220 protein-coding genes and 2 tRNA genes (1 of these 222 only partly in view) are annotated in these 227764 nt (G+C 65.0%); 118 read left to right on the forward strand and 104 right to left on the reverse strand.

The features are described from left to right. A protein-coding gene (gene galE / locus MRY80_RS19065) for a UDP-glucose 4-epimerase GalE (RefSeq protein ID WP_293292650.1) crosses the window boundary here: on the reverse strand, nt 1-922 show its 5' portion. Its footprint begins 68 nt before the window's first position; 922 of the gene's 990 nt are visible here — the first part of the coding sequence; the start codon lies at nt 920-922; its stop codon lies beyond the left edge, outside the window. A gap of 129 nt (nt 923-1051) precedes the next feature. Between galE and alc the strand changes: the two genes are divergently transcribed. Continuing rightward, a complete protein-coding gene (alc, locus tag MRY80_RS19070; protein ID WP_293292651.1) occupies nt 1052-2068 on the forward strand; it encodes an allantoicase in 1017 nt (338 codons plus the stop codon). A 4-nt stretch (nt 2069-2072) separates the two neighbouring features. Here the strand turns inward: alc and MRY80_RS19075 are convergent, their stop codons facing one another. The 4 genes from MRY80_RS19075 to mscL form a co-directional block, all read right to left on the reverse strand. Next, nucleotides 2073-3413 (reverse strand): HlyD family type I secretion periplasmic adaptor subunit, encoded by a 1341-nt coding sequence (locus MRY80_RS19075; protein ID WP_293292652.1) that lies wholly within the window; start codon nt 3411-3413, stop codon nt 2073-2075. Between the two features lie 3 nt (nt 3414-3416). Further along, the gene (locus MRY80_RS19080) at nt 3417-5258 is read right to left on the reverse strand and encodes a type I secretion system permease/ATPase (RefSeq protein ID WP_293292653.1); all 1842 of its coding nucleotides are present in this window, start codon (nt 5256-5258) and stop codon (nt 3417-3419) included. Nucleotides 5259-5329: 71 nt separating this feature from the next. Then, nucleotides 5330-6520 (reverse strand): pyridoxal phosphate-dependent aminotransferase, encoded by a 1191-nt coding sequence (locus MRY80_RS19085; protein WP_293292654.1) that lies wholly within the window; start codon nt 6518-6520, stop codon nt 5330-5332. A gap of 75 nt (nt 6521-6595) precedes the next feature. Further along, complete coding sequence (gene mscL, locus MRY80_RS19090; protein WP_293293051.1) at nt 6596-7009, reverse strand: large conductance mechanosensitive channel protein MscL; 414 nt, start codon at nt 7007-7009, stop codon at nt 6596-6598. A gap of 174 nt (nt 7010-7183) precedes the next feature. Here mscL and MRY80_RS19095 point away from each other — a divergent pair, with 174 nt between their 5' ends. Next, nucleotides 7184-10693 carry a PAS-domain containing protein gene (locus MRY80_RS19095; RefSeq protein WP_293292655.1) on the forward strand — a complete coding sequence of 1170 codons (3510 nt, stop codon included), beginning with the start codon at nt 7184-7186 and terminating at the stop codon, nt 10691-10693. Nucleotides 10694-10715: 22 nt separating this feature from the next. Here MRY80_RS19095 and MRY80_RS19100 read toward each other — a convergent pair whose 3' ends face one another. Both MRY80_RS19100 and MRY80_RS19105 read right to left on the reverse strand, forming a co-directional pair. Further along, the gene (locus MRY80_RS19100) at nt 10716-11384 is read right to left on the reverse strand and encodes a response regulator transcription factor (protein ID WP_293292656.1); all 669 of its coding nucleotides are present in this window, start codon (nt 11382-11384) and stop codon (nt 10716-10718) included. Between the two features lie 90 nt (nt 11385-11474). Next, complete coding sequence (locus tag MRY80_RS19105; RefSeq protein ID WP_293292657.1) at nt 11475-11792, reverse strand: hypothetical protein; 318 nt, start codon at nt 11790-11792, stop codon at nt 11475-11477. A gap of 119 nt (nt 11793-11911) precedes the next feature. Between MRY80_RS19105 and MRY80_RS19110 the strand changes: the two genes are divergently transcribed. Beyond that, nucleotides 11912-12919 carry an alpha/beta hydrolase gene (locus MRY80_RS19110; RefSeq protein ID WP_293292658.1) on the forward strand — a complete coding sequence of 336 codons (1008 nt, stop codon included), beginning with the start codon at nt 11912-11914 and terminating at the stop codon, nt 12917-12919. Here the strand turns inward: MRY80_RS19110 and MRY80_RS19115 are convergent. Together MRY80_RS19115 and MRY80_RS19120 are read right to left on the reverse strand one after the other, a co-directional pair. Beyond that, a complete protein-coding gene (locus MRY80_RS19115; protein ID WP_293292659.1) occupies nt 12894-13661 on the reverse strand; it encodes an N-acetylmuramoyl-L-alanine amidase in 768 nt (255 codons plus the stop codon). The genes MRY80_RS19110 and MRY80_RS19115 overlap by 26 nt on opposite strands. Next, complete coding sequence (locus tag MRY80_RS19120; RefSeq protein ID WP_293292660.1) at nt 13658-14368, reverse strand: DnaJ family molecular chaperone; 711 nt, start codon at nt 14366-14368, stop codon at nt 13658-13660. The genes MRY80_RS19115 and MRY80_RS19120 overlap by 4 nt, the downstream gene beginning before the upstream one ends. A 111-nt stretch (nt 14369-14479) precedes the next feature. Between MRY80_RS19120 and MRY80_RS19125 the strand changes: the two genes are divergently transcribed. The 4 genes from MRY80_RS19125 (at nt 14480) to MRY80_RS19140 (ending at nt 20825) form a co-directional block, all read left to right on the forward strand. Next, nucleotides 14480-18118 (forward strand): hydantoinase B/oxoprolinase family protein, encoded by a 3639-nt coding sequence (locus MRY80_RS19125; protein ID WP_293292661.1) that lies wholly within the window; start codon nt 14480-14482, stop codon nt 18116-18118. Between the two features lie 440 nt (nt 18119-18558). Continuing rightward, nucleotides 18559-19389 carry a hypothetical protein gene (locus tag MRY80_RS19130; RefSeq protein WP_293292662.1) on the forward strand — a complete coding sequence of 277 codons (831 nt, stop codon included), beginning with the start codon at nt 18559-18561 and terminating at the stop codon, nt 19387-19389. Between the two features lie 396 nt (nt 19390-19785). Further along, nucleotides 19786-20133 (forward strand): DUF2200 domain-containing protein, encoded by a 348-nt coding sequence (locus MRY80_RS19135; protein WP_293292663.1) that lies wholly within the window; start codon nt 19786-19788, stop codon nt 20131-20133. Between the two features lie 125 nt (nt 20134-20258). Next, nucleotides 20259-20825, forward strand: a complete 567-nt coding sequence (locus MRY80_RS19140; RefSeq protein WP_293292664.1) for a lytic transglycosylase domain-containing protein — start codon at nt 20259-20261, stop codon at nt 20823-20825. A gap of 3 nt (nt 20826-20828) precedes the next feature. Here MRY80_RS19140 and MRY80_RS19145 read toward each other — a convergent pair whose 3' ends face one another. Next, nucleotides 20829-22211: a serine hydrolase gene (locus MRY80_RS19145; RefSeq protein ID WP_293292665.1), complete on the reverse strand. Its 1383-nt coding sequence runs from the start codon at nt 22209-22211 to the stop codon at nt 20829-20831. Nucleotides 22212-22413: 202 nt separating this feature from the next. On the opposite strand from MRY80_RS19145, the gene MRY80_RS19150 reads away from it, so the two are divergent. Beyond that, nucleotides 22414-23208 carry a GH25 family lysozyme gene (locus MRY80_RS19150; RefSeq protein WP_293292666.1) on the forward strand — a complete coding sequence of 265 codons (795 nt, stop codon included), beginning with the start codon at nt 22414-22416 and terminating at the stop codon, nt 23206-23208. A 30-nt stretch (nt 23209-23238) separates the two neighbouring features. Beyond that, nucleotides 23239-24429 carry a lytic murein transglycosylase gene (locus MRY80_RS19155; protein ID WP_293292667.1) on the forward strand — a complete coding sequence of 397 codons (1191 nt, stop codon included), beginning with the start codon at nt 23239-23241 and terminating at the stop codon, nt 24427-24429. Nucleotides 24430-24442: 13 nt separating this feature from the next. Here the strand turns inward: MRY80_RS19155 and MRY80_RS19160 are convergent, their stop codons facing one another. From MRY80_RS19160 to MRY80_RS19170, 3 genes are all read right to left on the reverse strand, one after another. Further along, a complete protein-coding gene (locus MRY80_RS19160) occupies nt 24443-24688 on the reverse strand; it encodes a hypothetical protein (protein ID WP_293292668.1) in 246 nt (81 codons plus the stop codon). Between the two features lie 89 nt (nt 24689-24777). Beyond that, complete coding sequence (locus MRY80_RS19165; protein ID WP_293292669.1) at nt 24778-25974, reverse strand: MFS transporter; 1197 nt, start codon at nt 25972-25974, stop codon at nt 24778-24780. Nucleotides 25975-25977: 3 nt separating this feature from the next. Further along, on the reverse strand, nt 25978-27198 hold the full coding sequence (locus MRY80_RS19170) for an alanine racemase (protein ID WP_293292670.1): 1221 nt from the start codon (nt 27196-27198) through the stop codon (nt 25978-25980). An 81-nt stretch (nt 27199-27279) separates the two neighbouring features. Here MRY80_RS19170 and MRY80_RS19175 point away from each other — a divergent pair, with 81 nt between their 5' ends. Further along, nucleotides 27280-28518: an amidase gene (locus MRY80_RS19175; RefSeq protein WP_293292671.1), complete on the forward strand. Its 1239-nt coding sequence runs from the start codon at nt 27280-27282 to the stop codon at nt 28516-28518. Nucleotides 28519-28927: 409 nt separating this feature from the next. Here the strand turns inward: MRY80_RS19175 and metF are convergent, their stop codons facing one another. Further along, nucleotides 28928-29845 (reverse strand): methylenetetrahydrofolate reductase [NAD(P)H], encoded by a 918-nt coding sequence (gene metF, locus MRY80_RS19180; RefSeq protein ID WP_293292672.1) that lies wholly within the window; start codon nt 29843-29845, stop codon nt 28928-28930. Continuing rightward, nucleotides 29842-30861, reverse strand: coding sequence for a metalloregulator ArsR/SmtB family transcription factor (locus MRY80_RS19185; protein WP_293292673.1), 1020 nt, complete (start codon nt 30859-30861; stop codon nt 29842-29844). Before MRY80_RS19185 ends, metF begins: the two co-directional genes overlap by 4 nt. 115 nt (nt 30862-30976) lie before the next feature. Between MRY80_RS19185 and MRY80_RS19190 the strand changes: the two genes are divergently transcribed. Then, on the forward strand, nt 30977-31318 hold the full coding sequence (locus tag MRY80_RS19190) for a DUF2293 domain-containing protein (protein ID WP_293292674.1): 342 nt from the start codon (nt 30977-30979) through the stop codon (nt 31316-31318). Here MRY80_RS19190 and MRY80_RS19195 read toward each other — a convergent pair. Both MRY80_RS19195 and MRY80_RS19200 read right to left on the reverse strand, forming a co-directional pair. Continuing rightward, the gene (locus MRY80_RS19195) at nt 31306-31899 is read right to left on the reverse strand and encodes a molybdenum cofactor sulfurase (RefSeq protein WP_293292675.1); all 594 of its coding nucleotides are present in this window, start codon (nt 31897-31899) and stop codon (nt 31306-31308) included. The genes MRY80_RS19190 and MRY80_RS19195 overlap by 13 nt on opposite strands. A gap of 19 nt (nt 31900-31918) precedes the next feature. Continuing rightward, nucleotides 31919-32599, reverse strand: a complete 681-nt coding sequence (locus MRY80_RS19200) for an SDR family oxidoreductase (RefSeq protein WP_293292676.1) — start codon at nt 32597-32599, stop codon at nt 31919-31921. 243 nt (nt 32600-32842) lie between these two features. Between MRY80_RS19200 and MRY80_RS19205 the strand changes: the two genes are divergently transcribed. Further along, complete coding sequence (locus MRY80_RS19205) at nt 32843-34024, forward strand: hypothetical protein (protein ID WP_293292677.1); 1182 nt, start codon at nt 32843-32845, stop codon at nt 34022-34024. Nucleotides 34025-34067: 43 nt separating this feature from the next. Here the strand turns inward: MRY80_RS19205 and MRY80_RS19210 are convergent, their stop codons facing one another. Beyond that, entirely contained in the window at nt 34068-34697 is a 630-nt protein-coding gene (locus tag MRY80_RS19210) for a hypothetical protein (RefSeq protein WP_293292678.1), read from the reverse strand. A gap of 34 nt (nt 34698-34731) precedes the next feature. Continuing rightward, a complete protein-coding gene (gene aspS / locus MRY80_RS19215) occupies nt 34732-36519 on the reverse strand; it encodes an aspartate--tRNA ligase (protein WP_293292679.1) in 1788 nt (595 codons plus the stop codon). Nucleotides 36520-36688: 169 nt separating this feature from the next. On the opposite strand from aspS, the gene MRY80_RS19220 reads away from it, so the two are divergent. The 3 genes from MRY80_RS19220 (at nt 36689) to rnd (ending at nt 40264) form a co-directional block, all read left to right on the forward strand. Continuing rightward, nucleotides 36689-37480 (forward strand): helix-turn-helix transcriptional regulator, encoded by a 792-nt coding sequence (locus MRY80_RS19220; RefSeq protein WP_293292680.1) that lies wholly within the window; start codon nt 36689-36691, stop codon nt 37478-37480. A gap of 38 nt (nt 37481-37518) precedes the next feature. Continuing rightward, the gene (iaaH, locus tag MRY80_RS19225) at nt 37519-38982 is read left to right on the forward strand and encodes an indoleacetamide hydrolase (protein WP_293292681.1); all 1464 of its coding nucleotides are present in this window, start codon (nt 37519-37521) and stop codon (nt 38980-38982) included. A 127-nt stretch (nt 38983-39109) separates the two neighbouring features. Continuing rightward, the gene (gene rnd, locus MRY80_RS19230; protein ID WP_293292682.1) at nt 39110-40264 is read left to right on the forward strand and encodes a ribonuclease D; all 1155 of its coding nucleotides are present in this window, start codon (nt 39110-39112) and stop codon (nt 40262-40264) included. A gap of 395 nt (nt 40265-40659) precedes the next feature. On the opposite strand, the gene ppx is transcribed toward rnd, so the two are convergent. The 5 genes from ppx to MRY80_RS19255 all read right to left on the reverse strand — a co-directional run bounded on the left by ppx (nt 40660) and on the right by MRY80_RS19255 (nt 46945). Beyond that, nucleotides 40660-42180 (reverse strand): exopolyphosphatase, encoded by a 1521-nt coding sequence (gene ppx / locus MRY80_RS19235; protein ID WP_293292683.1) that lies wholly within the window; start codon nt 42178-42180, stop codon nt 40660-40662. Between the two features lie 29 nt (nt 42181-42209). Next, nucleotides 42210-44417 carry an RNA degradosome polyphosphate kinase gene (locus tag MRY80_RS19240; protein WP_293292684.1) on the reverse strand — a complete coding sequence of 736 codons (2208 nt, stop codon included), beginning with the start codon at nt 44415-44417 and terminating at the stop codon, nt 42210-42212. A 104-nt stretch (nt 44418-44521) separates the two neighbouring features. Beyond that, the gene (hdaA, locus tag MRY80_RS19245) at nt 44522-45220 is read right to left on the reverse strand and encodes a DnaA regulatory inactivator HdaA (RefSeq protein ID WP_293292685.1); all 699 of its coding nucleotides are present in this window, start codon (nt 45218-45220) and stop codon (nt 44522-44524) included. 37 nt (nt 45221-45257) lie between these two features. Then, a complete protein-coding gene (locus MRY80_RS19250) occupies nt 45258-46379 on the reverse strand; it encodes an AI-2E family transporter (RefSeq protein ID WP_293292686.1) in 1122 nt (373 codons plus the stop codon). After that, nucleotides 46376-46945: a CDP-alcohol phosphatidyltransferase family protein gene (locus MRY80_RS19255; protein WP_293292687.1), complete on the reverse strand. Its 570-nt coding sequence runs from the start codon at nt 46943-46945 to the stop codon at nt 46376-46378. The genes MRY80_RS19250 and MRY80_RS19255 overlap by 4 nt, the downstream gene beginning before the upstream one ends. A gap of 156 nt (nt 46946-47101) precedes the next feature. On the opposite strand from MRY80_RS19255, the gene purM reads away from it, so the two are divergent. The 5 genes from purM (at nt 47102) to MRY80_RS19280 (ending at nt 51104) form a co-directional block, all read left to right on the forward strand. Next, nucleotides 47102-48184 carry a phosphoribosylformylglycinamidine cyclo-ligase gene (purM, locus tag MRY80_RS19260; RefSeq protein ID WP_293292688.1) on the forward strand — a complete coding sequence of 361 codons (1083 nt, stop codon included), beginning with the start codon at nt 47102-47104 and terminating at the stop codon, nt 48182-48184. Next, nucleotides 48181-48765 (forward strand): phosphoribosylglycinamide formyltransferase, encoded by a 585-nt coding sequence (gene purN, locus MRY80_RS19265; RefSeq protein WP_293292689.1) that lies wholly within the window; start codon nt 48181-48183, stop codon nt 48763-48765. Before purM ends, purN begins: the two co-directional genes overlap by 4 nt. A gap of 88 nt (nt 48766-48853) precedes the next feature. Next, the gene (locus tag MRY80_RS19270) at nt 48854-50158 is read left to right on the forward strand and encodes a flavin-dependent oxidoreductase (RefSeq protein ID WP_293292690.1); all 1305 of its coding nucleotides are present in this window, start codon (nt 48854-48856) and stop codon (nt 50156-50158) included. Between the two features lie 89 nt (nt 50159-50247). Beyond that, nucleotides 50248-50676, forward strand: a complete 429-nt coding sequence (locus MRY80_RS19275) for a MarR family winged helix-turn-helix transcriptional regulator (RefSeq protein ID WP_293292691.1) — start codon at nt 50248-50250, stop codon at nt 50674-50676. Then, on the forward strand, nt 50673-51104 hold the full coding sequence (locus MRY80_RS19280; protein WP_293292692.1) for a hypothetical protein: 432 nt from the start codon (nt 50673-50675) through the stop codon (nt 51102-51104). The genes MRY80_RS19275 and MRY80_RS19280 overlap by 4 nt, the downstream gene beginning before the upstream one ends. Nucleotides 51105-51108: 4 nt before the next feature. On the opposite strand, the gene MRY80_RS19285 is transcribed toward MRY80_RS19280, so the two are convergent. The 3 genes from MRY80_RS19285 to MRY80_RS19295 are packed head-to-tail and all read right to left on the reverse strand — an operon-like array spanning nt 51109 to nt 53765. Beyond that, nucleotides 51109-51390 (reverse strand): type II toxin-antitoxin system RelE/ParE family toxin, encoded by a 282-nt coding sequence (locus tag MRY80_RS19285; protein ID WP_293292693.1) that lies wholly within the window; start codon nt 51388-51390, stop codon nt 51109-51111. A gap of 3 nt (nt 51391-51393) precedes the next feature. Continuing rightward, the gene (locus MRY80_RS19290) at nt 51394-51624 is read right to left on the reverse strand and encodes a ribbon-helix-helix protein, CopG family (protein WP_293292694.1); all 231 of its coding nucleotides are present in this window, start codon (nt 51622-51624) and stop codon (nt 51394-51396) included. A gap of 38 nt (nt 51625-51662) precedes the next feature. Further along, a complete protein-coding gene (locus MRY80_RS19295; RefSeq protein ID WP_293292695.1) occupies nt 51663-53765 on the reverse strand; it encodes a molybdopterin oxidoreductase family protein in 2103 nt (700 codons plus the stop codon). 47 nt (nt 53766-53812) lie between these two features. Between MRY80_RS19295 and rlmJ the strand changes: the two genes are divergently transcribed. From rlmJ to MRY80_RS19310, 3 genes are all read left to right on the forward strand, one after another. Further along, complete coding sequence (gene rlmJ, locus MRY80_RS19300; RefSeq protein WP_293292696.1) at nt 53813-54670, forward strand: 23S rRNA (adenine(2030)-N(6))-methyltransferase RlmJ; 858 nt, start codon at nt 53813-53815, stop codon at nt 54668-54670. A gap of 105 nt (nt 54671-54775) precedes the next feature. Next, nucleotides 54776-55234 (forward strand): hypothetical protein, encoded by a 459-nt coding sequence (locus MRY80_RS19305; RefSeq protein WP_293292697.1) that lies wholly within the window; start codon nt 54776-54778, stop codon nt 55232-55234. A gap of 18 nt (nt 55235-55252) precedes the next feature. Further along, entirely contained in the window at nt 55253-55951 is a 699-nt protein-coding gene (locus tag MRY80_RS19310) for a ribonuclease (RefSeq protein WP_293292698.1), read from the forward strand. A gap of 21 nt (nt 55952-55972) precedes the next feature. Here MRY80_RS19310 and MRY80_RS19315 read toward each other — a convergent pair whose 3' ends face one another. Next, nucleotides 55973-56143: a hypothetical protein gene (locus tag MRY80_RS19315; protein ID WP_293292699.1), complete on the reverse strand. Its 171-nt coding sequence runs from the start codon at nt 56141-56143 to the stop codon at nt 55973-55975. Nucleotides 56144-56275: 132 nt separating this feature from the next. On the opposite strand from MRY80_RS19315, the gene MRY80_RS19320 reads away from it, so the two are divergent. Continuing rightward, nucleotides 56276-56878, forward strand: coding sequence for a glutathione S-transferase (locus MRY80_RS19320; RefSeq protein WP_293292700.1), 603 nt, complete (start codon nt 56276-56278; stop codon nt 56876-56878). 65 nt (nt 56879-56943) lie between these two features. On the opposite strand, the gene MRY80_RS19325 is transcribed toward MRY80_RS19320, so the two are convergent. Further along, on the reverse strand, nt 56944-57588 hold the full coding sequence (locus MRY80_RS19325; protein ID WP_293292701.1) for an outer membrane protein: 645 nt from the start codon (nt 57586-57588) through the stop codon (nt 56944-56946). Nucleotides 57589-57834: 246 nt separating this feature from the next. Here MRY80_RS19325 and MRY80_RS19330 point away from each other — a divergent pair, with 246 nt between their 5' ends. The 6 genes from MRY80_RS19330 (at nt 57835) to MRY80_RS19355 (ending at nt 63016) form a co-directional block, all read left to right on the forward strand. After that, nucleotides 57835-58779: a calcium/sodium antiporter gene (locus MRY80_RS19330; RefSeq protein WP_293292702.1), complete on the forward strand. Its 945-nt coding sequence runs from the start codon at nt 57835-57837 to the stop codon at nt 58777-58779. Between the two features lie 25 nt (nt 58780-58804). Beyond that, complete coding sequence (locus MRY80_RS19335) at nt 58805-59563, forward strand: SDR family oxidoreductase (protein WP_293292703.1); 759 nt, start codon at nt 58805-58807, stop codon at nt 59561-59563. Nucleotides 59564-59628: 65 nt separating this feature from the next. Then, nucleotides 59629-61647: an excinuclease ABC subunit UvrC gene (gene uvrC / locus MRY80_RS19340; RefSeq protein ID WP_293292704.1), complete on the forward strand. Its 2019-nt coding sequence runs from the start codon at nt 59629-59631 to the stop codon at nt 61645-61647. A 58-nt stretch (nt 61648-61705) separates the two neighbouring features. Next, the gene (gene pgsA, locus MRY80_RS19345; RefSeq protein WP_293292705.1) at nt 61706-62302 is read left to right on the forward strand and encodes a CDP-diacylglycerol--glycerol-3-phosphate 3-phosphatidyltransferase; all 597 of its coding nucleotides are present in this window, start codon (nt 61706-61708) and stop codon (nt 62300-62302) included. Then, the gene (gene moaD, locus MRY80_RS19350) at nt 62299-62553 is read left to right on the forward strand and encodes a molybdopterin converting factor subunit 1 (RefSeq protein ID WP_293292706.1); all 255 of its coding nucleotides are present in this window, start codon (nt 62299-62301) and stop codon (nt 62551-62553) included. The genes pgsA and moaD overlap by 4 nt, the downstream gene beginning before the upstream one ends. Before the next feature lies 1 nt (nt 62554). After that, nucleotides 62555-63016, forward strand: a complete 462-nt coding sequence (locus MRY80_RS19355; RefSeq protein ID WP_293292707.1) for a molybdenum cofactor biosynthesis protein MoaE — start codon at nt 62555-62557, stop codon at nt 63014-63016. Between the two features lie 51 nt (nt 63017-63067). On the opposite strand, the gene MRY80_RS19360 is transcribed toward MRY80_RS19355, so the two are convergent. After that, the gene (locus tag MRY80_RS19360; protein WP_293292708.1) at nt 63068-63784 is read right to left on the reverse strand and encodes an outer membrane beta-barrel protein; all 717 of its coding nucleotides are present in this window, start codon (nt 63782-63784) and stop codon (nt 63068-63070) included. A 168-nt stretch (nt 63785-63952) separates the two neighbouring features. Here MRY80_RS19360 and MRY80_RS19365 point away from each other — a divergent pair, with 168 nt between their 5' ends. Both MRY80_RS19365 and MRY80_RS19370 read left to right on the forward strand, forming a co-directional pair. Next, nucleotides 63953-64630, forward strand: a complete 678-nt coding sequence (locus MRY80_RS19365) for a biliverdin-producing heme oxygenase (RefSeq protein WP_293292709.1) — start codon at nt 63953-63955, stop codon at nt 64628-64630. Beyond that, the gene (locus MRY80_RS19370) at nt 64602-67175 is read left to right on the forward strand and encodes an HWE histidine kinase domain-containing protein (protein WP_293292710.1); all 2574 of its coding nucleotides are present in this window, start codon (nt 64602-64604) and stop codon (nt 67173-67175) included. The genes MRY80_RS19365 and MRY80_RS19370 overlap by 29 nt, the downstream gene beginning before the upstream one ends. Nucleotides 67176-67197: 22 nt before the next feature. Here MRY80_RS19370 and MRY80_RS19375 read toward each other — a convergent pair whose 3' ends face one another. From MRY80_RS19375 to MRY80_RS19385, 3 genes are all read right to left on the reverse strand, one after another. Next, a complete protein-coding gene (locus tag MRY80_RS19375) occupies nt 67198-67557 on the reverse strand; it encodes a hypothetical protein (RefSeq protein WP_293292711.1) in 360 nt (119 codons plus the stop codon). Between the two features lie 124 nt (nt 67558-67681). Next, nucleotides 67682-67757 (reverse strand) — tRNA-Ala (locus MRY80_RS19380). A gap of 66 nt (nt 67758-67823) precedes the next feature. Then, on the reverse strand, nt 67824-68465 hold the full coding sequence (locus MRY80_RS19385) for a hemolysin III family protein (RefSeq protein ID WP_293292712.1): 642 nt from the start codon (nt 68463-68465) through the stop codon (nt 67824-67826). A 135-nt stretch (nt 68466-68600) separates the two neighbouring features. On the opposite strand from MRY80_RS19385, the gene MRY80_RS19390 reads away from it, so the two are divergent. Continuing rightward, the gene (locus MRY80_RS19390) at nt 68601-69044 is read left to right on the forward strand and encodes a thioesterase family protein (RefSeq protein ID WP_293292713.1); all 444 of its coding nucleotides are present in this window, start codon (nt 68601-68603) and stop codon (nt 69042-69044) included. Nucleotides 69045-69096: 52 nt separating this feature from the next. Here MRY80_RS19390 and ndk read toward each other — a convergent pair whose 3' ends face one another. After that, the gene (ndk, locus tag MRY80_RS19395; RefSeq protein ID WP_293292714.1) at nt 69097-69519 is read right to left on the reverse strand and encodes a nucleoside-diphosphate kinase; all 423 of its coding nucleotides are present in this window, start codon (nt 69517-69519) and stop codon (nt 69097-69099) included. 137 nt (nt 69520-69656) lie between these two features. On the opposite strand from ndk, the gene MRY80_RS19400 reads away from it, so the two are divergent. The 5 genes from MRY80_RS19400 to MRY80_RS19420 all read left to right on the forward strand — a co-directional run bounded on the left by MRY80_RS19400 (nt 69657) and on the right by MRY80_RS19420 (nt 76455). Further along, entirely contained in the window at nt 69657-70175 is a 519-nt protein-coding gene (locus MRY80_RS19400; protein WP_293292715.1) for a DinB family protein, read from the forward strand. A 208-nt stretch (nt 70176-70383) separates the two neighbouring features. Then, nucleotides 70384-71298 (forward strand): FecR domain-containing protein, encoded by a 915-nt coding sequence (locus MRY80_RS19405; RefSeq protein ID WP_293292716.1) that lies wholly within the window; start codon nt 70384-70386, stop codon nt 71296-71298. Between the two features lie 89 nt (nt 71299-71387). After that, nucleotides 71388-73562 carry an adenylate/guanylate cyclase domain-containing protein gene (locus MRY80_RS19410; RefSeq protein WP_293292717.1) on the forward strand — a complete coding sequence of 725 codons (2175 nt, stop codon included), beginning with the start codon at nt 71388-71390 and terminating at the stop codon, nt 73560-73562. A 350-nt stretch (nt 73563-73912) separates the two neighbouring features. Then, nucleotides 73913-74470: a hypothetical protein gene (locus MRY80_RS19415; RefSeq protein ID WP_293292718.1), complete on the forward strand. Its 558-nt coding sequence runs from the start codon at nt 73913-73915 to the stop codon at nt 74468-74470. Between the two features lie 95 nt (nt 74471-74565). Then, complete coding sequence (locus MRY80_RS19420) at nt 74566-76455, forward strand: ABC-F family ATP-binding cassette domain-containing protein (protein ID WP_293292719.1); 1890 nt, start codon at nt 74566-74568, stop codon at nt 76453-76455. 13 nt (nt 76456-76468) lie between these two features. On the opposite strand, the gene MRY80_RS19425 is transcribed toward MRY80_RS19420, so the two are convergent. The 5 genes from MRY80_RS19425 to MRY80_RS19445 all read right to left on the reverse strand — a co-directional run bounded on the left by MRY80_RS19425 (nt 76469) and on the right by MRY80_RS19445 (nt 80666). Beyond that, the gene (locus tag MRY80_RS19425) at nt 76469-77278 is read right to left on the reverse strand and encodes a methyltransferase domain-containing protein (protein WP_293292720.1); all 810 of its coding nucleotides are present in this window, start codon (nt 77276-77278) and stop codon (nt 76469-76471) included. Nucleotides 77279-77366: 88 nt separating this feature from the next. Further along, nucleotides 77367-78053, reverse strand: coding sequence for a hypothetical protein (locus MRY80_RS19430; protein WP_293292721.1), 687 nt, complete (start codon nt 78051-78053; stop codon nt 77367-77369). A gap of 9 nt (nt 78054-78062) precedes the next feature. Next, nucleotides 78063-78716, reverse strand: coding sequence for a class I SAM-dependent methyltransferase (locus tag MRY80_RS19435; RefSeq protein WP_293292722.1), 654 nt, complete (start codon nt 78714-78716; stop codon nt 78063-78065). Then, complete coding sequence (locus tag MRY80_RS19440; RefSeq protein ID WP_293292723.1) at nt 78713-79165, reverse strand: DNA polymerase III subunit chi; 453 nt, start codon at nt 79163-79165, stop codon at nt 78713-78715. Before MRY80_RS19440 ends, MRY80_RS19435 begins: the two co-directional genes overlap by 4 nt. Before the next feature lie 10 nt (nt 79166-79175). Beyond that, a complete protein-coding gene (locus tag MRY80_RS19445) occupies nt 79176-80666 on the reverse strand; it encodes a leucyl aminopeptidase (RefSeq protein ID WP_293292724.1) in 1491 nt (496 codons plus the stop codon). Between the two features lie 261 nt (nt 80667-80927). Here MRY80_RS19445 and lptF point away from each other — a divergent pair, with 261 nt between their 5' ends. From lptF to rsmA, 6 genes are all read left to right on the forward strand, one after another. Next, entirely contained in the window at nt 80928-82106 is a 1179-nt protein-coding gene (lptF, locus tag MRY80_RS19450; protein ID WP_293292725.1) for an LPS export ABC transporter permease LptF, read from the forward strand. A gap of 4 nt (nt 82107-82110) precedes the next feature. Next, nucleotides 82111-83199 (forward strand): LptF/LptG family permease, encoded by a 1089-nt coding sequence (locus MRY80_RS19455; protein WP_293292726.1) that lies wholly within the window; start codon nt 82111-82113, stop codon nt 83197-83199. 134 nt (nt 83200-83333) lie between these two features. Continuing rightward, nucleotides 83334-85550 carry an LPS-assembly protein LptD gene (locus tag MRY80_RS19460; RefSeq protein ID WP_293292727.1) on the forward strand — a complete coding sequence of 739 codons (2217 nt, stop codon included), beginning with the start codon at nt 83334-83336 and terminating at the stop codon, nt 85548-85550. Nucleotides 85551-85657: 107 nt separating this feature from the next. Next, entirely contained in the window at nt 85658-86602 is a 945-nt protein-coding gene (locus MRY80_RS19465) for a peptidylprolyl isomerase (protein ID WP_293292728.1), read from the forward strand. A 24-nt stretch (nt 86603-86626) separates the two neighbouring features. After that, on the forward strand, nt 86627-87661 hold the full coding sequence (gene pdxA, locus MRY80_RS19470) for a 4-hydroxythreonine-4-phosphate dehydrogenase PdxA (RefSeq protein WP_293292729.1): 1035 nt from the start codon (nt 86627-86629) through the stop codon (nt 87659-87661). Continuing rightward, nucleotides 87658-88512, forward strand: a complete 855-nt coding sequence (gene rsmA / locus MRY80_RS19475) for a 16S rRNA (adenine(1518)-N(6)/adenine(1519)-N(6))-dimethyltransferase RsmA (RefSeq protein ID WP_293292731.1) — start codon at nt 87658-87660, stop codon at nt 88510-88512. The genes pdxA and rsmA overlap by 4 nt, the downstream gene beginning before the upstream one ends. Nucleotides 88513-88538: 26 nt before the next feature. Here rsmA and gmk read toward each other — a convergent pair whose 3' ends face one another. From gmk to fabD, 7 genes are all read right to left on the reverse strand, one after another. Beyond that, nucleotides 88539-89207, reverse strand: a complete 669-nt coding sequence (gene gmk, locus MRY80_RS19480) for a guanylate kinase (protein ID WP_293292732.1) — start codon at nt 89205-89207, stop codon at nt 88539-88541. 10 nt (nt 89208-89217) lie between these two features. Next, nucleotides 89218-90105 carry a YicC/YloC family endoribonuclease gene (locus MRY80_RS19485; protein ID WP_293292734.1) on the reverse strand — a complete coding sequence of 296 codons (888 nt, stop codon included), beginning with the start codon at nt 90103-90105 and terminating at the stop codon, nt 89218-89220. A 57-nt stretch (nt 90106-90162) separates the two neighbouring features. Beyond that, nucleotides 90163-91329, reverse strand: a complete 1167-nt coding sequence (gene mltG / locus MRY80_RS19490) for an endolytic transglycosylase MltG (RefSeq protein WP_293292735.1) — start codon at nt 91327-91329, stop codon at nt 90163-90165. 185 nt (nt 91330-91514) lie between these two features. After that, nucleotides 91515-92783, reverse strand: coding sequence for a beta-ketoacyl-ACP synthase II (fabF, locus tag MRY80_RS19495; protein ID WP_293292737.1), 1269 nt, complete (start codon nt 92781-92783; stop codon nt 91515-91517). 57 nt (nt 92784-92840) lie between these two features. Continuing rightward, on the reverse strand, nt 92841-93077 hold the full coding sequence (locus MRY80_RS19500) for an acyl carrier protein (RefSeq protein WP_223476911.1): 237 nt from the start codon (nt 93075-93077) through the stop codon (nt 92841-92843). A gap of 120 nt (nt 93078-93197) precedes the next feature. After that, nucleotides 93198-93935, reverse strand: coding sequence for a 3-oxoacyl-[acyl-carrier-protein] reductase (gene fabG / locus MRY80_RS19505; RefSeq protein WP_293292739.1), 738 nt, complete (start codon nt 93933-93935; stop codon nt 93198-93200). A 32-nt stretch (nt 93936-93967) separates the two neighbouring features. Further along, complete coding sequence (fabD, locus tag MRY80_RS19510) at nt 93968-94921, reverse strand: ACP S-malonyltransferase (protein WP_293292740.1); 954 nt, start codon at nt 94919-94921, stop codon at nt 93968-93970. A 142-nt stretch (nt 94922-95063) separates the two neighbouring features. On the opposite strand from fabD, the gene MRY80_RS19515 reads away from it, so the two are divergent. The 14 genes from MRY80_RS19515 to MRY80_RS19580 all read left to right on the forward strand — a co-directional run bounded on the left by MRY80_RS19515 (nt 95064) and on the right by MRY80_RS19580 (nt 109191). Further along, nucleotides 95064-96713: an FAD-binding dehydrogenase gene (locus MRY80_RS19515; protein WP_293292742.1), complete on the forward strand. Its 1650-nt coding sequence runs from the start codon at nt 95064-95066 to the stop codon at nt 96711-96713. A 132-nt stretch (nt 96714-96845) separates the two neighbouring features. Then, on the forward strand, nt 96846-97148 hold the full coding sequence (locus tag MRY80_RS19520) for a hypothetical protein (protein ID WP_293292744.1): 303 nt from the start codon (nt 96846-96848) through the stop codon (nt 97146-97148). An 18-nt stretch (nt 97149-97166) separates the two neighbouring features. Beyond that, nucleotides 97167-98105: a calcium/sodium antiporter gene (locus MRY80_RS19525; RefSeq protein ID WP_293292746.1), complete on the forward strand. Its 939-nt coding sequence runs from the start codon at nt 97167-97169 to the stop codon at nt 98103-98105. Nucleotides 98106-98340: 235 nt separating this feature from the next. Next, nucleotides 98341-98781: a 30S ribosomal protein S6 gene (gene rpsF / locus MRY80_RS19530; protein WP_293292748.1), complete on the forward strand. Its 441-nt coding sequence runs from the start codon at nt 98341-98343 to the stop codon at nt 98779-98781. Beyond that, nucleotides 98781-99029: a 30S ribosomal protein S18 gene (rpsR, locus tag MRY80_RS19535; protein ID WP_019170551.1), complete on the forward strand. Its 249-nt coding sequence runs from the start codon at nt 98781-98783 to the stop codon at nt 99027-99029. Before rpsF ends, rpsR begins: the two co-directional genes overlap by 1 nt. A gap of 133 nt (nt 99030-99162) precedes the next feature. Continuing rightward, nucleotides 99163-100143, forward strand: coding sequence for a DUF2232 domain-containing protein (locus tag MRY80_RS19540; protein WP_293292752.1), 981 nt, complete (start codon nt 99163-99165; stop codon nt 100141-100143). Between the two features lie 13 nt (nt 100144-100156). Beyond that, nucleotides 100157-100756 (forward strand): 50S ribosomal protein L9, encoded by a 600-nt coding sequence (rplI, locus tag MRY80_RS19545; RefSeq protein WP_293292753.1) that lies wholly within the window; start codon nt 100157-100159, stop codon nt 100754-100756. Nucleotides 100757-100883: 127 nt separating this feature from the next. Further along, complete coding sequence (locus MRY80_RS19550; protein ID WP_293292754.1) at nt 100884-102131, forward strand: cyclopropane-fatty-acyl-phospholipid synthase family protein; 1248 nt, start codon at nt 100884-100886, stop codon at nt 102129-102131. Nucleotides 102132-102284: 153 nt separating this feature from the next. Further along, a complete protein-coding gene (locus MRY80_RS19555; protein ID WP_293292755.1) occupies nt 102285-103784 on the forward strand; it encodes a replicative DNA helicase in 1500 nt (499 codons plus the stop codon). A gap of 1 nt (nt 103785) precedes the next feature. Continuing rightward, nucleotides 103786-104943 carry an alanine racemase gene (gene alr, locus MRY80_RS19560; protein WP_293292757.1) on the forward strand — a complete coding sequence of 386 codons (1158 nt, stop codon included), beginning with the start codon at nt 103786-103788 and terminating at the stop codon, nt 104941-104943. A gap of 3 nt (nt 104944-104946) precedes the next feature. Beyond that, nucleotides 104947-106356 (forward strand): DNA repair protein RadA, encoded by a 1410-nt coding sequence (gene radA / locus MRY80_RS19565; protein WP_293292758.1) that lies wholly within the window; start codon nt 104947-104949, stop codon nt 106354-106356. A 77-nt stretch (nt 106357-106433) separates the two neighbouring features. Next, nucleotides 106434-106961 carry a CvpA family protein gene (locus MRY80_RS19570; protein WP_293292760.1) on the forward strand — a complete coding sequence of 176 codons (528 nt, stop codon included), beginning with the start codon at nt 106434-106436 and terminating at the stop codon, nt 106959-106961. After that, nucleotides 106958-108421, forward strand: coding sequence for an amidophosphoribosyltransferase (purF, locus tag MRY80_RS19575; RefSeq protein ID WP_293292762.1), 1464 nt, complete (start codon nt 106958-106960; stop codon nt 108419-108421). Before MRY80_RS19570 ends, purF begins: the two co-directional genes overlap by 4 nt. Nucleotides 108422-108444: 23 nt before the next feature. Further along, nucleotides 108445-109191 carry an SDR family NAD(P)-dependent oxidoreductase gene (locus MRY80_RS19580; RefSeq protein ID WP_293292763.1) on the forward strand — a complete coding sequence of 249 codons (747 nt, stop codon included), beginning with the start codon at nt 108445-108447 and terminating at the stop codon, nt 109189-109191. Nucleotides 109192-109215: 24 nt separating this feature from the next. On the opposite strand, the gene MRY80_RS19585 is transcribed toward MRY80_RS19580, so the two are convergent. Next, nucleotides 109216-109680 carry an Lrp/AsnC family transcriptional regulator gene (locus MRY80_RS19585; protein WP_293292765.1) on the reverse strand — a complete coding sequence of 155 codons (465 nt, stop codon included), beginning with the start codon at nt 109678-109680 and terminating at the stop codon, nt 109216-109218. 109 nt (nt 109681-109789) lie between these two features. Between MRY80_RS19585 and MRY80_RS19590 the strand changes: the two genes are divergently transcribed. From MRY80_RS19590 to MRY80_RS19640, 11 genes are all read left to right on the forward strand, one after another. After that, entirely contained in the window at nt 109790-111253 is a 1464-nt protein-coding gene (locus tag MRY80_RS19590) for an aminotransferase class V-fold PLP-dependent enzyme (protein ID WP_293292767.1), read from the forward strand. Beyond that, complete coding sequence (locus MRY80_RS19595) at nt 111250-112581, forward strand: MFS transporter (RefSeq protein WP_293292768.1); 1332 nt, start codon at nt 111250-111252, stop codon at nt 112579-112581. The genes MRY80_RS19590 and MRY80_RS19595 overlap by 4 nt, the downstream gene beginning before the upstream one ends. A 34-nt stretch (nt 112582-112615) precedes the next feature. Continuing rightward, a complete protein-coding gene (locus tag MRY80_RS19600; protein WP_293292770.1) occupies nt 112616-114082 on the forward strand; it encodes an NAD(P)/FAD-dependent oxidoreductase in 1467 nt (488 codons plus the stop codon). After that, complete coding sequence (locus MRY80_RS19605) at nt 114079-114570, forward strand: hypothetical protein (protein ID WP_293292772.1); 492 nt, start codon at nt 114079-114081, stop codon at nt 114568-114570. The genes MRY80_RS19600 and MRY80_RS19605 overlap by 4 nt, the downstream gene beginning before the upstream one ends. Then, the gene (locus MRY80_RS19610) at nt 114567-115154 is read left to right on the forward strand and encodes a peroxidase-related enzyme (protein ID WP_293292774.1); all 588 of its coding nucleotides are present in this window, start codon (nt 114567-114569) and stop codon (nt 115152-115154) included. The genes MRY80_RS19605 and MRY80_RS19610 overlap by 4 nt, the downstream gene beginning before the upstream one ends. An 8-nt stretch (nt 115155-115162) precedes the next feature. Beyond that, nucleotides 115163-116263 (forward strand): NAD/NADP-dependent octopine/nopaline dehydrogenase family protein, encoded by a 1101-nt coding sequence (locus MRY80_RS19615; protein ID WP_293293053.1) that lies wholly within the window; start codon nt 115163-115165, stop codon nt 116261-116263. A gap of 54 nt (nt 116264-116317) precedes the next feature. Continuing rightward, on the forward strand, nt 116318-117424 hold the full coding sequence (locus MRY80_RS19620) for an extracellular solute-binding protein (protein WP_293292775.1): 1107 nt from the start codon (nt 116318-116320) through the stop codon (nt 117422-117424). 67 nt (nt 117425-117491) lie between these two features. Continuing rightward, nucleotides 117492-118490, forward strand: coding sequence for an ABC transporter permease (locus MRY80_RS19625; RefSeq protein WP_293292776.1), 999 nt, complete (start codon nt 117492-117494; stop codon nt 118488-118490). Continuing rightward, a complete protein-coding gene (locus tag MRY80_RS19630; protein ID WP_293292777.1) occupies nt 118487-119275 on the forward strand; it encodes an ABC transporter permease in 789 nt (262 codons plus the stop codon). The genes MRY80_RS19625 and MRY80_RS19630 overlap by 4 nt, the downstream gene beginning before the upstream one ends. After that, the gene (locus MRY80_RS19635; RefSeq protein ID WP_293292778.1) at nt 119275-120354 is read left to right on the forward strand and encodes an ABC transporter ATP-binding protein; all 1080 of its coding nucleotides are present in this window, start codon (nt 119275-119277) and stop codon (nt 120352-120354) included. The genes MRY80_RS19630 and MRY80_RS19635 overlap by 1 nt, the downstream gene beginning before the upstream one ends. 61 nt (nt 120355-120415) lie before the next feature. Continuing rightward, complete coding sequence (locus MRY80_RS19640; protein WP_293292780.1) at nt 120416-121852, forward strand: hypothetical protein; 1437 nt, start codon at nt 120416-120418, stop codon at nt 121850-121852. 90 nt (nt 121853-121942) lie between these two features. On the opposite strand, the gene MRY80_RS19645 is transcribed toward MRY80_RS19640, so the two are convergent. Continuing rightward, nucleotides 121943-122743 carry a hypothetical protein gene (locus MRY80_RS19645; protein WP_293292781.1) on the reverse strand — a complete coding sequence of 267 codons (801 nt, stop codon included), beginning with the start codon at nt 122741-122743 and terminating at the stop codon, nt 121943-121945. 235 nt (nt 122744-122978) lie between these two features. Here MRY80_RS19645 and MRY80_RS19650 point away from each other — a divergent pair, with 235 nt between their 5' ends. Continuing rightward, entirely contained in the window at nt 122979-123992 is a 1014-nt protein-coding gene (locus MRY80_RS19650; RefSeq protein ID WP_293292782.1) for a hypothetical protein, read from the forward strand. A 662-nt stretch (nt 123993-124654) separates the two neighbouring features. Here the strand turns inward: MRY80_RS19650 and MRY80_RS19655 are convergent. Next, the gene (locus tag MRY80_RS19655) at nt 124655-125542 is read right to left on the reverse strand and encodes a DMT family transporter (RefSeq protein ID WP_293292784.1); all 888 of its coding nucleotides are present in this window, start codon (nt 125540-125542) and stop codon (nt 124655-124657) included. Between the two features lie 103 nt (nt 125543-125645). Then, on the reverse strand, nt 125646-125843 hold the full coding sequence (locus MRY80_RS19660) for a hypothetical protein (RefSeq protein ID WP_293292785.1): 198 nt from the start codon (nt 125841-125843) through the stop codon (nt 125646-125648). Nucleotides 125844-125940: 97 nt separating this feature from the next. Between MRY80_RS19660 and MRY80_RS19665 the strand changes: the two genes are divergently transcribed. Then, on the forward strand, nt 125941-126885 hold the full coding sequence (locus MRY80_RS19665; RefSeq protein ID WP_293292786.1) for a LysR substrate-binding domain-containing protein: 945 nt from the start codon (nt 125941-125943) through the stop codon (nt 126883-126885). Here MRY80_RS19665 and MRY80_RS19670 read toward each other — a convergent pair. Further along, on the reverse strand, nt 126807-127136 hold the full coding sequence (locus MRY80_RS19670; RefSeq protein WP_293292787.1) for a hypothetical protein: 330 nt from the start codon (nt 127134-127136) through the stop codon (nt 126807-126809). The genes MRY80_RS19665 and MRY80_RS19670 overlap by 79 nt on opposite strands. Before the next feature lie 158 nt (nt 127137-127294). Here MRY80_RS19670 and MRY80_RS19675 point away from each other — a divergent pair, with 158 nt between their 5' ends. From MRY80_RS19675 to MRY80_RS19695, 5 genes are all read left to right on the forward strand, one after another. Continuing rightward, a complete protein-coding gene (locus MRY80_RS19675; RefSeq protein ID WP_293292788.1) occupies nt 127295-128053 on the forward strand; it encodes a gamma-glutamylcyclotransferase in 759 nt (252 codons plus the stop codon). Nucleotides 128054-128208: 155 nt separating this feature from the next. Continuing rightward, on the forward strand, nt 128209-128958 hold the full coding sequence (locus tag MRY80_RS19680; protein ID WP_293292790.1) for a metallophosphoesterase family protein: 750 nt from the start codon (nt 128209-128211) through the stop codon (nt 128956-128958). Between the two features lie 108 nt (nt 128959-129066). After that, nucleotides 129067-129231, forward strand: a complete 165-nt coding sequence (locus MRY80_RS19685) for a hypothetical protein (RefSeq protein WP_293292792.1) — start codon at nt 129067-129069, stop codon at nt 129229-129231. A gap of 86 nt (nt 129232-129317) precedes the next feature. Beyond that, entirely contained in the window at nt 129318-129740 is a 423-nt protein-coding gene (locus tag MRY80_RS19690) for a hypothetical protein (RefSeq protein ID WP_293292793.1), read from the forward strand. Between the two features lie 235 nt (nt 129741-129975). Continuing rightward, the gene (locus MRY80_RS19695) at nt 129976-130164 is read left to right on the forward strand and encodes a hypothetical protein (protein WP_293292794.1); all 189 of its coding nucleotides are present in this window, start codon (nt 129976-129978) and stop codon (nt 130162-130164) included. 11 nt (nt 130165-130175) lie between these two features. Here MRY80_RS19695 and MRY80_RS19700 read toward each other — a convergent pair whose 3' ends face one another. Continuing rightward, nucleotides 130176-132755, reverse strand: coding sequence for a PAS domain-containing sensor histidine kinase (locus MRY80_RS19700; RefSeq protein ID WP_293292795.1), 2580 nt, complete (start codon nt 132753-132755; stop codon nt 130176-130178). Between the two features lie 186 nt (nt 132756-132941). Between MRY80_RS19700 and MRY80_RS19705 the strand changes: the two genes are divergently transcribed. Then, the gene (locus MRY80_RS19705; protein ID WP_293292797.1) at nt 132942-134204 is read left to right on the forward strand and encodes a flagellar biosynthetic protein FliO; all 1263 of its coding nucleotides are present in this window, start codon (nt 132942-132944) and stop codon (nt 134202-134204) included. A 112-nt stretch (nt 134205-134316) separates the two neighbouring features. On the opposite strand, the gene dksA is transcribed toward MRY80_RS19705, so the two are convergent. After that, the gene (gene dksA / locus MRY80_RS19710; RefSeq protein ID WP_293293054.1) at nt 134317-134682 is read right to left on the reverse strand and encodes an RNA polymerase-binding protein DksA; all 366 of its coding nucleotides are present in this window, start codon (nt 134680-134682) and stop codon (nt 134317-134319) included. A 296-nt stretch (nt 134683-134978) separates the two neighbouring features. Here dksA and MRY80_RS19715 point away from each other — a divergent pair, with 296 nt between their 5' ends. From MRY80_RS19715 to MRY80_RS19730, 4 genes are all read left to right on the forward strand, one after another. Further along, the gene (locus MRY80_RS19715; RefSeq protein ID WP_293292798.1) at nt 134979-135485 is read left to right on the forward strand and encodes a histidine phosphatase family protein; all 507 of its coding nucleotides are present in this window, start codon (nt 134979-134981) and stop codon (nt 135483-135485) included. Nucleotides 135486-135563: 78 nt separating this feature from the next. After that, nucleotides 135564-137018: a YcjX family protein gene (locus MRY80_RS19720; protein WP_293292799.1), complete on the forward strand. Its 1455-nt coding sequence runs from the start codon at nt 135564-135566 to the stop codon at nt 137016-137018. After that, nucleotides 137015-138109 carry a TIGR01620 family protein gene (locus tag MRY80_RS19725; RefSeq protein ID WP_293292801.1) on the forward strand — a complete coding sequence of 365 codons (1095 nt, stop codon included), beginning with the start codon at nt 137015-137017 and terminating at the stop codon, nt 138107-138109. The genes MRY80_RS19720 and MRY80_RS19725 overlap by 4 nt, the downstream gene beginning before the upstream one ends. Before the next feature lie 108 nt (nt 138110-138217). Continuing rightward, complete coding sequence (locus MRY80_RS19730; RefSeq protein WP_293292802.1) at nt 138218-138742, forward strand: hypothetical protein; 525 nt, start codon at nt 138218-138220, stop codon at nt 138740-138742. 12 nt (nt 138743-138754) lie between these two features. On the opposite strand, the gene folK is transcribed toward MRY80_RS19730, so the two are convergent. From folK to MRY80_RS19755, 5 genes are all read right to left on the reverse strand, one after another. Next, on the reverse strand, nt 138755-139249 hold the full coding sequence (gene folK / locus MRY80_RS19735; protein ID WP_293292804.1) for a 2-amino-4-hydroxy-6-hydroxymethyldihydropteridine diphosphokinase: 495 nt from the start codon (nt 139247-139249) through the stop codon (nt 138755-138757). Next, nucleotides 139242-139613 (reverse strand): dihydroneopterin aldolase, encoded by a 372-nt coding sequence (folB, locus tag MRY80_RS19740; protein ID WP_293293055.1) that lies wholly within the window; start codon nt 139611-139613, stop codon nt 139242-139244. The genes folK and folB overlap by 8 nt, the downstream gene beginning before the upstream one ends. A gap of 31 nt (nt 139614-139644) precedes the next feature. After that, on the reverse strand, nt 139645-140508 hold the full coding sequence (gene folP / locus MRY80_RS19745) for a dihydropteroate synthase (protein WP_293292805.1): 864 nt from the start codon (nt 140506-140508) through the stop codon (nt 139645-139647). Nucleotides 140509-140536: 28 nt separating this feature from the next. Then, the gene (locus MRY80_RS19750; RefSeq protein ID WP_293292806.1) at nt 140537-140857 is read right to left on the reverse strand and encodes a 2Fe-2S iron-sulfur cluster-binding protein; all 321 of its coding nucleotides are present in this window, start codon (nt 140855-140857) and stop codon (nt 140537-140539) included. A gap of 266 nt (nt 140858-141123) precedes the next feature. After that, entirely contained in the window at nt 141124-141489 is a 366-nt protein-coding gene (locus MRY80_RS19755) for an Hpt domain-containing protein (RefSeq protein ID WP_293292807.1), read from the reverse strand. Between the two features lie 308 nt (nt 141490-141797). Here MRY80_RS19755 and MRY80_RS19760 point away from each other — a divergent pair, with 308 nt between their 5' ends. Beyond that, nucleotides 141798-147002, forward strand: coding sequence for a hypothetical protein (locus tag MRY80_RS19760; RefSeq protein WP_293292808.1), 5205 nt, complete (start codon nt 141798-141800; stop codon nt 147000-147002). 83 nt (nt 147003-147085) lie between these two features. Here the strand turns inward: MRY80_RS19760 and MRY80_RS19765 are convergent, their stop codons facing one another. From MRY80_RS19765 to MRY80_RS19780, 4 genes are all read right to left on the reverse strand, one after another. Next, nucleotides 147086-147679, reverse strand: a complete 594-nt coding sequence (locus MRY80_RS19765) for an ABC-type transport auxiliary lipoprotein family protein (RefSeq protein WP_293292809.1) — start codon at nt 147677-147679, stop codon at nt 147086-147088. Between the two features lie 86 nt (nt 147680-147765). After that, nucleotides 147766-149139: an MlaD family protein gene (locus tag MRY80_RS19770; RefSeq protein ID WP_293292810.1), complete on the reverse strand. Its 1374-nt coding sequence runs from the start codon at nt 149137-149139 to the stop codon at nt 147766-147768. 3 nt (nt 149140-149142) lie between these two features. Beyond that, nucleotides 149143-149940: an ABC transporter ATP-binding protein gene (locus MRY80_RS19775; protein ID WP_293292811.1), complete on the reverse strand. Its 798-nt coding sequence runs from the start codon at nt 149938-149940 to the stop codon at nt 149143-149145. Then, entirely contained in the window at nt 149940-151115 is a 1176-nt protein-coding gene (locus MRY80_RS19780; RefSeq protein ID WP_293293057.1) for an ABC transporter permease, read from the reverse strand. The genes MRY80_RS19775 and MRY80_RS19780 overlap by 1 nt, the downstream gene beginning before the upstream one ends. Before the next feature lie 111 nt (nt 151116-151226). Between MRY80_RS19780 and dgcA the strand changes: the two genes are divergently transcribed. From dgcA to MRY80_RS19800, 4 genes are all read left to right on the forward strand, one after another. Further along, nucleotides 151227-152219, forward strand: coding sequence for an N-acetyl-D-Glu racemase DgcA (gene dgcA, locus MRY80_RS19785; RefSeq protein WP_293292812.1), 993 nt, complete (start codon nt 151227-151229; stop codon nt 152217-152219). A gap of 83 nt (nt 152220-152302) precedes the next feature. Then, nucleotides 152303-153079 carry an SDR family oxidoreductase gene (locus tag MRY80_RS19790; RefSeq protein WP_293292813.1) on the forward strand — a complete coding sequence of 259 codons (777 nt, stop codon included), beginning with the start codon at nt 152303-152305 and terminating at the stop codon, nt 153077-153079. A 36-nt stretch (nt 153080-153115) separates the two neighbouring features. Beyond that, nucleotides 153116-155446, forward strand: a complete 2331-nt coding sequence (locus MRY80_RS19795; RefSeq protein WP_293292814.1) for an NADP-dependent malic enzyme — start codon at nt 153116-153118, stop codon at nt 155444-155446. A 133-nt stretch (nt 155447-155579) separates the two neighbouring features. Then, nucleotides 155580-156752, forward strand: coding sequence for a DUF2865 domain-containing protein (locus MRY80_RS19800; protein WP_293292816.1), 1173 nt, complete (start codon nt 155580-155582; stop codon nt 156750-156752). Here the strand turns inward: MRY80_RS19800 and gltX are convergent. Both gltX and MRY80_RS19810 read right to left on the reverse strand, forming a co-directional pair. Next, nucleotides 156670-158049: a glutamate--tRNA ligase gene (gene gltX, locus MRY80_RS19805; RefSeq protein WP_293292817.1), complete on the reverse strand. Its 1380-nt coding sequence runs from the start codon at nt 158047-158049 to the stop codon at nt 156670-156672. The genes MRY80_RS19800 and gltX overlap by 83 nt on opposite strands. Nucleotides 158050-158102: 53 nt before the next feature. After that, on the reverse strand, nt 158103-159338 hold the full coding sequence (locus tag MRY80_RS19810; RefSeq protein WP_293292819.1) for an MFS transporter: 1236 nt from the start codon (nt 159336-159338) through the stop codon (nt 158103-158105). 107 nt (nt 159339-159445) lie between these two features. On the opposite strand from MRY80_RS19810, the gene MRY80_RS19815 reads away from it, so the two are divergent. After that, the gene (locus MRY80_RS19815) at nt 159446-160171 is read left to right on the forward strand and encodes a VIT1/CCC1 transporter family protein (RefSeq protein ID WP_293292820.1); all 726 of its coding nucleotides are present in this window, start codon (nt 159446-159448) and stop codon (nt 160169-160171) included. A gap of 9 nt (nt 160172-160180) precedes the next feature. Here MRY80_RS19815 and MRY80_RS19820 read toward each other — a convergent pair whose 3' ends face one another. The 3 genes from MRY80_RS19820 to MRY80_RS19830 all read right to left on the reverse strand — a co-directional run bounded on the left by MRY80_RS19820 (nt 160181) and on the right by MRY80_RS19830 (nt 163704). Next, the gene (locus tag MRY80_RS19820) at nt 160181-161419 is read right to left on the reverse strand and encodes an MFS transporter (RefSeq protein WP_293292821.1); all 1239 of its coding nucleotides are present in this window, start codon (nt 161417-161419) and stop codon (nt 160181-160183) included. A gap of 83 nt (nt 161420-161502) precedes the next feature. Continuing rightward, nucleotides 161503-162027, reverse strand: a complete 525-nt coding sequence (locus tag MRY80_RS19825; protein WP_293292823.1) for a hypothetical protein — start codon at nt 162025-162027, stop codon at nt 161503-161505. A gap of 3 nt (nt 162028-162030) precedes the next feature. Then, nucleotides 162031-163704, reverse strand: a complete 1674-nt coding sequence (locus MRY80_RS19830; RefSeq protein ID WP_293292824.1) for an NAD+ synthase — start codon at nt 163702-163704, stop codon at nt 162031-162033. Nucleotides 163705-163933: 229 nt separating this feature from the next. On the opposite strand from MRY80_RS19830, the gene MRY80_RS19835 reads away from it, so the two are divergent. Further along, nucleotides 163934-164773, forward strand: coding sequence for a class I SAM-dependent methyltransferase (locus tag MRY80_RS19835; RefSeq protein ID WP_293292826.1), 840 nt, complete (start codon nt 163934-163936; stop codon nt 164771-164773). Between the two features lie 70 nt (nt 164774-164843). Here the strand turns inward: MRY80_RS19835 and rpsU are convergent, their stop codons facing one another. Then, nucleotides 164844-165071 (reverse strand): 30S ribosomal protein S21, encoded by a 228-nt coding sequence (rpsU, locus tag MRY80_RS19840; protein WP_293293059.1) that lies wholly within the window; start codon nt 165069-165071, stop codon nt 164844-164846. 314 nt (nt 165072-165385) lie between these two features. Here rpsU and MRY80_RS19845 point away from each other — a divergent pair, with 314 nt between their 5' ends. Both MRY80_RS19845 and MRY80_RS19850 read left to right on the forward strand, forming a co-directional pair. After that, the gene (locus MRY80_RS19845) at nt 165386-165733 is read left to right on the forward strand and encodes a hypothetical protein (protein ID WP_293292827.1); all 348 of its coding nucleotides are present in this window, start codon (nt 165386-165388) and stop codon (nt 165731-165733) included. After that, nucleotides 165730-166014, forward strand: coding sequence for an acylphosphatase (locus MRY80_RS19850; RefSeq protein ID WP_293292828.1), 285 nt, complete (start codon nt 165730-165732; stop codon nt 166012-166014). Before MRY80_RS19845 ends, MRY80_RS19850 begins: the two co-directional genes overlap by 4 nt. A 6-nt stretch (nt 166015-166020) precedes the next feature. Here MRY80_RS19850 and MRY80_RS19855 read toward each other — a convergent pair whose 3' ends face one another. The 8 genes from MRY80_RS19855 to rpiA all read right to left on the reverse strand — a co-directional run bounded on the left by MRY80_RS19855 (nt 166021) and on the right by rpiA (nt 173081). Then, nucleotides 166021-166611 carry a hemerythrin domain-containing protein gene (locus MRY80_RS19855; protein WP_293292829.1) on the reverse strand — a complete coding sequence of 197 codons (591 nt, stop codon included), beginning with the start codon at nt 166609-166611 and terminating at the stop codon, nt 166021-166023. A 40-nt stretch (nt 166612-166651) separates the two neighbouring features. Next, nucleotides 166652-167449, reverse strand: coding sequence for a class III extradiol ring-cleavage dioxygenase (locus MRY80_RS19860; RefSeq protein ID WP_293292830.1), 798 nt, complete (start codon nt 167447-167449; stop codon nt 166652-166654). Nucleotides 167450-167538: 89 nt separating this feature from the next. Further along, a complete protein-coding gene (locus MRY80_RS19865; RefSeq protein ID WP_293292831.1) occupies nt 167539-167928 on the reverse strand; it encodes a GFA family protein in 390 nt (129 codons plus the stop codon). Between the two features lie 91 nt (nt 167929-168019). Continuing rightward, nucleotides 168020-169402, reverse strand: coding sequence for a 3-deoxy-7-phosphoheptulonate synthase class II (locus tag MRY80_RS19870; protein WP_293292832.1), 1383 nt, complete (start codon nt 169400-169402; stop codon nt 168020-168022). Nucleotides 169403-169537: 135 nt separating this feature from the next. After that, the gene (locus tag MRY80_RS19875; RefSeq protein ID WP_293292833.1) at nt 169538-170179 is read right to left on the reverse strand and encodes a gamma-glutamylcyclotransferase family protein; all 642 of its coding nucleotides are present in this window, start codon (nt 170177-170179) and stop codon (nt 169538-169540) included. A gap of 65 nt (nt 170180-170244) precedes the next feature. After that, nucleotides 170245-171636 carry a glutathione-disulfide reductase gene (gene gor / locus MRY80_RS19880; protein ID WP_293292835.1) on the reverse strand — a complete coding sequence of 464 codons (1392 nt, stop codon included), beginning with the start codon at nt 171634-171636 and terminating at the stop codon, nt 170245-170247. Nucleotides 171637-171751: 115 nt separating this feature from the next. Next, a complete protein-coding gene (locus MRY80_RS19885) occupies nt 171752-172312 on the reverse strand; it encodes a DUF2059 domain-containing protein (RefSeq protein WP_293292836.1) in 561 nt (186 codons plus the stop codon). A gap of 67 nt (nt 172313-172379) precedes the next feature. Continuing rightward, nucleotides 172380-173081: a ribose-5-phosphate isomerase RpiA gene (gene rpiA, locus MRY80_RS19890; protein ID WP_293292838.1), complete on the reverse strand. Its 702-nt coding sequence runs from the start codon at nt 173079-173081 to the stop codon at nt 172380-172382. A gap of 155 nt (nt 173082-173236) precedes the next feature. Here rpiA and MRY80_RS19895 point away from each other — a divergent pair, with 155 nt between their 5' ends. Continuing rightward, a complete protein-coding gene (locus MRY80_RS19895; RefSeq protein WP_293292839.1) occupies nt 173237-173926 on the forward strand; it encodes a phosphoglycolate phosphatase in 690 nt (229 codons plus the stop codon). A gap of 45 nt (nt 173927-173971) precedes the next feature. Then, a tRNA-Val gene (locus tag MRY80_RS19900) sits at nt 173972-174046 on the forward strand. A 402-nt stretch (nt 174047-174448) separates the two neighbouring features. Here the strand turns inward: MRY80_RS19900 and MRY80_RS19905 are convergent. Beyond that, nucleotides 174449-175339: a hypothetical protein gene (locus MRY80_RS19905; RefSeq protein ID WP_293292840.1), complete on the reverse strand. Its 891-nt coding sequence runs from the start codon at nt 175337-175339 to the stop codon at nt 174449-174451. A gap of 623 nt (nt 175340-175962) precedes the next feature. On the opposite strand from MRY80_RS19905, the gene amt reads away from it, so the two are divergent. Further along, nucleotides 175963-179121, forward strand: a complete 3159-nt coding sequence (amt, locus tag MRY80_RS19910; RefSeq protein ID WP_293292842.1) for an ammonium transporter — start codon at nt 175963-175965, stop codon at nt 179119-179121. 89 nt (nt 179122-179210) lie between these two features. Further along, nucleotides 179211-180827 carry a fumarate hydratase gene (locus tag MRY80_RS19915; RefSeq protein WP_293292844.1) on the forward strand — a complete coding sequence of 539 codons (1617 nt, stop codon included), beginning with the start codon at nt 179211-179213 and terminating at the stop codon, nt 180825-180827. Nucleotides 180828-180891: 64 nt separating this feature from the next. On the opposite strand, the gene MRY80_RS19920 is transcribed toward MRY80_RS19915, so the two are convergent. After that, entirely contained in the window at nt 180892-181512 is a 621-nt protein-coding gene (locus MRY80_RS19920; RefSeq protein WP_293292846.1) for a pyridoxamine 5'-phosphate oxidase family protein, read from the reverse strand. Beyond that, a complete protein-coding gene (locus MRY80_RS19925; RefSeq protein ID WP_293292848.1) occupies nt 181509-181868 on the reverse strand; it encodes a DUF971 domain-containing protein in 360 nt (119 codons plus the stop codon). Before MRY80_RS19925 ends, MRY80_RS19920 begins: the two co-directional genes overlap by 4 nt. A 91-nt stretch (nt 181869-181959) precedes the next feature. Between MRY80_RS19925 and moaA the strand changes: the two genes are divergently transcribed. From moaA to MRY80_RS19990, 13 genes are all read left to right on the forward strand, one after another. After that, nucleotides 181960-182985, forward strand: coding sequence for a GTP 3',8-cyclase MoaA (gene moaA, locus MRY80_RS19930; RefSeq protein WP_293292849.1), 1026 nt, complete (start codon nt 181960-181962; stop codon nt 182983-182985). A gap of 259 nt (nt 182986-183244) precedes the next feature. Next, nucleotides 183245-183370, forward strand: coding sequence for a hypothetical protein (locus MRY80_RS19935; protein ID WP_293292850.1), 126 nt, complete (start codon nt 183245-183247; stop codon nt 183368-183370). A 126-nt stretch (nt 183371-183496) separates the two neighbouring features. Further along, nucleotides 183497-184447, forward strand: a complete 951-nt coding sequence (locus tag MRY80_RS19940) for a DMT family transporter (RefSeq protein ID WP_293292851.1) — start codon at nt 183497-183499, stop codon at nt 184445-184447. Then, entirely contained in the window at nt 184444-185673 is a 1230-nt protein-coding gene (locus tag MRY80_RS19945) for a multidrug effflux MFS transporter (protein ID WP_293292852.1), read from the forward strand. Before MRY80_RS19940 ends, MRY80_RS19945 begins: the two co-directional genes overlap by 4 nt. Before the next feature lie 47 nt (nt 185674-185720). Next, entirely contained in the window at nt 185721-186353 is a 633-nt protein-coding gene (gene mobA / locus MRY80_RS19950) for a molybdenum cofactor guanylyltransferase MobA (RefSeq protein WP_293292854.1), read from the forward strand. After that, nucleotides 186350-186883 (forward strand): molybdopterin-guanine dinucleotide biosynthesis protein B, encoded by a 534-nt coding sequence (gene mobB, locus MRY80_RS19955; RefSeq protein WP_293292855.1) that lies wholly within the window; start codon nt 186350-186352, stop codon nt 186881-186883. Before mobA ends, mobB begins: the two co-directional genes overlap by 4 nt. Before the next feature lies 1 nt (nt 186884). Next, on the forward strand, nt 186885-187421 hold the full coding sequence (locus MRY80_RS19960) for a cytochrome b/b6 domain-containing protein (protein WP_293292856.1): 537 nt from the start codon (nt 186885-186887) through the stop codon (nt 187419-187421). A 159-nt stretch (nt 187422-187580) separates the two neighbouring features. Beyond that, the gene (locus MRY80_RS19965; RefSeq protein WP_293292858.1) at nt 187581-188360 is read left to right on the forward strand and encodes an ABC transporter substrate-binding protein; all 780 of its coding nucleotides are present in this window, start codon (nt 187581-187583) and stop codon (nt 188358-188360) included. A gap of 90 nt (nt 188361-188450) precedes the next feature. After that, nucleotides 188451-189164, forward strand: coding sequence for an ABC transporter permease (locus tag MRY80_RS19970; RefSeq protein WP_293292859.1), 714 nt, complete (start codon nt 188451-188453; stop codon nt 189162-189164). Continuing rightward, nucleotides 189161-189997, forward strand: a complete 837-nt coding sequence (locus MRY80_RS19975) for an ABC transporter permease (protein ID WP_293292860.1) — start codon at nt 189161-189163, stop codon at nt 189995-189997. The genes MRY80_RS19970 and MRY80_RS19975 overlap by 4 nt, the downstream gene beginning before the upstream one ends. Nucleotides 189998-190085: 88 nt before the next feature. Further along, nucleotides 190086-190970 (forward strand): NAD(P)-dependent oxidoreductase, encoded by an 885-nt coding sequence (locus MRY80_RS19980; protein WP_293292861.1) that lies wholly within the window; start codon nt 190086-190088, stop codon nt 190968-190970. After that, a complete protein-coding gene (locus tag MRY80_RS19985; RefSeq protein ID WP_293292862.1) occupies nt 190957-191679 on the forward strand; it encodes a DNA alkylation repair protein in 723 nt (240 codons plus the stop codon). Before MRY80_RS19980 ends, MRY80_RS19985 begins: the two co-directional genes overlap by 14 nt. A 25-nt stretch (nt 191680-191704) precedes the next feature. Further along, nucleotides 191705-192175, forward strand: a complete 471-nt coding sequence (locus MRY80_RS19990; RefSeq protein WP_293292863.1) for a DUF3299 domain-containing protein — start codon at nt 191705-191707, stop codon at nt 192173-192175. A gap of 57 nt (nt 192176-192232) precedes the next feature. Here MRY80_RS19990 and MRY80_RS19995 read toward each other — a convergent pair whose 3' ends face one another. From MRY80_RS19995 to MRY80_RS20015, 5 genes are all read right to left on the reverse strand, one after another. Then, nucleotides 192233-192706 carry a DUF302 domain-containing protein gene (locus tag MRY80_RS19995; RefSeq protein WP_293292865.1) on the reverse strand — a complete coding sequence of 158 codons (474 nt, stop codon included), beginning with the start codon at nt 192704-192706 and terminating at the stop codon, nt 192233-192235. A 70-nt stretch (nt 192707-192776) separates the two neighbouring features. Further along, nucleotides 192777-193250: an Lrp/AsnC family transcriptional regulator gene (locus MRY80_RS20000; RefSeq protein ID WP_293292866.1), complete on the reverse strand. Its 474-nt coding sequence runs from the start codon at nt 193248-193250 to the stop codon at nt 192777-192779. 69 nt (nt 193251-193319) lie between these two features. Beyond that, entirely contained in the window at nt 193320-193964 is a 645-nt protein-coding gene (locus tag MRY80_RS20005) for a uracil-DNA glycosylase family protein (RefSeq protein WP_293292867.1), read from the reverse strand. Beyond that, entirely contained in the window at nt 193961-194596 is a 636-nt protein-coding gene (locus MRY80_RS20010; RefSeq protein WP_293292868.1) for a glutathione S-transferase, read from the reverse strand. The genes MRY80_RS20005 and MRY80_RS20010 overlap by 4 nt, the downstream gene beginning before the upstream one ends. Beyond that, a complete protein-coding gene (locus MRY80_RS20015; protein ID WP_293292869.1) occupies nt 194593-195144 on the reverse strand; it encodes a thermonuclease family protein in 552 nt (183 codons plus the stop codon). Before MRY80_RS20015 ends, MRY80_RS20010 begins: the two co-directional genes overlap by 4 nt. A 174-nt stretch (nt 195145-195318) precedes the next feature. Here MRY80_RS20015 and MRY80_RS20020 point away from each other — a divergent pair, with 174 nt between their 5' ends. Next, complete coding sequence (locus MRY80_RS20020; protein ID WP_293292870.1) at nt 195319-196890, forward strand: HAMP domain-containing sensor histidine kinase; 1572 nt, start codon at nt 195319-195321, stop codon at nt 196888-196890. 18 nt (nt 196891-196908) lie between these two features. Here the strand turns inward: MRY80_RS20020 and cobT are convergent, their stop codons facing one another. Further along, nucleotides 196909-197922 carry a nicotinate-nucleotide--dimethylbenzimidazole phosphoribosyltransferase gene (gene cobT, locus MRY80_RS20025; protein WP_293292871.1) on the reverse strand — a complete coding sequence of 338 codons (1014 nt, stop codon included), beginning with the start codon at nt 197920-197922 and terminating at the stop codon, nt 196909-196911. Between the two features lie 105 nt (nt 197923-198027). On the opposite strand from cobT, the gene cobS reads away from it, so the two are divergent. The 3 genes from cobS to MRY80_RS20040 are packed head-to-tail and all read left to right on the forward strand — an operon-like array spanning nt 198028 to nt 199806. Further along, nucleotides 198028-198840: an adenosylcobinamide-GDP ribazoletransferase gene (gene cobS, locus MRY80_RS20030; protein ID WP_293292872.1), complete on the forward strand. Its 813-nt coding sequence runs from the start codon at nt 198028-198030 to the stop codon at nt 198838-198840. A gap of 23 nt (nt 198841-198863) precedes the next feature. After that, nucleotides 198864-199100, forward strand: coding sequence for a DUF1289 domain-containing protein (locus MRY80_RS20035; protein WP_293292873.1), 237 nt, complete (start codon nt 198864-198866; stop codon nt 199098-199100). Between the two features lie 4 nt (nt 199101-199104). Next, nucleotides 199105-199806 carry a TIGR02281 family clan AA aspartic protease gene (locus MRY80_RS20040; protein ID WP_293292874.1) on the forward strand — a complete coding sequence of 234 codons (702 nt, stop codon included), beginning with the start codon at nt 199105-199107 and terminating at the stop codon, nt 199804-199806. Between the two features lie 11 nt (nt 199807-199817). Here MRY80_RS20040 and MRY80_RS20045 read toward each other — a convergent pair whose 3' ends face one another. The 6 genes from MRY80_RS20045 to MRY80_RS20070 all read right to left on the reverse strand — a co-directional run bounded on the left by MRY80_RS20045 (nt 199818) and on the right by MRY80_RS20070 (nt 206595). After that, a complete protein-coding gene (locus tag MRY80_RS20045; RefSeq protein WP_293292876.1) occupies nt 199818-200642 on the reverse strand; it encodes a sulfite exporter TauE/SafE family protein in 825 nt (274 codons plus the stop codon). Between the two features lie 95 nt (nt 200643-200737). Continuing rightward, complete coding sequence (dusA, locus tag MRY80_RS20050) at nt 200738-201754, reverse strand: tRNA dihydrouridine(20/20a) synthase DusA (protein WP_293292878.1); 1017 nt, start codon at nt 201752-201754, stop codon at nt 200738-200740. A 620-nt stretch (nt 201755-202374) separates the two neighbouring features. Continuing rightward, nucleotides 202375-203349, reverse strand: a complete 975-nt coding sequence (gene dctP, locus MRY80_RS20055) for a TRAP transporter substrate-binding protein DctP (protein WP_293292880.1) — start codon at nt 203347-203349, stop codon at nt 202375-202377. 469 nt (nt 203350-203818) lie between these two features. Further along, nucleotides 203819-204463, reverse strand: a complete 645-nt coding sequence (locus tag MRY80_RS20060; RefSeq protein WP_293292881.1) for a GntR family transcriptional regulator — start codon at nt 204461-204463, stop codon at nt 203819-203821. A 303-nt stretch (nt 204464-204766) separates the two neighbouring features. Further along, on the reverse strand, nt 204767-205591 hold the full coding sequence (locus MRY80_RS20065; protein ID WP_293292883.1) for an aldo/keto reductase: 825 nt from the start codon (nt 205589-205591) through the stop codon (nt 204767-204769). 11 nt (nt 205592-205602) lie between these two features. Next, complete coding sequence (locus MRY80_RS20070; protein WP_293292884.1) at nt 205603-206595, reverse strand: FAD-dependent oxidoreductase; 993 nt, start codon at nt 206593-206595, stop codon at nt 205603-205605. 134 nt (nt 206596-206729) lie between these two features. Between MRY80_RS20070 and MRY80_RS20075 the strand changes: the two genes are divergently transcribed. Then, nucleotides 206730-207572, forward strand: coding sequence for a TIM barrel protein (locus MRY80_RS20075; RefSeq protein ID WP_293292885.1), 843 nt, complete (start codon nt 206730-206732; stop codon nt 207570-207572). On the opposite strand, the gene MRY80_RS20080 is transcribed toward MRY80_RS20075, so the two are convergent. The 4 genes from MRY80_RS20080 to MRY80_RS20095 all read right to left on the reverse strand — a co-directional run bounded on the left by MRY80_RS20080 (nt 207569) and on the right by MRY80_RS20095 (nt 211141). Continuing rightward, on the reverse strand, nt 207569-208594 hold the full coding sequence (locus MRY80_RS20080; RefSeq protein ID WP_293292886.1) for an alcohol dehydrogenase catalytic domain-containing protein: 1026 nt from the start codon (nt 208592-208594) through the stop codon (nt 207569-207571). The genes MRY80_RS20075 and MRY80_RS20080 overlap by 4 nt on opposite strands. Before the next feature lie 2 nt (nt 208595-208596). Beyond that, nucleotides 208597-209292: a hypothetical protein gene (locus MRY80_RS20085; RefSeq protein WP_293292887.1), complete on the reverse strand. Its 696-nt coding sequence runs from the start codon at nt 209290-209292 to the stop codon at nt 208597-208599. 411 nt (nt 209293-209703) lie between these two features. Then, nucleotides 209704-210408 carry a GntR family transcriptional regulator gene (locus tag MRY80_RS20090; protein ID WP_293293060.1) on the reverse strand — a complete coding sequence of 235 codons (705 nt, stop codon included), beginning with the start codon at nt 210406-210408 and terminating at the stop codon, nt 209704-209706. A 43-nt stretch (nt 210409-210451) separates the two neighbouring features. Further along, complete coding sequence (locus tag MRY80_RS20095; RefSeq protein ID WP_293292889.1) at nt 210452-211141, reverse strand: FCD domain-containing protein; 690 nt, start codon at nt 211139-211141, stop codon at nt 210452-210454. 181 nt (nt 211142-211322) lie between these two features. Between MRY80_RS20095 and MRY80_RS20100 the strand changes: the two genes are divergently transcribed. Beyond that, nucleotides 211323-212309 (forward strand): sialic acid TRAP transporter substrate-binding protein SiaP, encoded by a 987-nt coding sequence (locus MRY80_RS20100; protein ID WP_293292890.1) that lies wholly within the window; start codon nt 211323-211325, stop codon nt 212307-212309. Between the two features lie 142 nt (nt 212310-212451). Then, nucleotides 212452-212898: a type II 3-dehydroquinate dehydratase gene (gene aroQ, locus MRY80_RS20105; protein WP_293292891.1), complete on the forward strand. Its 447-nt coding sequence runs from the start codon at nt 212452-212454 to the stop codon at nt 212896-212898. Nucleotides 212899-212931: 33 nt separating this feature from the next. On the opposite strand, the gene MRY80_RS20110 is transcribed toward aroQ, so the two are convergent. The 6 genes from MRY80_RS20110 to MRY80_RS20135 are packed head-to-tail and all read right to left on the reverse strand — an operon-like array spanning nt 212932 to nt 218175. Next, nucleotides 212932-213420: a DUF3237 domain-containing protein gene (locus tag MRY80_RS20110; RefSeq protein WP_293292893.1), complete on the reverse strand. Its 489-nt coding sequence runs from the start codon at nt 213418-213420 to the stop codon at nt 212932-212934. Further along, nucleotides 213417-214346 (reverse strand): alpha/beta hydrolase, encoded by a 930-nt coding sequence (locus tag MRY80_RS20115; RefSeq protein ID WP_293292894.1) that lies wholly within the window; start codon nt 214344-214346, stop codon nt 213417-213419. Before MRY80_RS20115 ends, MRY80_RS20110 begins: the two co-directional genes overlap by 4 nt. Nucleotides 214347-214359: 13 nt before the next feature. Further along, nucleotides 214360-215655, reverse strand: a complete 1296-nt coding sequence (locus MRY80_RS20120) for a TRAP transporter large permease (RefSeq protein ID WP_293292896.1) — start codon at nt 215653-215655, stop codon at nt 214360-214362. Beyond that, a complete protein-coding gene (locus MRY80_RS20125) occupies nt 215648-216169 on the reverse strand; it encodes a TRAP transporter small permease subunit (RefSeq protein ID WP_293292897.1) in 522 nt (173 codons plus the stop codon). Before MRY80_RS20125 ends, MRY80_RS20120 begins: the two co-directional genes overlap by 8 nt. A gap of 57 nt (nt 216170-216226) precedes the next feature. Next, nucleotides 216227-217213 (reverse strand): TRAP transporter substrate-binding protein DctP, encoded by a 987-nt coding sequence (dctP, locus tag MRY80_RS20130; RefSeq protein WP_293292898.1) that lies wholly within the window; start codon nt 217211-217213, stop codon nt 216227-216229. Between the two features lie 50 nt (nt 217214-217263). After that, on the reverse strand, nt 217264-218175 hold the full coding sequence (locus MRY80_RS20135; RefSeq protein WP_293292899.1) for a shikimate dehydrogenase: 912 nt from the start codon (nt 218173-218175) through the stop codon (nt 217264-217266). Between the two features lie 132 nt (nt 218176-218307). On the opposite strand from MRY80_RS20135, the gene MRY80_RS20140 reads away from it, so the two are divergent. Then, nucleotides 218308-218985 (forward strand): TetR/AcrR family transcriptional regulator, encoded by a 678-nt coding sequence (locus MRY80_RS20140; RefSeq protein WP_293292901.1) that lies wholly within the window; start codon nt 218308-218310, stop codon nt 218983-218985. 9 nt (nt 218986-218994) lie between these two features. Here MRY80_RS20140 and MRY80_RS20145 read toward each other — a convergent pair whose 3' ends face one another. Next, entirely contained in the window at nt 218995-220887 is a 1893-nt protein-coding gene (locus MRY80_RS20145; RefSeq protein ID WP_293292902.1) for a sugar phosphate isomerase/epimerase and 4-hydroxyphenylpyruvate domain-containing protein, read from the reverse strand. A gap of 260 nt (nt 220888-221147) precedes the next feature. On the opposite strand from MRY80_RS20145, the gene MRY80_RS20150 reads away from it, so the two are divergent. Both MRY80_RS20150 and MRY80_RS20155 read left to right on the forward strand, forming a co-directional pair. Beyond that, entirely contained in the window at nt 221148-222047 is a 900-nt protein-coding gene (locus MRY80_RS20150; RefSeq protein WP_293292903.1) for an SMP-30/gluconolactonase/LRE family protein, read from the forward strand. Between the two features lie 40 nt (nt 222048-222087). Continuing rightward, nucleotides 222088-223071: a sialic acid TRAP transporter substrate-binding protein SiaP gene (locus MRY80_RS20155; RefSeq protein WP_293292905.1), complete on the forward strand. Its 984-nt coding sequence runs from the start codon at nt 222088-222090 to the stop codon at nt 223069-223071. Between the two features lie 434 nt (nt 223072-223505). Here the strand turns inward: MRY80_RS20155 and panC are convergent, their stop codons facing one another. After that, nucleotides 223506-224360, reverse strand: a complete 855-nt coding sequence (gene panC / locus MRY80_RS20160) for a pantoate--beta-alanine ligase (protein WP_293292906.1) — start codon at nt 224358-224360, stop codon at nt 223506-223508. Then, a complete protein-coding gene (panB, locus tag MRY80_RS20165) occupies nt 224357-225202 on the reverse strand; it encodes a 3-methyl-2-oxobutanoate hydroxymethyltransferase (RefSeq protein ID WP_293292908.1) in 846 nt (281 codons plus the stop codon). The genes panC and panB overlap by 4 nt, the downstream gene beginning before the upstream one ends. A gap of 314 nt (nt 225203-225516) precedes the next feature. Between panB and MRY80_RS20170 the strand changes: the two genes are divergently transcribed. Further along, nucleotides 225517-227751, forward strand: coding sequence for an AMP-binding protein (locus MRY80_RS20170; RefSeq protein WP_293292910.1), 2235 nt, complete (start codon nt 225517-225519; stop codon nt 227749-227751). The last annotated feature ends 13 nt before the right edge of the window (nt 227752-227764 follow it).

A 227764-nucleotide genomic window follows, 5' to 3' on the forward strand; every position in this document is an offset into this window, starting at 1 on the left:
CGTCATGGGCGGGCTTCCAGTCGAAAGCCTCGCGCGCCAGATCCGAATTGGCCACGATCGCGACGGCGTCGCCGGCACGGCGCGGGCCGTAGCTGATCGGCAGCGGACGGCCGGTGACGCGCTGAACGCAGTCGAGGACCTCCAGCACCGAATAGCCGCGGCCATAGCCGCAATTGGCGATCAGGCTGTCGCCGCCATCGCGCAGGCGCTTGAGCGCCAGAAGGTGCGCGTTGGCAAGGTCGGTGACGTGGATGTAGTCGCGCAGGCAGGTGCCGTCGGGCGTCTCGTAATCCGTGCCGAAGACCTCGATGCCGGCGCGCTTGCCGAGCGCGGCCTCGCTGGCGACCTTGATGAGATGCGTGGCGCCGGCCGTCGACTGGCCCGTCCGGCCCTTCGGATCGGCGCCCGCGACGTTGAAATAGCGCAGCGCCGTGAACTTGAAATCATGCGCCCTGGCGACGTCGGCAAGGATGATCTCGGTCATCAGCTTGGACATGCCATAGGGCGAATCCGGGTTGCGCGGCTTGTCTTCCGTCACCGGATCGGACCCCACCGAACCGTAGACGGCGGCGGTGGAGGAAAAGATGAAGTGCTTCACGCCAGTCTCGACGGCGGTCTCGATCAGCGTTCGGGACCTGGAAGTGTTGTTGTCGTAGTAGAGCAGCGGATTGACGACGGATTCAGGCACGACGATCGAGCCGGCGAAATGGATGATCGCATCGACCCCGTGCTCCCGGATGACGCCTGCGACAAGGTCCTTGTCGGCGATGTCGCCCACCACGAGCCGGGCTTCTGGCGCCACCGCCCAGTCAAAGCCGGTCGACAGGCGATCGACCACCACCACGTCCTCGCCCGCGTCGAGCAGGGTCCACACCATGTGGCTGCCGATATAGCCAGCACCTCCCGTCACGAGAACCGTCATGCCGGTGCACTCCTTCCAAGCTTCTTTGCGCGCCCGCCATGTCATGGTATTGCCGCGACGCAAGATCCCAGGCGCCGGAACGCGGCGCCCTTCCCTGACGATACTCTACTCTCCAAGGCTTAATACTCGATGGACAAGAACGACTTCACCCGGCCCGAATTCGCAACGCGCTACCCGAACCTGGCCTCTGCCGGGCTCGGCGCGAAGATCGTCTCGGTCACGGACGACTTCTTCGCCGAGGCGCCACGCATGCTCGACGACGCCGATGCGGTCTTCATTCCGGACAAATATGACGACAACGGCAAGTGGATGGACGGCTGGGAGTCGCGCCGCAAGCGCGGTCCCGGCCACGACCATGTCGTCGTCGCGCTCGCCGCGCCGACCGTCATCCGCGGCTTCGACGTGGACACAGCGCATTTCACCGGCAACTATCCGCCGGCCTGTTCCATCGAAGCCTGCGCCCTGCCCGCCGGCGCGTCTCCCGACGACGCCACCGAATGGCAGGAGATCGTGGCGATGACGCCGCTCGGGCCGAGCGCGCATCACTACATCGCGCATGAGGACGCGTCCGCCTGGACACATGTGCGTCTGCACATCTATCCCGATGGCGGCGTGGCGCGGCTGCGCGTCTACGGCCTCGGACAGCCCTCGGCACATGCCGCCGGCGAGGAACTGGACCTCGCCTCGCTCGTCAACGGCGCGCGCATTGTCGCCTTTTCCGACGCGCATTACGGCAATTACCACCGCATGCTGACGCCGACCGCTTCGGTGAGCATGGGCGACGGATGGGAAACGCATCGCCGCCGCGAGCCGGGCAATGAGTGGATCATCGTCGCGCTGGCCGCACCGGGCCATGTCGACCGCACCGTCATCGACACCGCGTTCTACAAGGGCAACTGCCCGGTGAGCTGCTCGATCGACGCGGCCTACATGCCGGACGCGCTCGCCGCCGGGCCCGACGCCGACCAGATGCTGGTGACGGCTTCGATGTACTGGGAGCCGCTGCTCGACAAGCACCCGCTCAATCCCGACCGGGTGCACGAGTTCAACGACATCCTGCCGCACGGGCCGATCACCCATGTGCGGGTGAACATCCACCCGGATGGCGGCGTCGCGCGGTTCAAGCTGTTCGGCCGCAAGGCCTGACGCCTTACTGCTCGCGGAACGCCCGGTTGAAGGAATCCGTGAGCGGCTTGGCCAGATATTCGAAGAAGGTCCGCTCGCCCGTCGAGATCAACGCCTCGACGGGCATGCCCGGATAGATCTGGTCGCGATCGACGTCCGGCGGCAGTTCGTCGGTGATGCGCAGGCGCGCGATGAAGAAGGGCTGCCCCGACTTCGGGTCGATCAGCCGGTCCGGCGAGACATAGGTCACGCTGCCCGGCACCTGCGGCGTGGTGCGCATGTTGAGCGCGACGAAGCGCAGATCCGCGTCCTGACCCGGACGCACGATGTCGACGTCGCCCGGGCTGAGCTGCGCCTCGACGATAAGTTCGGAGCTGGTCGGCAGCAATTGCGCCATCGCCTCGCCCGGACCGACGACGCTGCCCGGCGTGTTCTGGTTGATGCGCACGATCAGCCCGTCGGACGGAGCACGGATGACGATGCGGGTCAGCACGTCGCGCGCGGCGCTCAGCAATTCCTCCGTCTCGCCGATCTGGGCAGTGACGTCGTTCAGTTCCGTCAGCGACTGCTCGACGCGCTGCGTGTCCTGGCGGACGAGCTGTTCCTTCGCCTCGGCGATCTGCGTGCGCGTCTGTTCGAGCTGAGCGGCGATCGCGCCGATCTGGCCGATGAGATCGGCCTGCGAACGCAGGAGCGCGGTGTATTCGGAGCGGTTGGTCAGCCCCTGATCCAGCAGCTTCTCCTTACGCTCGGTCTCCTCGCTGACGACGGCGAGCTGTTCTTCCAGCGCCCTCTTCTGGCTCTCGAAGCCGGCGATGGCGTCCTGCCCGGCGGCGACGCGCTGGTTGAGGATGACGACCTCGGACTTGAAGCGGGCCAGCCGGGCAAGGAATTCGGCGCGCTGTTCCTCGAGCACGTGGCCGAGCCCGTTTTCCTCGGCGAGCGCCTGCAGATCGGGCGCGAATGTCACGTCGGCAGCGTCGTCGCGCTGCGCCTGAAGGCGGGCCTTGCGCGCGCTGAGATTGATCCACTGCTTGGTGCGGGTGTTGAGCGTCGCGCGGGCGCGCGTGTCGTCCATCGTGAAGAGCGGATCGCCGGCCGACACCCGGTCGCCTTCGTGCACATGGATGGACTGGATGATGCCGCCTTCGAGATGCTGCACCACCTGGTTCTGGCCGGCCGCCGCGATGACGCCGGAGACGATCGCCGCGCCGCCGAGCGGAGCCGTCGCCGCCCAGACGCCGAAGACGCCGACGAAGAGCGCGATGGACGCATAGCCGAGCAACGCGACGCCGGCCGTGCCGGTGCGCACCGCGCCCGCCCAGTCGCCGGATGCCGGAGCCGACGGCTTTTGTGCCTTGGCCATCTCCTAGCCCTCCCGCTTCTTGGCGCCGCCGGGGATCGGCCGCATGCCGGGTCCGAAGGAGGCGAAGGGCGATTTGCCCGCCTCACCCTTTGCAGCGTCGTCTTTGGGCGGCTGCGGGTCGGGCGTGTCGGGCGGCGCGTCCTTGTTGAGATTGGCGGCCTGCTTGCGGCGCGCGGCCTCTTCCAGCGCCTTCTTCTTCTGGCGCGCCATGACCTCGTCGCGGGTGCCGTAATCCTCGATCTCGCCGTCGCGCACGAGCATCAGCGCGTCCACCTTCTCGATGATGGAGCGGCGCTGCGTGACGATGACGACCGTCGTCTTGCTGCGGCGGGCCTCTTCCAGCGCCAGTTCCAGCGCGCGGTCGCCGTCGGTGTCGAGATTGGCGTTGGGCTCGTCGAGGACGAGAAGGCTCGGCTCGCCGAAGAAGGCGCGCGCGAGGCCGACGCGCTGGCGCTGCCCGCCGGACAGCACCATGCCCTGCGGGCCGATCACGGTGTCATAGCCCTCGGGCATGGACTGGATGAGGTCATGGACATGGGCGCGCTGCGCCGCCGTGACGATGTCGGCGTCGGTATGGTCGGGCGTAAAGCGGGCGATGTTCTGGCCGATCGTGCCGGGCAGCAATTCGACGTCCTGCGGCAGATAGCCCAGGTGGCGGCCGAGATGGTCCGGATCCCAGTTGCGCAGGTCGGCGCCGTCGATGCGCACATGGCCCGACCGCGGCCGGATCGCGCCGACCAGCAGGCGCGCCAGCGTCGATTTGCCGGCGCCGCTCGGGCCGACCATGCCGACGACCGCGCCGGCGGGCACGCGAAACGATATGCGCTTGATGATCGGCCGGGCTTCCTTGTTGGCGCTGGGCGCCAGGTAGACGAGATCCTCGACATCGACGCGGCCGGCCGGCGCGGGCAGTTCGGTGCGCGGCTTCTCGGACGCGCGTTCCGCCATCGCCCTGGAAAACCGCACCCAGGCGGCGCGCACCTCGACGAACTGGCGCCAGCCGCCGATCACCTGGTCGATCGGCTGCAGGCCGCGGCCGGAGATGATCGAAGCGGCGAAGATCATGCCCGCGGTCATCTCGTCATGCAGCACCAGCCACGCGCCGAAGCCGAGCATGGCGACCTGCAGCCCCAGGCGCAGGAACCGCGACAGGCCGGTGAAGAAGGCGTTGATGCGGGCGACGTCGTCACTGGCGGTCAGAGCCGGCGCGTGCTGGTTGCCCCAGGCGGCGATGGCGTTGCCGGTCATGCCCATGGCGCGCAGCGTCTCGGCGTTGCGGACGAAGGACTGGGCGGTCATCATCGCCGCGATGTTGTGTTCCGACGACCGGCGCACCGCGGCCGAACTGGCCAACTGGTTGGCGACGGCGGCGCAGGCGAGGATGACAGACCCGGCCGCCGCCAGCCAGAACAGGACCGGGTGGATCAGCCAGAGCAGGCCGATGAAGAAGGGCGCGAAGGGCAGGTCGAACAGGGCGAAGGCCGAGCGGGAGTCGATGAAGGAGCGCACGGCCGACAGGTCGCGCAGCGTCTGCACGTCGCCCAGCGGCGCGCGCGGCGACTCCATCGCCGCCATCATCGCGTCGGCGCTCTGCGCCACGTCGAGCCGCGCGGCGATGCGGTTGGCGTAGATGGCGCGCACGGTCTCCAGCACGGCCAGCAGAAGCAGGGCGGCAGCAGCCAGAATGGACAGGAAGAACAGCGTCTCGATCGACGACGACGGCAGGATGCGGTCATAGACCTGCAGCATGTAGATCGGCATGACCAGCATCAGCGCGTTCACGAAGAACGAGAATATGCCGATCTCGACGATCGCCCGCCTGACATGCATCATACCCGACCGCATCGCCTCATCCCCGTCCGCAGCGTCAATGCAATACCATCAAGCAGGGAATTCTTACAAATCCGTGCGTTTGTTCAGTCGGATGCCGCAATGTAGCGTTGCAGTCGATCGCCGGCTTCGGCCAGTTGCCCGAGATCGCGGTTGAAGCAGAGCCGGAAGAAGCCCTCGCCCTCCGGGCCGAAGGCGATGCCCGGCGCGAGGCCGACGCCGGTCTCGTCGACGATGCGCTTGGCGCTCGCCATGCTGTCGGTCACGCCGTCGATGGCGAAGAACAGGTAGAACGCGCCCTGCGGGCGGGCGAAGCGCGCGCGTCCGGTGGCTCTCAGCGCCGTGGTGACGATGTCGAGCCCCTCGGCGGCGCGGGCAACGTGTTCGGCAACGAAATCGTCGCCCCCGTCGAGCGCCGCCTGCGCGCCGCGCTGCAGGAATTGCGGCACGCCGGAGGTGGAATACTGGACCAGGTTTTCGAGCACCGGCATCAGGGCCGGCGGCGCCTTGATCCAGCCGACGCGCCAGCCCGTCATCGCCCAGTTCTTGGAGAAGCTGTTGACGTAGAGGATGCGGTCCTGTGGCGACTGGATGTCGAGGAAGGACGGCGCGCGGCTGCCCTCGCCGTACCAGAACAGCGAATAGATCTCGTCGGCGACGATCCAGAGGTCCCGGCGGCGGGCGATGTCGAGGATGGCCGACAGGGTCTCGCGCGTCGCCGCCCAGCCGGTCGGGTTGGAGGGCGTGTTGATGAAGAGCGCCCGTGTGCGCGGCGTGACGGCGGCTTCCAGCCTTTCAAGGTCGAGCGTCCAGCCGTTTTCGGAGAAATCGAGTTCGACCGGGACCGCCTTGCCGCCGGCGACTTCGAGCGCGGCGGGGAAATTCGGCCAGGCGGGCGCCAGATAGACGCATTCGTCGCCCGCGCCCGCGACGGCCTGCAGCGCGAGCTGGATCGCCTGCATGCCGGAGCCGGTGACGATGTAGTCGTGCGGCCCGGTCTCGATGCCGAAATGGCGGGTGAAATAGCGGGCCAGCGCCTCACGCAGCGGCGGAATGCCCTGCTGCCAGGTGTAGAAGGTCTCGCCGCCGATCAGCGCGTCGGCCGCGGGCCTCGAGATGAACTCCGGCGTCGGCTGATCGCCCTCGCCGACCCAGAGCGGGATCAGCCCGGCGCGGTCACGCGCATATTGGAAGACCTCGACGATCCCGCTCGCCGGCGCGTCGCGGGCCTCCCGGCGCAGCGCGAATCCGTCGAGCCCGGCAGCATTCTCGTTCATGTCGTGTCCTTGGATGAAGGCGCCGACGGGCTGCCCCGGCGCAAGGCCGGGGCGCTCGCGAACGGCGTGGGGCCGCTATTTCTTCAGGAGATCGCGGATCTCGGTCAGCAGCGCGACATCGGCCGGCGGCGCGGGCGGAGCGGCGGGCGCTTCCTCCTGCTTGCGGCGCAGGCTGTTCACGCCCTTGACCATCAGGAAGATGATCCAGGCGAGGATCAGGAAGTTCAGAACCTGGGTGATGAAGGCGCCATAGGCGAGCACGGCGCCCTGTTCGCGGGCACCCTCCAGCGTCGACGCGGTGACGCCGGACGCCAGCGGCAGGAAATACTCCGTGAAATCGAAGCCGCCGAAGATCGCGCCGACGATCGGCATGATGACGTCGTCCGTGAGGGACTTCACGATGCCGCCAAAGGCCCCACCGATGATGACACCCACGGCGAGGTCCATCACGTTGCCCTTGGAAATAAACTCCTTGAATTCGTTGACCATGCTCATGATACGTCTCCGATCCGGTCCGTGTCGCCCCAAACGCCTAAGCCGTAGCGCGCTGCGGCACCCAGCGCCAGACGGCAAATCTGGCAAGCGGCAAAAAAACAGCCTAATCAACCGGATTGGACAGATTCGCACCGTTTTGCTTCAATGCGGCTGCGTTTCGGAGGAGCGATGCAGGGCGGCCTGATCATCATCGTCGCTTTCGGCTACCTGGCGATCCTGTTCGCCGTGGCAGCATATGGCGACCGCAAGTCTCGCGGCGGACCGAGCACCGTACCGCGGCCGAACATCTATGCGTTCAGCCTCGCGGTCTACTGCACCTCCTGGACGTTCTTCGGATCCGTCGGCGTCGCCTCACATAACGGCTTCCAGTTCTTCACCATCTATCTGGGGCCGATCCTCGTCTTCACGCTCGGCTACAAGCTGATCGAGCGCATCATCGCCTTGTCCAAGGCGGAGAAGATCACCTCGATCGCCGACTTCCTGGCGTCGCGCTACGGCAAGAACGCCTGGGTGGCGGCGCTGGCGAGCGTGATCGCCGTGGTCGGCACGGTTCCCTATATCGCGCTGCAATTGAAGGCGATTTCGGATTCCGTCACGCTGATGGCGAGCCATTACGACGTGTTCGAGACTGCGCAATCGACCTTCCACGTCGACATCTCGCTGATCGTCTCGGTGTTCCTGAGCATCTTCGCGATCCTGTTCGGCACGCGCCATGCCGACGCCACCGAGCACCAGGACGGTCTGATCCTGGCCGTGGCGCTGGAATCGTTCGTCAAGATCGCGGTGTTCCTGCTGGTCGGCGGGGCGGTGGTGTTCTTCATGTTCGGCGGCCCGGGCCCGATCTTCGACGCCATGCGCAATGACGACCGGGTGGTGTCGGCGATCGTCCAGGGCAGTTCGCCGGCGACCTGGATCGTGATGACCTTCCTCAGCGCCTCGGCGATCCTCGCCCTGCCGCGCCAGTTCCACGTGACCGTGGTGGAAAACCGCTCGGAGGTGGAGCTGCGCCGCGCGGTCTGGCTGTTCCCGCTCTACCTGATCGTCATCAACCTCCTGGTGCTGCCGCTGGCGGTGTCGGGCATGCTGAACCTCGGGCCGGAGGTCTCGCCTGATTCCTACGTGCTGGCGCTGCCGCTTTCGGCGGGACAGGACTTCCTGGCCTTCCTGACGTTTACCGGCGGTCTTTCGGCTGCGACCGCGATGGTGATCGTCGCCTCGGTCGCGCTGGCGATCATGATCTCCAACGACCTGATCATCCCGCTGATGCTGTGGCGGTTCGGCGGGCGCCTGCGCACCGATTCCGGCGACTGGACACGGGTGATCCTGAACATCCGCCGCGTGTCGATCTTCATCATGCTGATCGCCGCCTTCGCCTATTATCGCGCGGCGGCGAATTCGACGCAGCTCGCCGCGATCGGCCTGTTGTCGTTCGCTGCAGTGGCGCAATTCGCGCCGGCCCTGATCATCGGGCTGTTCTGGCGCGACGCCAATGCGCGCGGCGCGATCCTCGGGATGGGTGCGGGCTTCGTCGTGTGGACCTACACGCTGCTGCTGCCGACCCTGCTCGGCCCCGACCACGCCTTCATCCAGAACGGCCTGTTCGGGATCGACGCGCTGCAGCCGCAGGCGCTGTTCGGGCTGCAGGCCGAACCGCTGAACCACGGCGTGTTCTGGAGCCTCCTGGTCAATGTCGCGCTTCTGTTCATCGGCTCGGCCTCGCGGGCGCAGACGCCGCTGGAACGCCTGCAGGCGCTGACCTTCGTGCCGCATGACGCGCCGCAGGGCGTCAAGATCCGCCGCTTCCGCACGACGATCACGATCAACGACCTGAAGGCGACGCTGAGCCGCTATGTCGGCCGGGCGCGCACCGAACGCGCCTTCGCCGCCTTCGAGGAGCGCGAGGGCCGCAAGCTCGACGGGCGCCAGACGACCGACATCACCGTGGTGCGCTATGCCGAGCAGATCCTCGCAAGCGCCGTCGGCTCGTCCTCGGCGCGGCTCGTCCTGTCGCTGCTGTTCGAGAAGGACGGCGCCTCGTCGCGCGAGACGGTCCAGTTGCTCGACGACGCGTCGGAGGCGCTGCAGCAGAACCGCGACCTCCTGCAGATGGCCCTCAACCAGATGGACCAGGGGATTTCGGTCTTCGACAACAACCTGCGCCTGACCAACTGGAACACGCAGTTCCGCGCGCTGCTCAGCCTGCCGAGCCAGACCGGCCAGTTCGGCTATCCGCTCAAGCTGATCACCGAGCGGCTGGTGCAGGACGGCCAGATCGACGAGGCGATGGCGTTCGAAGCGGTCGACAACATCACCGGCTTCAAGCGCGCCTGGCAATTGCCGCTAAAGCGCGGCGGGCGAATCCTGGAAATCCGCTCCAACCCGATGCCGGACGGCGGCATCGTCGTCACCTATACCGACATCACCGGCCGGGTGGAGGCCGACGAGGCGCTGCAACGGGCCAAGGAAAGCCTCGAACACCGCGTCGCCGCGCGCACCGCCGAACTGACCAATGTGAACCGCGAACTGGCGCAGGCGCGGGCGCTGGCCGAGGAAGCCAACCTGTCGAAGACGCGCTTCCTGGCCGCCGCCGGCCACGACATCACCCAGCCGCTCAACGCCGCCCGGCTCTACACATCGTCGCTGGTGGAGCGGACGGCGGGCAAGCGGTCGTCGGAACGCGACATCGCGCAGAAGATCGATTCCTCGCTGCAGGCCGTGGAGAACATCATCGGCGCCGTGCTCGATATCTCGCGCCTCGACGCCGGCGCGATGACGCCCAGCCCGTCGGTGTTCTCGCTCGGCGAATTGCTCAACCAGATCAAGACCGACTTCCAGCCGTTCGCGAGCGAGAAGAAGCTCGACTTCGTCGTGGTGCCCTCCTCGGTGGTGGTCGAGTCCGACCGCAACCTGTTGCGCCGCCTCGTCCAGAACCTGGTTTCCAACGCGCTCAAATACACCAAGACCGGCCGGGTTCTTGTCGGCGTGCGCCACGACGGCGACGACGCGCTGATCTGCGTCTACGACACCGGCATCGGCATCTCGTCGAAGAAGGCGAAGACCGTGTTCCGAGAATTCGAGCGGCTGCAGGAAGGCGCGCGCATCGCCAGCGGGCTGGGGCTCGGCCTTTCCATCGTCGACCGCATCTCGCGGGTCCTCGACCTCAAGATCGAGATGAAATCGCGCACCAATGTCGGCAGCGTGTTCACCGTGCGCATCGCGCGGTCCTCCGCCGAACTGATCGCCGAGCCGGCGCGCGTCAACCGGACGGCCGCCGTGCGGCGGGTTCTGGCCGGCACGGTCGTCGCCTGCATCGACAATGAGGAGACGATCCTGTCGGGCATGCGCGTGCTGCTGGAAGGCTGGGGCGCGACCGTGATCGCGGCGACGACGCAGAAGGCGCTTCTGCGCGACATCGCCAAATCCGGTGCCGTGCCGCATGTGATCATCGCGGACTACCACCTCGACGAGGGTCAGAACGGGCTGGACGTCATCGCGGCGGTGCGCTCCAGGCTGGCGCCCGGCATGCTGGCGATCCTGGCGACGGCCGACCGCTCGGCCACGCTGCGCACGGCAGCGGCGCAGGCCGAGATCCACATTCTCAACAAGCCACTGAAGCCGGCGGCGCTGCGCGCCCTCCTGGCCAATGCCGCACCGGACCGGATCGCGGCGGCGGAATAAGGTCCGAAACTGCGAGAGCCTGTCAGTCCTGCTCGTCGCGCAGCATGTCCGCGCCGATCTTCGACAGGAGGATCACCGCCTGGGTGCGGCTGTCGACGTTGAGCTTCTGCAGGACAGCGGAGACATGCGCCTTGATGGTCGCCTCCGAGACGCTGAGCTCGTAGGCGATCTGCTTGTTCAGCAGCCCCTCGCCCAGCATGCCGAGGACACGCGCCTGCTGCGGCGTCAGCGTGCGGATGCGGCGGATCAGGTCGCCGATTTCCGGATCGTGCTCGCTGCCCAGATTGATGCCTTCCGGCAAGGCGATGTCGCCGGCCAGCACGTCGGCCACGCCCTTGCGGATCGCGTCGGTGCGGGCGGATTTCGAGATGAAGCCCGACGCGCCGAGTTCGATCGACCGGCGCACGGTCGACGCGTCGTCCGTTCCGGAGATGACGATGACCGGCACCGCCGGAAAGGCTGCGCGCACCGAGACCAGCGCGGACAGGCCGCTGGAACCGGGCATGGAAAGGTCGAGCAGCACAAGATCGGTTTCGGGGTGTTCGTTCAGCGAGGTGATCGCCGAGCCGAAATCCTCCGCCTCGCGGATCATCGGCGGTTCGAAATCGTCGCCGAGCGGGATGCTGATGGCGGACTTGATCGCGTCCCTGAAAAGGGGGTGATCATCCGCAACCAGAATCTGTACCGCCATCGTCCAACTCCCCCGAATCGTCCGGCCCCGTCCGTCCGACCGTCAATGATTATGACGTTCGCAAGGCGTGTGCTGTCAAGGCGAGCGCCCTCAACCGCCGGCACGAGGGGCCTGATTTCGCCGCAGGAGCGCCGGAAATCGAAGGACGAACCAGATCGCGGTCCAGACATTGCCGAGGATCGGGATCGGCGCGATCCAGAGGATGGCGGTCCAGCGGCGTTCCAGGGTAGCGATGACGACGGCGGCCAGCACGAAGCCGAGATAGAGGTCGGCAAGGGTGACGATGCCCCAGGGGTCGGAGGTCAGCCAGCGCCCGGCCTCGCCGAAATCGCCGGCAAGGACGGCCCAGACGATCAGCCCGGCCAATGCCGCGGCCAGTATCGCAAGCCCGAGGCGCAATGCCCGCATTCTCAACGCTCCCTTCGTTTCGCCGACGGCCGCCTTCCGGTTCTGGCGGCCTCACACCTGCCATGCTACGCAGCGGGCGAGGATCAGGATCACCCACCCACCACGCCCGGAGACATTCGATGACGAAGCTTGCCGAACCACGCTGGCCGGACGCCGCCGTTTTCGCCGAGGAAAACATCCCGGACGAAGCCCGCGCGCTCAACCGGCGCATCGTCGAGGCGATTTCCAGCGTGCCGAACCGGTGGTCGATACCGATGCCGGTGGTGCGCACGGCGCGCGCTTCCGGACGCGGCGTGTTTCCGCTGTGCGCGCCCGACCCGCATGCCGAGACCTTCATCGTCACGGGCCCGGACGGCAACGACATTCCGCTGCGCGTGCTGCGCCCGACGACCCGCGAGGCGCGCGGCACCTATCTGCACATCCATGGCGGCGGATGGGTGATGGGGTCACCATCGGAAAACGACGAGAGGATGCGCCGCATCGCTGAAAATGTCGGGCTGGTGACGGTCTCGGTCGACTATCGCCTCGCGCCGGAACACCCCTACCCCGCCGCGCCGGACGATTGCGAGGCGGCGGCGCTGTGGCTTCTCTCCGACACGCAGCACGACCTGCCGCGGCAGTTCCTCGCCATCGGCGGCGAATCGGCGGGCGGGCATCTGACCGCCGTGACGCTGCTGCGGCTGCGCGACCGGCACGGGGTCTGGCCGTTCCACGCCGCCAATCTGGTTGCCGGCTGCTACGATCTCGGCGGCACGCCGAGCGTGCGCAACTGGGGGCCTGAACCGCTCGTCCTCGCCACGGAAGACGTGAAGCGCTGCACCGGGCTTTTCGTGCCCGAAGGCCGGGACCGGCGCGCGGCCGACATTTCGCCGCTTTACGCAACGCTCGAGCACATGCCGCCGGCGCTGTTCACCTGCGGCACGCAGGACCTCCTGATCGACGACACGATGATGATGGCGCATCGCTGGCATGCGGCGGGAAATGGCGTCGAACTCGGTATCTATCCGGGCGGCTGCCACGTGTTCCAGAGCTTCCCCTCCGCCCAGGGTGACGAGAGCCTGGCGCAGATGGACGCCTTCCTGAACCGGATGGCGGACGCCGTCACCTCAGGTCGGGAAGCGCCGTAAGCAGCCGGTGCAGCGTCTCGATCGTCGAGGCGTCGGCGACGCCGTCGACGCGTTCGGGTCGGAAATGGCGCTGGAAGGCGGCGACGTTGGCCGCGGTGCGCTCGTCGAAGACGCCGCCGATGGCGGCGCCATAGCCATAGAGCGCGAGCATGGATTGCAGCGCCTCGACCGGCTGGCCGGCATCGCCTAACGCAAAGAAGCGGCCGCCGCGGATCGCTGACGGTTCCACCCAGTGGCCGATGCCTGACGCGGCCAGAACGTGCCACGGGAAGCGCTCGCCGGGATCGCGCTTGCGCTGCGGGGCGACGTCGGAATGCGCCAGCACCCGTTCCGGCGCGATTGCGTGGCGGGCCAGAATGCCTTTCGACAGCGCGATCACCGCCTCGATCTGGCGGTCGGGAAAGGCCGGCAGGCCGAAATCATGGCCGCCATTGACGATCTCGATGCCGACGGAGCGCGAATTGACGTCGGTCTCGCCCTTCCAGAAGCTCGCGCCGGCATGCCAGGCGCGTTCTGATTCCGGCACCATCTGCACGATGCGGCCGTCCTCGTGGACGAGGTAGTGGCTGGAGACCTCGCTTTGCGCGTCGCACAGGCGGTCTTCCGCCGCCTGGCCGGTCTCCATGCCGGTATAGTGCAGCAACAGGATGTCGACGGGCCTGTCGCCGCGCCGCTCGCCGGCATTGGGCGAGAGGCGGCATTCGGCTTCGGCGTGGTCCGGCGCGAAGGGCGCTTCGCTCATTGGCGGCGCAGCTCCGGCTCGATCGTCTCCCAGGCGTCGTTGATCGCGGCGATGCGGTCATTGGCGATCTTGATGAACTCTTCCGGCAGGCCGCGCGCGACCAGCTGGTCCGGATGGTTCTCGCGCACCAGTTGCAGGTAGCGGCGGCGCGCCTCGGCATGGCCGACGCCTTCGTCCAGTCCCAGAATGCGCCACGGGTCGCGGCGGCCCTTGTCGACATGGCGGGCGACGACACGCTCGAAGGCCGTGCCGGAGATGCCGAAGATGCCCGCGACGTCGGTGAGGAAATCCAGTTCCTTGCGATGGATGACGCCGTCGGCCTTGGCGATGTGGAACAGCCCGTCGAGCACGTCGATCAGCAGCGGGCAATTGGTCATGCCGTCGCCGCACAGGCCGGCCACCTGCTCGGCATAGGCCCGGTAGCCGGCGACGTCCTGCTTGGCGAGATTGTAGAGATTGGCGACGCGGTTGGCGTCTTCGGCGGGGATCTCGAAGATCTCGCGAAAGGCGTCCACCTCCTCGGCCGTGACGATGCCGTCGGCCTTCGCCATCTTCGCCGACAGCGCGATCATGGCGATGGAAAAGGCGACGCGGCGGCGGGTCTCCGGATCGCCGGCAAACATCGTGCGCACGGCCTCGACCACGCCGGTCAGCGCGGTCGTCGCCTTGGCCGACACGAAATCGGAGATTCGGACCCAAATCGACATCGGTTTCTTCTAACGGAAGAGCCGTGCCGATGTAAGAGCGCGTTGCACGCCGCCGAGGGTTGCCCGCACCGGCAAACTCCGCCACAAAACGCGCAGGCAAAGGAGTTCTTCATGACCGACAGATGGGATTTCTGGATCGACCGCGGCGGCACGTTCACCGACGTCCTGGGCGTCGACCCGGCGGGCAACATCCACCCCTACAAGCTGTTGTCGGAGAACCCGGAAGCCTATCGCGACGCCGCCGTGCAGGGCATTCGCGACCTGTTGGGCGTGGCCAAGGGCCAGCCCGTCCCCGCCGTCAGGATCGGCACGGTGCGCATGGGCACGACGGTGGCGACCAACGCGCTCCTGGAGCGCAAGGGCGACCGGACGCTGCTGCTGATCACCCGCGGCTTCCGCGACGCGCTGCGCATCGCCTACCAGGCGCGGCCGGACATCTTCGCCAAGGAGATCATCCTGCCCGAACAGCTCTATGAGCGCGTGATCGAGGTGCCGGAGCGCGTGCTCGCCGACGGCACGGTGGAGACGCCCGTCAACCTGGCCGCCGTCGAGACCGACGTGCGCACGGCCTTTGACGAGGGTATCGAGGCCGTCGCCATCGCCTTCATGCATGCCTGGGCCTATCCCGAGCACGAGCTCGCGGCCGAGGAAATGGTGCGCATGATGGGCTTCTCGCAGATCTCGGTCAGCCACAAGGTCTCGCCGCTGGCGAAGCTCGTCGGACGCGGCGACACGACGGTGGTGGACGCCTATCTGTCGCCGATCCTGCGGCGCTATGTCGACCAGGTGGCCAGCGAACTGGGCGTCTCCGACGAGCCGGGCGGCACGCGGCTGCAATTCATGATGTCGTCGGGCGGGCTGACCGCGGCGGAACTGTTCCAGGGCAAGGACGCGATCCTGTCCGGTCCCGCCGGCGGCGTGGTCGGCATGGTGGAAACCGCGCGGGCCGAAGGCTTCCAGGACGTGATCGGCTTCGACATGGGCGGCACGTCGACGGATGTGGCCCACTATGCCGGCGCCTATGAGCGGGCCTTCGACACCGAGGTCGCCGGCGTGCGCATCCGCGCGCCGATGATGCGCATCCACACCGTGGCGGCCGGCGGCGGCTCGATCCTGCATTACGAGGCGGGACGCTTCCAGGTCGGACCGGATTCGGCCGGCGCCAATCCCGGCCCGGCGGCCTATCGGCGCGGCGGACCGCTGACCGTGACCGACGCCAACGTGATGACGGGCAAGCTCGATCCGCTGCATTTCCCGGCGATCTTCGGCCCCGAGCAGAGCGAGCGGCTCGACGCCGACATCGTGCGCGAGAAGTTCCGGGCGCTTGCGGCGGAGGTCGGCGACGGCCGGACGCCGGAGGAAGTGGCGGAGGGCTTCATCACCATCGCCGTGGAAAACATGGCCAACGCGATCAAGAAGATCTCGGTGCAGCGCGGCTATGACGTGACGGGCTACGCGCTCAACTGCTTCGGCGGCGCCGGCGGCCAGCATGCCTGCCTCGTCGCCGACGCGCTCGGCATGAAGGCGGTGCTGATCCACCCCTATTCCGGCCTGCTCTCGGCCTATGGCATCGGCCTGTCGAAGACCTACGCCTCGCGGCAGCACGCGCTGGTCGAGACGCTGGGCGAAGACAGCCGTTCCGCGATCGAGGGGCTGATCGCGCAGCTTGCCGGCGAAGCGACGGAGGAACTGACCGGCCAGGGCATCGCCGCAGACGCCATCTCGACGCAGCCGGTGCTTCATATCCGCTATTCGGGCACCGACACGACGATCGACGTGCGCTATGACGGCGCCGACCTCGACAAGGCCGCCCGCGATTTCGAGGCCGCGCACATGGCGCAATTCGGCTTCACCGACCCGTCGCGCGAACTGATCGTCGAGGCGGTGGGCGTCGAGGCCTCCGAGGCGACGCCTGAGCATGCGGAAGCCGGCGAAACGGCCAAGCCCGAGATGAAGGACCGGGGCGCCGAGACGGCGCAGCGCATCTTCACCGGCGGCGAATGGCAGGAGGCCGGCCTGTTCCTGCGCACGCACAGCGCGACGGCCCCGCTCGCGCCGGGCGACCGCGTGACGGGTCCGGCGATCATCATCGAGGACAACCAGACCATCGTCGTCGAGCCCGGCTGGCAGGCCGAAGTCACCGGCCACAACCAGATCCTGATGACCCGGCACGTCGAGAAGGCGCGCGTCGCGCCGATCGGCACGCAGGCCGACCCGGTGATGCTGGAGGTGTTCAACAATCTCTTCATGTCGATCGCCGAACAGATGGGCGTGACGCTGCAGAACACCGCCTCCTCGGTGAACATCAAGGAGCGGCTGGATTTCTCCTGCGCGGTCTTCGACCATACCGGCGCGCTGGTGGCCAACGCTCCGCACATGCCGGTGCATCTGGGCTCGATGGACCGGTCGGTGGAATCGATCATCCGCCAGAACCCTAAGATGAAGCCGGGCGACGTCTACGCGCTGAACGCCCCCTATAATGGCGGCACCCACCTGCCCGACATCACCGTGGTGACGCCAGTCTTCGACGATGCGGGCGAGGAGATCCTGTTCTTCGTCGCCTCGCGCGGCCACCACGCCGACATCGGCGGCATGGCGCCCGGGTCGGCGACGCCGCGCGCCACCCATGTGGACGAGGAAGGCGTGCTGATCGACAATTTCAAGCTGGTCGAGAACGGCAGGCTGCGCGAGAAGGCCTTCATCCAACTCCTGACCGACCATCCGTGGCCGGCGCGCAACCCGGCGCAGAACCTCGCCGACATGCGCGCCCAGATCGCCGCCAACGAGAAGGGCGTCGCCGAGTTGCGCCGCATGGTCGGCCATTTCACGCTGCCGGTCGTGCAGGCCTACATGAACCACGTCCAGGACAATGCCGAGGAGAGCGTGCGCCGCGTCATCGACGCGCTGGCGGATTGCTCGGCGGACTATCCGACCGACAACGGCCAGACGATCCGGGTGAAGATCACGGTCGACAAGGCCGAACGCCAGGCGACCGTTGATTTCACCGGCACCTCGCCGATGGAGAAGAACAACTTCAACGCGCCGGAACCCGTTGCGCGCGCGGCGGTGCTGTATGTCTTCCGGCTGATGGTGGAAGGCAACATTCCGATGAATGCCGGCTGCCTGCGGCCGATCAACATCGTCATCCCCGACGGCTGCATGCTGAAGCCGACCTACCCGGCCGCCGTGGTGGCCGGCAATACCGAGACGAGCCAGCACGTGACCAACTGCCTGCTCTACGCGCTCGACGCGCTGGCCAACTCGGAAGGAACGATGAACAACCTGACCTACGGCAATGCACGCTACCAGAATTACGAGACGATCTGCTCCGGGTCGCCGGCCGGCCGGATGAATTCCGGGCGCGGCTTTGCCGGCGCGTCGGGCGTGCATGTCCACATGACCAACACCCGCATGACCGATCCGGAAATCCTGGAGATGCGTTATCCGATCGTGGTCGAGGAATTCTCGATCCGCGAAGGCTCCGGCGGCGGCGGGACGTTCCGCGGCGGCGACGGCACGCGGCGCGTGCTGCGCTTCCAGGAGGACATGGAATGCGCGATCCTCTCGTCGCACCGCATCAATCCGCCCAGGGGCCTCGACGGCGGCGGCGACGGGCAATGCGGCAAGACGGAAATCCGTAGGCTCGACGGCTCGATCGAGCAACTGAAGCACTGCGACCAGACATCCGTGAAGACCGGCGAAGCCGTGATCGTGACCACGCCGACGCCGGGGGGATACCTAAGAGAGTAATAGGGCGATTCGAGCGAAAGGGGCTGCTTACGGCTCGGAGACCTCATGAGAAATTCGCCAGAACGGGCGAATTGGCCATCACATCCCGGATGTCGCCGTTGGCGCGTCGACACGGACGGCTGCTTTGCGCGCCCCAAGACGGACGCTTGGTGATTGACAGTCAATTTGAGCTTTGAGCCCGGATGAGGCCTTCGTTTTTTGCGTTCGGACCAGCATTCGCGGCCGATAGCCGCCATTCGGCCGCCCCAGCCCTTATCATGGTACGGTTCGCCATTAACGGATTGGTACATCGCAGGATGTGTGGCAGCCGCGCGCAATGCCATCAATACATCATAGCACATGTGTCAGCGCTCTTGGCGCGCTAGGACATTCTAGTGTATTTTCGAGAAATCCGTAATAAACATCTGTAAACAACGAATGGATGCATGGAGAATCGTTCAATGAGACCGGTATTCTTGGCTCTGATGGCAATTGCCATGCCAGCGATTGCGCACGCACAGAATCTAAGCCTAGAGCACAGAAGGCAAGTCATCGACAATCTGGGAAGGCTACTGCCCCAGATCGAGTTTACGGAGGTTGGATCCCCCATCTTCGATGGAGACTCCGATCCCTTCGTAGTCAGGATGGCACCCATCACTAACTCAGGCGAGCCGCAATTGTTTTTTCCCGGTGATTATACCATCGCAAGTTCTGCGATAGAACCGGAGGCTCTCGGAAATCATCTGTGCCATTTGGCGAAGCAGTTTATCATCGAAGAACGGAAAGCCAGGGCTAACTTCATGGATGGCGTTGACGTGTCTGCCGGGGTGGGGAAGTCAGAAGTCAAATTTGAGATTGGACTACACGAGAGGGCTTTGGAGGGAATAGTCAGAGGAATCTTGTATTTATACGATTCGTTCGCTGGCAGTGATTGGTCATTCGAGTTGCTCGTGATTGGTGCGGCAGACAGAGCGGGACCGAATTTCTCGCGGTCGTTGGATCCACGCGCCCATTTTGATGAAATTCTAGCTCACCCGCCAATTGCGAATGATCTGACCCAGCATGAGATCTATGATCGAGCAACAGAAAAATTTGCAATACCGGACCCCTATAGCAACGACGACTTGCCCCTTCTACGGGCAGAGTACATGAAGAGTATTTTTGATAACTTTCTGGTACGGTGCAATCTAGAACCAAGGATTCAACGACCTCCTCGGGTCCTTCGCGGTCATCCCATCGCGGAAACGCAGCCCGAGGCGCGAACTGTTAGCGTCTACTTTTATGTGAAGTGAGGAGTATGCTGGCATCCTCACTCTACCAATCGAAGTGGGCTGCTCGGCTGATTTCGGCTTTTCGCGGCATCTATGCCAAAGGCGTACTGTCCTCACGCTGAATAATGATGAGCGCCTTCTGCGTGTCCGTGAACTGCGATGCGGCATTGCTAGCCGCCCCGCGCAGAACGAGAGCTTCGATCTTGGGCTAAGCGACGCAGCATAGCGCCAATCCGAAGCTGTGACTGTACGCCCGACGCTCCCGGCCCCATTCCAGTCAGTCGACAAATGAACGCCACTGTCGGCTTCGTCGCGTCGCGGACTTTGGCGAAGCGGTGATCGTGACCACGCCGACGCCGTGGGGTATCTGGGGGAATAGAGCGCGCGTAAGAGAGACGAGCGAACCGGAGGCGAGACATGCCGAGAATGAACATTCGGGAGATGAAATTCTCCAAGGTCTATCCGATGTATGTCCAGAAGGCCGAACGGAAGGGCAAGACCAGGGCGGAGGTCGACGAGATCATCCGCTGGCTGACCGGCTACGACGATGCGGCGCTCGAAAGGGAGATCGAGGGGGAGAGCGACTTCGAGACGTTCTTTGCCCAGGCCCCACGCATCCATCCGAACAGTTCGCTCATCAAGGGCGTCATCTGCGGCATCCGGGTGGAGGAGATCGAGGACCCGGTGGTGCAGCAGGTCCGCTATCTGGACAAGCTGATCGACGAACTGGCCAAGGGCAAGGCCATGGAGAAAATCCTCAGGTAGTCGGCCAGCAAATCCCCTCGCCGACGCGGGAATCCGCAGGCCCTGCCCTGATTCCGCCTTCTTTGCCCTGAAGGAGCCAGAAAGGCTATAAGGCCTGACGACACGGACATTTCTGGATCCAGCCCATGGCGACTGCCCATCCCCTGCCCGCGATCGCCGCGGTTTTCTGCATGACCGCGCTGGCGGGATGTTCCGCGACCAGCGTGGTCGAGACGCTTTCGGTCACGCCGGCCATCGCCGCGGGCCTGTCGCTCACGGAGGAGCAGGCGCTCGACTCCGAGCCGGTGGTGGAAATGGCCTATGCGGCGCCGTCCAAGCCCGCCGTCTCCAGCTCGCGCGCGGCGATCGACCGGATGATCGCGCGCTACTCGCGCGAATATCGCGTGCCGGAGAAGCTGGTGCATCGCGTCGTCAAGCGCGAGAGCACCTACAATCCGCGCGCCCAGAACGGCGGTCATTACGGCCTGATGCAGATCAAGCCGGAAACCGCGCGCACCATGGGCTATCGCGGTTCGCCGGCGGGCCTCTACGACGCCGAGACCAATCTCAAATATGGCGTGAAGTATCTGCGCGGCGCGTGGATGCTGGCCGACGGGTCGGAAGACCGGGCGGTCTATCTCTATTCGGCCGGCTACTACTACGTCGCCAAGGCGCGCGGCATGCTGGTGGAGACCGGCCTGCGGTCGAAGTGATCCCTATTCAGGCCGGTTGAGCGTTTCGATCAGCGCCTGGACGAGGAAGGCCGGCTTGTAGAGCCGGTCGGTCGGCGTCAGCCCCATCCGCACCACCACCAGCCTTTCCGACGGAATGATCGACACGGATTGCCCGTCATGGCCGGACATGAAGAACGCCTCGGCGGGCAGTTCGGGGTTGTCGCCCGGCAGCCAGGCGTTCGAGGCGCGCCGCCAGACATGGCCGCGACCATATTCACCGTTGGAGGCGGGATGCGGCTCGACCATCCAGTCGACATAGCCGACCGGCAGCATCGAACGGCCGTTCCAGACCCCGCGCTGCAGCAGGAACTGCCCCAGGCGCGCCCAGTCGCGCGCCGTTGCGTAGAGATAGGACGAGCCGACATAGGTGCCGCGCGCGTCGGTCTCGAAGACGGCGGAGCGCATGCCGAGCGGCTCGAACAGCGCCTGGCGCGGGAACGCCAGCGCCTCGGTGCGGTCGTCGAACGCGTCCTGCCAGACCCGCGACAGCATGACCGTGGTACCGGACGAGTAGTTGAACACCGCGCCGACGCCGCCGGGCGTGGTCGCGTCGAGCGGGTTGGAGGCGGCGAAGCCGGCCATGTCCGGCTCCAGATAGAGCATGCGGGTCACGTCGGAGACCGAGCCGTAGCCCTCGTTCCAGGCCAGATCGCTGGCCATGCCGAGCATGTCGGCGACCGTGATCGCGCCGCGACCGTCGGTCCAGCCCTCGAACAGGCCGGCCTCGTCCAGCGTCATGGCGCCTTCGCGCACGAGCCGGCCGATGAGCATCGAGGTGACGGTCTTGGTCATCGACCATCCGAGCAGCGGCGTGTCCTCGTCGAACCCCTCGCCATAGCGCTCGCCGATGACGCGCCCGTCCCGGACCACGACGACGGCGCGCATGCCGGGGCCGGTCAGCGCCTCGTCGTTGAGGACGGCGTAGAGTTCGGTGTCCTCGACCGGATCGACGGTCTCGCCCTCGGGCCAGAGCCCGTCTCCCGGTTCCGACGTCTCGGCGGCCGGCAGTGCCGGCTGCGCGCGGGCGGCCTCGATGTCGCCGTCGGGGACGGCGGCGCAGCCGAGGCCCGGGCGATGGATCGCGAGGCCGCGGCCGAATTGGCCCAGAAGGCCGGCGCGCACGACGCCGGCGGTGCGGTCCACCGACACGCGCATCAGCCGCAGAAGCGGATGGCCCGGCGCCTGAACGTCGACCTCCAGCACCTGCTGCGGATCACGATCCGCGAGAAAGGCATTCGAACACACGATTTTCGCCGAGTAGCCCGATCCGACGCGGATCAGTTCCGGCGGCGCGACGTAAAGCCAGCCGACCAGGGCGATCACGACGACCGCCAGACCCAAAACGACACCCTTGACGATCCTCATGAACGCCCCGCCCCTGTTCACTCTCATCACGGTGAGCTAGTCGCGCAGTGGCGCTCCCGTCAACCGTCTCGACGGTTCCGGACCGTGCCCCGGCCGCCGCGCGGCGCGCAAGGGCCAGAATTTGTTTCACTCGTCCGTCCGCGCCATGACGGCCACAATCATATGCGCTAGAAGGACGCGGGGACGGGAAAGGGTCGAATCAGTGCCTTCGCATTTCGGTCGCATCGCAATCGCTGCAGCCGCGCTTGTCCTGGCGGGATGCTCGTCGGGCTCGATCGATTTCGCCGACGCGGTCGTGCCGCTGGCCGCTCCGCGCTTCGTCGACACCGAGCCGGTGGACGCCTTCGAGGGCGGCGCGCCGCATGGTTACGCGGTGCACGGCGTCGACGTGTCGAAATACCAGGGCGACATCGACTGGGGCGCGGTGAAGAACGCCGGCATCGCCTTCGCCTTCATCAAGGCGACCGAGGGCGGCGACCATGTCGACGAGCGCTTGCAGGACAACCTGCGCCAGACCAAGGCCGCCGGCATTCCCCGCGGCGCCTATCATTTCTTCTATTTCTGCCGGCCGGCCATCGAGCAGGCGCGCTGGTTCATCCGCAACGTGCCGAAGGAGCGCGGCATGCTTCCGCCGGTCCTCGACATGGAGTGGAACGCGCATTCGCCGACCTGCACGACGCGCCCTGCGCCCGAGACGGTGCGCGCCGAGATGCGCGTCTTCATCGACGCGATCCGCAAGCATTACGGCATCCGGCCGGTGATCTACACGACGCCCGAATTCCACGAACAGAACATCGACGGCCATTTCGGGCGCGAGACGCTGTGGCTGCGCTCGGTCAAGGCGCATCCGCGGGTCATCGACCCGGACGCCGACTGGACCTTCTGGCAATATACCGGCACCGGCGTGGTGCCGGGCATCGACGCCAGGACCGACATCAACGTCTTCGCCGGCAGTGCCCAACAGTGGCGCCGGTGGCTTTCCGCCAACAAGGTCTGACCCCAACCCCAAAATTCGCGAGGAGACCCCATGAGCATGAGAAACCAGGCACGCATCCTACTGGCCGCAGCGGCGCTGACCGCGTTCACCGGCCTGGCGCAGGCTCAAGCGCAGGCCCCCTGCGGCGGGAGCTTCAGCGCCTGGCTGGAGGGCATGCTCGCTGAAGCGCGCGCGGCGGGGGTCGGCGATGCCGGCCTCAGGGCGATCGCCTCGGCCAGCGTCGACCCGGCCGTGCTCAAGCGCGACCGCGCCCAGGGCGTCTTCACGCTGGATTTCGCCACCTTCGCGCGCAAGCTGATCTCGCAGAACCGCATGGATGTCGGCCGCTCGAAGCTGAAGCAATACGCCTCGACCTTCCAGCGGGCGCGCTCGGAATACGGCGTCGCGCCGGAGGTGATCACCGCCTTCTGGGGCCTGGAGACCGATTTCGGCGGCTACCAGGGCGATTTCAACACGCTGAACTCCATCGCGACGCTGGCGCATGACTGCCGCCGGCCGGAACTCTTCAGGCCGCAGTTGATCTCGCTGGCGCGGCTGATCGACCTGGGCGTCGTGCCGCGCGGCATCACCGGGGCCTGGGCCGGAGAGATAGGCATGGTGCAGGTGCTGCCCGACGACTACCTGACCAAGGGGCGCGACGGCGACGGCGACGGACAGGTGCAGCTCAAGACCTCGGCGCCGGACGCGATCATGACCGCCGCCAACTTCCTGAGTTCGCTTGGATGGCGCGCCAACGAGCCGTGGCTGATCGAGGTGCGCGTGCCGGCGCAGATGGAATGGTACGACGCCGGCCTGCACAAGGCGCTGCCCGTCTCGGAATGGCAGGCGCGCGGCGTCTCGGCGCGAAACGGCACGCTTCCGCCGAGCAACGAGGCTCACCTGATCCTGCCGATGGGCCACAAGGGACCGGCCTTCATGGCCTATCCGAACTTCCACGTCTTCCTGGAATGGAACCAGTCTCTGACCTATGTGCTGACGGCCGCCTATTTCGCGACCCGCCTCGGCGGCGCGCCGATCTTCGACGAGGGCAATCCGGAACCGGGCCTGAACCAGCCGCAGATGAAGTCTCTGCAGCAGAAGTTGACCGCGGACGGCTTCGACGTCGGCGAAATCGACGGCATCCTGGGCGCCGGCACGCGCGCGGCGGTGCGCGAGGAGCAGAAGCGCGTCGGCTTGCCGGCTGACGCCTGGCCGACGGTGCGGCTGCTGAACGCGCTCTGAAGCGTAAAGCGGCTCAGAGCTTGTCGAAATCGTCCTTGCCGGTCGGGATCAGCATGACGGCGGTCGCCAGATAGGCGAAGCCGAAGGTGATCCCGAAGGTCAGGCCGAGCAGCGCGATGGCGGCTGCCTTGTGATCGGTGTGGGCGATCAGTTCGCCCAGATTGCCGATGTTGAAATGCACCATGCCCGCGGCGATCAGCCAGCCGATCGCGATGCCGATGATGCTGTTGATGAGGACGAAGCGTACTAGTTTCGGCATGAAGCGGCTCCTGCTTCCGGCATGCCGAAGCCTACGCCGCTTGTGAACGCGATCAATGGGACAAGTTGAAGCGTCCCGGCGCCGCGGATTCAGGGGTTACGGGCGGGCACGCCCATTGCGTTGAGGCGCGCCATCGCCACGATGCCGAAGAGCGGTCCGAGCGCCATGATCGCCATGACCGCCGGCCAGCCCCACCATGCGGCCAGAACCGGCGTCGCCTGGACCGTGACGAAGGTGAGCGCGAAGCCGAGCGCGGTCTGCAGCGTCATCAGGCTGCCCGCCTGGTCGGCCGGCGCATTGTCGGCGACGAGCGCGGAAAATTGTGCGGAATCGGGGCTGATCGAGGCACCCCAGAGGACGATGACGGTGAAGGTGAGCCATACCGGCCCGCCAAAGGTCAACGCCGTCAGCACCGCGCAGACGCCGCTCACCACCATCGCGGCAAGCGCGACGCTGGCCTTGCCGATCCTGTCGGCGCGCCTGCCGGCGATCATGCTCGTCACCGCGCCGGCCGCGATCGAGACGAAGGCGGTGATCGCCGCGAGCGTCACGGCTCGCTCCTCGGACATGTGGGCGCCATAGGAGAGCGCGGCGATGACGGCGATCCAGGCCCACATGGCGTAGAGTTCCCACATGTGGCCGAAGTAGCCCGCATAGGCGAGCCGGACGCGACGATTGGTCCAGGCGGTGACGACGGCGCGCGGATCGAAGCGCTTCGACTGGGCGTGATGCGGGCCGAGGCCGACCATCTGGGCGAGCAGGCCGCCGGCGATGGCGACGACCGATGCGATCACGACGGTCGGACGCCAGTCGGTGCCGCCGCTCAGCGCGAAGAGATGCGGGGCGGCCGAACCGAGGATCAGCGCGCCGACGAAGGAGCCGACGATGAAGCCGCGATCCTTCTCCCCCCAGCCGACCGCGATCTTCATGCCGACGGGATAGACGCCGGCCAGCAGTGCGCCGGTGAGCCCGCGCGCCGCGATCGCCGCCGCGCTTCCCGGCGTCGATGCCAGAAGCGTCAGGTTCACCACCCCGGCCAGTACCGCACAGATGCCGAGGAGGCGGCGGGGGTCGTGTCGGTCGGCGATGCCCAATATGGCGGAGATCAGCGCTCCGACGACGAATCCGAGCTGCACGGCGCTGGACAGCGCGGCCTGGCGGAACGGCGAGATCGGGAATTCCGCGTTCATGCCCGGCAGGATGGCTGCGGACACGAACCAGAGCGACATGGCGCCGAACACGGCGAGCAGCAGAAGGACGAGCGACGGCCCCTTGCCCGCGGCCACGGCTCAGTCCGCCATGGTTTCGAGGCTGGCGAAGCTCTCCGGCGCGTCGCCGGCGTCGAAGGGCTCGTCCACCTCGACGAAGGTGTCGGGGTAGAACCCGTTGAACCGCGTGCGCAGCGCCATGGAATAGGCGCCGATATGGCCGATCTCGATCCAGTCGCCCGTGTCGACCGTCTCGGGCAGGTGGAAGGGCCGGGTCAGGATGTCGACCGAATCGCAGGTCGCGCCGCAGACCTTGAAGGGCACGATCTTTTCCGGATCACCGTTGCGGCGGCGCAGGTTCGGATCGGGAATGAAGCGCGCAGGCAGGGTGATCTTGCCGGTCCAGCTGTCCGACAGCGACGCCCAGATGCCGTCATTGATGTAGAGCCGCCTGCCCTTGCGCAGGAGCACGCGCACGATGAGCGAGAAGGCGCGCGCGACGATGACGCGCCCCGGCTCGGCGACGAGCGGCAGGTCGAAGAAGCCCCACTCCTCCACCGCGCCGCGCAGATTGCCCATGATCTCCTCCAGCGGCACCGGCTCTGGCGCATGGCTCTTCGGATCGTGACCATACTCGGCCGGAAAGCCGCCGCCGACGTCGAGCCCGGCCAGCGGCACGCCCGCCCGGTTTCGCACCCAGTCGGCGGACGCCAGCGCCCGCTCATAGGTCACCGGATCCTCGACCTGGCTGCCGACATGGAAACACAGGCCGGTGCGAAAGCCGATGCCGTGCAGCCGCTGCAGCAGTTCCACGGCATGGCCGGGCGCGGCGCCGAACTTCTTCGACAATTCGTAGGCGGCGTGGCCCTTGGTGGCGATGCGCACGAAGACCGTCATCGTCGTGTGGTCGATGTCGAGGGCGCGGGCGATGCGCAGGATCTTCGCCACCTCGTCCTCATGATCGACGACGAGGACGCGGATGCCGTAGCGCTCCAGCGCGAGCCGGATGTCCGACTGCGCCTTGACCGGGTGCATGTAGAGAAGTTCTGCCGTCGGAGCGATGTCGCGGACCGCCTCGAACTCGGCCGGGGACGCGACATCGAAGACGTCGATGCCGGCCTCGACCAGCGCGCGGATGACCATCGGCTCGCCATTCGTCTTGACCGCATAGGCGGTCGTGCCGGGAAACAGCGCCTTGAAGGCGCGCGCGTCCTCGCGCAGCACCTTCGGTCGAAAACAGTAGACGGGCACGTCCGGCCGGAGCTTCAGGGCGGCATCGCGCGCCGTGGCAAAACGTTCCATGCGAGCAGTTCCGTTTCTTCCGTGGAGCCGTGAGATGTGGTTAGAGCAGAGTTCGCGTTCCAGCGCAAAGGGAGGAAAATCGTGCTGTCCGTATCCAAAATCCTGGAAGACATCGCCGCCGGCCGCGACAGCGCCGAGGCCGCCATCACGCGCAGCCGCGCCCTGATCGACGAACGCGACGGCGAAATCCAGGCCTTCGAGGCCGTCAGTCCGGTGTACGGGCCCATCGCCAGCGAGGGGCCGCTCGCCGGCATCGCCGTGGGCGTGAAGGACATCTTCGACAGCTACGACATGCCGACCACCTATGGCTCGCCCTTGTACCACGGCTATCAGCCGCGCGCGGACGCGCCGGTCGTCGCCATGACCCGGGCACGCGGGGCCTATGTCATCGGCAAGACGGTGACGACCGAATTCGCGTTCATGAAAGCGAGCCGCACGGCCAATCCGCACGATCCGGCGCATACGCCCGGCGGCTCGTCTTCGGGATCGGCCGCCGCGGTCGCCGCCGGCATGATCCCGGCGGCCATCGGCACCCAGACGGGTGGCTCGGTCGTCCGGCCGGCGTCATTTTGCGGAGTTTCGGGCTTCAAGCCGAGCTTCCGGCTGTTTCCGAGCGGCGGCATGAAGACCTTCGCCTGGACGCTGGACACCACGGGCTTCTTCGCGGCCAGCGCCAGGGACGTGGCGCTGTTCGCCGCACTTCTCTGCGGCCGCGACCTCACGGCCGACGATCTCGACGACGCGCCGCGCATCGGCCTTTACCGCAGCGCTGTCGACGACCAGGCCTCCCCCGACATGCTCGCCGCGGTTGCCCAGGCCGCCGACATCGCGCGTGCGTCGGGCGCCTCGATCGTCGAGATCGCCGAGCCGGAGGAAATCCGCCGCGGCCGCGAGGTGCACGCCGTCATCCAGGGCTACGAGGCCGCCATCTCAATGGCGCATGAACTCGCGTACCACGCCGACGCGCTCAGCCCGACGCTGCGCGAGACGCTTGAGGAAGGACGCGCGATCCTGCCGCAGGCCTATGACGAGGCGCGCCGCAGGGCCCGTCACGCGCGCAAGGCGGCGACGCGGCTGTTCGACGAGGTCGACGTACTTCTCGCGCCGTCCGCAACGGGGGTCGCGCCACGCGACCGCGACACGACGGGCACCGCCCTGTTCAACAAGGTGTGGACGCTGACGGGCGTGCCCTGCGTCAACGTGCCGGGCCTGACCGATTCGGCCGGAATGCCGCTCGGCGTACAGGTGATCGGCCGTTTCGGGCGCGACAAACAGGCCCTGCAGGCCGCAAACTGGCTGGAAACACGGCTGGCGACGTGACGCGTTTCGGGTCCGGACATCCCGCTTCGCCGCGTCGTTCACAGGGCTGTGGACGATTTTTTCACGGAAATGGTCAATGAAAAAAGCGTAGCGCGAAGGCATGTTTAGCCCGAACGGCTCGCAAAGCGAGTCAACGCTTTTCGCGGCGCAGCATGGTTTTTGACTTGTACCTTCGTATGATCCGCATAGATTCAGAAGCTCAAAGCAAGGAGGCTTGCTATGGGACTGACACGTTCAATCAACGTCATGATGGTCTGCGCAGCGTTCGTATTTCTTTGCGCCCTGGTTTTCGGAGTCCTGCCCTGAGCAGGACGCGTCGCGGCGACGAGGCCGCTCCCTGACACAACACAAAAAGCCCGGGCCGCCTTGCGGCGACCCGGGCCTTGAATGAAGCGAGGCGACGCGCCGGTCAGGCGGCGTGAAGCTGGGCCTGTGCGGTTTCGCGGATGCCGATCAGACGGCAGACGGCGAAGACGAGATCGGGCCGGTTCATCGTGTAGAAGTGGAAGTCGTTGACGCCACGATCGACCAGGTCGAACACCTGCTCGGCGGCGACGGCTGCCGCAACCAGCGCATGGGTGTGCGGGTCGTTCTCCAGACCCTCGAAGCGATCCGCCAGCCAGGCCGGGACGCTCGCGCCGCATTTGGACGCGAAATTGCGCACGGCGCCGAAATTGTGGATCGGGACGATGCCGGGGACGATCGGGATGTAGATCCCTGCCCTGCGCACCCGCTCGACGTAACGCTCATAGGCGTCGTTGTCGAAGAAGAACTGGGTGATCGCGCGGGTCGCGCCGTTGTCGACTTTGCGCTTGAGCATGTCGAGATCGGTCGCCAGATCCGGGCTTTCCGGGTGACGCTCCGGATAGGCCGCCACAGAGATGTCGAAATCGCCGAAGGCCTTGATGCCGGCCACGAGATGGGCGGCGTTCTGGTAGCCCTCGGGATGCGGCTGGTAGCGCGTGCCGACGCCGCCGGACGGGTCGCCGCGCAGCGCCACGAAGCGGCGGATGCCGAGTGCCGCGAAATCGCGAATGACGGTATCGACCTCCTCGCGGGTGGAATCGACGCAGGTGATGTGCGCGGCAGCCGGCGTGTTGCCGGTCGCCAGCACGCTCTGCAGCGTCTTGCGGGTGGTGTCGCGGGTCGAGCCGCCGGCGCCATAGGTCACCGAAACGAAATTCGGCTCCAGCGGGCTGAGGCGGGCGATCGTGTCGCCGAGGGTCGCCTCCATCTGCGCATTCTTCGGCGGAAAGAATTCGAAGGAAACGCGGATATCCGGACCGGCTCCGCAACCATTTGCGATCCGTTTGACGGAATGCCTCATGCCACATACTCCAGAGGGGATTGAGTTGACTGATCTTCTTCTGCGATCTCGACACGCGGGTCGCGCGCGACCCAGATCTTCACCGTCAGCTGGTCGGGGTCGACCTTGCCGGCGGCGAGCGCACGGGACTGGACGGGTTCCAGTTCCGCCTTCTCGAACCATCCCTCGATATCCGCGTCGGCAAAGCCCAGGCGCTGATGCGCATGTTCCTCGCGCAGGAGATCGAGATGATGGGGAGCGAAATCGACGATGACGAGCCGGCCGCCGGGGCGCAGCGCGCGCGCCGCCTGCCGGATGGCCGCCGACGGATCGTCGAGATAGTGGAGGACCTGGTGGATCGTCACCAGATCGAAGCCGTCGCGCGGGATCGGCAGGTTGTAGACGTCGCCGAGGCGCACCTCGGCGTTGCGCACGCCCGCCGCATCCAGATTGGCGCGGGCGACATTGAGCATGTCGCGGTTGGAATCGATGCCGATGCCGTATTGGTAGAGGTCGGCGAAGAGCTCGAGCAGCCGGCCGGTGCCGGTGCCCAGATCGAGCATGTAGCGCACCGGCTTGTCGCCGATCAGCGCCGACAGCGCCTCCTCCACCAGTTCGTCGGCGACGTGGTGGGAGCGGATCTCGTCCCAGCTCGCCGCGTTGCGGGTGAAGTAGCGCGAGGCCTTCTCGCGGCGGAGCGCCTTGACCTCGAGAAGCCGTTCGGAATCCTTGCGGATGGTCTCGTCGGTCTGGTCGATGCGGCCGAGCAGTTCCTGCACGAGCACGTCGCCGGCGGCGTCGCGGCTCAGCCGGAACAGCGCCCAAGAGCCTTCCTGCTGGCGCTTGATCAGCCGCGAATCGAGCATCAGCTTGAGATGCCGGGAGACGCGCGGCTGCGACTGACCGAGGATCGTGGTCAGCTCGGAGACCGTCAGGTCGCCCTCGGCCAGCAATTTCAGGATACGAAGCCGGGTGGGTTCGGCTATGGTCTTCAACAGATCGACCATCGTATCAAGGTGGAAGTCGGGCGTGCTCATACTCTCTCCGAAAGGATATAAAGATATGTTTATATCATTTTCGGACCACTGGCAAGACGCTCCCTGACGGAAACAGAGCCGACATTCACAGCCCGCATCCAGACCCCGACTTCTCATGGCGACGAAACGACAGACGGAAACCACCAAGGCGCTCAGGCGGCTGGTGCCGATGATCCCCTTCAACGAGGCCGAGGAGGTCAAGCAACTCGCCGCGCAGCGCCACCTGCGCGCCCTGCCCGCCTCCGTTGCGGTCTGGCTGTCGCTGGTCGCCCATATCCGGCACGTCCACACCGACTATGACCAGCTGATGGATGACGGCTACGACCGCGACGCGGCGCGGCACTTCGTGATGGACGACATCAACGCCGTGCTGTCACGCTGGCAATCGACCCGGCTGCTCGACGGCACCGAGACGGAAGCCGGCCTGCCCGATCCGGTGGAGGATCAGGCGGAGTAGATCCACTGCTCGGGCAGGCGCGCCTGGACCTTTTCGCCCATCGCGATGGTGCCCGGCTTCTCGACCCAGGCGAGAAGGCCTCGGCGGCGCTTGGCGGCGGGCACGAAGGCGAGCGCCAGCGCGGCGTCGTCCGGACGGCCGACATGGCGGGCGATCGACGCGCCAGAGAACTTGCAGGGCCCGTTCTGGAAATCGACCTTGAGCGTGACGCCGCCCTCGAAGAACAGCAGCGTGGCGGCCGGAAGAAGCGAGAGCATCGGGATGCCGGTGAGCGTCATGTTGCCGCCGATCCATTCCGGCTCGATCGCGTCCACCGCCATCTCTTTCGCCGCTTCGGCCAGTTCGTCGCGCGACAGGATGGTCACCTGGCGTTCGTTGCGCATCTCGGTGCCGCGCGCATACCACGGCTCGCGGCTGCCCGAGTTGCGGGTCAGCCCGGCATGCAGATCGCCGGCGATGCCCTCATAGGTCAGCTGCAGCGCATCGACCGGCGCGGAGACGAAATCCTCGCCCGTCGCCATGAACAGGCCGTCCACCGTGCCGTTGAGTTTCTGCGACGGAATGATCTGCGGGATCGCCATGCCGATGGGCTCCTGTGTGTCACCAGGGGACGGTCGAGCCGTCCCAGTTCACGAAAGTGCCTGTATCGGCCATCGTCGTGCTGTCGGCAATGTGCAGAATGCCTGCGGCACTCTCCTGCGGCGCGATATCGGCATGTGCCCCGCCCATGTCGGTGCGCACCCAGCCGGGATGCAGGAGCCGGACGGCGACGCCTTCGGGCTGAAGGTCGGTGGCGAGGCCCTGCATGACCTTGTTGACCGCGGCCTTGGAGGCCCGATAGGCGATGCGGTCCGACGCCGCGTAGGCCATGCGGCCCATGGCCGACGAGATCGTCAGGACGCGCGGAGTGTCGGCGCGGCGCAGGCGCGGCAGGAACGCCTGGACGACACGCAAGGGCGCGATGGTGTTGACGGCGAGCGTGTGAGCGAAACCGTCGACGTCCATGTCCAGCGTCGACTGGCGCTGCGGCCCGATGATGCCGGCATTGTTGATCAGGATGTCGATGGGGTCGTCACGTGATTCGGCTGCCCTTGCGAGCGCTGCCGGATCGGTCACGTCGAAGACGTCGATGTCGCCGAGGCCCGGCAGTTCGGCCCGCAGGCGCGCCGCCGCGTCGGCGGTCCTGACGGAGCCGGAGACCTGCCAGCCCCTGGCGAGCGCCTGGCGCGCCAGCTCCAATCCGATCCCGCGACCGCATCCGGTCACATACAACGCCGTCATCGCATTTCCCCTCGGTCGTATTCGCAGCCCGGGCTTTGGGAAAATCGCCGCGCGCGGTCAAGTGCAGGAGGTCCTGGGGCTCCGCGACCTCTCGCGGCTCACGCCCATGGCCTTCAGCAACGGGTAACCAAACAGTGAACACGGCATGTGGACGCCGGTCACCGAATGTGGTGTTTGTCACACTACAGCCCCGAAAACCAACGTAGAAGGTTCGCGCCTTTATCGTTTCAAAGAGGAACCTCAATGACACCCCATCGCAGACTGATCACGTCCGCCGCGGCGAGCGCCATCGCGCTCTCGTTCGTCTCCGACGCTTTCGCCGACGTCAGCGCCGAAGCCGTGCTGGAAAGCGTGCAGCGCCAGTTCGCCGTCCAGGGCGTGGAAATCAACGTCGACTCGGCCGAATTGCGTGGCGGTGACGACGTGCTGCTGTCAGGCGTGTCATTTGCCGGACCGGGCGACGACAAGGGCGTCAAGCTCGACCAGGTCCTGCTCGAGGACGTGGCCGAAGGCCCGAACGGCGCCTTCATCATCGGCCGGGTCGCCGCACCCGCCTTCACCACCGAACAGGACGGGTTCACCTTCGCCTTCGAAGGCGGTTCGATCGAGGGCTATTACCTCGCCGGGCCGGACGAGACCGATCCGGTGCTCAAGGGCGGCGTCTACCGGGCCATCCAGGTCGGCGGCTTTGCCGTGTCGAAAGGCTCCAACACCGTCTTCACGCTGGAAGGCGCGCAGGCCTCCATGAGCCCCTACGAGCCGGGCGGCACGATGGACTACGACATGGAGATCAAGGACTTCACCGTCGATTTCACGCAGGTCGACGATCCGAAGACCAGCGCCGCCATGGCCGAACTCGGCTACAGCAAGCTGACCGGCCGCATGACCGGCGACGGAAGCTGGAACGCGGCGTCCGGCGACCTGTCGATGGACAACGCCGTCGTCATCGACGAAGCGGCGACCCTGAATATCGGTCTCGCGATCGGCGGCTACACCATGGAGCTGATGGACGGATTGCAGAAGCTGAACGTCGAGATGCAGAACCAGAGCGACGAGGCGATGGGCCTGGCGATGCTCGGCCTGGCGCAGCAGGTGCAGATCGGCAATGTGACGATCGAGATCGTCGACGATTCGGCCACCGGCCGGATCCTCGATTTCGTCGCCAAGCAGCAGGGCACAAATCGCGAGAGCATCATCGCGCAGGCCAAGGGCGCCCTGCCCTTCGCGCTGGGCCAGCTGCAGAACCCGGAATTCGCGGCCAGCGTCGCGGCGGCCGTCAGCGCGTTCCTGGAAGATCCGGGCTCGCTGAAAGTGGCGGCTGCGCCGGCGAACCCGGTCCCGGTCGCGCAGATCGTCGGCGCGGTGATGACCGCGCCGCAATCGCTGATCGGCGTGCTCGGCGTCACCGTGACGGCCAACGAATAGGGTCGTCAGACCTTCACCTCACCCGGCAACCGTCGGGTGGGGTTCACTCGCCCCGCGCCTCCACGAGGCAGGTTTGAAGAATCAATTCAGCGCCTTGCGCGAAATTCCTGAAGTCCATCACCGCCTGATCCGCCGGCACGCCCGGCAGCGCGACGTGACCGACATGGACGAAGCCGCTCAACCTCGCGCGCACGCCGCGGCACAGCCCGGCCGACGAGTGGTAGAACACGTAATTGCACAGATAGCCGCCGGCATCGTCCGACCACTCCACGGTGTGGCCTTCCGCCTCCAGCGCCGAAAAGATGCGATCGAGCGGCAGGGACGAGGCGACATGATCGCCGCCTTCGCGGATGACCGACGCCTGCGGACGCGTTCCCGCATTGTCGGGAACGCCGGACGCGATCTCGTTGCGCGCCAGCCGCTCCAGCCGAAACCCCGCCGCACGGCCTGACAGACCGAAATGCACGGCGACGTCGGGCTCGAAGCCGGCGACAGCCTCCTCCAGCGCGGGAACGGTGCGCGCATAATCGACCGGAAGGACGGCGAACCGGCTCTCGACCGGCGCAAGCGACGCAGGCGGATTGTCTTGAAAGTGCCGGATCAGGTGGGCCGTCGGGTTGACCGGCGCGCCCGGGAACGGCTCGAAGCCGGTGACGAGAAGGCGGATCGTCACGAGCGTTCCGCCTTCTTCGTTCTCATTGCCGGCCTCAGTCCTTCTTCTGCGGCGTCACCCGCAGTTCGAGCTCGCGCAGCTGCGCGGGCGTCGCGGGCGCCGGGGCGCCCATCAGAAGGTCGGCGGCCTGCTGGTTCATCGGGAACAGCGTGACTTCGCGCAGGTTCTTCGCACCGACCAGCAGCATGACGATGCGGTCGACGCCGGCCGCCATGCCGCCATGCGGCGGCGCGCCGTAATGGAAGGCGCGATAGAGGCCGCCGAAGCGCTCCTCGACCACCTCCGCGTCGAGGCCGACGATGCCGAAGGCCTTGATCATGACTTCCGGCAGGTGGTTACGGATACCGCCGGACGCGATCTCGAAGCCGTTGCAGACCAGGTCGTACTGCCAGGCCTTGATGTTGAGCGGATCCTCGTTTTCCAGCGCACCCAGGCCGCCGCGCGGCATGGTGAAGGGGTTGTGGCCGAAATCGACTTTCTTCTCCTCTTCGTCCCATTCGTAGAACGGGAAGTCGACGATCCAGGCGAGCGCGAAGCGGTCGCGGTCGACGAGGTCGAGTTCCTCGCCGGCGCGGGTGCGGGCATCGCCCGCGAAGCCCGCGAACTTGCGCGGATCGCCGGCAGCGAAGAAGCAGGCGTCGCCGGGCTTCAGGCCGAGCTGCAGGCGGATCGCCTCGGTGCGTTCCGGTCCGATGTTCTTGGCAATCGGGCCTGCGCCCTCGACCTGGCCGTTTTCCTCGCGCCAGAAGATGTAGCCGAGGCCGGGCTGGCCCTGGCCCTGCGCCCAGGAGTTCATGCGGTCGCAGAACGCACGGCTGCCGCCGGTCGGCGCGGGAACGGCCCAGACGGCGCCGCGCGGATCGTTGGCGAGGATGTTGGCGAAGACCTTGAAGCCGGAGCCGCGGAAATGCTCCGACACGTCTTCCATGACGATCGGGTTTCTGAGGTCCGGCTTGTCGGTGCCGTATTTCAGGATCGCCTCGTCATAGGGGATGCGCGGGAATTCCTGCGTCACCGGCTTGCCTTCGGCGAACTCCTCGAAGATGCCGCGCATGACCGGCTCCATCGCTGCGAAGACGTCTTCCTGCTCGACGAAGCTCATTTCCAGGTCGAGCTGGTAGAACTCGCCCGGCAGGCGGTCGGCGCGCGGGTCCTCGTCGCGGAAGCACGGCGCGATCTGGAAGTAGCGGTCGAAGCCGGAGACCATCAGCAACTGCTTGTACTGCTGCGGTGCCTGCGGCAGCGCGTAGAAATTGCCCGGATGGATGCGCGACGGCACCAGGAAGTCGCGCGCGCCTTCCGGCGAGGACGCGGTCAGGATCGGCGTCTGGAACTCGGTGAAGCCCGCATCGCCCATGCGGTTGCGCATCGACGAGATGACCTTCGTGCGCGTGACGATGTTGCGGTGAAGCGTCTCGCGGCGCAGGTCCAGGAAGCGGTATTTGAGGCGGATGTCCTCCGGATAGTCCGGCTCGCCGAAGACCGGCAGCGGCAATTCGGCCGCTTCGGACAGCACTTCCATCTCACGCGCGAAGACTTCGATCTCGCCGGTCGGGAGGTTCGTGTTGACCGTCGCATCGCTGCGCGGCTTGACCTCGCCGTCGACGCGGACGACCCACTCGCCGCGTACCTTCTCGGCGGTGGCGAAGCAGGCGGAATCGGGGTCGGCGACCACCTGGGTGACGCCGTAGTGATCGCGCAGATCGATGAACAGAACGCCGCCATGGTCGCGCACGCGATGGACCCAACCGGAGATCCGGACGGTCGAGCCTGCGTCCGCTTTGCGCAGAGCCCCGCAGGTGTGGCTACGATAACGATGCATTGATGTCTGCCTTTGTCAGCTTCGGCGCTCCCGGGCGCCACAATCTTGGGTGGGGGAAATCGCGCGGAAAAGCGCATGGGTGATGCGATTTGTCAAGGCGACCGGGGCCGCCCCTCCGACGTTTGACAGGCCCATGACAGTGTCGCATCCTTCATGGAGGAGGAATGCGATGGGCCTATCGATTCCGGCGCGCCAGGTTGCCAAGCTGCATGCGGTCGTCCGCACGCTGAACGATCCGGCTCCCCTCGCCGAGATGCGCGAGCGGCTCGGCTACCGTCTGCTCGACCTCTTCGGCGCCGACTATTTCGCGTCCTTCGTCTATAACGACCTCGCCGGAACCGACGACGACGCCATCGCGATCAACATGAGCGCCGACAATATCGGCGCCTACCAGGCCTATTACCAGTTCCACGACCCGATCACCTCGCGCATGCGCCGCGCCGGCAAGGCCGTGCATGTGAACGAGGTCATGGCCCAGCCGGCGCTGGAGCGCACCGAGTTCTTCAACGACTTCCTGGCCGTCGACGGATTGACGCACGGGATGAACTTCCACGCCTGCCTTCCCCGCGCGCAGGGCGGATCGCATCGCGGCGACCTGCGAATCTGGAGGGCGCGCAAATCCGGCAATTTCGACCGGGTGGACGTGCAGATGCTGCAGATCGTCGGCGAATTGTTCGCCGAACGCGCGATGCGCGCGCAGGAGCGGGACAAACCGGCCTGGCTGGTCGATCCGCGTTTCGTCGAGCAGCACCGGCTGACGGCGCGCGAGGCCGACGTGCTCAGCCAGCTCTGCCGGGGCAAGCGCGACCAGGACATCGCCCGCGCGCTCGGCATCTCGCCGGAAACGGTGCGCAGCCATCTCAAGGCGCTCTACCAGAAGACGGGCTGCAAGGGGCGCACGGCCGTCGTCAGCGCCTGCATGGCCCTTCTCCCCGAAAACGGGGATGTCGGGACATCCTGACGGGGCGATGATCTCCTCCCGACCAGACGGAGGACATCATGATCAAACGCAGACCCGGCCTCGGATCGATCTTCGGATCCGTCCTGGCCCTCACCCTGACGACACAGGCCGGTTTTTCCGCCGACGCCACGGACATGGCCATGAAAGCCAAGGCGGGCGAGACCAGCGCCGCGGACGCCGTCGAGGCGGCGCTCGCGCGCGCAGCGGAAAAGGAAGCGCTCAACGCCTTCATCACGATCGACGCGGAAGGCGCGCGCAAGGCGGCGGCCGAGGCCGACGCAGCCCAGACGCACGGCCCGCTCTACGGCGTCGTCATCGCGGTCAAGGACAACATCGCCTCGGCGGGGCTTGCCACCAGCGCGGGCACGCCGGCCCTGAAGGACTGGGCGCCCGGCAAGGACGCGACCGTGCTGGAGCGACTGCGCGCGGCGGGCGCGATCCTCGTCGGCAAGACCAACATGCACGAGCTCGCCTTCGGCATCACCTCGAACAACGCCGGCTTCGGCGCGGTGCACAACGCCTGGGACGAGACGAAATTCGCCGGCGGCTCCTCCGGCGGGACCGCCGCCGCCGTGGCCGCGGGGATCGTTCCGGCCGGGCTCGGCACCGACACCGGCGGCTCGGTCCGCCTGCCCTCGGCGCTGAACGGCATCGCCGGCCTTCGGCCGACGGTCGGACGCTACCCCCAGGACGGCATCGTGCCGATCTCCCACACCCGCGACACCGCCGGGCCGATGGCCCGCTCGGTGCGCGACCTTGCGCTGCTCGACGGCGTGATCACCGGGGCGTCCGACGCGCTGGAGACGGTCGATCTCTCGCAGATGCGCTTCGGCCTGCCGGCGGCCTTCGTCAGCGGGCTCGATCCGGAGACGAAGGCAGTGTTCGACGACGCGGTCGCGACGCTGCAGGACGCCGGCGCGACCTTCGTCGAGATGGAACTGCCGGGGCTGATCGACCTCAACGACAAGGTCGGCTTCCCGCTGGCTCTCTATGAGGTCAAGCGCGATCTGGCCCGGTTCCTGGAGGAGAACGATACGGGGATCACCATCGAGGACGTCGCCGCCGGCGTCGCCAGCCCCGACGTGAAGTTCGTGTTCGACAATCTGGTGCTCGGCGACCAGGCGATACCGGCCGCCGTCTACGACGCGGCGATGCGCGATTTCCGGCCCGCGATGCAGGCGCTCTACGCGGAAGCCTTCGCACGGCTCGACCTAGACGCCCTCGCCTTTCCGACCACGAAGCTGCCCGCGCGCCCGATCGAGGGCTCGGACATGGAGGTCGAACTCAACGGCGCGAAGGTGCCGACCTTCAACACCTTCATCGCCAACACCGATCCCGGCTCCAATGCCGGACTGCCCGGGCTGAGCCTGCCCGCCGGCGTCACGGCTTCCGGCCTGCCGGTCGGGCTGGAACTCGATGGACCGATGTTCACCGACCGCCGGCTGCTGGCCATCGGCCAGGCTGTCGAGGCGGTGCTGGGCTTCGAGGGGCTCGCCGACTGACGGCCCCGGAAAGACACCGAGGGGTGGCGGCTTTCCGGCCGCCACCCCTTTCCTCCGAAGTTCCGTGAACGCTCAAATCACGCGGCCAATCGACAAATGCCGACGACGCGGCTAAAGACCTGTCCGCATGAAGCCTATCGACTCGACGGAAGAGCTGTCCCAAGCCTGCGCGCGCCTCGCGCATCACCCGTTCATCACCATCGACACCGAATTCATACGCGAGACCACGTTCTGGCCGGAACTGTGCCTGGTTCAGGTCGCCAGCGCGGATGAAGCGCTGCTGATCGATCCGCTCGCCAAGGGCATCGACCTGACGCCCCTGTTCGACCTGATGGCCGACACGAACGTGCTGAAGGTGTTCCACGCCGCGCGCCAGGACATCGAGATCTTCTTCAAGCTGACCGGCAAGGTGCCCGAACCGGTGTTCGACACGCAGGTCGCCGCGATGGTTTGCGGGTTCGGCGACGCGATCGCCTACGACCAGCTCGTCCGCCGCATTTCCGGCGAGCATATCGACAAGTCCTCGCGGTTCACCGACTGGCGCCAGCGCCCGCTGAGCGACAGGCAGCTGTCCTACGCGCTGGCCGACGTGACGCATCTGCGCGACGTCTATGCCGACCTGTCAGAGCGGCTGCGCTCGGAAGACCGCGAGCATTGGGTCGCCGAGGAAATGCGCGTCCTGACCGCGCCCGAGACCTACGACCTGAAGCCCGAAGACGCGTGGCAGCGCCTGAAGCTTCGAGTGCGCAAGCCGATCGAACTGCAGATCCTGAAGAACATCGCCGCATGGCGCGAGACGGAAGCGCGCAATCGCAACCAGCCGCGCCGGCGCATCCTGAAGGACGACGCGATCTACGAGATCGCCCAGCAGCAGCCGCAGACGCCGGAAGCGCTCGGCCGGCTGCGGTCGCTGAACAAGGGCATCGAACGCTCCTCCATGGCCGCTCCGCTGATCCAGGCGGTGACCGACGCGCTAGCCATCGACAAGCACGACCTGCCGGCCATCCCGCGTCCGCCGGCCTCGCCTGAAGGCACGAGCGCCGCCGTCGACCTGCTGCGCGTGCTGCTGAAGCTTGCCGCCGAGGAGCATGGCGTCGCCCAGAAGATCATCGCCACGACCGACGATCTCGAAAAGATCGCCATTCACGGCGAGGACGCCGAGGTGCCGGCCCTGAAGGGCTGGCGGCGGGAGGTCTTCGGCGACAAGGCGTTGCGCACGGTCAGGGGCGAACTGGCGATCCGCTTCCAGGAGCGCAAGCTGGCCGTTCTCGAGATCGGTTAGTCCGCCAGGGAAGTGGGGCTAACGGCGCATTAGAGCCGGTTCGTCTTATTTTTGCTTTTCGATTGCTCTTAGCCAATGCGACCACATTGCAGGATCAGCCGGCTGATCCGTGCCCGGGACTGTTGCCGTGAAGCTAACTAGCCGAACGATTCCATCCTCTGCCATCCCATCGCGGATCCAAAAGTCTTGGATAAACTCGACCATTGCTAGAAATGCTTGTTCATAAGACAAAACTGGATCTTCAGTGTCTTTTCGCTGCATGCTGCGCTACCCCTTTGATGAACGGCAACGAAGCAGTTCACGCTCTTCGCAAGTCGAAATGAGGTCGTTCCTAGACTCTGCCCAGTCTCTCGCCATCGGAACCATGCGCGCCAAGACCTGACAATCGTAGTGCACTAGACGTCGATCACCAAGACGATCTCCCGGTTCACCGTCTTCGCCAGCTGGCCGATGCGGCCGAGCGGGCGCGACCCGGCGAGTTCGGCGAGCCGTGCCGGGATTACCAGTTCCATCGTTTTGTCATCCCTTTCACGCCAGGTGACATCGCCGATGACGCCGGGCATGGCGGCGGTGAAGAGATAGGCGACTCGGAAGAAGGCGCCGAGAAAGCGACTGCGTTCCCATATGCGGTCGCTGATGATCTTGCGGATTTCGGGCGCCAGCGTCGGGTTCTTCAGCCCGTCATGGCGGAAATAGTTGGCCAGCGCGATATAGGCGCGGCCCGGATGATCGACCTGCGCGAACGAACCGTAGGCGATGACGTTGAGCGCCTGGTAGCCGCGATAGTCGGGATGGGCGCGCCATGAAATATCAGCCAGTCGGCAGGCCGCCTCGCGGTAGCGTGCCTCGTCCTCGGTCTCGTCGATGCCGAAGGCGGCGAAGGCCTTGCCCGTCCATGCCGCCAGCTCGCGGGCATGGCGCGGCGAGCGCGAGCGCAGGATCGACAATTCCTCAGAGGCCTCGATCAGCGCGTCGGTGCGCCGCGTTTCCTCGTCGAGAAGGCTGAAGAGATAACCCTCGCGCACGCCGGCCGACGAGAAGATCACCTTGGCCGGCTTCATCACGCGGATCACCTCGGCCAGCGCGATCGCGCCATAGGGCAGAAGCGCGCGCCGCGAGCGCGACACGTCCTCGATGCCGCGCAGCTTCTCGACATTGTTGCGGCCGACCTTGGTCAGGAAGCCGAGCGCGTTGGCGGCGTCCATCTCGTAGTGATGCGTCACGTGCAGCGGATAGTCCTGCGAGGCCATGTGCAGCTTGGCGAGGTTTCGCCACGTGCCGCCGACCGCATAGAAATTGCGGCCCTCGCCCTCCTTCAGGAACGGCACGGTCTTGATGTCCGCGCGCGCGATCTCAACCGCCTTGTCGAGGTCTTCGCCGGACCGCTCCGACAGGCGAATGCCGCCGATCGGCAGGGTCTTGCCGTCGCCGATCTCCTCGCCCTTCACCTCGACCAGCTCCAGGCTGCCGCCGCCGAGGTCGCCGGTCACGCCGTCGATGTCGCGAAACGCGGACTGGACGCCATAGGCCGAATAGAGCGCCTCCTCGCGCCCGCTCAGGACCGTGATGTCCTGGCGCAGAATCCGCTCCGCCTCCGCGATGAAGGCCGGGCCGTTGCCGGCTTCTCGCGCGGCGGCGGTGGCGAGCACGACCAGCCTTTCGACGCGGGCCTGGTCGGCGAGCGCGCGGAACCGCCTGAGCGCGGCCAACGCCGCCTCGACTGCGCCGGCATCCATGTCGCCGGTCTCGGCAATGCCGCGCCCCAGGCCGCACTGGACCTTTTCGTTGAACAGCATGGAGGGCGCGCGCACCAACCCCTCATAGATCACCAAGCGAACGGAGTTCGAGCCGATGTCGATGATCGCAACCGGCAGCCTGTTGCGCAGCCGCCCTTGAGCGTCTTCGGTCTCAATCACATTTCAAATCCACAACCGAATCGCGGGTTCTAGGTCCTGCTTTTTTCAGCCCGTTTCTTGTGGGCGATCAATCGCGGCGCGGAGGATTTCAACGACTTTCCGCGGCCGGACAGGCTGGGATTGGTCATGAAGTACCTCTGGGCGTCGAAGACCTGCTCGTCCTTGCCGGATACGATGCGCCGCGAGCGACCGTCGGCGAGAAGCTCGAAGCTCTGCTGGTTGTCGAGCAGATTGGCCAGCATGATCTGGCCGACCACCTGTTCGCGCACCGTCGGGTTTTCCAGCGGAACGAGCGTTTCGACGCGCCGGTCGAGATTGCGCGGCATCAGGTCGGCCGAGCCGATATAGACGATGGAATCGTCGGACGGCAGGCCCTCGCCATTGCCGAAGCAGTAGATGCGGCTGTGCTCCAGATAGCGGCCGACGATCGACTTGACGCGGATGTTCTCCGACAGGCCCGGAACCTGCGGCCGCAGGCAGCAGATGCCGCGTACGATCATGTCGATCTGCACGCCGGCCTGGCTGGCGTCATAGAGCGCGTCGATGATCTTGGCGTCGACCAGCGCGTTCATCTTGAACCAGATCTCGGCCGGCCGGCCGGCCTTCGCATGCTCGATCTCGTCGGCGATGTGCTTGAGGATGCGGTTGCGCATGAAGCGCGGCGAGACAGCCAGCTTCAAGTCGGAGCCGGGATCGGCATAGCCGGTGATCAGGTTGAAGACCTGCGCCACGTCACGGGCGATCATCGGGTCGCAGGTGAAGTAGGACAGGTCCGTGTAGATCTTGGCGGTGATCGGATGGTAGTTGCCGGTGCCCAGATGCACGTAGTTGCGCAGCCTGCCGTCCTCGCGCCGCACGATCAGCGACATCTTCGCGTGCGTCTTCAGTTCGAAGAAGCCGTAGACAACCTGCACGCCCGCGCGTTCGAGGTCGCGCGCCCAGCGGATGTTGGCTTCCTCGTCGAAACGCGCCTTCAGCTCGATCAGCGCGGTCACCGACTTGCCGGCCTCGGCCGCGTCGATCAGGGCGCGGATGATCGGGCTGTCCTTGGACGTGCGGTAGAGCGTCTGCTTGACCGCCAGCACGTTCGGATCCTGCGCCGCCTGGTTGAGGAACTGCACCACCACGTCGAAGGATTCATAGGGGTGGTGGACGATGATGTCCTTCTCGCGGATCGCGGCGAAGCAGTCGCCGTTGTGATCGCGGATGCGCTCGGGGAAGCGCGCCGAATAGGGCTTGAACTTCAGGTCGTCGCGATCCGTCGAAACGATCTCGGAGACCGTGCTCAGCGCCAGGATGCCGGGCAGCACGCAGACGCGCGTCTCGGGCACTTCCAGCTCATGCGCCACGAATTCGCGCAGGCCCTGCGGCATCTCGTGATCGAATTCGATGCGGACGACCTGTCCGCGCCGGCGCCGCTTCAGGGCGCTTTCGAACAGCCGCACCAGATCCTCGGCCTCTTCCTCGACCTCGATGTCGCTGTCGCGGATGATGCGGAACGTGCCCTTCCCCTTCACCTCGTAGCCCGGATAAAGCTTGGCGATATGCAGGCCGATGACGTCTTCAAGGCTGATGAAGCGGTACTGGCCCTTGTCGGTCGGGATGGACACGAAGCGGTCGAGCGCGACGGGGAAACGCAGAAGCGCGTTCATCTGCTCGCGATTGCGGCGGTTCACCAGTTCCAGCGCTATGGAAAAGCCCAGATTCGGGATGAACGGGAACGGATGCGCCGGATCGATGGAGAGCGGCGTCAGCACCGGGAAGATCGTCTGCTGGAAATGGTCCTCCAGCCAGTCGAGGTCCTGCTGGTCGAGATGTTCGCTGCGGACGATCGCGATGCCCTCGGCGCCCAGTTCCTCCTGCAATTCGGCCAGCACGATCTGCTGCTCGGTCTGCAGCTTGCCGGATTCCTCGATGATGGCGTCGAGCTGTTCCTGCGGCGTCAGGCCGTCGGAGGACCGTTCGGCGATGCCTTCACGCACCTGGCCGGCAAGGCCGGCGACGCGCACCATGAAGAACTCGTCCAGATTGTCGGCCGAAATCGACAGGAAGCGCAGACGCTCCAGCAGCGGATGCTGGGTGTTGCGCGCCTCTTCGAGCACGCGCCAGTTGAACTGCAGCCACGAAAACTCACGGTTCACGAAACGCGCAACGTCATTGCGCGTCACAGTCGCCGTGTCCGGACCGGGTTCGGCCGGCTGCACCGTGGCGGGCTGCGTGTGAAGTGTGTCGGTCATTCGTGCGTGCTCGTCCTCTGGTTTTGCCGCGGATACATGGCGTTGCCTACCGGAATGCCATGGTTACATGACATAGTCGAGACTGCCGCGCTTCAACGCAAGAGCTAGAAATCGAACTCGTTCTGGTTGGCGTCCTGTTCGCGCAGGAACGCGGCGGCGAAGGCGCGCGTGATCTTCACCTTGCGCGCCATCGACGCCCGGTCGAGCCGCTCGACGACGCTGCGGGCGCTGGCGAGCGACCGCTCGATGCGGCTGGCCAGATAGGCGATCACCGACGGATCGACGGCGATCTGCCGATCGGCGAAGAGTTTCGCCATCACCCCGACCAGCAATTCGTCGTCGGGCTCGGTGATCTCGACGGTCGTCGCCGCCTGGATGCGGGATCTGAGATCGGGCGTGCGCACCTGCCAGGCGCCGGGCCAGTGCGCCGACGTCATCAAGAGGCCGGATCCGTTGGCGCGCACCGCGTTCATGATGTGAAACAGCGCGTTCTCGTCGAAGCCGGCCGGCTCCACGCCGTCGATCAGGATCGGCTTCCCGGCCTGGGCGGCGTCCAGGGCGTCGTCGGAGAGATCGCGCGGGTCGCAGGCGACAGCGCCGCTGACCTCGCGCCAGACGGTCGCCAGATGGGTCTTACCGGAGCCGGTCGGCCCGGCGATCACCACGAACGGTCCCGGCCAGTCGGGCCAGCGCTCGACCAGCGCCACCGCCGCCCGGTTGGCGCGCGTGACGATCAGGTCGTCGCGCGACATCGACCCCGACAGGCCGATATCGAGAAGGAGCTGTGGATCGCTGTCCGTCATGGCACGCAATTTCGCCCGCGCGGCGGCGCCGGCAGGCTCACTCTTCGGATGGCGAGGCGGGCTCGCCTTTTTCGGACTCGCCGACATAGAGATCGGAATCGAGGTATTTCTCCAGCGCGAACCGCACCAGCACGCCGATCGCCGAGGCGGCCGGCACCGCGATCAGGAGGCCGGTGAAGCCGAACATCGCGCCGAAGGCGAACAGGGCGAACATCAGCCACACCGGGTGCAGGCCAACGCTGTCGCCGACGAGCTTGGGCTGAAGGATGTTGCCCTCGACCGCCTGGCCGATCATGAAGATCCCGGCGACGATGACCACCATGATCCAGTCCGGCCAGAACTGGACGACCGCTACACCCACCGACAGGACCAGCCCGACCAGCGAGCCGACATAGGGGATGAAGCTGATCAGGCCGGCGAACAGACCGATCAGCAATCCGAAATTGAGCCCGGTGATGGTGAGGCCGATCGCGTAGAACAGGCCGAGGACGAGGCAGACGGTGCCCTGCCCCCGCACGAAGCCGGCGATGGTCTTGTTGACGTCGCGGCCGAGCCGCCGGACATCGGCGATGTGGTCACGCGGGACCCAGCCGTCGACCTTGGCGATCATCCGGTCCCAGTCCAGCAGCATGTAGAAGGCGACGACCGGCGTGACGACCAGCAGGCCGACCACGTCGACGATCGCCTTGCCGGAGGACCAGATGCCCTGGAACAGCGTGCTGACCACGCCCGCGCCCTGCTTGAGCAGTTCGTTCAGGCCGCTTTGCAGATCGTTGACGTCGATGCCGACATAGTTCGCCAGCCATCCGGTCTCGAGGCTGAGCCTGGAGAGAAGCCCCTGCAGTTCGGAGATGTATTCCGGGAAATGGGACATCAGGCCCGCCGCCTGGGTCACCAGGATCGGCACGATCACGGCCAGCGCGATCACCAGCGCGATGACGAAGCCGAGAAGGATGACGATGGTCGCGGCCAGCCGCGAGAGGCCGCGCCGCTCCAGGAAGTCGGCGACCGGATCCATGAAATAGGCGAGCGCCAGACCCGCCACGAAAGGCAGCAGGATGGACCGGAACACGTAGACGAACAGGATGAAGACGGCGGTCGCCGCCAGCCAGAACAGGACCTGGCGTTTCAGATAGGCAGTGGAAATGTGTTTGGTCACTTCGAGCCGTCCGATTGTTCTTGGTGCCGCGCCGCGCCCGCGCCGAAACTGCGAAAGATCAGGCGGGTGTAATCCGCCGCCGAAACCGCCGTCAGCACGAGGACAAGGCCGATAAGACCACGATTGACCGACGGAATCGACCATTCGAAGGCATTGGCCGCCAGGAGCCAGGCGGCGAGAAGGATCAGCACCGCCGTATTCACCTTGGAGACCGGCAATACCCGGATGTCGGATGCCTTGCCGCGAAGTGCAAGTGCGCCGGCGCCAACCACGATCGCCACATCGCGCGCCACGATCAGCACCAGCAGCCAGACCGGCGTGAGCCCGATCAGCGTGAAGGCCGAATAGACCGCGACGCTCAACGTCTTGTCGGCCAGCGGGTCGAGATAGGCGCCGAGTTCGGAATCCTGCCCGAAATAGCGGGCGATGAACCCGTCGATCCCGTCCGACAGGCCGGCAAGCGCAAAAAGCACGAGGCCGGTCATCCAGTTTTCGCGCATGATCGCGAGCACGATGAACGGGATCGTCGCCAAGCGCGCAAAGGAGATGATATTCGGTATCGTCAAAAACACGCCGGCCATCGCTGTGCTGTTCGAATCGTCATATAGAGATGCACTCGCGCCGGCGCAAAACCCTTGATCATGCGTCAGGCGCCGCACTGGAAAAGCCGACTGCCCCGTGCGATAGACGCCACGACCAAGCACAGCCGGAATACGCCAGAAATGCCCGACACATCGAACCCCTCAGACGCAAAGAACGGCCTCAGCTATCGTGACGCGGGCGTCGACATCGACGCCGGCAACGCGCTGGTGGAGGCGATCAAGCCGATGGTGAAATCCACCCGGCGCTCCGGTGCGGACGGCACGATCGGCGGGTTCGGCGGATTGTTCGACCTGAAGGCGGCTGGCTTCGACGACCCGGTTCTGGTCGCGGCCAATGACGGCGTCGGCACCAAGTTGAAGGTCGCCATCGAGGCCGATCTCCACGACACGGTGGGCATCGACCTCGTCGCCATGTGCGTCAACGACCTAGTCGTCCAGGGCGCCGAGCCGCTGTTCTTCCTCGACTATTTCGCGACCGGCAAGCTGGACGTGAAACAGGGGGCCGCCATCGTCTCCGGCATCGCGGATGGCTGCCGGCAGGCCGGCTGCGCGCTGCTCGGCGGCGAGACGGCGGAGATGCCGGGCATGTATTCAAGCGGCGACTATGACCTCGCGGGCTTTGCCGTCGGCGCGGCCGAGCGCGGACAGTTGCTGCCGAAACCGGACATCGCGGAAGGCGACGTCATCCTCGGGCTGGCCTCGGCCGGCATCCATTCCAACGGCTATTCGCTGGTGCGCCGCATCGTCGAGATGTCCGGACTTTCCTATGGCGCGTCGGCGCCGTTCGACCGCGAACGCACGCTGGGCGCGGCATTGCTCGACCCGACGCGCATCTATGTGAAATCCGTGCTGGCGGCGATCCGCGAGACCGGCTCGGTCAAGGCGCTGGCGCATATCACCGGCGGCGGTTTTCCCGAGAACATTCCGCGCGTGCTGCCGGACGGCATGGCCGCCGAGATCGACCTTTCGGCGATCCGCGTGCCGCATGTCTTCGCCTGGCTGGCCGCGCAAGGCGGCGTCGCGCGCGACGAGATGCTGCGTACCTTCAATTGCGGCGTCGGCATGATCGCGGTCGTCTCGCCCGAGGAGAGCGAAGCCGTCGCCGAGGTGCTGGAGCGCGAAGGCGAAACGGTCACGCGCATCGGCGTCATGACAGCGCAGGACGGCGCGCGGGTGACCTATCGCGGGGACCTCGATCTTTGAGCGCCCGCAAGCGCGTTGCCGTGCTGATCTCGGGACGCGGCTCCAACATGGAGGCGCTGCTCCGGGCGGCCGGCGCGCCGGACTACCCCGCCGAGATCGTGCTCGTCCTCTCCGACAATCCGCAAGCGAAGGGGCTGGAAACGGCCGCGGCCGCGGGCATCGCCGCGCGCGCACTGCCGCGTTCGGATTTCGCCTCGAAACACGCCCATGAGGATGCCATCCAGGCCGCGCTGGACGAAGCCGGCATCGAGATTGTCTGCCTCGCCGGTTTCATGCGCCTTCTTTCTGGCGACTTCCTCGCCCCCTGGGAAGGTCGGATCATCAACATCCACCCGTCCCTCCTGCCGAAGCACAAGGGGCTCGACACGCACGCCCGGGCGATCGAGGCCGGCGACGCGACCCATGGCTGCTCGGTGCATCACGTGACCGCCGGCATGGATGAAGGCCCGGTGATCTGCCAGGCCGAAGTGCCGATCCTGCCCGACGACACGCCCGACACGCTCGCCTCGCGGGTTCTCGTCCAGGAACACCGCATCTATCCGCTGGCGCTGGCGAAGATCGCCGGATCAGTCGCCGACTGAGCTTCGTCGCTTGCAGCCCGCCCGATGCGGCGTTGCGCTCGCGCGGTTTCTTGCTATTAACGCCGGGCCTTGCGGAGGAGTGACATTCATGGCCCAACCCCTTGTGATGATTGCCGGTGGCGGCATCGGCGGTCTTGCGACCGCGCTTACGCTGAACCAGATCGGCGTGCCCTGCCTGGTGTTCGAAGCCGTGCGCGAATTGCGTCCGCTCGGGGTCGGCATCAACATCCAGCCGAACGCCGTGCGCGAACTCTACGATCTGGGCATCGGCCAGGACGATCTCGACAAGGTGGGCGTGCCGGCGAAGGAATGGGCCCTCGTCGGCTTGAACGGCAACGACATCTATTCGGAGACCCGCGGCATGCTGGCCGGCTACAACTGGCCGCAATATGCCGTGCATCGCGGCCAGTTCCACGTGATGCTCTACGACACGTTCGTCGCACGCGCGGGCAAGGACGCCGTGCGGCTCGGCAGCCGCGTGACCGGTTACGAGAACAATGCCGACGGCACCGTCACCGCGATCGTCGAAGGCGCCGACGGCACGACGTCTCGCGAGACCGGCACATTGCTGATCGGCGCGGACGGCATCCACTCCTCCATCCGCGCGCAGATGCATCCCGACCAGCCGCCGATCCATTGGGGCGGCGCGATCATGTGGCGCGGCACGACCATGGCGAAACCGATCCGGAGCGGATCGTCCTTCGTCGGTCTCGGCACGCACCAGCACCGCATGGTGATCTACCCGATCTCGCATCCCGATCCGGACACCGGGCTCGCGATGATCAACTGGATCGCCGAACTGACGGTGGACAATTCCGAGGGCTGGAAGAATTCGGGCTGGTTCAAGCCGGTCGAGATCGACGACTTCATCAGCCATTTCGAAGGCTGGACCTATGACTGGCTCGACGTTCCCGCGCTGCTGCGCGGCGCCGACGTCGCCTATGAGAACCCGATGATCGACCGCGATCCGGTGCCCACGTGGCGCGACGGCAACGTCGTCTTGATGGGCGACGCCGCGCACGCCATGTACCCGACCGGCTCCAACGGCGCGAGCCAGGCGATCATCGACGCCCGCGTGCTCGGCACATGCCTGCTCGAACACGGCGTCTCGCCCGACGCGCTCGCCGCCTTCGACGAGGCGCTGTGCGGACCGGTCTCCGAACTCATCCTGCGTAATCGCGGCGCCGGCCCCTTCGGCCTTCTCAACATGGTCGACGAGCGCTGCGGCGGCGAGTTCGACAGCATCGACGACGTCATCCCCGCCGAAGAACGCGCCGAATTCATGGCGAAATACAAGGCAGCCGCCGGCTTCGCGATCGAGAAGCTGAACAACGCGCCCCGGACGATCCCCGAAGGCGCCACCGTCGAGACCGAGCCGGCGATCCAGGCATAGACGTTCGGGAGCGTATCTTCCGAGCCACGGCATGACGGATGCGTCATGCCGGACTTGATTAGTTCGCATGCGAACCATATCTTTGCGATATGGACAGTCTCTTCCTTCTACTGAAGCTCAACTGCACGCGGCTGAGCAAGCTCGCCTCCGCCGCGGCGCAAGCAAGAACCGGCCTTCCCGGCGCGCAGGCGCCGGCATTGCTGATGCTGTCAATGCACGGCCCCCGCCGGATCAGCGATCTCGCGCGTGATCTCGACCTTGGGAAGCCGGCGGCGACGACGCTCGTCGATCGCATGGAGAAAGCACAGCTGGTCTTCCGGCAGAGCGACGAGAGCGACGCGCGGATCAGTGTCATCACGCTGACGGAGCGCGGCCGCGCCATGGCTGCTGACGTCGCCGTGATGATCGGCGAATTCGACGCCACGCTCGTCGGAGGGCTCGATGAGCACGAAGAAGCCATCGTGCGCCGGTTTCTAAGACGGCTTTCGCAGTTGGACACGCTTCAGGGGAAGGCATGACGATGACGGCAAGTCGATGGATCAATCTGGCGACACGCGTCGCGGGCATGATGGTGCTCGCCATCGGCCTGGCGCATTTCGCCCTCCCAACGCTGGGCTATGCGACGGCCGACCTCGCCGTCATCCCTGACGCGCAGAGGGAGCACTTCGTCTTCCTGGGCACCTATTCGATCGCCTTCTTCCTGATCAGCTTCGCGGTCATGACCCTGTTCGCGAGACTGGAGACCCCTCGCCGCGAAATGACAGTGTTTCTTGGGCTGATGGTCGTCGTTTGGACAGCGAGACTCGTGCTGGAACTCATCTATCCGGTCGAGCTCCCACTCTTCTTCGTGCCGAAACCGCATCCGATGCTGATCGTGACACTGACGATCATCGCGCTCGGCTACGCTGTCGGCTTCGCCGGCCACCTGCGGTCGGGCCGCGCCTGATTTTTCAGAAGTCCGTCGGCCAGAGTTGCGCACCATGCATGACCGCCAGAATCTCCACCTGATCGGTGACACGATAGGCCACGACATAAGGCAGCGGCGCCAGGACGTACTCTCGGGTGTCATCCACACGACCATGCCGCCCGATATCAGGCCTGTCAGCAAGAAGCGAAATGCGTTCAGAGATTTCCGTTGCCACTCTGGCGGCGGCGACGGGATTGCGATCGGCGATATAGGCGAGAATTCCGTCGAGTTGGCGGAGCGCGGAGCGTGTCCACACGATCCGCATGGCTCAGCGGTATTTCGCGATGACAGCGTCCACTTCCGCAGCGTCGGCAAAGTCCCCGGCATTCGCCGCATCGAGGCCTTCCTCGATCCGCCGACGCCATTCGGCCTGCCAAATCAACGAGTGCCCGTCCTCAAGCGCTTCGCGGACGATCTCCGCCCGATCCACGCCAAAACGCCGCGCCAATTCGTCGATGCGCGCTGACAATTCGGGCGATATATCCGGTTTGACGTTCATGAGGGCATTCTACCCGCGCGCACCGCAGGCCGCAAACGCTACAAGCCCCTCACCCAGACCTTTGCATCATGCACCGCCGCGCCGCCATAGGGTGCGACGGAATCGGCGCCGGTGAGCGTGTTGATGCCCCAGCCGTTGAGATGCGCCTTGTTGGGCCAGAGGCCTTCGGCGATGATCGTTCCGCGTCGTGGCTTGTCGGACACCTTCACATGCAGATGGACCTCGCCGCGCGCATTGCCGAGTGCGACGGGGGCGCCGTCTTCGAGGCCGAGGCTTGCCGCATCTTCCGGATGGATCGTCACTTCCGGCCGCTTCTCGCGCTTCACCGATCCCGGCGTCTCGGCGAAGGTGGAATTGAGGAAGGACCGCGACGGAGACGTCGCGAGCCGGAACGGATGGTCCGCATCCGGCTCCTCCGTCAGGTCGAGATAATCGGGAAAAGCCGGAAGCCGGTCGGCCGGGCCCTGCGGGCCGAGCGCCTGGGGCGGCTTGTTGGGAGACGGGCCCGCCAGCCAGTCCGGGCTGAAGCGGAACCTGCCGTCGGCATAGCCGAATCCGTGGACATAATGCGCCGTCTCGAAATCCGGCTGCACGTCCACCCAGCCCTTCTCGTTCAACGTCTCGTAGGTCTCGCCATGCGGCGCGAGCATGCCGTCGATCAGTTCCCGCTCCGACCTGCCGAAGCCTGACAGGTGGTCGACGCCGAGGCGCTTTGCCAGTTCCTCGAAGACGAAATGGTTCGGCCGCGTCTCGCCCGGCCCGTCGATCAACTTCGGTCCGAGCATGACGTGCTGGTGGCCGCCGCCCTTGTAGACGTCGTCGTGTTCCAGGAACATCGTCGCCGGAAGCACCACATCGGCCAGTTCCGCCGTTTCCGTCATGAACTGCTCGTGGACGACGGCGAACAGATCCTCGCGGGCGAGGCCCCGGCGCACCAGCGCCTGCTCCGGCATCACATTGGCGGGATTGGTGTTCTGGATCAGCATGGCCGTCACCGGCGGACCGCCTTGCAGCGCGTCCGCATCGCCGGTCAGCACGCGGCCGATCTTCGACTGGTCGAGCCAGCGAATGCCGGGATCGGCATGGGCCGTACCGGTGATCTCGTCCTTGTCGAACCGGTAGATGCCGCCATTGTTGTGGAACGCTCCACCGCCTTCATGCTGCCACGAGCCGAGGACAGTGGGCACGCAGGTCGCGGCATGCATAGAGACCGCGCCGTTGCGGTTGCGGGTGAGGCCGTAGCCGAGCCGAAAGAAGGTCCGCTTCGTCGTCCCGACGAGCCTGGCAAGGGCCTCGATGTCCTCGACCGCCAGGCCGGTGACGGCGGCCGCCCATTCCGGTCCGCGCTCCTGAAGATGTGATTCAAGGCCGGCCGGGTCGTCGCTGAATTTGCTCATGAATTCGCGATCGGCATAACCGTCGCGAAACGCCACATGCATGACCGCGCAGGCAAGCGCCGCGTCGCTGCCGGGCTTCAGCACAAGGCCGATGTCGGCCTGGGCGATGGTGTCGTTGGCGTAGATGTCGATCGCGACGATCCTGGCGCCGCGTTCCTTGCGTGCCTTGACCGCGTGGGTCATCACGTTGACCTGGGTGGCGACCGGGTTGGTGCCCCAGAGCACGACGCAGTCGGCCTTGGCCATCTCGCGCGGATCCGGCCCGGCGAGCCTTCCGGTGCCCATCACGTAGCCCGTCCAGGCCATGTTGGTGCAGATGGTGTCGAACTGGTTGGAGTAGCGCTTGGCGTGTTTCAGACGCAGGATGCCGTCGCGCTGGACCTGGCCCATCGTGCCGGCGAAGAAATAGGGCCAGACCGTCTCAGACCCGTGTTCGGCCTCGGCCGCCAGGAAGCGTTCGGCGACCAGATCGAGCGCTTCGTCCCACGACGCCTGCCGCCATTCGCCTGCCCCCTTCCTGCCCGCCCGGATCAACGGGTGCAGGAGGCGGTCGGGATGATGGATGCGCTCGGAATAGCGGGCGACCTTGGCGCAGATCACGCCGTCGGTGTAACTGTTGTCCTTCGATCCGCGCAGGCGACCTATGCTCACGCCGTCCACGACGTCCACATCGAGGGCGCAACAGGACGGGCAGTCATGCGGACAGGTGGAGCGGAAAGTCTCGATGCGGGGCGCTATATTCATGCGAAGGAGACTAGCCCGGAACCTCGCGGCGCGATAGGAGCAGCGGCATGAACTACCGTCACATTTTCCATGCGGGCAACTTCGCCGATGTGTTCAAGCACATCGTGCTCGCCCGCGTCATCGCCTACATGCAGCGCAAGGACGCCGCCTTTCGCCTGCTCGACACCCATGCCGGTCTCGGCCTCTACGACCTGACGTCGACCGAGGCGCAGAAGACCGGCGAATGGAAGACGGGCATCGCCCGCGTGCTCGACGCGGCCGACAGCGCGCCGGCGGATGTCCGCGAACTGATCGCGCCCTATCTCGACGTCGTGCGCGGCTTCAATCCCGAGGGCGGCGTCACGCAGTATCCCGGATCGCCGATGATCGCGCGCAAGCTGTTCCGCAAGCAGGACCGGTTGACCGCGCTGGAGCTGCATCCCGACGATTACGAAGTCCTGCATTCGCATTTCGACGGCGACATCCAGGCCCGCATCACCAAGCTTGACGGCTGGCTGGGCGTGAAGTCGCATTTGCCGCCGAAGGAACGCCGCGGCGTCGTGCTGATCGACCCGCCCTTCGAGGTCTATCACGAGTTCTTCAACATCCTCACGGCGCTGAAGGAAGGCCATGCGCGATTCGCGACCGGCGTCTTCCTGCTGTGGTATCCGGTCAAGCACCGCAAGGGCGTCGCTGAGTTCCGCGAGGAATTGCGGGCGCTGAAGATCCCGCGCATCCTCGACACGTCGCTGGAAGTGCGCTCCTCGCGCGACGAGGTGCGCTTCGACGGCTCCGGCATGATCGTGGTCAACCCGCCCTACGCGCTTGAGTCGGAATTGCGCACCATCCTGCCCTGGCTCTCTTCGGTGCTCGAATTCAAGCGCGGCAGCGGCGCCTATGCGGTGAACTGGCTCGCCGGCGAGTAAGGCGTTTCCTTGTCGGGGTTTGGCATTCGGGCCATATCAAACGGGGTGACGAGGCCGCCGTCATGCGGTAATCACGTTGCAACGTCAGGCGCGAGGGAGCTTACGATGTCCAGCCGGATCTCATCTGTCATTCGGACCAGCATGGCCGCCGCCCTGCTCGCCGCATCCGCGGTCGCAACGCAGGCCGCAGACATCATCGCACCCGGACCCTATGCGCCCGTCGGACCCGAATCGGTTTGCGCGCAGACCAACTATCTCGGCGCCATCCAGCGCCGATTCAGGATCCAGGCCCGCGAAGTCCACCACGATCCCGCGCTGTCGATCCTCGCGATTTCCAACATTCGCCAGAACCGCTTTCTGCCGAAGATCGACGAAGTGCGCGCCCTCGACCGCCTCTACTGCCAGGGCACGGCCTCGATGTCGGACGGACGCAACCGCACGGTCTGGTATCTGGTCGAGTATGGCGCGGGCTTCGCCGGTGCCTTCGGCGACAATGTCGAGTTCTGCGTGAGCGGTCTCGATCGCTGGAACGTCTATGACGGATATTGCCGCGTCCTGCGCTGACCGCGCCCTGCAGGTCCGATGCGCATCCTGATCAGCGCCGCCGCCGCCCTTGCCGCCGCGATGGCGCTTGTCGGATGCGAGGATGCTGCGTCGTCCGACCAGACATCCGTTCAGCCCAAATCCGCCGTTTCCGTCCCGCAGGGCAGCGGCTTTGATTTCTACGTGCTCGCCCTGTCCTGGTCGCCGAGCTATTGCGCCTCCTATGGCGACCGGGCCAACACGCAGCAATGCGAGGCCGACGAACCGTTCGGTTTCGTGGTGCACGGGCTGTGGCCGCAATTTGCACGCGGATATCCGACCGCCTGCCCGACGGACAGATCGCTGAGCGTGCCGCGCACCCTCTCGGATTCGATGCTGGACATCATGCCGTCAACCGGCCTCGTGCGTCACGAATGGCGCGAGCACGGCACCTGTTCCGGCCTGTCGCAGGACGATTATTTCGCCGTGACGCGCCTCGCCTTCGAGACGATCGAGATCCCGCAGGATGGCGAGATGCGCCGCGACGGGCAGACCGTCGATCCGGACAACGTCGAAGAGGCGTTCCTGGCGGCAAATCCCGGCCTGCCGCGCGACGCCATCGCGGTGACCTGCGGCCGACACTATCTGCGCGACGTGCGCATCTGCCTGTCGCGCGATCTTTCCGGTTACGTCGCCTGCCCGAAAGTCGATGCCTCCGCGTGCCGGCGATCGGGCGCGGTCATGCCCGCCATCCGCTGACGGGCACGCCCTTCGCACGCCCTACTCGGCGTCGTTTTCCCGGTTTTCCTCGGAGATCGGGTCGGCGCTGTCGTCGGAGCGCTTCTTGCGGTCGTCGCGATCCGCGTCCGAGTGCGCGCTGCCTTTCTTCTGTTGCCGGCGCAGTTCCTGATTCGCCTCGGCGATGGTCTCCCCGTGATCGTTCTTGATCATTTTCGGTCTCCTTCTGCTTGGTTGTGCCGGCCAGAAAGGTCCGACGTCGCGTTTGCAGAAGAAACGTGTTGAGACAGCCTTCGTTCCACCGCTAATGGTGCTGCGCGTCGTCTGTCGAAGGGAGAATGCCACATGGCCAAACTGCTCTACTCACCCGCCTCGCCCTACAGCGCCAAGGTGCGCATGGCGGCAAGCTGGCTCGGCCTTCCGGTCGAATCGGAAACCGTCAACACCAATGACGAACCGCACCTGCTCGTGGACAACAATCCGCTGGGCAAAATCCCGACCCTGATCCTCGACGACGGATCGGCGCTCTTCGACAGCCGCGCCATCATGCAGGAGTTCGACCGGATGAGCGGGCGCGGCCTTTATCCGCGCAACGGGCAGAAGCGCATGGAGGCGGAGCGCCTCGAAGCGCTCGCCGACGGCATCACCGACGCCCTGATCGCGCAGATCTACGAGCGGCGCTTCCGGCCGGAGGAGAAGGTTCACCAGCCCTGGCTGGACATGCAGGCGCGCAAGATGACGCGCGGCCTGGAGTGGCTGAATGCCAATCCGCCGCGCGTGACGTCGAAGCTCAATGGCGGGCAATTCGCGACCGCAGCCATGCTCGGCTATCTGGACCTGCGCTTCCCCGACCTCAACTGGCGGCGCGGCCGGCCGAAGCTGAAGCGGTTCGAGGACCGCTTCGCGTACGCTTTCCCGGATTATGCGAAGCTGCGCCCGCAAGCCTGAAACGAGCATGAAAAAGCCCGCGCGGAGCGATCCACGCGGGCGTTGATCTGCCGAGTTGCGGCCGATCAGAACTTCAGGCCGATACCGGCCTTGACGCTGTGCTCCGTGAAACCGGAGGACACGGTGCCGCTGTCCAGAACGTAGTCCTTCGCGCCGTAATCGGAGTAGCGATACTCCAGGCGGCCGAAGATATTGTCGGTCAGAAGCGCTTCTGCGCCGGCGCCCACGGTCCAGCCGATATGGGTGGCCGAATCGGAGCTGGTCGCGTCGGCCGCCTCGACATTGGCGAGCGCGAGACCGCCGGTGCCGTAGATCATGAACGGCTCGGCGACGGCGTAGCCGAGACGGGCACGCAGCGAACCGAAGGCCTTCTTGTCGACGCTGTTGGTTCCGTCGTCCCAGGACGCGCCGGAATAGCCGACATCGCCTTCAGCACCGTAGATGATCGCGCCGTTCTGCCAGTTGACGCCGGCGAAGGCGCCGCCTTCCCAGCCGTCGGCGCTTTCGTCGCCTTCGTCATATTCGGCCCAGTTGTAGCCGCCAAAGGCGCCGATATAGACGCCGGACCACGTGGCCGCGCTCTGCTCGATGACGATCGGGGCGGCCGCTGGCGGCTCCGGCGGCGCCTCGATGGCGTCCGCGGCCAGGGCGGCGTTGCCGGCGAGCGCCACAATGGCCACTCCACCAGCGAGTTTTGCAATCAAACGCATTTGAACTCTCCTTGACGGTCGTTGCGCGGGCTGAAACGGCTCACCGTTTCAAGCACCATTGCCCCTCGAACTCCCAAGCAGCGATATCGTTCCCGAATGCGGCGAATGCTTTGCCGGAAATTGGAGATTCAGCGGCCAAAATATGGCGTCGCGCCGCTGTGGCCGAACGGCAACAAGGCCGCGCTCCCTTTTTTCCCGACAGGCGTGCCTATATAGACGGAGCACCTCGACAACCGACAGGTTTCCATGATTCTCGACATCCTCATGCTCGCCGCCGGCCTCGTGCTCCTGGTGTTCGCCGGCGACTTCCTGGTCAAGGGCGCCGCGGGCCTCGCCGAAAATCTGGGCATCCCCTCTCTCGTCATCGGACTGACCATCGTCGCCTTCGGCACTTCGGCGCCGGAACTGATGGTTTCGCTGCAATCAGCGCTGTCCGGCGCCGCCGACATCGCGGTCGGCAACGTGCTCGGCTCCAACATCGCCAACGTGCTGCTGGTCATGGGGCTGCCGGCCGTCATCGCGTCGATCCATGCCGACCAGCGCGGCCTCGCCCGAAACGTCGCCGTCATGCTGGTCTTCACCATCGCGTTCATGTGGATGATCAGCGACGATCAGTTGGACCGGCTCGAAGCCGGCGGGCTGCTCGCCGGCTTGGCCCTGTTCATCCTCGCGCAGGTGGCGCGCGCCCGCGCGCACGTCGAGGAGGACGAGCCGGCGGATTACCACGACGAACTCGGCGAAATGCCGCATGCGACCGGCCGGATCGCCATGTATCTCCTCGGGGGGCTGATCGGCCTGCCGCTGGCGGCGCATCTGACCGTCTCCGGCGCGTCTGGGCTGGCCGAAACCTTCGGCATCTCGCAGGCCGCCATCGGCCTGACGATCGTCGCCGTCGGCACTTCGCTGCCGGAACTCGCCACCACCATGGCGGCCGCCTGGCGCAAAGAGGCCGATGTCGCGCTCGGCAACATCATCGGCTCCAACATCTTCAATATCGGCGCCATCATGGGCATCACCGGGCTGATCGTGCCCGTGCCCGTGTCCCACATCATGATCGAGCGCGACATGTGGATCATGCTGGCCACCGCCGTGCTCCTGACCGCCATCTGCTACATGCGCATCACCACCGGCCGGCTGCTCGGCGCCTCTATGTTTGCCGCCTATCTCGCCTATATCGTGGTCGTGTTCTGACCACCGGAGATGATTTTCATTGGACATGAGGGGCGTAGCGCTCGTGACGGGCGCAGCGAAACGGATCGGCCGGACGATCGTCGAGGACCTGGCCGCACACGGCTTCAGCGTCGTCATCCACGCCAATCGCTCGTTCGACGCGGCCGAGGACCTGGCAGCGCAATTGCGGGGCAAGGGCCATGCGGCTCAGGCCGTGATGGCCGATCTTTGCGACATGACGGCGGTGCGCGGTCTCGTGGAACGGGCCGAAGCCGTGGCAGGCGCGCCGGTGGACCTTCTCGTCAACAACGCCTCGCTGTTCGAAGACGATACGATCGGCGCCTTGGATGACGAGATCTGGGCGCGGCATTTCGCGGTGCATGCGCAGGCGCCGGCGCTGCTCGCCGAAGCGCTGGCCGCCCGTCTGCCCGGCGACAGCGACGCGCTGATCGTCAACATGATCGACCAGCGGGTCTGGCGGCTGACGCCGAATTTCTTCTCCTACACATTGTCGAAATCGACGTTGTGGACCGCGACGCGCACCATGGCGCAGGCGCTTGCGCCGCGCATCCGCGTCAACGCCATCGGCCTCGGCCCGGCGCTGAAGAGCGCCCGCCAGAGCGAGGAGGATTTCGGCCGCCAGACCGACGCGGTGCCCTTGCAGCGCGGACCGGCGCTCGATGAAATCGGCGCGACGATCCGCTATCTGTGGGGCAGTCGGTCGATCACCGGACAGATGATCGCGCTCGACGGCGGCCAGCACCTGGCGTGGAAAACGCCCGACGTTGCCGGCATCGCCGAATAGCACCATCTGTCAGTTGCCTGCCGAGAGGCCTTGAAGTCGCGTCCCGACATCGCCGAAATGCAAAGATGAACGCCAAACCGATTCCCGCAAACGGCATTGCCGAAACCGAGTATGATGGCGGCGCCGACCCCGTGGTCGCCGCGCTCGGCAAGGGGCTCGTCTGGGACACGGCCGACGATCTTGCCGAGAACCTCAAGGGCGCCGAGCTGATCAAGGCCTATGTGAAGCGCCTGCCGAACGCGCCGGGCGTCTATCGCATGTTCAACGCCGACGGCGACGTGCTCTATGTCGGCAAGGCGGCGAGCCTGAAGAAGCGCGTGACCAATTACGCGCAGGGGCGCGGCCATTCCAACCGCATCACCAAGATGATCACGCTGACGGCGGCGATGGAATTCGTCACCACGCGCACCGAGACCGAAGCGCTGCTGCTGGAAGCCAACCTGATCAAGCGGTTGCGCCCGCGCTTCAACGTGCTGCTGCGCGACGACAAGTCGTTTCCCTACATCCTGATCACCGGCGGCCACGAGGCGCCGGGCATCTTCAAGCATAGGGGCGCGCAGACGCGGAAGGGCGACTACTTCGGCCCCTTCGCCTCGGCGACGGCGGTGGCGCGGACGATCAACGCGCTGCAGCGCGCCTTCCTCCTGCGCACCTGCACCGACAGCGTGTATGAAAGCCGCACCCGCCCGTGCCTGCTCTACCAGATCAAGCGCTGCTCGGGTCCCTGCACCGGCGAGATCTCGCCCGACGGCTATGGCGAACTTGTGAGCGAGGCCAAGGCGTTCCTGTCGGGCCGCAGCAAGGCCGTGCAGGCGGCGATGTCGACGACCATGCAGGAAGCCGCCGAAGACCTCGATTTCGAGCGCGCGGCCGTCTATCGCGACCGCATCGCCGCGCTGACCGCGATCCAGAGCCACCAGGGCATCAATCCGCAGACGGTCGACGAGGCCGACGTCTTCGCCATCCAGCAGGAAGGCGGCATGACCTGCATCCAGGTCTTCTTCTTCCGCACCGGCCAGAACTGGGGCAACCGCGCCTATTTCCCGAAGGCCGACGCGACGCTGGAAGCGACGGAGGTGCTCGGCGCCTTCATCTCGCAGTTCTACGACAACAAGCCCGTGCCGCGGCTGATCCTGACGTCGGAGACGCTGGCGGAAGCCGACCTCCTGTCGGAAGCCCTGTCGCTGAAGGCGCCGCGCAAGGTGGCTATCGCCCGGCCGCAACGCGGTGAACGGCGCGATCTCGTAGATCATGCGCTGGCGAACGCCCGCGAGGCGCTCGGCCGCCGTCTGGCCGAAACGTCGTCGCAGGCCAAGCTGATGGCCGGCATGACGGAGGCGCTGCATCTGACGCGCGTGCCGCGCCGCGTGGAGGTCTATGACAACTCCCATATCATGGGGACGAACGCGGTCGGCGCGATGATCGTCGCCGGGCCGGAAGGCTTTGCCAAGAACCAGTACCGCAAGTTCAACATCAAGTCGGAGGACGCCACGCCGGGCGACGACTTCGCCATGATGCGCGAGGTGATGGAACGGCGTTTCTCCCGCCTCGTGAAGGAAGAAGGCATTCCCGATCGCTTGGCGGAGAAGGCCGAGGAAGAGACGGACGCCCTCTCCGACCCGATGCCGGCCTGGCCCGACCTGCTGCTGATCGACGGCGGCGCCGGCCAGGTGAAGGCCGTGATGACGATCCTGAAAGAGCTCGGCGTCGATGAGGCCGTCGATGTCGTCGGCGTCGCCAAGGGTGTCGATCGCGATGCCGGGCGCGAGCGCTTCATCATCCCCGGCAAGCAGGAATTCTCGCTGCCGCCGCGCGACCCGGTGCTCTATTTCATCCAGCGGCTGCGCGACGAGGCGCACCGCTTCGCCATCGGCTCGCACCGGGCGCGGCGCAAGAAGGAAATGGTCAAGAACCCGCTCGACGAGATCGGCGGCATCGGGCCGGCGCGCAAGCGCGCGCTGCTGCATCATTTCGGCACCGCCAAGGGTGTCGCCCGCGCCGCGCTGGAGGATCTGGAGAAGGTCGAGGGCATTTCCGAGGCCATGGCAAGGCAGATTCACGACCATTTCCGGCAGTCGGGCTGATCGTCGCACCGACATCCGGCACTTGACCCGCCCCATTTCCGGTGCTTCTCACTGAATCATGCCCCGTAGCGCCTACAACCTGCCGAACATCCTCACCTATGCCCGCATTCTCGCGGTGCCGCTGATCGTGCTGTGCTTCTTCCTGGAAGGCCGGCTGCAATCGAGCGATTTCGCCCGCTGGCTGTCGCTCGGCATCTTCATCACCGCCAGCATCACCGACTTCTTCGACGGCTATCTTGCGCGCAAGTGGAAGCAGACGTCGAATATCGGCCGCATGCTTGACCCGATCGCCGACAAGCTGGTCGTTTCAGTCGCCCTCTTGCTGCTCGCCGCCGAAGGCTCGCTGAAGAACTGGAGCCTGTGGGCCGCGGTTATCATCCTGTGTCGCGAGATCCTCGTTTCCGGCCTGCGTGAATACCTCGCCTCGCTTGAGGTCTCAGTGCCGGTCACGTGGCTCGCGAAATGGAAGACGGCCATGCAGCTCGTCGCCATCGCCTTCCTGCTTGCCGGGCCGGCCGGCGACAAGATCGTGCCCTATGTGACCGAGACCGGCCACATTCTGCTCTGGCTCTCCGCGCTGGTGACGCTCTACACCGGCTGGGACTATTTCCGCACCGGGCTCAAACACGTGATCGAGGACGACAGCCGACCATGACCAAGCTCGTCTATTTCGCATGGGTGCGCGAACGCATCGGCGTCACCGAGGAAGAGGTCGAGCTGCCCGACGGCGTGAAGACCGGCGCGGACCTGCTGGCATGGATGAAGACGCGCGGCGAGAACTACGAGGCCGCGCTCGCGATGGACAACGCCATTCGCATCGCCGTCGACCAGGAACATGTCGATCACGACGAGGCCCTGGGCGCGCCGCGCGAAATCGCCCTATTCCCGCCGATGACCGGTGGGTGAGATGACAGGCGTCGAACCCGTCATCCGCGTGCAGGCCGAGGATTTCGACATTGCCGCGGAGAGCGCACGCCTCGCGCAAGGCCGGGCGGATGTCGGCGCCGTCGTCACGTTCACCGGCCTGTGCCGCGACGAAGGCGGCACGCTCGCGGCGCTTGAACTGGAACATTATCCCGGCATGGCCGAGGCCGAGATCGGGCGCATCGCCCATCAGGCGCTGGAACGCTGGCCGCTGGCCGGCCTGACCGTGATCCACCGCCACGGGCGCATCGCGCCAGGCGAAAACATCGTGCTCGTCGTCACGGCCTCGGCGCACCGCCAGGCGGCCTTCGAGGCGGCCGACTTCCTGATGGATTTCCTGAAGACCCGCGCGCCCTTCTGGAAGAAGGAACAACTGAAGGACAGCGGCGGAGGCGGCTGGGTCGCGGCGAAAGACGCCGACGACGAAGCGGCCGAGCGCTGGTAAGCAACCGGCCCAAGCCTCGTCACACGGTAGACTGTCGCCGGCAGAGCCCGTTTAGAAGTGGTAGTTCAGCCCCACATTAACGTTGTGCGTCTCGACCGCGGCCTCGAGCGCATAATTCCTCCCGTCGACGTCGTCGGGAAACCAGGTGTGGTCCTGATAGGAGGTGTAGAGATATTCGAGCTTCAGGCTCGTATGCTCCGACACCATATGCTCAGTGCCGGCGCCGACCACCCAGCCCGTGAGGGTCGTGCTCTCGTCGGGCAGAAGCGGAGCGGTCATTGAGATGCTCGCCTTGCCCCATGCCATGCCCCCGGTTCCGAACAACAGCGTGTCGCCCACGGTCACGCCTGCACGCCCGCGGACCGACGCCTGCCAGTCGATCTGGCTGGAGATCGTGTCGTCAGGGCTCGGCGCGGCCGGATCGGCATAGACGTCGGCAATCTCGCCGGCATTGATGCCTGCCTCGATGCCGAGAACGAGATTCGATCCGACCTGGACATTGTAGCCGGCCTGAATGCCCCCGAACACGCCGTCCGGATTGGAATCGTAGTCGGACTCGGAGATCGACAGCGCGCCGATGATCTGGACGATCCGCTCTCCCTTGGCCGTCGACGACGTATTGCCGGCCGAATAGCCGATCTGGACACCGCCATAGAGGCCCTCCCAGTTCTGCGCGGAGGCAGAACCGTCGAGGTCTTCAGCCGAAGCTGAAACCACGGACGCAAGAAGGACCGGAACGGCGAAAATGGATAGGTTCAAATGTGTCATATTAGCTTTCAATGAAAGAATCCCCCCGGAATATGCGAAATGTTACTATAGGATTAACCTTTTTCAGCGCGCAAGGACGCCGGGCCGACTTTTGCCCTCTCGCCACAGGCAAGGCATCCAGCCGGGTCCGTCGGGCGAGCGGCGCGAGGACAAGCACAGCACTCGTGGATGCCCGCGCTCGAAAAATTTGTGCAGCGCGGGAACCAAATCGCATGTTGCTGCGTTTATGGGCTAGAGCTCTTTTTCCTACCCTTACGTCAGGTCTATTTTTTGCATTCCATTCGAGACGGACTGATCGAGGCGACCGCTTCGCTGCACAGGCAAGTCGACTCCCTTTTCAGCATGGACAGAATAACCACTCCGTGCGGCTACGGCGCGATGCTCATGTCGCATGCAGCCGTCGTTCCCGGCACGGAGGCGTTCCTGCTTCGCAGCCGTCACCTCGTCGATCTGCCCCGGTTCGAGGAGCGGATGCGCACGTCGGCGCTCGAAAACGACATCCGGGCGCTCGAACTGGCGCCGGCAAGCGCCGCTCCTATGTCTTTTTTAAATTCGCCCGGTGCGGTTGCAGGTCTATTATACGTGCTCGAGGGCTCTCGTCTCGGGGCGACAGTCATTCGTCGTCGACTTGCGAAATCAGGCGCCAGCTATCCAACCGATTTTCTCAGCCACGGGGAGAATTGCGGTTTTTGGCAGAGCTACCTGAACTGGCTTCAAAGCACGCAGTGGTCGCCGGACGACCTTGTTGACATGCGCGACAGCGCGGTCGCGCTCTTTCGACAATACCTAGTGACAGCGGAGGCGTGTTTCTCGCCCTATGAACCAGAATACCAAACCACAAGTTGACCTGACCAACTGCGACCGCGAGCCGATCCACCTGCTCGGCAAGGTGCAGCGTTTCGGTTTTCTCGTCGCGCTGACCTCCGACTGGATCGTGTCGCATATCTCGGCCAACGCGTCGGAATATCTCGGCGGCGAGCCGGAGAGCCTCATCGGCGAAGCGGCGACCACGTTCCTGTCACGCGAGTCCATCCACTCGATCCGCAACAAGCTGCAGAACATGCGCTCCGGCGCCCTGCCCGAGATCGTGCACAATGTTTCGGTCGGCCTCGGGGACAAGAGCCTCTACGACGCCACCGTCCACATCGCCAGCAACCACATCGTCCTCGAATTCGAGCGCCCGTCGGCGGATGGCAGCGCCGAGCGCTATGTCGGCGACGTGCAGCAGGCGATGAACCGCATCGCCCGGCTGAACGACGTCACCGGCATCCTCAAATTCGCGGTCCGCTTCGCGGCGGCCCTGACCGGCTTCGACAGGGTCATGGCCTATCGCTTCGCACCGGACCAGAGCGGCGAAGTCGTCGCCGAATGGCATGCCTCCGGCCTCAAGCCGTTTCTCGGCCTGCGCTATCCGGCGTCCGACATTCCGGCTCAGGCCCGCACGCTCTACGTCAAGAACCCGATCCGCGTGATCGCCGACACCTATGACGACGGCGTCGAGATCCTACCCGGGCCGGGCCCCGACGGGGTCCTCGACCTCTCCAACTCGATCCTGCGGTCGGTTTCGTCGATCCACCTCGAATATCTGCGCAACATGCCGGTCGGCGCGTCGATGTCGATCTCGCTGATCATCGAGGGCAAACTCTGGGGCCTCATCGCCTGCCACCATCGCAGGTCCAAGATCCTGCCGCAGGCGCAGCGCAACGCGATCCTGCTCTTCGGCCAGATGCTCTCGCTCTTGCTCGAGGGCCGGCTTTCACGCGACGACACGGCCGCCCTCGAAAGCACCAGCGAACTGATCAACGCGGTCTCGCGCTCCGCCGCGGCTTCCTCGTCGGTGAACGAACTCTTTGCCGCCAACTACGAATCCGCGCTCGCGCTGATGCAGGCGGACGGCATGGCGGTTCTTGCCAACGGCGCCGTCACCGGTGTCGGGCTGCGCCCGTCGAACGAGGACGTGCGTGCGATCGCCAAGCGTCTCAACACGCTGCCCGCGGGCCAGGTGTTCGCGACAAACGAGATCCGGACGCTTCTGCCGGAAGCGACGGCCTACAAGGAGGACGCCGCCGGTCTGGTCGCCATTCCGATCTCGAAGGCGCCCCGCGACTACGTGATCTTCTTCCGTCCGGAACTGAAGCGCGTCGTGACCTGGGCCGGCGATCCGGAGAAACCGGCGCAACTCGGTCCGAACGGCATCCGCCTCACTCCGCGCAAGAGCTTCGAGGCCTGGCGCGAGGAGGTCGAGGGGCAGAGCGAGGAATGGTCGCGCACCCAGATCAAGGCCGCCGAACAGCTGCGCATCACGATGCTCGAGGTCGTGCTGCGCATGGCCGACGAGGCAGCCGAGGAGCGCAGGAAGGCGTCCGAGAAGCAGGAACTTCTCATCGCCGAACTTAATCACCGCGTCCGCAACATTCTCGGACTGGTCCGAAGCCTGATCTCGCAGACCTCGGCAACGGATATCTCCACGGCCGAATTCGCCAAGGTTCTGGACAGCCGAATCCACGCCCTGGCGCGCGCCCACGACCAGATCACCAAGGAAAACTGGCTGCCTGCCCCGGTCAAGCAACTGATTCGCACTGAAGCGGCCGGCTATCTTCTGGACAAGTCGGACCGCGTGATCATCGAGGGTGACGAGGTGATGCTGACCCCGACGGCCTATTCGACGGTCGCGCTCGTCGTCCACGAACTGATGACGAACTCCGCCAAATACGGCGCCCTCGCCGATCGCAGCGGCACGGTGCGGGTGAACCTGACGCGCCTGCCGGACGGAGCGCTGGACCTCTTCTGGACCGAAATGGACGGACCGCCGGTCACCAAGCCGACCCGCCGCGGGTTCGGAACGACGATCATCGAGCGGTCCATCCCGTTCGAACTGCAAGGCGAATCGGAAATCGACTATCCCGTCACCGGCGTGAAGGCGCGGATCCGCATCCCCGCGACCCATGTCCGGGAGGGCGACCCCATGCCGGAAAGCGTCTTCGAGGAACCCGCATCGAACGACGTGGATCACGAAATGCCCGCGATCCCGCAGCATGCGCTGCTTGCCGAGGACAATCTCATCATCGCGATGGACGCCGAGGACATCCTGCGGAGCATGGGCTTCGCGCGCGTCACCGCATGCGGCACTGTCAGCACGGGCCTGATGGCGCTCGACGAAGGATCGGTGGATTTCGCGGTGCTGGACATCAATCTCGGCGCGGATCTCAGCATCCCGATCGCGGAGAAACTGCACGAAGCGGGCACGCCCTTCATCTTCGCGTCCGGCTATGGCGAGAACGCCGTCATGCCCGAGCATCTGAGCGATGTCCCGATCCTCGCGAAACCGTATGACTTCGAGGGAATGCGCAAGGCCGTCGCCATCGCGCTGGAGCGCGCGAAGGCGGACTGATCAGACCGAAAAAGGTGTGGCGTCAGGCGGCCATCAGCAGATGGCGCGCAACGTCGGCGTAATTCACCGGCTTGGTGAAGACCTGCGGCGTAGTGCCGAGCTTGCTTGATAGTTCGCCGACCTCGCGACCCGTCACGAACGCAAACGGAAGACCCTGCTCGTGCAGTTCGACCGCGATCGGAAGGCTCGTGTGACCGCCCAGATCGAAATCGAGCAGGGCCGCGTCCGGATTGACTTCGTTCAAGAGATCGAATGCGGAGGCGAGATCGTAGGCAATATGGCACTTGTGGCCATGGTCTTCGATCTCCATCGCCGCGTCCATTGCAATGATCGGGTCATCGTCAAGCAGAAGGATGGTGCTGGGGGTAACAGAAACGCTCATGAAATCCAAAATGCGGAAGCGCCGCTTTGGTTGCACGGTGAAGCGAAAAAATCTGTCGCCCCCGTAATCTGCCCGGGAAACCTCGTTTCAGCAGGCCGACAGACGGCTTGGACAGGCGGATAATTGGTGGAGTCGATCGGGATCGAACCGACGACCTCGTCATTGCGAACGACGCGCTCTCCCAACTGAGCTACGACCCCATTCAATTCTGCAGATCACTGATCGACAGAAACGCATTTGTCCAGAGGGTGTGACGGTTTTTTCGCTCAGGCGGCCGAGAAAGCGCCCGCCGTGACCGCCGTGAAGTGGCAACCGGACGCCGCCAGGACGAAAGCGTGCCAGATCGCATTCTGGTATTTCAGGCTGTTCCATTGATGGAACACGACTCCCACGGAATAGAGCAGGCCACCCGACAGGATGAGCGCGGAGACGACGCCCGGCAGTCGGTCGAAGATCGGCCAGGCGAGCGTCAGGCTGGCCCAGCCGAGCACGAGGAAGATCGCGACGGTGACGCCCTCGAGCTTGCGGCGCATCAGGAGCTTGGCGACAGCGCCGAGCACGGCGGCCGCCCAGACGAACGCAAGCACGCCATAGGCGAAGGCGCTGCCGATCAGGACGACGAGCGGCGTGTAGGTTCCCGCGATCTTCAGGAAGATCGCCGCCTGGTCGAAGCGGCGCAGGACCGGTTTCCAGCCCGCATCGCTGACCATGTGATAGGCAGCGGACACGCTGAACAGCGTCACGACCGTGACACCGTAGATGACGAGCGAAGTGCTGTTGGGAATGTCGAGCGTCGGAATGGCGAGGACGAGGACGACAGCGACCGCGATCACGCTCGCGGCTATTCCGATGACGTGAATGACGCCATCGGCGATGCGTTCGGCGCGCGTATATTCCGGATAAGGCATCTGGCCCCTTCGACACTTTCCGGCGATTCCTGTGCGAGGATTGCAGCATTGCCGTGACAAGGCAACCGGACGGCTGTTTTGTCGCAGCTCCGGATATCGGCTATGGGGCGCCTGCCAGGACGAACGGAGACCGCCATGAACAACGACAAGACCGCGCTGCCCACGATCGACATGTTTCCCGCGCTGACTGTGCATACGCTGCGCTACGCCGATCATGACCAGGAGGGTCATGTGAACAATGCGGTCTATTCGACGATGTACGAGGCCGGGCGCGTCTCCGTCCTCTACGACCCTGCGCAGGCGATGCCGCCGGCGGGTTGCCACTTCTCGCTCGTGCGGATCACCATCGACTTCCTGGCCGAGATGACGTGGCCCGGCGACGTGACCATCGGCACGGCCGTGACGCGGATCGGCAATTCCTCGGTCAGCCTTCGCCATGCGATCTTCAAGGACGGAACCTGCCGCTCGACGGCCGAAGGCACCGTCGTCTGCACGAATTCGACGACCCGCAAGTCGCAGCCCCTGCCCGACCATGCCCGCGCCTTCCTGGAGACCATCCGGCTCGCCGAGGGCGCATGAAAAAACCGGGCGCGAGGCCCGGTTTCTAGAAATTCGAAGTCTGGATGCAGACTTAGCCGACGATGTCGCAGCCGGCGAACCAGAACGCGATTTCCTCGGCAGCCGTTTCCGGAGCGTCGGAGCCGTGGACGGAGTTTTCGCCGATGGAGTTGGCGAAAGCCTTGCGGATCGTGCCCTCGGCGGCGTCGGCCGGGTTGGTCGCGCCCATGACTTCACGGTTCTTGGCAATGGCGTTCTCGCCTTCCAGAACCTGAACGACGGTCGGGCCGGACGACATGAACTCGGTCAGTTCGCCGAAGAAGGGGCGTTCCTTGTGAACGGCGTAGAAAGCTTCCGCCTGGCGCTGGCTCATCCAGACGCGCTTGGAAGCGACGACGCGCAGGCCGGCCTCCTCAAGCATCTGGGTGATCGCGCCGGTCAGGTTGCGCGCGGTGGCGTCCGGCTTGATCATGGAAAAGGTGCGCTCGATGGCCATGGGACTGTCCTCTTGGTCGTGATTGGGGGAGAATTTGAAATTCGCGCGGTCTATAGCCGCCCGCATGGCGCTTGCCAAGGGGCGCGCGACGCCGCGGACTGCCGGGCATCGCATCACCGAAACGGGGAGTTGGAAGCATGGACGGACGCACGCATTACCGGATGTTCGCAGCCTATAATCGCTGGGCCAACGGCCGGCTTTTCGACGCCGCCGAGTTGCTCTCGGAAGAAGAATGGGACCGCGACGTCGGCGCCTATTTCGGCTCGATGTGCGGCACGCTCAACCACATCCTCGTCGCCGACCGCATCTGGATGCATCGCTTCACCGGCACCGGCGAGACGCACAGGGTGCTCGCGGATCTGCCGCATCCGCAGTTCGGCGCGTTGCGGACCGAGCGTGGCCGGATGGACGAGCGGATCGTGGACTGGGTCGAAACACTGAGCGAGGAAACGCTTGCCGGGCTGTTTTCCTATGTGCCGGTTACTTCCCCGAAGGAGGTGACCCAGGCGCTGTCGCCGGCGCTGGCCCACTTCTTCAATCACCAGACGCATCACCGCGGCCATGCGCACATGATCCTGTCGGTGCTCGGCCACGAGCCTCCGTCGCTGGACCTGATCTACTTCCTGCGCACGGAGGAAGGCAGCCCGTTCACCTGAACGCGCAGATCGACGCCGGAACAGTCAGAACGCATTGAAGACCGCTCGGCGGCCCCGTTTCACGCTGGCAAATCGGGCGGCAACGCCAGACACAAGCATGCCAAAAGCCTGATTTTCCCGCGAATTACAGAATAATGCACGTTGTAATAGCCCCAACCGGGCCGCATAGTCCTATCCGGGGCAATCATTTTGATCTGGGACGGGCGCTGTGCGTATTCTTACCATCATGGGGTTTGCCCTTGCGGGCGCATTTTCATTTTACTCGTCAAGCATTGATGCCAGGGAACTGGCTACTGCGATGGATGTGGACCAGACATCCTACGTCAAGGTCTCGGGCTCGGCCCGGATCATCGTCTCGGGCAACAGGTTTTCTCAGGGAGACGTTATCGAGACTCAGCGGTCAGGCCAGGTACAGTTGCTGTTCGATGATCAGACACGCATCGTCGTCGGCCCGAATTCGCGACTGATCGTCGAAGAAATCCTGATGAAATCGGGCCGATCCGCGAACCGCTTCGCGGTGACGGCGGTCAAGGGGAGTTTCCGCTTCATCACCGGCCGAAGCAGCAAGTCCGCCTACGAAATCCGGACACCGACCGCGACCATGGGCGTGCGGGGCACGACTTTCGACTTCTCGGTGAATGGCAAGCGCGAAACCGATCTCGCCGTCCTCTACGGCTCGGTCAGATTCTGTGGCCGCTCGGGAGAATGCAAGCGGGTCAATCGCGGCTGCAACCTCGCCTATGCCGATCGACGTGGCAGAGTGGGCACGCCCGAAACGCGAGAAGAAGGCGCCAAGCGCATCAGCGACGGCTTTCCCTACCTGTTCTCACAGAAGTCCCTGATGAGCGCGTTTCGCACGCGCACCGGTTCATGCAGCCGCTACACGAAGCTGGCCGTCAGCATAGCCTCGAAGTCAGGCGGCAGCGTTCAGGGCGTCAATGGACCCGCCCCCGTCTCGGCGCCCGCGGGAACACAGCCGGCAACGACACCGGCGGGAACGCCCGCGACAACCCCCACCGGCAGTCCCGGCAATTCCGGTGCAGCCGGCGGCAACAGCGCAGGACGAGGCGGCGGCAACAGCGACGGCCAGACCGGGAACAGCGGCGATCACCGTAACAACTGATGTGCAATCCGGCTTCACGAAACGGCGCTTCAGCGCGCCGTTTTTCTACTCTTTGAGCCTCTTGTGGTCGATCGCAGTGTGAGCAACGCATGAACCGCCCACGCAAACGCGTCTTGCTTTTCGGTCTGTCGTTGATCCTGGCGATGACCATGCTGCGCGGGGCCGATCCATGGCCCATCGCCGGCTTGCGGATGTCCTATTTCGACTTCCTGCAGAGGCTGGATCCCAGGCCTCCCGCGGATACTCCCGTTCGCATCGTCGATGTCGACGAGGACAGCCTTGCAGCGATCGGACAATGGCCCTGGCCGCGGTCGGTTCTGGCCGATCTTGTCGATCAATTGAACGCGCAGGGCGCGGCGGTCGTCGCGTTCGACGCCCTGTTCGCCGAGCCCGATCGCTATTCGCCCGCGAACCTGCTGAGCCAGCCCGGAGTGGCCGAACTCCTGCCGAGGGATATCGACCGAGCCGATTTCAGCCGCTTCGACACCGACACGCGCCTCGCCGAGGCGAGCACGACCATGCCGACGGTGTTCGGCATCGCCGCAACGACGAGCAGCAGCCCTGCCCTCCAATACGACAAGGCCGGCTTCGTGCAAATCGGCCAGGCGCCGGCAGACGGCCTGATTGCGCTGTCCTCGACCACCCCGCTTCTGCCGGAATTGCAGGCGGCTGCGAGCGGGATCGGCAACATCAATGTGGACCCGCTCAGCGAAGGCGGGGTCATTCGGCGCGTGCCGTTGCTCTGGCGCACCCCGACGGGCCCGCTCCCCTCGTTGAGCATCGAGGCGCTGCGCGTCGCGCTCGGCGTATCGACCGTGCTCGTCAACGGTTCTCCGGATATCGAGGCAGTGACCGAATCGCTGCAAATCGGGGAATTCGAGGTTCCAACGACGGATGACGGGCAGTTCTGGGTGCGCTTCCGCCATGACGATCCCGCCTTCTACGTGTCGGCGAAGGACGTGCTGGAGAACCCGGAGAAGAGCAGGCCTCTGGTCGAGGGGCAGATCGTCTTCGTCGGCACCTCTGCGGCCGGACTGCTCGATATCAGGACGACAGCGCTCGGCGAGAACGTGCCGGGCGTTTCGATCCATGCACAGATCGTGGAGCAGATCCTGCTCGGCGACTTCTTGCATAGATCGGACTTCGTCGGCGGGCTGGAAATCCTGGCATTCCTGGCACTCGGCCTGATCGTGACGATTGTGATGTCCCGGTTCGGGGCTTTCACCTCCCTTGCGGCGGGCGCAATTTCCGCCATGTCCGTTCTGGCCGGGAGCTTTCTCCTCTTCAGCCGCAACGGAATTCTGTTCGACGCGTCATTTCCTGTGCTGGGCGGCGCGGTGAACTTCGGCGCGCTGACCGCCTACCAGTTCCTCGTTGCCGACAGGGAGAAGCGCGCGATCCGCAAGTCCTTCACCCATTACGTGTCGCCGGACGTGCTCAACGAGATCGAGAAAGAAGGCTACAAGCTGAAACTCGGCGGTGAAACCCGGATGCTGACGATCCTGTTCTGTGACATTCGAAATTTCACGACGCTGAGCGAGACGATGGAGCCGAATGACATCGTCACGATGCTGAACACGCTCTTCGACCGGCTCTCCGATGCGATACTCGAGCAGAAGGGCACAATCGACAAGTTCATCGGCGACTCGGTCATGGCGTTCTGGAACGCGCCCCTGGCGCTGGAGGACCATCCGAGACGCGCGTGTCTGGCCGCCCTGGCGATGCGCAACTCGCTGAAAGCCTTCAACGAGACCCCCTTCATGGCGCAACGGCCCAAGATCGACATCGCTGTCGGCTGTGCCAGTGGCTTGGCCTGTGTCGGCAATGTCGGGTCGGCCCGTCAGTTCAACTATTCGGTTGTGGGCGACACGGTCAACGTCGCCTCCCGCGTGGAATCGAGCTGTCGCGAACTCGGCTACCCGATCGTCATTCCCGGAGAAACGGGAGAAGCGGCCGCGGACCTCGCCATCCTCCCGGCCGGCCGCATTGCCTTGAAGGGGCGCGTCGAAACGCTGGATGTCCACATTCTGGTCGGCGATGCCGAGTTGGCGCGGTCGTCCCGCTTCGGCGACCTGTCGAAAGCCCACCGCGCATTGCTTGACGTGCTCGAGTCCGCCTCTCCCGGCTCTCCACCGAGTTTGCAAGCGGAGAGTGCAATGAAGCTCTGCACGGACCTGTGCGTCGATCTCGATCCGGCGCTGCTGGAGTTCTACAACCGGATCCCCGACCGGATTGCAGATTTCCGGTATGCCAAACCGGCCTGACGACCGGCCTTCACTCCGGCGCTGCGTTCGAAGACCAGAAGCGCAAACCAAGTCAACGACCGGGTTTGGCCAGTTCATCTTACGTTACGGTAGTTTTTTTCTCGACCTATATGATATGTCGAGAAAAGCTGATGGTTAACATCCTGTTACCGACCACCTGCACCTCGATCAGGCTACAGTTGTCGTCCGATTTTGAAACGCCCACTACAAATACTGCTAGCCAGATTCTGCTGCGATTAGGCAATATGTTGTAGTAAATCCATTTTTCACGAAACCAAATCGCCGCCCTCTCATTGCTTCTTCATGCGCATCGACTTTGCGGTGGGCATGCCAGACACAAGGAGAAGAACATGCAGACGATGAACCGCAATCTTGCTGCAATCCTGATCGGCGCCAGCGCCCTTTCCTTTGCAGTGCCTGCACATTCCCAAGTAAGCCTCGGTGCGGACGCAGACGTTTCGGTCGGCGGCGGCAACGGTGTCAGTGCGGATGTCGATGTCGGCGCCTCGCTCGGCGGCGGTAACGGCGTCAACACGGATGTCGGCACGACCGCGTCGATCGGCGGCGGCAATGGCGTCAATGCGGATGCCGACGTCAACGCAACCATCGGTGGCGGCAACGGCGTGAGCGCCAACGCCAATGTCGGGGCCGGCGTCGGCGGCGGCGACGGCGTGGATGCCGACATAGAGATCGGCCTCGGCGGCCTGCTGAACGGCGGCGGTGGTGCCGGCGGCGGCGGAACCGGCGGTGGCGGCGGCACCATCGGCGATGACGACATCAACCGCGTGGTCGCCTCCATGTCCGACAGCGAGGTCGCCCGCTACAAGCGCCCCTGTCACGCTGCCGTCTCCAACAGCGCCTATCCGCGCGAACTGCGCGAGCTGTGCCGCCTGATCCTGCAGCGCTGACATCGCCTTCCATCAGAAACGGGCCGCCTTCGGGTGGCCCGTTTGGCGTTTCGGGGCCCCTTGCGCCCCGCCGGGCTTTCAGCCACAAGCCCGCCATGCTTCAAATCTCCGATCTCACCTTCCGCATGATGGGCCGCCCGCTGTTCGAGGAGGCGAGCGCCGTCGTGCCCGAAGGCATGAAGGTCGGCCTTGTCGGGCGCAACGGCACCGGCAAGACGACGCTGTTCAAGATGATCACCGGCGACCTCGCGCCCGAAAGCGGAAGCATCGAGTTGCCGAAGGGCCTGCGCATCGGCCAGGTCGCGCAGGAAGCGCCGGGCACCGAGCAGACGCTTCTCGAAATCGTTCTTGCCGCCGACACGGAGCGCTCGGCGCTCATGGCCGAAGCCGAGACGGCGACCGATCCCGACCGCATCGCCGCGATCCACATGCGTCTCGCCGACATCGACGCCCATTCCGCCGAAGCCCGCGCGGGCGCCATCCTGCACGGGCTCGGTTTCGACGCGGCGGCGCAGCAGCGCCCCTGCTCGTCCTTTTCCGGCGGCTGGCGCATGCGCGTCGCGCTTGCCGCGGTGCTGTTCTCCGCGCCCGACCTGTTGCTGCTCGACGAACCGACCAACTATCTCGACCTGGAAGGCGCGCTGTGGCTCGAGAATTACGTCCAGCGCTACCCGCACACCGTGATCGTGATCAGCCACGACCGCGACCTGCTCAATTCGACCACCAATGCCATCCTGCATCTCGAAAACCGCAAGCTGACCTTCTACCGCGGCAATTACGACCAGTTCGCCCGCACGCGGTCCGAGAAGCTGATGCTGGCGACCAAGATGGCGGAGAAGCAGGCCGCCAAGCGCAAGCATATGGAAGCCTTCGTCGAACGCTTCCGCTCCAAGGCGTCGAAGGCCCGGCAGGCCCAGAGCCGCCTGAAGGCGCTTGAGCGCATGGCGACCGTGGAGGTGGCGATCGACACCGGCGTGCAGCCGATCCACCTGCCCTCGCCCGAGCGCCAGCCGGCCTCGCCGATCATTGCCATGGAAGGAGCCAGCGTTGGTTATGCGCAGGACGCGCCGATCCTCAAGCGGCTCAACCTGCGCATCGACCATGACGACCGCATCGCCCTGCTGGGCGCCAACGGCAACGGCAAGTCGACCTTCGCCAAGCTGATCGCCGACCGGCTGCAGGTGATGGACGGCAGGCTCTCGCGCGCCGACAAGCTGAAGATCTCGATGTTCGCGCAGCATCAGCTCGACGACCTGGTGCCGGAACAGACGCCGTTCGACCATGTGAAGGCGCTGATGCCGGACCAGCCCGAATCGAAGGTGCGCGCCCGCGTCGCCCAGATGGGCCTCGGTGGCGACCGCATGGACACCAAGGCGAAGGACCTGTCCGGCGGCGAGCGCGCCCGCCTCCTGATCGGCATCGTGACCTTCGAGGCGCCGCATCTCCTGATCCTCGACGAACCGACAAACCATCTCGACATCGACAGCCGCGCTGCGCTGGCGGAGGCGCTCAACGACTATCAGGGCGCGGTGATCCTCATCAGCCACGACCGGCACCTGATCGAGGCCTGTGTCGAACGCCTGTGGCTCGTCCATGACGGCGGCGTGCATCCCTATGACGACGATCTCGACGCTTATCGCCGCCTCATCCTGAAGGGGCCCGAAAAAGCTGCCGACACCGCCCAGGCGGCCGAAACGCAGTCGGGCCAGTCATCCAAGGAGCGGCGCAAGCAGGCGGCCGCGAAACGCGCCGAGTTCGCGCCGCTGAAGAAGAAGATCGACGAGCTCGAAAAGCGGATCGGCAAGGCGCAGGACGAGATCGCCGCCATCGACACCGACATGACGAAGCCCGCCATCCTCGCCGACAGCCAGAAGATCGTCGAATTGTCGAAAAAGCGCTCCGACCTGGAAAGCCGGGTCGGCGACTGGGAAGACGAGTGGATGACGCTTTCGGCCGATTACGAGGATGCGATGGCCGAGGCCTGATCCCCTCGCTGCCTCACGCGTCCAGCGGCTTTTCCGCGATCAGGCTGACAAAGAGGATCGCGCCGTAGAACGTGCCATCGGCCACCCTGCGCGACGCCTCGCTCGCGAGACCCGCCGCCAGTTCCGACCCGAATTCGCCGGCTGCCGCGGCCGCGTCGACACTTCGTCCGATCAGGCTGAGCAGGTAGTCCGGCGTTTCCGTTTGCATGTAGCCATGCGCCCGGGTTCGGCAGGCGCCGAAGCCCGCGGCGCGAACGAGCGCGGGCAAGCGACGCATGACATAGGGATCGTGGATGAGATTGCGCTGCGCCGCCGTCATCGTCGCCTGAAGCGGGTCGCCGTCGAAGAGGGCCACCGTGTTGGTCGCATAGTCCCCGTCGAAGATGGCCAGCGTCCCGCCCGGCCGCAGCACGCGCCAAGCCTCCGCAAGCGCGCCCTGCGGATCGGCCAGATGCGAAAACACGGTATGCGCCACAACCACATCGAACATGCCGTCGCCCTGCCCGGTGGCGAGCGCGTCGCCGACCAGGAACTCCACCACCGGATCGTCACGAAACCTGCGGCGTCCGCGCTCGATCAGCCCCTCGGACGGATCGACGCCCACCAATGCGCGCGGACGCGCGTTTTCAAGCAACAGCCCCGTCGTCGATCCGTTTCCGCAGCCGATCTCGAGCAAGACTTCCGCCGATTGCGGCAGGGCGCGCATGTAGTCGGCGCATATGCGTCTCATCTCGGGTTCGGCCGCGCGCTTGTCCATCGAAGCGGCAACCGCCTCGATCACGTCATCGGATTGGCTGGAAATGCTGAGATAGAGATCCGGCATGCACACCCTCCCGCGCCGCGCGCTCACGAGGGACAGGCTACACCTTACGCTAGGGAAACTCCAAATGCGGAGGCGGTCAGCCTTGCTGTCAGCTCTTGTCGCCGTCGCGGCCCCAGGTGATGTCGGGTTCGCTTTTTTCAGGCTCGGGTTCGGGTTCCGGCTGGCGATAGCCGATGCTGGACGTCCTGGATCGTGGTTTTTCAGGGTCCCGTTCCGCATCGGCACGAGATGGTCTACGGCTCCTGCGGCGCCCGGACAGAGCGACGATCACGCCGCCGACGGCGATCAGTGTGAAGCCGATGGGCGGCAGGTCGAGCGCGGGCATGTCGGCATTGCCGGTCAGGATCAGCTCGACATCACCCTCGGGGCCTTGCCCCGAACCGTCCTCGGAGAGCTGGAAGGTGTATTGACCGGAGGCAAGCGTGTCGAACCGGGCGGCGTCCTCCACCAGCATTCCGCCCTCGTCAAGCAGATAGGCCGTCTTGGGCGACAGGTAGACGGGCTTGGAAATGACCGTGTCGCCGCCTTCGCGCACCGTCAGCGTGAAGACGCGCTCTTCGCCGGAGTTGTAATAGTCCAGCGGCACGTCGAACCACAGCGAGAGCTCGACCGGCACATCATCCGCGCGCATCGTGACGGAGAGCGGGTCGCCGCTGGCCGAAACCTGCAGCGGATACCGGCCGATCTCGAACTTGCCGATCGGCTGGCCGAGCAAGCGCTCGCCGAAGGCACCGGCGAGACCGGCAAGCAGAAGAAGCAGCCCGAGGAAACGCATCGTCCTGCCCTAGCCGCCTGCCGGCTTGCGCCAGACGGCGAAGCTGTGCGGGATCGAGCGCCCCGGACGTTCGAGTTTGAATCGCTCCTCGTCTTCCAGCACGAGGCCGAGATCGGCGAAGACATGCAGGCGCGATTCCTCCAGCGGCCAGGGCGGGCCATTGGCCTCCTGGCCGTCGGCGCGCCAGCGCGCATAGACCAGAAGCGCGCCGCCAGGACGAAGGAGCGACGCCACCGCCCCGGCCGTTTCGGGCAGCATGTCCGGCGACAGCGACTGCAGCGTGTAGCACTCATTGACGAGGTCGAACGCGCCGCGCCACGCCTGCGGCAACGAAAACAGGTCGGCCGTCTCGTAATGAACCAAAGAATCGGGAAAGCGCTTCTTCGCCCAGCGAATGGCGTGCTCCGACAGGTCGAAGGCGGTGGTGAGGTATCCTGCCTTCGCCAGCGCCTCGGCGTTGTCGCCCAGCCCGCAGGCGATATCGATCGCCGTCCGGCCCTCGCCCGGATGACGCATAAGCCATTCGTTCAGCTTGGCTTTCGCCGCCAGCTCGGCCCAGGGGATCTGCCCCGGATCGCCGTCGGCGCGCCGATAGATGTCCTTGAAGAAGTCACGCCGCTCGGGAAGCGAGTGGCCTTCCTCCTCACAGGCGCCTTCCGTCATGCCTTCTTCTCCCATCCGCCGCCGGAATTCTGCTGGTAGTAGGACAGGTCGTGACCGGCCGAGCGCAGTGCCTTCCAGTGGCCGCGCGCGGCCGACAGCGCGCCTTCGTTCAGGCCGTCGAACATCAGCACCACACGGCCGTATTCGGCGAGATCGTCGGGCGGTTTGGCTCCGTCGACGAGGAAGCGGATCTGCGCGCCGTTGGGATTGTCGGGCGAAACCGTCAGGAAGACCGGCTGGTCGGCCGGCCGCTCGTCGCCGTCGCGGCCGTGCGGCAGGAAACTGTCGGCGCGCCAGCTCCACAAATGCGCGTCCAGCGCGTCACGCGTCTCGGCGGCGCGGGACTGGATCGCGGCGCGCCAGCCCCTCGCCACCGACTTCTCGACGAGCACCGGCAGCGCCTCGTCGAGCGTCGATTCGGTCAGATGGTAGAAGAAGACCTCCGCCATCGCCGCGCGGTCAGCCCTCGTAATGGTCGGCGACGAGACGGTCGAGCAGCCGCACGCCGTAGCCCGAACCCCAGGACTGGTTGGTGTCGGTCGCCGGCGACGACATCGCCGTGCCCGCAATGTCGAGATGGCTCCACGGCACGTCGCCGACGAAACGCTTCAGGAACTGCGCGGCGGTGATCGACCCAGCGTGGCGGCCGCCGACATTCTTCATGTCCGCAAACTTGGAATCGATCATCTTGTCGTATTCCGGCCCCATCGGCATGCGCCAGACCTTCTCGCCCGTCGCCTCGCCCGACTCGAAGATCTGGCCGGCCAGTTCGTCGTCGTTGCAGAACAGCCCGGCGCGGTTCTGGCCGAGCGCAATGAGGATCGCGCCGGTGAGCGTCGCCAGGTTGATCATGAATTTCGGCTGATAGGTCTCCTTGCAGTACCAGAGCGCGTCACACAGCACGAGCCGGCCCTCGGCGTCGGTGTTGATGACCTCGATGGTCTGGCCCGACATCGAGGTGACGATGTCGCCCGGACGCTGGGCGTTGCCGTCGGGCATGTTCTCGACGAGGCCGATGATGCCGATCACATTGGCCTTGGCGTTGCGCGCGGCGAGCGCATGCATCAGGCCGGTGACGGCCGCCGCGCCGCCCATGTCGCCCTTCATGTCCTCCATGCCGCCGGCCGGCTTGATGGAGATGCCGCCGGTATCGAAGACGACGCCCTTGCCGATGAAGGCGACCGGCTTGTCCTTCGCCTTGCCGCCGTTCCATTTCATCACCACGAGACGCGGCGGACGGACCGAGCCCTGCGCGACGCCGAGCAGCGCGCCCATGCCGAGCTTCTTCATTTCCTTTTCGGTCAGGATCTCGATCTCGACACCAAGCGCCGACAGCGCCTCGGCACGGGCCGCAAACTCCACCGGTCCGAGAATGTTGGCCGGCTCGTTGACGAGATCGCGCGCCAGCATGATGCCCCGCGCCACGCCTTCCGCCTCGCTCCAGGCCTTCTTGGCGGCCGCGGTGTTGTCGACCATCAGCGTGGCTTTCTGGGCCACCGGCTTGTCGTCGCCGTTGTCCTTCTTCTTCGTCTTGTACTTGTCGAAATCATAGGCACGCAGCAGCATGCCCTGCGCGAAGCCGGCAGCCGCTTCGGGCGAGATCTCCATGCCCTCGCATTCGAGCAGCGCCGACACGGCCTTGTCGGACGCGGTCTTGCCGCGCAGGAGGCCGCCAAGCGCGGTCCAGTCCCCTTCGCCGACCTTCTCGGGTTCGCCGACGCCGAGAATCAGGATGCGATCGACAGGAGACCCGGCCGGAGCGACGATGTCGACCACGCTCTTCGCCTTGCCGTCGAAGCTGGACACCTCCATCGCCCGGGCGATGACGCCCGACGGATCGATCTCGGCCGCCAGCGCCGGCGGCTTGCCGCCCTTGGCGACGAGGAAGACGGCCGTGCCCTTCTTGGGCGCAGCGGATTTGGCAAATGAAATGGTCGGAAGAACGGTCATGAAAATCCTGCGCGTTTGCTATGAATACGGAAACGGCTCACGAAATGCTGACGCAGACGAGCCTCGAATCTTGATTTTGGCGTTCCGGCTGGCGATAGCAAGGGGGCGCGCCACCGACAACGAATGATTAACCATATCCCTTCGCACAAAGTTCAGCATGGCGAATCCTATTGTCAATGATCCGTCCGCCGCCCTCCGGCAGCGTAAGCCGAAGGGGCGGAAGACGGTGCCGGCCGCGGCAAACACCGCTGGAACCAGACCTTGAACACGCTGCAACGATACATCTTCCGACGCACCATCACCACGATGGCAGCCTCCTTCGCCGCCCTCGTGTCGGTCGTCTGGGTGACGCAGATCCTGTCGCGGATCGACTTTGCGGCCGTGACCGGCCAATCGCTGACGAATTTCCTGCTCGCGATCGTGCTCTTGACCCCGCAGCTCATGGCGCTCCTGCTGCCGATCGCGGTGGTCATCGCCGTGGTGCAGGTTTTCACCGCGATGAACGCGGACTCCGAGATGGCGGCCCTGTCGGCCTCCGGCGCGCCGCGCTGGATGATCGCCAAGCCGGTTCTCCTGATCGGGCTCCTGGCCGGGATCTTCGTCCTGTTCTCGAATCACTTCATCGAACCGCGCGCCAGCCGCGCCTTGCGCGACACGCTCGTCGCGCTGCGCACCGACCTGCTCGCCAACTTCCTGCAGGAGGGCGTGTTCACGAAGCTGGAGCGCGACCTGACGATCTATATCGACCAGCGCCTGCCCGGAAACGCGCTGTCGGGCATCATGGTCTCCGACAGCCGCGACACCAAGACCTCGGCGATCTATTACGCGCAGTCCGGGACGGTCGGCGACATCGACGGCAACGACGTGCTCGTCATGTCCAACGGACAGATCCACAACAAGCGGCTCGAGGACGGCAGCATCTCGGTCATCCGCTTCAATTCCTACGCCCTGTCGCTCTCGCAGTTCGGATCGGCCGACACGACGCAATTCTACTATCCCCAGGAGCGCGAGACGATCGACCTCCTGCATCCCGATCCAGACGACCGCATCTTCAAGCGATCGCCGGGCTGGATCCGGGGAGAGATCCACCGCCGCGCGACCGACTGGCTTTATCCGATCCTTTACGCGCTGGTGGGACTGGCCATCGCCGGGCAGACGCAATCGCACCGCCAGCGGCAGGCAAGCGCCTTCGCGCTCGCGATCGGGGCCGCGCTTCTCTACAAGGGCGCCGCCTATTCGATCGACGGCGCCAACCGCAGCAATGGCAGCCTGTGGTGGCTCTATTACGCCCTGCCGATCGGCGCGGGCGCACTGTCTTCGGCGATGTATTTCCGTGGCCTGAAGTTCTCGATGCCCGACCGCGTCATGCATCTGACCGACAGCGTCGCAGGCGCGATCCGCAAGTTCCGGACGCGCCGCGCACGCGCAAGGGCGGTGTGATCCAATGGGAAAGACGCTTCGTTTCTATTTCTTCTTCCAGGCGCTTCGCATGGCGCTGTATTTCACGCTGGGCGTGGCAGCGCTGGCCTTCCTGATCGACTTCATCGAGTTTTCAAACCGCACCAGCGGCCTGCCGCAATACACCGTCGGCTATGCCCTGTTGCTGTCGGTGCTGCGGGTGCCGTTCATCATCCAGATCGCGCTGCCCTTCATCGTCCTGTTCTCCACGGCCACCATGCTGATGGCGCTCAACCGGAACTACGAACTCGTGGTGGCGCGGTCGATCGGCGTGTCGGCGTGGCAGTTCCTGTTTCCGGTCACCGCGGCAGCGTTCGTGGTCGGCGTGGTGACGGTCACCGTCGTCAATCCGGTGGGCACCAGCAGCTACGCCCGAGCGACGGCCGTCGAGGGCGAATGGCGGGCGCGTCCCTCCAAGTCGCCGCTTGCGCAGGACTACCCGTGGCTGCGTCAGGCGCAATCCGACGGCGGCAGCATGCTGATCGGCGCGACGAGCGCCTCGCCGCACAACATGACGCTCTTCCAGGCGGTGTTCCTCGACCTCGATTCCGAAGACGCGATGCGCCGGCGCATCGACGCCGCCAAGGCGGAACTGGGCAACAAGGAATGGATCCTGTCCGAGGTGGAGATTCGCGAATCCGGCAAGAGCCTGATCAAGCAGGACAGCATGGTCATTCCCACCGCACTCGATCCGGCGGTGATCCAGGAAGCGCTGATTCCGCCGAAACTGATTCCAATCTTCCAACTGGGTAAACAAATCGAAACGGCCAAATCCTTCGGCGTTTCGGCCTATCCTTTCCGCATGCAATACCACTCTCTGCTGGCGATGCCGCTATTATTCATGGCGATGGCGCTTGTTGCAGCCACGGTTTCCCTGAAATTCGTGCGCTCAGGGCAGTCCGCAGGGATGATTTTGTCTGGCATGGGCGCCGGGTTCATGCTTTATGTCGTAACCGCCGTCACACGGTCGTTCGGGAGTGCAGGGATGATTCCTCCGATCATGGCGGCATGGCTGCCGGTGGTGGTTGCGACTCTTTTCGGGGTAGCGTATCTCCTTCACCGGGAGGACGGTTAGTGAGCGAAGCAACGGGACGGACTATGTCCAGGCACCTTGGGAAACTGGCGGGCAGCCTTGCCGCGACGGTTGTTCTGACCAGTCTGCCTTCGGCGGTACCGTCGTTCGCGCAGACTTTGCCTTCCGTTGCCGGTTTGACAGACGCCCAGGCTGACTCCCCGCTCCTGCTTCAAGCCGACGAACTGGTCTATGACCGCGACAACAGCACGGTAACCGCATTCGGCAACGTGCAGGTCGATTACGGCGGGTCGCGCATGGTCGCCGACCGGCTCGTCTACGACCAGTCGTCCGGACGCCTGCTGGCGATCGGCAACGTGGAGATCCTGCAGCCCGACGGCACCCGCGTCTTCGCCGACAAGTTCGACGTCACCGACGACTTCAGGGACGGCTTCGTCAACGCGCTGCGCATCGTGACCCCCGACGAGACCCGCTTCGCCGCCGAGAGCGCCGAACGCAAGGACGGCGCGGTCACGACCTTCAACAACGGCGTCTACACGGCCTGCGCGCCCTGCCTGGAACATCCGGAGAAACCACCGGTCTGGCAGATCAAGGCGCAGCGCGTCATCTGGAACGGCGAAGAAAAGACCATTCGCTTCGAGGGCGCCGCGTTCGAGTTTCTCGGCATTCCGCTGGCGACCCTGCCGGTCTTCACGACCGCCGACCCGACCGTGCGCCGCAAGACCGGCTTCCTGACGCCCGGACTGCGCCACTCCGACGAGCTCGGGACCGGCGTTTCGGTCCCGTATTTCATTGCGCTCGCCCCGAACTACGATCTCAAGATGACCGCGACGGGGTTGGCTCGGCAGGGCTTCCTTGGCGAGGCCGAGTTCCGCCATCGCCTCGCCGACGGTATGTACACGCTGAAAGCCGCGGGAATCCATCAGCTGGAGCCCGAAGCCTTCAACGCCGGCACGCAGGACAACACGCACGTCAATCGCGGGATGATCGGCACGACCGGCGAGTTCGACTTCAATTCGCGCTGGTCATATGGCTGGAACTGGCTGGTCCAGACCGACAAGAATTTCTCCAAGACCTACGACATCGACGGTTTCTCGCAGACCGTGCAGCGCAACGAGATCTATCTGAGCGGGCTGCACGATCGCAATTACTTCGACCTGCGCACGATGGAATTCATGGTGCAGGAGAAGGCCGCCGACGGCATGGGCGGCGACGAGATGCAGCCCCTCGTGCTGCCGAGCTTCGACTACAACACCATCATCTCGCAGCCGGTCGCAGGCGGCGAATTGTCGTTCAACGTCAACTCGCGCGGCATCTATCGCGACGAGCTCGACCAGCGCGGCGACGTGCTCGATTCGAACTTCGCCACGCAGGGGTTGGAGGGCGAGAGCGCCCGCTTCACCGTCGAGACGGAATGGAAGCGCACCTACATCGCCACTGGCGGCCTCGCGCTGACCCCGATCCTCGCGGCGCAGGGCGACGTGACCGGCCTGAACACCGATTCGCTGGCGGCCTACTCCGCAAGCGGCGCGGCCTTGGCGGGCGACGGCAGCGTCGGCCGCTGGATGGTGACCGCCGGGCTCGAGGCCCGCTGGCCGATCATGTTCACCAATGGCGATTCGACCCATGTGGTCGAGCCGATCGCGCAGATTTTCGTGCGGCCCGACGAGACCGGCGCCGGCACCCTGCCGAACGAGGACGCCCAGAGCTTCGTGTTCGACACGACGAACCTTTTCGATCGGGACAAGTTCTCCGGTTACGACCGGATCGAGGGTGGAACGCGCGCCAATATCGGGCTGCGCTACACCGGCTCGATCGGCGAGGACATCGCGCTCTACGGCCTGGTCGGGCAGTCCTACCACCTGGCCGGGGCGAATTCCTTCGCCAGCCCGGACATGATGAATGCTGGTGCTGATTCCGGACTGGAAACCGACGTGTCCGACGTCGTGGCCATGGTCGGCGCGTCCTACGAGGAATCCTTTACGGCAGCGCTGCGTGGCCGCTTCGACGAGTCGAACTTCTCCGTCCGGCGCGCCGAGGCCGAGGTCGGATACACCTCCGAGCCCGTTTCGGCCTCCGCCGGTTACGCCTTCATCGACGCCCAGCCGACCTATGGCTACGAGACGGACCGTCGCGAAGTCAGCGGCACCGCGTCGTTCCGCGTCGCCGATTTCTGGCGCGTGTCCGGCAACGCGACATTCGACATCACCAACAAGCGCCTTGCGGAAAGCGGCATCGGCTTCGGTTACGAGGATGAGTGCTTCGCACTCGGCATCCAGTGGAACCAGACGCGCGACGCGGCGGATTCCACGACGACGACCATCGGCTTCCGCCTCTCCTTCCGCACGCTCGGCGATCTCGGCAACGATCTTGACGGTCTCGGCGGTTTCTAGCTTCGCCCGCCGTCATGCTTTCGCCCAAGATTTTGCTCATTGCGAACCATTGCGGCCGCGTTGTCGCTACGGAACAAGAACCCACGGGAAGAAGCGGTAAGTAAATCATGACGGGCTGGACCAATGCATTTCGCGCTCCTCGCAGGCTGGCAGCGGCGGCGGCGCTCTCATTCGCGGTGTGCGCCGGCGGCGTTCCGACGGCGGCACAGGCTTCTGACATCAAGGTCGTCGTCAACAACCAGGCGGTCACGTCCTACGACATCGCCCGCCGCAAGGCGTTCCTGACACTGCAGCGGCGCAAAGGAAACCTGACCGAGCTTGCAACCAACGAACTGATCGAACAGGCGCTGAAGAGCTACGCGATCCAGCGCGCCGGCTATCGCATCCCCGACAGCCGCGTCGACCAGGCCTTCGCCAGCTTCGCCAACTCCAACAAGATGTCCTCCAAGCAGCTCACCCAGGTTCTCGGCCAGTCCGGCGTGACCGCGAAGCACTTCAAGGAGTTCATCCGTGTGCAGATCGGCTGGGGCCAGCTGGTCGGCGCCCAGTCGCGCGGCAAAGGCGGACTGATGAGCGAGCAGGACGTGGTCGCCAAGATGCTTGAGCGCGGCGGCGCAAAGCCGACCTCGACCGAATACACGCTGCAGAAGGTGATCTTCGTCGTCCCCAAATCGCACCGCAAGAGCACCCTGGCGAGCCGCCGTAGCGAAGCCAACGCGATGCGCGGACGTGTCGGCGACTGTTCCAACACGATCGCGCTCGCCGCACAGCTTCGCGACGTGACCGTGCAGGATCTCGGCCGCGTTCTCCAGCTGGAACTGCCGGACCGCTGGAAGGACGAGGTGTCCGGACTGCAGAGCGGCCAGACCACCCGTCCCAAGGATTCCGAGGACGGCGTCGAGTTCCTAATCGTCTGCCGCGCCCGCACCGTTTCGGACGACCGCGTGGCACAGCTGCAATTTTCCACCGAAGCCGTAGAGAGCGGCGATTCGGAAGCCGGAAAGAAGCTCCTGGAGCAGATCCGCGAGAACTCACGCATCCAGCGTCGCTGACCGATCGCGGTCCCGGGGCGCATCATGAGCACATCCCCTCTCCCGCCGCTCGCCGTGTCATGCGGTGATCCGGCGGGCATCGGCCCCGATGTCATCCTGGCAAGCTGGTCGATGCACAAGCAGGCCGATTTGCCGCCCTTCTACGTCATCGGCGATCCGGCGCATCTGCAGGCACGTGCCGACGCGATCGGCATCGACGTCGCGGTGCGCGCCGTGGCGCCTCAGGCTGCTGGCAGCGTCTTTGCGGACGCCCTGCCGGTCGTCCCGCTTGAAAACCCCTTCACATCGGCAACAACCGGCCAGCCCGACCCCGCCAATGCGGCGGGGATCGTCGAATCCATCGACCGGGCAGTGGCCGACACGCTGAACGGTCTGGCGTCGGCTGTCGTGACCGCGCCCATCGCCAAGAAGCCGCTCTACGACGCCGGCTTTGCCCATCCGGGCCACACCGAATATCTGGCGACGCTGTCCGAGAGCCACACGGGCGCAACCGTCCTGCCCGTCATGATGCTGGCAGGGCCGAAACTGCGCGCCGTGCCAGTGACCATTCATATTCCGCTTTCCCGGGTGTTTCAGGATCTGACGAGCGACCTGATCGTGCGGACCTGCCGGATCGTCAGTCACGACCTCGCATCGCGCTTCGGCATCGCGCGGCCGCGGCTTGCCGTCGCCGGGCTCAATCCGCATGCCGGCGAAGGCGGTGCACTCGGCCACGAGGACGACGCAATCGTGCGGCCGGCGGTCGAAGCGCTCGTCGCGTCGGGGATCGACGCTTGGGGCCCGCTGCCCGCCGACACCATGTTCCATGACCGCGCCCGCGCCACCTATGACGCGGCGATCTGCATGTATCATGACCAGGCGCTGATCCCGGCCAAAGCGCTCGGCTTCGATGACAGCGTCAACGTCACGCTCGGCCTGCCCTTCATCCGCACCTCGCCCGACCATGGGACGGCCTTCGACATCGCCGGCACCGGCAAGGCGCGCCCCGACAGTTTCATCGCCGCGCTGCGCATGGCGGCAGAGATGTCTGCACACAGTCGCCAGGCAGCGGCCGCGTGACGGAGCAAGCCGACAGCGAGAAGACCGCGGTGGACGGTCTGCCGCCGTTGCGCGCGGTGATCGAGCGGCATGGCCTTGCCACGAAGAAGGCGCTCGGCCAGAACTTCCTCCTCGACCTCAACCTCACCGGCCGGATCGCGCGCGCGGCCGGCGACCTGTCCGGACGCACCGTGATCGAAGTCGGGCCCGGTCCCGGCGGGCTGACGCGCGCATTGCTGATGCATGGCGCCGCGAAGGTCGTCGTCATCGAACGCGACGCACGCTGCCTGCCCGCGCTCGACGAGATCGCCGCCCATTATCCGGGCCGCCTCGAAATCGTCGAAGGCGACGCGCTGAAGGCGGATTTCGCAGCCCTCGCGGGCGGCGAGCGGGTGCGAATCGTCGCCAATCTGCCCTACAATGTCGGCACGCAACTGCTGGTCGGCTGGCTGGAAACGGCCGCCTGGCCGCCCTTCTACGAATCCCTCACCTTGATGTTCCAGCGCGAGGTCGCGGAGAGGATCGTCGCGGCGCCGGGCGACAGCGCCTATGGCCGGCTCGGCGTGCTCGCCGGATGGCGCACGACGGCCAGGATCCAGTTCGACGTGCCGGCGCAGGCCTTCTGGCCGCCTCCGAAGGTGACGTCGTCGGTCGTGCACCTGACGCCGCGCGAAGAGCCGCTTCAGGTCGATGCGCGGCGGCTCTCGCTGATCACACAGCATGCATTCGGTCAGCGCCGCAAGATGCTGCGACAGAGCCTGAAGCCGCTTGGCGGCCAGGCGCTGCTCGATGCCGCCGGGATAGACGGTGCAAGGCGCGCCGAGACGCTATCGATCGAGGAATTCTGCCGGCTGGCCAACGCCTCGGTCTGACCGGGCTGGCGTCCGCGCGCTGCCGCTCAGAGCTCTTCTTCGAGCAACCCCGACACGAAATCGAACATGCCCGGGAGACGGTCCCGGCGCAGCCGTTCCGCCTTGACGATCGCTTTCACGGCGTCGAAGGCGCGATCGAGATCGTCATTGACGATGATGTAGTCATAGGTGCGCCACTGCTCTATCTCGGTGGCGGCGTTCTTCAGCCGCTTGGCGATCGTCGCCTCGTCGTCCTCGGCGCGGCGGTGCAGCCGGGCTTTCAGTTCCGCCATGGAAGGCGGCAGGATGAAGATCGACACGACGTCGGCGCGCATCTTCTCGGCCAGTTGGTGGGCGCCCTGCCAGTCGATGTCGAACAGGATGTCGCGGCCCTGCGCCATCGCCTCTTCGACCGGCCCGCGCGGGGATCCGTAGAAATTGCCGTGCACCTCGGCCGATTCGAGCAATTCGTCATCGTCGCGCAGGCGTTCGAATTCACGCTTTGAGATGAAGCGGTAATGCACGCCGTCGATCTCGCTGGCGCGGCGCGCGCGCGTGGTCACGCTGACCGAGAGTTCCAGCCCGGAATCCGTTTCCAGCAGATTGCGCGCGATCGTCGACTTGCCTGCGCCGGAGGGCGAGGAAAGGACCAGCATGAGGCCGCGGCGCTGTATGGTTTCCGACACCGGGCGGGCTTTCTTGACATCCGCGTTCATGGGCGCGTCCTCACTGGAGATTCTGGACCTGCTCGCGGAACTGGTCGATCACGGCCTTCAGGTCGAGGCCGATCGCCGTCAATGTGGCCGATGCCGATTTGGAGCAGATGGTGTTGGTTTCGCGGTTGAATTCCTGGGCGAGGAAATCGAGCTTGCGGCCGATGGCGCCGCCCTTGCGCAGCATTTCGCGCGCCGACGCGACATGGGCATGCAGACGGTCGATCTCCTCGCGGATGTCGGCCTTCGTCGCCAGCACGGCCGCTTCGGCATGCAGGCGTGCCGCGTCGAACGGCGCCGACGCGTCGAGCAAGGCGCTGACCTGTTCCTTCAGGCGCTGGCTGATGGCGGCCGGCTGACTGGCCGGATCCGCTTCGGCTGCATCGGTCAGGCGTCCGATCGTTTCGACATGGCCGGTGAGGATCGCGCGCAGGGCCTCGCCTTCGGCGACCCGTGCGGCCACCAGGGCCTCCAGCGCCTCGCCCACCACCTCGAGGCAGGCGCGTGCCGTCGTATCCGGGTCGAGCTCCATCTCGGCGTCGTCGGCGAGGATCACGCCGCGCAGGCCGAGCAGGCCGTCGGCCGTCGGCGGCGCGACGCCGCATTCCTCGGCGAGGCGCATCGCGGTCGCTGCGAGCGCGCGAAACCGCCCCTCATCGACCGCGGCCGGCGCGCTGCTCTCCTCCGGCCGGACACTCATGGAAATGGCGATGCTGCCACGCGCAAGCGCTTCGGAGACGCGCTTCTTGATCGGCTGTTCGAGGCGTTCGAGCCCGGTCGGCAGGCGCAGCCGAACATCGAGCCCCTTGTTGTTGACCGAGCGGATGTCGCAGGCGATTTCCAGGCCGTCGCCGCGTCGGACCGCATTGGCGAAACCGGTCATGCTGTGGACTGCCGTCATCCTTGCCCCCTTGCCAGCCTTCGGCCTGCACGCCGGCCGCCCCATGCGGCCGTCGCGTCAGTTTTGCGCCGGCAGCTGGGCTTCCTCGGCCTTCTTGGCGGCCTCCGCCGCGCGCTGGCGTTCGATCTCCCGCCAACGGCGCACATTGGCGTTATGCTCGGACAGAGTCTCGGCGAAGACGTGTCCACCGGTGCCGTCGGCCACGAAGAACAGGTCGTTGGTCACCGACGGGTTGGCCACCGCCTCCAGCGACGCGCGGCCCGGAATGGCGATCGGACCCGGCGGCAGGCCGACGATCTGATAGGTGTTGTAGGGCGTCAGCTTGTCGATGTCGGACCGGTAGATCGGCCGGTCGGAGGGTTTGCCCTCGCCGCCGAAGAGACCGTAGATGATGGTCGGGTCGGACTGCAGCTTCATGCCCTTGCGCAGGCGGTTGATGAAGACGCCGGCCACACGCGACCGTTCGTTGGGAACAGCCGTTTCCTTCTCGACGATCGACGCGAGCGTCACGAATTCGTTGATGTCCTTCAGCGGAAGGTCGGCACGCCGGTTGGCCCAGGTTTCCTCGATGATGGCGCGCTGCTGCGCCTGCATGGACGAGATCAGCTCGGCGCGGGTGGTGCCGCGCGAGAATTTCTGCGTGTCGGCGACGAGCATGCCTTCCGCCGGAACCTCCTCCGGCATCTCGCCGGTCAGGAGTTCGTTCTCCTCGATGCGCTGCAGCGCCTGGGTGACGGTCATGCCTTCCACGACGGTCAGCGGATGCAGGATCGCGCGGCCGGTGACGAGGATGTCCATGACGTCCTTCATCGAGGCGCCGGCCTTGAACTCGTATTCGCCGGCCTTGAAGTCGCTCTCGTGACCGTAGATCCGGACACCGGCCTGGAAGATGCGGGAATTGGAGATGATGTTGCGGCTTTCAAGGCTCGTCGCGATCTGGCTGAGGCTCGATCCCGGACGCACGGCGTGGGTCGCCGCGAGCACGCTCGGGCCGGGCTCCTCGAAACGCTTCTTGCCATAGTAGAGCGCCGCGCCGACGCCGACCATGCCGAGCACGACCAGCGTGATCAGGAAGTTGAAGAACACCACGACCTGGCTGCGCGCCGCGCGCGCCCGTCCGGGCGGAGCGACGGCCGCTTCGGGCCGCAATGCCTGCTTTGGCGATTGCAGGATGATTCGCTCGTCACCTGCCCCTCGCGAGCCGGCGGGATGGTCGACTGACAAAGGCCTGCGTCCGAAATGGTTTTCGCTGTTCACATCGAAACCCTGTGTTTGTGGCCGATCTTCACGGCAGGACCCCATCGACACAAGCCATACAACGGCGTTGGCCGACTATGTCCAGATGAATCGAGCCTGGCGGGACGCAAAAAGCGTTGAAAAACGATTATGGCGAAACCGTGCTGCCCGGATCACGCCTGGTAACGGCGCAGCACCAGTGACGCGTTCGTTCCGCCAAAACCGAAGGAATTCGACAGGGCCACGTTGATCTCGCGCTCCCGCTTGACGTGCGGAACGAGGTCGATTGCCGTTTCCACGTCCGGATTGTCGAGATTAAGCGTGGGCGGCGCGACATTGTCGCGAATCGCAAGCGCGCAGAAGATCGCCTCGACCGCGCCGGCAGCGCCGAGCAGGTGGCCGATCGACGACTTCGTCGACGACATGGAGATCTTCGTAGCGGAATCGCCGATGACGCGCTCCACGGCGCCGAGCTCGATCGTGTCGGCCATGGTGGAGGTGCCGTGGGCGTTGATGTAGTCGATGTCGGACGGATCGACGCCGGCACGCTTCAGCGCCGCGCGCATGCAACGCTCCGCCCCCTCGCCGTCTTCCGACGGTGCGGTGATGTGATAGGCGTCGCCGGACAGGCCGTAGCCGATCACTTCGGCATAGATCTTTGCGCCACGCGCCTTGGCGTGTTCCAGCTCTTCCAGAACGACGATGCCGGAGCCCTCGCCCATGACGAAGCCGTCACGGTCGCGGTCATAGGGCCGCGATGCGGCGGTCGGCGTGTCGTTGTAGGAGGTCGAGAGTGCCTTGCAGGCGGCAAAGCCCGCCAGCGAGATGCGGCTGATCGGCGATTCGGTGCCGCCGGCGACCATGACGTCCGCGTCGCCAAGCGCGATCAGGCGGCTGGCGTCGCCGATGGCGTGCGCGCCGGTCGAACAGGCCGTGACGACGGAATGGTTCGGGCCGCGCAGCTTGTGGCGGATCGACACCTGACCGCCGGCCAGGTTGATCAGGCGGCCGGGAATGAAGAAGGGCGAGATACGCCGCGGACCGCGGTCGCGCAGCGTGTAGCCGGCTTCGACGATACCTTCGATGCCACCAATGCCGGACCCGACCAGAACGCCGGTCGAACACTGGTCCTCGTCGCTTTGCGGATGCCAATCGGCGTCATCGAGCGCCTGGTCGGCGGCCGCGACCGCGTAGAGGATGAAGGGATCGATCTTGCGCTGTTCCTTCGGCTCCATCCAGTCGTCGGCATTGAAGGTGCCGTCGGAGCCGTCGCCGAAGGGTATGCGGCAGGCAATCTGCGCCGGAATATCGCTAACGTCAAAATCGGTCACGCGTCCGGCAGCGCTCTCGCCTGCCAGAAGACGTGTCCAGCTCGTGTCGGCGTTGGCTCCCAAGGGAGAAACCATGCCGATGCCGGTGATGACAACCCGCCGTAAGGTCATGAAATCAAACCTGAAAACGCCGGCCTTGGGGCCGGCGAGTTCATATCCGAACGCCGATCAGGCGTTGGCTTTTTCGATGAACTTCACGGCGTCGCCGACCGTGAGGATGGTCTCGGCGGCGTCGTCCGGAATTTCGACGCCGAATTCTTCTTCGAACGCCATCACGAGCTCGACGGTGTCGAGACTGTCGGCGCCCAGATCGTCAATGAAGCTTGCGCTCTCGGTCACCTTCTCGGCATCGACGCCCAGATGTTCAACAACGATCTTCTTGACCCGTTCTGCGATGTCGCTCATGTCGGTTTCCCTCGACTTTGGAGTTTTTCAGATTGTGGTTATCTTCAGTGTCCGGGCTAATCAAGTCGCAACGCGCCGTTGGCGACAACTTTGTTCACCCGAAAAGGCCGCAAAAGCCCGTCAAATCATGGCCATGCCACCATTCACATGGATGGTCTGCCCGGTGATGTAGCCTGCTTCGCCGGCCGCCAGAAACGCCACCGCAGCAGCCACTTCCGCGCCTGTTCCCATGCGTTTCATGGGGATCGCCCCCATGATCGAATCCCTTTGCCGCTCGTTCAGCTTGTCGGTCATCGCGCTCTCGATGAAGCCCGGCGCGACGCAGTTCACGGTCACGTTGCGCGAGGCGATCTCCTGAGCGAGCGACTTGGAAAAGCCGATGACGCCGGCCTTGGAGGCGCAGTAGTTCGCCTGGCCCGGATTGCCGGTCACGCCAACGACGGACGAGATGTTGATGATGCGGCCATGGCGGCGGCGCATCATCGGATGGGTGAGCTGACGGGTCAGCCGGAAGACCGAGTTCAGGTTGATGTCGATGACCGAATCCCAGTCCTCGTCCGACATGCGCACGAACAGGCCGTCCTTGGTGATGCCGGCATTGTTGACGAGGATGTCCACGCCTTCCAGCGTCGCTTCCGCGTCGTCGGCGAGCGCCTTGACCGCGTCGCGGTCGGACAGGTCGGCCGGGAAGACATGCACCCGGTCGCCGAGATCGGCCGCCAGCGCATCCAGTTTCTCGCGGCGCGTGCCGTGCAGGCCGACAATGGCGCCCTGGGCGTGCAGCGTGCGGGCGATCGCCTCGCCGATACCGCCGGACGCGCCGGTGATAAGGGCCTTTCGGCCCGTCAGATCGAACATGTGCTCATCCTCCCGGATTGCGTATCAGGCGTTCAGTGGCCGGCGTTCGCCTGGAGGAACGCTTCTATATCGGCGGGATTGTTGATTGCAATGCCCGCCAGCGCCTTGTCGATGCGGCGCGCAAGGCCGGTCAGCACCTTGCCGGAACCGGCTTCGACCAGGCGATCGACGCCCGATCCGGCGAACCATTCCACCGTCTCGCGCCAGCGCACCTGCCCCGTGACCTGGTCGACCAGGCGGTGAACGATGTCGGCCGCTTCGGTTGCCGGCGCGACCGCGACATTGGCGATCACCGGCACGGACGGCGTGTTGATTGTGACGTTTGCGAGAGCCTCGCGCATCGCCTCGGCCGCCGGCGCCATCAGCGCGGAATGGAACGGCGCGGAGACGGGCAACATCAACGCACGCTTGGCGCCCTTGTCGGAGGCGAGTGCCGCCGCGCGCTCGACCGCGGCCTTCGCGCCGGAAATCACGAGCTGGCCGCCGCCATTGTCGTTGGCGATCTGGCAGACGCTGTCGGTCTCGCCGGCCGCAGCCTCGCAGACGAAGTCCACGTCATCGACTTCAAGACCGATGATCGCGGCCATCGCGCCCTCGCCCACCGGCACGGCGGCCTGCATGGCGTTGCCGCGGATGCGCAGGAGACGGGCAGTGTCTGCAAGCGAAAACGTGCCGGCCGCGCAATGGGCGGAATATTCGCCGAGAGAATGGCCAGCGACGCAGGCGACGTTGCCCGCAAGCGCGTAGCCGTTGGCTTCCAGCACACGAACGACCGCCATCGACACGGCCATCAGCGCAGGCTGGGCGTTGGCCGTCAGCGTCAGCGCGTCTTCGGGACCGTCCCACATGATCGTCGACAGTTTCTCGCCGAGCGCCTCGTCCACCTCCGCGAAGACGTCGCGCGCTTCCGTGAAGGCGTCGGCCAGTTCCCGGCCCATGCCCACGGCCTGGCTGCCTTGTCCCGGAAAGGTGAATGCTGTCGTCATATGCGGGCCTCGTTTGAAAGTCGCGACGGTTTGGTCAATGCGTCTCGCCCTGTCAAGACCGCCATATGGGATCGCCCTGTGGCAATTGCACCCCGTCGGCAGGATTGTATCATGAATCGTCCGCAAAACGTGGGAGGCGGTTTTGGAGACATCCTTTGACGCGATCGTCGTCGGCGCAGGCCTGTCGGGGCTGGTCGCGGCGGCCGAACTCGGCGACCGCGGCAAGCGCGTGCTCATCGTCGACCAGGAGGGCGAACAGTCGCTCGGCGGACAGGCCTTCTGGTCGCTCGGCGGCCTGTTCATGGTCGACACGCCCGAACAGCGCCGCCTGCGCATCCGCGACAGCCACGACCTGGCGACGCTCGACTGGATGGGATCGGCGCAGTTCGACCGGCCGGAAGATCACTGGCCGCGGCAATGGGCGGGCGCCTATCTCGATTTCGCCGCCGGCGAGATGCGCGCCTGGCTCGCGCGGATGGGCATGCGGTGGTTTCCGGTCGTCGGATGGGCGGAGCGCGGCGGGGCGTTCGCCTCGGGACACGGCAATTCCGTTCCACGCTTCCACATTGCCTGGGGCGCAGGCCCGGGCGTGCTCGCTCCCTTCATAGCACGCGTCCGCGCCCATGAAGACGCCGGCCGCATCACCCTCGCCTTCCGCCACCGGGTCTCCGAGATCGAATGCCATGCCGGCGCAATTTCGGGCGTCAGCGGCGAGGTTCTCGCTGGAAGCGACGCCGAGCGGGGCCGCGAGAGCAATCGCGACACGGTCGGCACGTTCCGCTTCGAAGCGCCCAGCGTCATCGTCACGACCGGCGGCATCGGCGGCAATCTGGAGGCCGTGCGCGACGCCTGGCCGCGCGACCGGCTGGGCGAGCCGCCGGCGCAGATGGTTTGCGGCGTGCCGGCGCATGTCGACGGGCGCGGCATCGCGATCGCCCGGGCTGCCGGCGGCGCGACAATCAACGAAGACAGGATGTGGCACTATACCGAGGGCCTGAAGAACTGGGATCCGATCTGGCCGAATCACGGGATACGCATCCTGCCCGGTCCGTCCTCGATGTGGTTCGACGCGACGGGCGAGCGCCTTCCCGCGCCCTGCCTGCCCGGCTTCGACACGCTGTCGACGCTGAAACACCTGCGCCGCACGGGCCATGACCATTCCTGGTTCATCCTCACCCAGAAGGTGATCGAGAAGGAGTTCGCGCTCTCCGGTTCCGAACAGAACCCCGACCTGACCTCCGGCCGATGGAGCGAGGTGCTGAAATCACGGCTCGGCAAGGGAGCGCCCGGGCCGGTGGAGGCGTTCAAGGCGCATGGCGAGGATTTCGTCGTGCGCAACACGCTGGAAGAACTCGTGGCCGGCATGAACCAACTGGCCGGTGCGCATCTGATCGATCCGGCGCATGTTCGCGCCCAGATCGAGGCGCGCGACGCGCAGATCGCCAACCCCTTCTCCAAGGATGCGCAGGTGACCGCGATCCGCGGCGCGCGCGCCTATCTCGGCGACCGGCTGATCCGCACCGCAAAGCCGCACCGCTTCCTCGATCCGGCCAACGAACCGCTGATCGCCGTCCGGCTGCATGTGCTCACGCGCAAGACGCTCGGCGGGCTGCACACCGACCTTTCCTCGCGCGTCCTCGACACGACAGGAGAGCCAGTCCCCGGCCTGTTCGCGGCGGGCGAGGCTGCCGGTTTCGGCGGCGGCGGCTATCACGGCTACAACGCGCTGGAGGGTACGTTTCTCGGCGGCTGCATCTTCTCCGGCCGCGCCGCTGGGCGGGCGGCGGGTTGACCGGAGTCGCCGTTTCGTCACAGCGGGAAAAATTCGCGGCGGGCGGCGCGTGGGGACTTGAAAACCAGTGACGCCGGACCGATTCTTCTGCGCGTACAGCCCCGCTCCGGTGGCTCTTTTCGAGTATCCATCATGTCGCATCAGGCGGCGCCCGATCTCACCCTCCCCGCACCCTCCGTTTCAATCGCCGACCGTCCCGCGCAATTGCCGCTGACAGCCGCCATGATTTTCGGCATCGCCGGCCTGTTCCTGTTCCTGTCGTCGCAGATCCTGGTGATCGCGGCGGCGGTGATCTGGGCGGTCGGAACGTCGCTTCACCTGGCAATCGCCGGCTTCTCCGTCCTCGGCACGGCCGTCGGCGCGCCGGTCGCCTGGCTCATCTGGAAGATCCTGGTCATGGCTATCCAGGCCGAACGCGACCCGGCGAACAACTGAGCTGCGAGAACACTGCCAATGCTGACCGATCTCGGGCTGGTTTCCGCCGGGCTCATCGCGCTGTTTGCGGGAGGCGAATGGCTGGTACGCGGCGCCGTCGCGTTGGCCGCCCGTCTCGGCCTGCCGACATTGCTGATCTCACTCACTGTCGTCGGTTTCGGCACGTCGATGCCGGAACTCCTCGTCTCACTGCGCGCTGCGATCGACGGGCAGGCTGACATCGCGCTTGGCAATGTCGTGGGATCCAACACCGCGAACATCCTCCTGATCATCGGCCTGTCCGCCCTGATCGCTCCCATCCGCAGGTGGGACAACTCGGTCAGGCGCGACTCCGTGGTCATGGTCGCGGCCGCATTCGTGACGTTGGGGCTTGTTCAGTTCGAGCAAATCGGGGCCTTGAGCGGGGTGGCGATGCTTACCGTGCTCGCGGCCTACATTTGCGCATCCTACTTCGTCGCCCGAAACGTCGCCGATGCCCCGGAGACCGAACAAAACCCACGGACATCCCGGTTGATGACCGGCGTGTTCGTCCTCGCGGGCCTCGTTCTGCTGTTTGCGGGCGCCGAGGCGCTGGTGCGCGGCGCGACAGGCATGGCGCATGCATTAGGCATCTCCGAAGCCGTCATCGGGCTGACGGTCGTCGCCATCGGAACGAGCCTGCCGGAACTCGCGACATCGCTCGTCGCGGCATTCCGCCGTCAATCCGACATCGCGATCGGCAATGTGGTCGGCTCCAACATCTTCAATATTCTCGGCATTCTGGCCCTGACGGCCGTGTTCGTCCCGGTCCGCGTCGCGGAGAGCTTCCCGCGTTTCGACGTTCCCGTCATGCTTGGCGCCTGCCTTGTGTTCGCGACGCTCCTGATCGGCGGCAGGAAGATCGGCCGGCCCGTCGGCCTCGCGCTGCTGGGAGGCTACGCGGCCTATCTTGCTGCGTTGTTCGGCCTGTGGCCCTGAGCGCTTGCGTCGAAGTGCAAATCCTGTATAAGCGCGCAATCTGCCGGTCAGCTGGGGGCTGAACGGAGGATGGCTTGTTGCCATAGTCAGGCTGAAATGTCTGCGCCTCCCGTGTCTCCGCTCTCGACCCGTCAAGTTCGAAGCGCCTTTCTCTCCCTCGTCATCGAGGTCCGGGACAGTCGCAGAGGCTTAGCCGCTGAACGGCCGATGAAAGAGAAACGAAAGGCAAGAAGCAATGGCTTATTACGAGCACGTGTTCCTTGCACGTCAGGACATCTCGTCCCAGCAGGCTGAAGAGCTTGTTGCGCATTTCAAGGGCATCCTCGAAGAGCGTGGCGGCAAGGTTGATAAGGTTGAAAGCTGGGGGCTGAAGTCTCTTCAGTACCGCATCAACAAGAACCGCAAGGCGCATTTCAACATGCTCAACATCGACGCACCGGCCGACGCCGTGCAGGAGATGGAGCGTCAGATGCGCATCCACGAAGACGTGCTGCGCTACATGACCATCCGCGTCGACGAGCTCGAAGAAGGCCCGTCCGCGATGATGAAGCGCAACGATCGTGACGACCGTCGCGGCGACCGTGACGACCGTCCGCGCCGTGACCGCGGCGACCGCCCGGATCGTGGCGACCGCGGAGATCGTGGTGACCGTGGCGAGCGTGGAGGTAACCGATAATGGTTGACATCAATCAGATCCCGACCCGCCGGCCGTTCCACCGCCGTCGCAAGACCTGCCCGTTCTCCGGCGCCAACGCTCCGAAGATCGATTACAAGGACGTGCGTCTTCTGCAGCGCTACATTTCCGAGCGAGGCAAGATCGTCCCGTCCCGCATCACGGCGGTCAGCCAGAAGAAGCAGCGCGAACTCGCCAAGGCGATCAAGCGCGCCCGTTTCCTCGGCCTGCTTCCCTACGTGGTGAAGTGATTTTCTGCGGCCGGGGCGCACCAGCGCCCCGGTTCGCAATCGGCGTCCGCATCGGGTACGGGCGCGTCACGCAAAAATCCAGAGTTGGGGCGATCAAGCCTCTAACTGCTTCGAGACGGCAGGACAGCGACGAATGAACCAGGCATCGACACCACAATGGATCGGATTCGGCGCGCTCGCAGGCGCGACGACGGCCCTGTTGTGCCTCGGCCTGTCCGGCGGCTCGATGATGGCCGTCCTCCTCTTCTTCATTTCGCCGGTTCCCGTGATGGTCGCTGGCCTCGGCTTCGGCCTCAAGGCGGCGCTGACGGGCGCTTTCATCGCCGTCGCCGGAACGCTCGCCTTCGCCAATGGCCTCGTGGCCATTCTCGTCGCGCTGGCGATCGCCGCTCCCGCTTGCGCCTCCAGCTACTGGCTCAACCTTGCCCGTCCGGCCGAGGAGATCGGCGGACCGCAGGGCCGTCTCGCCTGGTATCCGCTCGCCGACGTGCTGTTCGCCAACGCGCTGTTCACCGGATTTGCCTATGTGGTTCTCGGCGCGATGATCGGTTTCGGGCCGGAACTGGCCGCTGGCCTCGCATCCGAACTGATCGCGCAGCTGCGGCAAACCAATCCGGAAATCGTCTTCACGCCCGAGGGCGAAGCGAGCCTCGCCGAATTCATGGCCACGGTCATCCCCTTCGTCCAGCCCTTCTTCTGGATGCTGGCGCTGACCCTGTCGATCTATATCGCCACCGCGATCGCGCGGCGTTCCAACCTCGTGAACCGGCCGCGCGAAGACTGGCCGCTGGCGCTGCGCATGCCCCGGATCGCGAGCTTCGCCTTCATGGCGGCCCTCGTCGCCAGCTTCGTTTCGGGCGGCATCGGCCACGCTGCCGCAAGCCTCGCCGGCGCGCTCGGCGCTGGCTTCACCCTGGCGGGCTTCGCGATGTTGCATGCCCGCACGCGCGGCATGGGCGGGCGTGCCGCCATCCTGCTCATCGCCTATCTGAGCATCCCCTTCATCGGCTTCACCACGCTGATCTTTCTCATCGCCGGCATGTTCGGCGCGGGCCGTCACGTCCCGCTGTCGCCGGTGCAGCCAACCAAACCGACACAGATCCAGAACGACTGAAAGGACCAAACCAATGCAAGTCATCCTGCTTGAACGCATCGCAAAGCTCGGCCAGATCGGCGACGAAGTCACCGTGAAGGACGGTTTTGCACGCAACTACCTGCTGCCGACCGGCCGTGCGCTGCGCGCCAACGCCGCGAACCGCGCCCGCTTCGAAGCCGAGCGCGGCCAGATCGAGGCACGCAACGCCGAGCGCAAGTCGGCTGCCGAATCCATCGCCGAGGGCCTCAACGGCACCACGATCATCGTCGTGCGCTCCGCCGGCGAGACCGGCCAGCTCTACGGCTCCGTCTCCACGCGCGACATCGCCGAGCTGCTGAGCGCCGAAGGCTTCAACGTTTCGCGCAACCAGGTCGACCTGAAGAACCCGATCAAGGCGATCGGCATGCACGAAGTCGACATCGTCCTGCACCCGGAAGTCGAAACCAAGGTGACGCTGAACATCGCCCGTTCGACCGACGAAGCCGAGCGCCAGCAGGCCGGTGAAGACCTGACCTCCGCCGAAGCCATCTACGGCGTCGACGAGGACGCCCAGCTGCAGACTTTCGATCCGGACGCTGAAGAGCTGTTCGAGGAGACTGCCGAGGAAGCCGAAGAAGAAGCCGCTTCCTGATCAAACAGCGCCCGCAAGGCTCTTTCGAACGGCCCCGGTCCATCGGATCGGGACCGTCTTGACATTTGCGTGAAAAATTTCGTCCAATGTGTACATCAACACGTTGGACGATGGCACGTCGAGGACCATGCTGGGGCTGTTAGATCGGTTCCTTGACCGGCTGGGGTTGAAAGGCTCGTTGCTGGTCACCTACCCGAACAACGAAACCCGCCGTTACGGCGACGGGATTGGCGATACCGCACATATCGAGATCAAGACCTGGGGCGCGCTCTGGCGCATCGTCGTCACGCCCGATCCCGGGGTGCCGGAAGCCTACATGGACGGCGACCTCGTCTTTGTCGAAGGTGACGTGATCACCTTCCTGAAGATCGTCTATTCCGGCGTCACCGACGCACCGGGTCAGGACATTCATCCGGTCTTTTCCGTCGACAGGCTGCGCTATCTGCTGCGTCGGTTCCACCAGTTCAATCCGCAGACGCGCTCGCGTGCCAACGTGCAGCATCACTACGACCTGTCGCGCACGCTCTACGACCTGTTCCTCGACCCGGACCGGCAATATTCCTGCGCCTATTACGAGCATCCGGACGTCTCGCTGGAAGACGCCCAGATCGCCAAGAAGCGCCACATCGCCGGCAAACTGTTGCTGGAGCCCGGCATGCAGGTGCTCGACATCGGATCGGGCTGGGGCGGACTCGGCCTTACGCTTGCGCAGGATTTTGGCGCTCAGGTGCGCGGCGTGACGCTGTCGGACGAGCAATTGCGGCTGTCGCGACGGCGCGCCAAGGAAGCCGGGCTGGCCGACCAGGCGCAGTTCGACCTGATCGACTACCGCGAGGTGGACGGCCAATTCGACCGCATCGTCTCCGTCGGCATGTTCGAACATGTCGGCGTCAATCACTATGGCGAGTATTTCGGAAAGGCGCGTCAGCTGCTGAAGAATGACGGCGTCATGCTGATGCACACGATCGGGCGCACCGGCCCGCCCAGCGTCACCGCGGCCTTCATCCGCAAGTACATCTTCCCGGGCGGCTACATTCCGGCGCTGTCGGAGGTAATGCGTTCCGTCGAACTGTCCGGGCTGCACGTCACGGATGTCGAGGTCCTGACCGACCACTACGCCGAGACGCTCAAGGCCTGGCGCGAGCGCTTCATGGCGCGCCGCGACGAGGCCGTCGCGCTTTACGACGAACGATTCGCGCGGATGTGGGAGTTCTATCTCGCCGCGTCGGAGGCCGCCTTCCGCTGGCAGGACTTGGTCGTGTTCCAGGTGCAATTGGCGAAGAACAAGCTCTCGATTCCGCGGACCCGTGACTACATGACCGATTTCGACCGTCGCCACGCGGCGAATCAGGGCGGCGTTCGCGCAGCGGAGTGATGCTTCCGCGGCCCCGAATCAGGTAAGATCGTCAAGCAGAAAAAAAATATTTCCGACTTTGTGCACCGGCTGTGAATCACGGGTGATAAGCGCATTGCCGTGCCACGGCTTGCGCGACAGGGGGTATAGGTGCCCCCCACGCAGGAGACGAGAATGGCCGACGCAGCCCTGAATTATGACGACAACAGCAACCAGGGCACGGAACTCTACCGGGAAGCGCCGAACAACATCGAGGCCGAGCAGGCGCTGCTCGGCGCCATCCTCGTCAACAATGACGCCTTCTACCGCGTTTCCGACTTTCTGAAGCCGGAGCATTTCTACGATCCGCTGCACCGGCAGATTTATGCGGTCGCCGCCGACCAGATCCGCATGAACAAGGTGTCCAACCCGGTCACCATCAAGACCTTCCTGCCGGCGGACCAGCAGCTCGGCGAAATCACCGTCGCTCAGTATCTCGCCCGCCTTGCCGCCGAAGCCGTGACGATCATCAACGCCGAGGATTACGGCCGCGCGATCTACGATCTGGCGACGCGGCGCGCGTTGATCGGCATCGGCGAGGACATGGTCAACATCGCCTATGACGCGCCCGTGGAAATGGCGCCGCAGCACCAGATCGAGGACGCCGAGCGCCGGCTGTTCGAACTGGCCGAGACCGGCCGCTATGACGGCGGCTTCCAGCCCTTCACCGACGCGGTGCGCATCGCCATCGACATGGCAAACGCCGCCTTCCAGCGCGACGGCCATCTGTCGGGCATCTCCACCGGCATGCATTCGCTCGACGCGCGCATGGGCGGATTGCAGTCCTCGGACCTGATCATCCTCGCCGGCCGTCCGGGCATGGGCAAGACCTCGCTCGTCACCAACATCGCCTTCAACGTCGCCAACGCCTTTCGCGGCGAGCAACAGTCCGACGGGTCGATCAAGGCCGTCGAGGGCGGCGTCGTCGGCTTTTATTCGCTGGAAATGTCGTCCGAACAGCTCGCCACGCGTATCATCTCGGAGCAGACCGAGATCTCCTCGTCTAAGATCCGCCGCGGCGAGATCAACGAGGCGGATTTCGAGAAGCTGGTCGCCTGTTCCAACATGATGCAGAAGATCCCGCTCTTCATCGACCAGACCGGCGGCATCTCGATCGCGCAGTTGGCCGCCCGCGCCCGCCGGCTGAAGCGCCAGCGCGGCCTCGACCTGATGATCATCGACTACGTTCAGCTGATGACCGGCTCCTCGGCCAAGGCCAGCCAGAATCGCGTGCAGGAAATCACCGAGATCACCACCGGCCTGAAGGCGCTCGCCAAGGAACTCAACGTCCCGATCATCGCGCTCTCCCAGCTCTCGCGTCAGGTGGAAAGCCGCGACGACAAGCGCCCGCAGCTCTCCGACCTGCGCGAATCGGGCTCCATCGAGCAGGACGCCGACGTGGTGATCTTCGTCTATCGCGAGGAATACTACCTCAAGAACAAGGAGCCGAAGCCCGGCACCGAGGAGCACCTGAAGTGGGAGACGGATTTCGCCGACGCCGTGGGCAAGGCGGAAGTCATCATCGCCAAACAGCGCCATGGCCCCACGGGCACAGTGCCGCTGGCCTTCCAGGCGGAGTTCACGCGCTTCTCCGACCTCGCCTATGAAGACCGCCTTCCGGAACGGTTCGAGTAGGGTGAGGGTCACGGAGACAGGCGCCGATCCCCGCCTCGCCGGCGGCCGCCTCGTCATCGACCTTTCCGCGCTCGCTGACAATTGGCGCGATCTCGCGCAACGCTCGGCGCCGGCGAAATGCGCCGCCGTCGTCAAGGCCGACGCTTATGGCCTCGGGATCGCCCAGGTGGTCCCCGCCCTGCTCGCGGCCGGTTGCGAAAGCTTCTTCGTCGCGCTGCCCGAAGAGGGCGTGGCCGTGCGCCGGATCGCCCAAGGGGCCGACGTCTATGTGCTGAACGGCGTCCACGCTCTGTCCGCCCCCACCATGACGGAAGCCGGGCTGATCCCCGTCCTGGGCAGCCTCGACCAGATCGAACTCTGGGCGAAGCATTGCCGCGAACGCGGGCTGCGCAACCCCTGCGCCATCGGCGTTGACACCGGCATGAACCGGCTCGGCCTGACGGTGGACGAGGCGCTTTCCTTCCGCGAGCGCAACCTGCGCGACCACGTGATCTCGCCGATCCTTGTGATGAGCCACCTCGCCTGCGCCGACGATCCCGGCCATGCTTTCAATGCGAAGCAACGCGAATCCTTTCAACGGGTTGCAGCCGCTTTTGACGACATTGATTCAAGCCTCGCCAATTCCGCTGGCATCTATCTCGGCGACGGCTTCCTCCACGACCTGACCCGGCCCGGCATCGCCCTTTACGGCGGCGCGGCCTCCGTCGACGGGACGACGCCGATGCGCCAGGTCGTCTCACTCGACGCCCGCATCGTCCAGGTCCGCCAGGCCATTAAGGGCGAGACCGTGTCTTATGGCGGCACGCAGACGCTGACGCGCGACACGACTATCGCCGTCGTCTCGGTCGGCTATGCAGACGGCTATCCGCGTTCAGGATCCGGCGCAGGCGTGCCGCTGCGCAATGCGGTTCCCGGCGGATTGTGCGGCCATATCGGAGGGGTGAAGGTTCCTCTTCTCGGCCGCGTGACGATGGATCTGACGCTCTTCGACGTGACCGACGTGCCGGAGGAGGCGCTGGAGGAGGGCTGGATCGAGCTGATCGGACCGAACATTCCTTTGGATGACGCGGCGCGCGCGGCCGGAACCATCGGCTACGAACTTCTCACCGGTCTCGGCAACCGCTATGAGCGGCGCTATCTTCAAGCCGTCGAAAGCTGAGACTTGGCCAAGGCCCGCACACAATTCATCTGCCAGAACTGCGGTACCGTGCATGCGCGTTGGGCGGGCAAGTGCGACGCCTGTGGCGAGTGGAACACGATCGTCGAGGAGGATCCGACCGGCGGGATCGGCGGCGGACCGGGCAAGCAGGCGCGCCGCAAGGGCCGCGCGGTCACGCTGACCACGCTGTCGGGCGAGATCGAGGACGCGCCGCGCATTCTCACCGGCATCGCAGAACTCGACCGTGTCACCGGCGGCGGCATCGTGCGCGGTTCGGCCCTTCTCGTCGGCGGCGATCCGGGTATCGGCAAGTCGACGCTCCTCATGCAGGCGGCCGCCGCGCTCGCCCGCAGGGGCCATCGCATCGTCTACGTGTCCGGCGAGGAGGCCGTCGCGCAGGTGCGGCTGCGCGCCCAGCGGCTCGGCGCGGCCGACACCGACGTGATGCTGGCCGCCGAGACCAATGTCGAGGACATCCTCGCCACGCTGACGCTCGACCAGCGGCCCGACCTGCTCATCCTCGATTCGGTTCAGACGCTGTGGACCGACGCCGCCGAATCCGCGCCCGGCACCGTGACCCAGGTCCGCGCCGCCTCGCAGGCGATGATCCGCTACGCCAAATCCACAGGCGCGGCCGTCATTCTCGTCGGCCATGTCACCAAGGAAGGCCAGATCGCCGGACCGCGCGTGGTCGAGCACATGGTCGACGGCGTGCTCTATTTCGAGGGCGAAGGCGGACACCATTACCGCATCCTGCGCACCGTGAAGAACCGCTTCGGGCCGACCGACGAGATCGGCGTGTTCGAAATGAGTTCGGGGGGCCTGCGCGAAGTGTCCAACCCGTCGGAACTCTTTCTCGGCGAGCGCAACGAAAGCGCGCCGGGGGCTGCCGTTTTCGCGGGCATGGAAGGCACGCGGCCGGTGCTGGTGGAGATCCAGGCGCTGGTCGCCCCCTCCTCTCTCGGCACGCCGCGGCGCGCCGTCGTCGGCTGGGATTCGCCGCGCCTGTCGATGATCATCGCGGTGCTGGAGGCCCATTGCGGCATCCGCCTCGGCCAGCATGACGTCTATCTCAACGTCGCCGGCGGCTACCGCATATCCGAACCCGCCGCCGACATTGCCGTCGCGGCAGCGCTGGTCTCGTCGCTTGCCGGACTTGCCCTGCCGTCCGATTGCGTCTATTTCGGCGAGGTCAGCCTCTCGGGCGCAATCAGGCCGGTCGCACATGCAGCGCAGCGCCTGAAAGAGGCCGAAAAGCTGGGTTTCAAATCCGCAGTCATGCCGAAAGGCAGCCAAGATGTTTCCAAGGCCAGTCGGAAGAACGCGATCGAGGTTGCAGGCCTTCCTGATCTGGTTGCCCGCATTGCGGGGGGAACGATCCTGACGCGTGAACGCGACGGGGACGAAATTTGAGTGGCGCATACGCGCCGGGGGACGAAAACCGCAGGCGATGATAGTGTTGAGCACGCCTTGTTCGGAGACAAATTTCCATGCCTATCACCCTGCTTGACGGCCTCTTGCTGGGTCTCACTCTCGTTTCGGCGGTTCTCGCGATGGTGCGCGGCCTGTCCCGGGAGTTGCTCTCGATCATTTCCTGGGGCCTCGCCGCGGTCGTCGCCTTCCTGTTCTACAAGCAGGCGGCGCCCTATGTTCAGCCTTACGTCGATCACCAGCTCATCGCGCAACTGGTCGCCGGCGGCCTGATCTTCCTGGTCGCGCTGATGATCGTGACGGTGTTCACGATGCGCATCGCAGACCTGATCATCGACAGCCGGATCGGGCCGCTCGACCGCACGCTCGGTTTCGTGTTCGGCGCGCTGCGCGGCATTCTGATCGCGGCGGTGGCGGTGTGGTTCCTCGGCATCTTCCTTGGCGAGAAGCACATCGCCTGGATCGACGAAGCCAAGTCGAAGCCGTTCCTGGATTCGCTGGCGCAAAGCCTGGTCAACATGCTGCCCGAGGATCTCGACAGCATTCTGCCCGGAGAAGCCGAGACGACGGACGGCACTGAGACATGACGACAATGACGGCGGAAGCCGACGAAGCAGCGGATCATTTCCACGACGAATGCGGCGTGTTCGGCATTTTCGGTCGGTCTGACGCCGCCTCCTTCGTCGCGCTCGGCCTGCACGCCCTGCAGCATCGCGGCCAGGACGCGGCCGGCATCGTCACTTTCGACGGGTCGCAGTTCCACGCCGAACGCCATGTCGGCCTGATCGGCGACAATTTCACCAAGGCTTCGGTCATCGCCCGCCTCGACGGCGACCGCGCGATCGGCCACACCCGCTATCCGACGACCGGCGACACGGGCCTGCGCAACGTGCAGCCCTTCTTCGCCGAACTGGAATCGGGCGGGCTGGCGCTGGCGCATAACGGCAACGTCACCAACGCGATGACGGTGCAGCGCGAATTGCAGCGCTCCGGCGCGATCTTCTCCTCGACCTCCGACACGGAAACGCTGCTCCACCTCGTCGCGGTCAGCCCGGAAAAGGACCTGCTGGCGAAGTTCATCGACGCGGTGAAGAAGCTGGAAGGCGCCTATTCCTTCGTCGCCCTGTCGTCCAAGAAGATGATCGGCTGCCGCGACCCGCAGGGCATTCGCCCGCTCGTCCTCGGCGATCTCGACGGCTCCTGGATCCTCGCGTCCGAGACCTGCGCGCTCGACATCATGGGCGCGCGCTATGTGCGCGACGTGAAGCCGGGCGAAGTGGTGGTGGTGACCGACAAGGGCATCACGAGCCATTTCCCCTTCGAGCCGCAGAAACCGCGCTTCTGCGTCTTCGAGTATGTCTATTTCGCCCGCCCCGATTCCTACATCGAAGGCCGCAACGTCTATGAGGCGCGCAAGCAGATCGGCGTGGAACTGGCCAGGGAAAACGCGGTCGACGCCGACATCGTCGTGCCGGTTCCCGATTCCGGCGTGCCAGCCGCGATCGGCTATGCGCAGCAGGCGGGCCTTCCGTTCGAATTGGGCATCATCCGCAACCACTATGTCGGCCGCACCTTCATCCAGCCCACCGATGCGATCCGTCACATGGGCGTCAAGCTGAAGCACAACGCGAACCGGCACTATATCGAGGGCAAGCGCGTGATCCTGGTGGACGATTCCATCGTCCGCGGCACGACCAGCCAGAAGATCGTGCAGATGGTGCGCGAGGCCGGCGCCAAGGAGGTGCACATGCGCATCGCCTCCCCGCCGACCGTCTCGTCCTGCTATTACGGCGTCAACACGCCGGAGACCAACAAGCTGCTTGCCTCGCGGATGAGCGTCCAGGACATGGCGGAGTTCATTCGCGTCGATTCGCTGGGCTTCCTGTCGATCGACGGCCTCTATCGCGCCGTCGGCGAAGCCGCGCGCGACGAAGAACAGCCGCAATTCTGCGACGCATGCTTCACCGGCGCCTATCCGACCCGCCTGCTCGACCGCGACGGCGCCGACAATGTCCGCCAGCTCTCCATCCTCGCCGGCGGCAACTGACCCTTCTTGACGCGAGACGACCCATGGACATGAAACCCGACCTGACCGGCCGCCTGGCCCTGGTGACCGGCGCGTCGCGCGGCATCGGCCGCGAAATCGCGCTGCAGATGGCCGGCCTCGGCGCGCATGTGATTGCGGTCGCGCGCACCACCGGCGGCCTGGAAGAGCTCGACGACGAGATCCGCGCGGCCGGCGGTCAATCCACCCTTGTCCCGCTCGACGTGACCGACATGGAAGGCCTCGATCGGCTGGGCGGCGTGATCGACGAGCGCTGGGGCAGGCTCGACATCCTCGTCGCCAATGCCGCCATTCTCGGCCCGGTCTCGCCGGTGGGCCACGTCAAGGCGAAGGATTTCGAGCAGGTGATGGCGATCAACGTCACCGCGACCTGGCGGCTGATGCGCACGACCGACCCGTTGCTGCGCAAGTCGGATGCCGGGCGGGCGATCCTGATGTCGTCGGGCGTCGCGCATAGCTGCAAGCCCTTCTGGGGGCCCTACGCCACGTCCAAGGCGGCCGTCGAAGCGCTCGGACGCGTCTGGGCCGCCGAGATGGTCAACACCCCGCTGCGCATCAACAGCGTGAACCCCGGCGCGACACGCACGCGCATGCGCGCCCAGGCGATGCCGGGCGAAGACCCGCAGACCCTGCCGAGCGCGGCCGAAGTGGCGTCGAAGATCGTCCCGCTGGCCGGCGCCGGGATCACCCAGACGGGCATGCTCTGGGACGTGCCGTTGCAGAAATGGCTGGAATACCGCTCGCCCGAGTGATCGGCGCGGCGCGCCCCTGCCCTCTCAGGTCAGCGGGATAGGCCGCTGCTCCTCGATCGCCTCCATCGCGAAGAAGGAGGTGACCGTTTCCAGCTCGATATCCTCTATCAGGCGCTTGTAGACCTCGTCATATCCGGCCATGTCGCGCGTCACGATCTTGAGCAGGTAATCGTACTCGCCGCCGATCCGGTAAAAATCCACCACGTCGGGAATGGCCGACACGTGCAGGCGGAATTTCTTCAGCCATTCGGCCGAATGGTGACGGGTCTTGATCATCGAAAAGACCACCAGCCCGGCGCCGAGACGGGTGCGATCCAGGATCACCGTGCGGCCCTTGATGACGCCGGACGCCTCCAGAATCTTGAGCCGCCGCCAGCATGCATTCTGCGACAAACCCACCTTGTCGCTCAGGCTGCGCTGGGACTGTGCGGAATCCTTCTGCAGCTCCTCCAGAATGCGCCAATCGAAATGATCGAATTTCATCTCCATATTTCGATCATCTGATAGAAAATTCGTTTCCGCAAGGTGTATTTCTGTGAAGAATTCGCCTCGAAACGTGTCACACTTTGCTTCAGAAAGGCCACCCCACGGAGAGACAATGTCCGCCCTCGACGATTTCGCCCGATCCCTTCAGCGCCCCGACATTCGGGACTGGATTCGCGGCGGCCTGATTGGCGACGATGTGGTGCTCGACGGGCCTTACGACAAGACCCCGCTCATCTATGCGGACTACGTTGCCTCCGGCCGTGCGCTGGCCCAGGTCGAGGACTTCATCCGCGACCGTGTCCTGCCCTTTTACGCCAACAGCCACACCCGCGCGTCCTTCTGCGGCGGCTACACGACGGAATTGCGCGAGGCTGCCCGCGCCGAGATCGGCCGAATCACCGGCGCCGACACGGAAAGCAGCGTAATCTTCACCGGTTCCGGCTCGACGGCGGGGATCAACCGCATCGTCGGCCTGCTCGACCTGCAGGCGATGGCGCGCGAAGGCCGCCGCGCCGTCGTGCTGGTCGGGCCCTACGAACATCATTCCAACCTGCTGCCCTGGCGCGAGAGCGGCGTCGAGACGATCGAGATTCCCGAAGGCTCCGAGGGCGGGCCGGACATGCAGGCGCTCGAGGCAGCACTGGTCGCCGCGCGCGACGCCGAGCTGATCGTCGGCGCCTTTTCCGCCGCCTCCAACGTCACCGGCATCATCAGCGACGTCGATGCCGTCACGCGCATGCTGAAACGCCACGGCGCTCTGGCGATCTGGGATTACGGCTGCGCCGCGCCCTACACGCCCGTCGAGATGAAGGCCGGCACGGACGCCGCGAAGGACGCGATCGTCTTTTCCACCCACAAGTTTCCTGGCGGTCCCGGTGCGTCCGGCATCACGGTGATTCGCCAGGCCATCGTTCGGCGCACGACGCCGACGATCCCCGGGGGCGGCACGGTCTCCTTTGTGTCGCCCTGGGGCCACGTCTATTCCAGCGATCTCGCCGACCGCGAGGAAGGCGGCACGCCCAACGTCACCGGCGACATCCGCGCCGCGCTCGTGCTGCTGGTCAAGGAAGCGCTCGGGCAGGAGTGGCTGACGGAGCGCCAGCGGGAGTTGCGCGAACGGGCACTGGCCGTCTGGTCGCGCAATCCGCGCATCGAACTCCTCGGCAACACCCATCCGCATGACGCGCTGCCGATCTTCTCCTTCCGCATTCACGACGCGGCCGGCGAGCTGGTGCATCACCAGTTTTTCACCCGGCTCCTGAGCGACGTGCACGGGGTGCAGGCGCGCGGCGGCTGCGCCTGCGCCGGGTCTTACGCGCATCACCTTCTCGGCCTGGGCAAGCACGAGTCCGACGAAACCTTCGCCGCCCTAAGGGAAGGTCGCGAAACCGAGAAGCCGGGCTGGGTCCGGCTCAACCTTTCGGCTTTGATGAGCGACGAAAAGGTTGATATCATCATCGCGGCTGTGGACAAACTCGCCTTCGAAGCTCCAGATTATCTCTCCGATTATCAAGTTGACCCGAACACCGCGCGTTTCTCCCCCCTGGACCCGCCGAAGGAAAGCCTTGCGTCTTGAGTAGCCCGCTCGCAAATCCCGCATTTCGAACGCTTTTTGCCGCGCAAATCTGCTCACTGGTAGCCGTCGGGCTGCTCACGGTCGCCCTTTCGCTGACCGCCTACGATCTCGGCGGAGACGCCGCCGGCGGACGCATCCTCGGCTTCCTGCTGGCGCTGAAGATGGTCGCCTATGTCGGCCTTGCCCCCTTTGCGGAGACGCTTCTGGCGAATCGCCCGCGCCGGCCGGTCATGGTTGCGCTCGATCTCAGCCGGCTCGCTCTGCTCCTGCCGATGGCGCTGGTGACCCAGACCTGGCAGATCGCCGCCTTGGCCTTCGCCTTCTTCGCCGTATCCTCCGCCTTCACCCCGCTCTTCCAGTCGGTCATTCCGGACCTGCTCCCGGAAGAGGAAACCTATTCGCGGGCGCTCGCCTATTCGCGTATCGCCTACACGCTGGAATCGATCCTGAGCCCGGTGATCGCGGGCGTGGTGCTGCGCTTCGTCGCCTCCGACGAATTGTTCTACTGCGCCGCCCTGGCCTTTCTCGGCTCCGTCGCCGCGCTCCTGGCGACACGGTTTCCGGTGGCCGACATCCTGGCCCGCAAGGGGCCTTTCCTGCGCCGGGCGATGCGCGGCCTGTCGATCTACCGCCACACGCCACGGCTGCGCGGCCTGTTCCTCCTGAACTTCGCGCTGTCGCTCAGCATGGCCTGGGTGCTCGTCAACACCGTCGTCTTCGCCGGCCAGCGGCTGGGCGACGCCGAGCATTACTATCCGATCCTGATGGCCTTCTACGGCGTCGGGGCGGCGGCCGGCGCGCTGCTCGTGCCGCGTCTCGTCAAGCGCATGCAGGAGCGCCGGGTGATGTTCGCCGGCGCGGTCGGCTTTGCCGCCATCGGTGTGCTCATCGTGCTGCCGCTCCACCTCGTCGCGCTCGCCGTGATGTGGACGGGCTTCGGGCTCGCCTCTTCGCTGGTGCTGACACCCGGCGGCCTCGTCCTTGCCCGTTCGGCCAATCGTGAGGATCGCCCGGCGGTGTTCGCCGCGCAGTTCTCGCTGTCGCATGCCGGCTGGCTGGTCGCCTACCCGCTGGCCGGCTGGCTCGCTTCATGGGTCTCGCTCGAGACGGCGCTGGTGATGCTCGCCGCGCTTGGCTCGATCACGGCCGTCTTCGCCATGCGCGTGTGGCCGGCCGACGATCCGCTGGAGCGCGTCCATGCGCATCCGGAATTGCCGGACGACCACCCGCATCTCAACGACGAACCCTCGGAAGGATCGAGCCACAAACACCGTCATGCCTACCGCATCGACGACCTTCACCCCCACTGGCCCGGATCACCGGCCTGACACGAACCGAACGAAGAATTCCAGGATGCCAACCATGCCACAGGACAACTCCCCCAGCATCGACGACAAAGGGCTCGATGCGCTGGAAGCGCGCCTGCACGAAGACCTCGCCCATCTCTGCTATCCCGGCAAGGACTGGGTTCAGCCGCGCGACGGCGTCACCGACGTCGTCATCATCGGCGGCGGCATGTGCGGCATGGTCGCCTGGCTGGCGCTGACCACCGGCGGCGTGCGCAATGTGCGCGTCCTCGACCGCAGCCCCGCCGGCATGGAAGGCCCGTGGCTGACCTATGCCCGCATGGAGACGCTGCGCTCGCCCAAGCAGCTCACCGGCCCGGCCTTCGGCCTTGGCCCCCTCACCTTCCAGGCCTGGTACCGGGCGCAGTTCGGCACGCAGAAATGGGAAGATCTCGACAAGATCCCGCGGCCGATGTGGATGGAGTATCTGCGCTGGTATCGCAAGGCACTGAACATCCCGGTCGAAAACGGCGTCTCGGTTGACCGGGTCGAGCCGGAAGGCGACCTTTTGCGCCTGCATCTCACGGGCGCGCCTGAAGCATCGATCCTCACGCGCAAGCTGGTCTTCGCCACCGGCCGTGACGGGTTCGGCGGGCCGAACATTCCGGGCTTCGTCGACGTGCTGCCGCGCGAATATTGGGCGCACACCGCCGACGACATCGATTTCGACGCCCTGAAGGGCAAGCGCGTCGCGGTGGTCGGGGTCGGCGCATCGGCGGTCGACAACTCTGCCGAGGCGCTCGAGCACGGCGCGGCGGAAGTGCGTCACCTGATCCGCCGCAAGGAGATGCCGACCATCAACAAGATGATGGGCATCGGCAGCTACGGCTTCACTTGCGGCTTCAACGACCTGCCGGACGAATGGCGCTGGCGCTTCATGCAGTATTCCTTCAAGACGCAAACCCCGCCGCCGCACGGCTCCACGCTGCGCGTCAGCCGGCATCCCAACGCCTATTTCCATTTCGGCAAGGGCGTTGCGACGACCGAGAAACACGGCGACGCGGTGCGCATCGGCTTCACCGACGGCACGGCCTGGGACGCCGATTTCCTGATCCTGGGCACCGGCTTCAACGTCGATCCGATGGCCCGCACCGAGCTTGGCAAGACCGCCGGCGACATCCTGCTGTGGGAAGACGTCTACACCGCGCCCGAGGGCGAAGAGAGCCGCGATCTCGGGCGATTCCCGTATCTCAACGCCGATTTCACCTTCCGCGAAAAGGTGCCGGGCACGGCCCCGTGGTTGAAACACGTCTACTGCTTCAACTATGCAGCCAGCGCGAGCCTCGGCAAGGTGAGCGGGGACATTCCGGGGGTTTCCGACGGCGCGGCCTGGCTGGCGCGCTCTCTGGCTTCGACCCTTTACGCCGAGGACGTGACCGGGCATTGGCAGGGCATGCTCGACTATGACACGCCCGAGCTGATCGGAAACGAATGGGAGCCTTCGTCCTTGGAGACTGTTGATTTGAAAGGGGAAGTGGCGTGAGTGCTGATTTCTTCGGCATGACGACGCTTGCCGCAAGCGGTGTGACGGAGGCGGACCCGACGGGCGCCGCTGCCCTTCATCGCACGAAAGTCCTGGAGATGACGCAGGCGGCGGAAGACGCCGTGCTCGCGCCCTCGGGCGCAGGCGCGTGGTCCGCCGACATCCGCGCCGCGCTCGCCACACGCATCGCGACGCTGAACGGCGAGACGGCGCTCGCCGAACGCTACGCCGCGCGCATCGGCGACGATTCTGCCGCCGCGCTCGCCGATCCGGCCAATGACGGTTCGGCACAGAACATGTCCGCCGCCGTCGCCTTCATGGACAAGGTCGCCGCCCGGACCCGCGACGTGAAGGCCGAGGACATCGAGACGCTGAAGGCCGCCGGGATCGACGACGCCGACATCGTCCGCCTCGCCGAGCTCAACGCCTTCCTCGCCTACCAGATCCGGCTCGTGGCCGGGCTAAAGCTGATGCGGGGCGCGGCATGAGCAAGGTCGTCCACAAATTCACCCGCAACGTGCCGCACTGGCAGCCGCGCGTGACGCCGGTCGTTCTGGCCGAAGCCTCGCAGGAACAGCTCGACGCCCTGCAGGTCACGCCGTCCAACACCAAGGTGTCCGAGTATGTGCTCGTGCTGGCACATGACCCGGAAACGCTGAAGGTACGCTCGCCGCTGTTCAACGCGATCATGTACGATCCCGGCGGCATGAGCCGGGCCGAACGCGAACTCGGCGCCATCGGCGCGTCCATCGTCAATCGCTGCGTCTATTGCGCCGCCGTCCATGCCGACCGTCACGCCAAGCTCGAGCGCGACACCGACGTCACGGACAAGATCTTCATGTCAGGTGCGGATGCTGATCTGTCGCCGCGCAACAAGGCGATCCTGAATTTCGCGATCAAGCTGTCGCAATGCCCGTCCGAGGCGAGCGACGCCGACATGACGATGCTGCGCGAGGCCGGCCTCGACGACAACGAGATCCTCGACCTGATCCTCTCGGCGGCGCTGTTCGGCTGGGCCAACCGGCTGATGCATGTTCTGGGCGATCCGGTGCGCAAGGAGGCCGCGGCATGAGCGACGGATTGAAAGTCGGGATCGCGGGCGCCGGATCGATCGCATTCGGCACGGCGGCCCTCCTCCATCAAAACGGGCACGACCCGATGCTCTGGTCGCCCTCGGGCGCCGGAACGAAGGACCTCGCAGCCGGCGGGACGCTGACCGCCACTGGCGCGCTTGAGGCGAGCTTCACGCCGCGCATCGCCGACAGCGCGGCCACGCTGGCCGCCGATAACGACGTCATCGTCATCGCGCTGCCCGGCTATGGCCACAAGCTGGTGTTCGACGCGCTTGCGCCGCATATTCGCGACGGCCAGCACGTCGTCGTCTCGTCCCACATGTCGCTGGGCGCGGTCTACCTGTCCGACCTCCTGGCCAAGCGCGGCGTCACCGCGCCGATCACCGCATGGGGCACCACCGCGATCACGGGCCGGCGCCAGTCCGGCACCGAGGTCAAGGTCAACACCGTGCGCAAGCTGGTCGACCTGTGCACCGTGCCGCAGGAGGCTTCTGAAGAGGCGCTTGCGCTGTGCACTCGCCTGTTCGGCGACCGTTTCCAGCCGCGCGACGGCCTGCTGGCGATCTCGCTCTCCAACCTCAACCCGCAGAACCACATGGGCATCGCGCTCGGCAACATGACCCGCATGGAACGCGGCGAAACGTGGAGCCAGGGCCAGAACGTCACGCCCAATGTCGGCCGTCTGCTGGAAGCGCTCGACGAGGAGCGGCTGGCGATCGCGGAAGCGCTCGGCCTCAAGGTCCGCACGATCTTCGAACACTTCCACCTGTCGTTCCATGTCCCGGTCGCCTCGATCTCCGAGATGAACCAGGAGATGCACGAGCAGGGCAATGGCGGCACCGGGCCGGCGACGGCCGACAGCCGATACGTCACCGAGGACGTGCCCTACGGCCTAGCGCTGACCGTGGCTCTCGGCGACCTGACCGGACGCCCCGCGGAACTGCATCGCGCCGGGATCCGCGTGTTCTCGGCCATGTATGGCCGCGACTTCTTCACCGAGAACGCGTTGCTGAATGCGCTCGACCTGACGAACAAGACACTCGACGACCTGCGCCATGCCGCCCGTACCGGCCTGCTGCAGGGAGCCGTCGCGGCGGCGACGCCGTGACGAACGACATCTGTACGGTGCACCATTGATCAGGCTCAACAAGGAGACGTGAAAATGAGCAGACTGACCCTCAACAGACGCCGGTTCCTCGGCACGGCAGCCGCCGGAACGGCGGTGCTCGCCAGCCCGGCCTATCTGCGCAAGGCCTACGCACAGGGCGGCGAGGTCAATATCTGGACCTACACCAACTTCGTGCCGGACAGCTTCAAGGAGCAGTTCGAGGCCGAGACGGGCATCAAGGTCAACATCCGCCTGGTCGACGACCAGGGCAAGCAATTCAACCTGCTCGCCGCCGAGGCGCCGAACCCGACCGTCGACATCCTCACCGTCGCCGGCCACCGCTTCCTGCAGTTCATCGACAGCGAGCTGCTCGCGCCGCTCGACACCGACCGTCTGGCCAACTGGGGCAACATCAACCCGGCATTCTCGGAGTCCGACTGGGCGACGATCGCCGGCAACAAGTGGGGCGCGCCGATCCTCTCGGGCATGGAAGTCATGTCCTACAACACCGAAGTCGTTTCGGAAGAGGAAGCCCAGACCTGGGATACGCTGTTCTCGGACAAGTATTCCAAGCAGACCGCCTATATCATCCAGGACATGATGTCGATCATCATGCTCAAGATGGGCTATGACGGCAACATGGTCGCCTACATGGACGACCCGGACAAGGCAGCCGCCATCGTCGAGGAAGCCAAGGCCTACCTCATCGAGAAGAAGCCGCTGGTGCGCAAGTACTACGACAGCGGTGCCGAAGTGCAGCAGATGTTCGTCAACCAGGACATCGTGGTCGCCCACTCCTGGAACGGCCCGGCCGCAGCCCTCATCAATGACGGCTTCCCGCTTGGCATGTCGATCCCGAAGGAAGGCTCCTACGGCTTCGTCTACACCTACAACATCGCCAACAACGCGCCGAACGCCGACAACGCCTACACCTTCCTGAACGCGATCCTCGGCTCGCCGGAAATCGGTGCGGCGATGACGAAGGCGTCGGGCTTCATCTCCACCTACAAGGGTGCCGACCAGTACCTGACCGACCTGGAGAAGAAGTCGACCTCCTTCCCGGAAGAGCAGCTCGCCAACCTGCAGTTCTTCCGCGCCGAGGCCAACGAGATGAAATACGGTCTCGTCGATCCGGCGGTCGAAGAGATCAAGGCCGCCTGATCCATCATGCCGGCTCCGCCTCCGGGCGGAGCCGAACCCCCTCCTGGCCCCAAGGGAACGACATACCATGACCTCCGAAGCAGCGTCCGCGGACCACGCACGCACCGCGACCGCCGCAAACGCGCCCGAGACGACCGACCGGACCTTCTGGGGCCGGATTGTGAACTGGAGCCCGTATCGCGCGCTCGTCGGGCTCGTCTACGCGACGCCCCGTCGGCAATTCCTCATTCTCGCTGTCTTTCCGGTGCTGTGGGTGCTGACCCAGCATCTCGGACCGATGCTGCAGATGGCGCGCATCAGCCTTCTCGACGCCTATCCGCCGTCGCCCGGCGTCGCGCCGAACTTCACCTTCGACAATTATGCGCGCTTCTTCGGCGAGAGCATATTCTGGATGCCGTTCATCCGCTCGCTGACCTTCGCCGCCACGCTGTCCTTCGCGACGCTGATCATCACCTATCCGGTGGCCTATTTCCTCGCGCGCCACGTCTCGCGCAACAACCGGATGTTCCTGCTGCTCCTCTTGCTGATCCCCTTCTGGGTCGGCGAGATCGTGCGCACCTATGCGATCATGATCCTGCTCGGCAACAATGGCGCGATCAACCTGATGCTGAAATGGTTCGGGCTGATCGACCGGCCGATCCCCTTCATGTACACCGGCTTCTCGCTCAGCGTCGGCATCATCTACCTCACCGCGCTCTACATGCTGCTGCCGCTCTATTCGGCGCTCGAAAAGCTGCCGAAGAGCTACACGGAAGCCGCCGCCGATCTCGGCGCGGGCGCGTGGACGCGGTTCCGCCGGGTGACGCTGCCGCTGACGCTTGAGGGCATCGCTTCCGGCTGCACGCTCGTCTTCCTGATCTCCACCGGCTTCTACGCGACGCCCGTCCTGCTCGGCGGACCGTCGACGACCGTGTTCGCGGAAACCATCGCCGGTTTCTTCCATGTCGCCGGCGACCAGTGGCCCACAGGCGCCGCCTTCGCCACGATCATGTTCCTCACCGCGCTGGTGCTGACCGCCGTCTTCAACCGGCTCATCAACGCGCTGCGCAAGGGAGAAACCAAATGACCCGCGCAACGCGCATCTTCATGTCCGTGATCTACTGGGCCTTCGTGGTCTATGTGTTCGTGCCGCTGATCCTGATGGTGGTGATGGGCTTCAAGGACTCCAAGTTCATCGGCTTCCCGATCCGCTCCTGGACGCTTGACTGGTACACCGGGGTCTTCAGCGACACCGAAACCCTCTCGGTGTTCGGCTATTCCGTGGTCATCGCCATCGCCTCGACGGCGGTCTCCATCTTCGTCGGCACCTGGATCGCCGTCCTGCTCGACGGGCGCAAGTTCATGGGCCGCGCGGTGATCTTCGGCCTGACGATCCTGCCCGCGCTGGTGCCCGGCATCATCTCGGCGATCGCGTTTCGCATCTATGCGCGGCTGCTCGGCATCGAGCCCGGCATGTTCGCGATCATCTGGTCGCATGCCGTCCACAACGTGCCCTTCGTGACGCTGGTGGTGATCGCCCGCCTGTCGACGCTGCCGAAGAGCTACACCGAGGCCGCGCGCGATCTCGGCGCCGACCCCTTCGTCGCGTTCGCCCGCGTCACCCTGCCCTATCTGATGCCCGCCGTGATCGGCGCCAGCATCTTCTGCCTGCTCCTGAGCTTCGACGATTTCGTGCGCTCCTTCTTCCTCGGCAGCTACGACCCGACGCTTCCGGTGCTGATCTTCGCCAAGCTGCGCTCCGGCATGTCGCCCGAGATCAACGCAATCGCGACCGTCGCGCTGGTCATCACCGCCGTGCTCGGCATCTGGGCAGAGCGCTCCACGCGCCGCCTCAACAAGGAAAACGCATAATGGCACCGACCAACACCATCGCCCGCATCGACGGCATCTCCAAGCGGTTCGGCAAGGCGGTCGCGCTCGAACATCTCGCGCTCGACATCCGCCAAGGCGAATTCGTCACCTTCCTCGGCCCTTCGGGCTGCGGCAAATCCACGACGCTGCGCATCCTCGGCGGTTTCGAGACGCCCGATACCGGCCGCATCATCCTCGACGGCGAGGACGTCACGGCGCTGCCGCCGAACCGGCGCAACGTCAACATGGTGTTCCAGGACTACGCGCTGTTTCCGCACATGACGGTGCGTCAGAACATGAGCTTCGGCCTCGAATTGAAGGGCATGGGCAAGGCCGACATCGCCCGCCGCCTCGACGAGCTGATGGCCTTCCTGGAACTCGGCGCCTATGCCAGCCGCTATCCCGGCCAGCTTTCCGGCGGCCAGCGGCAGCGCGTAGCGCTGGCCCGGGCGCTGGCGCCCGATCCGGCCCTGCTGCTGCTCGACGAGCCGCTCGGCGCGCTCGACGCCAAGCTGCGCGGCCAGGTGCAGAAGGAGCTGAAATCCATCCAGCAGCGCACCCACAAGACCTTCTTCTTCGTCACCCACGACCAGGAAGAGGCGCTGACCATGTCGGACCGCATCGTCGTGATGAACAAGGGCCGCGTCGAGCAGGACGGCACGCCGGAGGAACTCTATTTCCACCCCGCCTCGCGCTTCGTCGCCGAGTTCATCGGCGAGACCAACCTGATCTCCGGCAAGGTGCGCGGCGTCGAGAACGACGACATCGTGCTCGACTGGAACGGCCAGACCCTGCGCGGCCGCGGCGCCGCCCACAGCCCGGGCGAGACCATCACCGCCTCTGTGCGTCTCGAACGGCTTTCGGTCCACGCCGAACGCCCGAAAAGCGCCAACGCCGTGCAGGGCCGCATCGTCGGCAAGACCTTCCTCGGCAGCCGCACCGCGGTCGACCTCTCCGTCGAGGACACCGACGGCATCACGCTGAAGGCCTATCTCGACCCGGCGGCGAGCCAGTCGCTCGGCAGCGACCCCGTCTGGATCGGCTGGGACGCCGACAACATGGCCGTGCTGCGCGACTGAGCGGACAGCCCCGGCGCTCTTTTGCGTTGAAAAACAACGGCCAGCGTGAATAACTTTCCGCATGGACGCAAAGAGGATCAATCTGCCCGCCGGGCTCGCCTTTCCGGTGCGCGTCGTCGAGGTGCATGTGGCGGCCGGGCAGCGGGTGGCGAAGGGCGATCCGCTCTACACGCTCGAAACCGCCGCCGGCAAACGCGGCATGATGCGCGCGCCCTTTTCCGGCGAGATCACGGAAGGCCCGGTAGCCCTGGATTCCAGCTTCGCCACGGCGACGCCTGTGATCGGCATCGCGATGGAGCGAGCCGAGGAACCCGCGGAACCCGCGCCCGCCGATCCTTCCCCCGCAGAGGCCCGAACCGCGCCCGGCCCCGACGCGGGCGAACGCGACAGGGACCTCTCGGTCATCCTGCGCCAATCGGGCTGGTATGCCGAGACGAGCGACCTCGCCACCTATCGCAGGATGGTGGCGCAGCGGCTGGCGGAAAAGGGCCATGACAGCGAGGCTGCCCGCACAGCGGCGGAGGCCGAGCGGGTGGAACTGTCCTGGCACCGCCTGCGCAAGCAAGCCGACGCGCCCGCACCGAAACCGGCCACAAAGCCGAAGGACACCACGCCCTGGGGCTTCGGCGCCGGGCTGGTCGCGCTGATCGTCGTCGCGATCGGCGGCGGGCTGGGCGGGCTGGCGGGCCGGTTCCTCGAAGCCAACCTGCCGCTGAACGAAACGATCGCCTACGGCCTTCCCGGCGTGCTCGCGCTGGCGGGCACGGCCGCGCTCGTGATCGCGGTTCTGGCCGGCCGCGCCGGATCGCTGGTCTCATGGGTCGTCGCCATCGCCGGCTGCATGCTGTTCTATCCGAGCTTCATGGTGATGGGCCCGGATGACGGCGAGGCGCTGGCGGATCTCGGCCCGGCGATCGAGGCCGGCATCGGGATCGACCCGACCGGACCGCTTCTGGCGCTGGTGGACATCGCCGGCGGCGGCGGCGGCCAGGCGCCGCGCGGACGCTACGGCCTGACCCGGGTCGGCACGAACGCGAACTGGATCACCGACACGAAGACCGGCGAGACCATCCGCAGCCTGGAGTGGGACGAGATGCTGATCGACGGCAGCTACATCCTCTCCACGCGGGTCCAGCGCTGCTCCTTCGGCATGACCGACCTCGCCCTGCCCTACACCGACGCGGGCACCGGCGAGCAGCTGGGCGTCATCGCGGCGCCCTGCGAAGGCCGGTTCGTCCAGTTCACGGGCGTCCTGTTCGACGTGGAGGGCAATCCGAAGGACACGCGGGTCCGCTCCTTTCTCGCCGCCGACGGCCGGTATTTCGAGAGCGGGGTCTGGGTCGTCAGCTGGACGTCGCCGACCAAGGAGATGCGCGCGCAATACGGCCTGCCCGACCATTGCACCCGCGTCGGCATCGTCCACGGCATCAACCGCAACATGACGCTGGGCAAGAGACAGGACGGCGTGGAACGCTCGCTGGACTATTGCGCCAAGTGACGCCCGCCGCGCGGACCTTTCCGCACGCGCCGACGCCCCCGCGCCTGCCCCGACAGACCGGGCCCTGACAGCCGCGAGCTTCACTTTCGATCATGAGGTGTCTGCGCGCAGCGCCTGAAGCGCCAGGCCGTGGCATTCGCGCAGCACGCTGTCCACCCGGTGGGTGGAGAGCGTGCGGTGGCCCGGCGGCCAGCCGTGGCGCAGCGGACGCCGGGGTCTCGCAAGCATCTGTTGCGTCGCGCGCTTGTTTGTCGCGCCCTTAAGCTGCGCTTTGCTTGCTGGCGCGAAGAGGTCCATCGCGCGTCGGGCCTGCAGGCGGGCGAGCCGTCTTGCGTGGCCGTCGATGTCCTCCAGCGCGCGTTTCAGCGCCTTGAGGCGGGCGCAGAGATGCTCGGCGCTGACCTCCTCGTGGTCGTCGGCAAGGTCGAAACCGTCGCTCGGGAACGGCCGCCAGCCGTCCCAGCCCTTCGGGTCGAAGCGACGCGGCGGATCGGTGAGCGCGAAGGCCGGCGCGCGCGGTTCCGCGGGCTGCGCATCGATGTCCGGTTGCGGCTGCCACATGCGGGCGAGACCGAGATTGAGGCCGGTATGGGTGATGACGAGGCCGGCCGCCTGGAGCTGTTCGAGGGCGGTCGGCTCTTTCGGGGGCAGCGGTTTCAGGGGCCCGACGTCGATGCTGCGCGCAGCGATGACGATCAGCCGGCGGGCGGCGGATTCGGCGGGGCGCAGCACGCGCAGGATGATACGCCAGGCACGCCGTGTCACCTGGTCTGCGCCGCCCTCGTCCAGCCCGGCGCGCACGAACAGCACCGCGACGATGCGCAACAGCGCCTCGCGATTGCGGTCAATGGCGGCTTGCCAGTCGAAGATGGGGCCTTGCGGGTCGGTCATCGGGCAAGGGTATGGGCGGCGGCGGGAGGGTGGATAAGTTGGGGGTGATTTTCTTGGCTGCGGGTGATCGGGTGCCGGTGGCGAGCACCGTGCATCAACGACCGGCACCTTGATCTGGCTCAGCGCTAAGCCGCGGAGGCGGCTTGCCGCATGCTGCAGAACGTGAATATGATAATATCACGCGAGCGAAACACCATTGCGCACGGATTGGTTGAATTCTCGGGAGCGGATCGGTATGCGACAGGTGAGTGCAGTGATTTTTCTGTTTTGGGCAACAGCCGCCCACGCAGTCGATCTAAGCAAAACATGCGTCGAAGTGTACGGCGTCGTCGCCGACGATGTTCTATGGATACGGACCTGCCCTGACGCCGACTGCCGTAAAGCCGACTTTCTGAACTGGGACCAGCAAGGCGTACTTCTGGGAGAATGTCAGGGAAACTGGTGCCAGATCATGGACTCCGACACGCGCGAAGTTTCTGGCTGGTCGAGCAGCAGGTACCTCAGGCTCGACCGTGATTGCAACATCGCCTCGCGAGCCTCGGAGTCAAACACGCACCCCGGCGATGCGGACCAGGTCAGGCCCCTGCCCGACGACCAGCTCCATATTCAGGTTGCCAGCCGGCAAGATCTCGGCGAGGCTATTGTCTTGGCACGGGAATACAAGGCTGAATTCGAGGGCGTACGGCTCTTCCAGTCAAAGAATGGTTGGTACGCGATCGTCATCGACACTGTCAGGAACGGCGCGGTTCAAGCAACCTTGGCAAGACTGCGGATGGAGGGGAAGATCCCTGCGGACTCATATGCGACACGCGGCGAAAGCTTCGTTCGGAGCATCGATCCCGACAAGCCCAGCATGCATGCTGCCGTCGAAGTCATGAAAAACACCTCGGTGACGGTAAACGACGTCATCGCTCAGCAGAAGGCATACTTTCGGAAGATCGACGGTATCGCGAAGGCGAGCGGCTGCGACCCGAACACGATGGCGAGCATGGCCGAAAGCATGCGAACCTTGCGCGCCGTCGCCGGAACCTGCGACTTTGAGGACGATCAGATTGATGCGGTCCTCGCCCTCAAAGCCGGCACCCTGAATATCCGGTATGACGCAGAGAGATGCGACCTAGACTTCCTTGCGGAGACCCAGAATCTACGGGAATTCGAAAGCAGGGACGTCGCGGCGCATTTCGTGGAGTACATATGCGGTTACGGAGAAACCACCATGAACCTCATGCTGCGCGGTTTCAGCGACTGACCGCGAGAAGCGATTTTCTACCCGCATGCGAGACGGGAAGGGAACGCTACCGGTTCCGCCTGATCCCCTCCACCTGTGCCAGAACTCCGTTCACCGCCTCCAGCACGTTCGAGCCCGGGCCGAAGATTCGGCGACCTTCGACGGGCGCAATAAGACCAAACGCAAGACCCGTGTCGACGAGGTGCTGCGGCTGCTCGCGGAGACCGGCGGGGCGCGGACAGGGGAGATGGAAGGCGAGACGCGCTATTTCGTGGCGCGGTAGAATTGTCCCCTTCACGGAATGGGTCCTCGCAAGCGACGACGTCGCTGCGCTGTCTTGGCTCAAGGCCGAGGATGACGGCCTGTGACGGGCGGTTCGGCTGATCTTCGGCATCCCAACCCCCTCACCCAGCTGCGGCTAACGCTCGCTCGCGCTCGCGAAGCCTCGCATCCCTCTCCCCGCAAGCGGGGCGAGGAAGGAGCGTGAGCGGTTCCGCCGCAGCCCCTCCACCTGCGCCAGCGTGGCATTCGCCGATCCACATTGTCGCGACGCCGTCATCGCGCGCGGGTCGGCCGCCGATGAGCGCGCGGGCATGAGCGCGCTGGCGCTGCGTGTCTCGCGAAGCTTGTTCGGTCTGGCGATCTGCGACGTGCGGTCACGACGAGCCGTGCCGGGAGGCGGCCTAGCCGGTTTTTGTCAGCCGGCTTTCGCGCCAGACGATGAAGGCGCCGCTGGCGATGATGACGGCGCCGCCCGCATAGGTCGCGACGTCGGGGATCTCGTTCCAGAACAGCCAGCCCATCAGCGCCGCCCAGATCAGCGCCGTGTAGTCGAAGGGCGCGATCACGGCGGCGGGCGCGAAGCGGAAGGCCTGCGTCATCATGGTGATGCCGGCCGTGCCCGACAGGGAGATGCCGACGAAGAGCCAGAGGTCTTCCATGCGCATCGGCGTCCACAGGAACGGCATCGCCAGCGCGCAGATCAGCGCGCCCGCGCCGGTCTGGTAGAGCATCAGGGTCCAGACGGATTCGCGCGAATCGACCCAGCGCGCGCTGATCATCAGGACGGCGTAGAGCAAGGCGGTCGCCACCGGAAACAGCGAGGCGGCCTGGAAGGTCGAGCCGCCGGGCCTGACCACGATCAGCACGCCCGCGAAGCCCACCAGCACGGCCGACCAGCGCCGCCAGCCCACCTCGTCCTTGAGAACCAGCGCCGACAGCGCCGTGACGAAGACCGGCGCGGCGAAGATCAGCACCGTCGCTTCGGCGAGCGCCAGATAGCCGAGGCTGGTGAAGAACAGCGTCGCGGCGGCGACCCAGATCGCGCCGCGCATCAGATGCGCCGCCGGCCGGCGGGAGCGCAGCGCCGCGGTGCCGCCCATCTTCCAGGCGACCAGCGCGGCGATCGGCAGCGCGATGATGTTGCGCACGAACAGGATCTGGATCGGCAGGTAGCCGGCGGTCAGCGCCTTGGCGAAGGCGTCGTTGATCGAAAGGCAGGCGGCCGCCGCGATCATCAGGGCGATGCCGGTGACCGCCTTCGGCCGGATGTCCGTCGCTGTCGTCTGCATGGGGGCCGCCGCACGGGGGTTGAATGGGTGGTGTTCGCGGACCTCCCTACCCCCGGCGGCGGAAAAGATAAATGTCGGCCGCGCGTGTGAACCGGCGCCGCGCCTATGGGTGAAACAGGTGTCCCGGCGCCCACAGGGCGGATTTCGCCGCCTCCTTCAGGCCGCGGAAGAGGCCGTGGATCGCCCTGCGGCGTTCCCGCGTCGCGACCTGCCGCGCCTCCAGCATCAGGGCGTCGCGTTCGTCGTCGGTCAGCGCGTGATAGTTCCAGCCGCTGTCGGCATATTTCCGGATCGTTCGCATCTGAGGTCATTCCGTGTTGAACGGCATCGGGATAGCAGGATGGCATCATCAGAAAAAATGAATTATAAGGAACCTTACATTCTCAAATAGAGAACGAATGATGGAACTCTCCGACCTGCACATCTTTCGAACCGTCGCCCGGGAGGGCGGCATCACCCATGCCGCGGCCAAGCTCAACCGGGTGCAGTCCAACGTGACGACGCGCATCCGGCAGCTGGAGGACAAGCTGGGCGTGGACCTCTTCCTGCGCCATGGCCGCAGGCTGACGCTGTCTCCGGCCGGCGACACGCTGCTCGCCTATGCCGACCGCATGCTCGACCTTGCCGCCGAAGCGCGCAACGCCGTCACCGACCGCGTGCCGCGCGGGACGCTGCGTCTGGGCTCGATGGAAAGCGCCGCCGCCGTGCGCCTGCCCGACGCGCTGGCGGAATTCGGCCGCCGCTTTCCCGACGTCACGATCGAATTGCGCACCGGCAACACGCTGGAGCTCGGCAACGCCCTGCTGGCCGGCGAGATCGACGCCGCCTTCGCCGGCGAGCCGCTGCCCGACGGGCCGTTCTGCCAGCTGACGGCCTATGTCGAGGATCTGGTCGTGGTCACGGGCCGCAATGTGCCGCTCGACGGGCCGCCCGGCAGCCCCTCGCGCACCATGCTGGCCTTCGAGCATGGCTGCGCCCACCGCAAGCGGCTGGAGGACTGGTTCGCGGCGCGCGACATCATTCCCGAACGCATCGTCGAGATGAGTTCGTATCACGCCATTCTGGGCTGCGTGTCGGTGGGCATGGGCGTCGCGCTTCTGCCGGCGGCGGTGCTCGGCACCATGCCGCAATCCGCCGCGCTGCAGGTCCACGCCCTGCCGGAGGGCCGCAACCGCGCGCGGACGCTGCTGGCGTGGCGCAAGGGCGTCACCTCGCCCAATGTCGAGGCGCTGGCGTCTCTCTACGAGGAGCCGGACGGCGCGCCTCAGCACATGATGCCGCGCAGCTCCTCCGGCGGTTCGTCCATCGGCTTGCCGGGCGAGCAGAACCACGAGGTGGGATAATCCAACGGCGTTTCGGTGCAGCGCGCCTCGGCATAGGCCTTGCGCTCGGCGCATTCTGCGCGGCTGCCATATTCGCGCGGCGACCAGCCGTCGATCTCATGGCCCGGCCGCCATTCTCCGTCGATCTCGAAGAAGACGTTGAGCCACCAGGAGCCCTCCTCGCCGATCGCCGGCGACGCCGTCACCAAGGCGCCCGCCGCCAGAAGCGTTCTGAATATGCGACCCGGCACGCGTTCCGTCCTCCCCGTCATCCGCCTCCCCTTTCCTGCCTATCCGCTCGCCCCGTCGGGTGCCATATTCGCGGCGGAACACATGCCGCCACGATGTTTCCCCAACGGAAGAAGGCGTCGAACCTAGCATCGGGCGGCATCCTGTTGAACCTGCAATCGCGAGCGACCAGATCGAACCAGTGACCGATTTCCCCGATCCCTTCATCCACCATCCCGTCCTGCGCTCCCGGATCATCGATCCGCATGCGTCGTCCTTCCGCGGCTTTGAGCCGTCGGACCTCGACGCGCAGATGAAGGCGCAGGGCATGCCGGACAACTGGCGCTACAGCGACGAGAAGCGCGAGGCGCTGCGGCGACAGGCGCTTGCGCGCCACAGCGGCGATCTGTGGGTGTTCGCCTATGGCTCGCTGATGTGGAACCCGGCCTTCCTCTTCGCCGAGGTCCGCCACGGCCGGATCGACGGCTATGAACGGGCCTTCTGCCTCTTCGACACGCGCGGCGGGCGCGGCACGGCCGACAAGCCCGGCCTGATGGCCGCGCTCGACGTCGGAGATCGTTGCGACGGCCTCGCCTTCCGCATCGCCGCCGACCTGGTCGAGGCGGAGACGGCGATCCTGTTCAAGCGCGAAATGCTGATGGGCTCCTACGTGCCGACCATGGTCCCGGTGGCGACCGGTTTCGGCACGGTCGACGCGCTGACCTTCGTCGCCAACCCCGCCGCCAAGACCATCCGCCGCGACATCGCGCGCGACGACCAGGTGCGCTTCATCGCGACCGGCACGGGGCGGCTCGGCAGCAGCCTCGAATATCTGGCGAACCTCGCCGACCACTTCCAGGCGCTGGGCATCGACGACCCGCATGTCTTCGGCCTGCTGGACGAGGTGCGCGCCTACCGCGCCGCGCACGGTCTTGCCGACGAGGGACCGGCCGCGACCTGATGACGCGGATCGTCATTATTGACCTGAACGTGGCTCTTCGGGCCGCCGGCATCTTGAATTTCGAGGAATAAAAGCCACATTCACACGCGGGGCACGGGACGAAAAAGATAGACGAATTCATGCATGTTGCGTGGATTTCCTGACAAGCGAAACGCATGCCTCTCCTCTATGCCATCGGTGACATTCACGGTCGACGCGACCTGCTGGAGCCTCTTCTGGCCGCGATCCGCGAGGATGCCGCGCGCCGGAAGCGCAAGCCGCGCCTCGTCTTCCTCGGCGACGTGATCGACCGCGGGCCGGACAGCCGCGGCACGATGGATCTCGTCATCGCCGCCCTCGGCGAATTTCGCGGGTCGCGCCTGATCCTCGGCAATCACGAGGAGATGCTGTTGCGTTTCGTCGATGACGACACGGATCGCGCCCGCACAAGGCGGCTGTGGCTGAACAATGGCGGCATGGAAACGCTCGTCTCCTACGGATTTCGCGCCCATCAGAGCATGGACGAGATCGCCCGCTGTTTCGAAGAGGATTTCGCCGGCCATCTCGCCGCGCTTCGCGCCGCCGCCTGGATGCTCAAGACCGATCTCTACTGCTTCGTCCATGGCGGCATCGACCCGTCGCTGCCGCTGGCGGCGCAGGATCCGGAGACGACCCGCTGGATCCGCGGCGAGTTCCTGAACTTCAAGGACCCGCTGCCGAGAACGGTCGTCCACGGCCACACGCCGACCATCTCCTCCGGGCCGGAGATCCACGTCAACCGGATCGCCGTCGACACCGGCGCCTTCCACTCCGGCCACCTGACTTGCGCGGTCCTGGAAGACGACGCCGCGCCTGTTTTCCTGAGCACTTCGGACCATGGCGACCATGTCACCGTGTCGAAGGTCGAGGCGCTTGACTGCCGGTAGAGCTCTCCGTCGGCGGCCATGCACGAGGCGAATGGCTGCCTTGCGGGACGGGCACTGCACAATGCCGCACTGCAGCATTATCTTGCCGGCATACAAGGAGACTACGAAATGGCCAACAATCGCTTCAAGGCAGCATTCGGACGCATCGCAGACGTGTTCGCCGTTCCCACCCGCCAGAAGATCGAAAACGACTATCTCGAACGCTCGTGCTCGATCCAGGACGTTGAGCGCCGCATGCGCGAGATCGAACGCGGCAAGTTCCGCAACTACTAAGGGCACAGGCACGGCCGGGCGGCTCGACCTCCATCCCGGCACAGATGCCCCCTTGCGAACCGGAAAAAACTTGGCAGGCTGACTGCATGTTCCGGTTCGCCCCTCTTCTCTTCCTCCTCTTTTCCTCCACGGCCGCCTCGGCCGGATCGCTCGACAGCTTCGCCGGCCGCTATCTCGGCTGCGCCGTCTCCGGCGGCGAATGGTCGCCGATCGAGACCGTGCTCGCGCTTTCCGGCGGCGGTCTGTCCGGCTCCTACGTCTTCATCGAATCCGACGGCCGCGAGGTTTCCGGCGACATTCTCGCAGGCCTGCCCTCCGGCGCGAACGGCGTGGCGCTGCGCTGGCGCGACCTCTATGGAGAGGGACCGGCCGTCTTCACCTTCTCGTCTGACGCCGCACGCTTCGACGGATACTGGATGGCCGACCAGGGAACCGATCGCTTCGCCTGGTACGGCGTGCGCGCCGATGCCGACCAGCCCGCTCCCGATTGCCGCATCCCGATCAGTTGAGACGACCGCTCCGCACCGCCGTTAACGCCGAAACGGCAAGGGGCTTGATCCACCGCGCCTAAGGGTGCGTAATAATTGCGGGAGAAACGATTCAGGGCGTCACGCAGACGTGAACTTTGTTCGCTTGCGCTGTCCGCCCGAAAGATGGAGCGTGGATCTCCGGATTTCGCGGGAAGGATGAGTTCGTTCGAACCGCGACGCCGTTCATGGACGACAGACAAAGGAGCCCCTCGTCATGTCCAGCCGCCCCACCCTGCTTCTCGATCTCGCACGGATCATGATCAAGCAGGCGAAGTTGCTCAAGGCGCAAGGCCTGTTCTCCGAGGCCCGTTCGATCGCATTGCGCGCGATCGAGCTCAACCAGGTCGGCCACGCCTCGACGCGCCTGCAGCCCGTACCCGTCCGCGCAAGGCGCCGCCGCTAACTCTCTTTCCGTCAGGAACCGGAGGATGACGCCTGGCTGTCGTCCTCGAGCATTTCCTTGACCGTCGTCGCCAACTGCTTGAGCGAAAAGGGCTTGGGCAGGAAACCGAACTTCGCGCCTTCCGGCAGGTTCTTCGCGAAGGCATCTTCGGCGTAGCCCGAAACGAAGATGAACTTGATGTCGGGATGCGTCTTGCGCAGTTCCGTCAGAAGCGTCGGGCCGTCCATCTCGGGCATCACGACATCGGAAACGACGATGTCGATCTGGCCCTCGAGCTCTTCCATCAATTCCAGCGCTTCCACGCCGCTCGAGGCTTCGTGAACCGTATAGCCGCGTGAGGTCAGCGCCCGCACGCCGCCCATGCGCACCGCGTCCTCGTCCTCGACCAGCAGCACGCTCGCCGTTCCGGAGAGGTCGCGCTTCTTCTCCGGCGCCGGGGCTTCCGCCTTCGGTGCCGGCTTCTGGTTGTCCGTGCTCACATGGCGCGGCAGGAAGATGCGGAACGTCGTTCCCTTGCCCACCTCGGAATCGGCATAGATGAAGCCGCCCGTCTGCTTGACGATGCCGTAGACCATGGAGAGGCCGAGACCCGTCCCCTTGCCCACTTCCTTGGTGGTGAAGAACGGCTCGAAGATCTTCTCCAGCACGTCGGGCGGGATGCCCGTGCCGCTGTCCTTGACCTCGATGAGGACGTAGTCGCCGGGCGAAAAGGCGCGATAGCCGAACTCGTCGCAGTCCTTCTCGAAGACGTTGCGCGTGCGTATCGTCAGGTCGCCGCCGTCCGGCATCGCGTCGCGGGCGTTGACGGCGAGATTGACGATCACCTGCTCGAACTGACCGAGATCGGCCTTCACGGACCACAGGTCGCGCCCGTGCTCGATCTGCAGATTGATCGCGTTGCCGACGAGCCGCGACAGCAGCATGCGCAGGTCGGCAAGGACGTCGGTGAGCGAAAGCACTTCGGGAAGCAGCGTCTGGCGCCGCGAGAACGCCAGCAACTGGCGCACCAGGGACGCGGCGCGGTTGGCGTTCTGCTTGATGTTCATGATGTCCGGGAAGGACGGGTCGGACGGTCGGTGGCTCGTCAGCAGCAGGTCCGACGCCATGATGATGGCGGTCAGGACGTTGTTGAAATCGTGCGCGATGCCGCCGGCAAGCTGCCCGACCGCCTGCATCTTCTGGCTTTGCGCCATCTGCCCTTCGAGCGCCTTCTGCTCGGTGGTGTCCATCGCGTAGAGGATGGCGGCCTCTTCCGTCGCATGCGCGCCGCCCGGCTCGCCATGTCCGCTGACCGCGTTGACGAAGACGCGCAAATGGCGCTCGTTGGTCGACGGCCCGATGACCGTGTCGAAGGGCTCGATCTTCGCCTGGTGCGCGCGCGCCGCCGCGAAGGCCTTCTTGAAACGCTCCACCGAATCGCCCTGCAGCAGCGCCGCAAACCGGATGCGGCCCGCCACGTCGTCGGCGCTCGTCACCGCCCCGAACAGGTTCATGAAGGGCGCGTTGGTCCGCAGGATTCGGCCTTCCATGTCGAGCGCGGCGATCGCCATCGGCGTGGAGTTGAAGAAGCGCGTGAAGCGCACTTCCGAAGCCCTTAGATCGTCGGTGCTTTCGCCGATCTCCGACCGGTTCAGGACGATCGTCAATGTCTGTCCGGGAAGCCCCTGCCGGGCTCCCTGCACCCGGTGGATCAGCTGGACCGGCACGCTGACGCCGTCGGCGCGCATCATGTCCACGTCGATGGTCGAGGTGCGCGTCGCGCCCCGGTCGGCGCGCACGGCGTTGACCATGGCCATGCCCTCGCCCGCGACCATGTCGGACACCGCGACCGACCCCGGCACGAAGGCGGTCAGGTCGATGCCGAGCCAGCTCGCCAGCGTCGCGTTGACATATTGAACCCGCCCCTGCGCGTCGGCCGAAAAGAAGCCGGCCGGCGCGTGGTCGAGATAGTCGATCGCCTTCTGCAGTTCGAGGAAGGTCTCCTCCTGGTCCTCGCGCTCGGTGGTGATGTCCACGAGGCGCCAGACCCTCATCGGGGCCTTGCGCCGCCCGACCGGCAACAGCCGCACCGAAACGCGATACCAGCGCGGCCCGCCCTCGCTGCGCTGCAGGCCGCTTTGCAGGCGGAACTCCTCGTCCGCCTCGTCGCCGCGAATCAGGCTGTTGGCGAGCCGGTAGACCGCATTCGCCGCGTCGTCATGGCGCGACAGGACCGAATCAGGCGGCTGAACGTCCTCGGCGCTCGTCGCGCCGGTCATCTCCCGATAGGCGTCGTTGAAATAGGTCAGGCTGCCGCGGTCATCGAGAATGCAGACTCCGTCGGGCATCGCGTCGGCATAGGCGCGACCCACATCCTGCACCCGGTCGCCATGGGCGAATTCCACGAAGCCGATCGCCGAGGCGAACAGGTAGAACACGCCCACCATCGCGAGAATGCCCAGCATGACGAGCAGGAAGGTCTCGTTAAGGGTATCGCGATAGAAGAAAAGGAAAGCGGCAGCCACAAGCGATGCGACACCGAGGATGAGAAGCCGAACGGCCGCGCTCGGCTGGTTACCCAGTGCGTCGAGCACCCTGTCCTGGCTCGCCATGGCAGGTTTTCCGGCTTTACCCATGTTCCTCTAGTCGCCCGCATTGGCGCTTGGACATGGGTTGAATCACAAAGATCCCCGGCGCGAAAGTCCCGGCGATTAAAATTGTCATGGCCATATGCTATTGCTAACACCTTCCGCGCGGCAGACCGGGCAAACCGCCGGATACACGAATGAGGACACGCGATGACTGAGTGGTTGACGCAACTGCTGGGCGAGACGGCCGCGACTTACACGATCTACATTACCGGCGGCATCATCGTTCTTGTCGCGCTCTGGATGGTGTGGAGCCTGAGCCGGCGAATCGCGCGCGGCATCCGCCTCAGCGGCAATCGCAGGCGGCCGCGCCTTTCGGTGATCGAGGCGGCGACCGTCGACGGCAAGCGCCGCGTCGTGCTGGTGCGCCGCGACGAGGTCGAGCATCTCGTCATGATCGGCGGACAGAACGACTTCGTGATCGAAAGCGGCATCGGCAAGACACAGGGCGAGGCGGCCCAAGGCGCTCCGGCGCGCGACCGCCGCCCGCGCGATCCCGCCGTGCCCGCCGCGCGCCCGCGCCCTGCTGCCGCGCCCGCCCCCCGGCCCGCGACGCGCCGCCAGCCCGTGGCGCCTGAAACGCCGGACCCGAAGGTCGATTCGCGGCCTGCCGCTGCCGCCGCCACAGCATTTGTCCGGCGCGAGCCGGATGTTCAGATGCCGCCGCCCGCCGCGCCCGTGGAACCGGAAATCCGGACACCGGCGCCCGTCCGGGAACAGGAAGCGGTTGCCGTCGAGGTGAAGCCCGTGCGCGTCGAGGCGCCGGAAGCGCCCGTCGCGGCTCCCCGAAACGAGCCGCGGGTTCGCGTTGCGCGCGCGGATGTCGATGCGGCGCCGGCAGCCGAGACGGCCGAAGAGGTCGCGCCCGTCCGCGAAACGCCGAGCGAGGAGGTGATTTCGGCCGAGGCCGTACAGGAGCCTGCCCCGGAAGCGCCTATCGATCCCGCCCCGGCGGAGGACGAAAGCGAGCAGCCGGTCGTGGCGGCGGACGCCGCCGAGCCGGAAGTCGGCGACACGGATGTGGAGGAAATCCAGGCGGTCATCGATTCGGCCCCGGTCCTGCCGCCCGTCCCGCCGCAGAGGCCCCGGCTTTCCCTGGTGCGGTCCCCGGCTCCCGAGCCGGAGCCGGAACCGGTTGCGCAAGCGAGCGAAGAGGCCGAGGTCGAACCGGCGGAAGCCCCGACGGCTGACGCTGAAACGGTCGCCGAACAGCCGGACGAGAGCGCCAGCGACGTGGCGGGCGAAGCCGATGACGAGCAGCCGCAGGACGCGGCGTCCGACGAGGCGCAGGAGGCCGCCGCCGAGGGCGAATCGGACACGCCGGCCGATCCCGACAAGCCGGTCCTGCCCGGAAACGCGGCGCTCGAACGCGAGATGAACCGCCTGCTCGCGCAGCTGGCGCAGAAGGACTGACGGCGAGCGAACGCCGATCCGAACAGAACGCATGAAACGAAAAAGGCGGGCCGTCGCAGCCCGCCTTTTTCATGTCTCTTGCCTGACCAGGCGCTCGGCCCGTCCGTGACGATCAGTCGTCGCGATAGACTTTCTCACGGCGTTCATGGCGCTCCTGCGCTTCAAGCGACAGGGTTGCGATGGGACGGGCGTCAAGGCGCTTCACGCCGATCGGCTCGCCGGTTTCCTCGCAATAACCATAGGTGCCCTCGTCGATGCGCTGAAGCGCAAGGTCGATCTTGTTGATCAGCTTGCGCTGGCGATCACGCGCTCGCAACTCGATCGCCCGATCCGTCTCCGAAGAGGCCCGGTCGGCGAGATCGGGATGATTGGAACTGTCGGATTGCATGTGATCCAGCGTTTCGCGCGCTTCACGCAGGATGTCGTTCTTCCAAGCCAACAGCTTCTTGCGGAAATAGACTCGCTGCCTGTCGTTCATGAACGGCTCGTCTTCAGCCGGTACATAGTCAGCAGGAATGTCTTTGAGTGCCACCGGAACTCTCCCAGCTGGATGCCTTTGCGCGCTCTATAGTCGCCTGACGCCCGGGCGGCAAGTTCCGTTTCGTCCAATTCCCACTTAAGTGATCAAGCCCTTGGAATCGCTCGAAATGCGAATGCGAACCGCTCGCGGGATCCGGAGGGCCCGTGGCGGCGCCGTCTTCCACAAACGTATGATTTGCGCTTGCCGCCTCCCCGGGGTAATCGCTTCGCATCGTGGCAGCAGGGAGTTTCCAAGTGAGCCGCCTTTTCTTGTTCCGCCATGGCAAAGCCGCTTGGGCCCAGCCCGGCATGCGAGACTTCGACCGGAAACTCGACGCGCGCGGCATCGAGGAAGCGACCACCATGGGGCAGTTGATGGTGGAGCGCGACCTGATCCCGGACATCGTGATGTGCTCGTCGGCGGCACGCGCCGTGGAAACGTTCGACGCCCTCAACCAGTCCCTGCATCTCGACAATTCGGTGCGCTACGACCAGAACCTCTACGCGACCGACGCGCCGGGTTATCTCGAGATCGCCGCAACGGCGGGTATCGACGGCGACGTCATGCTGGTCGGCCACAATCCGATGCTCGAGGACGCCGCGCTCGCGCTGGCCGCGGATGGCGACCACAGGGCGATCGAAGCCCTGCACAGGGGTTTTCGCACGGCGGCGCTGGCGGTCATTCGCTTCGACGGCCCCGCGTCGGTCTTCACCGACAAGACCGGCTATCTGGAGCATTTTCTGACGCCCGCCGAGGGCTGATCCGGGCTCAGGCTTTCGGCCGCCGCAATCAATACCTATATCCGGGCAACAACAAACGGCTCGGGGCAAGACGACAAGGTGGCAAGGCTGGTTTCGCTCGGCGATGAGGCGCTCATCGCGCTCGACACGATCGCCGGCAGGGCGACGGGCGTGTTCTCGCCCAGCCTGCGCATCGGGGTGACCGGCCTGTCGCGCGCCGGCAAGACCGTCTTCATCACCGCGCTGGTGCACAATCTGCTTCACGGCGGCCGCCTGCCGCTGCTGGACGTCGTCCACTCCAACCGCCTGGCGCGCGCCTTTCTGGAGCCGCAGCCGGATGACGGCGTGCCGCGCTTCGCTTACGAAACGCATGTCCGCGACCTCGTGGAGAACCGCGTCTGGCCGGATTCGACGCGCGCGATCTCCGAATTGCGGCTGACGCTGGAATACGCCTCCGCGAACCGATGGAACCGGCTGCTTCCCGGCGGGCGGCTGCATATCGACATCGTCGACTATCCCGGCGAATGGCTGCTGGACCTGCCGCTTCTCGGCAAATCCTACGCCGAATTCTCCGCCGAAGCGCTGGAACTGGCACGCAGCGGCAGCCGCGCCGCGCTGTCGGCCGACTTCCTCGCGCTGGCCCAATCCCTCGACCTGCAGGCGCCGGCGACGGAAGCGCAGGCGCAAGACCTCGCCGAGGCCTACAAGACCTACATGCAGGCCTGCCGTCATGACGGGCTTGCCCTTTCGACCCTTCCGCCCGGTCGTTTCCTGATGCCCGGCGATCTCGAAGGCTCCCCCGCGCTCACCTTCGCGCCGCTCCCCGGGCTTGCCGAGAAACCCGCCAGGGGTTCGCTTCAGGCGATGATGGAGCGGCGTTTCGAATCCTACAAATCCGTGGTCATCAAGCCCTTCTTTCGCCATCACATCGCGCGGCTCGACCGGCAGATCGTCCTGATCGACGCGATGCAGGCCATGAATGCCGGACCGGAGGCCGTACGCGACCTGGAGCGGGCGCTGGGCGACATCATGTCGTGCTTCCGTCCCGGCGGTCCCAGCCTGCTGACGGGCCTCTGGCAGCGCAGCATCGACCGGGTGCTCGTGGCGGCGACGAAGGCCGATCACCTGCATCACGAAGACCACCCGAAGATGGAAGCGATCGTGCGCCGCCTCGTGCAGCGCGCCATCGCGAAGGCCGGCATGCGCGGCGCGCGGGTCGAATCGCTGGCGCTGGCCGCCGTCCGCGCGACCCGCGAAGCGACGGTTCGGCAAGGCCGCGAACGACTTCCGGTGATTGTCGGCACGCCCATCGCGGGCGAGACGATCGACGGCGAAACCTTCGACGGCGAAACCGAGACCGGCATCTTCCCGGGCGACCTGCCGGACGATCCGGACGACATCTTCGCGGAGGACAGCGCGGCGCAGGACACGCACCGTTTCGTGCGTTTCCGCCCGCCGACGCTGGAACGTGACGCCCAGGGCGCGACATTGTCGCTGCCGCATATCCGGCTCGACAAGGCGCTGCAATTTCTGATCGGAGACCGCGTGACATGAGCGACGACGCCAAACGCCGCAAGCCCCGCGCCTTCACGGTCGAGAAGCCCGCCCCCGAGGAGGTGCCGCCGCCCGTACGGCCGGACGCGCCTGCCCTTCGGCGCAAACCGCGCGCGATCAAGCCCGGCCCCTCGCTCGCCATGGAGCCGGACGACTTCTTCGAGCAGGAGGCGATGACCGCCGATCAGGCGGTGATCAAGGACGTCGACAAGCGGGGCGGCTGGTCCTTCGGCTCGCTGGCGATCGGCGCGGCCAGCCTGTTCGTCAGCCTGGCGGCCGGCTTGTGGATCGATTCGATCATTCGGACCCTGTTCGAGCGCGCGCCGTGGCTCGGCTGGCTTTCGCTGGGCCTGGCGGTCTTCCTCGCCCTCGCCGTCATTCTCGTGGTCATCCGCGAGATCACCGCGATAATGCGGCTGCGGTCGGTCGATCTCCTGCGCAACGAATTGGCGGACGCGCTCGTCGGATCCGACCAGAAGCGGCTGTCCCGCGCGACGCGTGAACTCGTGCGGCACATGGCCGGCAACCCGAAGAGCGCTGCCGGACTGGCCGTGCTGCGCGACCAGCGCGGCGAGATCCTCGATGCGGCCGACTACTACGCGCTGGCCGAACGGGAATTGTTTCGGGGGCTCGACCGCGACGCCTCGCTGCTCGTCATGGGCGCGTCGAAGCGGGTTTCGGTGGTGACGGCCGTCAGCCCGCGCGCCTTTCTCGACATCGCCTATGTTCTCTTCGAGAATTTCCGCCTCGTGCGCCGCATGTCCGAGCTCTATGGCGGACGGACCGGCGCGTTCGGCAGCGTGCGCCTGCTGCGCAAGGTCGTGGGTCATCTGGCCGTCACGGGCGTGGCGAGCGTCGGCGACGGCCTCGTGCAGCAGGTGATCGGTCACGGCGTCGCCTCGCGGCTCTCCGCCCGGCTCGGCGAAGGCGTGTTGAACGGCCTGATGACGGCCCGCGTCGGCCTCGCCGCGATGGACGTCTGCCGCCCCGCCCCCTTCCACGCCGTCGGCCGGCCGAAACTCTCGGCAATTCTCGCGACGCTGACGGCTTCGCAGGAAGAAGAAAAGCGGCCTTCCGACAATACTCTGTAACACTTCGTGAGCCTCGGAAACCCGCTCTGGCTTTCAATGCAAAGTTTGTGTTAACCATTGCCGTCAATGATGCGATCACCGCACAGCCGATCATGAGAGCCGCTTGCCATGAAAATCCGTTCGATGGCCCTTTGTTTCCTCGCGACATTGCCCGTCGCAGCCACCGTCGCACCTGTCGAGGCGAATGAGCGCGAGTCGCGTTTCTTCCGGCAGATCGAAGGCAAGTGGCGCGGCCCGGGCGAAATCGTCGCCGGCAAATACAAGGGCACGAAGTTCACCTGCGAGTTCTCCGGCGAGACCCCGTCCAACAATCTCGGCATGACGCTGGACGGCGGCTGCCGCGTCGGTTTCTTCTCCCAGAAGATGAAGGCGACCGTGAAACGCAAGGGCCACGGCTATACCGGGACGTTCATGGACGGCTCCGACGGCGAAGGCCTCGACGTGACCGCGGGCGCGATTTCTCCCACCCGGGCTGTGCTGACGCTGAAGCGCAACCAGCTGGACGGCGCGATGCTGGCCCGCCTCGCCTCGAAGAACCAGCTCAACATCACCGTCTCGGTGACGGTTGGCGACACGCTGGTTCCGGTGATCGGGATGAAGCTCGACCGCGTCAAGCGCGTCGCGAACAAGTAAGCCGCTTCACGCTCACAGCACGATATCGGTGACTTTCAGCCCTTCGTCGGGAAGGGCTTCGGCATGTTCGCCGATCGTCCGCCCCTCCAGAACGAGATCGCCCGCGATATCGGCGAGCGGCGCCATCACGAAGGCGCGCTCCGTCATGCGCGGATGCGGGATCGTCAGGTTCTCGAGCGAAACCGGCGCCGCGCCGTATAAGAGGATGTCGATGTCCAGCGTGCGCGGACCCCAGCGGGTTTCCCTGACCCGACCGGCATCGCGTTCGATCCGCAAGACAAGGCTCAGCAAGTCAGGCGCGGAGAGAGACGTTTCGATGCGCACGCAGGCGTTGAGATACCAATCCTGCTCCACCGGCCCCCATGGCGGCGTGTGGTAGACGCGCGAAACGGCGGTCAGGCTGCAGGCCGGATGATCGTCCAGTTGCCGCAATGCCGCCCGCATCGAGGCCGCAACGTCGCCGACATTGCCGCCAAGGCCGAGATAGGCGACGACGCGCTCAGCCATCGGTCGCAGCATCATGCACGACGCGCACCTCGACATAGTCGAGCACGCCCGGCACCGGGGCATTCGGCTTGCGGACCGTGATGTCGGCGGTCACGATCTGCGGGAAACGGCTGCACAGGGCCTTGGCGATCTCCAGCGCGATCGCCTCGATCAGGAAGCGCCGCTTGCCGGTGACGATCGCCTCGATCTCGCGAAACGCCTCGCCATAGTCCACCGTGCCTTCGATGCTGTCGTTTTCGAGCGCCTCGCCCGGATCGACGGTCAGCACGGCGTCGACATAGAAGCGTTGGCCCAGGAATTCTTCCTGGTCGAACACGCCGTGGCGCGCGAAGAACGCGCAGTTCATCATGCGGATCTGGTACATCACGCTGTCAAATCCCGTTTGCGGTGAAACATCATACCGTTTTCTGCGCCAGGACCGCATCCGCGATCGCCAACGCATCGTGATTGACGCCGACGTCGTGGACCCGGAAGACGGCCGCGCCCGCCGCGCGCAGAAGCGCGGTCGTGGCAGCGGTGCCCACGTCGCGCTGTTTCGCGTCGCGCCCGGTCGCGTGACCGATGAAGCGCTTGCGGCTGGTGCCGACGAGCAGCGGATAGCCGAGCGCGTGCAGGGCCTCGAACCGCGCCATCAGCTGGAAATTCTCGTCGGCATCCTTGGCGAAGCCGAACCCGGGATCGAGAACGATCTGCGCGTCGCGCACGCCGGCCCGCGCCGCGATCTCAAGCGACCGCTCGAAATAGGCGAACTGGTCCTCGATCACGTCGGCAAGCTTCTCGCGCTCGCGCCCCGTGTGCATGATGCAGAGCCCTGCCCCCGTCGACACCGCGACGCGCGCGATATCCGGCTCGCGCTGCAGGCCCCAGACGTCGTTGACGACATGGGCGCCGGCCTCGACCGCCTTCTCGGCCGTGTCGGCCCGGTAGGTGTCGATCGAAAGGATCGTGTCTGCGAATTTTTCGCTCACGGCGCGCATCGCCGGCAGGACACGGGCCTGTTCCACGGCCGCATCCACGGCTTCCCCGCCCGGCCGGGTGCTTTCCCCGCCGATGTCCAGGATGGCCGCGCCCTCGCCGATCATGGCTTCGGCCCTGGCGAGCACGTCGTCGAGACCGGCGAGTTCGCCGCCGTCGGAGAAGCTGTCAGGCGTGACGTTGAGAATGCCCATCAAGAGGCCGGGCCGGCCGAGCACCAGCTCGCGTCCATGGGCAAGCGACCATGCACGCTGCGCGGGCCGGTCCGTGTCGGGTCGGGTCATTGAACCGCAGACGATGCCGCTGGCAGGCCTAGGCCTGCTTTTCGGGCACGTGGACGACGAGGCCGTCCAGTTCGTCCGTCATCTTGATCTGGCAGGAAAGACGCGAGACGGGCTTCGGCTCGAAGGCGAAATCCAGCATGTCCTCTTCCATGACGTCGGGCTTTCCGACGGTGTCGGACCAGGCGTCATCGACATAGACATGGCACGTCGCGCAGGCGCAGGCGCCGCCGCATTCCGCCTCGATGCCAGGAACGCTGTTCTTGACGGCGTTTTCCATGACGGTGGAACCGCTCTCGGCGTCGATCTCAAATCGGGTTCCGTCAAACGCGACGACGGTCAGTTTCGGCATTATTCTCTCCGGACGGGATAAGCGGGCGATGGCAGCCAGTCAGCCGCGACTTAACCCCAAGGCCGGCAAAGTCAACCTGCCGGGCGCCGGAAACCGCCCGAAAGGCCGGGCCTGCGGCGAAATTTCCGCGTGTTTGGCCGTTTCCGTCAGGTCCGTTGCCCGAGACCGAGAAAGGCGCTTATCCGCGATCGAAAAGCCGAAGGGCCGTGAACCGCACGGCCGGCCCTTCTCCACCGAAGCATCCGGTGTTCGATGCGCCCGCGGCGTCAGCGCAAGAGCGAAGCGATATAGTCGCGCACGGTCTCGACTTCGCGGAGCAGTGCCGTGACCGGCGCCGGATCGCCCGGCTCGCTCTCGATGCGCAGCGCACGGTCGGCCAGGCCGAACGCGCCAACCGCCTGCGCCGCACCCTTGAGCGTGTGCGCATGGCGCTTTCGCTCCTCGATGTCGGTCACGGTGCGCAGATCGTCGCCGAGTATGGCCGCCTGCCGGGAGAAGAGGCGAAGAACCTCCTCCTCCAGATCACGGTCGCCGCCGGTCTGACGCGCGAGAAAGACGAGGTCCACCGGTCTGCGATCACCACGCAAATCGCAGGGCGTGTCCGGTGGTGCGAAAATGGGGGCAGCGTTCATGTCCATCCAATCCCCTGTTGACCCGTTCATGATGCTGTCATCAAAAGGTGGCCGAGGGGTTAACCCTACGAAAGGTTATTCACGGGGCGCGAGGTGTCCCAAGATGATTCGCACACCGTTAACCTTTTCTTTAAACTTTTGCGAATTGGGGCATTCGTCAGTTCCTTTTTAACACCTGTCCCGTTACGATACGGGGTCACATGGGGGTGTCATGGCACCACAGTTGTGCCCTCTTTGTGGTGTGGAAGACGCGTATTTGTTTCATCCGGCGCTATGCGCCGGAACCAACCTGTATGAGTGAGGCGACGATGGCTGTGAACAAAAACGTTGCGAATATTGATCGCGACCTGGAAGCAGCGCTTGAGCAGGCACTTGAGGCCGGTCTGGACGACGAAATCCAGTTGGACGACGAATTGTCGCTCGACGATTTCGAAAGCCAGGTCGCACTGGCAGCGAGCGAACTGGCCGAAGAAAGCGACAACGAACCCGTCGCGCCCTCCTCAAAGAAGAGCGTGCCCGTTTCACCGGCCAAGCCGGAGCCGCCCAAGGCCGATTTCTCGCGTCCCGAACAGTCCCGTCCGGCGAAGGCCGAGCCCCGCTCCAAGGATGCGGGCAAGAAGCCCCAGCGCCCCGAGCAGCCGTCCCGCAAGCAGGCCGCCGCTCCGGCCGACAACGGCAAGAACAAGAACCGGCAGCCCTCCTTCAATCCCGCCAATGACGACGGCAGCAAGCTCGACTATTCCGCCATCCTGTCGCGGCTCCAGCGCGGTCCCGCGGGCGGCATGCATGTCGGCGCGATCATCGCCAGCGTGCTGTGGGCGATCGCCGGCCTGATCGTCGCGCAGATCACCTACGATTCCGGCGCCGCGACGATCTTCTCCGCCGACGGGCTGCGCAACGCGCCGGGCGCCGTCGGTCTTCTCGCCACCATCGTCGTGCCGATCATCGGCTTCTTCGCCATCTCGATGATGATCCGGCGCAGCCAGGAAATGCGTTTCACCGCGCAGTCCATGAGCGAAATCGCGCTGCGCCTCGCCGAGCCGGAAACGATGGCGCAGGAGCGCATCGTCACCGTCGGCCAGGCCGTGCGCCGCGAAGTCGCCGCCATGGGCGAAGGCATCGAACGCACGATCGCCCGCGCGAGCGAGCTCGAAGCGATCATGCAGTCGGAGGTCTCCGAACTCGAACGCGCCTATACCGACAACGAGGCGCGCGTCCGCTCGCTTCTGACCGACCTCGGCAACGAGCGCGAGGGCATCGTCACCCATGCCGAGCGCCTGCGCGCCTCCATCGCCGGCGCGCACGAGCAGCTGCGCGACGAGCTGACGGGCTCCGCGGACTTCATTCGCGACAATGTGCGCAACGCCTCCACGCAGCTGACCATGTCGCTGAACGACGCCGGCCAGTCCCTGATCGGCCGCATGGAGCAGTCGAGCAAGGCGGTCAACGAGACCATCGCCTCGCGCCTCGACGAGGTTTCGAACCGCATTTCGAACTCCGGCGAGGCCTTCGCCAGCCTGATCGACATGCGCATCGCCAATCTGAACGAACAGACCGAGGAAGCCAGCCGCCGGCTTGCGGATTCGCTGGAATCGCGGGCGACCAGCCTGGTGACGCTGCTGACCAGCACCACCACCAGCATGACCGAAGAGTTCGACGACCGCATGGCGAGCCTGGAGAACACCTTCAACTCGCGCGGCCAGCACCTCCTGGAGGATTTCGAAACCCGCGTTCAGGCGATCAATTCGGGAACCGAGAAGCTCAACTCCGCTCTCGACGCCCGTGCGCGCCAGATCAACGAGACGCTGCTCGAGCGCACCCGCGCGATCGCGGAAACCTACGCCTACGGCAACGCACAGGCCGGCGTGATCGCCGACAAGGCGAGCCAGGCCTTCGCCGAGCAGACCTCCGCCATGGAAACGTCGCTGTCGACGATCCTGGACGAGAAGTCCGCCTCCTTCGCCTCCAAGCTGAGCACGATCACGAACGACACCGCGCAGCAGATTTCCGTCAGGACGGGCGACTTCCTCACCCGCCTCGACGAGAAGACCACCGCGATCTACGGGGCCGTCGGCCACACGGCGGAGAAATTCGCCGAAGCCGTCGACCTGGAGACCGCGCGGATCGGCGAGGAACTGGGCAGCCGCACGCGCACCCTCACCGACGAATTGGGCCGCAAGGTGGAAGAGTTCGCCGGAACGCTGGACTCCCGCTCCGACGAGTTCGCCCGAACGGCAACCCGCTTCGGCCAGGAATTCGACGCCCAGGCCGGCTTGCTGGTCGATCGTGTCGGCGGCTACTCCTCCCAGCTCACGAACACGCTGGAAGAAAAGGCGCGCATGCTCAACGACAGCGCGTCGAGCTTCCGCGAATCGATCGAGGTCCAGGTGGAATCGGTCTCCGCGCGGCTGCATGAACGCGCCGCCCAGTTCGAGGAGCACACCAGCCGCTTCGACGAGAGCATCGTCAACGCGTCGGAAATGCTCAACACCCGCCTGCACAGCGGCATCACCGATTTCGAGGCGCGCGCCACGAATGTCGGCGAGAACATCGGCGCCCTCACCGAAGCGCTGTCGGATCGCATGATCGGCCACAACAGCCAGTTCGAGACGAGCGCCGCGCAGATCAGCGAAAGCATCGGCACCCTCACCGACGCCCTGTCGGACCGGTTGCTGCAGCACACCGAGCAGTTCGAATCGAGCGCGATTCGCGCCGGCGACAACATCGGTTCGCTCACCCAGGGCCTGTCCGACCGCCTGTTGGCGCACACGAGCCAGTTCGAGGAGAGCGCCGAGCGCGTCGGCCAGAACATCGGCTCGCTCACCGACGCCCTGGCGGATCGCATCCACCAGCAGACGGAGAATTTCGAGGAACGTGCCTCGCGCGTCGGCGACAACATGGGCGCGATCACCGAGAACCTGTCGGAGCGCATGCTCCAGCAGGCGGCGCAGTTCGAGGCCAACACCGCGAATATCGGCGAGAACTTCGGTTCCCTGACCGATGCGCTGTCCGAGCGGCTGAGCGCGCACACCGCGTTGTTCGAAGAGAAGTCTTCGACGTTCGGCGACACGATCGGAACCCTCTCCGACCGTCTGGCCGAGCACCTGTCGGAAAACACCAGCAAGCTCACCTCCGTTCTGGACGAGAAGACGGCCTTCCTCGACACGTCGCTGGAAGAGAAGTCCCAGCGCCTCACCGCGTCGCTCAGCCAGCGTTCGAGCACGCTGGTCGAGGAACTCAGCCACGCGACCAACGCTCTCGAGCAGATCCTCGCCCAGGGCAACACCCGCATCGAGGCCCTGCTCAACGAGCGCGCCGGCGGCCTGGAAGCGGCGATCGAGGAGCGCACGCGCGCAGCCGTCGACACGCTTGGCCGCAGCACGGAGGCTCTGGAAGAGCTGTTCGCCAAGAACACCAACATCGTCGACGAGCGCGCCGAAACCATGCGCAAGGCACTGTCCCTGGGCATCGAGAACGTGCGCAAGACGCTGGAAGACAGCGCCGGCCTGGTGGCGCGCACGCTGCGTGACAGCGTCGCCGTCGCCCGCGCCGAGCTGGAAGACGAAGCCACCAAGGTCGGCAGCGTGATCGACAGCCAGGGCAAGGACCTGACCGAGCGGCTCTCCGACCAGATTTCGGCGAACCAGGGTCGCATCACCGAGGTTCTGGCGGCAAACCAGAACGAGCTGGCCGAACAGGCCGCGCTCATCCGCTCGCAGTCAGAACAGATGCTGGAATCGCTGCGCTCCAGCGCACAGGATGCCTCCCAGATGATCGGCGGCTCCACCGAGGAAGCCATCAAGGCCTTCATCGCACGCACGGACGAAGTGTCGGGCATGCTCGCCTCGCATGCCGAGGGCCTCGGCACCCTGATCGACGATTCCACGCGCCCGCTGCTGGAACGCCTGACCAAGGACGGCAGCGAACTTGCCGAGCAACTCGAGCAGGCGACCACCGCCGCGACCGAACGCCTGAAGGCCGAGAACGCGGCGCTGATCACCGCGATCGCACGCCGCACGGCCGATACGGTTTCGGCCGTCGAGCAGGCCCAGAGCGGACTGGTCGAGAATGTCGACGCCCTGATCAATCGCCTCTCCAGTTCCAATTCGAACCTGGGCGAGTTGATCCGCGAGGCCCGGAACAATCTCGGCCAGATCGACGGCCAGTTGTCCGAAACCACGTCGAACTTTGCCGACAAGGCCAACCGCGCCGCGGATTCGATCGCGAGCTCGGTCAACGTCCTCGACGGCAACATGTCCCGTCTGGGCGACGTGTCCAGCCGGACGCTGGAAGAGGTCGCCTCGATCGCCGCGCGCTTCGAAGAGCATGGCAAGGTGCTGGCAAGCGCCTCGGATCTGCTCAACACGGCCCAGAGCGGCGTGTCGGAGCGGCTTGAAGAGCGCCGTGAAGCGCTGGAGAACCTGTCTCAGGGTCTTGTCAGCAAGTCCGAGGAGATCGGCAATCTCATGCGCTCCTTCGAGAGCGTGGTGACGGACGCCTTCAACAAGGTCGAGGAACGCACCCGCAAATCCGCCGACGAGTTGTCCGGCCGGCTGCGCGAGGCGGCCCAGGAAGCCGAGGGAACGGCGCGCTCGTCCGCGGCAGCCGTCTCGCAGAATGTGGGCGAAGTCATCGAAGCCTCGCTCAAGCGCTTCGAGGCGGCCACCAGCGAGATGCGTCGCGTCGTCGGCGACATGAGCAAGGAACTCACCCAGACGCGCGAAGAAGTCCGCAAGGGCATCTTCGAGCTGCCGGAAGAGACGCGCGAATCCACCGGTGCGATGCGCCGCGCCGTTTCCGAACAGATCAACGCGCTGAAGGAACTGTCGCGCATCGTGGAGAGCTCCGGCCGTGCCTTCGACGTCGGCGGCAGCGACGACCGTCGCGGCAAGCGGCCCAATCTTCAGCCTGTACCTTCGTCGTCCGGCGGCGGATCCTCGGCTGCCGTGAAGGTGGCGCCGCAGCAGCAGCCCGTCAGCAATGTGGCTCCGCGCGCGCAAGGCTCCACGGCGCAGGCGACCGCGACGATGCGCGCCCCGCAGGAGGATGCCGACAAGGCGGAGAAGCAGCAGGGTGGCTGGGTCAGCGACCTTCTGCGCCGCGCTTCCAAGGAAGAGCAGCCTGCCCCGCGTCCGGCGCAAAAGGCCGACCAGTCGCGCGAGCCTCTGCATGCCGTGGAATCGCTCAACTCGCTGTCCGTCGACATCGCTCGTGCGATCGACCATGACGCCGCGATCGAGCTGTGGGAGCGCTACCGCCGCGGGGAACGCAACGTGTTCACGCGCCGGCTCTACACGCTGAAGGGCCAGCAGACCTTCGACGAGATCAAGCGCAAATATGAGCATGACGGCACGTTCCGTGCGTCCGTCGACCGCTATATCGGCGACTTCGAACGGCTGCTGCGCGACGTCGCCAAGAACGACCGCGACAACATGATGACCCAGACCTACCTGTCGTCCGACACGGGCAAGGTCTACACCATGCTGGCGCATGCGGCTGGCAAGCTGAAATAAGCGCTGCCGCGATCGCGACACAGAAAACCGCCGGGCTGACACCAGCCCGGCGGTTTTTTCATTTCCAGCAAGTGGCGATCAGATCAGAGGCGCCCTGTCACCCAGACGACGATATCGCTGGCGACGTCGGCGAAAGCGCGGTCGATCGCCGCGACATAGGCCTCGTTGCTGCCGTCGACGGCTGTGATCCGCTGTTCGAAGACCCGCTCGCTGGCAACGACGCCGTTGCGATCGTTGAGGATCTTCACGGCGATCGCGACATGCGCGGAATTCGCGCCGGCATCCACGCCGAAGGAACGGATTTCGGTGACGATCTGATAGTCGATCGCAAGGCCCTGCCCCGGCAGCCCGACACCCTTGAACCGATCGGAGTTCTGGAACGCCTGCACGAGCCGCATCTGAACCAGCCGAGGCAACCGGTCGCTCCATTGCGACCGGCCGAGATAGCGGATCGTCAAGGGATCGGTGCGGACAACGATGTTCTGAGAATCGAGCGCTTTCAGCGCTTGCGGCTCGGCAACCAGAATCTGCGTGCCGCGACGCACCGGTCCGGCCTTGCTGATCGTCGGAACACCCAGCTCATAGGTGTCAGCGCTCGGCATGACGCCGCTGATGGCGCTGCATCCCGCCAAGGCGAGAGACACCAAGGTGACCTGTCCTGCGCGCAGAAGTTTCATCGCGACCTGTAACCCTGTGGACGGCTGGCGAGATCGATCTCGCGCCCGCAACCTCTCGACGTGTGATAAAGGCCCAGCATTGCCTGTCAACGCCTCTGCCGACCGTTGTATGTCTTTACGTCACCATCGCCGCCGAAGATCAGGCGCTGCGGATTGCGCTCGATATCGGTGATGGCCCGCTCGATTCGCGTGACGGAGCGACGCGTCTCGTTGACCAGCGACTGGACATCGCGCAGGCCCTGATCGGAAAACCGCTCGACCCCGGCGGAGATGGTGTCGATCCGGGTGTTCAGGGTCTCGGCGGCCTCGCGGAACGATTTCAGGGTCGCGCGCAACTCGACCATCATCGATTCGCCCTCGTCGGAGCCGAGCAGGCTGTCCGTCTTGGCGAGAATGCCGTCGATGCGCACGGATGCCGCGTTGAGGCGTTCGGCGAGCTGCTGCGTGTTGGAGATGATCTGCTGGATGTCTTCCTGGCGTTCGCCCAGTCCCTTGGTCGCCTTTTCGACCTCCGCAAGGGATGCCCGCGCCGCCTCGCCCGCGCTCGCGACGTTCTCGACGGCGGCGGCGATCTTGTCGGGCTGCACGGCGCCGAGCACCGCATCGACCTTGTCGATCGTCGTCGTCAGCCGGGACCCGACGCCCTGGAGATCTTCGGCAACCGACGAAATGTTGTTGGCGACGCCCTCGAACTTGTCGGAGACACCGCTCAGATTGTTGGTGAAGCCATCGACATTGTCGATGATCGAGGAGAGCTTCTCCGGCTCGACCGCCACGAGCAGGCTCTCCACCCGCTTCAGCGAACCGTCGAGCTTGGCGGAAACGTCGGCCAGAGCTTCGCCGACATCCCCGGCCCCCTTGAGGAAGGTGTTGATCTCGTCGGAGTTGTCGGCGAGCGCCTTGCTGAAGGACGCGGCGCCGGACAGGGTCTCCTGCAACGGGTCGCGAATTTCCGTCACGACCGTCTCGAGGTTGTCGAGGATGCGGTCGGTCCGGTCGAAGATGTCCTGCGCGGTCGCGAGCAGATTGGCGACGGCCGACGGATCGGCCTTGATCGTCGCGATGTCGCCGCGCTGCTCGGCGAGGTCGAAGATGCTGGTTTCGTCGGAATCACCGCCTTCGAACTCGATATGGGCGATCCCCGTCAGTCCCGTGGATCCGAGGACGGCCTTCGTCGCCTTGGAAATCGGCAGGCCCCGCTTCACGGTGGTGCGTGCGATGACGAGGCGCGGATTGTCCTTGTCGAAGCTGAGGCCCGTGACCTTGCCGACATCGATGCCGTTGAACTTGACGAGGCTGCCAACGCCCAGGCCGGTCACCGACCCCTCGATCACGACGTCCAGCCGGACGTTCTCGCCGGTCGTGTCGACACGGGCGACCCAGTAGACGATCGCGAACCCCGCAAGGAAGATCAGCAAGGTGAACGCGCCGACAGTGACGTAGTTGGCCTTGGTTTCCATGATTCACACACCCGCCCCGGCAGCGGCATCTTCTTCAGTCGTAACAATCCGTCGCGCGCGTTTGCCACGGAAATAGGACCTGACCCAAGGATCTTCGCTTTGCAGCATATCCTCAATCGTTCCAACGACAAGAACCCGCTTCTCACCGAGCACCGCGATGCGGTCCGCGACGGTGAACAGGCTGTCGAGATCGTGAGTCACCATGTAAACGGTCAGGCCGAGCGTGTCGCGCAGTTTTGCGATCAATTCGTCGAATTCCGCGGCCCCGATCGGATCCAGGCCCGATGTGGGCTCGTCGAGGAACACGATGTCGGGGTCGAGCGCCAGGGCGCGCGCAAGCGCTGCCCGCTTGATCATGCCGCCCGACAGTTCCGACGGATATTTGTCGGCAGCGCTGCGTTGCAGGCCGACGAGTTCGATCTTCAGAAGCGCCAGTTCGTCCATCAGCTTGCGCGGGAGGGAAAGATATTCACGCATCGGAACCTGGATGTTCTCCATCACCGTCAGGGCGGAGAACAGTGCGCCGTGCTGGAACAGCACGCCCATGCGCATGTCGACCTGGATGCGTTCCTCGTCCTCGATCCTGTCGAGGTCGCGCCCGAACACGACGATGCTGCCGGCCTGCTTCTTGTTGAGGCCGAGTATCGTGCGCAGCAGGACGGACTTGCCCGTGCCCGACGCCCCGACGAAGCCGAGGATCTCGCCACGACGGACGTCGAGATCGAGGTCATGCAGGACCACGTGCTGACCGAATTCCACGTGGACATCGCGGACGCTTATGACGGGCGGGTGCGTGTTCATCAGAAATCGATCGCTGCGTAGAACATGGCAAAGACGCCGTCGACGACGATCACCACGAAGATCGACTTGACCACGGAGGCCGTGACTCGTTCGCCCAGCGATTCCGCGCTTCCGCCGACCTTCATGCCCTCGACCGACGCGATGATGCCTATGATAAACGCCATGAAGGGCGCCTTGATGAAACCGGCGAACACGGAGGTCAGGTCGATCGCGTCGCGGACGCGCGTGATGAAAGCGTCGGGCGATATGCCGGAATAGACCTTGGCGATGAACATGGCGCCGAGAAGCGCGGTGATGTCGGCGATGACGGTCAGAAGCGGCAGCGCGATGCCGAGCGCGACCAGACGGGGGAACACCAGGACGCCGATCGGATTGAGGCCGATCACCGTGAGCGCGTCGATCTCCTCGCGCATCTTCATGGAACCGATCTCGGCGGTGATCGCACTGCCCGAGCGGCCGGCGATCATGATGGCCGTCAGCAGCACGCCGATTTCACGCAGCACCAGGATGCCGACCAGATCGACGACGAAGATCTCGGCGCCGAAGTAGCGCAATTGGAACGCACCCTGCTGGGCGATAATCGCGCCGATGATCGTCGACATCAGCGCGATGATCGGGATGGCGCGCACGCCGGTGCGGTCCAACTGGCTGACGACCGGCGCGAGGCTGAGACCGTTGCCGTGGCCGAGCTTCATCTGCGATCCGCGCACGGCGGCGCCGATCATGTGCAGCGCCAGCATCGAATCGTCGCGAAAGGCATAGACCGCCTTGCCGACGCCGATCACGAACCGGGTGAAAAGCGAATCGGCGGGCCCTTCCGCGTCCTCACCGGACTGGCCTTCCATGCCTTCCATCGCCTCGCGCACCGCGTCGAGCAGCACCGTGTGCGATTCGCGGGCGCCTTCGACGGTCGCCGCGCCGCCGCCGGACTCGACCGCGGTCGTCATGCGATGGACGAGCCAGGCGCCGGCCGTGTCGAGATAGGTGATGTCGGAAAGGTCGAGCGTGACGTGCTTGCCGGAGGTTTCCCTCTCGTGGCGGCGCATCTCGGCATCGACCGCGGAAACGGTATGGCTCGCCCACGGACCGGACAGGACCAGCCGTGCGGCCCCGTTTTCCGCGACCGCCTCGACCCGTGCAGCCTGCGGCGCTGCGCCCTCGGCGTCGATTCCCATATGCATTGCATTCGCCATGCGGCTATTACTACCGCCGCACAAGGGCTGAGTCTGCGGCGCATGCGCCACATCGGCCAATTTATCGCAATGAAGCGGGAGACCAGAAACGCAATGGACTTCTCCGGTTGCACGGTCGAGGCATGGGTCGAGCGCTATCCGATCAACGGCCAGTTCCGCATTTCGCGCGCGTCGAAGACGGAAGCCGAAGTGGTGGTCTGCCGAATCTCCAAGGACGGACGAGGCGGATTGTCCGAATGCGTGCCTTACGCCCGATATGGCGAAACGACCGCCTCGGTGATCGAGGCCATCGAGAACACGGCGCGCGACCTCGGCCATGACCTGACGCAGGACAGGCTTTCCAGCACGCTGGCGCCCGGCGCGGCCCGCAATGCGCTCGATTGCGCGCTGTGGGACCTGCAGGCCAAGCTCTCCGGGCGCCACGCCCATGCCCTGGCCTGCCGCCAGCCGCCGCGACCGGTGGAGACCGCCTTCACCATCTCGCTCGACAGTCCGGATGTGATGGCCGATGCCGCGCGCAGCGCCTCGCGACGACCGCTCCTGAAGATCAAGCTGGGCGGTCAGGACGACGTCGCCATCATGCATGCCGTAGCAGCCGCCGCGCCGCGCAGCCGCATCATCGCCGACGCCAACGAGGCGTGGACGCCCGACAGCCTGCCTGAACTGATGCGCGAGGCGGCGCGGGTGCGCATCGCCCTGATCGAACAGCCCCTGCCCGCCGGCCAGGACGCGATGCTTGCCGGAATTCCGCATCCGGTGCCGATCTGCGCCGATGAAAGCGCGCACACGGCCGACGACCTGGAAGCGCTCCGGGACCGCTACGACGTCATCAACATCAAGCTCGACAAGACGGGCGGCCTGACCGCCGCGCTGCAGATGCGCGATCGCGCCCGCGAATTGGGATTCGGCGTGATGATCGGCTGCATGGTGGGCACCTCTCTGGCCATGGCGCCGGCCGTCCTGCTGGCCCAGGACGCCGATTATGTCGATCTGGACGGCCCGTTGCTGCTGGCGCGCGATCGCACGCCCGCCCTCCAATATGCCGGCAATCTGGTCTCGCCGCCGCGTTCCGAACTCTGGGGTTGAGCACAAAAACACCGCGCGCTTGATCTTTCGGACCGGGACGCGCGCGCCTATAAGGGGGCAGAAAAAAACGTCAGGGGAGCAGCATGGATCTTGGTTTGAAGGGCCGAAAGGCGATCGTGTGCGCATCCAGCCGCGGGTTGGGGCGGGGGTGCGCGGTGGCGTTGGCCGACGAAGGTGTCGAACTCGTCATCAACGGCCGCAACCCGGAAACGACCAATGCGACCGCCGATGAGCTGCGCTCCCGTGGCGTCAAGGTGACGGTCGTCCTCGGCGACGTGTCCGATCCCGCCATTCAGGCCGAACTGCTCGCCGCCTGCCCCAATCCCGACATCCTGGTCAACAACAATGCCGGCCCGGCGCTGCGCGACTTCCGCGAACTCGACCGCGAGGCGATCCTCGCCGGCGTGACGCAGAACATGGTGACGCCGATCGAGATGATCCAGAAGGTGATCGACGGCATGACCGACCGCGGCTTCGGCCGGATCGTCAACATCACCTCGATGTCCGTCTACCAGCCCATCCTCGGGCTCGACCTCTCGTCGGGCGCGCGTGCCGGCCTGACGTCCTTCCTCGCCGGCATCGCCCGGTCGGTGATCGACAGGAACGTGACGATCAACAACATCCTGCCCGGCAAGTTCGACACCGACCGCATCCGCGCGACCTTCAAGTTCGGGGCCGAGAAGGCCGGAACCAGCATCGACGCGGAACGCGACCGGCAGTCGAAGCTCATCCCGGCCCAGAGGCTCGGCGATCCCGACGAATTCGGCCGCACCTGCGCGTTCCTGTGTTCGACCCATGCCGGCTATCTCACCGGCCAGAACATCAAGCTCGACGGCGGATTGTTCCCGAGCGCCTTCTAGGGCGCCGGGATCGCGACAGACCGAGGGGTAAGCGGCATGCAACAGGACGCCACACCGGACCAGGCGAGAGCGCCGTCGGCCAGCCTCGACGAGGCCGCTCTCTTCTTCCATCAATATCCGCGCGCCGGCAAACTGGAGATCCAGGCGACCAAGCCGCTCGGCAACCAGCGCGACCTGGCACTGGCCTATTCGCCGGGCGTCGCGGCGCCCTGCCTGGCGATCGCCCACGATCCCGGCAAGGCGAGCGACTACACCGCGCGCGGCAACCTGGTCGCCGTCGTCTCCAACGGATCGGCGGTTCTCGGGCTCGGCAATATCGGGCCGCTGGCCTCCAAGCCGGTGATGGAAGGCAAGGCCGTCCTGTTCAAGAAATTCGCGGCGATCGACGTCTTCGACATCGAGATCGACGCGCCGGACATCGAGCGCATGGTGTCCGTGGTCTCCGCGCTGGAACCGACCTTCGGCGGCATCAACCTGGAAGACATCAAGGCGCCGGAGTGCTTCGAAGTGGAAGCCCGCCTGCGCGAGCAGATGAACATTCCCGTCTTCCATGACGACCAGCACGGCACCGCGATCATCGTCGCCGCCGCGGTCCTCAACGGGCTCGAACTGGCCGGCAAGTCGATCGAGACGGCGAAGATCGTCACCTCCGGCGCGGGCGCGGCCGCGCTTGCCTGCCTGAACCAGCTGGTGTCTCTCGGCGCGAAGCGCGAAAACATCTGGGTCTGCGACATCGAAGGCCTCGTCTATGAAGGCCGCGAAGCCCTCATGGACCGCTACAAGTCGATCTACGCCCAGAAGACCGACAAGCGGAAACTGACGGATGTCATTCCCGGCGCGGACGTGTTTCTCGGCCTGTCGGCCGCGGGTGTCCTGAAACCCGAATGCCTGAAGGAAATGGCCGAAAGGCCGCTGATCATGGCGCTCGCCAACCCGGTGCCCGAGATCATGCCGGACGTCGCGCGCGAAGCCCGGCCGGACGCCATGATCTGCACGGGACGGTCCGATTTCCCCAATCAGGTCAACAACGTACTGTGTTTTCCTTACATCTTCCGCGGCGCGCTGGACGCCGGCGCGACGACGATCAACGAGGACATGAAGGCCGCCGCGGTCAAGGCGATCGCGAGCCTCGCCCGTGAAGAACCGTCGGACGTCGCGGCACGCGCCTATTCCGGCGACACGCCCGTCTTCGGGCCCGACTACCTCATTCCGTCGCCCTTCGACCCCCGGCTGATCCTGCGCATCGCGCCGGCCGTCGCCAAGGCCGCCGCCGACAGCGGGGTCGCGCTGCGTCCGATCGAGGACATGACGGCCTATCTCGACGGGCTCAACCGCTTCGTTTTCCGCTCGGGCCTGGTGATGAAACCGGTCTTCGCGGCCGCCCAGTCGGCGAGCACCAATCGCGTGGTCTATGCCGACGGCGAGGACGAACGCGTGCTGCGCGCGGCGCAGGTGGTTCTGGAAGACCGCATCGCCCGTCCGATCCTGATCGGCCGGCCGGATGTCGTCGAAACCCGCCTCAAGCGCTTCGGCCTGAAGATCCGGCCGGGCGAGCATTTCGAACTGGTCAATCCGGAGAACGACCCCCGCTATCGCGACTATGTGGACGACCTGGTCCGGATCGGCGGACGCCGGGGCGTCACGCCCGACGCGGCGCGGACGCTCGTGCGCACCAATTCGACCGTAATTGCGGCGCTGGCGCTCCTGCGCGGCGAGGCAGACGCGATGATCTGCGGCCTTGAGGGGCGCTACGAGCGGCACCTGAACCACGTGCGGCTGATCGTCGGCCTCGAGCCGAGGGCGCAGGACCTGTCGGCCCTGTCGATGCTGATTTCGCAGCGCGGCGTCAGCTTCTACACGGACACCTATGTCACGGTCGATCCGTGCGCCGAGGAGATCGCGGAAATGGCAGTTCTTGCCGCACGCGAAATCGCGCGTTTCGGCATCGAACCCAAGGCCGCACTCCTGTCGCACTCCAATTTCGGCTCGCGCGATTCCGAATCCGCGTTGAAGATGCGCGCCGCGACGAGCATCCTGCACCGCATCGCGCCGGGCCTCTGCGCCGATGGCGAGATGCATGCGGATTCCGCCCTCGACCAGGCGCTGCGCGACCGGGTCTATCCGAATTCGATCCTGAACGGCGAAGCGAACCTGCTCGTCTTCCCGAACCTGGATTCGGCGAACATCACGCTGAACGCGGTGAAGACCATGACCGACGCCCTGCATGTGGGCCCGATCCTGCTCGGAACCGCCAAGCCGGCCCATATCCTGACGCCTTCGGTGACGTCGCGCGGCGTGGTGAACATGACCGCGCTTGCCGTGGTCGAAGCGGCCCAGAAGGACGTGTCCGCGGTCGCGGCCGAATAGGCCGTCGCCATTCAAGCCGCGTTAAGGCTACAGGCAACAAAAAGCGGTGCGAGAGGCGGGTATTTCACCGCCCTTGCCACATTTGCCTTGTAGACAGTCGGGTGAAGGGACTCCTCTGCGGAGTGAAATGCACGTGCCGGGACACACCCGCTTCAACCACGCTCGCGTCGCAGGCTTGCGCATGGCGGCGATCGCCGTGGCGACGATTGCCTTCGCCCTCCCCGCCCTTTCGACCGCTTCGGCCGATGTCTGCTCCGATTTGCGCCGGCAATTGCGCGAGGCGTCGCAAATCGGCTCCGGCGCGCGTTCGCAGGTGCGGCGCTATGCCGAGGCGGCCATCCACCAGCGCGAAGAGATCGAGAAGACGATTTCCATCCGGCGCAGCCAGAATTGCGATGCCCGGCCGTCGGCGGCCTGCCTGTCACTCGATCGCACGATCCGGCAGATGCGCATCAATCTGGATGCGCTGCAGCGCCAGCGCGACCGCCTGTCGGGCGGCCAGAACGCGGCCCTGATCCGCGCCATCGAGAACCGCCTGGACATGAACCGCTGCGACGACCGGCAACGCGTCGCCAGGCAGGAGCCGCAGTCGCGGACGGTCACCGTCATTCCGCCGAAGCCCGATCCGAACCCGCGCAAGAGCCGCATCATCGTGCGCGAGGGGGTCGGCCGGCAGCGGGTCTACGAGCCCGGCACGCAGGGCGGTTCGTCGATCCTCGTTCCTGACGATCAGCCGGAGGCGACGCGCTCCGACAGCCGCGCCATCACGGTGCCCCACCTGTCAGGGTCGTTCCGGACGCTGTGCGTGCGAACGTGTGACGGCTACTATTTCCCGATCTCGTTTTCGACCGCCTTCGACTATTTCGAACGCGATGCGCAGGCGTGCGCGGCGATGTGCCCGGCGACCGAGGCCAAACTCTATTTCCATCGCGTGCCCGACCAGGAAAGCGAGGAGATGATCTCGCTGCAGGGCCAGCCCTACACCGCGTTGCCGACCGCGTTTCTCTACAGAAAGACCCGCACCGAAGCGGCCGATCCGTCCTGCACCTGCCGCGTCGCGCAGGCGTCGGCGAACGCGCAGCAATCGACGCCCTCAGCGGCCGCCACCGAGATCATGAACGATGCGAATCTCGGGACGGAACCGGAGCCGGCCGAAACCGCACAACCGGCGGAGCCTTCCGACGAGGACGAGGACGAGGGCGTGGACGCGGCGTCGCGGTCCGTCAGGGTCGTCGGGCCAGAATTCCTTCCCGCCCCAGAAGCGGCAATAGATCTGCTATCTCCGGACCGGACGAGCGACCGGTAAGCGCGATGCGCAGCGGCATGAACAGCGCCCTGCCCTTGCGACCCGTCGCCGATTTCACCGCCGACGTCCACTCGCTCCAGCTCGCCGAACTCACGTCGCCATCGGGCAGGAGATCGAAGGCGGCGCGCGCATAGTCGAGATCCTCGCCCTCCAGCACGGCGTCGGTCGCCGGCCCCCGGGTGACGATGCTCCACCAGTCCGCCGCCTGCGCGACCCGGTCGAGATTGCCGCGCACGGCGAGCCAGAAGGCTTCGGCGCGGGCATCGTCCGCATCGACGCCCGCCGCGCGGAGCCTGTCGGCCACCGCCTCATAGGACAGGTCATGCACGATCTGGCGGTTGAGGACGTCGAGTTCCGAAGGATCGAATTTCGCCGCCGATTTCGATGTCGCCGCGGGGTCGAAGCTCTGCGCCATGACCTCCAGCGAGGGCATCGCCGAAACGGCGACCGAGGTGCCGATCAGGACGGCGAGCGACGCGACCGCCATCGGCTCGAAACCGTCATCGTTCAGCGCCTTGATCGACAGGGCGCCGGAGCGTTTCGACAGCCCCTCTCCCGTCGTCGTCGTCAGGAGATTGTGGTGACCGAATTCCGGCGCGACCGCGCCCAGCGCCCGGAACAGCGCGATCTGCGCGCCGGTGTTGGTGACGTGATCGTCGCCGCGGATCACGTGGGTGACGCCCATGTCGATGTCATCGACGACGGACGGCAGCGTGTAGAGATAGGTGCCGTCCTCGCGGATGAGCACCGGGTCCGACATGGAGGCGAGATCGACGGTCTGCGGCCCGCGCACGACATCGTCCCACTGCACCCCGGTGCGCTGCGTCTCGAACGGGGTGTCCGCGAAGTTCGGCAGCAGGAAGCGCCAATGCGGGCGGCGTCCCTCGGCTTCGAGCGCGGCACGGTCCTCGTCGGTGAGTTTCAGCGCCTCGCGGCCGTAGACGGGCGGCAGCTTGCGCGACAGCCGGATCTTGCGCCGCCGGTCCAGTTCCTCCGCCGTTTCGTAGCAGGGATAGAGCAGGCCCGCCTGTTTGAGTTTCTCGGCGGCCGCGTCATGCGCCGCGGCGCGTTTCGACTGGTACTCGATGCGATGCGGATGCACGCCGAGCCATGTCAGGTCCGCCGCGATCTGGTCGGCATATTCCTGCCGGGAACGCGCCGTGTCCGTGTCATCGAACCGCAGGACGAACCGGCCCTCATGCTTCAGCGCGTAGAGCCAGTTGAACAGCGCGGTGCGCACATTGCCGATATGGATATTGCCGGTGGGCGACGGCGCGAAACGGACGGTGACGGACATGCGGTCTGCTTTCGGATCGTGGGAATGCGCCTGCGGTTAGCCTTGCCCGGCACTCATTGCAAGGCTTGTCCCTCGGTCGCGGCGTTGCGGGCGGCGAGACGCAGGGAAACGAAGAACAGGACGACGCTGGCCATGATGCAATAGAGGCCCATCGCGAAGACCTGCGCCGGGTAGGAAACCTGCATGTCGATCAGCGCGCCGGTGAGGCCCGGGCCCATGGCGGTGGAAAACACCATCGCGGCCACCGTCAGCGAGCGGATCGAGCCGAGATGCGCGGTTCCGTAGACCTCCGGCCACAAGGCGCCGAACAGGGTGCTAGAGAAGCCGTAGGAGATGCCGAGCAAGCCCATGAAGATGAAGGGCGCCCAGGTTGCCGGCGAGATCGCCAGCACGATGCAGGCGCCGGCCAGCGGCAGCAGGAAGCTCGGCAGGAGCCGCACGGCCGAAAGCCGGTCGACGAGCGATCCGCAGATCAGGGCGAAGACGATCGTCATGCCCGACATCAGCGCGAAGGACGCGGCGAAATCGTCCAGCGACCAGCCGCGCAACTCGACGAGATAGATCTGGTGGAAGAAGATCGTCGTGCCGATGAAGGGCGGCGCCATGACGCCGACGAGCATCAGCCAGAACGCGGGATCGCGCAGCACCTCGCCGCGTGTCCAGTCTCGCGCGGCGGCGGCCTTCGGTTCCGGATCGGAGGCCTGCGGCACCCGTTCGCGCCGATAGAGCGCCGCAATCGCCGGCAGCGCGACGACGATCAGCAGGCAAGCGCCGGCGACCCAGCTCATCCGCCAGCCGATGGCGCCCGCGACAAGGACGAAGAGCAGCGGGAACGTCGCTTCGCCGGTGTTCTGGCCGAGCGCGACCAGCGAGATCGCGCGCCCGCGATTGGCCGCGAACCAGCGCGCGGTGGCGGTCATCGCGTTCTGCGTCATCATCCCCTGCCCGAACAGCCGCAGGATATAGATGACCCCGACGAGCGTGACGATGTGATGGGAAAACGCCATGGCGACGGACCCGGCGGCCAGCAGCGGGATGATGATGAGCGTCACATGGAACGGGCTGAACCGGTCGACCAGCCTGCCGACCCATGTCAGCGAAAGCGCGCTCGCCAGCGTCGCTGCCATGTAGATCAGGCCGAATTGGCCGTGCGACAGGTCGTATTCGGCCCGGATGTTACCCGCCGACAGAGAAATGAAATAGGTCTGGCCGAAGGCGGAAAAGAGCGTCAGCAGGAACCCGCCGACGAGCCAGCGCGCATTGGAAAAGAGGAACGAAAAGAAAGACATGGCTTGTCCTGCTGAAATAAGGCGCGAATGACGCTGTCCGGCGAACGCGGTTTGCGCATATATGCGGCCACAGATATGTGTGACGGGAGAGGAACCGGAACCGCGCCATGAGGCTTGAGCACAAACATACCGCCGAAGCAATCCGCCGTCGCCTGCTGGACGGCAACAAGCCGAATTACCTGCGCGACTGGGTCTATGGCGGCATCGACGGGGCGGTGACGACATTCGCCATCGTCGCCGGTGTGGTCGGCGCCTCGCTCTCCGCCAAGGTGGTGATCATTCTCGGCCTGGCCAACCTGGTCGCCGACGGCATTTCGATGGCGGCGAGCAACTATTCCGGCACGAAGACGGAAGTCGACGACCTGGAGCGGCTGCGTGCCATGGAATATCGCCACATCGCCGTCGATCCGGATGGCGAGCGCGAGGAGATCCGCCAGATCATGGCGATCAAGGGGCTGGAAGGCGAAACGCTGGAACATGCCGTCGAGGCGATCACCTCGGACCGCGAGCGCTGGGTCGCGACGATGTTGTTCGAGGAACACGGCCAGAGCGGCACGGTGCGCGATCCGATGCGCTCCGCCATCGCGACCTTCATCGCCTTCGTCATCTGCGGCGCTGTGCCCCTCCTGCCCTACGTGCTGCTGCCGACGGACATGGCCATGCCGGTCGCGCTGGTGATGACCTCGAGCGTGTTCTTCGCCATCGGTTCGGTGAAGAGCCGCTGGTCGCTCAATCGCTGGTGGCTCTCCGGTCTGGAGACGCTGGGGATCGGCCTCGCCGCCGCCTTCGCGGCCTTCGCCATCGGCTATCTGCTGCGCGGCTGGGCGGGATAGCGGCGCGCGTCAGCCGGCAGCGGCGATTTCCGTTCGAAGTGCGGCGCGTCGGCGCGTGATCCGGATGACGGCGAGCATCGCGACGGCCGCAAGAATGCAATAGAGGCCCATCGCGGCGATGATCGCCGGATACGACACGCCCCGGTCGATCAGCCAACCGCTCAGGCCCGGGCCGAGCGCGGTGGAAAACACCATCAGCGCGGTGACGACGGATTTGATCGCACCGAGATTCCTCGTCCCGTAGAGTTCCGGCCAGATCGCGCCGAAGGCGGTGGCGTAGATGCCGAATGCGGCGCCCATGCCGGCCATGTAGACGAGAATGGACCATGCCGGCGCGACGAGTCCGATCGTCAGATTGGCGATCGCGGTGCAGACGAGCATGACCGGCAGCAGGACCGCGGAGCCGAAACGGTCGATGACCAGCCCCGCAACCACCGTCGCGGCGATCGCAAAGACCGAGATCACCGGCGTCGAACCGGCGAACTGGCCGAGCGCCCAGCCGCGCAGCTCCGTCAGATAGACCTGGTGGAAGAACACCGTGGTTCCGATCACCGGCGGCGCCATCAGCCCTGCCAGAAGCAGCCAGAACAGCGGATCGCGCAGCACCTCGCCCCGGCTCCACTGCCGCCCTTCGGCGCCGCTCTTCTTCTCGGCGGCGTTCGGCTCGCGCGGCACGCGCATCAGAAGCCAGACCGCCGGAAGGACGAAGATCAGGACGAAGCCGGCGTTGATGAGCCAACCGCCGCGCCATCCGACAAGCGCCGCGAGAGCGACAAAGCTGATCGGCATGACGCTTTCGCCGAGCTGGTGGCCCATGGCCGCGGACGATACGGCCTTGCCGCGATTGGCCGTGAACCACCGCCCCATCGCCGTCATCGACGCATGGCTCATCAGCCCTTGTCCGAAGAAGCGCAGGCAGGCGAGCGCGATGAAGAGGACGACCGGGTCGCGCGCCTGCGACAGCGTCACCATCGCTGCCGACAACCCGGCGATGACCAGCACGGCGTAACGCTCGATGCGCATCGTGTCGGCGAACCGGCCGGCAAAGGGAATGGCCGCCGCGCTCGCCAGCGTCGCCCACATGTAGAGCCAGCCGAAGTCACCATGGCTCAGGCCCAGTTCTTCGCGAATGCCGCCACTCGACAGCGCGATGAAGAAGGTCTGGCCGTAGCTGGAAAACAGCGTCAGCAGGAACCCGCCGGCCAGCCAGCGGGCGTTTTCGCGCAGGAAAGAAGGAAAAGCGACCAATACGGATTACTCAGTGCGAAACAATATCTCGCCACGTGGTCTCGATCGACGACCCTGCCGACCAGACTGCGGCATCTGCAATTCTATTCAATCTCTATGTGGCCCTTGTCGAAATTTGCCAAGCCGAGCTTCAACTCCTCGATGACGATCGGATCAGTTTCGCGTTCAATTTGCGCATGGACAAACTCGCGGTCACGGAATGCGCCCCTGACGAGCTTCCTGCAGAAATAGATGGCCGCTGAACGTCGCACGGCGACTGACTTGTCGACGATCAGCTTGGTCGCGACTTTCAGACCCAGGGGTTCAGGAGCTTGCTGCGCCCAAATCGCCGCCTTGTTGCGCATTCTGCGATCTTTGTTGTCCGACAGGGACACAAGATACTCCTGTGCCTGCGGATATCGCTTTGCAAGAAACTCGATCGCCGCTTCCGCAAGTGCTGACCCGCCTTCAAAAAGCTCCACCAACTCTTCGAAAAGCAGAGGAATAATGCGACCCTGAGCTTCGATTGCCCAGTAGGCGTCGATGATGTCGCGTTCCTCGGCGTTTGGAGACCGCTTCTGGTAGCGTTCAAACACCCTGAGGGAATTGTCGCGGTCTATGTAGAACACCGCTCACGTCCGGTCCCGGAAGCGGTTGGTGATCGGGTAGCGCCGGTCGCGGCCGAAGTTCTTGCGGGTGATCTTCACGCCCGGCGCCGACTGGCGGCGCTTGTATTCGGCGATGTAGAGCAGATGCTCGATCCGGTGGACGAGGTCGCGGTCATGGCCGCGCGCGACGATGTCGTCGACCGCCATCTCGTGTTCGACGAGGCATTCGAGAATGTCGTCGAGCACCGGATAAGGCGGCAGCGAATCCTGGTCGGTCTGGTCGGGGCGCAGTTCCGCGGACGGTTCCTTGTCGATGATGTTCTGCGGAATGACCATGCCGGTCGGGCCGAGCGCGCCGGGCGGCGTGTGGGTGTTGCGCCAGCGCGCCAGCCCGTAGACCTGCATCTTGTAGAGGTCCTTGATCGGGTTGAAGCCGCCATTCATGTCGCCGTAGAGCGTCGCATAGCCGACGCTCATCTCGGACTTGTTGCCGGTCGTCACGACCATCGAGCCGAATTTGTTGGAGATCGCCATGAGGATCGTGCCGCGCGTGCGGCTTTGCAGGTTCTCCTCGGTGACGCCTTCGCCCGTGCCCTCGAACATGTTGGCGAGCGACGCCATGAAGCCCTCGACCGGCGCCTTGATCGGCACGACATCGTAGCGGCAGCCGAGCATCTTCGCGCAGATCTCGGCGTCGGCGAGCGATTCCGACGACGTGTATTTGTAGGGCAGCATGATCGCGTGCAGCCGCTCCTCGCCGAGCGCATCGACGGCAAGCGCCGCACAGATGGCGGAATCGATGCCGCCCGAAAGGCCCAGCACGACGCTTTTGAAGCCGTTCTTGTTGACGTAGTCGCGCAGCCCCAGCATGCAGGCCCGGTAGTCGGCCTCCTCGCCTTCGGGAATGCGCGACATCGGCCCTTCGTCGCAGTACCAGCTCTCCTCGCCGCGCCGCCAGGTCGTCACCGTCACCTGGTCCTCGAACTGGCTCATCTGGAAGGCGAGCTTTCGATCGGCGTTGAACGCGAAGCTCGCGCCGTCGAAGACCAGTTCGTCCTGACCGCCGAGCTGGTTGGCATAGAGGATCGGCAGGTCGCTCTGGATGACCTGCCTGATGACGATCTGGTGGCGGATGTCGATCTTGCCGCGGTAATAGGGCGAGCCGTTCGGCACCAGCAGGATTTCCGCGCCCGATTCCGCCAGCGTCTCGCAAACATCGAGATCGCCCCAGATGTCCTCGCAGACCGGAATGCCCAGCCGGACGCCGCGAAAATCGACAGGTCCCGGCATCGGGCCCGCATGAAAGACACGTTTCTCGTCGAACTCGCCGTAATTCGGGAGATCGACCTTGTGGCGCTCCGCGACCACCGCGCCGCCATCCAGGACCATCACCGAATTGTGGCGCAGTTCGCCGCGCGCCAGTGGGACGCCGATGACGACCCCCGGCCCGCCATCCGCCGTGTCGGCCGCGAATTCCCTCACCGCCGCCTCGCAGGCCGCCAGGAAGGCCGGTTTCATGACGAGGTCCTCCGGCGGATAGCCGGAGATGAACAATTCGGTGAAGAGGATCAGATCGGCGCCGTGACGGGCCGCGTCCGCGCGCGCCTCGCGCGCCTTGGCGAGATTGCCGGCGATGTCGCCGACGGTGGGGTTCATTTGCGCGACGGCAATGCGCAAAACGTCAGGGGCGGTGCTCATGGGCGAGCATTAGCGCGGCTCTCCCACAGGCGCAATTGCGCAGGCCGCGGTTGACTTGCAGGCCGGTGTCGTCCGATATGGCCGCGCTTTCACCAGTCAGCCTTCTTCATAGCCCTCGGCGCTCGAAAACACCGTTCCGGATTCGTCCGCGAGCGCATGGCTTTCTGCATCTCACGTCAAGACGTCTGACCGCGCCGCTCTGCGGAGCCGCGTCACCGAAAGCACCATCATGTACGAACAACTGACTGAATTTCACAAACGTCCCGCGCCGTTCTCGCGCTACACGGCGGACACGCTCTGGACCGATGCGCATATCGCGCAACGGATGCTGGACTATCACCTCGACCCGGCCCACGACATCGCCTCGCGCAAGCCGGGCTCGATCCAGCGCATCGCCGGCTGGATCGATCGGAGGATCGGCCTGAAAGGCAAGTCCGTTTGCGATCTGGGATGCGGCCCGGGGCTCTATGCCCGGGACTTCGCCCGTCGCGGCGCGACGGTCACCGGCTGCGACTTCTCCGAAACCTCGCTGGCTCATGCGAGAGCGTGCGCCGGCGCCGACGGCCTCGATATCGCGTTTGTCCGGCTGGACTACCTAGCCGATCCCCTTCCCGGACATCAGGACCTGATCGTCCTGATCTATGGAGACATCTGCGCATTGTCGCCTGCGCAACGCCGGACACTGCTGGCAAAGGTCCACGCCGCGCTGAAGCCCGGCGGCCGGTTCGTTCTGGACGCCTTTGCGAAGGCGCAGTTCGCGGGATTGGAAGAAAAGACCGGTTTCGGCTTCCGGCTGATGGACGGCTTTTGGTCGGCCGAAAACTATTTCGGCTTCTCGAAGACGTTTCTCTACGCGGAAGAATCGCTTGCGCTCGACCGATACCTGATCGTCGAGCCGGATCGCTCATTCGAGGTCTTCAACTGGCTGCGATATTTCGAGCCTGAAGAGCTGGCGGCGGAATTGAGGGGCAGCGGTTTTGAGGTCGGGGATCCTGTCGATGCGGTCACCGGCGACCGCTGGAAGGATGCCGAAGCGATGTTCTCGATCATCGCGTCGCGGCCGGACTAGCCGCGGGAACGGCGCAGCCGGCTTGGCGGGGAATCGCTTCCCCGGAGCCGGCTGCATGCCAGGCTTTCGATCAGCGACGACCGCCCTTGCGTGCGATCAGGCCCTCGCGCTGTGCCAGCTTGCGCGCCTGCTTGCGGCTGCGGCGAACGGCTTCGCCCTTTTCGCGGGCGCGCTTTTCGGAGGGCTTCTCATAGGAACGGCGCGCCTTCATCTCGCGGAAAAGGCCTTCGCGCTGCATCTTCTTCTTCAGGACCCGCAGGGCCTGGTCAACGTTGTTGTCTCTGACGAGAACTTGCAATGGCTTCCTCATTCGGTTCGTGTTGGACACCGCACGACGTGCGGCGCCGGAGAATCGCTGCCGGGCACCACGAGGCGGCGCCGATGGCAACGTCGAAATCGCCTGATTGGACGATACGCGCATGGCGTTCTGCCGCACACGAAATGCAAAACGGCGAGAGCCGGATCGCGGAACAGACAGACGGAAAGGGAAAGCCCCCGGCGTCTTGCGCAGCAGACCGGTTCAACGCTGCGGTCGAACCGGACAGGGCGTATATAACGACGGAAAATGAAAAATGCCACACCCGATCGAGAACGGATGAGGATGGAGGGACCGTGACGAGAATCTCACGCTGGGCGGCGCGCGTCATCGCCATCGCCGCGATCCTCTTCCTGTCGATGTTCGCGCTTGACGCGTTCCGGCCGGGGACGCTGTGGACGGAAGCAGCGATCGAATTTGCCGTTCACCTCCTGCCGAGCCTCGCGCTGCTGGTCGCCCTCGTCATCGCCTGGCGCATCGAGTGGCTCGGCGGCATCCTGTTCCTATTCGCCGGCCTCTCGCCCTTCCTGCTCCTGTCGAATCCGGCTGCGGTCAATCTGATGCTGGGCGGGCCGTTGCTGGTGGCCGGCCTGCTTTTCCTGGCAAGCAACCGCCTGCGCGCCCGCAGGGAGGATCGGCGATGAGCGACGAACCGAAGACCGTGTCCGTTCGGATCACGGGCCGCGTGCAGGGCGTATGGTTCCGCGCCTGGACATCAAGGGAAGCCACGGAACTGGGTCTCAAGGGATGGGTGCGCAACGAGGCCGACGGATCGGTGTCGGCGCTCCTGTCCGGGGCGCCGGAAGCCGTCGACGCCATGATCCGGCTCCTCTGGCAGGGGCCGCCGAAGGCCGATGTCACCGATGTGAAGGTCGAGGACGCCGGACCGACGGAGGCCCTGAGCGGGTTCCAGGTCCTGCGCTGATCGCGCCTACATCAGGCCGAGCTGGTCTTCGCCACGATCGAGAATCACAGGGATGATCAGGTCCTCCTCGTCTTCCAGGTGGCGCAGCAGCATGGCGACGAGGTCCTCGGTGTCCTTTGCGTAGGAATCGGCCGCGAAGCGTGCGGCGTCCCGTCCCTCGCCGAGTTTGCCGAGAAAGGCGTTGGCGCCATGCGCATTGCGCTCCAGCGCGTCGTGGATCACGTGATGATCGCTGTCCAGCAGAGCGAAGCCGCGCTTCAGCCCGGTCTCGGCGCGGGTGAAGACCGGGAAGTAATGCAGGTCCTCGATCTGGTGGTGGCCGTGCATCTGCTGGAGGAAGAATTGCAGGCGCGGCACGAAGAAGGAGGCGAAGGGCTGCGCTTCAAGCCGCCCTTCGCGATAGTCCGAGACGCTTGAGCCGAGCATCCCGCCCAATTCGCGGAACATGTCGTGGCGCTGCAGCCAGAACTGCGCCATGTCGCCGAGATTGGCGTGGGCCTGCCACTGCGTGCGGGGATAGCGCTCCAGCAGATAGCGGAGATCGGCGGGAAGCTCCCGGCGTGTGCCGAGAGCGAGTTCGGGGGGAAGGTCTGTCATGCCAGCCTATCTGCAAACCGTTCGCCGACGGTCAAGCCCTTCAGTGGAAGAACCATGAGTCCCAGGCGAAGAAACCGTATTGGCGGGAATGATGCGCCCTTTCCGGCTGCGCCCCCTCGCCTGCCGCGCCATAGGCGAAGAAGAGCGGCAGCAGGTGTTCGTCGGTCGGATGATTCTCGGCGATGAACGGCGCGCGCGCGCGCCAGTCGAGGATCGCCTCGCGGTCTCCCTTCGCGAACTGCTCGGCAAACCACTCCGTGAACGCCTCGATCTGGCCCGGCAGTGCGGGATCGGGCTCCTGTCCACGGCGGATCGACGCGAAGATCGCGCGGAGATTGTGCGTGATGTGGCCCGAGCCGAACAGAAGCACGCCCTCCTCGCGCAACGGCGCCAGGGCCTTGCCGAGCGCGTAGTGGTAGGACGCGTCGCGGTTGGGATCGATCGACAGCTGCACGACGGGAATGTCGGCGTCCGGCCATGCGAGGATGAGCGGGTTCCAGGCGCCGTGATCATAGCCGCGCTGCGGCGCGATGCGGGGCGCCAGCCCGGCGTCGGCGAGCATCTGCGCGACACGGCCGGCGAGTTCCGGATCGCCCGGCGCGGGATAGACCTTCTCATAGAGTTCCGGCGAGAAGCCGCCGAAATCGTAGATCATGCCGGGATGCGGATCGGTGACGACCACCGGGCCGTCGGTCTCGAAATGCGCAGAGACCATGACGATTGCCTTCGGTCGCGGCAGAAGCGATCCGAGCGAGGCGAGGAAATCATGCGCTTCGGAAGGCTCGATCACGACGTTGGGTCCGCCATGGGATACGAAGATGCTGGGAATGGCAGTCATTGTTGTTCTCCTTGCCGACGCACATAATCCGCCTCGCCCCACCGATCCAGTGGACAGAAAAAGACATTACGTTCAACAATGAGAAACAATCAACGCACGGCGTGCTGCGGCAGCCCGTCCGAGATCTCGTAGTAGTCGCCCTTGTCGGCGACATGGATGTGTTCGGTCGCGGTGAGGCCGCTCGGCTGGTCGAAGGATCCGGCCATGATCGAGATCCGGTCGCTGTCATTCGCCTTCCAGAAGAGAAGCGATCCGCAGGTGCGACAGAAGCCGCGCTTTGCCGTGTTCGAAGCGGCATACCAGGTCAGGTTGTCCATGCCCGACGGGGCAAACTGCTCGTCTCCGCAGGCAGTCGCCGCCACGACGTGGCCGCTTTGTTTGCGGCACTGCTCGCAATGGCAATAGATCACGCCGCGGACGGGCCCGGTGACTGTGAAACTCACGGCGCCGCAGTGGCATCCGCCCGATCGTTGATCCATTCCGGTGTCCCCCGTCAAACAAAAACGGGGACGATCATGGACCGTCCCCGCCATTCCCAGAGCGCTTTCCGCGACACGAAGCGTCGCGAGATCAGCCGTTGACCGCCAGCTTCTTCTCGCCGTTGCCGTTCCTGTCGGTCTTCAGGTTCTCGGCGATGAGGAACGCCAGTTCCAGAGCCTGGTCGGCATTGAGGCGCGGGTCGCAATGGGTGTGATAGCGATCCTGCAGCTCGTCGGCCGAGACGGCCCGCGCACCGCCGGTGCATTCGGTCACGTTCTTGCCGGTCATCTCGACATGGATGCCGCCCGGATAGGTGCCCTCGGAGCGGTGGATCTCGAAGAACTGCTCGACCTCCGACAGGATGCGATCGAACGGGCGCGTCTTGTAGCCGTTGGCGGTGATCGTGTTGCCATGCATGGGATCGCAGGACCAGACCACCTTCTTGCCTTCGCGCTCGACGGCGCGGATGAGGCGCGGAAGATGCTCGGCGACCTTCTCGTGACCGAAGCGCGCGATCAGCGTGATGCGACCCGCCTCGTTGGCCGGGTTGAGGATGTCGATCAGGTTGATGAGATCATCAGCCTGCAGGGACGGTCCGCATTTGAGGCCGATAGGGTTCTTGATGCCGCGGCAGTATTCGATGTGCGCGTGATCGGCCTGGCGGGTGCGGTCGCCGATCCAGATCATGTGACCCGACGTGGCGTACCAGTCGCCCGACGTGGAATCGACACGCGTCAGCGCCTCTTCGTAGCCGAGCAGCAGCGCCTCGTGGCTGGTGTAGAAATCCGTCTCGCGCAGCTTGGCGTAGTTCTCGGCCGTGATCCCGATGGAACGCATGAATTCCATGGATTCGGAAATACGGTCGGCCATCGCCTCGTAACGCTCGCGCTGCGGGCTGTCGCCGACGAAGCCGAGCATCCAGCGATGCACGTTCTCCAGATTGGCGAAACCGCCCTGTGCGAAGGCGCGCAGCAGGTTCAGCGTCGCGGCCGACTGACGGTACGCCATTTCCTGGCGGTTCGGGTCGGGAATGCGCGAGGTCTCGTTGAACTCGATGCCGTTGATGATGTCACCGCGATAGGACGGCAGCGTGACGCCGTCCTGGGTCTCGTTGTCCGACGAGCGCGGCTTGGCGAACTGGCCCGCGATGCGGCCGACCTTCACGACGGGCTTGGAGCCGCCATAGGTCAGCACGACCGCCATCTGCAGGAAGGCGCGGAAGAAATCGCGGATCGTGTCGGCGCCGTGTTCGGCGAAGCTCTCGGCGCAATCACCGCCCTGGAGCAGAAAACTCTTGCCCTCGCTGACGTCCGCCAGCTGCTTCTTGAGCGCCCGCGCCTCGCCTGCAAAAACGAGCGGCGGATAGGTGCGCAGACGGGCCTCGACCTCTTCCAGGACCTGCTGGTCCGGATAGGTCGGGACCTGCAGGATGGGTTTTGCTCTCCAACTCTCAGGGGTCCACGTCTGTGCCATTGTCGTTACTCGCGTTTGCTTTGCAGGTTCAAAAGACGGAGCGGCATATTGTCCTCTCAAGCCGACCGTCGCGCCCCTATACGGGAAACCCACTTGTGTTTCCAGCCCGCACGACGCCGGCCGGGGCCGGAGAAACTAGGGAAGTTCCCGAAAGGCAACACCATGTGCCTCGAGCGCCTCGTCGAACATGGTCGCTTCGTCCTCGCGCAGCGTGACGGCGCGCATGTAGCGGGGCGCGTGCCGGTCGCGAATGACCGGCGTGTCGTCGAAGGCATGCGTGTCGGCGATGAAGCTCCGGACGGCCTCGCGCCCATACTCGTAGAGATAGCCTTGCAGCACGGCGTCGAGATAGCTCTGCAGGATCGCATGGCCCGTGTCCGGCGCGACTTCCTGCTTGCCCTCGTAGATGTAGACCGGCAGGTCGAGCGCGAGGTCGGTTGCGACCGAGAGCGCGGCCGGATCGACAACACGGCGGTGATAATTGAACTCGCGTTCGTCCAGCGCCGGCAGGTTTTCGATCCGGTCGAAGACGAGCAGGCCCGGCAACAGATGCCCGGCTTCGCGCTCCGCCTTGACGCTCAGAAGCGAGATCGGATTGTCGACACGCTGCGGCCGTCCCTGCCAATGCCGGCGCCATCCGCGCACATGCGCACGCACGGCGCCGTAGGTCTGGGTGCGATGGGTGTCACGATTGACGAGCGATCCGTAGCCGAAATAGGCAAAGACCTCGCCTCGGGCCGCAGCGCGGAACATCTCTTCAAGTTGATCGGGGCTCATGGCAGTGTGTCGAAACCTTCCAGCCTCACAGATAGGGCCTCCACCGAGCCCCGTTCAAGGACCCGTCAGTCGATCCGCGCGCCGTCTTTGACCCGGTAGGTCGGCGCATACATGGTGACGAGCTCTTCCGCCGCCGTCGGATGCACCGCCATCGTGGCGTCGAAATCATCCTTGGTGCAGCGCGCCTTCAGGGAAATGCCGAGCAACTGCGCCATCTCGCCGGCTCCGGGGCCGATGATGTGGGCGCCTACGACGACCCTGCTTTCGGCATCGACGATCAGCTTCATCAGCATCTTCTCGTCACGACCCGGCAGGATGTTGTGCATCGGCCGAAAACTCGCGCGGTAGACCTCCAGCTCGGCATATTTGTGCGCCGCCTGCGCTTCGGTCAGCCCCACCGTGCCGATCTCCGGCTGCGAGAAGACCGCCGTCGCGATCGTGTCGTAGTCCGGTTCGGTCGGATTATCCTTGAATGCGGTTTCCAGGAAGCACATGGCCTCGTGAATGGCGACCGGCGTCAATTGCATGCGGTTGGTGACGTCACCGACGGCCCAGATGTTGCCGGCGCTGCTGCGCGACCAAGCGTCGACCGTGATCGCGCCACGCGAATCCGTCTCCACGCCGGCGTGATCCAGGCCCAGCCCTTCGGTGTTGGGCACGCGACCGAGCGCCAGCAGGATCTGATCGGCGGCGAGCGCCTCGCCGCCCGACAGATGCGCGTTCAGCCCGCCGTCGGGCCGCTTTTCGACCTTGTCGAGCACCTGGTGGCAGATCACCTTGATGCCCTTGGCGATCATCGTTTCCTGCAGGTGGTCACGCAGGTCCTCGTCGAAGCCGCCGAGAATCTTCTGGCCGCGATAGACCAGTGTCGTATCGGCGCCGAGGCCGTGGAAGATGTTGGCGAATTCGACGGCGATGTAGCCGCCGCCCTCGACCACCACCGCCTTGGGGAATTCCTTCAGATGGAAGGCCCCGTTGGAGGTGATGCAATGTTCGTGACCCGGCAGCGAAGCGTGCAGGTTCGGCCGGCCGCCGACGGCGATCAGGATCTGGTCGGCTGTGACCGTCTCGCCGGTCGCCTCCAGCAGGATCTCGTGTCTGGACACCAGCCGGGCGCGGGTCTCGTGGATCGTCACGCCGTTGTTTTCCAGCCCCTTGCGGTAGAGACCTTCGAGGCGGGCGATCTCCTTGTCCTTGGCGTCGATCAGGGTCGGCCAGTCAAAGGCGGTTTCGCCGACCGTCCAGCCATAGCCGGGCGCGTCCTCGAAATGCTCGGAATATTGCGACGCGTAGACGAAGAGCTTTTTCGGGACGCAACCGCGGATCACGCAGGTGCCGCCCATGCGGTATTCCTCGGCGAGTCCGACCCGCTTGCCCATGGCCCCGGCCAGACGCGCGGCGCGCACGCCGCCGGACCCGCCGCCGATGACAAAGAGATCGTAGTCGAATTGCGTCATAGGTTCACTCCGCTGGCTTTCGCGCGCCTCTGTTTCGGCCCGCTTAGGACATGCCGCTGAAAGACGAAAGGCCCGGCGCGGGCGCCAGGCCTTCAAATCATCGTGCGATGATCGATCAGTTCTGCGTTTCTTGGGCCTTGTTCTCGTCGCCAGACGGCGCCGGAGCGTCGGTGTTCGCCCGCAGACCGGCAGACTGCAGTTCCTTGCTCACATTCGACAGAAGATCGCGTTCGATGCCGTTCTTCCAGACGGCCGCACTCTTGGCGATCTCGCGCGCGGCGATCGGGCCGTTCGTCAGGAGCTTCTGGCCGGCCTCGGAATTGTAGAAACTGGCGATCGACGTGAGTTCTTCCTCGGTGAACGCCGCTGCATAGATCGACGCGGCCTCCTTCTCGAGGTCCGCCCGGTTTGCCACCAGAGCGAAGGTCTGCTCGTCGACGATCTTGGTGATCTCGGCTTCCAGATCCAGATTGCTGGCGATGAGCCGCGTCTTCAGCGCCTCGGCGGCGTTGAGGAGCACCAGATCATACGGATCAGTCGCCTGGGTGGCGCTCAGCGCGTCACGCGCGGCGGCGAGGTGCGATTCGGTGAAGTCCTGCGCCATCGCCGGCACAGCCGAAACGAGCAGCAGTCCGGCAACCGCGTTGCGAAGAATTTTGGCTGGTTGAAATGTCATCTTTCCTGTCAACTCCGAGTTCCCAAACCTGTTCAAAGTCCCGACCGCAGCCTGCGTCTTCCCGACATCAGGCTTTCGGCGCCTCGAGCACACGGACGGACTCGCTTCCCGCGACGATTGCGAGCGAGGTCATGCCGATGAACATGCCATGCTCGACGACGCCGGGTATCGCATGCAACGCGTCCGACAAAGCCTTTGGGTCCGAAATATGGCCGAAAGATGCGTCGAGAATGATGTGTCCCCCGTCCGTTTCGAAAGGCTGACCGTCGCGCACCCGCAAACGCGCCTCCCCCGACAGGCCGAGCGCCGCATAGGCGTCCTCGATGTTGCGGCGCGTGGCTTCAAGGCCGAAGGGATTGACCTCGATTGGCAGGGGAAAGGTGCCGAGGGCCGGCACGAGCTTGCTCTCGTCGGCGATCACGATGAACTTCGCCGCGGCATGCGCGACGATCTTCTCGCGCAGCAGCGCGCCGCCGCCGCCCTTGGTGAGATTGAGGTTCGGATCGATCTCGTCCGCGCCGTCGATGCACAGGTCGAGGCGCGGCGCCTCGTCGAGCGCTGTCAGAGGCACGCCCAGTTCCAGGCACAGCCGCGCGGTCTGCTCGGATGTCGGCACGCCGACCACCCGCAGCCCCTCACCCACGCGCTCTGCGAGCAGCTGGATGAATGCGTTGGCGGTGCTGCCGGTGCCGATGCCGAGCTTCATGCCGTCTTCGACATGGGACAGCGCGGCGCGGGCTGCGGCGATTTTCAGTTCGTCCTGGGACATATGCGATGGTTTCCGATTTTTCGGGGACCGGTTATCACGCCGCCGCCGTCGCGCCAACCGGCAATAGGACGGTCGGGCGCAATCGCATTGCAACGCATCGGCCCGGCCGCTATGCGATCGTCAGACCACGAACGCGGATCGAAAGAAGCCCCGACATGAAACCGCCAATCATCGTCTTCGACCTCGACGGAACCCTGATCGACACGGCGCCCGACCTGCTGGACGCGATGAACCATGCGCTGACGCTGGCCGGTCTCGACCCGGTGGTCGACGACGGCTTTCGCCAGCATGTCGGCAAGGGCGCGCGCTACATGCTGGAACAGGCCCATGCCTCGGCCGGCCACACGCCGGCGCCGGAAGAACTCGACGTGATGATGGCCAACTTCCTCGACCATTACGGCGCGAACATGCCCGGGCGGTCGCGGCCCTACGAGGGCGTGCTCGACACGATCGAGGCCTTTCGCAGCGAGGGCTATCTCGCCGCCGTCTGCACGAACAAGATTGAAGTGAACGCCTTGCGGCTGCTCAAGTCGCTCGGGATCGACACGCTGTTCGCCGCCATCTGCGGACAGGACACGTTTCCGGTCCGCAAACCGGACCCGGCGCACCTTACCGGAACGATCGACATGGCGGGCGGCGACGTCGGCCGGGCGATCATGGTCGGCGACAGCGAGACCGACATCCGGACCGCGCAGAATGCGGGCATACCGGTCGTCGCGGTCGATTTCGGCTATACCGACCAGCATGTCTCCACCTTCGGTCCCGACACCGTGATTTCGCACTACCGGGCCCTCCATCCGGCGCTTGCGCGAGAACTGCTCGACCGGGGAAATCCTTCCAGTTGACTTTCCGCGACAGCGCGGCCTATATCCGCGCTTCCGATACGGATCGGGCGATTAGCTCAGCGGGAGAGCACTGCCTTCACACGGCAGGGGTCGCTGGTTCAATCCCAGCATCGCCCACCATTTTCTCTTTTGATTTCAATGACTTATTTCCGCACCCCTTCCTGGAGAACGAATTTCCTTGCAAAGATCTGCAGGAGCGCTGCCGGAAACTGTACGCATCCCCCGTACAAGGCCCGTACAGACTGCTTCTGAGATTCGGCTCTCAGTCGCCTTGGGCAGTGTCCACCAAGCGATTTTCGAGAGCGGATTTGCAGGCCGTTAGCCGATTGGCTGACGCTCGTTTTCGAGATAGCCGCGGTTCTGGCCGACACGCGCGTTCGACTCAGTGCCTCGCCGCTTCGCTGGTTTCACCGCCGGGCCCGCGGTAGGCGCTACCACCATACCTGCAAGCCCATTACGCGCCCTGCGTGGAAGATTCGCACTCCTGAGACCCAAAACAAGTCGAAGACAATCTTCGGGCGACTAGAGCCCCTGAACCAGAACGTCGCGCAACACGATTTCGCAATTCGGTCCACATGAATATCGATAGTACTGAATCGTGTCTTCGATACGCTTGTTGTACCTGCTCCAGATCTGACCGGCCGCTACCGTTCCCCCGGGAGGCACGTTTCCGCATGTACGACCACCACTTGTAGCGCCGGCAACATAGGTCTCGATTTCAGTCAGCTCATCGCCCAGATCCGTGAACAACTCCCCGTCGTCATCTACGCAGAATTCGGCCGGACTGTTGGACGCGTTCATGACGCTGAATTCAACACCCACCCTTGATGAGCTTCTCCTGTACGCACGCCCGAACGACAAGACGAACGGACCTGTTTTGACGGCTTCACTCGACGATATCTCCGGTCCACTCTTCGAGATGGCGTCTACAACGATCCGGCCGCCCGTCGAGGTGCCCTCCATTGCCACATCACTCAATTGCGACTGCAATTCAGCAACCTGTTCCTCAAGCCCCGTGACCTTTGCTCTCAGGTCGTCCAACGCCTCCATGTCTGCGCCCAGCGCGCTTTCACCCGCAGGTCCTTGCGGGCCTTCTGGCCCTCGCGCACCTGTAGGTCCGCGCGGCCCCGCCGGCCCTTGCGGGCCGGCGATGCCGAGCAAGTTCTCATTCTGAAGGCTCAAAATGACCTGATCGACGACACGATCGTAGTCCACTTCAACGACTTCGGAACGGCCCTGCGAGATCGACGCGACCTGGTCTCTTACTACAGCAAGTTCCTTCTGGGTCGCACCACCAAACTTGGAGACAAGGTAACTGAAGTCGTCCGGTGCAAGGAAAACGGCGACCGCTCCAAGAACAGAAACCCCGACACCCCCAAACAGCGCCGAAACCAAATTACTTTGTTGCGACATGCAGCTTCGTCCTCCCTTGAACGCTGAACGACGGTTCAAACGTGCTACCTGATCTTGGCAAACCATCGTTCGAAAGCAAAGCCCGAAGCGAACGGGTGGTAGAACATTAGAGCTCTCCGAAAACACTGTATCCGCTTCAATCGACACACAATCTGAATTCATGCGGAATTGTCAGAAGCCAGTGCGAGTTCAATCATCAGATCGCATGAACTGCAAAGCGCGGATTAGGAATGCTCGTCGCCGTGCTCACTACAACTAACATCCATTTTCCCACGGAAGCATCGCGTAGGCCGAGGCCTCCACCTGTCTAACCAGGGCGAGAGTGAAGATGCGGTCCCGGATTCTCCCACCATTATCCCTTCCAGAATTGACCCCGCCTGATGCCCGCACGGCCTCCCCGACCGTGTGTCGAAGGTTCGGCATTCGACGGGGCTAAACCTTTCGTTAGCCCTGAATGTCGAGGAAATTCGCGTTCAGGTGGAATTTAACGAAAAGGCCAGCAATCGCGGCCCACAAAGACGGCGTTTGTCGGAGATGGGTTCATGTCACCGGTGGTCCGCACCCTGGTTTTTGCTTTGTCTGCTTTTCTTCTCAGCGGTCCCGCGACTGCATCTGAACTGTCGGTGACCGATCTTGCCTCGCGGCTCGACGCCTTCTGGATATTGGTCGCCGCAGCGCTCGTGCTCCTGATGCAGATCGGCTTCCTGCTGCTGGAAGCAGGCGCCGTGCGGACCAAGAACGCCGTCAATGTCGCCCAGAAGAACCTGCTGGATCTCGCCTTCGCGGTGATCGCCTTCTTCTCGATCGGCTACATGATCGGCTTCGGGCCGTCGCATGGGTCGCTGCCGATCGGCTTCGACCCGCGGCTGATGTTCCTGCGCGACATCTCTTCGCGCGAGGCACTTCTCTTCATCTTCCAGGTGATGTTCTGCGGCACGGCGGCAACCATCATCGCCGGTGCGGTGGCCGAGCGTATGAAGCTCAGCACCTATGTGCTGCTCAGCTTCCTCACGGCAGCGCTGATCTATCCGATCTTCGTCCATTGGGCCTGGGGTGCGGCGCATGGTGCGGCCGAGGGCGCGTGGCTTGGCAATCTCGGCTTCGTCGATTTCGCGGGATCGACGGTCGTTCATTCCACCGGCGCCTGGATCGCGCTTGCCGCCTGCCTGGTCCTGCGGCCGCGCATCGGTCGCTTCGACGCGGACGGACGGCCGGTGCGTTTCACGGGCCACAGCCCCGTTCTGTCTGCGGCCGGAACGCTGATGCTGTTTGTCGGCTGGATCGGCTTCAACGGCGGCTCGACGCTTGCCGCCTCGGCGCAGGTCGCCGAAATCGTGCTCAACACCGTGCTCGCCGGTGCGGCCGGCGCAGGCGCGGCCTACGCTTATTTCCACTACAAGGAACATGCCGCCTATCCCGAACGGGCGACCAACGGGATGATCGGCGGGCTGGTGGCGATCACCGCCGGCTGCCACCTGCTGGATCCGGGCGCGGCCCTTCTGGTCGGCCTGTTCGGCGGCCTCATCGCGAGTTGGGGCAACAATTTCCTGGAAACGCGGCTGCGCGTGGACGACGCGGTCGGCGCCGTCGGAGCGCATGGCTTCGCCGGCGTGTTCGGCACGCTGGCGCTGGCGCTTCTGGCGCCCGCGAGCAGCCTGCCGACCGGCTCGCATCTCGACCAGCTCTACACGCAGGCGATCGGCGTCGCGGCCAACTTCTCATGGGCCTTCGGCATCGGCCTTGTGCTGATGCTCGTTCTCAACCGGCTGACGGCCATCCGCGTCGATCAGCCGACGGAACAGCGCGGCCTCAATGTCAGCGAGCACCAGGCACTGATCGGGACGGCCCATGTCGAGGAAGCGATGCGATCGCTGAACCGCGGTGACGCGGATCTCTCCATGCGCCTCGAGACGCGCAACGGCGACGACGCGCAGGATCTCACGGATGCGTTCAACGACCTGATGAGAAACCTCGAAGCGACGGAATTCAGGCGACGGCACGACGACGACATCCGCCGCTCCGCCGAAGAGGCCGACCGCCTCGCCGCCTTCGCCGACGCGACCTTCGAGGCGATCGTGCTGGCCGGAGAGCACCGCGTCATCGACGCCAACTCCGCCGCCGAGCGGCTGTTCGGGATTCCCACGGCGCAGATGCGCGGACGCTTCGTGAAGGAGCTGTTTCCGACGGCCGACTGGCCGGGCGCCCTCTCCCACCTCCAGGATCACACCGAACGCCCGACGGAGACCCATATTCGTCCGCTGGAAGGCGTGAAAGTGCCGGTGGAATTCAGGTGCCGGACCATCGACTATTCCGGCCGGACGACCCAGGTTCTCGCCTTCGCGGATCTGCGCGAACGCAAGAAGGCCGAGGCGCGCATCTATCACCTGGCGATGCACGACACACTGACCGACCTGCCGAACCGCGCCCATTTCAACCAGCGCCTGCGCGACCTGCTCGGACGCTTGGGCACGGACAAGGCCTCCGTCGCGCTGCTGCTGATCGATCTCGACCAGTTCAAGAACATCAACGACCTTCACGGCCATCCGTCCGGCGACGCGGTGATCGTGGCGGTGGCGGAACGGCTGCGCATGCTGAGCGGACCCGGCGATTGCGTCGCCCGTCTGGGCGGTGACGAATTCGCCTTCGTGCAGGCCGACATCAACTTCCCCAACCAGGCCGCGGACCTAGCGCACCGCCTGTTGCATGCGCTTTCCGAACCGGTTCTGCTGCCGACCGGCGACACGATCCGTCCCGGCGCGAGCATTGGCGTCGCGATCGCGCCGCGCGACGCCGACGACGCCGAGACGCTGTTCCAGCATTGCGATGTCAGCCTCTACGCGGCGAAGAACAACGGCCGCAACACCTATGCCGTCTACGAACCCGGCATGGGGGAGGAACTGCGCAGCCGCCAGGAGATGGAAGAAGCGCTGAAGACCGCCATCGCCGAGGAACAGTTCGAGTTGCATTTCCAGCCGCGCCTCGACGTCGCCAGCGGCACCATCATCTCCTATGAGGCGCTTCTGCGCTGGGAGCATCCCGTGCGCGGGCGCATTTCGCCGGTCGAATTCATCCCGGTCGCCGAGCAGTCGAACCTGATCGTCGGGCTCGGCGAGTGGGCGCTTCGAAAGGCCTGCGAAACCGCGACGCGGCATTTCGGCGACGTGCGCGTCAGCGTGAATGTCAGCCCCAGGCAGTTCCGCGGAAAGGAATTCTCCGACACGGTGCAGCGGGTTCTGAGCGCCACCGGGCTGCATCCGTCGCGCCTGGAACTGGAGGTCACCGAAAGCCTGTTCATCGACAATGCGAACAAGGCCTTCGCCGTCCTCAACGAGTTAAAAGCCATGGGCGTGCACATCGCGCTCGACGATTTCGGCTCCGGTTATTCCTCGCTCAACTACGTCAATCACTTCCCCTTCGACACGATCAAGATCGACCAGTCCTTCATTCGCGAGATGAACGAGGCGACGAACGCCCTGCACATCATCGACACCATCCTGCGGCTGTCGGCGGGACTGGGGATGTCGGTCGTCGCCGAAGGTGTCGAATACGAGGCGCAGCTGGAAAAGCTCGTGGCGATGGGATGCAAGGAGATCCAGGGCTTCCTGGTGTCGCGTCCGGTGCCTGTCTCGGAGTTGCCCGTCGAGGTGCCTGCGCATGTCGTGGACATCCTGGAGCGGACCGGGTTCGGAAACGCCGCGATGACCAACGCGCTCGAGGAAGTCGGCACGCTGATGCGCGATGCCCAGTCCGACCGGCCGTCGCCCCTGAAGCACTCCGCCTGATCGCCGTTCTTTGCCCTTCGCCGGATTGTCTTCACCGCGCATTGCGGTAAGACACCGGCCGAGACCCCTCTACTGGCAGGAACAAGAACATGGCGGCCCGCACCAATTCGCTTTTTCCGCTCGGCGAGACCGAGACCCCCTGGCGCAAGATTTCCGAGGATCACGTCTCGGTCGACACGTTTCGCGGCGAGGACGTGCTCGTGGTCGAGCCGGAAGGGTTGCGCCTGCTCTCCGAAGCGGCCTTCGCAGACATCAACCATCTCCTGCGCCCCGGCCATCTGAAGCAGCTCGCCTCGATCCTGGACGATCCGGAAGCGACCGAAAACGACCGTTTCGTCGCCTATGACCTGTTGAAGAACGCAAACATCGCCGCTGGCGGCGTGCTGCCGATGTGCCAGGATACCGGCACCGCGATCGTGATGGGCAAGAAGGGCCGCCGCGTCTGGACCGATGGCGGCGACGAAGGCGCGCTCGCGGAAGGCGTGCTCGATGCCTACCAGAAGAAGAACCTGCGCTATTCGCAGCTCGCGCCGCTGTCGATGTTCGAGGAAAAGAACACGAAGAACAACCTGCCGGCGCAGATCGACATCTACGAGGAAGGCGACGACGCCTACAAGTTCCTGTTCATCGCGAAGGGCGGCGGGTCGGCCAACAAGACCTTCCTCTACCAGGGCACGCCGTCGCTGCTCACGCATGATCGCATGGTCGAGTTCCTGAAGGAGAAGATCCTCACGCTCGGCACGGCCGCCTGTCCGCCCTATCACCTGGCCATCGTGATCGGCGGCACCTCGGCCGAGATGAACCTGAAGACGGTCAAGCTCGCTTCGACGCGCTATCTCGACACGCTCCCGACCTCCGGCTCGGAAGACGGCCACGCCTTCCGCGATCTCGAAATGGAAGCCGAAATACACAAGGCGACGCAGGCGACCGGCGTCGGCGCGCAATTCGGCGGGAAGTATTTCTGCCACGACGTCCGCGTCATCCGCCTGCCCCGCCACGGCGCGTCGCTGCCGATCGGCATCGGCGTTTCGTGCTCCGCCGACCGCCAGGCGCTCGGCAAGATCACGCGGGACGGCATCTTCATCGAGCAGCTCGAGACAGATCCCTCGAAATACATGCCCGACATCGACGAGGACGCGCTGTCAGCGCATGTCGTGAAGATCGATCTCAACCGCCCGATGAGCGAGATTCTCGCCGAACTGTCCAAGCACCCGGTCAAGACCCGGCTGTCGCTCACCGGCTCGATCATCGTCGCGCGCGATCTCGCCCATTCGAAGATCCGTGCCCGCCTCGAAGCCGGCGAACCGATGCCGGACTATTTCAAGAACCACCCGGTCTATTATGCCGGTCCGGCCAAGACGCCGGAGGGCTACGCGTCCGGCTCCTTCGGCCCGACCACGGCCGGCCGGATGGATTCCTATGTCGACCAGTTCCAGTCCTTTGGCGGCTCCATGGTGATGCTTGCCAAGGGCAACCGTTCGCGCCAGGTGCGCGACGCCTGCGCTCGCCATGGCGGCTTCTATCTCGGCTCCATCGGCGGCCCGGCCGCGCGCCTCGCGCAGGATTGCATCAAGAAGGTCGAAGTCGTGGAATATCCGGAACTCGGCATGGAAGCGATCTGGCGCATCGAGGTCGAGGACTTCCCTGCCTTCACCGTCATCGACGACAAGGGCAACGACTTCTTTAAGGAACTCAATCTGGGCTGATCGGCGCAGGAACGAGACCCGCGTATGATGTGCGCTGAACGGCCTTTTCAGGCCGTCAGCAAGCCTACCACATCGTCTTTGCGGCGCGTCCGGCCCAATCCCGGTCGTAGGTGGCGGAATCGAATTCGCCGCGCGACCGCTCCTTGAGGATGTCGCCTGCCGTCGGGATGTCCGCCGGATCGACATGATGGGCCGGATCCCAAAGGCCCGCGCGCAGCACCGCGCGGCCGCACTGGGTGTAGATCTCCTCCACCGTGACGATGACGACCGAGCGCGGCTGCTTGCCGTCGCGCTCGAAACTCGCCAGCAGATCGGGATCGACCGTCACGATGGCCGTGCCATTCAGGCGGATCGTGGTGACCGAGCCGGGGATCAGGAACAGCATCGCGATGCGCGGGTCGCGCACGATGTTGCTGAGGCTGTCGATGCGGTTGTTGCCGCGGCGGTCGGGAATGGCGATCGTCTTGTCGTCGAGGATGCGGAACAGTCCGCCCAACTCGCCACGGGGCGAACAGTCGAGGCCTTCAGGCCCGGCGGTCGCCAGCGTGAAGAAGGGCGAGGCTTCCAGGAAACGGCGATATTGCGGCGTGATGCGGCCGGCCACCTTGAGCAGGGACGCCTCTCCCGGCTCGCCATAAAGGTCCTGCAACTCCTCCACCGACGTGACCGGCGCGTATCCGCTCATCGGCTCATCCCCTTCTCGTCCAGTTCGTCGAGATATTCCTGCCACAAGGCGTCCTTGTCTCGGCCCAGCCGCGCCAGGTAGGTCCAGGTGAAAATGCCGGTTTCGTGGCGGTCGTCGAAGACGATGCGCACCGCATAGTTCCCAGTCGGCACGATCTCGGCGATGGCGACGTCGCGCTTGCCCCAAACCGTGACGCGCTGCTCGGGCGAATGGCCCTGAACCTCGGCAGATGGCGAAAGCACCCGCAGCATCTCCGCCGGCAAGGCGAAGGCCTCGCCCGAATTGAAGGTTACCGTCATGGTCCTGCGGTCCTGGGAGACCCGCAATTCTGTCGGCCAGAGCGTCGTGTCCGTCATGGTGCCGAATGCCGTTTCGTGTTTTCGTTGGCTTGACGGAACCGCCTATGGCATCAACATAGGTTCCAGACAACCGGAAGCACGAGACGATATGTCTGAAGACATCATTCTGCCTGCCACGCAGGCCATGACGGATCCGTTCGGAAGAGACATCACCTATCTGCGCGTGTCGGTGACCGACCGCTGCGATTTCCGCTGCACCTATTGCATGTCCGAACACATGACGTTCCTGCCGAAGAAGGACCTGCTGACGCTCGAGGAACTCGACCGGCTGTGCACCGTGTTCATCGAGAAAGGCGTCAGGAAGCTGCGCCTGACCGGCGGCGAGCCGCTGGTGCGCAAGAACATCATGCACCTGATCGAGCAGCTCGGCCGGCATCTGGAAACGGGCGCGCTGGAAGAACTCACCCTGACGACGAACGGGTCGCAGCTGACCAAGCACGCCGACGCGCTGTTCGAACACGGCGTGCGGCGCATCAACGTGTCCATGGACACGCTCGATCCCGACAAGTTCCGCCAGATCACGCGCTGGGGCAGCCTCGATCGCGTGCTCGACGGCATTCGCGCCGCGCAGGCGGCCGGGTTGCGCATCAAGATCAATGCGGTGGCCCTGAAGGGCTTCAACGACGCCGAGATGCCGGAAATGATCCGCTGGGCGCATGGCCAGGGAATGGACATGACCGTCATCGAGACCATGCCAATGGGCGAGATCGAAGAGGATCGCACGGACCAGTACCTGCCGCTGTCGCAGCTGCGCGCCGACCTCTCCCGCCAGTTCACGCTGGAGGACATCCCCTACAAGACCGGCGGCCCCGCCCGCTATGTCGAGGTCAGGGAAACCGGCGGCCGGCTCGGCTTCATCACGCCGATGACGCATAATTTCTGCGAGAGCTGCAACCGGGTGCGGCTGACCTGCACGGGCACGCTCTACATGTGCCTCGGACAGGAGGATGCGGCCGACCTGCGGGCGCCGCTGCGCGAATCCGAAGGCAACGAACTCGTCTCCGCCGCCATCGACGAGGCCATCGGCCGCAAGCCGAAGGGCCACGACTTCATCATCGACCGGCGCACGAAGCGCCCCTCGGTGTCTCGCCACATGAGCGTGACGGGCGGCTGACGGCAGGCGGGCCTTCCCGGCCCGACTGCAGCGCCACAACCGCCCGATTGTATGCAGAGCGGCGCGCGACCCGTGCCGCGCGCGGCCTGATGAGGCGTGTGCGGTTCCCTGCGGGCATGGCTGCCTTTCGCAATTCGCATGCCTGAGCGCGAGAAATCCCTCTATAGACACACCACATGAATGCTGCAGCGCAACAAACGCTGCATTTTCAGTGGCGGGTCTGCCCCGCACGCCCAGACAACCGTAAGCGAGAATGAACATGACCACCAAAGCAAAGAAGAAGTCCGGCTTCGAACCGACAGAATTCGACACGATCCTGGCACGTGCCAAGCGCGAGCGCGACGCCGCCCTGCGCAGCATGATCGGCTCGCTCTTCGGCCGCTAAGTTCGGTCGACGGGTTCGCCCGTCACCGCAGAATCCCGAATGCCTTCGCCCGGCGGGTGACCACGTCCGCGCTTTGCGTTATGTACACACATAACGCATTGCCCTGATAGCGGGCGGACGGGATTCATGAGATCGCAAAAGACCGTCAGCGGGACCGAGCCCGATGCTCGCCCGCTGGAAGATTTCGCCGCGCTGAACGGCGACAACCTCAAGGCGATCGCCTTGCTCGCGGCGGCCATGGCGCTGTTCGCTCTCGATGACATGTTCATCAAGCTGGCGTCCAGCGACGTCGGCGTCGGCCAGATCGTCGCGATCCAGAACGGCTTCGGCATCGCCTATTTCGCCTGGCTGGCGAAAGCCCATGGCAAGCGCGTCACGCGCGACGCGCTGTTTTCCGGCCCCATCCTCCTGCGCCACATCGGTGAGACGACCGGTGTCATCTGTTTCGTCTCGGCGCTCGCGCTGATGCCGATCAGCGACGCGTCGGCGATCCTGCAGGCCTCGCCGCTGGTCGTCGTGTTCGGCGCCGCCCTGTTCCTGAGAGAGACCGTCGGCTGGCGGCGCTGGGCGGCCCTGCTGGTGGGCTTTGCGGGCGTTCTGCTTGTCCTGCGCCCGGGCATGTCCGGCTTCGACGCCAAGACCCTGCTGCCCGTCGGCGCGGCGATCGGCTTCGCCATGCGCGACCTCGGCACGCGCGCGGCGCCGCGAACCGTCTCCACCGAAGCGATCGCGCTGGTCGCGAGCGTCCTGGTGTTCCTCGCCGCGATCCTGCTGCAGACCCTGTCGTCGCCCTGGTCCTGGATGTCGCCGCGCACGACCGGCTACGTGCTTGCGGCATCGGCCGTGGGAATCATCGCGTTTCACCTGATGATGATCGCGCTGCGCATGGGCCAGCTCTCCGTGGTCGCGCCGTTCCGATATGTGCGAATCGTCTGCGCCATGGCGATCGGCGTCGTGGTCTTCGCCGAACGCCCGGACGTCGCCACGATCGGCGGGTCGATCCTCATCGTCGCGAGCGGCCTCTACACGCTCTACCGCGAGCAGGTCATCCGCAACCGGAGGATCCGCGGCTCATGAGCACAGACGCATCCGATCACCGTCCCGTCCCGCCGCAGGAAGACGCCTGGACCGGGCCACGCCCGGCGCTGCTGACGCTCATTCTCGTCGCCGCGGTGAGCCCGATGTCGATCAATCTGTTCGTGCCGTCGATGCCCAGCATCGCCGCCGACCTGAACACGAACTACGCTACGGTCCAGCTCGGCCTGTCGCTCTACCTGATCATGACGGCCGTGCTGCAGCTGCTGATCGGGCCGCTGTCGGATCTCTACGGCCGCAGACCCGTCATCTGCGGCGGCATGGTGCTGTTCCTGATCGGCACCGCCATGTGCATCCTGGCCGAGACCACGCAGATGTTCCTCGCCGGGCGCGTCGTCCAGGCCGCAAGCGCCAGCGGCATGGTCCTGTCGCGCGCCGTCGTGCGCGACGTCTATCCGCGCGAAAAGGCGGCCAGCGCGATGGGCTACATGGTGATGGGCATGGCGATCGCCCCGATGATCGCGCCGGCCGTCGGCGGGCAGCTCGACGTCTGGTTCGGATGGCGCGCGCCCTTCTACGCGCTCGGCGCGTTCGGCGCGGCCGCGTTGATCGCCGCGCTCATCTCGCTGCCCGAGACCAACCGCTATCGCGGCATCGCGATCCGCAGCCAGATCAGGAACTATCGCGCGCTCGCGAAGCTGCCGGCCTTCTGGCTCTATGCTGCACTGTCCGGCCTCACTTCCGCGGGTTTCTTCGGCTATGTCGGCGGGGGACCGGCCGTCGCCACCGAGTATCTCGACCTGCTGCCGTCTGCCTACGGGCTCTATTTCGGCTCCTGCGCGCTCGGCTATTCGCTCGGCAACTTCCTGACCGGCCGCATCGCGGAGCGGCGCGGGCTTGAGCGCATGATGGTGGACGGCGTTCTCATCTCGCTGCTCGGCCCGGCGCTGGTCGTCGTGTTCTTCACCGTCGGCTTCGAGCATCCGATCGCCTTCTTCGGCCCGCTCAGCCTCGTCGGCTTCGGCAACGGCATGACATTGCCCAACGCGATGACGGCGGCGATCAGCCTCAAGCCCGACTCGGCCGGCGCGGCCTCCGGTCTCCTCGGCGCGACCCAGATCGGCACCGGCGCCATCGCCTCCATCGTCGCGGCGATCATCGTCGGCCAGAACCCCCACCCCATTCCGCTCAGCCTCTTCCTCGGGGGCTGCCTGCTCGCCGGCCTCGTCGCGGCGAAAGCCGCCATCCGGGTCGGCGAGAAGCCCTGACCAACCGCCTCGTTGCGGGCGCAAGGAGAAGAACGCATAGTCCGACCATGACTGACAGCGCTTTTCACAATGTCGCCGGTGTCGTTCTCGCGGGCGGCCTGTCGCGTCGCATGGACGGGCGCGACAAGGCGTTGATCCCGCTTGGCGGCAGGCCGATGATCGCCCATGTTCTGGAACGCCTCGCGCCGCAGGTCGACGCGATCGCGATCAACGCCAACGGCGACCCGGCGCGCTTCGCGACCTTCGGCGTGCCGGTTCTCGCCGACACGATACCAGGCCATGCCGGGCCGCTCGCCGGCATCCTGACGGCGATGCGGTGGGCGCGGGAGAGCCGCCACGCGACCCATGTCGTGACCGCCGCGGCCGACACGCCGTTCTTCCCGCCCGATCTCGTCTCGCGCCTTCGCGCAACGTCCGCGGATCAAGGCACAATCGTCATGGCGCGCTCGCCGACCGGCTCCCATCCGGTTTTCGCGTTGTGGCCGGTGGCTTTGGCGGACGATCTTGAGACATGGATTCAGGTTTCCGACACGCTGAAGGTCACCGCATGGGCGGGGCGTCACGCGTCAATCGCATGCGATTTCACCCTGCGCGACGACGGATACGACCCCTTTTTCAACGTCAACACCCAACGTGATCTGGACGAGGCGGAGGCGATGCTGCAAATGGCGAAGGCATGACGGAGCCCCATCGCATCATCGGAATCGTCGGCTGGAAGAACTCCGGCAAGACCCGAATGGTCGCCGCCCTCGTGCGCGAACTGACAGCGCGCGGCCGGACCGTCTCGACCGTGAAGCACGCCCATCACTCATTCGACATCGACCGGGAGGGCGCCGACAGCTGGCAGCACCGCCAGGCCGGCGCGCGCGAGGTGGCGGTCGTTTCCGCCCGGCGCTGGGCGCTCATGCACGAGAGCGCACCGGACGCGCCGGAGCCCCCGCTGTCCGCCATTCTCGACAGGCTCTCGCCCTGCGACATCGTCATCGTCGAGGGCTACAAGCGCGACCGCCACGACAAGATCGAAGTCCGCCGCTCCGTGACCGCGGACACCGACAGGCTGGCGGAAAGCGACGACACGGTCGTCGCGATCGTGAGCGACGAACCGGACAGCGTGGGAGAGGCCCTTCCCGTGTTCGGGCACGACGCGATCGGCGAGATTGCCGATTTCGTCGAACGGCATGTTGGATTGGCGAAACCGGAGTTGTCCTGAGATGTCGCGTCGAGATTTCAATCCGAAAGACCGCTTCGCGGCCTATTCCCTGGGATCGGTCATCTCGCACTGGCTGAGCGCGATCATCGTCGTTGTGCTCTATATCAATCATGCCGACGACCCCACTCCGGCGCATCTGGGCCTCGGCCTGATCGCCGCGCCCTTCCTGCTGCTGCGGGTGCAGAACCGGTTTCGGCGTGGCTATGCGCGCATGAGCGACCATTCCGCGATCTACAATTTCGCGACGCGCCTCGTCATGACCCTGATGCTGGTCTGCATCCTCGCTCTCGCGCTGAGCGGCATCTTGCTGCCGGCCCTGACCGGCAATGCCTATGACATCTTCGGCTGGGTGCGTTTCACACTCCCCTTCCCGCCGTCGCGCACGCTCGGACCGTTCATGCAAACCGTGCACGCGATTGCCGGACACGCAGTCGTCATCCTTGCCGTGATCCATGTCTTCGACACCGTCGCGCAGCAGTTCTACGATCGCAGCACGATCCTCGTGCGCATGTTGCGGCCGGTGAAGGACGGCAAGTGACAAACCGATTTGAGGGCCGGAATGCCGGGCCTTTTTGAGGTTGCAATCCGCGCAAAAACAGTGGGAGTATCGCCCTTCGTGCCCCGCCGCTGCGGCCGGGCTCTCGAACGGGCGCGGTGACATGCCGCTCCGGAAACGTGACCTGAAGAGGAAAGACACATGCGTTTCACCAAAGGATTGATGGCTGCGGCCGCGACTCTGGCGCTTACACTGGGCGCCGCGCAGGCCCAGGACATGATGAAGATCAAGATCGGCACCGAAGGCGCCTATGCGCCCTTCAACAATCTGGAGGCTGACGGTTCGCTGGTCGGTTTCGACATCGACATCGCCAAGGCGCTCTGCGCTGAAATGAAGGCGGAGTGCGAGTTCGTCACCCAGGATTGGGACGGCATCATTCCGGCGCTTCTGGCCGGCAAGTTCGACGCCATCATCGCTTCGATGTCCATCACCGAAGAGCGCAAGGAAAAGGTCGACTTCACCAACAAATACTACAACACGCCGCCGGCCATCGCCGTACCGAAGGACAGCGACATCACCGACGGAACGGATGCCGGGCTCGACGGCAAGCTGATCGGCGCACAGTCCTCGACCACCCACTCCAACTACGCCGAGGAAAAATTCCCCTCCGCCGAACTCAAGCTCTACCCGACGCCGGACGAGTACAAGCTCGACATCGCCAACGGTCGCATCGACGCCGTGATCGACGATGTGATCGTGCTGTCTGAGTGGCTGAAATCCGACGACGGCGCCTGCTGCAAGCTGCTCACCAGCCTGCCGACCGATCCGGTCATCAATGGCGAAGGCGCCGGCATCGCGTTGCGCAAGGGCGAAGACGAGCTGCGCGAGGCGTTCAACGCCGCCATCGACGCGATCCGCGCCAACGGCACCTACAAGGAAATCAACGACAAGTATTTCGACGTCGACGTCTACGGCGAATGACCGTCAAATGATCGAGCCGGGCGGCGCGTGCCGCCGTCCGGCGCGGCCGCTGTACCGAGAGACACGGTGGCAAGAGGGTGATCGGGGTGCATGGGTGAATATCTGACGCTGCTCAGTTTCGGCGATCTCGGCTGGAGCGACGAGATCGCGTGGGGCGTCCTGATCACGGTTTCGCTGGCGCTGGCGACACTTCCCGTCGGCCTGTTCATCGGCTTCATGATCGCGCTTTCCAAGCAGAGCGAGGAGTGGACGCTCCGGATAGCGGCGGACATCTACACCACCATCTTTCGCGGCCTTCCGGAGCTCCTGACCCTTTTCCTCGTCTATTTCGGCCTTCAGATCGGCATCCAGCAGCTCCTGAAGGCGATCGGCATCGACGGCTCCATCGAGATCAACACGTTTTTTGCCGGCGTGATCGCGCTGGCCCTGGTGTTCTCGTCCTATGCGAGCGAGGTCTTCCTTTCGGCCTTTCGCGCCATCCCCGCCGGGCAATACGAAGGCGGCTACGCGCTCGGACTGCGCCACAGGCTGGTCATGCGCATGATCGTCCTGCCGCAACTGATCCGCATCGCCCTGCCCGGCCTGGCCAATCTCTGGATGATCCTCCTGAAGGATACCGCGCTCGTCTCCGCCATCGGGCTGACCGACATCTTGCGCCAGACCGGCGTCGCAGCGCGCGTGTCGAAAGAAGCGTTCCTGTTCTTCGGCATCGCCTTCCTGCTCTATTTCGTCCTGGCGCTCATGTCCTCGGTCGTCATCAACCGCATAGAGGCGCAGGCCAAACGCGGGGAGCAGGCCCGATGAGCGCGGCGACCAACGACACGCTCATTCCCCCGCAGCCCGCCCCCGCGCCGGGACCGAAACCCTGGACGGCCGAGCGGATCGCGGGAATAGCGCTGATGCTGTTCTGGATCGGCGCCGGAATCGCCCTCGTTGCCTATCTCTATGCCCAATGGGACGTCGACAAGGTCGAGCGTTACGGCCCGAAATTCCTGTCCGGCCTCTGGACCACGATCCGCCTCGTTTCCATCTCGGTCGCCATCGGCGCGGTTCTGTCGCTTCCGGTCGCGTTTGCCCGCATGTCGAAGAACCCGGTCATCAGCCGGCTGGCATTCGCCTATGTCTACCTCTTTCGCGGCACGCCCCTGATCGCGCAGCTCTTCCTGATCTATTACGGACTTGGCTCGTTTCGCCCGCAATTGCAGGCCATCGGTCTCTGGGTGTTCTTCCGGGACGCCTGGAATTGCGCCCTTTTCGCCTTCGCGCTGAACACGGCCGCCTATCAGGCCGAGATCCTGCGCGGCGCGATCGACAGCGTCTCGCGCGGCCAGTGGGAGGGCGCCTACGCGCTCGGTCTCACCCGGATCCAGGCGTTCTGGAAGATCATCCTGCCGCAGGCTCTGATCGTTGCGTTGCGGCCCTATGGCAACGAGATCATCCTGATGCTGAAGGGTTCGGCCATCGTCGCTCTCGTCACCGTGTTCGACCTGATGGGCGAGACGCGCCGCGCATTCTCGCGCACCTATGATTTCCAGATGTATATCTGGGCGGCGGTCTTCTATTTCATCATCGTCGAAACGCTGCGCAATGTCTGGAACCTGTTCGAGGCGCGGCTGACACGGCATCTGAAGCGCTGACAGCGCCTCCCCGCGGGGAGAATTCGTCCTTTCGCGCGGTGTCCGCGATGGGCTATGTCACGGATGACGAAAAACGGGAGTTTCACGGATGGCGAAGACGGCGTTCATCGGCCTTGGCGTAATGGGCTATCACATGGCCGGTCACCTCGCGACCAAGGGCGGCCACGACGTCACGGTCTACAACCGCACCCGCGAGAAGGCGGAGAAATGGGTCGGCGAATTCGGCGGGGCGCTTGCGGAAACACCCAGAGAGGCTGCCGAGGGCGCGGATTTCGTGTTCTCCTGCGTCGGCAATGACGACGACCTGCGCTCGGTGACCATCGGCGAGAACGGCGCGTTTGCCGGCATGAAGCCGGGCGCGATCTTCGTCGACAACACCACCGCTTCCGCCGATGTGGCGCGCGAACTGCGCGCGGCCGCCGACAAGGGCGGCTTCGGCTTCATCGACGCGCCGGTTTCCGGCGGCGAGGCCGGCGCGGTGAATGGGGTGCTGACCGTGATGTGTGGTGGCGATGTCGAACAATTCGAGAAGGCCAGGCCGGTGATCGAGTGCTTTGCGCGCATGGTCGGGCTGATGGGGCCGACGGGGGCCGGGCAGTTGACCAAGATGGTCAACCAGATCTGCATCGCCGGGCTCGTGCAGGGACTGTCGGAGGGCATCAATTTCGGGCTCAAGGCCGGGCTGGACATGCAGAAGGTCATCGACGTGATCTCGAAGGGCGCCGCCGGCTCCTGGCAGATGGAGAACCGTCACAAGACCATGATCGACGGCAAATACGAGCACGGCTTCGCCGTCGACTGGATGCGCAAGGACCTCGCCATCGTGCTGTCGGAAGCCGACAACAACGGCGCCAGCCTGCCCGTGACCGCGCTGGTCGACCAGTTCTACAAGGACGTCCAGGCGATGGGCGGACGGCGCTGGGACACCTCGTCGCTGCTGGCCCGCTTGCAGAAGAACGATGCCATCGACTGACCCGTCGCCCGACTGGTCGGCCGAAGACGCGATCGCCCATCTGAAGTCGCTGGCATCGCGACACAATGTCGAAGGCATGGGCCGCTACGGGATCGAGACGTCCCACGCCCTCGGCGTTTCGAACGCGGTGCTGCGCCCGCTGGCGCGCAAGCTGAAACGCAATCACGACCGCGCCCGCGACTTGTGGGCGTCGGGCATTCGCGAGGCCCGCATACTCGCGCTGTTTTCGGAAGAGCCCAAGAAGGTGACGGCGGACCAGGCCCGCGCCATGGCCGACGACTTCAATTCCTGGGAGATCGTCGATCATTCCGCCGACCTCTTTTGCGACGCCGGGCTCGCCAACACCCTGATCCCGGAATTCGCAGGCGACGAACGAGAGTTCGTGCGCCGCGCGGCCTTCGCCACGATGGCGTGGGGTTCGGTGCACCTGAAGACATGGCCCGACGGTGACATCGTCGCCTGGCTCGCCCTGATCGAACGCCACGCGACGGACCCGCGCAACTACGTCAAGAAGGCAGTCAACTGGGCGCTCCGCCAGATCGGCAAACGGTCGGCGGCGTGCCATGTTCCGGCGCTCGAACTTGCGGAAAAACTGGCAGAAAGCGACGACAGGACGGCGCGCTGGATCGGCCGCGACGCCGTAAAGGAACTTACCTCCGAAAAGACACGCGCACGCCTTGCCAAGCGCGAAGGCGGCAGGCAATCTTGAACCCTCTCAGCAGAGGTCGGCATCCATGGCTCTCAATCGGCACCGTTTCACGATCGCGGCGACGCTGCTCTTTTGCGGCCTATCCGGAGCGAATGCCGCCACGATCACCTGGGACGATCTGAAGGCGCCGCCGCAATCATCGGAGAGCGTGGAAATCGCCGGCTTCCTGCTGCCGATCGATTACGAGGGAGACTACGTCTACCAGTTCATGCTGCTGCCCTGGGCCGGCGCTTGCAGCCACACGCCGCCGCCGCCGTCGAACCAGGTCGTGCTGGTGACACCGGAAGAACCGATCCGCATCGAACGCACCTACGAGCCCGTGTCCGTCCGGGGCGAATTGAAGGTCAGCCCCGACGTTTCGCAGCTCTTCGTTCTGGACGGCGTCTCGTGGATCGAATCCGACTACCGGATCAGGCATGCCCGGGTCGAGCCGGCGGACATTCCGACGACGGCGCCGCCACCCGCCAAGACGCCGTGGACATTTCTCAAGAAATGAAAAGACCGCGCGGCCGGAAATCGCGGCCACGCGGTTGGTTTGAGCGCTGACGCGACCTTATTCGGTCGCTTCCTCGATGATCTCGGTCAGCAAGGCGTTGACCTGATCGCGTGCCCCGCCCTCGGGCAACTGACGGAAACCGACCGTGACCGTGCCGGCCATGCTGGCGTCTTCATAGACGAAGACGACATAGGGGCAGTAGGCGATGTCGCCGATATCGGCTTCCATGACGCTGCGCGAGACGACGGCCGAGCAGAACGTGAAGAACTCCGCGTCCTTGTAGAGTTCCTTGGTCGCCCCGACATCACCGGCCGTGCGCTTCAGCATGTCGCCGATGAAGCCGTGATAGTCGATCGTGTAGCCACGGTTGATGATGCCGTCCTGCACGAACTGCGCGACATCGGCGAAGGCAGCCTCGGACGTGCGCGTCACCACATCGTCGCCGGCAGCGTGCGCCGCTCCGCCGGTGAGAGTGGCGGCTGCGGCCAGCGTCAATGCGGCGCCCATGGATGTGATTGATCCGAATTTCATTTGCGCTTCCTCCTCTGGATACATCTTGAATGCCATATGTATCGGATGATCCGCATTGACGGAAGTCAAATCACGCCTTGTCGAGCACCATGTAGTCCAGCGGCAATTCCGTCGTGTATTTGATCTGCTCCATCGCGAATGCCGAGGACACGTCGCGGATCTCGATCTTGGAGATCAGGCGCTGATAGAAGGCGTCATAGGCCTCGATATCGGGCACCACGACCCGCAGCAGATAGTCGATGTCGCCACTCATGCGGTAGAACTCGACCACCTCGGGAAACTCCGAAACGACCTCCGAGAACCGCTTCAGCCATTCGATGGAGTGCGAATTGGTTCGGATGGAGACGAACACCGTCACCCGGGTGTTGACCTTCTTCGGATCGAGCAGCGCCACACGCCGCGCGATGACGCCGTCTTCCTCCAGCTTTTGCACGCGCCGCCAGCATGGCGTCGTCGACAACCCCACCTTCTTTGCCAGATCGGCGACGACGATCGTGGAATCCTCTTGCAGGATACGCAGAATGCGCCTGTCGAGCTTGTCCATATATGCACCCTTTGGAATATTTTTGCGCGAATGCGCCTCGATCACGCATATATGCAAAAAATAATTCTATCAAGTGTGCATCACCGGTCCGCAAGCGAGCCTGTCCACCTCCCCGCGCAAGACCGGCAGGAGCTCGGCCTCGAACCAGGGATGCGCCTTGAGCCAGGCATTGTTGCGCCACGAGGGATGCGGCAGCGGCAGAATGCGCGGCCGACCGGCCTCGGGCGTGTCGTAGACCGCGCGCCAATTCATCACCGTTTCGGTGAGCGTGCGCCCGGCCCTGTCGCCCATGTGATAGTCCTGCGCATACCGCCCGACCGCGACGATCAGCTCGATCTGCGGCATCGCCGCGAACAGGCGGTCATGCCAGTGCCTGCGGCACTCCCGGCGCGGCGGCAGGTCGCCGCCCTTGGCGTCGTGACCGGGAAAGCAGAACCCCATCGGAACGATCGAGATGCGGTTCGGATCGTAGAAGACGTCCTCGCCGATCCCCAGCCAGTCGCGCAGCCGCACGCCCGACGGGTCGGTGAACGGCCGGCCGGACTGATGAACGCGCGTCCCGGGCGCCTGCCCGCAAATGCATATTCGCGCCGTCGCCGACGGCACACAGACCGGATTGGGCTCGTGCGGCAAGGCCCGTCCGTATTGCGGCGCCTCGCGACAGATCCGGCAGGCCCGGATTTCGCCCATCAATGCCGGAAGCGGTTCGCTCATGCGCTATAGCTGGGCCGTTGGCGCATCGCCTCGTACCACCGATGAAAATGCTCGAACTCCTCGGGAACGCGGATCCGGGCCGGCTTGCAGAAATCTGCCGCTACCACGGCGGTGATGTCGGCGACGGTGAGCGTATCGCCGGCGATGAAGGCGCGACCGGCGAGTTCCTCGTTGAGGAGTCCGGCGAATTCGATCGCCTTCGGCTTGTTCGCCTCTCCCCAGTCGGCGACCTGCGGGACTTCCCATTCCTGCATCGCGGGATGAGTGTGGCGAAAGGCCTGCGCCACCGGAAAAAGAAAATGCAGTTCGACCCTGCGCTGCCACATCTCCACGGCCGCCTGCCCGAACGCTCCTTCGCCGAACAGAGGCGGCTGCGGGCAGATCAGTTCGAAGTAGCGGCAGATCGCGATCGACTCGCTCAGCACGCGCCCGTCGCCCGTTTCCAGCACCGGCAGCCGCATCATCGGGTTGCGCGACGCGATCTCCGGCGCCTTGTGGCCCAGCGCACCCATGTCGATGGGCGCCAGCGGCACGGCGATGCCCTTTTCGGCGAGATAGATCCGCACGCGTCGCGGATTGGGCGCCCGCCCTCCGTCATAGAGCTTGTGATCGGAGAAATCCGGCTGCGTCATGCGTCACCTCCCTGGCCGCGCGATCCGAAGAGCGACCTTAACCTTTGAAGAAGCCTCTCGGCCATGCCTGCCGCACCGATATCCGCGGTTCCGCCGCGACTGGCCCGCCATTCGGCGGGCGGCATAAACGATCCCGCCCATATGCCGGCCGATTGCCGCCTCGCCTCGCGTTGCTCTTGCGCATAGCCATCCGCCGAGACGGCCCAGCCCGCCAGGACCATCGCAGCGGCAAGTTCGACGTTCCCGGCGACGCAGCGGGCCAGAAGCCGGCCGTAGCGGTCTCTTTCATTGCCGCGACAGGAGATGTCTCCACCTCCGACCAGCGTGGCCAGATATTCGCGCGAGGCCCGGCCGCAGGCGTACTCAACGCCATCGCGGCGACAGGTCTGGTCGTGTTCCGGCGCATCGATCCCGGCCAGGCGGACGCGCTCGCCGCCCAACGCGAGCGTGTCGCCATCGACGACCCGCGCAGGGCCGCTCAGGGTCCTCATCGACATCTCGTCGAGGACCGCCGCAGCGACCGCCACCAGCGCAAAAAGGGCGATCACGCCGGCCGTTTCAGCCAGTCGCCGGACACCGGACCGCCGATCCCTGCCCCGTCTTCGCCATCGCGCCATCGACACTCTTCGATTTGAAGGAAGTTCTTAAGGATTTGGCAATAATCTTCATTCACCCATCCGAATTGCGACTGACCAACACCCAACACCTAACCTGTTGAAACCATGAGCCAATCGCCGTCGGAATTGCCCGACAAGATCATTGTTGACCGGCGAAAGTCATATCGCAACAGCGATGTGCGCAATGCCGTTCGCAAGACGCGCGACCGTTTGGCCGAACAGGGCATCTCCGATCCCGGTTTCGACAGCGAACTTCTGGCGCTCTACGCACGCACCGTCCAGTCGGGAACGCTGGCCCTCGTGCTGCTGGCCGTGATGATCGGCTTCGGCGGAGCGATGGTCGGTTTCTCGATCATGATCCTCCTGTGGGCGGTCGTCGCCTCGCTGCTCTATATCGGTCTCGGCCTGCTCGGCCGGCGCTATGTCGCGCAGAAGCGCGATCCGCGCACGCTGCAACGGTGGATCACGGCGTTTGCCGCCGTGCATGTGACGCTCGGCTTCGGCTGGTCCTGGTTCGCCTTCGTCGACTCGGCGGTCTGGTCCGATACGCAAGTGCTGATGTTCAAGGCGATCGCCATGCTGGTCGCAATGGCGGCCAGTGCGACGATCAACTACAATCTGCGCTGGTCGGTGGTCGCCGAATTCGCCCTGCCCGTCGTGGCCCTCGCGATCGCGCATGACGCTGTCGTGCAGACCACGGCGCTTGTGGCTTCGGCGGGACTGCTCGCCGCGATGCTGTTCTTCTCGTTCATCGCGATCCGGCTTCGCAAGGCGAGCCTGGCGTCACTCAGTTTCCGAAGCGAAAACAACGCCCTGATCGCCGAACTCGAGATGGCGCGCTCGATATCCGAGGAGGCGCGACGGCGCGCGGAGGACGCGAACCTGGCCAAATCGCGCTTCCTCGCCTCGATGAGCCACGAATTGCGCACGCCGCTCAATGCCATCCTGGGCTTCTCGGAGGTGATGGCCAAGGAAGTGCTCGGCCCGCTCGACAACGAGAACTACCGCTCCTACGCCAACGACATCAACCAGTCGGGCCAGCACCTGCTCAAGCTGATCAACGAGATCCTCGACCTCAGCCGGATCGAGGCGGGCAAGCAGGAACTCGTCGAGGAGCCGCTGCGACTGACCGAGATCGTCGAGGACTGCATCGGCCTGGTGCGGATGAAGGCGACCCAGAAGACGATCCAGATCGACCACGCCTTCGAGCCCGGCATGCCGCGCCTGCTCGCCGACGAACGGTCCATCCGCCAGGTCGCGCTGAACCTGCTCTCCAACGCTGTCAAGTTCACGCCTTCGGGCGGGCATATTCAGGTGAAGACGGGCTGGACCGCGTCCGGCGGACAATATGTGTCCGTCAGGGACAACGGCCCCGGAATCCCGGAAGCGGAGATCCCGGTGGTGCTGTCAGCCTTCGGCCAGGGTTCGATCGCGATCAAGAGCGCCGAACAGGGGACCGGTCTCGGCCTTCCGATCGTTCAGGCGCTGATGGCGATGCATGACGGCGTGTTCAAGCTGAAGTCGAAGCTGCGCGAGGGCACGGAAGCGCTCGTGATCTTCCCCGCCAATCGCGTCATGGACGAACTGCCGGCCGCGCCCGTGGAAGACCGGACGCAGGCGGCGGGAGCGACGGGCCGTCCCAGCGGGGCCCGCCTCGCCGCTGTCGGCGGCAACTGACCGCCTTTCGCCCCAGCTTCAGCCTTTTTCGCTGACGCCGGCCTGTTCGAAGGTCGCCATGCCGGTGTGGCAGAGCGCGGCGGCCTTGACGATGCCGGTCGCGAGCGCGGCGCCCGTTCCCTCGCCCAGCCGCATGCCAAGCGACAGCAGCGGCTCCTTGCCGATCTTCTTCAACGCCATCGCATGGGCCGGCTCGGCCGAAACGTGCCCGGCGAGACAGTGGTCGAGTGCCGCCGGGTTCGCTGCATGCAGGACCGCGGCGGCGGCGGTCGCGACGAAACCGTCGATGATGACCGGCACGCGCTCCATGCGCGCGGCCAGGATCGCACCCGCCATCGCGGCGATCTCGCGGCCGCCGAGCCTGCGGAGCACTTCCAAAGGATCGCCCAGATGCGGCTTGTGCAGAGCGACGGCGCGCGCGACGGCGTCGATCTTGCGTTCGAGGATTTCGCCGGCCGAGCCCGTTCCCGGGCCGACCCAATCGGACGCCTCGCCGCCGTAGAGGCCGTGGAAGATCGCCGCCGCGACGGTCGTGTTGCCGATCCCCATCTCGCCGATGCACAGGAGGTCGGCGCCGCCGGCGATCGCCTCCATGCCGAAGGCCATGGTCGCCGCGCAGGTCTTCTCGTCCATCGCCGCGTCCTGCGTGATGTCTGCGGTCGGATAGTCGAGCGCCAGGTCGAAGACCTTCAGGCCGAGATCGTGGGCGACGCAGATCTGGTTGATCGCGGCACCGCCGGCGGCGAAATTCTCCACCATCTGGGCGGTGACGCTCGGCGGATACGGCGCGACGCCCTGCTCCACGACGCCGTGATTGCCGGCGAAGACGGCCACCAGCGGCCGGGTGACGGCGGGCGGGCGCCCCGTCCATGCCGCCAGCCATTCGGCGATTTCCTCCAGCCGGCCCAGCGCGCCGGCGGGCTTCGTCAATTGGGCGTCGCGTTCGCGGACGGCCGCCACGGCGGCCTCGTCGGGCCCGGGCAGCGCCCCAAGCAGGTTGCGGAAATCGTCAAAAGGCAGGCCCGTGGTCAAGTTCGGCTCCATTCTCGAATGCGGTGGCATGTGTTGTAGCCCTGCCCTATACACGACAGCGCGCTGCGCGCGACAGAACATCGCCAAATCGCGAGACAAACACCGATGACGTCACCCTCGGATCCCCTCACCCTTCTCCTCGGCCAGACCATGCGTTCGGTCGGCTTTCTCAGCCGCCTGCCGGTCGCGCCGCGCTGGTATGCGAGCGCGCCTGCCTCCGTAATGCGCGACGATGCGCGCGCCTTTCCGCTGGCGGGCGTCCTGATCGCCGCGGGGCCGGCGCTGTTGCTCCTGGTGCTCGACGTGCTGGGCGTTCCGGCGATCATGGCCACGACATTCGCCGTCCTCGCCCTGGTCGCGGTGACCGGCGCGCTGCACGAGGACGGGCTCGGCGATGTCGCCGACGGGTTCGGCGGCGGCGCGGACAAGGAGCGCCGCCTGGAGATCATGAAGGACTCCAACATCGGAACCTACGGCGCGATCGCGATCGCCGGCAGCCTGATGCTGCGCGTCGCCGGGCTCACGGCCATCGTCGCCGCGTATGGATCGTTCGCAGCCTGTATCGCCCTCCTCGCAGTCACCGCCTGTTCGCGCACGGCGATCGTGTGGATTTGGGCGAGCATGCCGAACGCCCGTGGCGCGGGCGTCGCCCACGAGCAGGGCGCGCCCAGCGACAGCGCCGTCAGCGCGGCAGCCATCTTCGGCCTGGGCGTGTTCGCCGTTCTGGCGACGGCGACGACGGGCATCGTCAACGCCGCGGCCGCTCTGCTGCTGGCTCTCGCTGCCATGCAGGCTTTCTCGCGCCTCTGCCGGCGCATGATCGGCGGCGTGACGGGCGACGTGCTCGGCGCCAGCCAGCAGATTGTCGAGATCATGCTTCTGACCGGTCTTGCCTTGGGGATCTCGATCCCCACTTGATGGGGCGGACACCGACACGCACCATGGAATCACCCTGCATCCTCGTCTGTTCTATCGACGACAAGACCGGCTACTGCTTCGGTTGCGGACGCACGCGCGACGAGATCGCGCAGTGGACCCTCTACTCGCCGGAAAAACGCCGCGATCTGATGACTATCCTTCCTGCACGACTGGAGACCGTCGAACGCAAACCACGCCGCGAGACGCGCCGCAGCAGAATGGCGCGCAAGCGGGCGAACGAAACGTCCGGGGAAAACTGAACCCATGAACATCCTCGCCTTCATCGTTTTCGGCGTTCTGGGCGCAAGCCTTCTGGTGCTCGTGTTCAACGGAAACGACGCGATGATCGGCCCGATGACGGACGAGCAGTTCGCCGGAACGGTCTATCTGGGCCTGCTCGCCACCGTGCTTGCCGCCGGCCTGTTCGCCTCGGGCCAGCGCTTCGGCCGCATGGCGCAGCAGGCGGGCATCTGGATCGCGCTGCTGGTCATTTTGGTGGTCGGCTACGAGTATCGCTTCGAATTGCAGGAAACGGCGAGCCGCGTGACCTCCAGCCTGGTTCCCGGCCAGGCCGTCACGACGACCAGCGCCGAGGGCGACCTGTCGGTCACGATCAACCGCAACGGGCGTCATTTCGAGGTCGTCGGCTCGGTCAACGGCGCCAGGCAGCCCTTCATGATCGACACCGGCGCCTCGACCATCGTGCTGACGCAGTCGAACGCGCGCAGGGCCGGCTACGATCCGGAAGGGCTCAGCTTCCAGGTGCCGGTCGCGACCGCCAACGGAACCACGCTCGCCGCGCGGATCAGCGGCGTGGACATCACGGTCGGCGGGATCGAGCGTCAGAACATGGTCGCCCTGGTCGCCCGCGACGACCAGCTGGACACCAACCTGCTGGGCATGAACTTCCTCGACACGCTGTCCTCCTTCGAGTTCCAGCGCGACCGGATGATCCTGCGCAACTGACCCGTTGCGCCCTAAAGGACGCTGTAGAAGAAGCGTATCGCGACGATGAACAGGAAGACGCCGAAGCCGACCTCAAGCTGACGCTTGCCGAGCTTGTGCGCCTGCCGGGCGCCGAACGGCGCGACGAGCAGCGTGATCGGGATGACCAGCGCCATGGCCAGCCAGTTGACGTAACCGGTGGAGAAGACCGGCAGGTTCGGCTCGCCCCACCCCGCCCAGATCGAGCCGATCATGCCCGGCACCGAAATCAGCACGCCGACGCCCGCCGAGGTGGCCACGGCCTGGTGGATGGGACGGTTGAACAGCGTCATGAAGGTGTTGTTGAGGACGCCGCCGCCGATGCCCATCAGCGTCGACAGAAAGCCGATGCTCATGCCGATGCCGAAGCGCCCCGCCCCCCTGGGCAGGTCGTCGCCGATGCGCCAGCCCGGCCGGTTGACGATCATGCGGGTGCCGACGACGAGCGCGATGATCGCGAAGATCACGCGCAGCTCCTTGCCGGAGATCGAGGCGAAGATCAGCGTCGCGACGAGAACGCCCAGCGGCACGGCGAAGAGATAGCTCTTCAGAAGCTCCATATCGACCGCGCCCTTGGCCCGGTGCGACATGAACGAGCTGATCGAGGTCGGCACGATGATCGCGAGCGACGTCCCGACGGACAGGTGCATGCGCAGCGCCTCGTCGATCCCGACAAGGCCGAAGACCTGATAGAAGACCGGCACAAGGATGGCGCCATCGCCGATCCCGAACAGGCCGGCGAGAAACCCTGCGACAAGGCCGGCGCCTGCAACGGCCGCGGCGAGCCCCACGACTTCCATCACCGTCGCATCAATCATCAAGAACTACCCCTGTTTCCCTCCGGGGGACCGTTTGGCGGGTTTCGCAACGCTTGGCAAGCGGCACTCGGCATGGCGGCCGCCCGCTGGCGCAATCAGGCCGCGGCCTGCCCCGCCTGCATGACGTTGCGCAGGGCATCCCGCAAGACGTCGCCGTCGGCGCCCGCCAGAACGCCGCGCGTGGACAGCGTCTGGCGCCACTGGCGCGCGCCCGCGACGCCGTGAAACAGCCCGACCATGTGGCGCGTGACATGATGCGCCTTGCCGCCCGCCCTCACGTGGCGATCGACATAGTCGGCCATGATACCGACCACGTCCGCGAGATCCGGCGCAGTAGCCGTCTCCGCGAACATCACGCGGTCGGCCTGCGCCAGAAGTCCGGGATTGTGATAGGCGGCGCGCCCCATCATGACGCCGTCGACATGGGCGCGATGGGCGTGCGCCTGGTCCAGCTCGTGGATGCCGCCATTGATGCCGATGAAATGATCGGGATAGTCCGCCTTCAGCCGGTAGACGATGTCATAGTCGAGCGGCGGAATGTCCCGGTTCTCCTTCGGGCTAAGGCCCTCCAGCCACGCCTTGCGGGCATGCACCCAGATCGCGTCCGCGCCCGCGTCGACAACCTGCCGGACCAGCCCGAACAACGCCTGCTCGGGATCCTGGTCATCGACGCCGATCCGGCATTTGACCGTGACGGGCAAAGAGGCCGGCGCAGCCGCCTTCATCGCCTCGACGCAGCGTGCGACGAGGTCCGGCGTGCGCATGAGGCACGCGCCGAACGTGCCCGACTGCACCCTGTCCGACGGGCATCCGACATTCAGATTGACCTCGTCATAGCCGAAATCCGCCACGATCCGCGTCACTTCGGCGAGCTTGTCCGGATCGCTTCCCCCAAGCTGCAGCGCGACGGGATGTTCGGCGTCATCGAAGCCGAGCAACCGCTCCCGGTCGCCATGGATCGCCGCATCGGCCACGACCATCTCGGTGTAGAGCAGCGTGTGGCGGGTCAGCTGGCGGTGGAAGAAACGGCAATGCCTGTCCGTCCAGTCCATCATGGGAGCGACGGCCAAACGCCGAGCTGCGTAGGTCTGCGATTTCCCTTTGTTTTCCAAAACTTATTCCATATTTCTCATTTCGGCCCTGCATCGCCACGGCTCAACTCGTCCGCGCCTGCCAAGAGAGCACAATAGATGCTGCGCCGACAAAGGCGATAGCGCACCAAGATGAGAACCACCGAAGAGTGATCGCACCAGGACGAAACTGCACCATCGATCGCGCCGATCACCATCACGCGCGGCTCAAACATCGTCCCGCGTGATACACGGAAATGTCGAAGACGGATCGATGGCCAAGACCCGGATCAGCCGATGTGAACATCGGATCGGACAACCCGGCGCCCTCACACAACTTCATTTAGTTCCAAATCGAGCAGGAACCAAGAGCGCACTGATCTGAACCCGATGGAGCCCGGCTACCGCGAAAGCAACGAGGAGATCAGGCGCGCGGAACCGCTGGCGCCTAGGAACGCCAAGGTTTCGCTCGCGCCAGCAACACTCGCGCCTCAATCGAGAGCGCCGAAATCGTAACCGCTCCCGCTTGAGATCGAGAAACGGAAGCGTGAGCAGATTGTCCGCGCCCCGAGCGCGCCAAAAGGGATCCGCTGGTGCCCGACCATCTTGGAGCCCTGAAATCATGGCAGGCGAGAATTGTCCCGCCTGCCATTCTTCACCTGTTACTGACCAACGGCTACGATGGCGTCGACAAGGCCTTCCGGCCAGTCTTCGGAGTACTTCGAGTCACGGTAGACCTGCAGTACGTGGTCCTGGAAGGCCTTCTTGTCGGGCGTGTAGACATTGATGCCGTTGGCGGCGAACTGTTCCTGGAGGTCGTTCTCCTCCTCGATGATCGCCTCGTCGACCGCGGCTTCGAAGTTCATCGCGCATTCCTGCATCCGGGCCTGCTGGTCCTCGGTCAGGGAGTCCCATTTCTGCATCGAAATGGTGAATTGGTTGGTCTGGATGAGGTGATTGGTCAGGCCGACATGATCGATGACTTCATCGAACTTCATCGAGTGGGTCAGCGGGAAGCCGTTGTCCTGCCCGTCGACGGCGCCGGTCTGAAGCGCGGTGTAGACCTCGGTAAAGGCCACCGGCACCGGGGTGGCGCCCATCGCAATGCCGACGAACTGCCAGCCCTCGCCGCCCGGGAAGCGCATCTTGACACCCTTGAGGTCGGCCGGCGTCATGTATTCACGGTCGCCCACATAGGAGATGTTGCGCGTGCCGATATAGGGGCTTGAGAGCACCTTGACATGCGCCTTCTCCTCCACCTCGGCCCACAGATCGTCCAGCAGGTCGCCATTGAAGACCGCGCGCATATGGTCGTAGTCGCGGAACAGGAAGGCGGTGCCGAGCACGCCGGTCGAAGGCACCTGGTTGTAGAAATCGTAGATCGCGAGGTTGCCCATATCGAGATTGCCACGCTGCATGGCGGTCAACTCGGTCCCCTGCTTGAAGAGCGTCGCGCCGTGATACTCCTTGAAATCGAACTCGTCCCCGAGACAGACCGCGAACTCATCGCGAAGCAGCTTCGAGCGCGTGTCGTTTTCCGAAATGGTGTCGGAATAGATGAGTTCGACCTTGTCGGCCGCCTGTGCGGTGCTGGCTGCCAGCATGGCGGCGATGGATATGGTGGTGAACAAACGCATGGTCTTCCTCCCTTAGCGTCCCCTGTCTTCGGAAAAGGCCGGAACCTGGCCTCATCCGCCTGAAGCGGGCCCTGGCCCGCTCACACGCCTGACTTTCTCCGCGCCTCCACCGACAATCGCGAAACCGTCTCGCCCGATCGAAGAGCGCTGTCGAAACAGCAAGCATGCGCAACATCAACATGTGACATACCGTATGTCAATATTAAGCATACTGTATGTCAGTGCACGCGCGGGCGCCTGGCGATGGCGGGTGCCGGCAGCAGTCACCGCCGAGGTCCCGGGCGACGACGTCCTGGTCAACGCGGAAACTGCTTGTGGAGATTCGGATCAGACGTATGGGCGCGTCACCGGCTACAGCTCACGCAGCATGCCTTGGAATGCGCGCTCGGCGATGCGTGGCAAGGCATCCCGGGAGAGCCGTGAAAGCGCAGGTGTTCGATGTGCCTTTGGCGCTATGCGGAGGGCATTCTCACTGCGCCTCATCGAGCATCTTCAGCGCCTGCGAATAGTTCGGCTCCATGGCGCCGATATGCGCGCGCATGAGCTGCTCGAGCTTGACGGGATCACGGGCCTCGACTGCCTTGGCAATTTCGACATGCTCGCCGAACGTCGTGTAGCGGTGGAGATCGAGCCGCGTGGACAGGTGCACGCGAAGCGCGGCCACGCGCCCCGAAGCAATGTCATAGGCCTCGACAAAGAACGGATTGCCGGAATTTTCGAAGAAGGTGTTGTGAAACTGCGTGTCGGCCCTGGCGTAGGCCAACGTGTCGTCTGCGTCGCGGGCCTTTTCCATCTTGCCGATCGCTGCCCTGAGCCCTGCCAGGGTCGCTTCCGGCGCCCGCTCCAATGCCAGACGGCTCACCAGAAGCTCGAGATTGAGGCGGTAATCGACGAGCTGATGCAGTTCCTTGGCATCCGGCTTGAAGACGATGCTGCCGCGACGCGGCAGAATGTTGATGAGGCCCTGCATCTGCAGAATCGTGAGCGCTTCGCGAACCGGGGTTCGACTGACGTCCATTGCAACGGCAATCTTCTCCTCGGAAAGAGGTTCGCCGAGTGCGATCTCGCGACGCAGAATCGCTTCCTTGAGGTTCTCCGCGACTGTGGCAGCCAAAGATTTCGGTCGATTGATGGGCGTTTTTTTCATGCGAACCATACACTTGCGGGTTGCCTCCAGCGCATGCGCGCCCGAAGTCGAGCGGATTGTATCTGAAATGTCAGATACGTCCAGCGCATCCGACCGCTGGCATTCGGCGCCTCACCAGAACACTGTGAAACCCGATGGCTGAAAGAGCGCCGCCATGTCGCTCGCCAATTTCGCCACGAACGGTGCAGCAGAAAGAGCCCCGACAAGGGGCTCCCAAGACAATGAAGGCTGCAGAGGCTGCGCGCGAAAACGCACCGGGAATGCCGAACCTCAGATCGTATCCCAAGCCGGAGACCAGTCGAAGTCGACCATCCGTTCCTGCCGGTCGAGCCCGGCGATACGTGCCATCTCGGCGTCGTCCAGCTCGAAATCGAATATGTCGAAGTTGGAGCGGATATTCTCGATTTTGGACGATCGCGGAATTGCGGCGACGCAGTCCTGTTGCAGAAGCCAACGCAAAGAGACTTGAGCGGCCGATTTTCCGTGGCGGCGACCGATGTCCTGGATCACCTCATCCTTGAACACCGCGCCACGGGCGAGCGGCAGATAGGCGGTGAAAATCATCCCGGCATCGCGAACCGCAGGCAGCACTTTCGGTTGCGCCAGGAACGGGTGGTATTCGACCTGGTTTGCGACCAACTCGGCACCGTGCAGGCTGATCGCTTCGTCAAGCAATGAAGTGGTGAAATTGCTCACGCCGATACTGCGGGTCTGCCCTTTCGCGCGCACATCGGCGAACGCGGCCAGAGTGTCTCCCAGGGGCACCTCGGTCCCCGGCCAGTGAATCAGAAGAAGATCGACATAATCCATCTGCAGGCGGTCGAGGCTTTCGCCGATCCGCTGATGCACAGTCGCCGGGGCGAGCGAGTCGAACCAAATCTTGGTCGTGACGAAGATCTCGTCGCGCGCGACGCCGGATTCGCGTATTGCCTGCCCGACTTCTGCCTCGTTGCCGTAGCGGATCGCGGTATCGATATGGCGATATCCGTATTCGATGGCAGAACGGATCGAAGAGATCCCGGCATCGCCGGTCAGCTCGAAAGTGCCGAGCCCAAGCGCGGGCATGGTGATGCCCTTCGCGGTTCTGTAGATCATGGAAGTCTCCTTCAGGCAGTGAGAACGATTTTTGCTGCGGCCACCCGGCCGGCGTCCATATCGGCGAAGGCCTGGCTGCCGTCCGTCAACGCGCGGGTCTCGACCCAGTTCAACGGCCCCAGGGCGCCTGAGGCCAACAAGTAGACGGCGTGGCGGAAATCCTGAACCGAGTAGCAGTATGCCCCGAGGAAGGCCAACTCACGCAGTGTCAATGCACGCACATCCACACCCGCGGAGCCCGGCAACAGGCCGCTGTGCACGATAACGCCGCCGCGTCTGGCCATGCGAAAAGCCATCTCGCGCGTCGCAGTTGCACCGACGGCGTCGAAGATCAGGTCATAGCTGCCACGATCCGGCTCTTCATCCGGCGCAATGGCCCGGATCTTGCCCGACGCCGCCTCTGCCGTATCGCGCCTGGCGGGATTGGTCTCGACCAGGAGAACTTCGCGCGCACCTTCAGTGCCGAGAACCAGCGCGGTGGCGAGGCCGATCGCCCCACCTCCGATGACGGCGAGCTTTGCTGACGCGAACGATCCAGAGAAGCTCCGCCGGCCGACATTCACCGCATGTACGGCGACGGCCAGCGGTTCGGCCAATGCCGCAGCTTCAAAAGGCAAGTGGTCGGGGATCGGCTCGAGATTCCGTTCCGGCACAGCGACAAGCTGCGCAAACGCACCATCATGCGGCGGAAGACCGATGTTTTGCTGCGACTCGCACAGTTGGGGATTGCCGGACACGCAGTTCGTGCAACGGCCGCAACTCAGAAAGGGATTGAGAGCCACACGTTGCCCGTCGAGACGGCCGCCGCGCACGATCCCGGCCGCTTCGTGGCCCATTATCATCGGGGGCACGCGGCGCGGATCGTGGCCATGATACCCATGCATGTCGGAGCCGCAGATGCCGCATGCCTTGACCTCAAGCAGAACGTCACACTCGCCCGGAACCGGATCGGGCACATCCTGCAACTCCATGCTCGCTTTGCCGAGGTAGACGATCGCTTTCATTGTTTTCCTGCCTGTAGGCCGAGGCGTGCCGATCAACGATTTCACACTTCAGGGACACTTGGCATCTGAGGTACTGTATGTCAATGATCTGCACTTCGACGCATCCGCATACCGCATCCTGGAGTATCGCCTTCGTGACCCGCAGCTATTGCCTCTCGTACATGACCCTTGAACTCTCGCCGCCCGAGGCGATTCGCCTCGCTGCGGACGCCGGTTATGATTCGGTCGGCATTCGAATGATGCCGGCCTTGCCGGGGGGCCAGGCATTTCCGCTGATGGACGACCGACGTCTCATGCGCGAGACGGAGCGGTGTCTGGAGGAAACAGGCCTGTCGATCTTCGACGTGGAGATTGCGCGCATCGGCGAACACTCAGAAGTCGAAGCGTGGCTGCCGATGCTGCAAGCGGCAGCTCGGCTGAGGGCACGAACCGTCATCGCCGCGGGAGCCGACCCGGACGAGAGCCGAATGACGGACACTTTCGCGGCCCTCTGCGAAGCGGCCGCTCCTTTCGGCCTTTCGGTCAACCTCGAATTCACGCCATGGTCGCCGTTGCGCAATGCCGCCGCAGCAGCACGGGTCGTCGCTGCGGCGGACCAGCCGAACGGCGAGATCCTGATCGACACAATCCACGTGGCCCGGTCGAACACCACGCTGAACGATCTCCGCGCGATCCCGACCGAACGAATGAGCTATTTCCAGATTTGTGATTGCCCTGCGGAACCGGCCAAGACGCTCGAGGACCTTCTCCATACTGCCCGCGAGGAACGCCTGCTTCCGGGCGAAGGCGGCGCTGATCTCGCGGGGATCATCGGCGCCCTGCCCGAGAGCCTGACAGTGAGCGTGGAGATTCCCAGTCACAGGCGCATATCCCTGCAGGGGCATGCCGCCTGGGCGAGGACGTGCCTCGACGCCTCGCGGACAGCAATGGAAGGCTTCGACATGAAGCGGAACCGGGCGCCCGAGGCGCCCGATTAAGGCTCCAGCAGTATCTTGACGCCTTCGTGCTTCGCGACCGCCTCAAGCGCGTCTTCGAACTGCTCCAGCTTGAACCGATGCGTCACGAGGCGCGTGACCTGCATCGCGACACCGGGCAAGACCTGCATGACGAGGCGCCATGTCGGGTCGTTGTAGCCACGCGAGCCGATCAGTTCGACTTCCTTGAGCACGGCGGGCGTGGTGACGAAGGTCGATGGACCGTGGCACAAGCCGATCAGCGCGACCCGCCCGGCCTTTCCGGCGAGCGCAAGCGCCTGCTCGGCGACCGCCGCATTGCCGCTTGTCTCATAGACGACGTCTGCCCCGAGCGAACCGATTTCCACTATCGGATCCGATACGTCGACATCCACCGGCAGCATGCCGAGATCACGGGCCAAGGCGAGCCTGTCGACGTCCGCTCCAATGCCGGTAACAACCACTTTCGCCGCTCCCGCGTGAAGAGCGAGAATTCCGCAGAGCAGGCCGATCGGCCCTGCCCCGATCACCAGCGCAATGTCGCCGGCACGGACCGGCACGCGTTCCAGAACAGCGTGCACCGCGACCGCCATCGGTTCGAGAAGCGGGGCCACGGCCGGATCGACGCCCTCCGGCAGCGGGAAGACCTGCTGAACGGGAACGCAGACCATTTCGGTCCAGCCGCCATCGACATGGCCGCCCATCAGCTTGCGATCATCGCAAAGGGTTGGCCGGCCCAGACCACAATACTTGCAGTGCCCGCAGCCGATCTGAGGATTGATCGCCACGAGCATCCCGGGCTCAAGGCCGCTGTCCGCCGGCGCTTCCACCACGTGACCGGCGAACTCATGACCGACGGTCACGGGGAATGTCGGAGCGTATTGGCCCACAACGGCTTCATGCCAGCGCCAGATCGCCACGTCGGTTCCGCAGATACCTGCAGCCGCGATACTGACCAGAACTTCGTCGGGTTTCCGGACGGGCTCGGGCCGGTCGATAACCACCATCTTGCCTGGCGCGGCGGCCAGTTTGGCTACGGCCCTCACGGTCAGGCGTCCGCCATGTCGTTCGCTGTCAGCTGATAGGCGAGGTTGTAGACAATGGATCTCGGGCGATCGAGGCCAAGATCGCTCTCGGCAATGACGCGCAGCAGTTCGGGCAGAGATGCCTCCAACTCCGGCGCGCCGCTGCCTTCGACCAGCACAACGACGTCGAACCCTTCCTCGGACATGCCGGGTCGCATTTCCGTCTCACGAGTCTTGATGTCCGAAACCTCGTTTCTCGCTTTTCCGAGACTGACCGCCGCGGCTCCCGTCACTTTCAGCAAGGAAGCACACAGCGCTTCAGCGCCGGCAGCAAGCGTGTCGTCCGCGCCCTCGCGCAGATCGAGACGGATCGTCGCCATGGCCCCGCCGTCGCCGAGGCCCGCCGATGCGATCCGGTCACATGCGACCCGCAGGAAGTTGCGGAAGCAAGGCTGCACCTTGCCGGACCACTCGGTCGGATTGTTCAGCCGTTCAAGATAGGCTTGCGAACGAAAGACCTCGACGTCGCGCCCCGTGTAGATCGTACCGTAGCGGTAGCGATCGACGGTGTGGTTGATCAGCCGCTTGCCGACCAGGAAGCCCGGAATCGAGAGCCGTTCCGGCATGTGTTCGCGCGTGTGCCATTCCATGTATTCGGCCCAGGCATCCGGCTCGATATCGTGCCACATCGCCAAGAAGGCTTTTCCCGGTAGGCTCATTTGACTGTCTCCCTTCGTGAAACGGAATCCCGTGCCGCCACTTGCCCAATTGCCGGCGCCGCGCCGTGCCTGAAGCCCAGGCCGGGATGCGGCCCGTCAATCATCAACGCGAAACCGCATCCAGCCACAGATAGGCCTTCGATCGGCGCGTCATCGATGCGGAGAGCGCCGGCGCTGCATTCACTGGACGTTGAACATGCCGCGATCAGCGCGGCTTTGATCACGTAACATACAGTATGTCAATATTGCGGCGAACGATGCGGACCCTTGTTCGTCGCTTATGAGCGTTCTCTGCCATCCACTGGGGCAAGCGACGCGTTTGCGGCACATGAATGAGCGCGGATACCGAGCGGTTGTCCGCGATCCGAAGAACAGACAGTCAGCCGTTCACGCAGCAGCCTGATGAGGCGCTTACTTTTTCCGGGGCCCGCCGAATGGCAATCCCATGCTCAAGGCATGCTCGACCCCGCCCTGGATATGTTGCGTCAGGATCTCGCAGGCTCTGACAGAATCCTTGGTCAAGGCACAGTCGCGCAACCCGGCGTGCTCCTCGGCCGCGATGTCTCCGCGAAACGACAGAGCAAGAAGCTGGTATCGCAGATATTGGTCGAACACCGACGCATGGGTTTCCATGAGCACCGTCGAACCGCAGGCCGAAATCAGCGCCTGGTGAAATTCCCAGTCATAGCGCTTCCAGGCCTTTACCTCGCTGCGATCTCCGTTCTTCATGCGGCTCTCCAGCCCGGCCAGCTTGTGGTGCGCCGCAACGACCCGGGCCTCCCACTCCACATCACCGGCTGCGAATGACTGCTCGAGCGCATGGCCTTCGAGCAAGAGCCTCAGATCGGCGATTTCCCGCAGATGTTCCGCCGAGACAGGCGCGACCTCGAATCCGCGCTGTCCCTCCGCCACGACCAGCGTCTCCGATGACAGGCGATTGAGGATCTCACGCAGGGTGCTGACGCTGGCGTCGTAGTCTTTCTTGAGTTGCTCAAGCTTCAGCCGCCGCCCCGGAGGCAGGGTTCCGAAGATGATGTCCGTCCGGATGCGCGAATAGGCGCTCTCGGCGATCGTGGAGACGGTGTTCTGGCCAACCGGCGGCGCTTCTCTCTTCATCGAGATTTCTCCGGCTCGCGAACGGAACGGCATGGCGCGGCGTTCATGCCGACAGCAGCCCGTTGTCGAGCGTGTGGTCCACGCAGGCGCGAATGTGGCGAGCAAGGATGGCGGCCGCCGTGCTGGCATCCCGCGCAAGGGCACATTCCATAAGCTGCCGGTGCTCCTCAGACGCGGCTTCACCACGGTAGATCACCGCGACGATCTGGTATCGCAGGTAGTGATCGAAGATGCCGCGATGCGTTTCCATCAGCGCTCTGGACCCACAGGCGGCAATCAGCGCGGCATGGAATTCCCGGTCGTAACGCTTCCACGCTTCGGTGTGACCGGTGTCGCCTGCCTCGATCAAGGCTTCCATCTTCGCCAGCTTGTAGTGGGCCGCCACCACCTGACTTTCCCATTCGATGTCGCCCTGTTCGAAGGACTGCCTGAGCGCATGCGCCTCGAGAAGCTCGCGCATTGCGGCGATCTCGCGGAAATGACCCTGCGACACGGGAGACACGCGGAAACCCCTCTGGTCCTCCGCGACGACAAGCCGCTCAGAAGCAAGACGGTTGAATATCTCCCGCAAGGTGCTGACGCTGACCAGATACGGATCCTTGAGCCTGTCAAGGCGGAGGCGCGTTCCAGGCGCCAGCGTTCCGAAGACGATGTCCCGGCGAATCTGGCGATAGGCAATTTCGCCCGCCGTCTCACCGCCAACATGCACGATTTCAGGATTCGCCGAAGTCATGCGCGCATTGTACCTCCAAGCGCCCCTCAGGCAAGCGAAGGATAAAGTGATATTTTCAATTTCATATGATATTTTTGGAAATGCCTATTGATCCTGCAATTATCGAATGGCAGGTTCGTCACGGCGCTGGTCACAAGGATCCGCCGTTTCAGAACTCGAATGGCCCGGGAGGAATGCCATGATGAAATTCACCAGACGTGCACTGATGGCCGCCGGCATGACCGCCGCGCTGGCAGCTTCCGCGACTTATGCGGCCGCCCAGGACAAGATCGAGCTCAACTTCTCGGCGGTGTTCTCCCCGCAGGATATCCGGGCTGAGATGATGAAGAAGTTCGCCGATGAGATCGGAGACGGTTTCGAGTTCAAGGGCTACTACGGCGGAACGCTCTTCAAGCAGGGAACCGAACTCGTCGCCCTGCAGCGCGGCAACCTCGAAATGGGCAATATCGCGCCTCAGGACATCGCCAATCAGGTTCCCGCATGGTCGGTCCTGACCTCCGCCTACCTGTTCCGCGATGCCGATCATCTGCGCGCCTTCTTCACCAGCGATGTCGGCAAGGAAATGACGCAGATGGTCGAAGACCAGCTTGGCGTGAAAATTCTCGGACCGACGTTCTTCGGCACGCGTCAGGTTGGCCTCAACCTGGACAAGGAGATCCAGACGCCTGACGACATGTCCGGCGTCAAGCTGCGGATGCCGGGCGGCGAAGCCTGGCAGTTCCTGGGTTCGGCCCTTGGCGCCAATCCCGTGCCCGTGGCCTATGCAGAGGTGTACACCGCCCTCCAGACCGGAGCGATCGACGGCCAGGACACCCCCCTGCCCAACGTTCAGAACATGAAGTTCTACGAGGTCATGAAGCAAATCGTGCTGACCTCGCATCTGATCGGCTTCGACCTGCTGACCATATCGCTCGACACGTGGAACGAACTGACGCCAGAGCAGCAGGAGGCAGTTCAGAAAGCCGCGGATGACGCCATCGCGTGGAGTACGGAGCAGCACCTGAATCGCGAGGCCGAACTTGCGGCATTCTTCGAAAGCGAAGGCCTCAAGCTCTACAAGCCGGACGTCGAGGCGTTTCGGAGCTTCGCGCAGGAGAAGTATCTCAGTTCGGATCTGGCAAAGGACTGGCCGGAAGGAATTGTCGACCGGATCAACGCGGTGGAATGATCCCACTCCCAAGCAGGCGGGCAGGATTCGTCCTGCCCGTTCTTCATTCCAACTCGAGCCTGCACCCCGCCCTCGCGATCTGCCGCATTCCCATGCGGACTAGCCAGGCGGATTAACGGCGTTCCAAATCCGGTAGCGATCAATGGCCAATTCCATCTACGTCCTCAATGGACCCAACCTGAACAGGCTCGGGACTCGCGAACCCGAAATCTACGGCCACACGACGCTCAGCGAAGTCGAAGCGATGTGTCGCTCGGCCGCGGGCTCCATTCCTGTGGTGTTTCGTCAGTCGAACCGCGAATACGAGATCATAGAGTGGGTCCATGAGGCGATTGATGCGTCTGCGAGCGGAATCGTCATCAATCCGGCCGCGTTCACATTCACCTCGATCGCGATCCTGGATGCGTTGAAAATGTTTCCGAACCCGATCATCGAGTTGCACATCTCCAACATCCATCGACGCGAAGAAATCTATCACAATTCACTCGTGTCGCGCGTTGCTACCGCGGTCATCGCCGGGCTCGGCCCTTCCGGATATCGGATGGCCATGGGCGCCATGGTCGAAATGGTCTCTCAACAGGGCGAGTGATCCGCTGCCACTCTAGCAGCAGGCGGGTGCGATCTAGGTCACGCGATAGATTTCGACGATGACCTCCGGCCCCGCGCGGCAGAGGCTCGCGACAAATATCGTGTCGTTCAACCAGCCATGCGGCCCTTCCGGAGCCTCGAAGGTCGGCACCGAGCGGAAGTAGTACTCCGTCGGCGACACTGGCTCGCCGGCCCGCAACCGGGCCAACACGGCCGCCGAAGAAACCCGCAGCCCTTCGTTTCGCACTTCGATGGGCGTGCCGTCGGAAGCGACGATCGAGTAACGAGCGCTGATCTCGGAAGTGCCGTCACGCCGGACGAGCGGCCAGTCCGATCCGCCCGGCAGAACTTCGCCTATCAGCATCGGCCCTTCGATCGTGCCGCCGATGATCGGAATATGCAGCTTCTCGCCTTTCGGGGAACGCCCGCCGGACCGCGCCTCGCCGATCCGGGCTCGGATCCGAAACGCGAAATCCAGTCCCGGCTCTACCGGCATGACAAGAGCCGGCCCGTCGATGGTCATCCCGCGTAGCATTTCGCGAGCCAACCGCACATCCGATCCAGCCTCTCGCGCGATGCGGCGCAATATTCCATGGCGCGCAGATAGCCGTGGATGAGCCCCTCGCCGGCGTCGAACTCGACCGGCACGCCGGCCTCGCGCAGCTTGTCGGCATAGGCATACCCGTCGTCGCGCAACGGATCGTACTGGGCGACGCAGATCATGGCTTGCGGGAGGCTCGCATGGCTTTCCGCATGCAACGGCGCGGCAAGCGGATTGCGGCGCTCGTTTTCGTCCGGCACGTACATCGCGTTGACCATCGGCATGCCGCGAACATTCAGAAGCGGCGCGTCGGCATTCTCGGTGTAGGACGGCAAATCCATGTCGAATGTCGTGCCGGGATAGATCAGCAGTTGCGCCATCGGCGCGTGCGGCGTGCCACGCAACAGGAGCGTGACCGCCGCTGCCAGGTTTCCGCCGGCACTGTCGCCGCCAATGGCGATCTTCGACGCATCGATCCCAAGGTCGCCTGCGTGTTCGTGCAGCCAAAGCACCGTGTCGCGGCACTCATGGACCGCTTGCGGGAAAGGGTGTTCCGGCGCGAGGGCGTAATCGACGCTGATCACCGTCTGCCGGTTGGCGGCGGCGATGCGCATGGTGATGTCGGCATGGGTCATCGGGCTGCCCTGCATCCAGGCCCCGCCATGCATGTAGACGAGGCAGGGCTGCGTACCGCCCTCCGCGTGCCGGTCGACGCGGACAGTGACGAGGCGGTCGCCACTCGGGACGAAACGGGCCGATGTTTGCACGCCGTCCGGGCGCGGAAGCGCCATGTCGTCGGCGATATATTCGAACAGGATACGCCGTTCCTTCGGGGTCGCGCCAGAAGGCAGGACGGTCCAGCTCTTGTTCCAGACGTCCAGGAAGGCTTCGAGTTCCGGGTTAATCATTGTTTTTCCTGTATTATCCCTTGTAGCCGAGCAGACGCGGCAGGAAGAGCACGAAGTCGGGCACGAAGGTTATGAAGGCAAGTGCGGCAAACAGCGCGACGAGGAAAGGCAGCAGGTCTCTGACGATGCGCGCCATCGGTTGCCCCGTTATGTTCGCGACAATGAAGAGCAGCAAACCGTAGGGCGGCGTGACGAGGCCGAGCATGGCGTTAACAACGACGACGACGCCGAAGTGGATGAGATCGACGCCCAGCGCCTGCGCTGTCGGGATGAAGATCGGGACGATGATCAGCAGGATCGCGCCGCCTTCGAGAATGCAGCCCAATGCCAGAACCAGCACGTTGATTGCGATCAGGAAGCCCCATTTCGACAGTTCGAACTGGGCAAGGAAATCCGCAAGCGTGTTGGGAACATTTTCGCGGGTGATCACGTAGTTGAACGTCAGGGCACCGGCGATCAGGATGCCGACCGATGCGGTCGATCGCGAGCTGTTGGCCAGTGTGCGATAGAACTGGCCCGGGGTCACCGAACGATAGAAGACGATCGAGATCACGAGCGCATAGAATGCGGCGACCGCAGCCGCCTCGGTTGGCGTGACGACGCCGCTGTAGATGCCGCCAAGCAGGATGACGGGGAGCATCAGCGCCGGAAAGGCCTGCATGGTCACGCGCGGCATCTCCGCGAGCGGGACGCTTTCATCGACCGGGAAACCACGCTTGCGAGCGACCATGTAGTTGGTCAGACCCATCATCAGCCCCATCAGGAGGCCCGGGGCCATGCCAGCGGCAAAGAGGTAGCCGACCGACTGGTCGGAGACGAGCGCATACAGCACCATCGGAATGGAAGGTGGAATGATGGGCCCGACAGTGGCCGTGGCGGCGGTGATCGCGGCGGCATAGCTCTTCGAGTATTTGCCGTCCTTGGTCATCATGTTGATGATGATGCGGCCCATGCCGACCGCGTCGGCGACGGCAGAGCCGGACATGCCGGAAAAGATGAGCGACGACACGACATTGACGTGCCCCAGCCCGCCGCGGAAACGCCCCACCAGCGCCTGGCAGAAACGCAGGAGCCGGTCGGCCAGACTGCCGACATTCATAATGTCCGCGGCGAGAATGAAGAGCGGGATCGCCAGCAAGGTGTAGCTGTTGAGCAGTCCCTGCAGAAGCGTCTCGGCGGCGATGGAAGGATCAAACCCCTTCAGCGCCAGATAGACGGTCGACCCGCAGACCATGGCGATGCCGATCGACAGGCCTCCCAGCGAAAGCGCGACGATGAGAACGAGCGAAATGACGAAAGGATCAGTCATAGTCGTGGCCTTCGGCTCCTGAACCCGCGGCATATTTCGGATGCGTGCCGCGGATCGCCTGCCAGACATTGATGAGACAGCGGATGCTTACGGCGATGGCGAACGGAATGTAGATGGAAAAGACGTAGTCGAAGGGAATCCGCATGTAGGCGGTCTTCTCGATTTTCATGAAGGTGACGTATTCCCAGACATTGGGCAGCGACCACAGGAATATCCCGGTGCAAATCAGCCCCGTCACACCGTCCATCACCCGCTGCGCACCGACAGGCACTGCGCCGTAGACGATATCGAGGCGGATGATTTCCTGGTCCCGCGTGACGAAGGCGTAACCGAACAGAATTCCCCATAGCCACGCGATCGACACGAATTCGATCGTCCAACCCAGCGGCAGATTGAGGAAATATCGGAATACGATCTGGATCAGGAACGTGACGAAGAGACTTGCCAGGATCAGAGCAAGGAGTTCTTCCGCCCGGCGTCCCAGCCAGTCGCGTATGGTCGTAAATGCTTCCATTGCATGGTTCCGGCAGCGTCAGCGCCCGGCGGCCGAAGCCGCCGGACCGATGGTCGATTAGAGTTCGTTGATCTTCTCAAGAAGGCCTTCCGGCCAGTCGGCCGAGTATTTGGAGGCTTTGTAGACTTCGAGCACATGGTTGCGGAACGCCTCCTTGTCGGGCTCGTAGATCTGCAGGCCTTCAGCCTTGAAGAAGTCGACCAGTTCGGCCTCCTGATCGAGCGTGACCTTGTCCAGCGCCTTTTCGAAGTTGATCGCGCATTCCTGGACCTTGGCCTGCTGCTCCTCGTTCATGGAGTTCCACTTGGACAGCGAGATCGAGAACTGGTTGTTGGCGACCAGATGGCTGGTCAGGACGATCTGGTCAGTCACCTCGTAGAACTTCATGGCCTTGTCGGCAGGAAGCGGATTGTCCTGGCCGTCGATCGCACCGGTCTGCAGCGCTGTGTAGACCTCGGTGAAGGCAAGCGGAGTCGGGTTGGCGCCGAGTGCCTCGCCGACGAACTGCCAGCCTTCGCCGCCCGGCATGCGCAGCTTCACGCCGTCGAGATCGGCCGGCGTCATGATCTTCTTGTCGCCTTTGATGTTGACGTGGCGAGTGCCGATATAGGGATTGGCGAGGATCTTGACCTTCGCCTTGTCCTCGACTTCCTGTGCGAGATCATCGAGCACGCCGGATGCCCAGACCTGGCGCATGTGATCGTAGTCCTTGTAGAGATAGGCCGTGCCGAGGATCGCCGTATGGGGCACCTGGTTGTAGAAATCGTAGACGGCCAGAGCACCCATATCGAGGTTGCCGCGCTGCATGGCGGTCAATTCGGTGCCCTGCTTGAACAGCGTCGCTCCGAAATAGGGCTTGAAATCAAACCCTTCGCCGAGACACTCGCCGAACGCCGTCTTCAGCGTCTCCGACCGGATGTCGCTTTCCGGAACCGTGTCCGAATAGATCAATTCGATCTTGTCCTGCGCGAAGGCGCCGGACGTCGAAAGGCTCATGACCGCGACGGCCACGCCTCCCATGAGGGTCTTCGAGATGTTGCGCAATTTTTCCTCCCAGGTTGCACGAGGGTTGACGCCGGTACAGCCGGCATCGGCTAGGCTCGATCCTTGGAATCGAACCGGTTGAATGCTGCCTCCATCCTGTCGCTGTCCGGCACCAACGCGGTGAAGTGCTCAAAGGCGCGAACCGCCTGGAACACCGCCATGCCGGAGCCCGGCAGAACGTGGCAGCCCTTCTCCCGCGCGATGCGAAGCAACTCCGTCTCGAGCGGGAAATACACGATATCCGCGACCCACATGGTGGGCAGGATGGCGCCGGCAGGAACAGGTGTCCCGGGCATCGAAGCCATGCCGACAGGAGAAGCGTTGACCAATCCGTCGACCACTCCATCCAGCCCTTCTTCAAGGGTCGATACCGCTCTCGCGCGCCCATGCGCCGCGGATGAGTTGATACGCTGTTCGAGAGCTCCAGATTTTTCGGGATCTCGATCGAAAATCCGCAATTCGCCGACGCCCTGTTCGAGCAAGGCGTGTGCGACAGCGGCCCCCGCCCCGCCCGCACCGATCTGCAGGACCGCATCGCATTTGGCACCGGGCATGTTGCGTCGGAAGCTTTCCGCGAAACCCCACCAATCCGTATTGTGCCCCCTGCGCCGGCCATCCCTGAAGACCACCGTGTTCACCGCGCCGAGCGCGCGCGCCGCATCCGACAGTTCGTCGAGGTGTTCGATGATCGCGACCTTGTAGGGAAAGGTGACGTTCAGGCCGGCAAATCCGCAGGTTTCTGCGGACTTCAGGATGTCCTCGATATCGACATCCGGCGCCATGCCGGCCGTATCGAACAGCTTGTACTGATAGTTGATGCCCTGCGCAGCGCCTTCCGCCTCGTGCATGGCCGGCGATCGTGAAAGCTGGATGCCTCGGCCCAAGAGCCCGACGAGAACGGCTCGCGGCTCTTGCGCCCCGGCGCCAGCCGCCTCGTTGTCGACAACCGCTTCAGAATTCAAGATCGTCCTCCGCCTCTGCCGTTGTGCAGAGGAACCCACTTATGTACCGTTCCGTTAATTTGTCAACCGCTTTGTACGGACTGGTTAAATGCGATGCTTGGCACGCGGAGCGCGGGCGGCTAAGAACAGCAAATGGACTCGCAACAGGACTCACCTACAGGCAAGGGATCGCAACGCGCACGCTGGAAGCAGGATCCGGAAGGCGTCCGCTCCAATATTCTGGCTGTCGCCTTGAAGGAGTTCTCGGAACACGGCCTTTCGGGATCGCGCATAGACGAAATCGCGGCCAAGACGCGAACGTCCAAGCGGATGATCTATTACTATTTCGGCGACAAGGACGGCCTGTTCCAGAAGGTTCTGGAGGAAGCTTACCGACATGTCCGTGACGGCGAGAAGGAGCTTCATCTAGAGGACTTGGCGCCGGTTGACGCTTTGAGGCAACTGGTCGAGTTCACCTTCGAGCACCATCGCAGAAACCCCGATTTCATCCGCCTTGTGATGATCGAAAACATCCACAATGGCGACTATCTCAGAAAGTCGGAGTTGATTCGCAGCCTGAACCAGACCGCGATCTCGCGGATCGAAGCGATCTACAACAAGGGTGTCGAAGCGGGATTGTTCCGGAAAGGCATCCTGCCCGTGGCGATCCATTGGCAGATCTCGGCGCTGAGTTTCTTCAATGTCTCCAACCGGATGACGTTCTCACAGCTGTTTGGCGGCGACCTGTTCGACGAAAAGGGGCAAGACCAACTGCGCCGGCAAATCGCCGACAGCATCATTCGCTTCGTGTCCAGCGAAACGCCCGCATAGCGACACACTCTAAGTTTTCGGCATCCCCTTCGGCCTGAGATGGCGTTTCTGGGCCGCAATTCGGAATTGCGCGTTGGACGCCCCGTAGCCGCGATAACCGTTTCGGCGTTCGACGATCTCGAAGAAAAAGCCCTCGCCGTAATTGGGGCTGTAGAGCTGGAAATATTCGCCGTTGTCGTCGCGGTCGTAGAGGATGTTGTTGTCGCGGAGGCGGTCCAGGAAAACCTGCTCCAGTCCGAAACGGGCGTCGAGATCGTCATAGTAGTTCGGCGAGATGACCAGAGGCGCGAAGCCGTTCGCCGCCAGCGCTGCGGCGGTCGCGAAGATGTCCGCGGTCGCGAAGGCCAGATGCTGCACGGAGGAGCCGAAGCTCTCGGCGAGGAAATGGCCCGCGAGCGTTCGCCTGTTCTCGGCGCCGTTCAGCGTGATGCGCAGGAGGCCCGTCTCGTTTTCGATGACCTGGCTTCGCACCAGCCCGGCCGGATCGACCACGTCGACCATGGGTGACTTCCCGGTCTCGAAGATCGAGGTGTAGAAGAGGAGCCAGGTCAGCATCTCCTCGTAATTCATCGTCTGGGCAATGTGATCGATGCGGGTAAGGCCGGCGTCCGTCGGTGTCTCGGCGTCCGCGACCGGCTCGAACTCGATGTCCCAGACGCGGGCGAGATCGCTTTTCGCGTCGATGAAATGCACGATGCCGCCGCCGACGCCGCGGATCGCGGGGATCTTCAATTCGCCCGGGCCGACCGGCTGCTCGAAGAAGTCCGCGCCGAGCGCCCTTGCCCGCTGCACCGTCGCGGCCGCGTCCTCCACCTTCAGGCCGATGTCGCAGACATTGGCGCCGTGAACGACATAGGAGGAATGGGCGAAGCCCTCGCGCTCGGTGTTGATGACGATGTTGACGTCGCCCTGGCGCCACAGGCCGACATCCTTGGAGACATGCCGGCCGGCGCGTCGGAAGCCGAGCGTGTGCAGCATGGCGCCGAGCTGCGCCGCTTCCTCCTCGTTGGCCGCGAATTCGGCGAATTCGACGCCATGGACGGGGATGCGGTCCGGCATGTCGGGGACCGGGATCTTGATGTCCGGCTCGGACCGGCGGACCTGGTCCATCAGGTAGACGAGCGAGCGGTGACCGTCGACCGAGATCGATTTCGGCGAGCCGCCGCGGAACTGGTCATTAAAGATCTCCAGCGACAGGACCCCGTCATAGCCGGTGGCGGCGACGGCGCGCATGAAGCCGGTGACGTCCAGATCGCCCTCGCCCGGCATGTTGCGGAAATGCCGGCTCCAGTAGAGCAGGTCCATGTCGATCTTCGGGGCGTCGGCAAGCTGGATGAAGAAGATGCGGTCGCCGGGGATCGAGCGGATCGTGTCCGGATCGATCTTGCGCGCGAGCGTGTGGAAGGAATCGAGGATCAGGCCGACATTGGGATGGTCGGCGCGGCGCACGATCTCCCATGCGTCGCGATGGTCGTTGATGTGCCGGCCCCAGGCGAGCGCCTCGTAACCGACGCGGATGCCGCGCTTCGCCGCCCGCTCGCCCAGTTCGCGGAAATCTGCTGCCGCCCGATCGATGCCGCCGAGCGAGATCGGCGACACGTTGGAGCAGATCAGCACCAGATCGGTGCCGAGTTCCTGCATGACGTCGAATTTGCGTTCTGCCCGGTCGAAGGCGCGGGTGCGCTGAGGTTCCGGCATGCCCTCGAAATCACGAAAGGGCTGGAACAGGGAGATCTCCAGGCCGTGATCGCGGACCATGCGGCCGACCTCGCGCGGGCCGCCGTCGAAGGCGAGGAAATCGTTCTCGAAGATCTCGATGCCGTCGAAACCGGCTGCCGCGATCGCGCCGAGCTTCTCGGAGAGGTCGCCCGATATCGAAACGGTTGCAATGGCGGTCTTCATTCGGGGCCTCAATGGTTGCAACGCCGGAGCCGCTCCACAGGCGAAATCTCGGGCAAATCAGGCACTGCAGCTTGGCTCCACGAACCGTAACAGGCAAGGGACAACGGCGCCTCGTTGACTAAACTATCCAGTTCGTTTATTTGTCAACACCGCAGTTCGGCAGGCGAAAAAGCTCGCCGCCCGGGGAGGAACAACGCGACCATGATCACCGACGCCAGTCGCTTCGAAAACGCATGCGCGCTTCCGAAAAGCTCCCGCCGATGACCGCCGCAGCAACTGACTTCCGGTATCCCTCCGTCGAGGTGGCCGTACGCGGCCAAGACCAGCTCGGCGAAACGCCGTTGTGGTGCGATCGCGAGCAGACGCTCTGGTGGGTCGATATCGAAAAACCGAAGCTTCAGTCGTTCTCGCCGTCGAAGCAGGCGTTCGAAAGCTGGGATCGCGACTGCACCTTCCTCGGAAGCCAGGCGCTCACCCGGTCGGGCCGTCGCCTCGTTGCGGAAGACCTTTCGCTGAAGGTTCTCGATACCCCCGACAGCCTGGGCGACGTGCTGATCGAGGTGGACCACGAACTGGACAATCGCCTCAATGACGGGCGGGTCGATGCCAGGGGGCACCTCTGGATCGGCACGATGGACAACGAGTTGCACCGGCCGAACGGCGCGCTCTACCGTATCGCCCCCGACGGATCGTCGGACAGGATCATGGACGGCGTGATCGTGTCGAACGGGATCGCATTTGCGCCTGACGGTTCATGGATGCATTTCACCGATACGCGTCGACACATCAGCTATCTGTTCACGCTGGACCCGGAAGACGGAGCCGTCACCGACAAGCGCGTTTTCGCCGATCACAGCAGCACCGGAGATCGTCCCGACGGCGCATGCGTCGATGTGGACGGATGCATCTGGACTGCATTCTTCGCCGGCTCGCGCATTGTCCGCTACACGCCGGACGGACGGATTGACCGCACGATCGAGCTGCCGGTGACCAATCCGACCTGCCTCTGCTTCGGCGGTCCGGATCTGTCGACACTCTTCGTCACGACAGCGCGCAAGTTTCTCGACGAACGCCAGCTTGCCGAAGAGCCCCTCGCCGGGAGCCTTCTCGCCATCCCCGGTGTCGGACAGGGATTGCCCGAGCACCGCTTCGGACTGTGAACACAGCATCACGAATAACGCAAAACCAGGAGGATACCCCATGAATTGGATGAACCTGAGAACTCTGAGCATCGCCGGCGCGATGGTTGTCGGGCTCGGCGCAAGTGCGCTCGCCCAGGACAAGATCGAACTGATCTTTCCGGACGTGAACCCGCCAGACGTGCCGCGCTCCGTCGCCATGACGGAGATCTTCGCCAAGGAGATCGGAGACGAGTTCGACTTCAAGCCCTATTTCAGCGGCACGCTGGTGAAGCAGGGAACGGAACTGGTCGCACTGCAGCGCGGCAATGCTCAGCTCGCACTTCTGCCGCCTTCCGATTTCGCCAACCAGGTTGCAGCGTTCGACATTCTGGGCGCGGCATATGTCATTCGCGATGCCGAACACCTTCAGAACGTGTTTGACAGCGAAGTCGGCGAAGAATTTGCCAAGATGGCGCGCGAAGAACTCGGCGTCGAAATTCTCGGTGTCGCCTATTACGGCACGCGCCACGTCAATCTGCGGGGCGACAAGAAGATCAATACGCCGGAAGACATGAGCGGCATCAAGCTGCGCATGCCGGGCGGTGAAAGCTGGCAGTTCCTGGGTTCGTCGCTGGGCGCGAACCCGGTTCCGATCCCCTATACTGAAACCTACACCGCGCTGCAGACCGGCGTCATCGACGGTCAGGACAACCCCCTGCCGAATGACAAGGCCATGAAGTTCTACGAAGTCACCGACCAGATCGTGCTGACTGGTCACAATGTCGGGTTCGGCATCCTGGTCATGAGCTCCGATGTCTTCGACAAGCTGACCGATGAGCAGAAGGATCGTGTCAAGGCGGCCGCCCGCAACGCCTTCGCTTCGAGCACGCAGGAATACCTGAAGCAGGAACAGGACCTCGTGGATTTCTTCAAGGGTGAAGGCCTCGAAATCTACACGCCCGACGTGAAGGCTTTCCAGGATTTCGCGCAGGAGAAGTACAAGTCCTCTCCGCTCTCCAAGTCCTGGCCGGAAGGCATGCTCGACAAGATCAACGCGCTCTGAGGGACGGGCCGCGCCGTTGCGACAAGGGGGGCTTCAAGCCCCCTTTGTTCTTTGAAGTGCTATCACGTTGGCCGTGCGTTGATGGCAGATCGCCCTGTCTGATGTTTCCGTGCAATCTAGACGCCCCTGCCTTCGGGCTCATCACCCATCGAACACCTTTGCGCTGCCAGCCAGGCACCGCCCTTCCCCTGACAGCAGGTGTACACCCAGACTGCCATGAGAACGCAGTGACGAGCATATGTGCCGTGGGAGGCCGGTGGATAAGTTACTGAAGTTTTTTCGATGAGTACTGGGGATTGGCCGGGCGCCTCAACGTCTCTTTCGCATGCACGCCCTCCAGGATTGGAGGATTCGGCTGAGCGCCGCTGAGGGACGCGCGTGATCGGCGCAGTCCCCTGTTTCGTCATCCGCCACCTCCTCGGGCCGAGGCGACCTTACCGCTTCGGGGCGACCCGCACATTGTCGATCAGCCGCGTTTCGCCGAGCCAGGCGGCCACGAGCAGCCGGGCGGGACGGTCGAGCGTCATCATTGGCTTCAGACCGTCCTCGCCTCGAAGCTCGAGATACTCGACCTCCCGGAAACCGGCGGAGGCCATCGCGTCGCGGGCCTCGGCGAGCGCTTCGCCGACAGACGCGCCGTTCTCGATCCGGTCGGCCGTTCGGGACAGGATGCCCGCCAAGGCGGGCGCGACCGCCCTCTCCTCGGCGCTCAGGCGCAAATTGCGCGACGACAGCGCCAGGCCGTCTTCCTCGCGCACCGTCGGGCAGCCGACGATCTCGACGGGAATGTTCAGGTCGGCGACGAGCCGTCGGACGACCTGCAATTGCTGGAAATCCTTCTCGCCGAAAAAGGCGAAGTCGGCGCCGGTCTGCAACAGGAGTTTCGTGACGACCGTCGAGACCCCATCGAAATGTCCGGGGCGGTGCGCGCCGCACAGGCCTTCGGAAACGCCGGTCACCGAAACGGTCGTGGCGAATCCGGGCGGGTACATCGCGTCGCCGTCCGGACAGAACAGGAGATGCGCGCCGAGCGGGGCGAGCTTCGCCGCATCCTCGTTCTCGGTGCGCGGATAGGCGGCGAGATCGGCTGCGCTGTTGAACTGCTTCGGGTTGACGAAGAGCGTGACGATGACGCGGTCGGCCCGGTCCAGCGCCGAGCGCACGAGGCTCAGATGCCCCTCATGCAGGGCGCCCATCGTGGGAACGACACCGATCGTCAGGCCCTCGCGGCGCCATGCGGCGACCTTTTGCCTAAGCGTCGCGACGTCGCGCTCGATCGGAACGCTCATTGGCCGTCTTTCCCTTTGCCGACCGTCGTGGCATCGGCGAAAACGTGGCTCTCGTCGGGAAAGCGCCGCTCACGGACCTCCTGCGCGTAGGCCGCAATCGCCTTGTCGGCCTGGACACCGAGATCGGCATAGCGCTTGACGAATTTCGGTTTGAAGGCCGTGAACATGCCGAGCATGTCATCGACGACGAGGATCTGCCCGTCGCAGGCCGGCGACGCGCCGATGCCGATGGTGGGCACGGCGATCTCCGCCGTGATCGACCGCGCGAGGCTTTCCGTCACCTTTTCCAGGACGACGGAAAACGCGCCCGCCTCGGCGACCGCCCGGGCGTCGCTGCGGATGGCGTCGGCCGCTTCGCCGCGGCCCTGCACCTTGTAGCCGCCGAAGGCGTTGACCGCCTGCGGCGTCAGGCCGACATGCCCCATCACCGGGATGCCGCGCGCCGTCAGGAAGGAAATCGTCTCGGCCATGGTCTCGCCGCCCTCGAGCTTGACGGCCGCGCAGCCGGTCTCGGCCATCAGCCGCGACGCGTTGCGGAACGCCTGGGCCGGACTTTCTTCGAAGGAGCCGAACGGCATGTCGACCACCATCAGGGCGCGCTTGACACCGCGGCGGACGGCCTTTCCGTGCAGGACCATCATCTCCATTGTGACGCCGAGCGTGGAGTCGAGGCCGTGCAGCACCATGCCGACGCTGTCGCCCACCAGGACGACGTCGCAATGGGCATCGGCGAATTCGGCGACCGGCGTCGTGTAGGCCGTCAGGCAGACCAAGGGCTCGCCGCCCTTGCGCGCCCTCACCTGCGGGACGCTCAGTGCCTTGCTGTCATGCGTTGCGCTCATTTCACCCTGTTCTCCGGCATGGGCGCTGCCCGCCGCGCCGGCTCGTTTCCCGTCATCCGCGCGGACATGCCGGCAGCGGTGCACCCTCTTAGCGAGCGCCGATCGGTGTTCCAAGCATCTCTTGAACATTCGTCCCGGCGGGCAGGCGCGAGGGCTGAAAGGAGGTCCCCGGGCCCTTGGGGCACTGTTACGAAAATGCCACAATCCGGTTCGAGAGGTTAACAGTTTGCGATTGACCTGCGTCTCGCAACAGCTATCGTTTTCGTTCAAGCGGGCGGGAGAACCTGCTCGTCCGCACCCCAGGGGAGGAGCCTATGGGATTGACCGTCGCCCTGATCGTCGCGGCACTTGCCGTCGTAATGATTGCCGTCGCGCTGCGTGAAATGGTTTCGCTGGGGCTCGCATTTCGCCAGGCCCTGTATTTCGCGCCGCTGAAGCTGATCTACCGCATCGACACGCGCAGCCTGCGCGACGTCAAGGACGTCCGGCGCCCCGTCATCTACGTCATCTGCGAGCAATCGAAGCTCGACCCCGCGATCTGCCAGGCGATCCTGCCCGACGACACGCTGCATGTCCTCGACCCGGCCTCGGCGGACAGCTGGCTCGTGCAGGCCTTCCGGCCGCTGGCGCGGTCCGTGGTGTTCGACAAGGAACACATGGTCACCAACCGCCGTCTCGTGCGCCATCTGAAGGGCAAGGGACGCATGGCCGTCTACCTGCCCGACGCCGTGGAACCGGACGCGGCGGGGATGCGCCTCTACCGCGCGGTGACATTGCTCGCACGCAAGTCCAACGCGCATGTCGTGCCGATCTTCGTCAGGAACAGCCGCTTCCTGCCCTCCTCCTTCACGCCCGCGGCAAAAGCTCCGCGCCAACTGTTCCCGGCGCTCAGCGTCAATGCCGTGCCGGCCGAACGCATCGACATCCTGGTGGAAAAGGCCGGCCGGCGTTTCGTGACACCGCCCAACGCCCTGTTCGACCACATGGCGCTTGCCCGATTCTCCTCCGCCAATTTGAGCCAAAGCCTGTTCCAGGCCTTTGTCGAAGCCGCCAAGACCTACGGTCCGTCGCGCGTGATCGTGGAAGACACCGTGACGGGCGCCCTCACCTACAAGCGCATGCTGATCGGCGCGCGCGTGCTGGCCAGGCGTTTTGCCGCCATGTCGAACCGCGGCGAGACGATGGGCATATTGCTGCCCAACACGAACGGCGTGGTGGTGACCTTCCTCGCGGTGCAATCGGCCGGGCGCGTCGCGGCCATGCTCAACTATTCCGCCGGGCCGGCCAATGTGGTCTCGGCGATCAACACCGGCAAGATCCGCACCGTCCTGTCCTCCCGCGCCTTCATCGAGAAGGCCGACCTGCAACCGGTGAGCGACGCGATCGAGGCCAACGGAACCAAGATCGTCTGGCTGGAAGACATCCGCAGTTCGGTCACCACGCCGGAGAAGCTCAACGGCGCGCTCCTGTGGAAAAAGCCGCTCTCCAGAGTCGATGCCGGAGACCCGGCCGTCATCCTGTTCACCTCCGGCTCGGAGGGCGCGCCCAAGGGCGTGGTGCTGTCGCACCGCAACCTGCTCGCCAACGCCGCGCAGGCCGAATCGCGCTTCTCGATCTCTGTCGAGGACACGCTGTTCAACGTTCTGCCGGTTTTCCATTCCTTCGGGCTCACAGGCGGCACGATCCTCCCCCTGCTCTACGGCGTGCGGCTGTTCCTCTATCCCTCGCCGCTCCATTACAAGCTGATTCCGGAGGCGGCCGCGCGGGTTCGTCCGACCATCATGTTCGGCACCGACACATTCCTGACCGGCTACGCACGCACCGCCAAGGACACCGATTTCGACAGCCTGCGCTTCGTCGTGGCGGGCGCGGAAGCGGTCAAGGCGCAGACCCGCGAGATCTATCGCGACCATTTCCGCTGCCGGGTGCTGGAAGGCTACGGCATGACGGAAGCCGCACCGGTGGTCGCGGCCAACACCTGCGTCCAGGAGCGTCACGACACGGTTGGACGGCTGTTCCCCGGCATTTCGGCGCGCATCGAGCCGGTGGAAGGCATCGAGGATGGCGGGCGGCTGTGGGTCAAGGGGCCGAACGTGATGCTCGGCTACATGAAGGCCGACCGGCCGGGCGAACTACAGCCGCCGGCCGACGGCTGGCACGACACGGGCGACATCGTGTTCATCGACCGGGAGGGCTATGTCGCCGTGCGCGGCCGTGCCAAGCGCTTCGCCAAGATCGCCGGCGAGATGGTGTCTCTCGGGGCGGTGGAGATGCTCGTCCAGTCGCTGTGGCCCGAAGACCGGCATGCGGCTGTGTCCGTGCCCGACCGGCGCAAGGGCGAGCGCATCGTCCTGGCGACGACCAAGCAGGATCCCGACAAGAAGGAAATCATCGATTACAGCAAGCGGTCCGGCATGACCGAACTGATGGTGCCCTCCGAAATCCTGCCCTTCCCCGACATCCCGATCCTGAACACCGGCAAGACGGATTACGTGACGACGCTGAAGCAGATCCAGAAGAAGCTCGGCATCAAGGACAAGGCGGCCTGAGGCGCAATTTCGC

It is taken from the genome of Oricola sp., assembly GCF_022763245.1.
Taxonomy (GTDB): domain Bacteria; phylum Pseudomonadota; class Alphaproteobacteria; order Rhizobiales; family Rhizobiaceae; genus Oricola.

Coding starts and splice junctions, on each gene's coding strand:
- alc (WP_293292651.1), top strand. CDS start 1,052: ATGGACAAGAACGACTTCACCCGGCCCGAATTCGCAACGCGCTACCCG.
- MRY80_RS19075 (WP_293292652.1), bottom strand. CDS start 3,413: ATGGCCAAGGCACAAAAGCCGTCGGCTCCGGCATCCGGCGACTGGGCG.
- MRY80_RS19080 (WP_293292653.1), bottom strand. CDS start 5,258: ATGCGGTCGGGTATGATGCATGTCAGGCGGGCGATCGTCGAGATCGGC.
- MRY80_RS19085 (WP_293292654.1), bottom strand. CDS start 6,520: ATGAACGAGAATGCTGCCGGGCTCGACGGATTCGCGCTGCGCCGGGAG.
- mscL (WP_293293051.1), bottom strand. CDS start 7,009: ATGGTCAACGAATTCAAGGAGTTTATTTCCAAGGGCAACGTGATGGAC.
- MRY80_RS19095 (WP_293292655.1), top strand. CDS start 7,184: ATGCAGGGCGGCCTGATCATCATCGTCGCTTTCGGCTACCTGGCGATC.
- MRY80_RS19100 (WP_293292656.1), bottom strand. CDS start 11,384: ATGGCGGTACAGATTCTGGTTGCGGATGATCACCCCCTTTTCAGGGAC.
- MRY80_RS19105 (WP_293292657.1), bottom strand. CDS start 11,792: ATGCGGGCATTGCGCCTCGGGCTTGCGATACTGGCCGCGGCATTGGCC.
- MRY80_RS19110 (WP_293292658.1), top strand. CDS start 11,912: ATGACGAAGCTTGCCGAACCACGCTGGCCGGACGCCGCCGTTTTCGCC.
- MRY80_RS19115 (WP_293292659.1), bottom strand. CDS start 13,661: ATGAGCGAAGCGCCCTTCGCGCCGGACCACGCCGAAGCCGAATGCCGC.
- MRY80_RS19120 (WP_293292660.1), bottom strand. CDS start 14,368: ATGTCGATTTGGGTCCGAATCTCCGATTTCGTGTCGGCCAAGGCGACG.
- MRY80_RS19125 (WP_293292661.1), top strand. CDS start 14,480: ATGACCGACAGATGGGATTTCTGGATCGACCGCGGCGGCACGTTCACC.
- MRY80_RS19130 (WP_293292662.1), top strand. CDS start 18,559: ATGAGACCGGTATTCTTGGCTCTGATGGCAATTGCCATGCCAGCGATT.
- MRY80_RS19135 (WP_293292663.1), top strand. CDS start 19,786: ATGCCGAGAATGAACATTCGGGAGATGAAATTCTCCAAGGTCTATCCG.
- MRY80_RS19140 (WP_293292664.1), top strand. CDS start 20,259: ATGGCGACTGCCCATCCCCTGCCCGCGATCGCCGCGGTTTTCTGCATG.
- MRY80_RS19145 (WP_293292665.1), bottom strand. CDS start 22,211: ATGAGGATCGTCAAGGGTGTCGTTTTGGGTCTGGCGGTCGTCGTGATC.
- MRY80_RS19155 (WP_293292667.1), top strand. CDS start 23,239: ATGAGCATGAGAAACCAGGCACGCATCCTACTGGCCGCAGCGGCGCTG.
- MRY80_RS19160 (WP_293292668.1), bottom strand. CDS start 24,688: ATGCCGAAACTAGTACGCTTCGTCCTCATCAACAGCATCATCGGCATC.
- MRY80_RS19170 (WP_293292670.1), bottom strand. CDS start 27,198: ATGGAACGTTTTGCCACGGCGCGCGATGCCGCCCTGAAGCTCCGGCCG.
- metF (WP_293292672.1), bottom strand. CDS start 29,845: ATGAGGCATTCCGTCAAACGGATCGCAAATGGTTGCGGAGCCGGTCCG.
- MRY80_RS19185 (WP_293292673.1), bottom strand. CDS start 30,861: ATGAGCACGCCCGACTTCCACCTTGATACGATGGTCGATCTGTTGAAG.
- MRY80_RS19190 (WP_293292674.1), top strand. CDS start 30,977: ATGGCGACGAAACGACAGACGGAAACCACCAAGGCGCTCAGGCGGCTG.
- MRY80_RS19195 (WP_293292675.1), bottom strand. CDS start 31,899: ATGGCGATCCCGCAGATCATTCCGTCGCAGAAACTCAACGGCACGGTG.
- MRY80_RS19200 (WP_293292676.1), bottom strand. CDS start 32,599: ATGACGGCGTTGTATGTGACCGGATGCGGTCGCGGGATCGGATTGGAG.
- MRY80_RS19205 (WP_293292677.1), top strand. CDS start 32,843: ATGACACCCCATCGCAGACTGATCACGTCCGCCGCGGCGAGCGCCATC.
- aspS (WP_293292679.1), bottom strand. CDS start 36,519: ATGCATCGTTATCGTAGCCACACCTGCGGGGCTCTGCGCAAAGCGGAC.
- MRY80_RS19220 (WP_293292680.1), top strand. CDS start 36,689: ATGGGCCTATCGATTCCGGCGCGCCAGGTTGCCAAGCTGCATGCGGTC.
- iaaH (WP_293292681.1), top strand. CDS start 37,519: ATGATCAAACGCAGACCCGGCCTCGGATCGATCTTCGGATCCGTCCTG.
- rnd (WP_293292682.1), top strand. CDS start 39,110: ATGAAGCCTATCGACTCGACGGAAGAGCTGTCCCAAGCCTGCGCGCGC.
- MRY80_RS19240 (WP_293292684.1), bottom strand. CDS start 44,417: ATGACCGACACACTTCACACGCAGCCCGCCACGGTGCAGCCGGCCGAA.
- hdaA (WP_293292685.1), bottom strand. CDS start 45,220: ATGACGGACAGCGATCCACAGCTCCTTCTCGATATCGGCCTGTCGGGG.
- purM (WP_293292688.1), top strand. CDS start 47,102: ATGCCCGACACATCGAACCCCTCAGACGCAAAGAACGGCCTCAGCTAT.
- MRY80_RS19270 (WP_293292690.1), top strand. CDS start 48,854: ATGGCCCAACCCCTTGTGATGATTGCCGGTGGCGGCATCGGCGGTCTT.
- MRY80_RS19275 (WP_293292691.1), top strand. CDS start 50,248: ATGGACAGTCTCTTCCTTCTACTGAAGCTCAACTGCACGCGGCTGAGC.
- MRY80_RS19280 (WP_293292692.1), top strand. CDS start 50,673: ATGACGATGACGGCAAGTCGATGGATCAATCTGGCGACACGCGTCGCG.
- MRY80_RS19285 (WP_293292693.1), bottom strand. CDS start 51,390: ATGCGGATCGTGTGGACACGCTCCGCGCTCCGCCAACTCGACGGAATT.
- MRY80_RS19290 (WP_293292694.1), bottom strand. CDS start 51,624: ATGAACGTCAAACCGGATATATCGCCCGAATTGTCAGCGCGCATCGAC.
- MRY80_RS19295 (WP_293292695.1), bottom strand. CDS start 53,765: ATGAATATAGCGCCCCGCATCGAGACTTTCCGCTCCACCTGTCCGCAT.
- rlmJ (WP_293292696.1), top strand. CDS start 53,813: ATGAACTACCGTCACATTTTCCATGCGGGCAACTTCGCCGATGTGTTC.
- MRY80_RS19305 (WP_293292697.1), top strand. CDS start 54,776: ATGTCCAGCCGGATCTCATCTGTCATTCGGACCAGCATGGCCGCCGCC.
- MRY80_RS19310 (WP_293292698.1), top strand. CDS start 55,253: ATGCGCATCCTGATCAGCGCCGCCGCCGCCCTTGCCGCCGCGATGGCG.
- MRY80_RS19315 (WP_293292699.1), bottom strand. CDS start 56,143: ATGATCAAGAACGATCACGGGGAGACCATCGCCGAGGCGAATCAGGAA.
- MRY80_RS19320 (WP_293292700.1), top strand. CDS start 56,276: ATGGCCAAACTGCTCTACTCACCCGCCTCGCCCTACAGCGCCAAGGTG.
- MRY80_RS19325 (WP_293292701.1), bottom strand. CDS start 57,588: ATGCGTTTGATTGCAAAACTCGCTGGTGGAGTGGCCATTGTGGCGCTC.
- MRY80_RS19330 (WP_293292702.1), top strand. CDS start 57,835: ATGATTCTCGACATCCTCATGCTCGCCGCCGGCCTCGTGCTCCTGGTG.
- MRY80_RS19335 (WP_293292703.1), top strand. CDS start 58,805: ATGAGGGGCGTAGCGCTCGTGACGGGCGCAGCGAAACGGATCGGCCGG.
- uvrC (WP_293292704.1), top strand. CDS start 59,629: ATGAACGCCAAACCGATTCCCGCAAACGGCATTGCCGAAACCGAGTAT.
- pgsA (WP_293292705.1), top strand. CDS start 61,706: ATGCCCCGTAGCGCCTACAACCTGCCGAACATCCTCACCTATGCCCGC.
- moaD (WP_293292706.1), top strand. CDS start 62,299: ATGACCAAGCTCGTCTATTTCGCATGGGTGCGCGAACGCATCGGCGTC.
- MRY80_RS19355 (WP_293292707.1), top strand. CDS start 62,555: ATGACAGGCGTCGAACCCGTCATCCGCGTGCAGGCCGAGGATTTCGAC.
- MRY80_RS19360 (WP_293292708.1), bottom strand. CDS start 63,784: ATGACACATTTGAACCTATCCATTTTCGCCGTTCCGGTCCTTCTTGCG.
- MRY80_RS19365 (WP_293292709.1), top strand. CDS start 63,953: ATGCCCGCGCTCGAAAAATTTGTGCAGCGCGGGAACCAAATCGCATGT.
- MRY80_RS19370 (WP_293292710.1), top strand. CDS start 64,602: ATGAACCAGAATACCAAACCACAAGTTGACCTGACCAACTGCGACCGC.
- MRY80_RS19375 (WP_293292711.1), bottom strand. CDS start 67,557: ATGAGCGTTTCTGTTACCCCCAGCACCATCCTTCTGCTTGACGATGAC.
- MRY80_RS19385 (WP_293292712.1), bottom strand. CDS start 68,465: ATGCCTTATCCGGAATATACGCGCGCCGAACGCATCGCCGATGGCGTC.
- MRY80_RS19390 (WP_293292713.1), top strand. CDS start 68,601: ATGAACAACGACAAGACCGCGCTGCCCACGATCGACATGTTTCCCGCG.
- ndk (WP_293292714.1), bottom strand. CDS start 69,519: ATGGCCATCGAGCGCACCTTTTCCATGATCAAGCCGGACGCCACCGCG.
- MRY80_RS19400 (WP_293292715.1), top strand. CDS start 69,657: ATGGACGGACGCACGCATTACCGGATGTTCGCAGCCTATAATCGCTGG.
- MRY80_RS19410 (WP_293292717.1), top strand. CDS start 71,388: ATGAACCGCCCACGCAAACGCGTCTTGCTTTTCGGTCTGTCGTTGATC.
- MRY80_RS19415 (WP_293292718.1), top strand. CDS start 73,913: ATGCAGACGATGAACCGCAATCTTGCTGCAATCCTGATCGGCGCCAGC.
- MRY80_RS19420 (WP_293292719.1), top strand. CDS start 74,566: ATGCTTCAAATCTCCGATCTCACCTTCCGCATGATGGGCCGCCCGCTG.
- MRY80_RS19425 (WP_293292720.1), bottom strand. CDS start 77,278: ATGCCGGATCTCTATCTCAGCATTTCCAGCCAATCCGATGACGTGATC.
- MRY80_RS19430 (WP_293292721.1), bottom strand. CDS start 78,053: ATGCGTTTCCTCGGGCTGCTTCTTCTGCTTGCCGGTCTCGCCGGTGCC.
- MRY80_RS19435 (WP_293292722.1), bottom strand. CDS start 78,716: ATGACGGAAGGCGCCTGTGAGGAGGAAGGCCACTCGCTTCCCGAGCGG.
- MRY80_RS19440 (WP_293292723.1), bottom strand. CDS start 79,165: ATGGCGGAGGTCTTCTTCTACCATCTGACCGAATCGACGCTCGACGAG.
- MRY80_RS19445 (WP_293292724.1), bottom strand. CDS start 80,666: ATGACCGTTCTTCCGACCATTTCATTTGCCAAATCCGCTGCGCCCAAG.
- MRY80_RS19455 (WP_293292726.1), top strand. CDS start 82,111: ATGGGAAAGACGCTTCGTTTCTATTTCTTCTTCCAGGCGCTTCGCATG.
- MRY80_RS19465 (WP_293292728.1), top strand. CDS start 85,658: ATGACGGGCTGGACCAATGCATTTCGCGCTCCTCGCAGGCTGGCAGCG.
- pdxA (WP_293292729.1), top strand. CDS start 86,627: ATGAGCACATCCCCTCTCCCGCCGCTCGCCGTGTCATGCGGTGATCCG.
- gmk (WP_293292732.1), bottom strand. CDS start 89,207: ATGAACGCGGATGTCAAGAAAGCCCGCCCGGTGTCGGAAACCATACAG.
- MRY80_RS19485 (WP_293292734.1), bottom strand. CDS start 90,105: ATGACGGCAGTCCACAGCATGACCGGTTTCGCCAATGCGGTCCGACGC.
- fabF (WP_293292737.1), bottom strand. CDS start 92,783: ATGACCTTACGGCGGGTTGTCATCACCGGCATCGGCATGGTTTCTCCC.
- MRY80_RS19500 (WP_223476911.1), bottom strand. CDS start 93,077: ATGAGCGACATCGCAGAACGGGTCAAGAAGATCGTTGTTGAACATCTG.
- fabG (WP_293292739.1), bottom strand. CDS start 93,935: ATGTTCGATCTGACGGGCCGAAAGGCCCTTATCACCGGCGCGTCCGGC.
- fabD (WP_293292740.1), bottom strand. CDS start 94,921: ATGACGACAGCATTCACCTTTCCGGGACAAGGCAGCCAGGCCGTGGGC.
- MRY80_RS19520 (WP_293292744.1), top strand. CDS start 96,846: ATGTCGCATCAGGCGGCGCCCGATCTCACCCTCCCCGCACCCTCCGTT.
- MRY80_RS19525 (WP_293292746.1), top strand. CDS start 97,167: ATGCTGACCGATCTCGGGCTGGTTTCCGCCGGGCTCATCGCGCTGTTT.
- rpsF (WP_293292748.1), top strand. CDS start 98,341: ATGGCTTATTACGAGCACGTGTTCCTTGCACGTCAGGACATCTCGTCC.
- rpsR (WP_019170551.1), top strand. CDS start 98,781: ATGGTTGACATCAATCAGATCCCGACCCGCCGGCCGTTCCACCGCCGT.
- MRY80_RS19540 (WP_293292752.1), top strand. CDS start 99,163: ATGAACCAGGCATCGACACCACAATGGATCGGATTCGGCGCGCTCGCA.
- rplI (WP_293292753.1), top strand. CDS start 100,157: ATGCAAGTCATCCTGCTTGAACGCATCGCAAAGCTCGGCCAGATCGGC.
- MRY80_RS19550 (WP_293292754.1), top strand. CDS start 100,884: ATGCTGGGGCTGTTAGATCGGTTCCTTGACCGGCTGGGGTTGAAAGGC.
- MRY80_RS19555 (WP_293292755.1), top strand. CDS start 102,285: ATGGCCGACGCAGCCCTGAATTATGACGACAACAGCAACCAGGGCACG.
- MRY80_RS19570 (WP_293292760.1), top strand. CDS start 106,434: ATGCCTATCACCCTGCTTGACGGCCTCTTGCTGGGTCTCACTCTCGTT.
- purF (WP_293292762.1), top strand. CDS start 106,958: ATGACGACAATGACGGCGGAAGCCGACGAAGCAGCGGATCATTTCCAC.
- MRY80_RS19580 (WP_293292763.1), top strand. CDS start 108,445: ATGGACATGAAACCCGACCTGACCGGCCGCCTGGCCCTGGTGACCGGC.
- MRY80_RS19585 (WP_293292765.1), bottom strand. CDS start 109,680: ATGGAGATGAAATTCGATCATTTCGATTGGCGCATTCTGGAGGAGCTG.
- MRY80_RS19590 (WP_293292767.1), top strand. CDS start 109,790: ATGTCCGCCCTCGACGATTTCGCCCGATCCCTTCAGCGCCCCGACATT.
- MRY80_RS19600 (WP_293292770.1), top strand. CDS start 112,616: ATGCCACAGGACAACTCCCCCAGCATCGACGACAAAGGGCTCGATGCG.
- MRY80_RS19610 (WP_293292774.1), top strand. CDS start 114,567: ATGAGCAAGGTCGTCCACAAATTCACCCGCAACGTGCCGCACTGGCAG.
- MRY80_RS19620 (WP_293292775.1), top strand. CDS start 116,318: ATGAGCAGACTGACCCTCAACAGACGCCGGTTCCTCGGCACGGCAGCC.
- MRY80_RS19625 (WP_293292776.1), top strand. CDS start 117,492: ATGACCTCCGAAGCAGCGTCCGCGGACCACGCACGCACCGCGACCGCC.
- MRY80_RS19630 (WP_293292777.1), top strand. CDS start 118,487: ATGACCCGCGCAACGCGCATCTTCATGTCCGTGATCTACTGGGCCTTC.
- MRY80_RS19635 (WP_293292778.1), top strand. CDS start 119,275: ATGGCACCGACCAACACCATCGCCCGCATCGACGGCATCTCCAAGCGG.
- MRY80_RS19640 (WP_293292780.1), top strand. CDS start 120,416: ATGGACGCAAAGAGGATCAATCTGCCCGCCGGGCTCGCCTTTCCGGTG.
- MRY80_RS19645 (WP_293292781.1), bottom strand. CDS start 122,743: ATGACCGACCCGCAAGGCCCCATCTTCGACTGGCAAGCCGCCATTGAC.
- MRY80_RS19650 (WP_293292782.1), top strand. CDS start 122,979: ATGCGACAGGTGAGTGCAGTGATTTTTCTGTTTTGGGCAACAGCCGCC.
- MRY80_RS19655 (WP_293292784.1), bottom strand. CDS start 125,542: ATGCAGACGACAGCGACGGACATCCGGCCGAAGGCGGTCACCGGCATC.
- MRY80_RS19660 (WP_293292785.1), bottom strand. CDS start 125,843: ATGCGAACGATCCGGAAATATGCCGACAGCGGCTGGAACTATCACGCG.
- MRY80_RS19665 (WP_293292786.1), top strand. CDS start 125,941: ATGATGGAACTCTCCGACCTGCACATCTTTCGAACCGTCGCCCGGGAG.
- MRY80_RS19670 (WP_293292787.1), bottom strand. CDS start 127,136: ATGACGGGGAGGACGGAACGCGTGCCGGGTCGCATATTCAGAACGCTT.
- MRY80_RS19680 (WP_293292790.1), top strand. CDS start 128,209: ATGCCTCTCCTCTATGCCATCGGTGACATTCACGGTCGACGCGACCTG.
- MRY80_RS19685 (WP_293292792.1), top strand. CDS start 129,067: ATGGCCAACAATCGCTTCAAGGCAGCATTCGGACGCATCGCAGACGTG.
- MRY80_RS19690 (WP_293292793.1), top strand. CDS start 129,318: ATGTTCCGGTTCGCCCCTCTTCTCTTCCTCCTCTTTTCCTCCACGGCC.
- MRY80_RS19695 (WP_293292794.1), top strand. CDS start 129,976: ATGTCCAGCCGCCCCACCCTGCTTCTCGATCTCGCACGGATCATGATC.
- MRY80_RS19700 (WP_293292795.1), bottom strand. CDS start 132,755: ATGGCGAGCCAGGACAGGGTGCTCGACGCACTGGGTAACCAGCCGAGC.
- MRY80_RS19705 (WP_293292797.1), top strand. CDS start 132,942: ATGACTGAGTGGTTGACGCAACTGCTGGGCGAGACGGCCGCGACTTAC.
- dksA (WP_293293054.1), bottom strand. CDS start 134,682: ATGAACGACAGGCAGCGAGTCTATTTCCGCAAGAAGCTGTTGGCTTGG.
- MRY80_RS19725 (WP_293292801.1), top strand. CDS start 137,015: ATGAGCGACGACGCCAAACGCCGCAAGCCCCGCGCCTTCACGGTCGAG.
- MRY80_RS19730 (WP_293292802.1), top strand. CDS start 138,218: ATGAAAATCCGTTCGATGGCCCTTTGTTTCCTCGCGACATTGCCCGTC.
- folK (WP_293292804.1), bottom strand. CDS start 139,249: ATGGCTGAGCGCGTCGTCGCCTATCTCGGCCTTGGCGGCAATGTCGGC.
- folB (WP_293293055.1), bottom strand. CDS start 139,613: ATGTACCAGATCCGCATGATGAACTGCGCGTTCTTCGCGCGCCACGGC.
- folP (WP_293292805.1), bottom strand. CDS start 140,508: ATGACCCGACCCGACACGGACCGGCCCGCGCAGCGTGCATGGTCGCTT.
- MRY80_RS19750 (WP_293292806.1), bottom strand. CDS start 140,857: ATGCCGAAACTGACCGTCGTCGCGTTTGACGGAACCCGATTTGAGATC.
- MRY80_RS19755 (WP_293292807.1), bottom strand. CDS start 141,489: ATGAACGCTGCCCCCATTTTCGCACCACCGGACACGCCCTGCGATTTG.
- MRY80_RS19760 (WP_293292808.1), top strand. CDS start 141,798: ATGGCTGTGAACAAAAACGTTGCGAATATTGATCGCGACCTGGAAGCA.
- MRY80_RS19765 (WP_293292809.1), bottom strand. CDS start 147,679: ATGAAACTTCTGCGCGCAGGACAGGTCACCTTGGTGTCTCTCGCCTTG.
- MRY80_RS19770 (WP_293292810.1), bottom strand. CDS start 149,139: ATGGAAACCAAGGCCAACTACGTCACTGTCGGCGCGTTCACCTTGCTG.
- MRY80_RS19775 (WP_293292811.1), bottom strand. CDS start 149,940: ATGAACACGCACCCGCCCGTCATAAGCGTCCGCGATGTCCACGTGGAA.
- MRY80_RS19780 (WP_293293057.1), bottom strand. CDS start 151,115: ATGGGAATCGACGCCGAGGGCGCAGCGCCGCAGGCTGCACGGGTCGAG.
- dgcA (WP_293292812.1), top strand. CDS start 151,227: ATGGACTTCTCCGGTTGCACGGTCGAGGCATGGGTCGAGCGCTATCCG.
- MRY80_RS19790 (WP_293292813.1), top strand. CDS start 152,303: ATGGATCTTGGTTTGAAGGGCCGAAAGGCGATCGTGTGCGCATCCAGC.
- MRY80_RS19795 (WP_293292814.1), top strand. CDS start 153,116: ATGCAACAGGACGCCACACCGGACCAGGCGAGAGCGCCGTCGGCCAGC.
- gltX (WP_293292817.1), bottom strand. CDS start 158,049: ATGTCCGTCACCGTCCGTTTCGCGCCGTCGCCCACCGGCAATATCCAT.
- MRY80_RS19810 (WP_293292819.1), bottom strand. CDS start 159,338: ATGTCTTTCTTTTCGTTCCTCTTTTCCAATGCGCGCTGGCTCGTCGGC.
- MRY80_RS19815 (WP_293292820.1), top strand. CDS start 159,446: ATGAGGCTTGAGCACAAACATACCGCCGAAGCAATCCGCCGTCGCCTG.
- MRY80_RS19830 (WP_293292824.1), bottom strand. CDS start 163,704: ATGAGCACCGCCCCTGACGTTTTGCGCATTGCCGTCGCGCAAATGAAC.
- MRY80_RS19835 (WP_293292826.1), top strand. CDS start 163,934: ATGTACGAACAACTGACTGAATTTCACAAACGTCCCGCGCCGTTCTCG.
- MRY80_RS19850 (WP_293292828.1), top strand. CDS start 165,730: ATGAGCGACGAACCGAAGACCGTGTCCGTTCGGATCACGGGCCGCGTG.
- MRY80_RS19855 (WP_293292829.1), bottom strand. CDS start 166,611: ATGACAGACCTTCCCCCCGAACTCGCTCTCGGCACACGCCGGGAGCTT.
- MRY80_RS19860 (WP_293292830.1), bottom strand. CDS start 167,449: ATGACTGCCATTCCCAGCATCTTCGTATCCCATGGCGGACCCAACGTC.
- MRY80_RS19865 (WP_293292831.1), bottom strand. CDS start 167,928: ATGGATCAACGATCGGGCGGATGCCACTGCGGCGCCGTGAGTTTCACA.
- MRY80_RS19870 (WP_293292832.1), bottom strand. CDS start 169,402: ATGGCACAGACGTGGACCCCTGAGAGTTGGAGAGCAAAACCCATCCTG.
- MRY80_RS19875 (WP_293292833.1), bottom strand. CDS start 170,179: ATGAGCCCCGATCAACTTGAAGAGATGTTCCGCGCTGCGGCCCGAGGC.
- gor (WP_293292835.1), bottom strand. CDS start 171,636: ATGACGCAATTCGACTACGATCTCTTTGTCATCGGCGGCGGGTCCGGC.
- MRY80_RS19885 (WP_293292836.1), bottom strand. CDS start 172,312: ATGACATTTCAACCAGCCAAAATTCTTCGCAACGCGGTTGCCGGACTG.
- rpiA (WP_293292838.1), bottom strand. CDS start 173,081: ATGTCCCAGGACGAACTGAAAATCGCCGCAGCCCGCGCCGCGCTGTCC.
- MRY80_RS19895 (WP_293292839.1), top strand. CDS start 173,237: ATGAAACCGCCAATCATCGTCTTCGACCTCGACGGAACCCTGATCGAC.
- MRY80_RS19905 (WP_293292840.1), bottom strand. CDS start 175,339: ATGTCGCAACAAAGTAATTTGGTTTCGGCGCTGTTTGGGGGTGTCGGG.
- MRY80_RS19915 (WP_293292844.1), top strand. CDS start 179,211: ATGGCGGCCCGCACCAATTCGCTTTTTCCGCTCGGCGAGACCGAGACC.
- MRY80_RS19920 (WP_293292846.1), bottom strand. CDS start 181,512: ATGAGCGGATACGCGCCGGTCACGTCGGTGGAGGAGTTGCAGGACCTT.
- MRY80_RS19925 (WP_293292848.1), bottom strand. CDS start 181,868: ATGACGGACACGACGCTCTGGCCGACAGAATTGCGGGTCTCCCAGGAC.
- moaA (WP_293292849.1), top strand. CDS start 181,960: ATGTCTGAAGACATCATTCTGCCTGCCACGCAGGCCATGACGGATCCG.
- MRY80_RS19935 (WP_293292850.1), top strand. CDS start 183,245: ATGACCACCAAAGCAAAGAAGAAGTCCGGCTTCGAACCGACAGAATTC.
- MRY80_RS19940 (WP_293292851.1), top strand. CDS start 183,497: ATGAGATCGCAAAAGACCGTCAGCGGGACCGAGCCCGATGCTCGCCCG.
- MRY80_RS19945 (WP_293292852.1), top strand. CDS start 184,444: ATGAGCACAGACGCATCCGATCACCGTCCCGTCCCGCCGCAGGAAGAC.
- mobA (WP_293292854.1), top strand. CDS start 185,721: ATGACTGACAGCGCTTTTCACAATGTCGCCGGTGTCGTTCTCGCGGGC.
- mobB (WP_293292855.1), top strand. CDS start 186,350: ATGACGGAGCCCCATCGCATCATCGGAATCGTCGGCTGGAAGAACTCC.
- MRY80_RS19960 (WP_293292856.1), top strand. CDS start 186,885: ATGTCGCGTCGAGATTTCAATCCGAAAGACCGCTTCGCGGCCTATTCC.
- MRY80_RS19965 (WP_293292858.1), top strand. CDS start 187,581: ATGCGTTTCACCAAAGGATTGATGGCTGCGGCCGCGACTCTGGCGCTT.
- MRY80_RS19970 (WP_293292859.1), top strand. CDS start 188,451: ATGGGTGAATATCTGACGCTGCTCAGTTTCGGCGATCTCGGCTGGAGC.
- MRY80_RS19975 (WP_293292860.1), top strand. CDS start 189,161: ATGAGCGCGGCGACCAACGACACGCTCATTCCCCCGCAGCCCGCCCCC.
- MRY80_RS19980 (WP_293292861.1), top strand. CDS start 190,086: ATGGCGAAGACGGCGTTCATCGGCCTTGGCGTAATGGGCTATCACATG.
- MRY80_RS19985 (WP_293292862.1), top strand. CDS start 190,957: ATGCCATCGACTGACCCGTCGCCCGACTGGTCGGCCGAAGACGCGATC.
- MRY80_RS19990 (WP_293292863.1), top strand. CDS start 191,705: ATGGCTCTCAATCGGCACCGTTTCACGATCGCGGCGACGCTGCTCTTT.
- MRY80_RS19995 (WP_293292865.1), bottom strand. CDS start 192,706: ATGAAATTCGGATCAATCACATCCATGGGCGCCGCATTGACGCTGGCC.
- MRY80_RS20000 (WP_293292866.1), bottom strand. CDS start 193,250: ATGGACAAGCTCGACAGGCGCATTCTGCGTATCCTGCAAGAGGATTCC.
- MRY80_RS20005 (WP_293292867.1), bottom strand. CDS start 193,964: ATGAGCGAACCGCTTCCGGCATTGATGGGCGAAATCCGGGCCTGCCGG.
- MRY80_RS20010 (WP_293292868.1), bottom strand. CDS start 194,596: ATGACGCAGCCGGATTTCTCCGATCACAAGCTCTATGACGGAGGGCGG.
- MRY80_RS20020 (WP_293292870.1), top strand. CDS start 195,319: ATGAGCCAATCGCCGTCGGAATTGCCCGACAAGATCATTGTTGACCGG.
- cobS (WP_293292872.1), top strand. CDS start 198,028: ATGACGTCACCCTCGGATCCCCTCACCCTTCTCCTCGGCCAGACCATG.
- MRY80_RS20035 (WP_293292873.1), top strand. CDS start 198,864: ATGGAATCACCCTGCATCCTCGTCTGTTCTATCGACGACAAGACCGGC.
- MRY80_RS20040 (WP_293292874.1), top strand. CDS start 199,105: ATGAACATCCTCGCCTTCATCGTTTTCGGCGTTCTGGGCGCAAGCCTT.
- MRY80_RS20045 (WP_293292876.1), bottom strand. CDS start 200,642: ATGATTGATGCGACGGTGATGGAAGTCGTGGGGCTCGCCGCGGCCGTT.
- dctP (WP_293292880.1), bottom strand. CDS start 203,349: ATGCGTTTGTTCACCACCATATCCATCGCCGCCATGCTGGCAGCCAGC.
- MRY80_RS20065 (WP_293292883.1), bottom strand. CDS start 205,591: ATGATCTACAGAACCGCGAAGGGCATCACCATGCCCGCGCTTGGGCTC.
- MRY80_RS20070 (WP_293292884.1), bottom strand. CDS start 206,595: ATGAAAGCGATCGTCTACCTCGGCAAAGCGAGCATGGAGTTGCAGGAT.
- MRY80_RS20085 (WP_293292887.1), bottom strand. CDS start 209,292: ATGAGCCTACCGGGAAAAGCCTTCTTGGCGATGTGGCACGATATCGAG.
- MRY80_RS20090 (WP_293293060.1), bottom strand. CDS start 210,408: ATGAAGAGAGAAGCGCCGCCGGTTGGCCAGAACACCGTCTCCACGATC.
- MRY80_RS20095 (WP_293292889.1), bottom strand. CDS start 211,141: ATGACTTCGGCGAATCCTGAAATCGTGCATGTTGGCGGTGAGACGGCG.
- MRY80_RS20100 (WP_293292890.1), top strand. CDS start 211,323: ATGAAATTCACCAGACGTGCACTGATGGCCGCCGGCATGACCGCCGCG.
- aroQ (WP_293292891.1), top strand. CDS start 212,452: ATGGCCAATTCCATCTACGTCCTCAATGGACCCAACCTGAACAGGCTC.
- MRY80_RS20110 (WP_293292893.1), bottom strand. CDS start 213,420: ATGACCATCGACGGGCCGGCTCTTGTCATGCCGGTAGAGCCGGGACTG.
- MRY80_RS20115 (WP_293292894.1), bottom strand. CDS start 214,346: ATGATTAACCCGGAACTCGAAGCCTTCCTGGACGTCTGGAACAAGAGC.
- MRY80_RS20120 (WP_293292896.1), bottom strand. CDS start 215,655: ATGACTGATCCTTTCGTCATTTCGCTCGTTCTCATCGTCGCGCTTTCG.
- MRY80_RS20125 (WP_293292897.1), bottom strand. CDS start 216,169: ATGGAAGCATTTACGACCATACGCGACTGGCTGGGACGCCGGGCGGAA.
- MRY80_RS20140 (WP_293292901.1), top strand. CDS start 218,308: ATGGACTCGCAACAGGACTCACCTACAGGCAAGGGATCGCAACGCGCA.
- MRY80_RS20145 (WP_293292902.1), bottom strand. CDS start 220,887: ATGAAGACCGCCATTGCAACCGTTTCGATATCGGGCGACCTCTCCGAG.
- MRY80_RS20150 (WP_293292903.1), top strand. CDS start 221,148: ATGACCGCCGCAGCAACTGACTTCCGGTATCCCTCCGTCGAGGTGGCC.
- MRY80_RS20155 (WP_293292905.1), top strand. CDS start 222,088: ATGAATTGGATGAACCTGAGAACTCTGAGCATCGCCGGCGCGATGGTT.
- panC (WP_293292906.1), bottom strand. CDS start 224,360: ATGAGCGTTCCGATCGAGCGCGACGTCGCGACGCTTAGGCAAAAGGTC.
- panB (WP_293292908.1), bottom strand. CDS start 225,202: ATGAGCGCAACGCATGACAGCAAGGCACTGAGCGTCCCGCAGGTGAGG.
- MRY80_RS20170 (WP_293292910.1), top strand. CDS start 225,517: ATGGGATTGACCGTCGCCCTGATCGTCGCGGCACTTGCCGTCGTAATG.